The sequence below is a fragment of the Vibrio sp. SCSIO 43097 genome (genome assembly GCF_023650755.1).
GTDB classification, from domain to species: domain Bacteria; phylum Pseudomonadota; class Gammaproteobacteria; order Enterobacterales; family Vibrionaceae; genus Vibrio; species Vibrio alginolyticus.
This window is the reverse complement of record NZ_CP071840.1, coordinates 922,742-1,153,427: the sequence shown is the minus strand read 5'-3', so window position 1 is coordinate 1,153,427 and position 230,686 is coordinate 922,742. Positions and strand designations below refer to the sequence as shown.

The following is a 230,686-nucleotide window of genomic DNA, read 5'->3' as shown; positions in this document are numbered from 1 at the left end:
AAGTTACCAAAGTAGAGGGTAATAAAGTTCATACCCGTGTGATTGTCGGTGGTCCACTGTCCAACAATAAAGGGATCAACAAAAAAGGCGGCGGATTGTCAGCCGATGCGCTCACAGAGAAAGATAAAGCCGACATTCTTACCGCCGCAGCAATTCAAGTAGACTACCTTGCTATTTCATTCCCGCGTAACGGCGAAGACATGCATTACGCTCGACGCTTAGCCAGAGATGCAGGCCTTGAAGCCATGTTAGTGGCTAAAGTCGAACGAGCAGAAACCGTCGCGACCAATGAGTCTATTGACGACATTATTCTCGCATCCGATGTGGTGATGGTTGCACGTGGTGACCTTGGTGTAGAAATCGGTGACCCTGAGCTCATAGGTGTCCAGAAAAAACTGATTCGCCGCGCACGCAGTTTAAACCGTATCGTGATTACTGCGACACAAATGATGGAGTCCATGATTACTAGCCCAATGCCAACGCGTGCTGAAGTGATGGATGTGGCCAATGCGGTTCTAGACGGCACTGACGCGGTGATGCTTTCTGGAGAGACCGCTGCAGGTAAATATCCTGTAGAAACGGTCAAATCCATGGCCGAAGTATGTGTGGGGGCAGAAAAAATGTCGGAGGCAAGTCTATCAACCTATCGCTTAGATAGAACCTTCGAAACCGCTGAAGAAACCATCGCAATGGCAACCATGTACTCTGCGAATCACATGGAAGGAATTAAAGCGATGATCTCGTTAACTGAGTCCGGCAGGACTGCGTTGATGATGTCTCGCTTAAGCTCTGGCTTGCCAATATTTGCCTTATCACGGAATGAATCGACACTAAATCGAGCAGCATTATACCGAGGCGTGACACCTGTATATTTCGAGTCAAAAAGTGATGCGGGTTTACCAACGGCTCACGCAGCGATTACTAGCCTTAAAGAGCAAGGGTTCTTGCACAAAGGTGATTTAGTCATTATTACTCAAGGCGATGTAATGGATGTTGTTGGCTCAACCAACTGCATGCGCATTCTACAAGCGTAGTCGTTATACCTAACCGGAGTTAACCACAAGAACCCGCAAATAAGGCTCCGAAAATGGAGCCTTATTTATATGCTTTGTATATTGCGCACATCGTGAACGTAAGAAGGTTTATGCACTCTCTCTACCATCAATTTCAACATCCAGCTGGTCATAGAGTTGAACTAGGTTAAACCCAGCTTGAAGCCCAAGTTGATAGTCATGCTCTAGTGACTCTTGGTCACTTAACAAAGAAGAAGAACGAAGTCCCTCTTTAGGCGCAACTTGTAAAATAAAAGTGTCGTCAGGTGGAGCAGATATAAAGGCCTGAGTGAGCTCAAATGTTTGATAATGAATCATCAGCATGTCGGCTAAACCTGAATCAAAATTCTCACCAATCAGATGACTTAAACGATACAAGTTATCGGCACCGAACAACCAACGGCCTCCATTTAACAGCATTTTCCCTGCAAGCTTCGATTGATGTGCTGCATTAATTTTTTGTTGGAAGAACGACGCCCAATCCAGCTTCCACTGATTCACTTTTTGCTGCCATGATTGCTGTACTGAGTTGATAGACTCCCGATACCATTCGACAGGCACATCCCCCACCTCACTTTGGGCTCTCGCTTCAATCTCTGAAAACGGCTCTGTGCGAATGACAATAATGTTGCGAGCATTCTGACGCCACGCTTCTTGAACAGGGATAGAGGCAGACACGCCGCCATCCACAAACTTATTGCCATTTACGTCGACAGGTCCGTGATATAACTTGGGAATCGCACATGTCGCTAGCATAGTGTTAAACCACGAGTCATCCAAGATTGGTAGATATTGATCTGATAGCGTCTCTATATTCGTTACCGCAGCAAACGCCCCTCGTTTTCCCAATGCACTGCGACCTAAATCAAGGTCAAGCTTGTATGGGAAATCTTGAATCCGTTCTAATGCCCACTCTAAACCTAAGTACTGCTGCTTTCGGATATAGCGAAACAGATTAAAAAATTCAGGAGACGTTGTCAGCTCGGTAATAAAAGCTTTGCCCATGCCATGTTGACGACACAAGTAAGAACATAAGTTAAGTGCTCCGGCAGAGGTGCCATAGAATTCATCGAAAGGATCGAAGTTGGAAAGTAAAAAGGCGTCTAAAACGCCAGCGGTAAAAATCCCTCTCTGCCCTCCACCTTGCGTGACTAAAGCAGTTTTACCATGCCTAAAGTGCTCATAAACTTTTACATCAAGCTCTGCATGGCTTTCTGTGATTATACCGCTGTTACGTATCATAGGCTCACGCCGTTTTGTTAAAACGTTTGGTAAAAGTGGTTATCTTAAGCTGTTGTAATAGCAATGATGCCAAATGACAAAAGCACTGCAAAAACAGTCACCACAATGATTAATGCGGATTTTAGATCGTGTTCCATAAACACCTCCTTAATATGTAACAAATTAATAACACCGGTGTGAAATATGTTCAAGATTTGCTTAATTTAGTCGCGCAATTTTGACTAACCCATCACAATTAGCTTAGTCATAATAAGGAGATAGGGCATGAACCAAAAACTCAGCTGGCTAGTAGGAATCATGATGATGAGTACTGCTATCAATGCACAAGCGAATATCATCGTTACACCATACATAGGCTATACAGGAGGCGGCCAAGTAGAGGATGAAAGTGGTAATACATACGATCTCGACCCCGCAGTGAATTACGCTCTTTCAGTCGAGACTCCCTTAGAAAAAGGAAGGATCGGATTGTTTTACTCCAATCAATCGACGGAACTTGAAAAGCTGTCCAACTCGGCAGATATCCATTATCTGCACTTCCAAAGCAGCATGTACTATCCTGTCGCAGAAAAATGGCAAACCTATATCGGTGTAGGTTTGGGCGCTTCTTACGCCGATGTGGATTGGGTAGACAAAAAATACGGATTTTCGGCTAGCGCTTTTGCAGGGCTGGAATATGAATTTTCAAAGAACTTTGCATTAACAGCCCAACTGAGATGGTTAGGAACGGTCGTTGATAACGATACATCTGGCGCCTGTACTCTACCTAATGACGGCTCAAACTGTATCATTAAGTTCGATACTGATTGGATGAACCAATTCCAATCAAATGTCGGTTTTAGTTTCCGCTTCTAATTTTTATGCATGTTCCTTTATAGGACTCGTCACAAAGAACGCTGAACGAGTCCTGCACAGAGCCGATAAAGGATATCGTCTAAACACCATTGTTTGGCAAAGTAACGAAGCATCATCTAGATAGGTGCACAAAAGATAGCCGTACGCCCTAATTAATCAAAATAGTCTTAAACACCAAAGCAATTATTAGATCCCAGTCATTTATTCCAGACAAACAACCACACACCCACATAAAACCACAATCAAACTCAAATTTAACAAGATTAAAACCAGACAACGCATCTGAATTAACATTTAGATTCTATTGCGCTAAGTATTATTAGAAGTTAGTCTGATCAGTGAAAACAGATAAATATTTCAGTTTTATCAAACACACATCAAAATTTTAAGATTAATAATCTACTTTCTCTTACAGTAGCCAGAATATAGCTCTATAAAATTATAAGAAGTTAGAATTAAGGATAGAAAAGCTGATGGATAACAGCGGTCCTTTCTTCCAACTATTTGCGCAATTATTACTGTGTTACGTAGAGAGCTTCATTCCTCAGGGAGTCTTATAGGAGTCAAATATGAAGCGAGAACAATGGGGATCCCGGGCGGGATTCATCTTAGCAGCAGTTGGGTCTGCTATCGGTTTGGGAAACATTTGGCGTTTCCCATACATGGCCTATGAAAACGGTGGCGGCGCATTTTTTATTCCTTACATTTTTGCCATGATCACTGCCGGTATTCCATTTATGATCCTTGAGTTCAGTATGGGACAAAAATACCGAGGCTCGGCACCAAAAACACTTGCGAAAATTCATTCTAAATTTGAATGGCTTGGCTGGTTCCAAGTTGGTGTGGCTGCCGTTATTGCCGTTTACTATGTGGCTGTTATCGGTTGGTCGATTTCTTACTTTGGGTTGTCGTTTACTCAAGGTTGGGGAACCGATACCAACGCATTTTTCTTTAGTGAATACCTAAAGCTAGGTGACAACTCACCAACAGACTTAGGCAGTATTCAATGGAAGATTGCTTTATCCATGGTAATTGCTTGGGCAATTACTTACACCGCCATTGCCAAAGGCGTGAAATCAGGAATTGAACGAGCATCTAAAATTATGATGCCAATCCTATTCTTGATGGTGATTTTCTTAATCGGACGTATGATTTTCTTGCCAGGAGCTCTAGATGGCGTGAACTACATGTTCGAACCCGATTTCAGCAAAATTTGGGATGTTAAAGTATGGGCAGCGGCATATGGTCAGATCTTCTTTACGTTAAGTATCGGCTTCGCCATCATGCTAGCTTACTCTAGCTACCTACCAGAAAAGTCGGACATAACGAATAACGCGTTTATGACCGTGTTGATCAACTGTGGCTTCTCGATCCTAGCCGGCATCATGATCTTCTCAGTATTGGGTTACATGGCTCAAGAGCAAGGTAAGCCGTTAACAGAGGTGGTATCTGCAGGCGTTGGCTTGGCTTTTGTTACTTTACCTGCGGCAATTAACCTACTACCTGCCCCATATATTCTTGGTCCACTGTTCTTCTTTGCACTGGTGGTTGCGGGTCTAAGTTCGCATATTTCAATTATGGAAGCCGTAACTTCAGCCATTATCGACAAGCTGAAGTGGAGCCGTAAAAAAGCTGCAAATGTTGTGATTGGTATTGGCTTCGTTGTCTCTATGGCGTTTGCTACCAATGGCGGTCTGCTGCTACTCGATCTAGTAGACCACTTTGCAAACAACGTTGGCATCATGGTTGGTGGTCTGGTTGAGATTGTCTTGATGGCGTGGCTATTGAAGCGCGTGCCAGAAGTACGTAATTACGTTAACGAGCGCTCTGATTTCTCTGTTGGTCAATGGTTCGAGATCTGCTTACGCTTCGTTACACCAATCATGCTCGCCATTATCTTAGCGACCAAGCTATACGCCCTAACTACTGAAGGCTACGGTGGCTATGATCTAACTTTAGGCTGGGCACTTATCGCCGCACTCTTTATCTTTGGTCTAGTGATCAACGCAGTGAACCGCAAGGAGACAGCAAAATGACAATCAGCGCAATTATTATGATGGTTATTGGTTTAGGTATCACTTGGGGCGGCGCTGCCGTTTGCATCAAGCGAGCCATGGATAAACAATAGCAGTATTGCATTCCAAACAAAAAACGCCGGTATTTACCGGCGTTTTTTTATGTTTCTTTTATTCTAGAAACTGTATTTGATGCCAACGGCGCCGCCAAGCTGCAAGTCAGCACCTTTGTAAAGATCTAGCTCTGGGTGTATTTGACCATAAAGGTCCCAGCCGCGTGATAAATCCCAGTTCACACCAAGTGGTACTCTCACACCAAACTCGTCATCCCATTCATACCAGCCACCAACGCCGACATACCAAGTCACAGGCATGTTTTGATCGAATGTTCCACGCTTAGCGATGTAATCAAACGCCATACCATCGTTTCCGATAATGCCACGATATTTGTTATCTAACTCTACAACAACACTTAATTGTTGATCGACAGCCATACCAACTGATAGATCCGTTGGTTCGCTTGCCGCCATTGCCGTACTAGAAACTAGTCCCAAAACTAAAATGAATTTGTTCTTCATACACGTTATCAATTATTCAAAAAAACATTATTCGCTATTCAAACATAATGGCATATCAATATGTCAACGATGGGTAAGCTCGATGTATGAAAAAGCTGACAAAAGTAAAGATGAGTTTAGGATCACACTAAAAAGGAACTGTCAGTTAATAAAATAGGAACTAAAAAAGGAGGCCGAAGCCTCCTTTTATGCATTACTATGAATGACTGCGATTAACCGTGGTTACGAATCCACTCATCCATTTCAGTTTTTAGGTTATCTGACTTAGTACCGAAGATAGCCTGTACACCACCAGCTACAACTACAACACCAGCAGCGCCTAGTTGTTTTAGCTTGTCTTGGTCAACAGCTGCTGTATCTGCAACTGCTACACGTAGACGTGTGATACATGCATCTAGACCAGTAATGTTAGCTTTACCGCCAAACGCTGCAACCAGTTCACCGCCCATATCAGAGCCAGAAGCTACAGCTGCACTTTCCGTTTCATCTTCACGGCCAGGTGTTTTTAGGTCAAGCGCTGTGATTACACCACGGAACACTACGTAGTAAATTACTGCGTAAACTAGACCAACGGCAATCATTAGCACCATCTTCTGAGCGTTACCAGATAGAACTAGGAAGTCGATCAGACCGTGAGAGAAAGAAGTACCGTGTACAAAGCCTAGAGTGTTCGAAACGATGTATGCAGAACCAGCTAGTAGAGCGTGGATACCGTATAGTAGTGGAGCAACGAATAGGAATGAGAATTCGATTGGCTCAGTAATACCAGTTAGGAATGAAGTCAGTGCAGCTGACGCCATGATACCCATTACTTTTGCACGGTTTTCTGGTTTAGCACAATGAGCAATTGCGATTGCTGCAGCTGGTAGACCGAACATCTTGAACATGTAACCACCCGCTAGCTGACCGAAGCCATTACCAGCAGCACGAGATGCTTCATCAGCAACTAGGTAACAAGTTAGTACACCATTTTGAGCTTCACCGGCAGCGTTAACACAAGAACCTGCTTCGAAGAAGAACGGTACGTTCCATACGTGGTGTAGACCGAATGGGATTAGAGAACGCTCAACAACACCGTAGATACCGAATGCTAGCTGTGGGTTTTGGTGTGCAGCCCAATCAGAGAATGCAGAAATTGCACCGCCAATTGGTGGCCAGATAACAGAAAGGATAACACCTAGGATGATCGCAGCAAAACCAGTGATGATTGGCACTGCGCGCTTACCAGCGAAGAAGCCAAGGTACTCTGGAAGTTGGATTTTGAAGAAACGGTTGAATGCCCAAGCAGCCACACCACCGACAAGGATACCACCTAGTACACCTGTATCGATTTTCTCAACACCCATAACGCCCGCCATTACACCTAGCGTTGCCGTCATGATGCCGTAACCAACGATAGCTGCAAGACCTGCAACACCGTCGTTGTTAGTGAAGCCTAGAGCTACACCTACTGCAAATAGAAGTGCCATTTGGCCGAATACTGAACCACCAGCTTGTTCCATAAGATTAGAAACGATCTCTGGAATAAAGCTTAGATGGGCAGCACCCACACCTAATAAAATACCTGCAACTGGTAAAACTGATACTGGAAGCATCAGAGCCTTACCAACTTTTTGCAGGTTAGCAAAAAGGTTCTTAAACATGTTTATGCTCCTGATAAATTTATAAGTATTATTTGGGCACTAACGGCACACCCCCGTAGCCTAAAGGTTAGCACCCAATGAAAATGTAACCACAACTGCATTATATTTTCCGGCTCTAAATATATATTGATGACCCTCAAACTTTCCACACAGTTACGAAATTTAGTTTCAAAACAAGTCTTGGATCACACCCAAAAACAGCCGATGAAAAGGTTTGCATTGCACTTATATTACTGTTTTATAAAGAATTAATTATTTATATAATTAATTTTAAGGCGTAAATAAAATACGCCCCAATGTTATTTTTAGTAACAAAATTACATTTGTGATTTTTGAATGTTATTAAATCAACATTTTTAGTAAACATTAAACTCGTGAGCGTATCTGTTGTTTTTATCAACAAAAAAGGAGCCTAAGCTCCTTTTTTATGCTCTTATTATTTTTTCATCGCAAAAAAAGATTTCGGAAGTTTTCGGTGGTTTTTTGTGCCACTTCAGAAAGAGAGCACGATTTGAGTTGCGCAATATAAGAAGCGACTTCGACAACGTAAGCGGGTTGATTCTCTTTGCCACGATGGGGAACAGGAGCCAAGTAAGGAGAATCTGTCTCAATAAGAAGCTTCTCTAAAGGTAGAGTCTTCACCACTTCTTTTAACTCTGTAGCTTGACGGAAAGTAACAATCCCCGAGATAGAAATATAAAACCCCAGCTCCAGTGCAGCTTCAGCAAATGGAAGATCTTCTGTAAAACAGTGGATAACACCACCACATTTCTCTGCCCCACCCTTACGCAAAATATCTAGAGTATCCGCACGTGCGTTTCTGGTATGGATAATTAAAGGTTTGTTGAGCTCCACTGCAAGATCAACGTGTTGCTCAAAGCGCTCTTTCTGTAACGCGGCCGTTTCGGGCTTGTAATGATAATCTAAACCCGTTTCGCCAATAGCGACGACTTTTGCATTCGACGCATGGTGGCGCAATACGTCCATCGAAAAGTCGCTTTCAACATCAAGTGGGTGCACACCGCACGAAGCATAAACATTGTCATAAGGCTCGATCATTTCCATCATTTTCGGGAAAGAATCCAGCGTTACTCCAACAGAAAGTAGCTCAGTTACGTTTGCTTGTTTAGCTTTGTTAATAACGTCTTCCACATTGATGTGGAGATCGTCGTAATTCAATTTGTCTAAATGACAATGAGAATCTACGAACATAATGCCTCTCGTGATTCAATTAACCAATTCATTGATAGTAGCTCAAGGTTCAGGCCAGGAAAGGCTTGCACCTGAGCTTTCAGGTTCATCAGCGCCTTCGCTGATGAGTACAAACCGTTATAGTTGTCCGGTTGAAACTTTGTCGCGCCCGGAAGCATTTGAGCTTCTGATACACCAAACTGCGCTTTCTGAGCATCTGTCAGTAAATACCATGCCCAGTCTAGTGATTGCTCTGAGTGTTTAGCGATTAAAGAAGCACACTCAGAAACGTCTGAAACAGGCGAAGACATTGCCTTAATAAAACTGCGTTCAAAAGCCAAGTAAGCTTCGAGATCACCATTATTTAACGCATCCAATGTTTTTATTGGAGAGCCCATATTCAGTTTTAAAGCATAAGCAGGAACTTGCTTCGCCCCTTGTTCGTGCATCCATTGCATTGCTTGTTCCGCTGACGGAGGCGCAACAACCCAGTGTTGGCAACGGCTACGAATCGTTGGGAGCAGACGCTCCTGATTGTGGGTAACGAGCAAAAACAAGCACTTTGCCCCAGGCTCTTCTAGCGTCTTTAACAGCGCATTCGATGCCGACTCGTTCATAGAGTCCGCCGGTTCTATTACAAATAGGCGGTAACCATTAAGCTGAGATGATTCCTGAGCAAGACGGTTACAAGCGCGAATTTGGTCCACCGTTATCGCCTTTCCTTCTTTCTCTGGCTTGATCCAGTGTAAATCAGGGTGGTTTTGAGATTGATTTAGCTGGCAGCTATGACAAAAACCGCATGCTTCACTCGCGTAATTTTGGCAAAGAAGCGCTTGGCTAAAAAACTCGATAAGTTTTTCGATGCCTAAGCCCTGATCGCTTTGTAATAAAAGCGCACCTGGTATTCTGTCCGACTCTAACCCTACTTTGAGGTTATCCCATATTGGCTGTAGCCATGGATAATCATTTAACATGAGTCACCTAAATTTACATTTCACTTATTGACGAGCTAGCCACTCGTTTAGAGCGTCCCGAATATCACGCGACACGCCTTCAATCGTCTGTTCTGCGTTAATGATAACGATGGAAGGATCGGCATGAGCAATCTCCAAATAACGCTCACGTGTACGCTCGAAGAAACTAATATCCATCTTCTCTATACGATCTAACTCACCACGCCCACGCGCACGCTCAAGCCCAACACGAGGGTCAATGTCCATATAGAGAGTAAGAGCAGGTTTAAAATCACCAAGCGTTGTATCCCGGAGATTTTTCATTAACGATGCGTCAATCTGACGGCCACCACCTTGATAAGCTTGCGACGACATATCGTGTCGGTCACCAACCACCCACTGACCGTTTTCCAAAGCTGGTTTGATCACGTTCTCAACCAACTGAACACGTGCAGCGTACAGAAGAAGCAACTCCGTCATGTCCTTAAGTTCTTCACCTTCGTGCTCTTCTTTCACCAGAGCGCGCATTTTTTCTGCTAGCGGTGTGCCTCCTGGCTCACGGGTATTTACGATATCCTCAATACCGGCCGCTTTTAGCGTATCTAAAACGGTTTTAATCGCAGTGCTTTTACCCGCGCCTTCTAGGCCTTCAACGACAATAAAGTTTGCTTTCATCATTTGTTCTTTCTTAGTTCTCTTAAATAGGCACGAACAGCACGGTTGTGCTCAGCAAGGGATTTCGAGAATACATGTCCGCCCTTTCCACTTGCTACAAAATATAAATAGTTGCTGCTTTCTGGATTCAAAGCCGCTTCAATGGAAGCTTCACCAGCCATCGCAATCGGTGTTGGTGGCAATCCATTGATGGTATAGGTGTTATATGGTGTCGGCGTACGCAAATCTTTCTTACGAATGTTGCCATCGTAGGCGTCACCCATACCATAAATAACTGTCGGATCAGTTTGTAACCGCATGCGTTTGTTCAATCGGTTGATAAACACAGAAGCGACGCGCTCACGCTCAGAATCAATAGCCGTCTCTTTCTCTATGATAGACGCGAGAATCAAGGCTTCATATTTATCCTGTAATGGCAGCTTTTCTTGACGAGCTTCCCAGCTAGCGTCCAGTATTTTATTGAGTTTTCGATGCGCTCGTTTTAATAACTGGCTTTCACTCGTACCCGCTGTGTAATGGTAGGTTTCTGCTAAAAACAACCCTTCTAGCTTTTCTCTCTCAATTCCGAGCTTCGCAGCCATTTCTTTTTCTGAAAGATCGGTTAAATCATGCTTTAAATAAGGAGCACTTTTTAGTTGATCTACCCATTCAGAAAAGCGGCCGCCTTCAACAAAAGTGATCGCAAACTGGTATTCTTTTCCAGTATTCAGATGCTCCAATGTTTGCGAAAGCGACATACCAGGCTCAAGTTGGTAAGTACCCGCTCGCACCTGCAACAATTCTGGATATAAGTGAGGAATTAAACGGATGTACTCCGATGTTTCAATCACCTCATCTTCAACTAAGGCGCGCATGACATGATGAAAGCTTGTACCACTTTCTACAGTAAACAGCTGAGGTTGTTCCAATAGAATAGGCTTTTCAACGTATTGTTTAGCCTGTGAAATTATATAAAAAACAGCTGCTGCGCCTATCACTGCGATCAGCACAACAAAAGCCAACAGTTTTTTAATCACGTAGTTAAATTCCCTTGCAGTCGTTGAGTCAATTTTCCTATCGGAAATATAGTCTTAGAGTTCGATGTCACTATGCTGCGAATAGGTGCGATACCTAATATTGAGTTACACATGAAAGCCTCGTCAGCACTCAGCAAATCTGGAAGTATAAAACGCCCCTCGATGACTTCAATATGACTTACTTTAAGTAACTCAAGCACCTTACGACGCATTACGCCCGTAACGCCTGATAAGGTCAGCTCCGGCGTAAATACTTTATTACCTTTAACCCAAAAAAGGTTGGCCATTGTAGTTTCAATGACATGGTTTTGCACATTTAACGTTATTGCATCTGCAAACTCTGTATTGTCGATTTCAGCCTTGGCGAGAATCTGCTCTAAACGGTTGTTGTGCTTATGTCCCGCAAGTAAAGGTTGAATCCCTAGACGAGTATTACAAACGCCCAAGTCCACACCTTGTTCTTGCCAAGATGAATAATGAGAAGGAAACACAAAATTGGAAATCGTCACGATAGGGCTTTCAATCCCATTAGGGCTATACCCTCGCCCGCCAATACCGCGGCTAACGTGAATCTTCACCCCCGCTCGTGCGTCAGATAAAACCGCTTTGCTTGCCCAATCATGCACAACTTTCCAGTCAGGTGAAGAGATCTTCAAAGCGTCAAGGCAAGCACTCATGCGCTCAGTATGTTCCTGCCAGTAAACCAACTCTCCATTTTGGGTCAGGATGGTGGTAAAGCCTCCATCACCGTATTGGAATGAGCGATCACCTAGCTCTACATGCGTTTGCGGAACTCCATTTACCCAAAACATTCACGTACCTTCAAATTAGCAGACAACAAATAAAACAAAACGGCTCAATGCTAAGCATCGAGCCGTTAGAATACAAGTTTCGCTTATCTAAATTAGGTTAGATAGTGTTACTCAGCGAACTTCTTGAAGATCAAAGAACCGTTTGTACCACCAAAGCCAAACGAGTTACAGATAGCGTACTCCATACCTTCAACTTTGCGCGCTGTATGCGGCACAAGGTCGATGTCTAGACCTTCTTCTGGATCATCAAGGTTAATGGTTGGCGGAACAATTTGGTCAACCAAAGACATAACCGTGATAATTGCTTCAACAGAGCCTGCAGCACCTAATAGGTGACCCGTCATAGACTTAGTTGAAGACACAAGAACTTGCTTCGCACCTTCTTCACCAAGAGCACGTTTCACGCCCTTGATTTCTGCAACATCACCAGCAGGAGTAGAAGTACCGTGAGCATTCACATAACCTACTTGAGTACCTGTGATGTTAGCGTCACGCATCGCCGCTTCCATCGCAAGTGCACCACCAGAGCCGTCTTCGCTTGGAGATGTCATGTGGTAAGCATCACCAGACATACCAAAACCAACCAGTTCTGCGTAAATCTTCGCGCCACGTGCTTTTGCGTGTTCGTACTCTTCAAGCACCATCATGCCAGCACCATCACCTAGAACAAAACCATCACGGCCTTTATCCCATGGGCGAGACGCTTTTTGAGGCTCTTCATTACGAGTAGATAGTGCTTTAGCTGCACCGAAGCCAGCCATGCCAAGAGGCGTAGAAGCTTTTTCTGCACCACCAGCAACCATCGCATCTGCATCGCCGTAGGCAATCATACGTGCTGCATGGCCGATATTATGCAGGCCAGTAGTACATGCGGTAGAAATCGCGATATTTGGACCACGAAGACCACGCATGATAGATAGGTTACCTGCAACCATGTTTACAATGGTCGAAGGAACAAAAAATGGGCTAACTTTGCGAGGGCCTTTGTCTACTAATGCAGTATGGCCAGTTTCGATAAGGTCAAGACCGCCAATGCCTGAGCCGATAGCAACACCAACTCGAGCCGCATTTTCTTCGGTAATTTGTAAGCCAGAGTTATCAAGAGCTTGAATACCCGCTGCAATGCCGTACTGGATGAAAAGGTCCATCTTACGAGCATCTTTTTTAGACATGTACTCTGTGCAATCGAAATCTTTAACAAGACCTGCAAAACGAGTTGAGAAGTTCGTAGTATCAAAGTGCTCGATATTTACGATACCACTTTGACCTTCTAGCAGGGCTTTCCAAGATGATTCTACTGTGTTGCCTACCGGTGACAACATACCCATGCCAGTGACAACTACACGACGCTTGGACACGATATAATTCTCCGGGAATTGAATATTTCTATGAGAGGATAGAAGAAGTTAGAAAGAACACAGGCGGTCTAGGAGACCGCCTGGGAAAGCTAATTACTGAGCGCTGTTTACGTAGTCGATTGCAGCTTGAACAGTAGTGATCTTCTCAGCTTCTTCGTCAGGAATCTCAGTGTCGAATTCCTCTTCTAGAGCCATAACTAGTTCTACAGTGTCTAGAGAATCAGCACCTAGATCGTCAACGAAAGAAGCTTCGTTTTTAACTTCTGCTTCGTCTACACCTAGCTGTTCAACAATGATTTTCTTTACGCGTTCTTCGATGTTGCTCATTTTTCTTTTCCTTTACAGATTTCGCCTAATGCGATGATTCCGTAGTTTATTCGAACTATTGAAAGTTGCAAGGGGGTCCTTGCTGGTCAAACCACAAAATTAGCGAATTTAACCGAATTTCAATACATTTTTGACTTAAATCATGCACAAATCTTGCGCATAAGCATGACAAGTTCATGACAGTTAACTGCAACTATAGGCTATTTTTCACAATGTAAAATAGCTTATTTTGCATAAACTGTCGCATTAAACCATGTACATGCCACCATTTACATGCAAAGTTTCACCAGTAATGTACGCTGCTTCAGGAGAAGCAAGGAAAACTACTGCTGATGCAATTTCACGTGGGTCACCTAAACGACCTGCTGGCACGTTCGACAAAGTTGCCGCACGTTGGTCATCATTTAGTGCCTTAGTCATGTCAGTTTCGATGAAACCAGGAGCAACAGTGTTCACTGTTACACCACGAGACGCAACTTCACGAGCCATTGATTTAGTAAAACCAATCACGCCCGCTTTCGCTGCTGCGTAGTTAGTTTGACCTGCGTTACCCATGGTACCAACAACAGAGCCTACGTTGATGATACGACCCGCACGTTTTTTCATCATGCCGCGTAAAACCGCTTTAGACATGCGGTAGATTGGCGTTAGGTTGGTATCGATGATGTCGTTCCACTCATCATCTTTCATGCGCATCAATAGGTTGTCACGAGTAATACCAGCGTTATTCACCAGAATATCGATCACACCAAATTCTTCGTTGATCGTTTTTAATGTCGCTTCGATAGACTCGACATCAGTCACGTTAAGCGCTAAGCCTTTACCGTTATCACCAAGATACTCGCTGATAGCAGCCGCACCACTTTCAGAAGTAGCAGTACCGATAACCGTAGCACCTCGCTCGACAAGAAGTTCCGCGATCGCGCGGCCAATACCACGGCTTGCGCCGGTAACTAGCGCGATCTTACCTTCTAGATTCATCATGTTGTGTTTCCTTTTCTTATCGCAAATTTATCGCTTGATGGATTACTTCGCAGCGTCTAGCGATGCGATATCATTCACTGCTGCTGCAGTTAGCGTTTTCACGATACGTTTTGTTAGACCTGTTAAAACTTTACCAGGACCAAGCTCAAGAAGATTTTCTACGCCTTGTTCGTGCATCAGTTCAACTGTTTCAGTCCAACGAACTGGGCTATGTAGCTGACGAACAAGCGCATCTTTGATTTTTGCAGGATCTGTCTCAGCAACCACATCAACGTTGTTGATAACTGGCAGCTGTGGTGAGTTAAATTCGATAGACTCAAGAGCTACAGCAAGTTTTTCCGCTGCTGGCTTCATAAGTGCACAGTGTGAAGGTACTGAAACAGGAAGAGGAAGCGCACGCTTCGCACCGGCTTCTTTACATAGCGCACCAGCTCGCTCTACTGCGTCTTTGCTACCAGCGATAACGACTTGACCAGGCGAGTTAAAGTTTACTGGAGAGACCACTTCGCCTTGCGCTGCGTCTTCACACGCTTTTGCAATCGCATCATCAGCCAAACCGATAATCGCGTACATTGCGCCAGTACCAGCTGGTACTGCTTCTTGCATAAGTTGACCACGTAATTCAACCAGCTTGATGGCTTCTTTAAAGTCAATAACACCCGCACATACAAGTGCTGAGTACTCACCTAGGCTGTGACCGGCTAGGTTTGCTGGTTGCTCTAAGCCAAGTTCCTGCCATACACGCCAGATTGCAACAGATGAAGCTAGCAAAGCTGGTTGAGTACGGAAAGTCTCGTTTAAATCTTCTGCAGGTCCATTTTGAACAAGCGCCCATAGATCGTAACCTAGTGCGTCAGATGCTTCTGCAAATGTTTGTTTTACTACGTCATATTGTTCGCCTAGTTCTGCAAGCATACCTACAGCTTGAGAACCTTGACCTGGAAATACGATAGCAAACTTGCTCATGTTGTTTTCCTTTAAGCAAAGTAAAAAGAAATAAGATGCACCAAGTGCACCTTAAATTTTGAATTCTTGTGAAACTTAGAACTTCACAAGGGCCGAGCCCCAAGTGAATCCGCCGCCAAACGCTTCAAGAAGCAGAGTTTGACCGCGTTTAATACGACCATCACGTACCGCTTCATCTAGTGCTGTTGGCACAGTTGCAGCTGATGTGTTGCCGTGTTTATCAAGTGTAATCACGACTTGGTCTAGTGACATCGAAAGTTTCTTCGCTGTTGCTGAAATAATGCGGTAGTTCGCTTGGTGCGGCACTAGCCAGTCTAGTTCAGACTTATGCATGTTGTTGGCTTCAAGCGTATCTTTTACTAGTTTCGATAGCTGAGTTACAGCGACTTTGAATACTTCGTTCCCAGCCATATGAAGCCATTTATCCGCATCTTGCCCCCGCACAGGTACAGGTAGGCTTAGAAGCTCTCCGAATTGACCATCCGAGTATATGTGGGTAGAGATAATGCCAGGCTCTTGGCTAGCGCCTACGACAACGGCTCCGGCACCATCACCAAATAGGATGATGGTTGAACGGTCTGTCGGATCACACGTTTTAGACAAAGCATCTGAACCAATCACAAGTACGTTTTTGCACATACCAGATTTGATATGTTGGTCTGCAACAGATAATGCGTACACAAAACCAGAACAAGCAGCGGCTAAGTCAAAAGCTGGACAACCTTTAATGCCAAGCTTTGCCTGCACCTGACACGCAGATGAAGGGAAAGTATGGCTACTGCTCGTTGTGGCTACGATAATCAGGTCGATATCGTTTTTATCAATACCCGCCATATCGATAGCGTTTTCAGCTGCGTAGAATGCCATGTCTGCTACAGTTTCGTTTTCTGCAGCAATTCGACGCTCTTTAATACCCGTGCGAGCAACGATCCACTCATCACTTGTATCTACCATTTTCTCTAGATCTGCGTTTGTACGCACCTGAGATGGCAGGTAGCTGCCAGTACCTAAAATTTTGCTATACATGAAGACTAATAATGCCTCTCGAGTAAAACCGCTTCCAAACGATCGCTAATACGGCTTGGTACTTGTCGTTTGACCTCGTGTACTGCCTCGCCAAGTGCATTGACAATCGCAGATACATCCGCACTTCCATGGCTTTTTATGACAATGCCGCGCAATCCTAGCAAACTTGCGCCGTTATACTGGTCGGGGTTCAGTGTTTTTAGTTCATTAAACAGCCTAGAAAACAACTTTCTAGCTATCCAACCCTTTATCGTTGATGCCATTATGCTGGTTTTAATTTTTTCGATAAAAAGTTGAGCTGTTCCCTCACTGGCTTTTAAGCATACGTTGCCGACAAATCCATCACAAACAATGACGTCCGCAACATCATGCAAAATTTGATTACCTTCAATATAACCGACAAAGTTAATCGCATCGGTCTGAGAAAGCATTTCTGCGCAACGTTTGACTAAATCGTTACCTTTAATCTCTTCTGCGCCAATATTGAGTACAGCAACGCGAGGAGGACGACCCAAGTGTTCTTCAGCTAATGCACTGCCCATTACAGCAAATTGGAACAAGCTATCAGCATCGCACGATACATTCGCCCCCAGATCCAGCATCCAAGTACGCTTTCCGGTAATCGTCGGTAAAGCGGAAACTAAAGCAGGACGTTCAATGCCAGGAAGTAACTTAAGAATGAAACGCGATAGTGCCATTAATGCACCGGTGTTGCCACCACTAACACAAGCATCCGCTTTCTGCTCAGAAACCAAATCGATAGCCATACGCATAGAACTATTTTGGCTATTACGTAACGCCAATGAAGGTTTTTCTGAGTTCGAGATAACTTTCTCGCTGTGAAGAATAGTCAAGCGGGAACTGGTCGAGGTACCGAGTTGAGATAATTGAGACGTGATCAGAGATTGATCACCAATAAGAATCACTTTTAGCTCTGGGAAATGAGACAGTGCCTGCACGGCGGCAGGCACTGTTACGCGTGGACCGAAATCCCCGCCCATTGCATCAAGTGCAACGGTAATACTTTGCAAAGGTTCAACCTTACTTGTTGATAACCTTTTGACCACGGTAGTAACCTTCAGCAGTTACGTTGTGGCGTAGGTGAGTTTCACCAGAAGTCGCGTCTACAGATAGAGCAGCTGTAGTTAGCGCATCGTGTGAACGACGCATACCGCGCTTAGAACGAGTTTTACGGTTTTTCTGTACGGCCATTGACCCTACTCCTATACTATTGGGTTAAAAACCTGAAGAAGAATCGGCTACCACACCTATTACTTTTTCAGACTTTTCAAAACGTCGAATGGATTCGGTTTTTCTTCCTCAATTTCTTCAGGAATCTCACCAAAAACCATGTTATTTGAATCAACGCTACAATCCGCTTCATCGTGCATCGCAATTTGAGGTAATGCTAAGATGAACTCGTCTTCAACAAGTTGTATGAGGTCTAATTCACCATATTCATTTAGATCTACCAAATCATAAATTTCTGGTGCTTCCTGTTCTGTTTTCTCACCGTAGTAAGGAGTAGAAAGGAATTCAACTTCGCACTCATGTGCGAATACCTCATTACAACGCTGACACTCTAAATCGACTTCGATGTTAGCTTTACCAGAGATAACAACGAGTCGCTGTTCATCCATCCCAAATGACAATGAGACTTCTGCGTCGCGTTTTACGCCTTCAGTTGTTTCCACTAAGCGCTTGAAAAGACTAGCTTGGATGATGCCATCGTAATCCAATCGTTTCTGTGCAGCTTTAGCTGGGTCAACCGTTCGCGGTATTTTTACCTTTTGCATAGGGCGCGAATATTATCTTCCAAATCAAAATTAGTCAAAGAAAAAGGCAAAAAAGTTGTACTTTTTTACGCTTAACATACAGAGCATTAGCCAGAATCATTTTTGATCTATTATCCTATTGGAAATGCTCCCACGAATTGTAATTCAAAATGAAAAATTACCAACTGGTTTTAGCCTCAACCTCCCCTTTTCGTAAACAACTGCTTGAAAAGCTCTCACTACCATTCGTTTGTTTATCACCTGATTGCGATGAAACACCTTTTGACCAAGAAACGCCAACTGAACTTGTGCAGAGACTGGCCCAAGAGAAAGCAATATCTTGCCAGACGGATAAAGCAAGTTTAGTTATCGGCAGTGACCAAGTTTGTGTCATTAATGGTGAAATCGTTGGCAAGCCTTTAAATAGAGATAACGCGATAAATCAACTTTTGGCTCAAAGTGGAAAAGTCATCACTTTCTATACTGGTCTTGCGGTACATAACACCGTGACAAACCATACAGAAGTCGGCTTTGATTCTTTCGAGGTGCACTTTAGAGATTTAACGCTTGAACAAATCGAACGCTACGTCGACAGGGAAGAACCTTTTTACTGCGCAGGCAGCTTTAAAAGCGAAGGCATGGGAATTTGTTTGTTTACGAAATTAGTTGGTAAAGACCCGAACACACTTGTCGGACTACCATTGATTGATTTGATTGATATGTTGCATGTTCAAGGACTCGATGTCCTTTAACCCAAATACGATAAAAGGGAGCCACAGGCTCCCTTTTGCATCCGCGAGGAAAACATGGTTACGCGTTTCTTAAACCCGCCAACACTTTTTCTAGTTTCGGTTCCATCGGTGCGTTGATTTCCATCCACTCATCATTTGATGGGTGTTGGAACTTGATGTTTGCCGCGTGTAGGAACAAACGATCTAAACCAACTTGACCTGTGTAAGCGTCAAAGCGACGATCACCGTAGCGATCATCCCAAGCGATTGGGTGACCAGTGTATTGCGTATGAACTCGTATTTGGTGAGTTCGACCAGTAATCGGACTCGCCTGAATCAATGTAGCTTGTTCGAACTTTTCCAAAATCTTAAAACGCGTTTCTGACGGCTTACCATTAGGGTTAACACGAACAATACTGTTCACTTCGTTTTTGAGCAGTGGCGCGTTCACAACCTTACAACTGCTTTTCCATTGCCCCATGACAAGAGCTAAGTAAAACTTCTTTACTGTCTTTTCACGAAACTGGGCTTGCAAGTGACGAAGTGCAGAACGCTTCTTAGCAACCAGCAAAATCCCTGAAGTATCACGGTCAATACGATGCACAAGTTCAAGAAAGCGAGCTTGAGGACGCAGAGCCCTAAGCGCTTCAATCGCACCAAACTTTAAACCACTGCCACCATGCACAGCGGTGCCAGATGGTTTGTTTAGAATCAACATATGATCATCTTCGAAGATAATCATATTTTCCAACTCAGCGACTTTGTTAAGTTTCGTACTTGGTGCGACATCGTCATCTTTTTTCTCGACGGTCACCGGTGGAATACGAACGAGATCGCCTGCTTTTAACTTGTACTCTGCTTTTATACGCTTTTTATTTACGCGCACTTCGCCCTTACGCACAATTCGGTAAATCATGCTTTTAGGAATGTCTTTTAATTGGTTGCGCAAAAAATTATCAATGCGCTGACCTGCCATATCTTCGTCGATATCGACGAACTGGACTTTTGTTCTTATTTCGTTCATGGGCGGTATTGTAAACTCAATTTCGTGCGACTTCACATTATTCTTGTCGTAAAAGAAACACTCGATGGCACATACTGGTCTAAATTTCGCCAAGCTTTTGTTTAAATTATTAAAACTCTCAATCAAGTTCTCAATTTGTTTTCTGTCCTGAACAGTTTGCACATCTCAATTGCTTATGAAACAGCCAGTTATAAATTAGAAATTTTGAGTTTAGCGGCAAATTTTCTATCGTTTGCGTGAAAGCAGATTGCTGATAGCCACGCGCACTGCTATAGTTCACAGCTGCTAAGGAAGGTTTGGTTACATTTTATTCATTACCAATCATTTATCCTCAAGCAATGTGAGTAGATCGTTGAAGGTCGAGTGCAGCATTGGCGTGAGACACATCGAATTCAACACTCTTGCCACCCTACTCCTCGCATATTCACGTTGAGTACCTACCGCCCAAATAGCGGGTCACAAGTCTACGTTTCCAACAGAAACCACAAGAGGCTTGTGATGACTGAAGTGCCCGAGAGCATCCCCTTCCAGCCGGGAGGCTGCAAAATACAAGCCATGGGATCAGGCACCGTGAAAGAGCGAAAAAACAGTGGCAAGTCGACAAGAAAGATATAAAAGAAAAGACAACGAGAATTTTCAATGAAAAGAATGTTAATTAACGCAACTCAAAAAGAAGAGTTGCGTGTCGCTCTGGTTGATGGCCAGCGACTTTTCGATCTTGATATCGAGAGTCCAGGTCATGAATCTAAAAAAGCGAATATCTACAAAGGACGTATCACACGTATCGAACCAAGCTTAGAAGCCGCATTTGTTGATTACGGCGCCGAGCGTCACGGTTTCCTCCCTCTCAAAGAAATTGCCCGCGAATATTTCCCTGAAGGTTACACCTACCAAGGTCGTCCAAGCATCAAAGAAGTGCTAACGGAAGGCCAAGAAGTTATCGTTCAAGTGGAAAAAGAAGAACGTGGAAGCAAGGGCGCAGCTCTTACTACTTTCATTTCTCTTGCTGGTAGTTACCTTGTTCTGATGCCTAACAACCCTCGTGCTGGCGGTATTTCTCGTCGAATCGAAGGTGACGAGCGTACTCAACTAAAAGCCGCATTAAGTACTTTGGAACTGCCTCAGGGCATGGGCCTAATCGTACGTACTGCTGGCGTTGGCAAGAGTGCTGAAGAACTTGAGTGGGATTTGAATGTACTACTTAACCACTGGGGTGCAATCAAAGGTGCAGCGGACTCTAACCCTGCTCCATTCTTAATCCACCAAGAAAGTAACGTTATCGTTCGTGCAATCCGTGACTATTTGCGTCGTGATATTGGCGAAATCTTAATTGATAGCAACACCATCTACGAACGTGCAAAAGAGCACATTCAATTGGTGCGCCCTGATTTCCTTAACCGCGTTAAGAAATATGAAGGCGAAGTTCCACTATTCAGCCACTACCAAATCGAAAGCCAAATTGAATCGGCTTTCCAACGTGAAGTGCGTCTGCCATCTGGCGGTTCTATTGTTATTGACCCGACTGAGGCACTAACGTCTATCGATATCAACTCTGCTCGTGCAACCAAGGGCGGTGATATTGAAGAAACAGCCCTAAACACGAACCTAGAAGCAGCCGACGAAATTGCTCGCCAGTTACGTCTACGTGACTTGGGTGGCTTAGTGGTTATCGACTTTATCGATATGACACCTGTTCGCCACCAACGAGAAGTAGAAAACCGTCTACGTGAAGCCGTTCGTCTTGATCGCGCTCGTGTACAAATCGGTCGTATTTCTCGCTTTGGTTTGTTGGAGATGTCACGTCAACGTTTAAGCCCTTCTCTAGCAGAAGCAAGCCACCACATCTGTCCTCGCTGTAGCGGTACTGGAGTCGTTCGCGACAACGAATCTCTAGCACTTTCTGTACTTCGTTTAATCGAAGAGGAAGCACTGAAAGACAATACAGCGCAAGTTCTCGCAGTTGTACCTGTGCCAATCGCTTCTTACTTGTTGAACGAAAAACGTCGTTCAGTTAACCATATCGAACGCATTCAAGAAGTGAAGATTACGGTTGTTCCAAACTCTGACATGGAAACGCCGCACTTCGAAGTTATCCGTGTTCGTGAAGGTGAAGAGTTCGATCTGATTTCTTACCTACTTCCTAAAAAACTGGAAGCAATGAAAGAAGCGGAAGGTAAAGAGCCAGCGGAAGTTGACGTAAAACCAAAACGAATTGAAGAGCCAGTTCTTAAAGGCTTTGCGGCTCCGTCTCAAACCGCACCTGCACCAGCAGCTAAACCAGCTCCTGAGGCGAAGAAGAAAGAACAAAACGTTGAACAAGAAGAGAAACCTGGATTGTTCAGCCGTCTGTTTAAAGCACTTGGTAGCTTCCTATTCGGTGGTTCTGAAGAAACAAAAGAAGAACAGAAACCTCAGGAAGAGAGAAAACCAAATCGCGATAATCGACGTAACAAACGTGATCGTAACGATCGTCGTCGCAATAACAACCAGCGCGATAATCGTGATAACCGCGACAATCGCGATAACCGACGTCGTCGTAAGCCTCGTGATGAGCAGGCTAATGAGCAAAACGAAGCTCAACAACAAACAAATAAACCGCAAAACCGTAACCAAAAGCGTAAACCTAAAGCTCAACAGGCAGATAAAGCCCAAGAGCAGAAAGCAAACGCAAAAGTAGCGGAAAAAGGTCTGCAGCTAGCAGCGGAAGCTCGTACTGAAACAAAACCAGAAGAGAGCAAACCGAAGCAGCAAAATGCGAAAGCAGAAAAAGTGAAAGAGCGCCGCCAACGTCGCAAATTGAACAAGTCTGTACGCGTTAAGGACCAAGAAGCTATTGAGAAGAAAGCCGAAGAAACAGCGGTTAAGACTCAAGAAACGGTTGAAACCAAAGTTGAGAAGCCAACAGAAGCAGCGGTAGAAGCACAACAAGACAACAAGCAAGCAGAGTCTAAGCAACGTCGTAACCGTCGTTCGCCACGTCACCTGCGTGCAAGCGGCCAGCGTCGTCGCCGTGGCCGTGATCGCCGCCCTAACCCGTTCCGCCTACGTAAGGGAGGTGTCGCTTCTCCTGAAATGGCTATGGGTAAAGTAATGCCACGTTACATTCCGAAACCAGCACCTAAGAAGGAAGAGCGAGTTAAGGAAGAAGCTGTAGCAGCAGTACCTACAATCCAAGGTGGCTTTGCGTGTCCAGAAATGGCAATGGGTAAAGTGATTATTCGTCGCGAGCAACCTGTCGTAACAGATGCGCCAGTTGTTGAACACAAGGTTCAAGAAACCGTTGAAGCGAAAGTGGAAGCTCCAGTAGTAGAAGCACCTGTTGTTGAAACAGTAATCGCAGAAAAAGCTGAATCGGCAGTAGTAGAAACAGCATCGGTAGAGCCTATCGTTGAAGCAGCAAAAGAGATTGCAGCCGAAGCGCCAGTAGATAAACCAGAGCCTAAAGTCGAAGCCATTAAAGTTGCGGCTAAGCTAAACGCTAGCGCACCGATGACGAAAGCACCTGGCCCTCAAGAGCTACGCGAAATCACGGTTGCAGCAGCACCGTTCAAAACCGAACGTTACCAAGCTAAAGGTGCTGGTAGCCAAGTGGCTAAAAACCGTGCATCGGCAGAGATGACAAAGCCTAACTTTAACTAGGCTAAATCATTACGTTCAACTGCTTAACGGCATAAATAAATTAAAGGCTACCATCTGGTAGCCTTTTTTATCTTCATATTTGCCCAATAAATTGTTCATATAAATACCAATTCGTGATCACATTTGTACGCCATTATTCGTATCATTCTTGAACTTAATCACACTTTTCGGTAGCATGCGCCGACTCAAGTTTTCGACACCATTCTGATGCTGCTCTTTTAATACTACGGTTTACACTGCAATGTTTGATTAAAAATCAACCACTCAGTGGCTTGTGCAAATACGAATATGTGTCGGGTTTAACTCATTGCAAAGAGAACTTAAAAACAAACATGTTCGAATTTCCCCAATTTTCTAAGCACTCCGTAAAAAATGATGTGCTATCAGGCTTAACCGTTGCGCTAGCATTGGTTCCTGAAGCTGTCGCATTTGCGTTCGTCGCAGGCGTAGATCCGATGGTCGGTCTTTACGCTGCATTCATCGTTGGTCTTATTACTTCCATTTTCGGTGGTCGTCCTGGCATGATCTCTGGTGCAACAGGTGCCATGGCAGTCGTAATGGTTTCGCTTGTCGCGACTCACGGTGTCCAGTACCTATTCGCAGCCATCATGCTCGCTGGTATTCTTCAAATTGCCGCTGGTATGTTTAAATTGGGTAAGTTCATCCGTATCGTACCTCACCCTGTGATGATCGGTTTTGTGAACGGTCTGGCTATTGTTATCTTCCTAGCTCAGTTGGGTCAGTTTAAAGCGCCAGACATCAACGGCATGCTTACTTGGCTACCACAAGACCAGATGCTGCTAATGCTTGGTTTGGTTGCGCTGACTATGGCAATCATTCACTTTCTACCAAAAATCACAACAGCTGTACCCTCTTCACTTGTTGCGATCGTAACGGTGACGGCTTTAGTGGTTGGCTTGGATCTGGAAACTCGAACTGTTGTTGACTTCCTGCGTACAATGTCTGGTGATGAAGCTGCAACACTCGCAGGTTCACTACCAACCTTCTCTATTCCTGCGGTACCATTTACACTAGAGACACTACAAATCATTCTTCCATACGCGATCATTCTCGCGGCCATTGGTCTAATTGAATCTCTACTAACACTGACAGTTTTAGATGAGATGACGAATACTCGTGGTCAATCTAACCGCGAATGTATCGGTCAAGGTATGGCAAACATGACGTGTTCTGTGTTTGGCGCAATGGGTGGTTGTGCGATGATTGGTCAGTCGATGATCAACGTAAACTCAGGTGGTCGCGGCCGTCTATCTGGTATCGTTGCGGCTATCGCTCTATTGATGTTTATCTTATTCGCTTCTTCGCTAATTGAAATGATCCCACTCGCTGCTCTGGTTGGTGTGATGTTCATGGTTGTCATTGGTACATTCGAATGGGCAACATTTAAGCTAGCACGCCGCGTACCGAAGCAAGACTTCTTCGTTATTGTTCTTGTGACCGTTGTTACTGTTCTTACTGACCTTGCTGTTGCCGTAGCGGTTGGTGTTATCGTTTCTGCATTAATGTTTGCATGGCAACACGCTAAGCACATCTATGCCGACACGTGCTTAAACGAGGAAGGTTCAAAAGAGTACAAGATTCACGGCCCTATTTTCTTTGGCTCTGCGGCTAACTTCCTGGAGTTGTTTAACGCGCCTGAAGATCCAAAAGATGTGATTGTCGATTTTGCAGACTCTCGCGTGACAGATCACTCTGCAATTGAAGCCATTGAAACACTGGCTGAGCGTTACAATGCTCAAGGTAAAACGCTGCACCTTCGTCACCTAAGCCCAGATTGTCGTAAACTTTTGGACAAAGCTGGCAGCTTGGTTGAAATTAACGTGAAGGAAGACCCAAGCTACAAAGTCGCAACCGACATACTAGCGGGTTAACACGAATAAAAAGGGATGAGCTGAGCTCATCCCTTTTTCTATTGTCTTCAAGTACGGTGATTATAGCTTCTTCAAAATTGCGTCTGATGCCTCTTCGATTAAATCAAGCACCAGTTCAAAGCCATCTTCCCCACCATAATATGGGTCCGGGACTTCGTCGTAAACTGACTCAGAATGACTTAAAAATAACGATACTTTGTGTCGATACTTCAACGGACAAATATCCAATAAATCGGCCAAATTTGCTTTATCTGCGGCTAATATAAGGTCAAACTTTTCAAAGTCATCAATGGTGACTTGGCGCGCTTGCATTCCTTTAAAAGAATAACCTCGCTGCTTTCCTGCTGCCATCGCTCTTGAATCCGGTCGGTTTCCTGCGTGGTAGCCAATTGTACCTGCCGAATCAACCTCTACTTCAACGCCTAGCTTTTGAGCTTTCGCTCTTAACACTGCCTCTCCAGTTGGTGACCGACAAATGTTTCCCATACAAACAACAAGTATTTTCTTCATTTTATTCCCTGAATTATCGGTGGTTTTTCTTCACGATATGTTGGTCTATCATAGCGAGATAAATCAATGAACCCAAATTAGCTTGGGCACAGCACGAAAAGGAATTAAGGAAGTATTATGTCTATCGAAGAAAATAAAGAAGCACGCCATAAAGCTCGCCAACAAAAAGTCAAAGAACAGGTAGACGCAAAAATCGCTGCTGCTCAAGAGGAAAAAGGTCTGCTACTGATCATTACCGGAAATGGTAAAGGTAAATCGACATCAGGATTCGGTACGATCGCACGCGCAGTGGGTCATGGTTTGAATTGTGCTGTCGCGCAGTTTATTAAAGGTACTTGGGACAACGGTGAGCGCAACCTACTTGAGAAACTCGGCGTTGAATTCCAAGTAATGGCAACCGGCTTTACGTGGGAAACTCAAAACAAAGCCGCTGATACCGAAGCAGCGCAAGGCGTATGGCAAGAATGTAAGCGCATGCTGCAAGACGACTCTATCGATGTCATCTTATTTGACGAGCTAACTTATATGGTGAGCTACGGCTACATCGACTTAGACGAAGTGGTCGAAGCACTGAGCAACAGACCTAAAATGCAGTCGGTTATTATTACTGGGCGTGGCGCACATCGAACCCTGATTGAAATGGCCGATACCGTTTCTGAAGTGAAAAATGTAAAGCACGCATTTGAATCTGGCGTAAAAGCCCTCAAAGGCGTCGATTGGTAACACTCGCAGAGTAATTTAAAAAGGGTTGGCAAAATGCCAACCCTTTTGATTTTCACGCACGGTTAGTTGAAAAGATTCTTCAATAAACCATCGACCGCATCTTTGGTTTTCTCGTCTTTGATTTTGTCCGTTAGCTTCTCCACGCCACGATCGATTTCTTTTTGAGCTTTCTGCTTCAGAACATCATCGAATACGAGCTTGAATTTAGGATCTGCCCACTTACCAGACACATTGATTGGAATCGTGATGTCTTTCAGCTCATCTATATCTTTACCGCCCTGGCCTTCTAGGCTGCCTACAACTGACGTGCTGATAGTAAAGTCGACTGTTTCATTGATGTAGTTTGCGGTACCTTTACCACGAACACGTAACAATGGAGACTGAGCTTGCATATTATCCGTTGATACAACACCTTTGTTGAGTTTCAATGTCGCCGTCATCGCACTGAAGTCTGTTTTCTTAGCTACATTGGTGCCTTCAACTTTTTGCCCTTTAAATTTCGCATAGTTTTCACGAATCAACTGAGCAACGTTGATGCCATTCACCGCACCGTCAGCAAAATTGATAACAACCGTACCAGATAGATTCTTCTTGATACCGGTAGGCGTGAGACTCTTACCTGTAACATTCACATCAATGTTACCTGTCCCTTCAAGTTTGTCGTTTTCAGCAACGTCTATAAGTAGCGGTTGAACTTTCACGCCTTTGATTGACTTTTTAACACTGTAAGTCGCTGGTGATTGGCGTGCATCTAACTTCGCTGTCGCTGAGATTGAGCCTTGGTACAACTTCGAACTAAAAGATGTAAGCTCAAACACGCCACGATTTACAGTGAAGCTCGTTTTTACCGCTTCCATCTTCGCATTTGCCGCTTTGAATTTGTCGATGGTAATGTCACCCTTTACATCTAACGTTTTCAACGCAGACAAATCAGGCTCAACCTCAGGTCCGGCAGGAGCACTCTCGCCACCAGAAGCAGGCTTATTACCTTCGGCAGCTTGCTTATCTAACCCTAAGAACTCATCAAGATCGATATTGGGGCTATGGAGAGCAAAGCGTACTTTAGGAATATCACCGAGTGCCACATCAGCCTTACCATCTAAGGCGATAGCATTCGCTGTTAACTTCTCTAGAACAAAACTCAGATGGTTTTTCGTTAGGTCGAAAGACAGATCAGACACCATGTCGACTTTCATCGGGGACTGAGGTAAAGCATCACCCTCAAAAGTCGATTTAAGAGTTAACTTATCCAACTGTACTTTGCTGATAGCCTTGTCCACGCTAAGTTGACCAGCACCCTGCATATCTAACTTCATACCACCAGCGTCACCCTTAATGGCATAAGTCAGGTTATTTACTTTATCGAATTCAAACGTGTCTAAACCGATCGTTGCCGATTCAATTTTATTGGCAGGGTCAGAGTATGTCGCATCAAAGTTGATGTTCTTTAGCGCGTAGTTTGCCAAACCTTTTTCTAGCTTAAAGTCTGCCTGACCTTTCGCGGTGAACTTTTGGTCGTTCATTTCGCCCTTCACGCCAAAATCAGCCGTTGTCCAGTTGTCAAAAGCGAATTCGGAAAGGTTTAATGAAATATCATAAAGTTTGGTGTAACTACCGGCTTGCTTATCCTGCATTTCTAATGAACCGTTAGAAACCGTAACGCCAGCAAGATTAATACTCCAATCAGAACCAGAAGTTTGCGTTTCACCATTTTGCGTAGGCGCAGCATTGTTCTCTTGTTCTGCTTGTTGTGTTTGGGCTTTCGTCAATGCATCAATATTCTTGCTGCCATCTTTCTTGGTTTCAATGTAGAACTCAGCACCATCAAGCGTGACGTTTCCAATTTCAAGCTGTTGACTAAAAAGTGGCATAACAGAGATGTCTACACCAACGGTATCAACTTTGAATAAATTGGGTTTACTAAAGCCTTGTGGGTTTCGCAACTCTGTATGTCCCAACTCAAAGCCAATCGATGGGAAAAATTGCCAACTGATATCCCCTTCAATCACCAACTCTAATCCCGTTTGCTTTTGCGCTTGCTCAACAATAAGGGGTTTAAACTGATTCGGATTGACGAAGATGGTTAACGCTAAAATTGCGACCAAAATGACCACAATCGGTATTGCTAGAATTAAGAGCAGTTTCTTCATTTGTTTTTCCTTGCTCGAGTGTTTTTACAATTATAAGCGCAGACTCCATTTACCGCTGACAGTTCCACAAAAGCGTGAAAAATGTCTGGTTTTAACCTGCAACTGACTAATTTAAAAACAAAAAAAGAAGTGGCACTTAAGGTGCCACTTCTTCTCTTAAAAATAAAGCGATATAGCCGTCTATAGGCTTAAGCTTTCAAAAGTCTTGCAATGTGAGCTTTTAATACATCAATTGCGATACGGTTTTTACCACCGCGAGGAACAATAATGTCCGCATATTGCTTAGAAGGTTCGATAAACTGCATGAACATCGGACGTACTGTTTGTTGGTATTGCTTAAGAACAGACTCCATAGTTCGGCCTCGTTCTTCCACATCACGCTTAACACGGCGAAGCAAGCAAATATCTAACGGTGTGTCCATAAATACTGTCGCATGCATCAAATCACGAAGACGAGGGTCTGTAAGAAGAAGGATACCTTCTAGAATGATCACCTTTTTAGGTGTCATTGTGGTGGTGTTAATTGTTCTTGTGTGCTCAGTGTAGCTGTACTCAGGCACTTCTACTGCTTCACCACGTACCAATTTTTCTAGGTGCTCACACAGTAGGTCGTGGTCCAACGCACTCGGGTGATCGTAGTTCGTCTTTACTCGCTCTTCCATGCTTAGGTGGCTTTGGTCGTTGTAGTAGCAATCTTCCGTGATGACACCGATTTGATGATCGCCTACTTTCGCGCGAAGCTCATTATAAATAGTGCTCGCGATCAGACTTTTTCCAGAAGCAGAAGCGCCAGCAATACCTACGATGACGCATTGATTATTATCAGACATTAGTTTGCACCCGATGATGATTTCTAGTCACATAAAAAGATAAACTGCCTGATTATAGGGAGTTCACCCCATAGTTACTAGTTGGAATTAGGGTTTAGTCATAAGTTTCTGCCTGCTCAGAGGATTAACCTCCGAGCAAACGTTAAAATGTGCAATTATCAACCAACAGGCATAGTAAACTTAGTTCACCATTGTAAAGCTAATCGCATCTGGTTTTGCTTTGCCTTGCCAAAACATCGTGCTACATACGCGATCGGCAAGTTGCTTATAATACCCTGCATGCTCACTTTCTGGGCGTCTTGCTACCGTTGGCACGCCAGCGTCAATATCTTCTCGCATAGAGATATGAAGCGGAATTTGTCCTAACAATGCTAAGCCAAATTCTTGCGACATTTTTTCAGCTCCGCCCATACCAAAAATATGCTCTTTCGCGCCACATTGACTACAAATGTGATAACTCATGTTTTCCACAACACCAATAACCGGGACATGGACTTTGTTAAACATTGCCGCTCCCTTCCTTGCATCGGCAAGGGCTAAATCTTGCGGTGTTGTGACTAGCACGCTACCTGTTACCGGAATTTGTTGTGACAGAGTCAATTGAATATCCCCCGTACCTGGCGGCATATCAATCACCAAATAATCCAAATCTGGCCAATCTGTTTCAGTTAATAACTGCGACAACGCTTTTGAAGCCATTGGACCGCGCCATATCGCCGCTTCTGATTTATCCACCAAATAACCGATAGAATGAGTATAGATGCCGTGAGCAAAAATGGGTTCCATCCACTTGCCATCACGAACTTCTGGTTTAGCATCTTCTTGCCCCAACATCATAGGTACAGACGGACCATAGATATCTGCATCCAACAATCCCACTTTCGCCCCAGATTGAGCAATCGCCAACGCTAAGTTAACTGCGGTAGTAGATTTACCAACGCCACCTTTCGCAGAACTGACGGCAACGATGTTCTTAACACCCTTAACCGAGTTAGCCACTTGAGTTTCTAAAGCTTTAACTCCAAGGCGAATATTAAATGGGAATTCAGCCACTTTACCCGAGGCTTGCTGCTGTTTAATCCAGTCATGCAGTACGGTTTGAAGCTCATTACTTGCGAATGGCAACGTTATATCAATAGAACCCTGTGTCGTAATCGAAATTGCGCCATGAATATCTGCCCAGTTTTCCACCAACTGTGGATGTTGGAATTGGTTAAACCAGTGACAAAAATCTTGTTTTGAAGTGAACTGATGCATAAGCCCTCCTTTTAGATGTCATGCTACCACCGTCCAGGCTCAACCAGAACCCCAAAAAAACTAAGGCATTCCGCAGTTTGACACCTTGGAGTTAGTCAGTTCATGGGGTAGTATTATCCATCAAAATTTATTTATACCTATCAAGAAAAGCGAATATTAAGTATGGCAAACGATCCAAAAAACTTTCCGTCAAGGAAAATGCTGGTAACTTGTGCCCTTCCGTACGCTAACGGTTCGATCCACCTTGGTCATATGCTTGAGCATATCCAAGCGGACATTTGGGTTCGTTACCAACGCCTACGCGGCAACACTGTAAACTTCATCTGTGCTGACGATGCTCACGGCACGCCAATCATGCTTAAAGCGCAACAGATGGGTATTACTCCTGAAGAAATGATTGCCGCAGTTAGCGAAGAGCACCAAAAAGACTTCGCTGGATTTGATATCAGCTTTGATAACTACCACAGCACACACTCAGATGAGAACCGTGAGCTAGCGTCACACATTTATCTTGAGTTGAAGAAAAATGGCTTTATCTCTAGCCGCACTATCTCTCAGCTGTTCGATCCAGAAAAAGAGATGTTCTTACCGGACCGTTTCGTAAAAGGTACCTGTCCAAAATGTAAGTCTGAAGACCAGTACGGTGACAACTGTGACAACTGTGGTGAGACTTACAGCCCAACAGAACTGATCAATCCTAAATCTGCGGTTTCTGGTGCGACGCCAGTAATGAAAGATTCAGAGCACTTCTTCTTCGACCTGCCTCAGTTTGAGAGCATGCTAAAAGAGTGGACTCGCTCTGGCTCGCTACAAGCTGAAACAGCGAACAAAATGCAAGAATGGTTCGAATCTGGTTTGCAGCAATGGGATATCTCACGTGACGCACCATACTTTGGCTTCGAGATCCCTGGTGAGAAAAACAAATTCTTCTACGTGTGGCTAGACGCGCCTATCGGCTACATGGGCTCTTTCAAAAATCTATGTGACAAGCGCGACGACCTAGATTTCGACGAGTATTGGAAAAAAGACAGCTCAGCAGAGCTGTACCACTTCATCGGTAAAGACATCGTTTACTTCCACAGCCTATTTTGGCCAGCAATGCTAGAAGGTTCTGGCTTCCGCAAGCCTAACAACGTATTCGTACACGGTTACGTAACCGTAAACGGCGCGAAAATGTCGAAGTCTAAAGGCACGTTCGTAAAAGCAAGCACTTACCTAGAGCACCTAGACCCTGAGTGTCTACGTTACTACTACGCTGCGAAGCTAAACAGCCGTATCGACGATCTAGATCTTAACCTTGAAGACTTCACTCAGCGCGTAAACGCTGACGTTGTTAACAAGATCGTTAACCTGGCATCTCGTAACGCAGGTTTCATCGCGAAACGTTTTGAAGGCAAACTGTCTGACAACTTTGCAGAGCCTGAACTTTACAACGAATTTGTTGCTGCTGCTGACCGTATCGCTGAGCTTTACGAAACGCGTGAGTTTGGTCGTGCAATCCGTGAAATCACGGCATTGGCAGACAAAGCTAACCAATACGTTGATGAAAAAGCACCGTGGGTTGTAGCAAAAGAAGAAGGCAAAGATCAGGAACTACAAGACATCTGTTCTGTCGGTATCAACCTGTTCCGCGTACTGATGACTTACCTGAAACCAGTAATGCCATCGCTAGCTGCGCGTACTGAAGCGTTTCTAAACCAAGAGCTAACTTGGGAAAACATCGCTGCTCCACTAACAGGCCACGAGATCACTAAGTTCAAAGCACTGTTCAACCGTATCGATCCGAAGAATGTTGAAGCGATGATCGAAGCATCTAAAGAAGATGCGGCGGCAGAAATGGCGGCGAAAGAGAAAGCAGAAGCGGAAAAGAACAAGGCTAGCGAAACTGAGCTAGACAAAGAGCCAATCGCTGAAGAGATTGAGTTCGACGCTTTTGCAGCAGTAGATATGCGTATCGCTCGTATCATCTCTTGTGAAGAAGTGCCAAAAGCAAACAAACTGCTTAAGTTCCAACTGGACATCGGTGGTGAAACTCGTCAAGTGTTCTCTGGCATCAAGTCAGCGTACAAACCTGAAGAGCTAGAAGGCAAACTAACTGTAATGGTTGCAAACCTAAAACCTCGTAAGATGAAGTTTGGTATGTCTGAAGGTATGATCCTAGCGGCAGGCCCTGGTGGTAGTGACCTGTGGATCCTTGAGCCACACGAAGGCGCTCAACCAGGGATGCGTGTAATGTAATGCTCTTCGCATAATAGAAAGGCTTAACTATTTCAGTTGAGCCTTTTTTACAACAAGATAAAATTACTTAATGCAACCTATACTCTTCCGGTCCCCAAGTAATGGTCGCGCCACACACAAGGAAAAGTACAAAACTGATGCTTACAACATACGCAAGTATTCTATCAAACGTTGTTGCGTATTTTAGTATTAGTTGGTCATCCACTAGTGATAATTTGACTGGCTTTCCTCGCATCAATACTGATGCGTACATGGGAAATCTAAAACCCCGCCCATTTCTGTCCCAACCAATAGGGTCATGACCATCCCGCAACATTTTTTTCTCAATCCGCTTTACCGATACACGAATGAAAAGCAAAGTACTAACTAACCAAGTACATCCGATAATCATATTTGCAATATCAAAATCAGACACGTTGCTCCCTTTATCAGGATTTGGCTTTTCAACTAGGCTTATATTCACCGTTCTACAGAGCCCTGCGCTTAACTGGTTTTCACTCTGTACTCTTCAGGCCCCAACCCCATAACTGCTCCCAAAGCAAGTGCCATCACGAAGCTTATTGTGACAATATACGCAAGCACTCGGTCAAAGACTGTCGCGTACTTTAGAATAAGTTTGTCTTCTACCAGCGATACTTTCGTAGGTTTACCTCGCATCAACACTGAGGCGTACATGGGAAACCTAAAACCCCACCCATTTCTGTCCCAGCCAATTGGATCATGACCATCCTGCAATATTTTTGTCTCAATCCGCTTTGCTGATACACGAATAAAAACCAATGTGCTCAGTAACCATGTCCAACCAACAATCATCACTATAAGATCGAAACAAAACACAATTACTCCTTTAAAACCAATTTACTTTAGAGCTAGTTTCATAGGTTTTTTCTGCTAAACCTTGCCCAAACCAATCACCCATTTTTGCAGCCGCATAACCAGCCCCTAAACCAACACCTATTAATACTACTACTCCAAATGGGCCAGCAGCTAAAGCGATTCCCATTCCAGATGCAATCACTTTGGATGTGGTCCAAATGCCAGCAGCGTTGCTCGCACCAAACCCAGCAACTTCCATTGCCGCTCTTTTTTGCCAATTTTCTCCGTTATTCTTGGCATTTCGAACATTGTTAAAGCGAACACCAGCATCAATCATGATAATCTTTTTACCTACAATACTAGAGCTTTGTTCAAGAACTCGAATTGAGCGGATGTTAGCTATAGATGTTAAATGTAACTTAGTTATATCCCTACCGCTTCGCGCGATATTGACAGCCCTATTCGGGTTGCTCCAAATGTTACCGCGGCTACTTTTAATTCGCCCTGCATGATGGGCAAGTTCTTTTGTAAATTTTGCATTCAAAGAACTATGAGCTTCTTTAACTCTATATCCAAGCTTCACAAGCTCCTTTTTCTGCGCACCATTTCGTGAGGCTGTACGTACATCTAGTAAGGCATTTTGATATTTGAGCAAAGCTTTCCCGAAATTACTCAATCTGACTTGCTTTTCATTAACAGCAGTAGCGGCAGCACCTACTGCAGTATACTCATCGATTTTCCCCCCCATAGTATGATTAGTAGCATCTAAAAAAGGCTTAATCTCTTTTTCATAGAGGAGGGCTACCGCTTGTAAGTTTTCATCGCCAAACTCACTTGTTAGATTGGCTACATTTCTTTTGGTTTCTTGTGACCAACTTTTTACAGTATCAAGAGCACAAGCTATATCAGGTCTCTCGCTACGCAACTTAGCTATGTTGATCACAGAGCCTTCGTTCAGTATGAAAGGAGTACCTGCGGGAATAAAACTACCAAATATATGTGGGTTGTCCTTACGAAACTGAAGGTACCTATCCTCATCATTTGTATCGATAGGGAGCGTTATCTTTGAGTGAGTACTGAAGCATAGGTCGAATTTATTAGACAAATTAATTACCTCGAACAATCAACAAAATAGACAACTTATATCATATGAAGTGTTCGAATATTTTAATTTCTAAACATTGTGACTTGAATCAGACTAAAAAGTAATCAATATGTAACTCACAAAGAATAACGCGTACACCAAGCATCGACACCGAATAATCAAACATATTCACAAATTTGGTGAATCCATGCACCAACAACGACCATTCAAAAAGAACATTCAATATAACCAATTGTTTAAATTGAGTTTTTGTTTGGCATCAAAACTGCAGTCTTCCTTGTTAGGTCCAAACACTAACAAGGAGTTGGTTATGTTTGTTTTGATTTCCACACTATTGTCCATCGCTATTTTAGCCGGAATATATCACTTATCTTCTAAACGAGAGCAGCAACATGCGCGCAAATATCAGCTGTTAACATTGTTGCGAGATGTTGTTCACCTTCTGAGACACCACCGAGCTGCTACTCACTACTCGCTTCAATTCCAACAAAACGATCAACAAAAATTGGACGCTCTTCATGATGCTCTGACTAACAAGCTGCATCTTTTAGTCGAAACATCACGGTTTGAAAACAAACCCATGTATCGCGTATTACAGATTAAAGTAGGGAAACTACTTGAACAATGGAATGACCATAGTGTTGCAAGAAACCAGATGGAGCATGGTAAGTTAATTCGTCATTGCTTGTTTTTGATGGATGAAGTAACCATCGCATGGCTAGCGGTTGAACAAAGAGATGACTTACATAATGAGTATCACATGAACTGGCAAAACATTATGGATAGCTTGGAGACCCTGACTCAGTTACGAATCAGCATTCAAGATTTAGGAGAGCAAGGCGGAAATGAGCGTTTCAAAAATTATGCATCGGTCATGATGCGTAAGCTAAACCAACTAGCGGTTATCGCTCCACTTAGCATTACCTCTCCTGCTTCCACGCGCTCAATACAGACGCTAAATGAATACGTGACAGGGAGTCATGTCGACTTAACAGAAGCAGAGCTTTATGGCGTCACATCGGACTTGTCATTGACCATCTTCAATACTTACGACCATGTCCTTTCAGATGTCGTAGAGTCATTATATCTACCGTTACCCAGACTCTCACTAGCAGGATAAACGTTCCATACCTTATTATTGGTGCTTGGTTCGTCGCCGACTTATAAATAAAAACAAAAAAACCGCAGGCCTAAGGCACTGCGGTTTTCGTTTATCCAACTTGTCAGCGCTTAGCTGTCGTCTTCCGTGAAGTTCGTTGGTAATTGCTTTTTCATTTCGTTCCAGATCAACGCACTTTCCATACCATAGTGACGAATCACTACTGGTAGTTGCTCACGCTGGCCACTTTCACAAGTTTCGAGCAATTGATGGTAAAACTTCAGAGCTAGCTCACGAGAAGCTGGATTTGAGAAGTAGTAGCTACCGACACGATCGTAGAGCTTCTTCAAACCATTAAAGATCAAACCGTAAATTTGATTTCCTGAATGGAATGCTAGGCGCTGGAAAAGCATATAATCGTAAAAGTTGAACGTTTTAGCAATCAAGATTTCTTGACGCTTCGCTTCATCTTTCTCGTTATCTTCTTTAACATTCTGCAGAACTTTTTCAGCATACGGCGAAGAAGCGATGAATTCGTCCCAGGAAGCCGCATTCATTAAAGCTTCACAAGATTCGATTACGTTCTTAATTGTACGCTCAGAGCTCTCTTTGTTCGCTTTAAATGCATAGCGCATAAAGATAGGACTGATGTTGGTACGTGCCGCAAGCAGATCTTCTACAATGTTTGTCGCATTATCAACGTCTAGCGTCATTAAAGTATCCAAAATATGCAGGCCAGAGGTCTCCATAAATTGGTTAACTTTCGTAGGTTTGCCGTGCTGGATAGTTAACCATCCGTCACGGGCTAGTCGTTGAAGAACCTCTCTTAAAGTCGTTCGAGTAACACCAATCAGTTCGGACAGCTCGCGCTCAGCAGGTAAAATTGAGCCTGGAGGAAAACGGCCGTTCCAAATGCTCTCGATAATATATTTTTCTGCGAATCCCGCAGGGCTTTTCGCCTTTATGACCATTCTACTTTTTATCCAATATTGATTTCTGAGGGTCGATACTACTCATCATACCACTACTTAGCGGTTTGAGAAAATTTACGATCAATAGTGGAAATGACTCCATAACATAGAGTTAATACTCTATATGTTGTGTCAATTTAAGAGGCTCTAACATGCGAGCGAAAGCAGTAAAATATGAATTTTCATTTAATTAAACAGCTCACAAATCTCGGAGAAATAAAGACAACCGTGTCACATTTTTATATTCAAAATATGAAAAATTACTTTGTATATCACAGTTAATATTCTTTCTTAATTTGCCTTTTCTCGTCACTGACCGTCATTTAAAATCCAAGAGGATTTTTTTAAGACTTTCATGGTATAGTAACGCCGTTTTGATCGCGTTATTACATTTAAAAAGTCATTTTAGTCGGTAGCATCACGTTTTGTTATTGACTAATAAATGCCTGAGTGTAGAGTTTGCGGTCGAAAGTGAGCGGTGCTTGAGTTCAGGGGAAGTAACTTGGCAAGACTACAATAAAAAAAGGATTGTTGTTTTACTAAGTTATTGTTTTTAAAGACTAGTTAATAAGTCTAACAAACAGATACTTAAGCACTATTGTAGTGTCTATTCATAATTTTGTTATAAAGAGAATTATCATGCCGATATCGCTCGGAAACGCTTTTATCAAGAACTTCCTTGGTAAAGCGCCTGATTGGTACAAAGTTGCCATTATAGCCTTCTTAATAATTAACCCGATTGTATTCTTCCTAATAAACCCATTTGTAGCTGGATGGTTGTTGGTCGCTGAATTTATTTTCACGCTAGCAATGGCATTAAAATGCTACCCATTACAACCTGGCGGTTTACTTGCTATTGAAGCCATTGCTATCGGCATGACTAGCCCTGCGCAAGTTAAGCACGAATTAGTAGCAAATATCGAAGTACTGCTACTTCTGGTATTTATGGTTGCGGGCATCTACTTCATGAAGCAGCTATTGCTGTTCATTTTTACCAAAATTTTACTTGGCATTCGCTCTAAAACCCTACTATCACTCGCGTTCTGCTTTGCTGCTGCATTTTTGTCTGCATTTTTGGATGCCTTGACGGTTATCGCCGTTGTTATCAGCGTGGCGATCGGCTTTTATTCTATCTATCACAAAGTGGCGTCTGGTAACCCTATAGGTGACCATGACCATACACAAGATGACACGATCACTGAACTAACGCGTGATGACTTAGAAAACTATCGTGCGTTTTTGCGCTCTTTGTTGATGCATGCTGGTGTAGGTACTGCCCTAGGTGGTGTAACCACGATGGTTGGTGAACCTCAAAACTTAATTATTGCAGACCAAGCGGGTTGGTTATTTGGTGAATTCCTAATCCGTATGTCTCCAGTGACACTCCCTGTATTTTTCTGTGGTCTCATCACTTGTGCTTTAGTTGAAAAGCTTAAAGTGTTTGGCTATGGCGCGAAGCTTCCTAATAACGTTCGTCAGATCCTCGTCGATTTTGACCGTGAAGAGCGTAAAACGCGAACAAATCAAGATGTCGCAAAACTCTGGGTTCAAGGTCTTATTGCGGTTTGGTTGATCGTTGCACTCGCTTTGCACTTAGCGGCTGTCGGCTTAATTGGCCTTTCTGTGATCATTTTAGCGACCGCATTTACTGGTGTCATTGAAGAGCACTCCATGGGGAAAGCGTTTGAAGAGGCCCTGCCCTTCACTGCACTGCTTGCAGTATTTTTCTCGATCGTTGCTGTAATCATTGACCAAGAGCTGTTTAAACCAGTCATTGATGCGGTGCTTGCCGTTGAAGATAAAGGTACTCAGCTAGCTCTGTTCTATGTGGCGAATGGCTTATTATCTATGGTGTCGGATAACGTGTTCGTTGGTACGGTTTACATCAATGAAGTAAAAACTGCACTCATTGAAGGCCTCATTACTCGTGATCAGTTCGACTTACTGGCGGTGGCAATCAATACTGGTACTAACCTGCCTTCTGTTGCAACGCCAAACGGTCAAGCGGCATTCCTATTCTTACTCACATCGGCTCTCGCTCCATTAATTCGCCTGTCTTACGGTCGAATGGTTATCATGGCGCTGCCTTACACCGTCGTTCTTGCGATTGTCGGTCTGATGGGAATCATGTTCTTCCTAGAGCCTGCAACCGCTTCTTTCTACGAAGCTGGTTGGATTTTACCTCATAGTGGTGATCTGACTCCCGTAGTATCCGGTGGTCACTAAAATTTGAGTTGATTAGGAAACTTATCCACGATAAAAAGCTCTGAGTATTCAGAGCTTTTTCTATTTCAGACAGGAACAAAAACGTGACTATTTTAAATTCACTTAACCAGTTTTCAAAGGGACGTTTATCGTGGCTACTGCTTCTGCTATTCGTCGTTTTCTTTGAAGCATGTGCCCTCTATTTTCAGCACGTCATGATGCTTGCACCATGTGTCATGTGTATTTATGAAAGAGTCGCGATGATGGGAGTGGGCGTCGCTGCAATGGTTGGTATATTGGCACCCAAGAACCCAATTTTCCGCTGGCTAGGTTTGATAGGCTGGGGATTAAGTGCTTACAAGGGTTTGTTACTTGCGATGCAGCACGTTGACTACCAGTTTAATCCATCACCATTCGCGACTTGCGATTTATTCGTCACATTCCCTAGCTGGGCTCCGCTCAATCAGTGGGTTCCTTGGATGTTTGAAGCATATGGTGATTGCTCTAAGGTTGTGTGGCAGTTCCTTGATTTATCAATGCCACAATGGTTAGTCGTAATTTTTGCAGGCAATTTAATCGCTTTGGCATTAATTGTAATTGCACAATTCTTCCCTGCAAAACGCGTTAATCCAATTCGTTAATCCTACTGACGCGTAAAAATTAACAAAAAGCCGACCATCTGGTCGGCTTTTTGTTAAGTGGATAGCGCGGCGATTCGCTTTAGCCGCGTGATTGACCACAGCACTGCTTGAATTTTTTTCCGCTCTCACAAGGACAGGGATCATTGCGCCCGATACCTTTGAATGGGTTTAGGCTTTGAGCTTTATTGCCTACCATCAACTCATCCGCGCCCAGCGCGACTTCACCGACCATTAAATCAAGCTGGTCGACTAAATCTGTCAGGGCCGGTGGCGTTTCAATACCTGCGTCGCGCATCTGTTGCTGCGTTGCTGGCTCATCGATAGCCAGCATCAAAGTGGTCAGTAATGCTTGCAGCATACGCTGTAATCCATCATTGAGCTCAACGTCCTGCCACTGTTCTTCAATCATTGGCCAAACAGACATAAAGCCTTCGGCAAAATCAGCAAGTTGTTCGGGATCTTTGCCTGTTAGCTCTAGCACGGAATATTCGTTTCGTTGAATTCGGTTATGCTGCTTGTGAATTTGCTCTTCCACAGCTGGTTGAATCGCTTTGAATCCCTCACCTAATAGCGGCTCTAACCACTTTTCAGGAGCGAGTGGTTTTGTCGTCAGATTCGCAGCTAACACTGCGCCTTCGATAAATAGGCAAGATTCATCGACGTGAACTTCACCTTTTTCAATCAATGTGTATTGCATGACATCTGGTTTCCCATAAATTTGGCGGCATTATACCTCAGAGCTCAAAAGCACGTAACCTAACGTTGTGTGTTTGACTGCATTGGGCGCTTCGACTCTTTTAATGACAAACTTAACTTACATCGCTACAATCGCCCTCCTTTTTACCACCAAACTGTATTAGGCAAGCTATGCGAGTTGTACTAGGCCCAATGGAAGGCGTTTTAGATCATTTGATGCGCCAAATCCTGACCGAGATAAACGACTATGACCTGTGTGTTACGGAGTTTGTTCGCGTAATCGACCAGCTATTACCCGATCATGTATTTCACCGTTTATGCCCGGAGCTGTTGCAAGGTTCTCAGACTGCATCTGGTGTGCCAGTACATGTGCAATTGTTGGGACAAGAACCAAACTGGATGGCTGAGAACGCAATTAAAGCGGCAAATCTTGGCGCCAGAGGTATTGATATAAACTTTGGTTGCCCAGCCAAAATGGTCAACAAAAGTAAAGGTGGAGCAGCGCTACTCCAACATCCAGAGCTCATTCACCGTGTGGTTAAAGCTTGTCGAGAAGCCGTTCCAGAAGCCATTCCCGTAACTGCAAAAATTCGTCTTGGCTGGGAGAACCCTGAAGATTGCTTTGAAATTGTCGATGCCATTCAGTCTGCTGGCGCAAATGAACTGACCGTACACGCACGTACTAAACAAGGTGGTTATAAAGCTTCTGAGATAAAATGGGATTACATCAACCAAATTCGCGAACGTTTTGATATCCCACTGATTGCGAATGGCGAAATTTGGAATTATGAAGACGGTCAACGTTGCATTGAAACGACTGGCGTTAACTCTTTGATGGTGTGCCGAGGCGCTTTCAATATCCCTAACTTAGGCAATATGGTAAAACATAACCACCAGCCAATGTCATGGCCCGAGGTGGTTGAGTTGCTCATCTATTACTCCAAGTTTGAGATGAAAGGCGATAAAGGCTTGTATTACCCAAACCGCGTAAAACAATGGTTCTCTTACTTACGTCAGGCTTATCCTGAAGCAAAAGACCTATTTAAAGAAATCAGAACGTTCAACAAAGCCGCACCAATTGTTGAGCATATTCAACGCTACCGCGATGACTTAAACTCTCAGGTTGCATAACTCCCGAACACAAAAAAGGACGAATATCTCGTCCTTTTTTGTACCTAAATCCTAGTAACAGATCTTATTTTTGCCGGTACTTTTGGCTTGATATAACTTTTCATCCGCCGCTTTAAACAATTCATCAAAGTTTTCTACTCGGCTCTCTTTACTAAACACCACACCGCCAGAGATCGTAAAGCCTTCTTTCGTTACGCGTGTCGAGCGCTCATCTATGGCCTTTTTTACTCTGTCTAAAATGAGTTTAATGCCCTCTGAATCTTCGTCATAAATCGCTAAAACGAACTCTTCGCCACCAAACCTTGAGGCAACATCGGTATGGCGAATATTTTCACGTATACATTTTGCAACAAGCTGAATTGCAGAATCACCGACATCATGACCATAGGTGTCGTTGATCTTCTTGAAGTTATCAATATCGAACACTGCTAAAGCAACCTGTTTTTTTGTCATCTTATTACGCCACACGGTTTGCATACCTCGACGATTCAATAAGCTGGTCATTGGGTCTCTTGCTGCCAGTTCTTTAAAGTAGCGTCGCTCGCTATGCATATTCACATAGAACAAGACGACGGTACTCAACACGTAAATAAATAGTGCGACAATAAGGCTGTATTTTTCAAAAACCGCTAGGTTCTTAGCTTCATCCCAAAGGTTGTACTCGTAGTACATGCTGTGATTCGCACTCAATCGCTCTAATTCGACTGGTTTGATTCGTGTACTGTTTGAAGGAATGGATTGTAAATTGGAAACCAAATGAAACTGACCTACAAGACCTAGCGACGAAGCCATAAGCGTATTGATGTCAAAATCAATAGATAAAACACCTTGATGTTCTCCTTTCTCATAGACGGGTACCGTCATACTAATGACTTGACCTTCCATCGAGTCCAACACAGGCCCTGGTCCAGCCAAGGTAATGTTCACTTTATCTTGCGCGGTTTTTTGCCAAAAAGGTCGGGCTTTTAGCGTTGACAAAAGCTCTCTCGTGAAATTTTTTGCGTAGGTATCGGGTGAGGAGATAACGTAACCGCGCTTGTCAATGTAATGGATTCCAACAATGTGCGATTCAATATCGTGCAGAAATGACAAGGACGGCGCAAAACCCGCCTTTTGTTCAGCTAACTGGTTAATCGTTGAACCTTGCTGGCATAAGCTTTCGTCCCCTACGATCATATAATCAAGGTCAACCGCAGGTAACCCTTCACTGTAAACACTTTCGAGTAATAACACATCTATAGGCCAAAGATAACAAAGCCCTTCTTTGACTAAAGAATTATGTTCTTCAAACAGTGGGTTAGCGTAATTGGTATAGTTGGTGAAGCTGTAATCTAAAGCCGTGAGCACTTTGATACCGCGAGACATTGCACGCTCGATACGCGAATACTCAGAATCGATATAGCGGTTAACCGCATCATAGTAATTTTTCGTTGTCACGAGTAAAACCACTACAAATAACGCCAGAGGAAAAAAGATGACAAATGAGAGGCTAAATCGCCTTTGGTTTACCATTGAGTACCATGCATATGAAAGGTCAATAGTCTCTTATGACTGCTATTAAATTGATACTCGTTATCTGGTGACGCATGCAATGCAGCACCAGATAACAAGAGACCAAACAAATGTGTGCGCGCTGTTTGAGACCGTTTATATATTAAAGGAGTTTAATCAATATAGAGTGTGGTGTCACTTTAGTCGCCATAATTTGCAGCTCTGTGCCGACATATTGACAGAGATATGACCTTTATAATCAACCTGTTCTGTGTCATCTAACAACGATATAACTTGGCTAACCTCCAAGCCCAGTTGCCACATAGGTAAATCGATTGAACATTCATTACCACTGAGATTAACCATTACAACGACTGCTTCACGACCCAGTACACGTGCGTACGCCAACTGGTTGTTAGTGCAATGAAGCCATTGAATACAGCCCGACTCTAAAGGCTTACATTGTTTACGGATCTTGATCCATTGTTGGTAAAGCGATAGCCATTGTGAACTTTCAATTTCATTCCAAGGAAAACAACGACGATTATCCGGGTCTAGCCCTCCTTCTAGACCGACTTCACTCCCATAGTAAATACAAGGCGTGCCAACGTAAGTCATAAGCATTGCTAGCGCGATGTTCATTTTACGCTTATCACCATCAACCAATGTGATAAACCGAGCAGTATCGTGACTATCGAGTTGATTTAGCTGCGATAGCTGATTAGAAAATGGGATTTTTGCTCTGGCTTCGTCCAACCATGCTTTAAACTCCAAACCATCAATGTTGATTGGATCGTACATAATATCTTGTCGTGCGATAAAAGCTCGGACTGGATGAGCAAAACCGTAGTAGTTCATCGCCCCATCCTCTTGATCACCTTGCAACCACTGCGTTGCTTCAAAAAAGTGCTCACCTAACACATAAGCATTCGGGTTTACTGACTTAGTTGCATGACGAAACGCTGCCACATAATGAGCATTGTTTTTCGCGCCGTCTCCTTCGCCAAGCATATGGATTACATCAAACCGCCAGCCATCAACCAAGTACGGTGGCTTCAGCCAATACTTGATGACAGAATCTTCACTTTGGTAGATGTAGTCGCGCACCTGTTCATTTTCAAAGTTCAGAACCGGTAAGTTACCAATGCCTTTCCAACCAATGTAGTGATTGGTTTCGCCTTCGAAAAAGTAGTAATCACGGAACTTTGACTGCGGATTGCCATACGCTCCTTCTCCTTTTTGTTGGATATCAAACCAAGGATGATGCACTGACGTGTGGTTAAACACCGCGTCTAAGACAATCTTCATATTCTTACCACGGATTTTCTCACACAGTTCAGCAAACTGATCGTTGGTGCCGAACATAGGGTCAACAGTGAAGTAATCAGTGGTGTCGTATTTATGATTACTTGGTGAAGAAAAGATCGGATTAAAATAAAGCGCAGTAACGCCGAGCTGTTCAAGATAGTCCAACTTTTGCTCCACACCTTTGAGGTCGCCGCCAAAGAATTCACGTGCCCCGGTATTTTGGTGAGAGCCTACCGCATCTCCCCACGCCTTGACGATCGATGCAGAATCATACTGAGCATAAGCGTGGCGAATATCAGACTCACTTTTACTAGCAGAAAAACGGTCAGGAAAGATTTGATAGAAAACTTGCTCTTGGACCCAGCTTGGTGGTTGATGCTCTACATTCAACTTAAAGTGGAACTCTTTGGGTGGAATACGCTTTTGTACGCCTCGTGCATCGAGCCAGTATTGTTGTCCGTCTTTGAGGAGCTTAAACACATAATGTGTGACATCTCGATCTTGATTTGGTCGAAACGATGCCTCCCATAGTAATAATTCACCAGCTGTTCCTACTTGAGCCATATCGACCAGATATTCTTCATTGTCCGGCTCAATACGCACATAGACGGAATCAAAATCCAATGTCTCGGTTTTCAGTCTGACTGTAACTTGCTCGTCATTAAAAGCTAAACCATCAATAGTTTGACTATGAAAAATAAATGGCAGGTTCATTATGGGCACTCCTCGTCATCGGATATGCCACTATGTTATTGAAGAATTAGAGACAAGAAATCCTCCCTGCGAGTTGACATATCAGCCAATTTTCCCAAGGAGGATCACACTTAGTAGGCGTAGTGACTTGTCGGATACCGCTTAGTTCAACAAAAGACTGTCATCTGCCAGCTCTTCACCACGCACTTTGGAGAACATATCCAACAAGTCTGGTACTTGCATGTTAGCGCGCTGCTCTCCAGCCACATCAAGCACAATTTCACCTTGGTGAAGCATTACGGTCCTATCGCCACATGCTAATGCGTCTTTCATCGAATGCGTCACCATCATCACGGTTAAATCGAACTCATCGACAATACGTTTAGTTAAGTCGATAACAAACGCCGCCATACGAGGATCAAGCGCAGCCGTGTGTTCATCAAGCAACAACAACTTACTCTCCGATAACGTCGCCATCACAAGGCTAACGGCTTGTCGTTGTCCACCAGACAGCAACCCAATGCTATCGCCCAAGCGGTCTTCTAAACCAAGACCGAGGATGCTAATTCGCTCTTGGAACAGCTTGCGACGTTTGGTAGAGAGCGCCAACCCCCAGCTGCGTTTTTTACCACGCATGTGCGCGAGAGCCATGTTCTCTTCTATCGTCAGTTCACCACAAGTCCCGGCCAATGGATCTTGAAACACTCGGGCGCATTGCGTTGCACGTTGGGCAACCGTCTGCTTGGTGACGTCTTTGCCATCAATGATCACCTGACCACCTATCATCGGCGTCTCACCTGTCACCGCACCAAGCAACGTCGATTTTCCTGCGCCATTAGAACCAATCACGGTAAGAAATTGATGCTCTGGAACCTCTAAAGAGACGCCTTTCAATGCACGATTTTCCAAAATCGTCCCAGGGTTGAACGTGACCTGAATATTATTTAGTTCGATCATAATGCCTCCCCAGAACCATTTTTTGATGCCGCTTGTTTAGCATCAGTAACGCGTTGTTTCGCTCTCATGCTCTGTTTTAGCTTTGGAGCAATAAGCGCCACAGCCACCAATACTGCGGTAACCAGGTTGAGGTCTGAAGCTTGTAAACCAAACATGCCAGAGCTCAAAGCGAAAGCCACTGCAAGGCGATAAAGTACCGAACCGATGATGACAGCAAATACCGCAACCCAAATTTTTCGCCCCGGAATGAGGGTCTGGCCCAAAATCACAGCAGCCAAACCAACCACAATGGTGCCCACGCCAGAGGTCACATCTGCAAAGCTGTTCGTTTGTGCAAACAACGCGCCTGCGAATCCGACAAAACCGTTAGATAAAGCCAAGCCAAAGTAGGTATAAAAGCCAGTGCTCGCCCCTTGCGCAGAAACCATACGCGCATTCACACCCGTGGCTCGTAAACCAAGACCAAAGTCGCTGTTCAGCAGGCGAATGACAAAGAAAGCGGAAAGAAGAACTAAGACCCCAACAACCAGAGGGCGAATAAACATCGCATCGCCCAATGCTTCAAACGGAGTGAGAATCGTATCCTCTCCAAGCAACGCCATATTAGGTTTGCCCATAATACGAATATTAATTGAAAATGCAGCGATCATGGTAAGAATGGAAGCTAACAGGTGTAAAATACCACACCGAACAGCCAGAAAAGCGGTTACCCACCCCGTCATACTACCAGCTATCATCGCCATTATCGTCGCAAGCCAAGGATTAATACCTGCGACAATCGCCGTTGCAGCCACCGCAGCTCCCATTGGAAAGCTGCCATCCACACTCAAATCGGGGAAGTCGAGAACACGGAACGTAAGATACACACCCAGAGCGACTAGGCCATAAATCAAGCCAATTTCGAGTGCACCAAAAAAAGCAAATGCAGACATAACTGCTCCTTTCTGCATGCTCAGGCTGGCTAATACCAACCTGAACGTAAGACTTCTAACGTATACTCCCCTTCTTCTCTAGCAGAATGCTTTACACGAGAAGTCTGGCGAGTATCAATTTTGGGGCAAGCCTCTACCAACCAGCGTGACGGTCTTTACCCCAAAAGAACGTTACTTATTGCATGCTTGTCGCACGTTCAACCACAGAACTTGGCAGCTTGATACCGAGCTTAGATGCTGCGCTTTCATTAATTACAAGGTCAGAACCCGTCGCGACTTTTACATCCAGCTTGCCTGGTTCTTGACCATCAAGAATCGCCGCCACATAATCCGCGGTTTGTACACCAACCTGGTAGTAGTCAAAACCTAAGCCTGCAATTGCACCCTTTTCGACATACGACGTCGCGCCACCAAATACAGGTTTCTTCGCTTGATTCGCTGCCACAATCATCCCTTCAATCGCACTTGCAACTGTATTGTCTGTTGGGGCGTAAAGAATGTCTGATTTCGCTGCAATCGCTTGAGTCGCAGACTGAACATCAGCGCTTTTTAGTGCGGTCGCTTCAACCACTTGTATGCCTTTTGCTTTTGCGCTTTCTTTTAATAATTCAACTAAAGTCACGGCATTAGCTTCACCGGGATTAAATACAACCCCGATGCTTTTCACCTGAGGAAGAATTTCTTGGATGAGATCGACATGCTGAGCAACGGGTGAAAGATCAGACAGGCCAGTTACGTTTTTACCTGGTTGTTCCATCGACTTAACCAATTTCGCACCAACCGGATCTGTTACCGCAGTAAAGACAACAGGAATAGAGCGAGTAGCCGACACCAAAGCTTGTGCCGAAGGTGTCGCGATGCCAACTAACACATCAGGATTTTCGCCGACGTACTGACGGGCAATTTGCACCGCAATCGCTGGATTACCCTGTGCGGTCTTATAATCAAATTCTAGATTTTTGCCTTCTTCGTAGCCTTTCGCTTTCAAACCATCAAGTAACCCTTGGCGCGTCGCGTCTAACGCCGGGTGTTCGACAATCTGTGAAACTGCGACAGTTGCAGTGGCGGCCAGTACATTGGTAGAAGAGAAAATAGCAGTAGCTGATAGAACGGCAGTGGCTAATAAACGTTTCGTTTTCATCATAACTCCTTGATGTGACTTCGTCCTTGTTTCACGAGCTTTCAATATGTGTATCGACTCGTGAATTCAAATGTTTGAAGGCGGTATTGTTGTGTTCATATAACTGTGCACTTCTTGCGCATCTTGTTTTTATTATTACTACTAAGTCTTAGTAAAGAAAAGAAAGATTTAACACTAAAGCAACATTTGTGATCGGGGGGACTTCTTCATCCGGAAAGAATCTTTGGTAAACAAAGCTTCGCTCGCTTCATCAACGACCGTCAAAGTAGGTAATAGAGGCAGGATCAAAAATGGAGCGGCCAGTGCACACTCCATTTCAAACAATTTAAATTAGAACCAACGCTCTAATGACGATTTATCGAGCTGGCGAAACGCTCGGTTCAATATTATCGCAAGCTCTTTGTAACGAGGGCGAGCTTTGACAGGCTCTAATGCAAAACCTGTTTCCACAATTTTTTGATGCAACTCCCGATACCAAGAGGCCAAAGAAGGCGGCAATTTCGTGTTGGATCGAGCACCAAGCCACCAAATGCCTTGAAGTGGCAAGCTAATCGCAAACAAGGCGACAACAATGGATTGAGGTAACGCGTGGTAATTGTTGAATGCCATTTGAGTGAGTACGCTGATCGCAGCAACGGCCGGCATGACTTTAATGCCAAAGCGAGTCGCCTTAATGATACGCTGTTCCGGAAATATGGCGCTTAGCTCTTTACGAACCGGCCAGATCTCCATGTAATTCTGGCCATCTTTCAGGCTATGGATCAATCCGACTTTATTACTCATACCGCTCTCTCACTAAAAAATAGTTGAACATTTCAACTGAAGGTACAAAAAATTGATGAAAGTTAATATTCTTTCAAATTTTTTTTGTTATCATTGCTTATTATCGCTATCCTTTGCAGACCCTCAATCTCATTGTTGCTGTTATTTACAATTTAAGCAACTCCGAGATATCTATCTGCACGGATCGCATCATAGTGATGGAAGGGTTCATCACTATTTCTTTATATGGAATTAGAACAATTTTTGACCAGGATTAGTACGCAGCCTTCTGGGTATCGGCTATTCTTGTGATTAATTTTTCATTCTTTAACTGATTTTTTATCAGACGAATAACAGGTAGTCATACATGTCTAAGCTAGTTTTAGTTTTAAACTGCGGTAGTTCTTCTCTTAAATTTGCCGTTGTTGATGCCGAGAACGGCGACGAGCACTTGTCAGGTCTTGCTGAGTGTCTTCACCTTCCTGAAGCTCGCATCAAGTGGAAACTTGATGGCAAGCACGAAGCTCAACTAGGCAATGGTGCAGCTCACGAAGAAGCACTAGCGTTTATGGTAGAAACTATTCTTGCTTCTAAGCCAGAGCTTAAAGCTAACCTAGGCGCAATCGGTCACCGTATCGTTCACGGCGGTGAGCAGTTCACTCAATCTGCACTAATTACTGATGAAGTTCTAAAAGGTATTCAAGACGCTGCAACATTTGCACCTCTTCATAACCCTGCTCACATCATCGGTATCGAAGCGGCTAAGAAAAACTTCCCAGAGCTGAAAAACGTTGCTGTATTTGACACTGCGTTCCACCAAACTATGCCTGAAGAGTCTTACCTATACGCTCTTCCATACAACCTATACAAAGAACACGGTATCCGTCGTTACGGCATGCACGGTACTTCTCACTTGTTCATCACTCGTGAAGTTGCAGGCCTACTAAACAAACCAGTTGAAGAAGTAAACATCATCAACTGTCACCTAGGTAACGGCGCATCTGTATGTGCGATCAAGAACGGTCAATCTGTAGACACTTCTATGGGTCTTACTCCACTTGAAGGTCTGGTAATGGGTACTCGCTGTGGCGACATCGACCCTGCTATCGTCTTCCACCTACACGACGCTCTAGGTTACTCTGTTGATCAAATCAACACGATGCTAACTAAAGAGTCTGGTCTTCAAGGTCTAACTGAAGTGACTTCTGACTGTCGTTTCGTTGAAGACAACTACGGTCAAAAAGAAGAAGCAACACGCGCAATGGACGTGTTCTGTCACCGTCTAGCTAAATACGTTGCTGGCTACACTGCTTCAATGGAAGGCCGTCTAGACGCAATCACTTTCACTGGCGGTATCGGCGAGAACTCTGGCCCTATCCGTGAAATGGTTCTAAACCGTCTTGGCATCTTCGGTATCGAAGTAGATAGCGAAGCTAACCTTAAAGCTCGCTTCGGCGGCGAAGGCGTTATCACGACTGAAAACAGCCGTATCCCTGCAATGGTTATCTCTACTAACGAAGAGCTAGTCATCGCTGAAGACACTGCTCGCCTGACAGGTCTTTAATTGAATTCCTGGCTAGCCACTCGGCTAGCCAGATTTTCATTCAAACGAATTTCTTAGGGGCTCAACTCCTATTCTTCGAGCTTCATGGAATAAGAGTTGAGCTTTTATCCCCCAAATAGCTAAAGGTACTCTACGAATGTCTCGTACTATTATGCTTATCCCTACTAGCGCAGGCGTTGGCCTAACAAGCGTTAGCATGGGTGTTCTTCGCGCTATGGAGCGTAAAGGCGTTAAAGTTTCTTTCTACAAGCCAATCTGTCAGCCACGTTCAGGTGGTGATCAGCCAGATCTGACTTCAACTATCGTTGGTCGTAACAGCGATATGAAGATCGGTGAACCAATGGCGATGTCTGTTGCTGAAAGCCTAATCGGTAACGACAACATGGACGAGCTGCTAGAAACCGTTGTTGAACGTTACAACCAAATCAACAAAGACGCAGACGTTACGCTAATCGAAGGTCTTGTACCTACTCGTAAGCACCCATTTGCAAACCAAGTAAACGCGGAAATCGCGGCAACACTTGGTGCAGAAATCGTGCTAGTTGCGACTCCAGGTACTGATAACCCTGCGCAACTGAAAGAGCGTATCGAAGTAGCATGTTCTAACTTCGGCGGCACTAAAAACAAAAACATCTCAGGTGTTATCATCAACAAGCTAAACGCTCCTGTTGACGAAGCTGGCCGTACTCGCCCTGACCTATCTGAAATCTTTGACGATGCAGACAGCGCGAAACAAAACGAATTGAAAGTGATGGAAATTTTTAACACTTCTCCAATTCGTGTACTAGGTTGTGTGCCATGGAGCATTGATCTGATTGCGACTCGCGCAATCGACATGGCTAAGCACCTGAAAGCAGATATCATCAACGAAGGTGACATCAACACTCGTCGCATCAAGAGCATCACTTTCTGTGCACGTTCTCTGCCAAACATGATTGAGCACTTCAAACCGGGTTCTCTACTTGTTACTTCTGCAGACCGTCCTGATGTTATCGTTGCTGCTTCTCTTGCTGCAATGAACGGTGTGGATATTGGTGCTGTACTGCTAACTGGCGGTTACGATATCCCTAGCGAAATCGAAGGCCTATGTAAACCAGCATTCGACACTGGTCTACCTATATTCAAAGCACAAGGTAACACTTGGCAAACGTCTCTAAACCTACAGAGCTTCAGCATCGAAGTACCTGCAGACGATAAAGAGCGTATCGAGTTCATCAACGAACACGTTGCTGGCCACATCGACGGTAACTGGATCGAGTCTATGACTGAAGGCACTCAGAAGTCTCGTCGTCTAAGCCCACCAGCGTTCCGTTACCAGCTAACTGAACTTGCTCGTAAAGCAGGTAAGCGTATCGTTCTTCCAGAAGGTGACGAACCACGCACAGTTAAAGCAGCAGCGATCTGTGCTGAACGCGGCATTGCAGACTGTGTACTTCTAGGTAACCCAGATGAAATCCGTCGCGTAGCGGCTCAACAAGGCGTTGAGCTAGGTACTGGTGTAACCATCATTGATGCAGATGCTGTTCGTGAAAACTACGTTGCTCGCCTAGTTGAGTTGCGCGGTGCGAAAGGCATGACTGAAGTTGTGGCTCGTGAGAAGCTACAAGATTCAGTATTCCTAGGCACAATGATGCTTGAGAACGACGAAGTTGACGGCCTAGTTTCTGGTGCTGTTCACACTACGGCGAACACTATCGTTCCTCCGTTCCAAATCATCAAGACGGCACCAAATGCGTCTATCGTATCTTCAGTATTCTTCATGCTTCTGCCTGATCAAGTACTGGTTTACGGTGACTGTGCAATCAACCCAGATCCAACTGCTGAACAGCTTGCTGAAATCGCTATCCAATCTGCTGACTCTGCAGCAGCATTCGGTATCGAACCACGCGTTGCAATGATCTCTTACTCTACAGGTGAATCTGGTAAGGGTGCAGACGTTGATAAAGTACGTGAAGCAACAAAACTGGCTCAAGAGAAACGTCCTGATCTTATCATTGACGGTCCTCTACAGTACGACGCTGCTATTATGGAAAACGTTGCTGCTTCTAAAGCACCAAACTCTCCAGTTGCAGGTAAAGCGACAGTATTTGTATTCCCAGACCTAAACACGGGTAACACAACTTACAAAGCGGTACAACGTTCAGCTGACCTAGTATCTATCGGTCCAATGCTGCAAGGTATGCGTAAGCCTGTAAACGACTTGTCTCGTGGCGCGCTAGTAGACGACATCGTGTACACCATCGCTCTAACAGCTATCCAAGCAGACCAAGAAGCTAAATAATCGCTTCTGACATCTAGTTGGATATAGATACAAAGCCCTCGATTCGTCGAGGGCTTTTTCTATTGCTGGCCAGAACACTTATTTGTTTTTTATACCAATTACTGCACAACCTATAATTACTGGTGCACAAAGCTTTTCTCCCTATCGCCCCCCCATACCTAACCGACATTGCTCGTGCTTGTTATTACACCGATTGACCCACTCCCAAAAATGCATTGGCTCCAAAGCAGCACGGTCCCTGTTCAATTTATCGGCATTATTTACGTTTTAGCTAAACTTTTTTGCTAGGAAATACGTAAAAGCTACTGCAATACACAAACTCATTGACTGCTAAGGAATACATATGAAGGATTTCATCAATACATCACTGATAAAGTTTGGTTTAGCTGCGTTTCTGATTAGTTTTTCTTCATTCAGCTTTTCCGCCCCGAGTATTAAAGGCGTCGATCAAGATATGTCCGGAGGAACGGTGACCGCTGAAATGGCTCATGCTGATGACAATGGGTGGATGGTTGTCCACCGAACAGACGAATCAATGAAGCCTGGTCCTGTTATCGGCTACGCTCCGTTAAAAATGGGAAAGAATGAAAACGTAAATGCAATTTTGATGGAACCAGTAGAATCAGGCGATATGCTGATGTTAATGGTCCACGGAGAGAAAGGTGGCATGAAGACTGGTGTGTTTGAGTATACGCTCGGCGCTAAAGAGGACGGTCCTGTAAAAGTGGACGGAAAGCTAGTGATGGACATCGTACGCGCTAAGTAAGGTGGCGATGAATGAAAAAGTAAACTTCCTACTCCCGGTATTTAGATGACACAAAAGTACTTAACGTCATTGCTAACCGTTAAGTACTTTTTCATTTGCGATGGAAGCAGCAAACTAGCCAATCCTTTCTCTTCCATGAGGAGTATTTAGGTCTAAATCAGGCCCTTTTGGTACAACTTGCGTCGGATTAATCCCAGTGTGGCTGAAGTAGTAGTGGCGTTTAATGTGATAGAAATCCGTCGTTTCTTCGACGCCTTCGACTTGATATAACTCTTTTAAGTAGCCTTGTATATTTTCGTAGTCTGCGATGCGCTGCTTGTTACACTTGAAATGCCCAACATACACCGCATCAAAACGAATAAGAGTCGTAAACAAACGCCAATCAGCCTCAGTAATTGTGTTCCCTGCTAAGTAACGATGCGTCGCTAAGTGAGCATCGATTTTATCTAACGCATTAAACAAAGAATCAAACGCTTCTTCATACGCCTCTTGTGTAGTCGCGAAGCCACAACGATACACTCCGTTGTTGACATTCGGATAAACAAAATCGTTCCACTCATCAATAACGTGTTTTAGATGTTCTGGATAGTAGTCGTCGTGATTCCCTGTTAACGCATTGAACTCCGAGTTAAACATGCGAATGATCTCTGACGACTCGTTTGACACAATAGTATTGGTCTTTTTATCCCAAAGTACAGGCACGGTTACGCGGCCCGTGTAATCGGGTTTGGCCTGCGTGTAAATTTGATACATGCGCGTGTGACCAAACAATGGCTCAGGAAGCCCCATTTGCCAACCTTGGCTGAGCATATCAGGGCAAACGACCGTGACATCAATATGTGGTTCTAAACCTTTCAGCTTGCGGAAAATGAGGGTTCGATGTGCCCAAGGACAAGCAAGAGAGACATACAAATGGTATCGACCGGACTCTGGTGTAAACTCCGCATCAGGGTCGTTTTTAACCCAGTTACGGAATCCGGCATCTTCGCGCACAAATTTGCCACCATTTGATTTTGTGTCATACCAGACATCTTGCCAAACACCTTCAACCAACTTACCCATGATTGCTCTCCTCTCGTTCTGTTTGTGTCTATATTAGCGTTTCCTATCAAACAGAGAATCATCGAACTTAGGACATCATGTTCAAGAAATTCGAATGTATAAATCAGACACATAAAAAAAGCGCGACCCGATGAAGGTGTCGCGCTTAAGCCCGTCACAGGCTGAATTTATACACTAACGTGTAAACAAGATACAGCGTGAACGTCATTACCTAAAATGCTTGGCTTCGTCTTCGCACACTCTTCGGTTGCTTGTGGGCAACGAGTGCGGAATACACAACCCGACGGTGGGTTGATAGGTGAAGGAAGATCACCCTCTAACATTTGGATTTTCTTATTGCGCTCAATATCCGGGTCCGGGATCGGAACCGCAGACATCAGCGCACGCGTATATGGGTGCTTAGGATCAGCAAACAGAGCCTCGGCCTCGCCAAGTTCCACGGCATTACCTAAATACATAACTAAAACGCGATCTGAAATGTGTTTAACGACAGACAAGTCATGCGCAATGAATACCAGAGAAAGCCCTAACTCTTTTTGAATCTCTTTAAGTAGGTTAACCACCTGAGCTTGAATAGATACATCAAGCGCCGATACTGGCTCGTCACAAATGATCATCTTAGGCTTAAGGATAAGCGCACGCGCTATCCCGATACGCTGACACTGACCACCCGAGAACTCGTGTGGGTAACGGTTAATCACGTTAGGTAATAGGCCAACTTTCGCCATCATCTCTTTAACGCGATCTTTCACTTCCTGCTTAGACAGTTCTGGATAGAATGTCTCAAGAGGTTCAGCAATGATATCACCAACAGTCATACGCGGATTCAGCGATGCCAATGGGTCTTGGAAAATCATCTGAATTTCTTTACGCGTCTCACGGCGCTGAACGCTTTTCATTTTAGTAAGGTCTTGACCCAACCACACTACTTGGCCGTCAGTAGCTTCAACCAGACCAATGATGGCACGAGCAAACGTCGATTTACCACAACCTGATTCACCTACTACACCAAGCGTTTCCCCTTCGTATAGTCGAACATTCACGCCATCTACCGCTTTCAGGCTCGAAGGCTTTGACCACGGCCATGCCGACTTTGAGGCAATGCTGAAGTGAACTTTCAGCTCAGAAATGTCCAGAATTAGTTTTTTGTCTACTGCGTTCATTTGTTCCAAGCCTCCCATTCAGAAAAACATGCACGCTGACGACCATCACCAAATGGTGTCAGAATTGGCGCCTCGCGCTTACAACGATCCATCACACGGTGACAGCGCTCTTGATAAGGGCAGCCCGGCGGTAGACGAAGCAAGTTTGGTGGATTGCCAGGAATGGTCGGCAGAATTTCACCCTCAGTATCGAGGCGAGGAATCGCCTTCAGCAGACCCTCCGCATAAGGATGGCTTGGATTATAGAAAATTTCATTTACGTTGCCGTACTCCATGGTACGACCTGCATACATCACCAGCACTTTGTCACACGAACCTGCAACCACACCAAGGTCGTGCGTGATCATGATGATCGCTGTGTTGAACTCAGATTTCAGCTCATTCAACAAGTCCATGATCTGTGCTTGTACCGTCACATCAAGTGCTGTTGTTGGCTCATCGGCAATAAGCAGTTTAGGACGACATAACAACGCCATCGCGATCATTACACGCTGACGCATACCGCCTGAAAACTCATGCGGGTACATCGTGATACGCTTACGCGCTTCAGGGATTTTTACCGCTTCCAGCATGCGTACTGATTCTTCAAATGCTTCCGCTTTGCCCATGCCTTTGTGCAGCATAAGCACTTCCATCAACTGATCACTCACTTTCATGTAAGGGTTCAGTGATGTCATTGGGTCTTGGAAGATCATTGCGATCTGTTCCGCACGCACTTTGTTCAGTTCTTTTTCTGGTAAGTTTAGGATTTCTTTGCCTTCAAACTTTGCGCTACCAGAAATAATACCGTTCTTAGCCAAAAGGCCCATGATTGCGAATACAGTTTGAGATTTACCTGATCCCGACTCTCCAACGATACCTAAGGTTTCGCCTTGGTTGAGAGAGAAGTTCAAATCGTTTACTGCGGTTACGATACCATCTTGCGTGGTGAATTCGACGCGCAGATCTTTGACATCTAATAAGCTCATCATTGCTTCCTTAATCTTATCTTTTAATTATCTGTCTTTTGGATCCAGCGCATCGCGCAGGCCGTCACCAACGTAGTTGAAGCAGAATAGCGTCACAACCATGAACACTGCTGGGAATGCCAGCTGCCAGATTGCTACTTCCATTGTCTGTGCACCTTCTTGTAGAAGAGCGCCCCAACTTGTCATTGGTTCCTGAACACCAAGACCAAGGAATGATAGGAATGATTCCGTTAGAATCATACTTGGGATAAGCAGCGTAGAGTATACCGCTACAATACCCAGTACGTTCGGTACGATATGACGAGTAATGATTTTCCAGTTGCTTACACCACACACATGTGCCGCTTCGATAAACTCCTTGCTACGTAGACTAAGAGTCTGGCCACGTACGATACGCGCCATATCTAGCCATGCGATAGCACCAATCGCAACGAAGATCAGCATGATGTTACGACCGAAGAATGTTACCAGTACAATCACCAGGAACATAAACGGTACCGCGTATAAAATTTCTAGAATACGCATCATTACGCGGTCAACTTTACCGCCGATGAAACCAGATGCTGCGCCGTAGAGCGTACCAATCAGTACCGCTACAAATGCACCCATAACACCTACCATCAACGAAATACGACCTCCAATTAGCGTACGCACGTATAAATCACGGCCTAAGCTGTCAGTACCAAACCAATGGTCAGCATTCGGTGCAACGTGCATCGCGTACCAGTCAGTATCATCAAATGTGTACGGTGCGATCATTGGCAGGATAATAACCGCCAACGTCATTAGAACAAGAAGGAATAAGCTCACCATCGCCGCTTTGTTGCGCATGAAACGGATACGAGCATCTTGCCAAAGACTGCGACCTTCAATCTCCAAGTTTTCGGAGAATTTCTCAATCGCTTCTAGGTTTTCTTTTTTCGTTAACATAACCAAACGTCCCTGTTAGTAGCGAATTTTCGGGTCAATCATTGCAAGTAAAATATCTACAATCGCGTTGAATAGAATGAATAGGAAACCAATCAGAATGGTTACCCCCATTACTAGCGAGTAGTCACGGTTAAACGCAGCGTTAACGAATAGTTTACCAATACCAGGCAGACCAAAAATGGTTTCGATAACAACGGAACCGGTGATGATACCTACGAAAGCTGGGCCCATGTAAGAAACAACAGGGAGAAGTGCCGGCTTAAGAGCGTGTTTGATAATGATATAACGGTAACTTAGACCTTTAGCACGTGCCGTACGAATAAAGTTACTGTTTAGGGTTTCGATCATCGAACCACGTGTGATACGAGCAAAGGTAGCAACATACAGTAGCGACATACCAATAACAGGAAGCACTAAATACTGCCAGCTACCATCTTGCCAACCGCCCGCAGGGAAGATATTCCAATGAAGCGAGAATATGTAGATAAGCGCAGGCGCTAATACAAAGGATGGCATTACGACACCAAGCATCGCAGTCGACATAATGGTGTAATCAATCCAAGTATTTTGCTTGAGCGCAGCAATGGTACCGACGGTAACCCCCATTATCAAAGTAAAGATAAAGGCGATGAAGCCCACTTTAGCCGAAACAGGTAAGGCAACCGCGATCAGCTCGTTTACTGAGTAATCAAGGTATTTAAATGACGGTCCGAAATCACCTTGGATAACATTGGTCAAATACGTGGTGTATTGTTCAAATACAGGTTTATCCAAGCCATATTTAGCTTCGATATTTGCCATTACTTCGGGTGGCAATGGACGCTCTGTCGAGAAAGGGTTTCCCGGTGCAAAGCGCATAAGAAAGAAAGATACGGTGATCAAAACCAACATTGTTGGGATCGCCTCAAATATCCTTTTTGCGATGAATTTAAGCATAAACTCACTCTTTCAGTCTGTGACAGTTAAATTAAAGAAGTCGTCCAATTCTTTTGGACTAAAGATAGGCGCTACATGCAATTTCTCACATGTAGGGCCTCATTTTTATAGTTCTATCGAGTTACGAATTACTCTGTGATGTAGAGATCTTTAGAGTAAATCTTGTCTTCCGCGTTATTTACTGGGAAGCCACCAACTTTCGGTGATAGTAGACGTGATTTCACGTACTGGTAGATAGGTGCGATTGGCATATCTTTTGCCATCAACTTCTCTGCTTCTAGGTAAAGTGCTTGGCGCTCTTCGTCAGAAGTTGAAGCAAATGCTTTGTTCATGATCGCATCGTACTCTTTGCTGTCGTAGTGAATACCACCAGTAGTGTTATTACTCATCATCAGCGTTAGGAAAGATGAAGCTTCGTTGTAGTCGCCACACCAACCTGCACGAGCAACCTCAAAGTTGCCAGAATCTTTGGTAGATAGGTAAGTTTTCCACTCTTGGTTTTCTAGCGTAACGTCTAGACCAAGTGTCTTCTTCCACATTGAACCCAGTGCAACCGCAAGTTTCTTGTGGTTCTCTGATGTATTGTATAGAAGGTTAAATTCAAGAGGGTTGTCTGCGCCGTAACCCGCTTCTTCCAATAGACGCGCAGCTTCTGCGTTACGCTCTTCTTGCGTCATTTTGCCGTATGCAGGAATTTCTGGGTTGAAACCTGCCGTAATTTCAGGTGTTAGGAAGTAAGCTGGCTTTTGACCTTGACCTAAAATCGCATCGGTCACAATGTTACGGTCAATCGCATAAGAAATCGCTTTACGCACACGAACATCATCAAACGGCTTTTTCTTCGTATTGAAGATGTAGTAGTAAGTACATAAGTTACCGGTTACAGACACTTCTTGTGGGTGCTCTTTCTTCAGACGCTTGAAGTGCTCTGTAGGCAGCTCATTCGTGAAGTCGATTTCACCCGCTAGGAAGCGGTTCATTTCCGCTACTTGGTTCTCGATTGGTAAGAAAGTAACTTGGTCAAGCGTCGTGTTTTCGTTGTCCCAGTACTGTTCGTTACGTTTTAGAACCAAACGCTCGTTTACAACCCAGTTGTCAACAACATAAGCACCGTTACCTACAAAGTTCTCTGGCTTCGTCCATTGATCGCCGAACTTTTCAACAGTTGCTTGATGAACAGGTTTCACTGTCGTGTGGCCCATCATCATTACAAAATATGGTACTGCAGTATCTAACTCAACCACTAACGTGTGATCGTCAACCGCTTTAACACCTAACTCGCTCTTATCTTTTTTACCCGCAACAATGTCTTTTGCGTTCTTCATCTTGGTGTATTCCATGTACCAAGCATATGGAGAGGCGGTTGCTGGATCGACTGCGCGTTGGAAGCTGTAAACGAAATCACCTGCAGTGACAGGATCACCGTTTGACCATTTTGCGTCTTCACGTAAGTGGAAAGTGTATGTTTTGTTGTCTTCAGTTTCCCAAGATTCTGCAACACCAGGGATAGTGTTACCGTCCGCATCTTGGTTTACAAGGCCTTCAAGAAGATCGCGAATCACGTGGGATTCTGGAACACCTTGAGATTTATGAGGGTCTATTGTCGCAACTTCTGTACCGTTACCACGCACCAATTCTTGAACAGCAGCAAGTTTTGGCTCTTTAGAATCAGATTTAGCTTCAGGGGCTGGAGCCGGAGCAGGCTCAGCAGCTTGTTTCTCCGCAGGCTTTTCACCACAACCAGCTAGAGCGAGAGAAAGACCAGCACCAATAAATAAAGCGCGCGTGATTTTATTCTTATACATGCGTAAAACTCCAAATTTTTTCGTTAGCATCCATGACTTCTTTGTAAGGGCCTGGAACGGTCAGAGTTTTAGATTTTTTTAGTGCACTTTCTGAGCACAAAAGTCTAAAACCTTACAAAGACTGCGGCACACATTAGCAATCATTGAAGTAATTTGCCATAAAAATGTAGCAAAAAAACCAATAATGCTGACTAAACCACACATATCTAGCAGTAAACTCTAACCCCAAAGCATTCACCAGCCAAATAAAGACCAGAAGCGACATTTAACAGGCGAAACTTTCGATTAATCTGAGTTTAAACCATTTACTAGCATCTTATGCTAGATATTTACACATCATTTAACATTTATGACAAATCAAGTCTAACAAATAATTGTTTATATATTGGGCAAAAAACTTTTATTGTGAAGAATATCACCAGACAAAAGATAGGAAATATTGAAACAAAGTGAGCAATACAATGAAGATAAATACAAAAAAAGCTAAGTACCATTAGCACTTAGCTTTTTTCACTAGAATGCGGGTTAGTTCTATTTTTCCCAACGCTGTGCAGCTTGATGATCGGTGTCGCGCGACTCAACCCAACGATCTTCATTCGTCGTACGCTCTTTTTTCCAAAATGGAGCTTGGGTTTTCAGATAATCCATGATGAACTCGCACGCATCAAATGCCGCGCCGCGGTGCGCACTGGAAACGCCCACAAATACAATTTGATCACCGCTATCCATGTCTCCGACGCGATGAATCACGCGTACACCTAATAGTGGCCAGCGAGACTCAGCTTGATCACAAATGTCGCTCAAGCTCTTCTCTGTCATCCCCGGATAGTGCTCTAGATGTAAACCAATGACATTATCCCCAAGGTTCATATCTCGAACTTTACCAACGAATGTAACGACAGCACCGGCAGCCGTCCCTTCAGATAGACGTTGATATTCTTGCTCAACCGAAAAGTCTTCAATTTGTACAGAAACACGAGAATCCATCTTAACCCCCAGTTACCGGCGGGAAAAACGCAACTTCGTCACCTGCTTTTACTTGTGTATCCAAAGGGACGATGGATTGGTTCACTGCAGCAAGTAGCTTTCCTGGCTCGAGCGCTAAATCCCACTTGCCATCTTTCTTAGTGCCTTCTTCCACTAGATGTGCACGAATTGATTCAACCGTTTCAAACGGCCCGTCTAACTCGACACTGTCGATGCCAATCAGCTCGCGAGTTTGAGCAAAGAAAAGTACTTTAATCATGATTCCACCTTAAAGTGACCAGATTTACCACCCGTTTTCTCTAGTAGACGAACTTGACCAATGACCATGTCTTTTTGTACTGCTTTACACATATCGTAAATCGTTAGAGCAGCAACGGAAGCTGCCGTGAGCGCTTCCATTTCCACACCAGTTTTACCCGCAAGTTTACATACTGATTCGATGCGAACTTTGTTTTCTGCTTCGATAGCTTCCAGTTGAACTTCAACTTTAGAGAGTAGTAGCGGATGACAAAGTGGAATCAAATCCCAGGTTTTCTTCGCAGCTTGAATACCAGCAATACGAGCCGTCGCAAATACATCACCTTTGTGGTGCTGGCCAGAGACAATCAGTTGAAGTGTTTCTGGGGCCATGTGAACAAATGCTTCAGCACGAGCTTCACGAACCGTCTCCGTTTTTGCTGACACGTCAACCATGTTTGCTTCGCCAGAAGCATTGATATGTGTAAATTGGGTCATTGTTTTTCCTTCGCTTTTAGGAAAGGTTATACAGATAGGTGTGGCATGAAGTTACAAGGGCGATGACTTGCATCCAACTGCTGTTTAATAATTTTTGTCCAGCCTGTACGACACGCACCCGTTGAACCTGGCATTGCGAAGATCACGGTGTGGTTAGCAAAACCTGCAATCGCACGAGACTGAATGGTAGACGTACCGATCTCTTCGTACGACACCATACGGAACAACTCACCAAAACCTTCAACTTCTTTATCAAATAGAGGCTTAAGTGCTTCTGGCGTGCTATCACGTGAGGTGAAACCTGTACCGCCAGTAATCATGATCGCTTGTACGCTTTCATCAGCAATCCATTGAGAAACAATCGCGCGGATCTTGTACATGTCATCAATAACAATTTGCTTGTCTACTACGTTGTGACCCGCTTCTTGAGCATGCTCAGCTAGGTAACGACCAGAGGTATCGTTTTCTTCAGTACGAGTGTCAGATACCGTTAGAACGGCAATATTTGCAGGTTGGAATTTGCTTTCAGCGTGACCCATTTGTTCACCTATTCTCTTAATTAGCTTTGATACGCTTGGTATCGATTCGGAAAAAGTTAGAGCCAGCTTATCACTAAGCTCGCTCTAAAAGTTGAATGAAGTTAGCCGCCGATAGACGCGAGGTGTGGCGTCATACCAGTATTGCCATCATGCAAGAAATGGCTTACCGACTTGGTTTGTAACTGCGCCTGGATACGTTCAATAAGCTCACTCTCTTGCTCATCACGTTCCAAAAGATCACGCAATTCTACACCATGGTCTCCAAACAGACATAGGTGCAGCTTACCCATCGCAGAAACGCGCAGTCGGTTGCAGCTTTCACAAAAGTCTTTTTCATAAGGCATGATAAGACCTATTTCACCCTTGTAATCAGGATGAACAAATACTTGCGCAGGACCATCATTATGCGAGCGCACTTTCAGCAACCAACCATTTGCAATTAGCTGGTTACGAATTGCCACTCCGGATACATGGTGCTTATTAAATAGCTCATCCATCTCACCCGTTTGCATCAACTCAATGAAACGCAGTTGGATTGGACGATCTTTTATCCAGTTAAGAAACGCTGGCAGCTCGTGATGGTTCAGATCTTTCATCAACACCACATTAACTTTTACTTGCTCATAACCGACCTCGAACGCACGTTCGATACCATTCATGACTTCAGTAAACTTATTTTCACCTGTGATTTGATGAAACATACGCGGGTCAAGGCTATCCACACTGACATTAATGTGGGTTAAACCCGCTTCACGCCAATCTGCGACTTGTTTTGCCATGCGATAGCCATTGGTTGTCGTTGCAACTTTTTGAATGCCAGGCGTCGCCGCTACTGAATGGATAATGTCGGTAAAATCTTTGCGTAAGCTAGGCTCACCACCAGTGATGCGCACTTTTGACGTGCCACAATCAGCGAATGCTTTTACGACCCGTTTGATTTCAGGGAGAGATAAAAAAGACGAGTTTTTATTGCCCGAAGGCTTATAGCCATCAGGAAGGCAATAGGTACATTTGAAATTACATACGTCGGTCACAGACAGACGCAAGTAATAAAACTTACGATGAAATTTGTCTTCGAATTGTTGCGCCACGGAACACCTTTCCAAACACGGGAGGCATGGCCATTTCCAATCATGCCCTTGTGACAGTATGCCACTGGCTCAAAACGCTTATCCAAGGACTTAGCAATAGTGAGCTCGGAGTTATGGCAACCAGAGATATGAAATCTCTGATAGCTTTGCGGTGTAAAATACTTAATATTTGTAATGGAATCCAGACTTGAGTGATAAAAAACTCTCTAGAGACACAATTTACCGCTAAGTGAGTACCTTTAAGACACTCCTTAAGATAAATTGTAGCCGTTTTTTATTAGATTATTAGAAGAACATAATGAATATCTACACAGATAAAAAAGTGGTCGCTGTTGGCGGTGGTCATGGCTTAGGTCGAATGCTGGCCGCATTACGAGATTTTGGCAGCAATGCAACTGGGATTGTTGCCACGACTGACAATGGTGGTTCAACAGGAAGAATTCGTCACTGCCAAGGAGGAATCGCTTGGGGAGACACACGTAACTGTATTAATCAGCTCATTACAGAGCCTTCGATCAGTTCTATGATGTTTGAATATCGCTTCAAAGGCACTGGCGAACTTGATGGTCATAATCTTGGTAATTTGATGCTTACTGCACTCGATAACTTATCGGTCAGACCTTTAGATGCCATTAATCTGATTCGCAATATGTTAAAAGTCGACGTTAACATCCTTCCTATGTCCGAACACCCTTCGGATCTTTCCGCGTTATCCGTAGATGGGAAGTGGGTTACGGGAGAAACAAATGTCGACGAAATGAAAGCAGACTTGCGACGTTTGGATCTTTCACCAGAAGTGCCTGCTACCAAAGAAGCCATCACAGCTTTGGCGGAAGCGGACGCGATTATTCTTGGCCCTGGCAGTTTTTTAACTAGTATCATGCCTCCTTTATTGCTGCCTGAACTCGGCAAAGCGATTGCAGCAAACACAAAAGCAAAAGTCATTTTTGTTGCTAACCTGAGTCCAGAATACGGCCCAGCGGGACGAATGACGATGGCTCAAAAATTAGAATGGTGTGAACGTGCCTGTCAAGGAAGAAAAATAGACGTGGTTCTAGCAGAGAAAACCGAGCAAGACGTCTTAAGTCAATGGAATGTAGTGACGGAGTCACTCGCCTCCTCTAACCGAGACTGGCGTCACGATAGAAACAAGCTCAAACTAGCGATTGAAAATCAGCTACAACTTTCTATTTAAGAGCACGTTACCTGGCTAGCGCCCTCTTTTAAGGTGTTTATTGATAATGAAAACCCTTCTGTCATCGAAGGGTTTTAGTTCAGGCATCCAGTAAGAACAGATGTTTACTAAGAAAAAATGGTTAATAGGAATAAATAGTTACTGTCGCCAAGAGCGATAAGCATCTCGAGTTTCGTGCAAAAGATCGAACATAACCTCTAACTCCTCAGACTCCGCAGTCAACTCACCGGCTTTCGCTTTTTTGTCTATGGACATCGCCAGTTCACAAAGGCGATCTGCCCCAAAGCTCGCAGCACTACTTTTCAACGCGTGGCTGATTTCTTTTGAGTAAGCTAATCGCTCTGCCCCCTGCAGTTGGGATAAGTTCTCGATATAGGTATCCATTTCTCCTAGGAAGATATCGAACAGTACAGGTACGTTGTCACTGCCAATTTCCATCGACAGTTCATCTATTTTTTGCTGATTTAATACATTTACACTCATACTTTTTGCCGCTCTTCCTTGCCGTTCCATGCCTGTAACTTGCGGTAAATCGTCGACGGACTGACATCAAGGTATCCCGCCGCTCGAGGAATATTGCCATCACATGCTTCAATCGCTTGCTCGATTGCCATTTTTTCCGTCATCCATAATGGCATAATCTCAGATGCGGTCATCGCTTTCGGCTCAATTAATTTAGCCACAGACGACGGACGGTCAAGCGGTTGATTCAACGGTGGCGGTAACATGTCCAACGTAATCTCTTTACCGTTGTTTAGAACAACGATATTGCGTAGCACGTTTTGTAACTGACGAACGTTACCCGGCCACTCATAGCTGTTGAATCGCTCGATGACATCAGGCGCAAAACGTATGAAGCTTTTTCCTTCTTCGTGTGACATGTAACCTAGCAGTGAGTATGCAATTTCAATAACATCTTCGCCTCGTTCGCGTAAAGGCGGTAAATGCAAAGGAATGACATACAAACGATAGTACAAATCTTCACGGAATCGACCTTCTTGTACCTCTTTCCAGGGATCACGGTTAGTGGCACAAACAAAGCGCACATCCACGCTCTTCATTTTTGAGGAACCCACTTTTTGGAATGTGCCCGTTTGAATAAATCGTAGCAACTTGGTTTGTAAATCCAAGTCCATCTCACAAAGCTCATCTAGAAAAAGTGTGCCGCCATCCGCTAACTCAGCTGCCCCTTGACGATCATTCGCAGCGCCAGTAAAGGCCCCTTTTACGTGACCAAACAGTTCACTCTCAATCAAATCTTTTGGAATTGCAGCACAGTTAATTGCAATAAAAGGTTTGTCACCACGTTTACTTGCTGCGTGAATAGCCTCGGCACATACCTCTTTACCAGTACCACTTTCACCTGTGATAAAAATACTCGCTTTACTGCTCGCCGCTGAATCTATCGTACGGTAAACCTGCTGCATGGTTTGGCTACTGCCGATAAACCCCTGATAGCTCTGATTGCCTGGATTATCGGCTTCATTTTTTAGCTTGGTCGCTTTACGAATGGCATTGTTAACCGTGACACGTAAACGGTCTGCTTCACACGGTTTAATTAGAAAGTCTTGTGAGCCATGACGCATGGCCTCGACAGCGGTATCGATAGAACCGTGAGCGGTCATAAAAATTATAGGTACGTCGGGATGACTCTTTTTAACGGCATGTAAAACGTCCATCCCCGTCATATCTGGCAGACGGAGATCGAGTAAAATAAGATCTGGAATTCGATGATTTAGGCTCTCAATGGCATCCCTACCTGTGCCGACAATATTGATATCTATGCCAAGCGGTGTCAGGTATGAGCGGTACAGAGCCGCAACAGATGCGGTGTCCTCGACCATTAAAAGGTAACGAGACTTTGGGCCTTCGGGTTTTTGTTGCATAACCTAGCTATTATTTTGTTGTGTTTTAAACAATAATCGCATTACGCTTTGCATTTTGCAAATAACATTAGCTAAATTATGGGCAAAGGAAAAAATTCAAAAATAATATCAATTATTTAAAAAGTGGCACAAACCATGCTGTAACGATAGTGACCCCTCGGGTCACCTAGCCAACTGACGTTGTTAGTGAACGATATGTTCACAAAACAAGCCAATAGACCCGACTGCCTATTGGCTTCTTTTTTTTACAAGCGACCTAAAATGCTTGGATAGTTAAATCGGTAAGTTTGTTCAACTATTTGCGATGAACTGCGCTCGTAGTTTTTCAATCTCGTCACGCTTTTGTGCCGCTAACTCAAACTCTAAATCTTGCGCATGCTGATACATCGCTGCCTCCAGTCGACTGATTTCTTTTTCTAGCTGCTGAGGGGACAGTGCCTCGTAAGTTTGCGAAGGCTCCGCCACTTTCGATAATGGTACCTGTTTAGTGTTACGCTGGCGTTTAGACTTAGTGATATCGCCAAGTTCCATGATGTCTTTGATATTTCGTTTGAGCGCTTGTGGCGAAATACCCATTTCTTCGTTGTACGCTTCCTGCTTCTCGCGACGACGGTTAGTTTCATCCATCGCCTTTTTCATTGAGTTGGTGATTCGGTCAGCGTATAAAATCGCCTTACCTTCGATGTTTCGTGCAGCACGACCAATGGTCTGAATGAGTGAGCGTTCAGACCGCAAGAAGCCCTCTTTATCCGCATCCAAAATTGCAACTAACGAGACCTCTGGCATATCCAGGCCCTCTCTCAATAAGTTTATTCCCACCAGCACGTCAAATTCCCCAAGACGAAGGTCACGGATAATTTCCACACGCTCAACAGTATCAATGTCTGAGTGTAAATAACGTACCTTAACATCATGTTCGTGAAGGTATTCGGTGAGATCTTCAGCCATTCGTTTGGTCAGTGTTGTAACCAGAACTCGTTCATCTTTAGCTGCGCGAATACGGATCTCAGACAATAGGTCGTCGACTTGGGTCGCTACTGGGCGAACTTCCAACTCAGGGTCAAGCAAGCCTGTAGGACGAACGACTTGATCCGCTACATCACCCGCCGATTTTTCTAGTTCGTAATTTCCAGGAGTAGCAGAGACGAAAATCGTTTGTGGCGCTAGTGCTTCAAACTCCTCAAACTTCAGTGGACGATTATCCAAAGCTGAAGGTAACCGGAAACCAAACTCCACCAGCGTTTCTTTACGCGAACGGTCGCCTTTATACATGGCACCTATCTGCGGTACTGTCACGTGAGATTCATCGATGATCAACAAGCCATCATGAGGTAAGTAGTCAAACAGGGTTGGTGGCGGCTCACCTTCCGAGCGTCCACTGAGATAACGAGAATAGTTTTCGATACCGGAGCAAAAGCCCAACTCATTCATCATTTCGATATCGAATTGAGTGCGCTGGCTAATTCGCTGCTCTTCCAGTAGCTTGTTGTTATCTAGAAGCTGCTTTTTGCGCACTTCTAGTTCGACTTTAATATTTTCAATCGCTTCAAGAATGCGATCTCTTGGCGTGACATAGTGCGTCTTGGGATAGATGGTATAGCGCGGCAAGTCTCGTTGTTTCACCACGCCTGTCAATGGATCGAACACACTGATGCAATCCACCTCATCGTCAAACATCTCAACGCGCACAGCGTCTTGGTCTGATTCAGCAGGGAATATATCAATCACCTCGCCACGGACACGGAACTGCCCTCGCTCAAAAGCAACATCATTGCGCGAGTATTGGAGCTCCGCTAGGCGACGAAGCATATCACGCTGATCAATCACATCACCGCGACGTAGGTGCAGCATCATTTGTAGATACGATTCAGGATCACCCAAGCCATAGATAGCCGATACCGATGCAACAATAATGGCATCTTTACGTTCTAGTAGTGCTTTTGTAGCAGACAAACGCATTTGTTCTATATGCGCGTTAACTGAAGCGTCTTTCTCTATAAAGGTATCCGTGGTCGGAACGTACGCTTCAGGTTGGTAGTAATCGTAGTAAGAAACAAAATACTCAACCGCATTATTAGGAAAGAATGACTTCATCTCACCATATAACTGAGCAGCAAGCGTTTTGTTTGGCGCAAGTAATATTGCAGGTCGTTGGGCTTGAGCAATCACATTCGCTAGTGTGAAGGTTTTACCTGAGCCTGTGACCCCCAACAAGGTTTGATGTGCTAGCCCAGCATCGAGCCCCTCAAGCAACTGATTGATCGCTCCTGGTTGATCGCCCGACGGCTGATAATCGGAGACCAATTCATAGACTTTACTCATACCCTTCCTCAATTTTACTGCGCTAAGGCTGTATATATATACACCTTAGCTAATGAAATCTACGTCTATCGAGAATTTACCCATCATTGTTAATAAATTTTCTTGTTTGTCTAGAATGCTATAGCCATACAAAAGTGACTCTGATATAGTACTTCGCCCTAGTTGAAGAGCTACACACATTCTTCACATTATAGTTTCCACAACTTTTCCCCAAAAATTAGCTTAAAACTTTCTTATCCCCAAAAGATTGATTTTTATCCACTTTGAATACCTTTTGATTAACATCGATAAATCTCTGTTTTATTTGCTTATTTTACGCATAACTCTGACTAAAAATTCATTAAATAAAAACTTAGTTGCATATCAATTTTCTTTACCCAGATCTCATCAACATACTTATCCACAAATTTAGTGGATAACTAACCTCGAGCCTTTACTGGCAAGCCATACAGAAAAGTAAAGCCCTTAACTCAATATTTTTTGCTAAAAATGTATTTTTTTACTGTTGACAGTAGTTTGAGTGCTCGGTAAGATTCGTCCCGCTTTCAAGCAAAGCAATTCCTCCTTAGCTCAGTTGGTAGAGCGACGGACTGTTAATCCGCAGGTCGCTGGTTCGAGCCCAGCAGGAGGAGCCAGATTATAGAAAAGCCGTGTCGCAAGACACGGCTTTTTTTGTATCTTAATCGCCATGAAATCTAAGCCAATCTAGGCGTCATAAAATCACACCGAAATAAGTTCAAATTACAGAACTCATAACATTGTCATAGATAGTGTTCTCACAGCACCACACATTTAATTCTGTCTCTTTTCTAGCAAAACACAATCATAACTAGTTGAATCTATTATTAATGCAATTTAATCATTGAAAAAATGAAAAGCATTCATTTTACTCATAACAAATAAATCCATACGATTAAAAGGGTTAAGAATGGTTCCGTCCTACTCGTCGCCTCCATTCTAATTATCAATAACTTAGGGATTTACTTATGACTATTCCGACAACTGACATGCTAGATGCATGGGCTGGATTTACTGCTGGTGAATGGCAAAACTCTGTCAACACTCGTGACTTCATCCAAAAAAACTATACACCCTATGAGGGAGACGAGTCTTTCTTAGCCGAGGTTAGCAAATCCACTTCAGCATTATGGAACCAAGTGCTTGAAGGCATAAAACAAGAAAGCCGCACACACGCCCCTATTGATTTTGACACAGACTTGCCCTCAACAATCACTTCCCACGATGCAGGCTACATCAACAAAGATCTGGAAAAGATCGTTGGCTTACAAACTGATCAACCGCTAAAACGTGCAATCATCGCCAATGGCGGGATTCGCATGGTAAAAAACTCGTGCGAAGTTTATGGCCGCGAATTGGATCCAACGGTTGAAAAAATCTTCACTGAATACCGTAAAACTCACAACAAAGCGTGTTTCGACCTTTACACCAAAGAAATTCTAGCCTGTCGTAAATCCGGCATCATCACGGGCCTTCCTGATGCTTATGGCCGTGGTCGTATCATTGGTGACTATCGCCGTCTCGCCCTATACGGTATCGACTTCTTAAAAGCAGACAAAAAAGAACAATACAATTCAACACAAACGTTCTTAGAACAAGGCAACGATCTTGAGAAAACACTTCGTCTTCGCGAAGAAATAGCCGATCAAGTTCAAGCACTTGAAGACATTCGTCAAATGGGTCTGAAATACGGCATTGATATGTCGCTACCTGCAAAAACAGCACAAGAAGCGATCCAATTTACCTACTTTGGCTACCTAGCGGCGGTTAAATCGCAAAACGGCGCAGCAATGTCACTGGGCCGTACTTCGACTTTCCTAGACGTCTATCTAGAGCGCGATATCGCAAACGATTTGATTGATGAATCACAAGCGCAAGAAATGATTGACCACTTCATCATGAAGCTACGCATGGTTCGCTTCCTACGCACACCAGAATACGATTCATTGTTTTCTGGCGACCCAATCTGGGCAACCGAAGCCATGGCAGGTATGGGTGTTGATGGCCGTACACTAGTATCTAAAACGACATTCCGATACTTACATACGCTACATACTATGGGCCCTGCTCCTGAACCAAATATGACGATTCTTTGGTCAGAGCAATTGCCTGAAGCGTTCAAACAATATGCTGCAAAAGTGTCGATTGATACCTCTTCGGTTCAATACGAAAACGACGATCTAATGCGTCCTGATTTCGACAATGACGACTACGCGATTGCCTGTTGTGTGAGCCCGCAGGTTGTTGGTCAGCACATGCAATTCTTTGGTGCACGTGCCAACCTTGCAAAAGCACTGCTTTACACCATCAATGGTGGTATCGATGAAAAATCGAAAGCGCAAGTGGGTCCGGTAGTGGACAAAGTTCAAGATGAAATTCTCGACTTTGACGCTTTGATGCCTCGTTTCGACAATATGTTGGAGTGGCTAGCAACGCAATACGTCACAGCGTTGAACATCATCCATTATTCGCATGACCGTTACAGCTACGAAGCATCACTGATGGCATTGATGGATCGCGACGTGCACCGCACGATGGCGTGTGGTATTGCAGGTCTGTCTGTTGTTGCAGACTCTTTAGCAGCAATTAAATACGCAACCGTGAAACCCGTTCGTGATGAAGATGGCATCGCCGTTGATTTTAAAATCGAAGGTGATTATCCAAAATTTGGTAACAACGATGCCCGTGTTGATGACATCGCTTGTGATCTAGTTGAGCGCTTCATGAAGAAAATTCAGAAGATGCACACCTACCGCGAAGCAGTGCCAACTCAATCGATTTTAACAATCACATCTAACGTGGTTTACGGTAAAAAAACGGGTAATACACCAGATGGCCGTCGCGCAGGTATGCCTTTTGGACCGGGTGCAAACCCAATGCACGGTCGTGATGAAAAAGGGGCGGTTGCGTCTCTGGCATCGGTTTCTAAATTACCGTTCGCTTACGCTAAAGATGGTATTTCTTACACTTTCTCAATTGTGCCTAACGCATTGGGTAAAGATGACTTGAGTCAGAAGAAGAACCTAGCTGCGCTAATGGATGGTTACTTCCATCACGAAGCAAGCAACGAGGGCATTGCGATTGAAGGTGGTCAACACCTTAACGTCAACGTTCTAGACCGAGAGATGTTATTGGATGCGGTTGAACATCCAGAGAAATACCCTCAGTTGACGATTCGAGTGTCTGGTTATGCGGTACGTTTTAACTCTCTAACGACAGAGCAACAGCAAGACGTCATCACTCGTACCTTCACGAGTAAGATATAAACACAGTCCATCAAGCACTCAGAAAGTTTAAATAATTAGCTTGTAAATATACATTGCCCGCCTCTCTTTTCTACCTGGGAGAGGCGGGCTTTTTTTAAAATCACACATTAGATGAAAATTAATAGGTAGTATCCTCTCGCTAACAATACATTCAGCAAACGATTCAATTTCTTATTGATTCATCAAAATAGATCAAATAGACGACTATTTTTCCATCGTGTATGTAAAACCACATCGTTCACTGGTTGTTATTGGTGTCACAAAACACGATAATATCAAGATCGGATTTTAAGAACGTAATAACTATGACCGAATATGTTTTGTTGTTGGTCGGCACTGTGCTGGTGAACAACTTTGTACTGGTGAAGTTTTTGGGCCTATGTCCTTTCATGGGTGTGTCCAAAAAACTGGAAACAGCAATAGGTATGGGCTTAGCGACAACTTTTGTGCTAACACTCGCGTCAGTGTGTGCGTATTTAGTGGAAAGCTACATCCTTCGTCCACTAGGTATTGAGTACCTTCGAACCATGAGTTTTATTTTGGTGATAGCCGTTGTGGTGCAGTTCACCGAAATGGTTGTGCACAAAACCAGCCCGACGCTTTATCGCTTGCTTGGCATTTTCTTACCGCTGATCACAACAAACTGCGCAGTATTGGGCGTGGCACTTCTTAACATTAATGAAAACCATAACTTTATTGAATCGATCATCTACGGCTTCGGCGCCGCTGTTGGTTTCTCATTGGTGTTGATACTTTTTGCATCCATGCGAGAACGCATAGCCGCCGCCGACGTTCCTGTACCTTTTAAAGGTGCATCAATAGCAATGATTACAGCAGGTTTAATGTCACTCGCCTTTATGGGCTTTACAGGTTTGGTGAAGTAAGCGATGAGTACGATTTTAATTGCGATTATCGCGTTAGCGGTTCTGGCTGCGATTTTCGGCGCGATACTTGGTTTTGCTTCTATTCGCTTTAAAGTAGAAGCGGACCCTATTGTGGATCAAATCGACGCCATTTTACCGCAAACTCAATGCGGTCAATGTGGCTACCCTGGTTGCCGCCCTTATGCTGAAGCAATTGCAAATGGCGACCACATCAACAAATGTCCACCTGGTGGTCAGGCAACAATCGAAAAGCTCGCCGACTTAATGGGTGTTGAGCCAGAAGAATCTGCGCACGATCTCGACAGCAAAATTCCAACCGTTGCGTTTATTCATGAAGACATGTGTATTGGCTGCACTAAGTGTATTCAGGCGTGTCCGGTGGATGCAATTGTAGGCGGAACAAAGGCGGTCCATACCGTAATCAAAGACGAATGTACGGGCTGTGACTTGTGTGTTGCCCCATGTCCGACTGATTGTATTGAAATGATTCCTGTGGCAACGACCACAGAAAGCTGGAAGTGGCAACTTCACTCCATTCCGGTACTTAACATTACGGATGCTGCCGACAATGCAGCGAACGTGAAAGATTCAATTAAGTAAGGTTTCACATGTTGTCTTTGATTGAACAAATTCGTACAGGCGCGCTTTGGGATTTCCCAGGTGGTGTGCATCCGGCAGAAAATAAAAAGCAGTCCAACAAAACTGAACTCGCTCATGCGGCTATCCCGTCAGAAATTGTATTGCCGCTAAAACAGCACATTGGTAAAGCGGGTAACCTACTGGTTGCCGAAGGTGACTACGTATTAAAAGGTCAGCCATTAACGCAATCGGAGACCGGCTTTACGGTTCCAGTGCATGCTCCAACATCAGGTACGCTCACCGCGATTGAGCCACGAACTGTCGCGCACCCTTCTGGGTTAAGTGAGTTGTGCGCAGTCATCACGCCTGATGGGAAAGATGCATGGTGTGAAAGAAACCCCGTCGCAGATTACCAACAAGAAACCCCTGACGCACTGATTGATATTATTCGTCTCGCTGGTATTTCTGGTATGGGTGGCGCAGGCTTCCCTACTGCAAAAAAAATCCAATCAGGTTTTGCTCGTACCGAGATTCTTATCGTTAATGCAGCAGAGTGCGAGCCATACATCACGTCTGATGACAAGCTCATGCAAGAACATGCCGAAGAGCTTATTCAAGGTATCGAAATTGTCGAACATATCCTGACACCAAAGCTCACGATTATTGGCATTGAAGACAACAAGCCAGAAGCAATCAAAGCGCTAGAAGCTGCGGCTATAAACAAAGATATCGTTATTCGCGTTATCCCAACTAAATACCCTTCTGGCGGTGAAAAACAGCTGATCAAAATTTTAACCAATAAAGAAGTACCAAGTGGCGCGATTCCAGCCGATATTGGTATTTTGGTTCAGAATGTTGGTTCTCTTTACGCTATAAAACGCGCAGTCATCGACGGTGAGCCGATGATAAAGCGCATCGTGACTCTCACTGGTAAAACCTTCAAACAACCACGCAACGTTTGGGCATTGTTAGGGACACCAGTACAAGCACTGTTGGATGAGTTTGGCTATAAAGCAGATAAGAAGTTACAGCGTTTAATTATGGGTGGGCCAATGATGGGCTTTACCCTTCCTCACTCCCAAGTGCCGATTACCAAGACAGCAAACTGTATCCTTGCTCCGACTCGTCGTGAGATCTCTCCGCACCAGTATGAGATGGAATGTATTCGCTGTAGCCAATGTGCCGAAGCGTGCCCTGCTTCGCTGCTGCCTCAACAACTGCAATGGCATGCGAAAGCTGAAGAATATGACAAACTCGATGAATTAAACTTAAAGGATTGTATCGAGTGCGGCGCTTGTGCGTTTGTATGTCCAAGTGAAATTCCGCTCGTACAGTACTACCGCCAAGCGAAAGCAGAAATTAGAACTAGAACACAAGAAGCGGAAGCTGCAGAGCGAGCAAAAGTGCGTTTTGAAGAGAAAAAAGCGCGTATGGAACGCGAAAAAGCAGAACGTGAAAATCGCTTCAAGAAAGCTGCCGATCAGCGCCGTAAAGAGATGAAGTCTTCTGGCGGCGATGATGCGATAGCAGCAGCAATCGCACGAGTGAAAGCTCAAAAGACAGAAACCACAGAAAAAGCAGAGCCAGCAGTAAAACCCGCCGTAGCGGCAGCCATTGCCAAAGCGAAGGCGAAACAAGCTGCAGCAGCTAAAGCAGGCTCTAGTGAACCTGATAACTCAGAAATGGCAAAACTGCGCGAAGAACGCAAACGTCTTGCTCGCGAACGTAAAGCGCAAAAAGAACAAGGCGAAACGCCAGACAATAACGCTGATGATAAAAAATCGGCAGTTGCGGCCGCCATCGCCCGAGCTAAAGCGAAAAAAGCACAACAAGAAGATTCAACTGAATCTGTAGAATCGGAAACGTCTGCACAGCAAGACAGCGATCCGAAGAAAGCCGCGGTTGCTGCTGCCATTGCACGTGCCAAAGCACGTAAAGCGAAGCAAGCAGACTCAACTGAAGCGGAAGAAGCTGAAGCACCTACTGAGCAAACCGACGATCCGAAAAAAGCCGCCGTGGCTGCTGCGATTGCACGTGCCAAAGCGCGAAAAGCGAAGCAAGCAGACTCAACTGAAGTGGAAGAAGCTGACGCACCTGCCGAGCAAACCGAAGATCCGAAAAAAGCCGCCGTGGCTGCTGCGATTGCACGTGCCAAAGCACGTAAAGCGAAGCAAGCAGACTCAACTGAAGCGGAAGAAGCTGAAGCACCTACTGAGCAAACCGACGATCCGAAAAAAGCCGCCGTGGCTGCTGCGATTGCACGTGCCAAAGCGCGAAAAGCGAAGCAAGCAGACTCAACTGAAGCGGAAGAAGCTGACGCACCTGCCGAGCAAACCGACGATCCGAAAAAAGCCGCAGTTGCCGCTGCCATTGCACGTGCCAAAGCGCGCAAAGCGAAGCAAGCAGACTCAGCTGAAGCGGAAGAAGCTGAAGCACCTGCCGAGCAAACCGAAGATCCGAAAAAAGCCGCCGTGGCAGCTGCCATTGCACGTGCCAAAGCACGTAAAGCGAAGCAAGAAACGCAAACTGAGCCTGTTGAAGACGCAACTTCTGAAGAACCAGAAGTGGATCCGAAGAAAGCCGCGGTTGCCGCAGCAATTGCGCGCGCGAAGGCACGCAAAGCGCAACAAGAAGCTAATAAAAATAATACTGAGGAGAACGAGTAGTGTCGTTTTTTATTGCCAGTTCACCGCATACCCACAGTCGTCGTAATACGCCAGACTTAATGAAATGGGTGGCACTTTGCGCACTTCCAGGTTTAGTAGCTCAAACCTACTTCTTTGGCTGGGGTACGCTGATTCAGCTGATTTTTGCCATTGCAGTCGCTGTATCCCTTGAAGCCTTAGTCATGATCTGTCGTAAACGCTCACCAATGAGAGCGCTACGTGATAACAGTGCAATAGTTACCGCTTGGTTGTTAGCCGTTGCTATACCACCATGGTCTCCGTGGTGGATTATGGTGATCGGGCTTATTTTTGCGATAGTAATCGCTAAACACCTCTATGGTGGCCTTGGACAAAACTTATTCAACCCTGCAATGGTCGCTTATGTGGTCTTGTTGATCTCTTTCCCAGTACAAATGACGAGTTGGAGTGCACCGACATCACTCATACCTGATCATGTAAATTTTGCAGATACACTCTCTTTAATTTTTACGGGCTATGATTACGACGGCTTATCACTTCAGCAAGTTCGCTCAGGTGTTGACGGTGTGACAATGGCGACACCACTTGATGCATTTAAGACTGGCATTCTTACAGGTGCCACTCCAAGCGAAGTAATGTCGCAGCCGATATTTGATGGCTTAGGTGGTATTGGTTGGCAATGGGTAAACCTTGCTTACCTTCTTGGCGGCATAGTCATGATCAAAAAGCGTATCATCCAATGGTATATTCCAGCAGGTTTCCTTGCGAGTCTGACTCTGTTTAGCCTAGTGTTCACGTTGCTGACGCCAGGGGAAACTGCGTCGCCAATTTTACACTTGTTATCTGGTGCAACCATGCTTGGCGCATTCTTTATTGCAACCGATCCCGTTTCGGCGTCTACCACCGTCAAAGGACGTTTAATCTTCGGTGCGCTTATTGGTGCTTTGGTTTTTATCATTCGCAGTTGGGGCGGTTTCCCAGATGGTGTTGCATTTGCAGTGTTGCTTGCAAATATGTGTGTGCCACTGATCGATTACTACACCAAACCTAGAACTTACGGTCACTGAGGTAAACATGTTAACCGCTATTAGAAAAAATGGTCTGACACTCGCGATATTTGCATGTGCAACAACCGGATTAGTCGCCCTTACTCAGTACCTAACAAAAGACCAAATCAAGGTACAAGAGCAAAAACAATTACTTTCTGTTTTGAATCAAGTCATTCCAGAAAACATGCATGACAACGCACTCACGCAAGCTTGTACAATGGTCACGTCTCCAGATCTGGGGACATTACGTGCGATGCCAGCCTACCTCGCCACGAAGAATGGTGAACCAACAGCAATCGCAATAGAATCTATCGCGCCAGATGGCTACAATGGTGAGATAAAAGTGATTACTGGGATTGATAATCAGGGCAATATTTTGGGGACACGCGTCCTAAACCACCAAGAAACCCCTGGTCTGGGCGATAAAATCGATCTTCGTGTCACCGACTGGATCCTGAGCTTTACAGGAAAACAAGTCACGGAAAACAATTGGAATTCGTGGAAAGTTCGTAAAGATGGCGGCGATTTCGATCAATTTACTGGTGCAACGATCACGCCAAGAGCCGTCGTAAAAGTGGTGCGAAATACCGTTAACTACGTAAACCAATCTCGTGAAGACATTCTTAGCCAGCCGTTAGGCTGTGAAGGAGAGCAGTAATGAATGAGAATAAATTACTGATGAAAAACGGTATGTGGAGTAATAACCCCGCTCTCGTGCAACTGCTGGGCTTATGTCCACTGCTAGCGGTTTCTTCCACGATAACCAATGCATTAGGTCTTGGTATTGCAACCTTACTCGTGCTAGTTGGATCCAACGTAACAGTTTCTCTTATCCGTAACTATGTGCCAAAAGAGATCCGTATACCTGTATTCGTTATGATCATTGCCTCACTCGTTACCTGCGTTCAGTTGTTAATGAATGCCTATGCGTACGGTTTGTACCTGTCTCTAGGTATCTTTATTCCTCTGATTGTAACGAACTGCATTATTATTGGCCGAGCAGAAGCTTACGCGTCAAAAAATGATGTTGCACCCGCTGCGCTAGATGGTTTGTGGATGGGCCTTGGTATGACGAGCGTCTTGGTTGTTTTAGGTGCCATGCGCGAATTAATTGGTAATGGCACACTATTCGACGGAGCAGACCTTCTCCTAGGAGACTGGGCTTCAGCTCTACGGATTCAAGTTTTCCAATTTGACAATAGCTTCCTGTTAGCGCTTCTCCCACCTGGTGCATTTATCGGTGTTGGGCTGTTGATAGCGCTCAAAAATGTCATAGATAATTCAATTCAGGCACGTCAACCAAAAGAAGAAAAACCAACCATAGAACGTGCTCGCGTCACTAACGCATAACAAGATAAGGCTCTGTCATAGGAGCCTTTTTCATAAACCGCAGAGACGGTATTGGAAGTCAGCAATGAACAAAATAAAAAGAATCGAAATTCTTGAGCGATTACGAGAAAACAATCCGAATCCTCAAACTGAGCTTAACTGGAGCTCCCCTTTTGAGCTGCTAATCGCTGTATTACTATCAGCTCAAGCAACCGATGTAAGCGTCAATAAAGCCACCGACAAGCTTTTCCCTGTAGCGAATACACCTCAAAGCATTCTTGATTTGGGAGTCGATGGCTTAAAAGAATACATAAAGACCATCGGTTTGTTTAACTCAAAGGCAGAAAACACAATCAAGACTTGTAAGATCTTGTTGGAAAAACACAATGGTGAAGTTCCTGAAGATCGTGCAGCGTTAGAAGCGCTACCAGGCGTAGGTCGCAAGACCGCAAACGTCGTGCTCAACACCGCTTTTGGTTGGCCAACTATTGCCGTCGATACGCACATTTATCGCGTGTCGAATCGCACTAAATTTGCGATGGGAAAAACGGTTGATGATGTCGAGCAGAAGCTATTAAAAGTTGTGCCAAAAGAGTTCAAACTCGATGTGCACCACTGGCTCATTCTTCATGGTCGTTATACGTGCGTAGCAAGAAAGCCTCGCTGCGGTAGCTGCATTATCGAAGATTTGTGCGAATATAAAGAGAAAGTATACCCAGATAGCTAACGCTATTTGTAAATCAAAGCTAGGAGCAAAAAATGTCAAACGGTCGAATTCTCCACACTATGCTTCGCGTAGGTGATCTAGACAAATCCATCAAGTTTTACACTGAAGTTATGGGCATGCAGCTGCTTCGTACTAACGAAAATAAAGAGTACGAATACACGCTAGCGTTTCTTGGTTATGGTGACGAATCCCAAGGTGCAGTGATCGAACTGACTTACAACTGGGGTAAAACTGAGTATGACTTAGGTACCGCTTTTGGTCATATCGCCATTGGTGTTGATGATATCTACACAACTTGCGACGCTATCAAAGCGGCGGGCGGTAATGTGACGCGTGAGCCAGGTCCAGTAAAAGGCGGAAGCACGCACATTGCATTCGTAAAAGACCCAGATGGTTATATGATTGAGCTTATTCAAAACAAGCAAGCTTCATCAGGTCTTGAAGGCTAAGCGGCACTTCTAATAATCACTTGTACTGCAAGTTGAACTCCGATTACAGGCAGGTCTGCGATCTGCCTGTCCTTTTATAAACAAAACCCTTTACTTGATAATAGTTATCGTTTAGATTTATCCGCAACTTCGATATGCGGGATTACGATAATGATCAGTGAATGGGAAAAACACACACTTCTAGCCGATACGGCACTTCAACTAGATGACCCTGTTCGCAGCATTCTTCATTACCAGCAAGCCCTAAGCCTGAGTGAAGATATCAGCGAATGTGTGGAAATTGAGGCGGACGAGCGATTATTAATTTCTGTGATTTCTTGTCATAACTTAGCTCAGTTCTGGCGTTGGGCTGGAGATACTGACTATGAACTCAAATACCTTCAACTGGCCTCTGAGAAGGTCTTAACACTTATCCCACAATGCCCAAATAAAGAGTGTGCAAGCTTTATCGACTCGATAGGATGCTGTACTAAGGCGTTGATAGACTTTATGAAGCGTCACCCTAATCCAGCTATTGCCAAACAGGTTGAAAAAATAGATACCGCAACCAATTGCGAAGTCATTGCCAAATTCCGCTTAAACTAACATTCAAATTATACAGCAGGAATCACCGAAAGGTGCTTGGCAAAATACCACTAAAATATTATGAACAACGTCAATAAATCAAAAACGCCGAAGCTTTCAGCTTCGGCGTTTTTATATGCATCACACTTGGGTTCGCCCTAGAGATATCACGACTCGGCGGTTTTTGTCTTTTCCTATTGGCGAACCGTTATCTGCAATAGGACGACGCTTGCCGTACCCTTGCACTTGAATTCGATCTTCCGGTAGCCCTAGAGACTGAAAATAATCACGAAGTGACTCTGCACGTCGCTCTGATAAACTTTGACTCGCACTTTTACCATCGGTTGAATCTGTGTACGTCGCCACCAGCACGAGATCGATATCTTGATTATGTCGGATATAATCTGCAATTTGTGATAAACGCTTTTTAGAAGCCTTGGTTAACTGATCACCTTGTCTTTCGTAGTGCAAAATCGTAAAAGCAATGTCCTCGAAACTGTATTTCAATAATTTGGAAATACAGTCGCTAAACGCGTTGTACTTGTTTTGAAATAGTACTGATGACAATGCGACTTCAATTCTCTGATCTCGGCTCTGCCAATCTTGGTAACTAAAAGTCGGATAACGGCCTTTTTCCAGCTCAGACAAAATGCCCCATGCTGTTTGCCCTCCGACATAACCATCAAACTGTTTAAAAAACTTTAGGTTTGTAATTCGATCGGCGTGTTCACCTGGCCGCCAAGGTGGCGGCATAGAAATGAGACTGACGTTACGTGTTTCTCCCATCGGACGACGCATTTTTAACTCAAAGTCTAAATTGATTTTTTTATTCGCACGAGATGAAAATACCGCATCTCCAAAGCTTGGAATGGGGTGTACAAGCTGACATTCTAATGGTGTATTGACCACCATTTCCCATTGAGATTGCTGTGGAGTTGCAGCATAACGTTTGCCCATCAAAGCGAAGCTGCTTGTGCTAAACAACGAAAATACAACACCACTGGTAATCAGCCATTTCTTCATCTAATACTGTCTCTTAAACGGCAGTCTGTTGCCGTCAATTTGCATCAATAAAATTACTTCAACCGGCATGCAAAAATCTCGCCAATATAGGGTTATCTGTCACACTGCCATTAATGTGAGCCACCGTGTTCCAATCACCTTAACCGCCACTTAGCGTTTTACTTCCTCATGTTGTATCGGTTTACATGATGCAAAGTATGGCGAATAAACGTCTACATAATATGCAATACAAACTTATTGATTGGATGCAAAATAGAATTCCGGTTTTCTCTTAAATTGCGGTTTTTCTCATCGGTATAATCTGCAATAATGCAGCCTTCGTCACACAAAAATAAGCCAACATGACACTAGAAAATGAAGCTCTAACCTTGAAAAAACGCTTTCGTGGTTATTTCCCTGTGGTAGTAGACGTTGAGACCGCTGGTTTCAATGCTCAAACTGATGCACTTTTAGAAATCTGTGCCGTTACGTTGAAAATGGACGAACATGGCGTGTTGCATCCGGCCTCCACCATTCATTTTCATGTGGAGCCATTTGAAGGCGCTAACTTAGAAAAAGAAGCGCTTGAATTCAATGGTATTCGTGACCCTTTCAGCCCTCTTCGTGGTGCTGTTTCTGAGCAAGAGGCGCTAAAGGAAATTTATAAGCTTATTCGCAAAGAACAAAAAGCCGCAGATTGCTCACGTGCAATTATGGTTGCTCATAACGCAGCATTCGACTTGGGTTTTGTAAATGCAGCAAATGAACGCTGTAAACTAAAAAGAGTCCCTTTTCATCCCTTTGCTACTTTTGATACGGCTACATTAAGTGGCCTTGCTTATGGCCAAACAGTTCTCGCTAAAGCATGCAAAACAGCCGGGATGGAATTTGATAACCGTGAAGCACACTCTGCGCTTTACGATACACAAAAAACAGCAGAATTATTCTGCGGTATTGTCAACAAATGGAAGGCCCTCGGCGGTTGGCCGCTTGTCGACGAAGAATAATAAGTAAACACAACATATTAGGAAAAGTATGAATCCTGTCGTTATATCAGTGTGCGTCATGCTCGTGTTAGCATTGATGCGCGTAAACGTGGTGGTTGCCCTCACGTTTAGTGCCATCGTAGGCGGCCTAGTCGCAGGCATGAGCCTTGGGGATACGGTTGCCGCATTTGAAAGTGGTCTAGGTGGCGGTGCAACTATCGCGCTAAGCTACGCCATGTTAGGTACTTTCGCTGTTGCCATCTCGAAATCAGGCATCACGGATCTACTGGCCAAAAGTGTTATCAAGCGCTTAAATGGTAAAGAAAACTCCGCTTCCACTACTGGCTTAAAGTACGCCGTGTTGGTGGCGTTAGTGCTTGTCACGATGTCATCTCAGAACGTAATTCCGGTCCATATCGCCTTTATTCCAATTTTGATTCCACCTCTTTTGGGCGTATTCGCGAAACTTAAGCTCGACCGACGTTTGGTCGCGTGTGTTCTTACCTTCGGTTTGATCACACCTTACATGATCTTACCTGTTGGTTTCGGCGGTATTTTCTTAAACAACATTCTATTAAAGAACCTACATGACAACGGTTTGGAAAACGTGGTTGCAGGCCAAGTCCCAACCGCCATGTTACTGCCAGGTGCAGGCATGCTGTTTGGTCTATTACTGGCTATCTTTGTTAGCTATCGTAAACCGCGTGTCTACAAAGAAACTGAGTTGACTGTCGTTGACGAAACCGATCATGTCATCAATAAAAAGCACATCTTAGTTGCGGCACTTGGTATTGTCGCTGCATTGGGTGTTCAGCTTTACACGGGTTCAATGATTATCGGTGCTCTAGCTGGCTTTATGGTGTTTACTTTCGGCGGCGTTATTGCATGGAAAGAGACGCACGACGTGTTCACTAAAGGTGTACACATGATGGCAATGATTGGCTTCATCATGATTGCAGCGGCAGGTTTTGCAGCAGTAATGAAGCAAACTGGCGGTGTTGAAACACTAGTACAATCGCTATCAACCAGCATCGGTGACAATAAGCCTTTAGCTGCACTACTGATGCTGATCGTTGGTCTGTTGGTAACAATGGGCATTGGTTCATCGTTCTCTACGATTCCAATCCTTGCAACTATCTATGTGCCTCTTGCGCTAGCATTCGGCTTCTCGCCGATGGCAACGATTGCACTGGTAGGTACTGCGGCTGCGTTAGGTGATGCAGGCTCTCCAGCTTCTGACTCTACATTAGGCCCTACATCTGGTCTAAATGCCGACGGTCAACATGAGCACATTTGGGAAACAGTCGTTCCAACCTTTATCCATTACAATATCCCTCTAATCATCTTTGGTTGGATTGCAGCAATGGTGCTTTAATACTATCGTTTGGATGGATATACATTTAGTTACGAAAAAGCCGCTCAATGAGCGGCTTTTTGTTATTCATAACTGTGGTTATTGCGCTGGCATATTGTCAATAATACGCTCACGAATCAGCTTCAAGGTTGGTTCTGTCGACAGGTAATCGATGGCAATCGGAAAATAAGCGTCGTTAATTTTAAGAACCAAGCTAGGGTAAGAGTTCACACCTAGGCTCTTTGCAAGGCTCAATTGATCTTCGAACACACCCTCTAAGAAAGAGCCATCCATGTCATTCTTGAATTGCTGAACATTCAAGCCAATTTCTCTCGCTAGTTGCAAGTGAGTAGCTTCTTCATGAGGAGGCATCGCACGTAAGTAATACGCATGCTGAATCGCTTCTAGCATCTGCTCATAAGAGTCTTGAAAGCCCGCTGCAATAACCGCACGACAAGATTGGTAAGTGCTTCTAACTGGCGTACAAAGCTTCCAGAAATCGTAGTTAAACTTAGTGCCTAACTGGCGCTCAATCTGCTTCCAAATACCTTCGAGTTTTTGTTGCATCTCGGGCGGCATCGGTAAATTAGTATCTGGCGCAAGACCACCAACCACATACTCAAATTGAATCACACCTGGCAGTTGCTGTTTTAGTTTATCCAGCGTTGGTTTGTAACCCCAACACCAACTGCACATTGGGTCATGCACGTAGTAAAGCTTTATATCCACTTTAATAATTAAACCTTTAAAATCATTTCAAAATCTCGGAGTAATTATACAGTCTCATAAGTTGAAAAACTGCTTTATCTTAATAATTCGCTCTAAAGCCAGTCTATACGAGGCGTGTTAAGTTTCATTGTAGATCTTAGGTTAGATAAACAAGTCTGTCAGCTGAGAACTCTAGCCCACCTAGCTCATTTTGTTCGCACAAACTCTTAAAATGTTCAGTACAATACAGAAAGCTCGCTCCTAGCATCTTTGACTTGAAAACAACCTTTTCTGCAACGTCGCTTTCATTAAATACTAACACCTCTACACCTGCTAAGCTGCCATATTCAATTTTTTGGACGCACTTATCTTCATCTTCTTGCCCAAACTCCAACGGTGTATACAGGTACCATTCCTCTCCTTTATAACGAATCGATAAGAACTCGCCTACTTTGCTCAATGGCTCTTTTAAAGATGCATAAGCTTTAGGGGAAAGCACTAAGAAAACCCGTAACCATAAACTGATATCAGGAAGTAATGAGTCTTTCTTGAGAACATCTTCAAACTCAATATCTACTTCACCCCATATACTTTTGAAAGAAAAGTTTTCTAATGGCTGCACAACGATTTTTTCTATTAAATCAATGTCACCTAACTGCCTAGCTACAGAACTAGGCGTAGTGCTCACGATTTTATATTCATTGTGACAGTCGAAAATTTTATAAACCGTCATTAATCTATCAACTCCTCATGTTTTACTACCAGGAGCCACCTATGGGTAAGTTACTTTTCAAATCATTCTTCATGAAGGAAACAGGCCTAAAAAAGCTGCGTTTTAGAGGAGAAAGCTAATTTTCTCGTCGACCATTACAGTGCTTCCAAACCCCAGTATCAGAGAAATAGTATTTTCATATTAATAAAAATCACTAATTAAATGGATCTGTCAAATTAGAAGAAAACATGATGCCATTGAGCTGATTTTGTTCACACAAAGCCTTAAACTTATCTGTACAGTACAAGGTGCCCGCTCCTTCTAGCCGAGACTTGAAAACCATTTTGTCTTTAACATCATCGTCAATAAAAACAAGGGTATCTAACCCATCTCGGCTCCCATATGCGATTTTTTCTACGCACTTTCTCTTGTTTTCTTGTCCAAAAGTCAGTGATGCATATAAATACCATTGCCCACCTTGGTAGTTAGCAGGTAAAAACTCTCCGTGTTCAGTTAGATAAGCATTCAATATTTCATATGCCCTCGGAGATAAAACAAGATATGTTCGCGCCCACAAACTAATATCAGGCAATAGAGAATTGTACTTAAATACATCTTGAAACTTTACCTCCACAGGCTTCCAAATATCTTGCAGAGATTGATTTTTAATTGCCTGTAACAAGATCCTCTCAAAATAGTCGAAGTCACCTAACTGGCTAGCGATTTCATCGGGACCAGAGCAGATCGTTTGAAATTCTCTTAAATTATCTATTATCTTGTAAACTGTCATAATCCTTCCAAAACTTGATTTTTAGCGTCCAATGCCGATTTATGATGGGGCTTACTCTTCGAGTGCATTTTGTACCGAAATAAGTTGGCCTCAAAATTCTGGGGGACTTAAATTGCCTTTAGTGTAATTCCTTAACCAAATACCATTTGTAGCAACTCCCTTGTCAAGACCTGTAAGCAATGATGTTTGAAAACGACTTTACGAAATAGATGGCGGCATACATCGTAATTACGCGCCAAAATGCATTAAAATGCATATTGAAGTTTTTGTATACACTAGGCGGACTTTACATGGCTTCGCGAGGTTTACGAGATAGGCAGTCAGAACAAAGCTTTATGTTCATTCCACTAACCTAAAAAGAAAAAGGAGCCAGTACGGCTCCTTCGTATTCTATCGCTAAATGTGAGTATTTACGAATTACTCAGCTTGATCTTCAGCGCGCGCTGCTGCTTCTTTGATTAGAGGCTGCAGTTCACCTTTTTGGAACATTTCTAGAATAATGTCACAACCGCCGATAAGCTCGCCTTCAACCCATAGTTGAGGGAAAGTTGGCCATTGCGCGTACTTTGGTAACTCAGCACGGATATCTGGGTTTTGCAGAATGTCTACGTAAGCGAACTTCTCACCACATGCCATTAGTGCCTGTGACGCTTGAGAAGAGAAACCACAGCTAGGTAGTTTCGGTGATCCTTTCATGTACAGCAGGATTGAGTTTTCAGAGATCTGCTGTTTGATTTTGTCGATAGTTTCCATCGCTTCCTCATTCATGGGTTTGAACTTTATTTATTTGCCACATTCTACTCAATAACGACAGAATAAAAACCATATAATTAATAAGGCTTAATTTTAGGTTGCTCATTGGCGAGCAATGCAGCACTTCACCACTGCTAACCTCTTAAAATATTTTCATATCGGGGTTTTAATAAAGTAAAAACTTGCTAAAATACTTAGCAAGTCAGCCTTAAAGGCGACATAGCTATAAAAAACACTGGAAGCAATCGAAAGGTCATCCTTTCAAATCAATGGAGAATCGAGTAATGGCATTTGAACTACCAGCTCTTCCTTACGCGAAAGACGCACTAGAACCACACATCTCAGCAGAGACTCTAGACTACCACCACGGTAAGCACCACAACACTTACGTTGTTAAGCTTAACGGTCTTATCCCTGGTACTGAGTTCGAAGGCAAAACTCTAGAAGAGATCATCAAGACTTCTACTGGTGGCGTATTCAACAACGCAGCGCAAATCTGGAACCACACGTTCTACTGGCACTGTCTTGCTCCAAATGCGGGCGGCGAGCCAACTGGCGCAGTTGCAGACGCTATCAACGCAGCATTCGGTTCTTTTGAAGAATTCAAAGCGAAGTTTACTGACTCAGCAATCAACAACTTCGGTTCTTCATGGACTTGGCTTGTTAAGAAAGCTGACGGCTCTCTAGAGATCGTTAACACTTCTAACGCTGCTACTCCTCTAACAGAAGAAGGTACAACACCACTTCTAACTGTTGACCTATGGGAACACGCGTACTACATCGATTACCGCAACGTACGTCCTGATTACATGAACGGCTTCTGGGCTCTAGTAAACTGGGATTTCGTAGCTGAGAACCTAGCGAAGTAATATACTTCCCCCTAAGTTCAATTTAGTCTTATTCAAAAGCTCGCTATTTAGCGGGCTTTTTTGTTTCGCCTTCCCTAGCACCTTTAAATAATTCCCTCTTTTACTAAAGTTCTTCTTATCCACGCCGTTAAAAGAGCATCGAGCGAGGAACATCATGCAAATTCATACGTTAGACAAAGCTGCAATTATCAACGAACTTCAGTTCGGTAATGGTATTAACCATGCCGTACACGAAGGTCGTCGTGCGGATTTCTCGCTGATTCTGTCTATGTTCTCTAATGATGTTCGCGATGTGGTCCCGGTTGAAGAGGTCCAGGAAGTCATCACCAGTGACAGTATTCTTCGCCAACAATTGGGTTTATCACAACCTCAAGCTCTTCGTTCTGATAGCAGCAGCTATGAACTCGCAGCTGAACAAGCGAAACAGTTTCACGATGCAGGATTGCCTTCCGCAAAGCTGAGCCATTACCTAAAACCAGATGCGCTGACTTACCTGCCTGAAGACACATTCAACCTACCAGAGGAGGTTTATCACAACCTATCTGGTCATGAGCGACGCAGATTGGGCGAACGCAACAAACAACTCATCCCAGATGCTGGGCTATATAATCAGCTAGTGACGGCTCAACGTCAGCATCAAATTCAAGCTAAAGCATAGAGATCTGCTTTTTATACAATAGCTTGCAATACCTACACGTCAGAAATGTGACGTCTTACAAATTACCGCACAATAGTCCTCACTCGAAAGCGTTAGTTTGAAGCCTTTCACACTGAACCCAACGAATTTCAACCATGCTATTAGCACAAACCACTGGTGTATTGTTTTTCACATATGGATACAGTGAAGGTGCTATGGATATCAAAGAATCAATTATTCTCGTCACGTCTGCAGGCTCGGTTATAGGAAGAACCTGCGCAAATCACTTTGCTCACCTTGGAGCAACGTTGATTCTTTGTGACCAAAATTCTAGCGCTTTGAGAGCGAGCTATGAGCAAATCAGCGCTTTCACTGACAAAGTGTATGCGATGAATGTGTGTAGTGATAACACAACGTCCATTAACTTATTGTTTGACCAGATAGAATCACAGCTACGTGCGACACCAGATGTGATTGTTAATTGCTGGACCAGCTCTCCTATGCCTGGTTTAATGGCGCCAGAACCAATGAGTACTTACATTGATCACTTGTCGTCTGCGGCACGCTTCCTTTATACCTACGGCCAAGTAGGAGCAGAGCGCTTTCGAGCCAGAAACAAGAAAGGCGTCATTGTTAACGTCATTTCTCATGACAACCATGAAGACTTTACGGGAGTTGAAAGCATGGCGGCGTTGGTGTCAGGTTTTACTCACAGCTGGGCAAAAGAACTCACACCATTCAACATTCGAGTGGGCGGCGTTATTCCCTCGGTAAATCATACAAAAGAAGAGCTCAACGAGAGGCACTGGGCTGAGATCCAAGACGAACTAGTCCGCAACACAGCATACATCGTCGCGAATGAATACTTCAGTGGCCGAGTAGTTGCGACCGAAGTGTAAGCATACACAGCAACTCTGTTTTCCCAAGCCAGATGTAACTCCTGCACCAAAATAAAAAAAGCCCCAGTCATTTGACTGGGGCTTTAACCTTTTCCCGATTAAGGTTCCGTGCTAGCGAAAACCTTGCTCACTCGATTTTTTAATTACGCGTCAGCTTTTTCTTTCTTTGCTTTAGGTGCTGCTTTTGCTGCTTCTTGGTCTGCTTTCTTCTTGATAACAGTTGTACCTTCGAAAGTTTCGCCTTCAACAAATGCTTTACCGTAGTAAGAAGCCATCAATACATCTTTAAGTTCGCTGATTAGAGGGTAACGTGGGTTCGCACCAGTACATTGGTCATCGAACGCTTCTACCGCTAGCTCATCCAGTTTCGCTACGAAATCTGATTCAGCAACACCTGCCGCTTGGATAGACATTGGGATGTCTAGGTTAACTTTTAGTTCATCCAACCATGCTAGTAGACGTTCTATCTTCTGAGCAGTACGGTCACCTTCTTGGCTTAGGCCTAGGTGGTCAGCAACTTCAGCGTAACGACGACGTGCTTGTGGACGGTCGTATTGAGAGAACGCAGTTTGTTTAGTTGGATTGTCGTTCGCGTTGTAACGTACCACGTTAGAGATAAGTAGTGCGTTAGCTAGGCCGTGTGGCAAGTGGAACTCAGCACCCAGTTTGTGAGCCATTGAGTGACAAACACCTAGGAATGCGTTCGCAAATGCAACACCAGCGATAGTAGCTGCGTTGTGTACTTTCTCACGAGCGATTGGGTCATTTGCACCGTTCGCATAGCTTGATGGTAGGTACTCTTTTAGCATCTTAAGTGCTTGAAGAGCTTGGCCATCTGAGTATTCGTTAGCAAGAACTGATACGTAAGCTTCTAGAGCGTGAGTTACTGCATCGTAACCACCAAATGCTGTTAGAGACTTAGGCATGTTCATTACTAGGTTCGCATCAACGATTGCCATGTTTGGCGTGATTTCGTAGTCAGCTAGTGGGTATTTAGCACCAGTCTTGTCGTCAGTAACAACCGCGAATGGAGTAACTTCTGAGCCAGTACCTGAAGTTGTAGTGATACATACAAGCTCAGCTTTTTTACCCATTTTAGGGAACTTGTAGATACGTTTACGGATGTCCATAAAGCGCATTGCTAGTTCTTCAAAGTGAGTTTCTGGGTGTTCGTACATTACCCACATGATTTTCGCTGCATCCATTGGTGAACCACCGCCTAGCGCTAGGATAACGTCAGGTTGGTAGCTAGCCATTTGAGCCGCACCTTTTTCTACTACAGACAGTGTTGGGTCAGCTTCAACATCGAAGAATGTTTGAACTTCCATACCTTGAGCTTTTAGTAGGCTTACTACGTCATCTGCGTAACCGTTGTTGAATAGGAAACGGTCAGTTACTAGGAATGCACGTTTCTTACCTTCTAGGTCGCCCAGTGCGATTGGAAGGCTACCACGACGGAAGTAGATTGACTTAGGTAGTTTATGCCACAACATGTTTTCAGCTCGCTTCGCTACAGTTTTCTTGTTGATTAGGTGTTTAGGACCTACGTTCTCAGAGATAGAGTTACCACCCCAAGAACCACAACCTAGCGTTAGAGATGGCGCAACGTTGAAGTTGTACAAGTCACCGATACCGCCGTGAGTAGTCGGGATGTTGATTAGGATACGAGCTGTCTTCATCTTGTCACCGAAGTAACGGATACGATCAGCGTTAGTATCTTGGTTAGTGTAAAGACCAGATGTGTGGCCGATACCACCAATCTCAACCATAGTTACCGCTTGAGCAACCGCGTCTTCGAAGTTGTCAGCACGGAATAGACCTAGAGTTGGAGATAGCTTCTCGTGAGCGAATGCGTCATCGTGAGATACTTTACCCAGACCTTCACCAACAAGAACTTTAGTGTCTGCTGGAACTTTAACGCCTGCCATTTCAGCGATTGCTGCTGCTGGCTGACCTACGATTTTCGCGTTTAGCGCGCCATCGATAAGAAGAACTTTACGAACTTTATCAGCTTCTGCTTTGCTTAGGACATACGCTTTGTGAGAAGCAAAACGCTCTTTCACTTCGTCGTATACTTCATCAACTACGATTGCAGCTTGCTCAGAAGCACATACTACACCGTTGTCGAAAGTCTTAGACATAAGGATAGAAGCAACAGCACGTTTGATGTCTGCTGTTTCATCGATAACAACAGGAACGTTACCTGCACCTACACCGATTGCTGGCTTACCAGAAGAGTAAGCGGCTTTAACCATGCCTGGACCACCAGTTGCAAGGATAAGAGCGATGTCATCGTGTTTCATTAGAGCGTTTGAAAGCTCAACAGAAGGCTGGTCGATCCAACCGATGATGTCTTTTGGTGCGCCTGCTGCTACTGCTGCATCTAGAACGAGTTTAGCTGCATCGTTAGTTGAGTTTTTCGCACGTGGGTGTGGTGAGAAGATGATACCGTTACGAGTCTTCAAAGAGATTAGAGATTTGAAGATCGCTGTAGAAGTTGGGTTAGTCGTTGGTACGATACCGCAGATGATGCCTACAGGCTCAGCGATAGTCATAGTACCTAAGTTGTCATCCTCTTCTAAGATGCCACACGTTTGTTCGTCTTTGTATTTGTTGTAGATAAACTCAGAAGCAAAGTGGTTCTTGATTACTTTATCTTCAACAATACCCATACCAGATTCTTCTACCGCTTGTTGAGCTAGCGGGATACGGGCCTGGTTAGCTGCAAGCGATGCTGCACGAAAGATTTTATCTACTTGCTCTTGAGAGTAAGTAGCGAACTCTTCTTGCGCTTTCTTAACGCGAGCAACCATTGCATCTAGTTCAGCCATATTAGTTACAGGCATAGGGAATCTCCTAAAATTAACAAATATTAAAAACTTTTTACTAAGGCTATTACTTATCGTTTTTACTGTTTATCAGTCACTTAGAAAACAAACGTCTTAGTAAATTGCTTTCAGGACTGAGTATAATATTTCAGAGTGTGAAAAAAATTGACTTGGATCAGTTCTCACCACCTAAATACTACCAAAGTGGTGCCTCATCACACCAAAATGACATAAATCACTGATAAACAAATAAATTAACTTTCATTTTTTATTGAGTAAAAAAGAAGCAAATGGACAAATAAATAAAAGAAACTACAACAACCTGTAAAAAAGTTTCATTTTTGACCAACAAAATTACATGTAGGCCCAATTCTTTGTGCTACTGAGAGTATATCGAACCGAATACATCTCTCTACAAACCACCTTGGTTTTTATCAAAAATGTGCGAATGTTAACGTTTATGTAAAACAGTGCAATTTATCAGCAACTTTATACGTAACATTTCCTTTCCAGATTAGATACAGTTTATTAAAGAATTAGTTTTTCTCACTTAAATGGCAGGGAATGCGTTAGTTTTTTTCATTTCTTACAACCTAACTTTTGCCTTACATTACGCCCAAATTACCCCTTCTCCTTTTCACTAATGTGAACTTTGATGAGTACGCAACATGCAAACTTTTGAACTTGCTATCTTCTTGCAGTTTTTTCTCGGTTTGGTCGCCGCAGTAAACCCTGTTGGTATCATGCCTGTGTTTGTGTCACTAACCGGGCATATGACACCAGACGAAAAGCGCAATACGGCAACAACAGCAAATGTGGCTGTTGCGATCATCCTGATCATTTCGCTTTTTGCTGGTCAGTTACTGTTAGACATGTTCAGTATTTCTCTGGATTCGTTTCGTGTCGCTGGCGGGTTGCTATTACTTAGCATCGCATTCTCGATGATGAGCGGTAAACTGGGGGAAGATAAGCAGAACAAACAAGAGAAAACGGAATACGTCAGTCGTGAACAGATTGGTGTGGTCCCTCTTGCAATGCCTTTAATGGCAGGTCCTGGTGCAATCAGTTCGACTATTGTTTATGGTGCACGCTACCCAAGCATGTTCGATACCGTGGGCATTAGTATTACGATTGGTTTGTTCTGCCTTTGTTCGTGGCTATTGTTCCGCTCTGCCCCATTGATCGTACGATTTTTAGGTCAAACTGGAATCAACGTCATTACTCGTATCATGGGTTTGATATTGGGCGCGCTTGGCATAGAGTTCATTGCGAATGGCTTACGCAACTTATTTCCAGGATTAGCCTGAGTTTCTATAAAATTGTATGATAGAGCGATTCAACAATGGATCGCTTTGTCATGACGACTGACTCTCTTAAACATACTCTATATGTCACCATTTTTGGTACTCATACCAAAGCTGGTAAAACGTTCGATATTGCTCTCATTATCGCGATCATCAGTTCGTTAATCGTACTGGTGTTAGATTCGATACCCTCCGTTCGGGCCGAGTGGGAAAAAGAGCTGAAGTTTATTGAATACACATTTACTGGCCTATTCACGATTGAATACCTTCTAAGGCTTTATTGCTCTCCTAAACCTGCCGCCTACGCAAAGAGTTTTTATGGTGTCGTCGATTTACTTGCGATTTTGCCCACCTATTTAGCACTCTTCTTCCCATCCGCTTCGTTTATGGGTGTGATCAGGGCGCTGCGAGTGATGCGAATATTCCGCATACTCAAGTTAGTCCGATACCTCCAAGAGTCCAATATCCTCTTACGTTCACTGCTTATGGCGCGCAGAAAGATTTTTATCTTCTTTAGTTCCGTCGCCATTATGGTAACGATTTTCGGCTCATTGATTTTTATCATTGAAGGACCTGAAAACGGATTTACTAGCATTCCTAAAAGTATTTATTGGGCGATCGTGACCATCACAACGGTTGGTTATGGTGACTTGGTCCCTCAAACAGACCTAGGTAAAGGGCTTGCATCACTCACCATGTTACTGGGTTATTCCATTTTGGCGGTACCTACAGGTATTTTCACTGCCGAATTACACCAAGAGATGCAATCGCACAAAGTATTGGTGAAATGCCCAAACTGCTCCCACGCAGGGCACGACTCTGACGCAATTTACTGTAAACATTGTGGTAGTGAACTGGCCGATCCAGACAAAAGAGTCGTTCGAACGGAAGACGACGCATGAAAAAAGAGCTCCCTAAGGAGCTCTTTTATTTTGTCATCAAATAAAGGATTGATGTGATTATGCTTTCTCAGACAGAATAATTCGCAGAGTACGACGCAATGGCTCCGCAGCACCCCAAAGCAGTTGGTCACCAACAGTGAAAGCATTTAGGAAATCATCACCCATTGCCATCTTACGTAGACGACCCACTGGTACAGACATTGTGCCCGTAACTTTTGCCGGCGTTAGCTCTTGAGCAGTGATGTCACGGTCGTTAGGAATCACTTTCACCCAATCGTTATGAGTGGCGATGATTTCTTCGATTTCGTCCATTGGTACATTTTGTTTAAGCTTGATAGTAAGTGCTTGAGAGTGACAACGCATCGCGCCAATACGCACACAAGTACCGTCAATTGGAACAGGTGAACTTTGAGAACCCAAAATTTTATTCGCCTCAGCGCCCGCTTTCCACTCTTCTTTACTCTGACCATTATCGCGCTTCACATCGATCCATGGGATCAACGAACCAGCTAGTGGCACACCGAATTTATCGGTAGGGAAAGAGCCGCTGCGCATTGTATCCGCAACTTTCTTATCAATATCTAGGATAGAGCTTGATGGGTTTGCAAGTTCAGAGCTAACAGAGTCATTGATAACGCCCATTTGCGAGATCAACTCACGCATATTTTGCGCACCAGCACCAGATGCGGCTTGATAAGTCATTGCGCTTGTCCACTCAACAAGGCCTTTCTCAAATAGACCACCTAGCCCCATTAGCATTAAACTAACCGTACAGTTACCACCGACAAATGTGTTCGTGCCACCGTGGATGCCTTGTTGGATTTGCTTTAAGTTCACTGGATCAAGTGTGATGATCGAATCTTCAGCCATACGTAGCGTAGAGGCCGCGTCAATCCAGTAGCCTTTCCAACCAGCCTGACGAAGTGCAGGGAAAACTTTTTCTGTGTAGCTACCACCTTGACAGGTGATTACCGCATCAAGCTGTTTTAAGCTTTCAATATCATACGCGTCTTGCAGTAAGCCTGCGTCTTTTCCTAAGTTAGGAGCAGGAATACCAACTTGAGAAGTACTGTAGAATACTGGTTCGATTAGGTCGAAGTCTTTCTCTTCAACCATACGCTGCATAAGGACTGAACCAACCATACCGCGCCAACCAACTAAACCAACTCTCATCGTATTAACTCTCCATGTATTAAAAAACCTACCCCATAGTTAATTTTTCACAGCAAAATCTCAACCCCTATTTTGTAAATAAGCGCGTTTTTTAACCTTTTCCTCTGAAAAACCGGGTTACACGAGATTTTTTAGTGTTTGGTTTGCGGTTTTAACCATTTTTTCAAGTAGGGAAAGCACTTTAGTCCCCTAATTGGTCTTACCACTCAATGAGAAAATAACACATGAAGCACAATAATTTCACATTACACAACATTTAAAACCAAAAAAGTTAAAACAAACTAACAGTTAATTTCACAAGCAAACGTTTTTACCGACGAACATCAAGATAAAACACCAAATGTTCGAAATATAATTTTTGTTAATGTATGTTATGCGCGATTACAACAAGGAGCGCCTTCCTCTATTGCTCCAAGATTGACAGAGGCACATATGAAGCAAGTTACACCACGCCTACCAAGCTTGATACAGGTATTTATCTCGCTCGGTTTATTTCTCCTGCTGGCATTTTCGTTCACAGCCAAGCTAGACCTACCGATTCAGCTAGCGCTATACATCGGTTGGTTCATTGTCATGATATTGGGCATAAAGCTTGGCCATCAGTATAAAGATCTGGAAAAAGCAGCACTAAATGGCATTTCCAATGGACTTGGAGCCGTTTTAATCCTTTTGGCCGTTGGCGCGCTTGTAGGTACTTGGATCTCTGGTGGTATTGTTCCAACCATTATTTACTACGGCCTTAAAGCAATCCACCCTTCCATCTTTTTGCTCGCGACCATGATCATCTGTTCATTGACTGCGCTAGCGACTGGCACATCTTGGGGTGCGGCTGGCACGGCAGGTATTGCAATGATGGGTATCGGTCAAGGTCTTGGTGTTCCTGCGCCAATCACTGCAGGTGCCGTACTTTCAGGCTGTTACTTTGGTGACAAAATGTCGCCTCTATCGGATTCAGTAATCCTTGCTTCATCTATGTCTAACGTTGAAGTGATGGAACATATTAAAGGCATGTTGCCGATAGCACTCATTAGCTACATTATTACAGGCATTATGTTTACTGCATTTGGCTTCCACTACGCAGGTCAAGTTGACATGAGCCAGGTAGACTCTGTCATTAAAGCGATGGAACAGCAGTTCTACATCACCCCTTACTCATTTGTTCCTGTGATCATCGTATTGTCACTTCTAGCGATGCGTATGCCTTCATTCCCAGTGATCAGTTTTGGTTCTCTGCTAGGTATTATTTGGGCAGTGATGATCCAAGATGTCGATTTCCTAACCGCGTTCAACACGGCTTGGGCTCCGTTTGCAATCTCATCTGGCGTAGATTTCATTGACTCAATCCTTAACCGTGGCGGCATGTCTTCAATGCTTGGGTCGGTAGCGGTTATCGTATTCGGCCTTGGTTTTGGCGGTCTACTAGATAAAGTAGGCGTGCTAGAGACTATCGCGAAGCTGTTTGAAAAACGCGTTCAAAGTGCAGGTTCATTGGCAACAAACACAATTGGTACGGCCTTTATGGGCAACGTATTTGGTTCAGCGATGTACGTTTCACTTATTCTGACCCCAAAAATCTGTGCGAAGAACTATGACCGTCTAGGCTACAAACGTAAGAATTTGTCTCGTAACGCAGAATTTGGCGGCACGCTAACCTCAGGTATGGTCCCTTGGAGTGACAACGGTATCTACATGGCCAGTATTTTGGGTGTTGCTACACTGTCTTATGCCCCGTTCATGTGGCTGAGTTTTGTATGTATCATCGTAACGATCTTCACTTCTTACATGGGTTGGTTTGTTGATAAGTGCGAACCAACAGCAGAAGCAGTTGAAGAAGCTGAAGGCGAATTAAAGCAACAAACCGCTTAACTTCGCAGAGATAGGAAGAACCTCCCTTCCGAATTCAATACTAAAAAAGAGCGCTTTAAAGCGCTCTTTTTTTATTTCCAAAACAAATCGTTAGCTTTGTTTGACTGGCGTTTTCACGGCTGCACGCTTCCCAAACCAATAGCCCAATCCAAGCGGTGCAAAGAATATAACGGCAATGAACAGAATAAAGTAGATGATGGTACTTTTGACAAGTTCAATCAGCTTAGTCATGGCGAGATTCACAACCTCTTGCGACACTCGATCCATATCTTGAGCAAACTTCTCGCGCTCATGGGTAATGATCTGTGCGATTTCTTGGCGCTCTCTGGCAACCATCAGCTCTATAGCTTGGCGTTCTTCACCCAACTGAGATAAACGCGCCTCCGTCCTTTGATCGATATCGTCAACCAAAGGTTGTAACTCCAGCGCCATTTGTTCTGCCAAATAGCGCATGTACTCTGGGTTGTTATCGATAAAATCCCTCATCGAATCAGCGGTAACTTGCAAACTATTGAGCGCCGCATTGACTTTTTCGATACTGGCAGAGCTATTCAAGGCCAACAACTGCGCTTTCCACGTCATAATTTTTGGTGTCTGCTCTGATACCAGACTTAGACGATCAGAGACATCCCCGAGTGCTTCTGGCATCGTGCCTAGCGTTGTAACGGCTTCCTCTTCGCTAATTTGGTTTGCATCTAACCACCTACGGTAAGCCGGAGTCCTAATCATGCTTAAATCAGCGAATGGATGCTGCTTGGCGAACTCTGCAACAAACGTTTGTGTCTTGATGTATGCTTCTTTCTTCAATAAAGATTGAGCCAGTTTATCTACCTCTTTCGCTAAATAAACGGAAACTAACTTGGCCTCATCAGACGCAAAGAGCTCATTACCAGAAGCGGTAATAAAAAACTGTTCCATTTGTAGCGTGAAAGTCCATGTATCAATCAGTGCAGCCATTGGGGACACTTGATACGCAGAAGCTTGGATGCCTTCTTCAGCATTTATCTTCCAAAGTAAAATATAAGATTGATGAACTTTATCATGAGGATCATATTGTTCGTGTAGTGCATCTGCTGCTTGCTCAACCTGAGCAAAAAACTGCTGCGCATACTCACGAGTCAAAAGACGCATATTGAGCTCTTGTTTGGTAAGAGGGACGGTTTGACTCTCGATCTTGACTTCGAGCAGGGAGCACCCTGAAAGCATCATAACCAGCCCTATCAACATCATTGAAGACATTCGGCGAACGGACATGAAAACACCTTTAACAAATTGTATAGAACAGGAATAAAGCGAACTAAGTCATATAGTTCGAGCCTTTATTACCTCAACTCTTATGACATTAAGTCAGAGCAATATCAATCTGTTAGCGCTTCTGTTATCTTTTCACTATTGAGAACATTATTAGCAAAAAGTATGGTTTGTTTTAGGACATCATCTAAACATGCCAACTTCTCTTCCGGCACTTTTTGCCCTTGTTTAATCAACAGTTCAATATCACCCGAAATACAGTGCAATGGCATTGCACCTAAACTCCCTGAGACCCCTTTAAGACTGTGTGCGGCTCTTTGCGCTTGCTCTTTATCCTCTTCTAACAGCTGATACATTTTAGTGCCATCGCCAGAGTGATCCTGAATAAAGACCTCCAGTAACATCCGCACAGCGCCCTCGTCACCAGACAGAGAATCTAACATTTTATTGATATCTATGTACGGCTCACGTTCCACTACTTCCACTTGTGATGAATTCACCTCATTACAACTTTCTTCGTTCATTTGGACGTTTTGAAAATTTTCAGACTGAGCTGAGGGAACAGTGTTAGCTCCATTTTCATCATCGCCAACTTGCTCTGACTTTTTATCATCGGTTCTGGGTAGTGGTATCGGTTGAATCGTTTTTGGGGAGAAGGCTCCCCATGAAATGAGGAAAAGGAGCAAACCACTGATTACAGACAACCAAACAATAAAAGTCATTAGCTTCTGTTCCAACTGATCATTTATCGAAGTTAACTGGTTCGGGAAATCTGGATTAAGCAGTTGATTAGATAAATAACTGCCCTGTGCCTGAGCAGATAGTGCGCTTGAGGTTTGAGCAAGCTGGCGCTGAAGAGCGCTTCGCTCTTCGGGAGAGAGCGCCTCTGATTCAATAAAAAGTCGGTCTAAGTCACGGTAAGTATCGCTATTCGTTGCAGAGTCACTAAAGACAGACTCAAAAACAAGCGCACCTAAGCGATAGTACATTGCCTGAATTTGCTCAGAGTTTTCTGTTCGAGCACGGCTGCTTCGTAACTGTTCAGCTAACGAAACCAATTCACTGTCACTTCTTACAAAAGCTCGAGCACTTTCTAAAAATCGGTCGGTCGTATAAAGCAATTGAGTGATGTCTGGTGTGATTTTCCCTTCAGAAAACTCACTTTCAAGCTGTAAGCGAACTGCATAAGCCAACTGAAGTTTCAGTGAAATTTGGTCGACGTGTTTAACACGGTAAGGCAGATCGAAGTTAAAAAAGTGCCTGACTTCTTCAACTTTACTTCCTAACTCATTTACAGTCGAAATCGTTTGAATCGTTTGTTTGGCTTGCAGCCAAATGCCAAGTGCTAAAACACTCCACAAAACGAACCAGAACCAAACAAACCGCCGTATTCCTTCTTTTAGCTTCAGCAACACTTGCCCCTCGCATATCTCCATTAATTACAAGCATATACTATGGATGTTTCTTATTCACATAAAAAAAGAGAGCCGTTTGCTCTCTTTATTTAACGATATGATTTTAATTGCGACTTAACTGATCTTTTAGATTTGGAGGCGTCCCTTTAATCGTTAAGGTATCCGTCTCTGGATCATAAAAAATACGCTCGCCAAGTAAGAGACTATCGAAGCTAATATTCAAACCACCACCAGCTCCAACAAATTTAGTCAGTTTGCGAACCGTCGCACGATCACCTGGGAAAGACTCTTCAAGTTCGTACCCTTGCTCTTTGGTGAAATCCATAAAGCTCGTGCCATCTTGGCTTTGAGGAAGCTCTCCGGAAAGTTCTGAGATTTGAACTTCATCACCGGATTTAATTTGCTCATTGCAGTAGTCGTAAACTTGTTTCTTGTACTCGTTCACTTCTTGCTTTTCTAGCTTCGAGTCAGCACAAAAATCATCCACCGCCTGCATCAACACTAAGTTTTGTTGTTTAGTATCTAAGCCAATATCCGCTTGCAGAAAATCTAGGAAGAAGTCCGCCACTTTACGGCCAACGCGTCCTTTAATGTATTGCAGATAACGATTGGATTCCTTGTCGGTCTCGTAGCTCGACAGGTCGATGCGTGCGGCAATATCCATTTTGGTGATATCTAAGTAATCTGTCGCACTGATGTCCAAACCTTCGGTCACTTTTAAACTCTGATTCATTGGTAAGATACCGATGAACAAGTAGTCCGTTGCTAAACTCTGATACTCAGCGAAAACCAAGATACCTTCATCCGCAAATGGGTACTTAATCAACTCTTCTTTCAAGCGATTTGCACTAATTTGTGAGAAGTCGTAAAAATCTCGCTCTCCTTTGCGCATTTCTTGAAGCCAAAATTGAAATTCGCTGTCTGACTGGAAAGCGCCAAAACCTTTACCAGCTTTAGAATGGAATACTCGGTGAAGCTCAGCGACTAAGTTTTCTGTAGATGCATCGTTCTCTAATGATGCTGGACGAAAGTTTACAACCAGCTCGTCCTGATCGTTTTTGCACAGTTGATGCAGAATAACGTTTGAAAGATGAAGACTCATAGTGATTTTATCTTGCTACAAGGTTTTAGTTGATGGGCATTGTAGGTTATCATAAGCCGCTTTTACTATCATTATTAGAGTCTTTATGCCGATTACATCTAAATATACTGACGAGCAAGTAGAAAAAATTCTTGCTGAAGTAGCAACAGTTCTTGAAAAACATGCTGCTTCTCCTGAGTTGACGCTAATGATTGCCGGAAATATCGCAACCAATGTCTTAAATCAACGTGTTGCTGCTTCACAACGCAAAGCGATTGCTGAAAAATTTGCTCAGGCGCTGATGTCTTCTTTAGAAACACCAAAAACACACTAATCACGGACAATAGAACACATACATGGTAGACAGCGGAAACTCATACGGCGAACGTGTATCTCGACTAGTTGGTTGGGGTCACTGGTTTGCATTCTTCAATATCGTTGCGTCGATGTTGATAGGCACACGCTACATTGTTCAGTCTCCTTGGCCCGAGACGTTACTTGGTCAGTTTTATCTGGCGGTTTCTTGGGTTGGTCACTTTGGCTTTCTAGTTTTCGCACTTTACTTGCTTGTTCTATTCCCGTTGACGTTTATCCTGCCATCGCGGAAGTTGTTCCGTTTGGTGGCAGTGATTTTCGCAACCGTTGGGCAAACCATATTATTAATTGATACCCAAGCGTATCAGTCGATCAATTTGCACTTAACTCCCGTTGTCTGGGAGTTACTATTCAGCGAAGACAAAAGTGCACTCAGCACTGACCTACAACATTTATTTGTTGTGATGCCGCTGATCTTCCTTATTCAACTCGCACTATCCGAATGGGTATGGCGAAAACAGCGCAAACTATCTCATAAGCACGTAGGACGCCCTCTCGCGGCCGTCTTTTTCCTCAGCTTTATGACCAGCCATTTCGTTTACATTTGGGCAGATGCGTATTTTTACAACCCAATTACTAGCCAGCGTTCAAACTTCCCTTTGTCTTACCCGATGACGGCGAAGAGTTTTATGGAAAAACATGGTCTACTTGACCGTGAGGAATACCTAAAACGTTTGGCAGAAAACGAAGGCAACGTAGAGTTAGTCAACTACCCTCTTGAAAAGCTTGAGTTTAACCGCCGAGTTAATAAGCTCAATGTGTTGATGATCAGCATAAACAATTTACGAGCGGATGCGCTTAACCAAGAAGAGATGCCTAACCTCTATGAGTTTGCTGAAAACAATCAGAACTTCCGTAATCATTACAGCTCAAGTAATGATACATACGGGGCCTTTGGTTTGTTCTATGGCTTACCGACCAGTTATGCATCAAGCATCAAGGCGCAAGGTGCTTCCCCAGTATTGCTCGATGTACTGAAAGATCAGGGCTACAACTTTGGTTTATTCAGTGGCAGTGGGTTTGAAGATGATCTCTACTCAGAAATTATTTTCCGCGACTTGAACTTAGCGGAAGACCTAGATGGCACGCAAGCTCATACCGATAAACAATCTATCGCAAACTGGAATACATGGTTAGCAGAGAAAGCAAGTCAGCCATGGTTTAGTTACATCGAAGTCACCACCGTTGATAATTTTGAATCGATTCCTTCAAATAATGACGAAGAAATGCCCGCAAGTGAGCGATTCAAAAAAGCTTATGAATATGCAGTGAAGTCGGCGGATAGAACTATCGCCGGTATTATTGATGAACTAGAAACGACGGGACAACTGACAAACACCATCGTAATCATCACTTCTAATCACGGTAGTGAATTTAACGAAACCAATACGAACAGCTGGGGAGCAAACAGCAACTACAGCCGTTATCAATTACAAGTTCCGATGGTGATCCATTGGCCTGGAATGCTGGCTGGCGAGTTTAATCACAGCACAAGCCACTTGGACCTCTCGGTTACACTGTTGCAAGATATGCTCGGCGTATCTTCCAACCCATATGATTACAGTAGTGGTCGCAACCTATTCGATGAAAGCCGTCGTCGCTGGATCTTGGCGGGCGATACTCGCGAGCTTGCCTTAATTACTAGCTCGCAAACCACAGTGATCGATAAGTTTGGCAACTACAAGCTGTATGACAAAAACTACAAACGACTTAGAGATGATGCACCGAAGTTGCCAGTTTTGATGCAAGGTTTAACTGAGTTACAGCGTTTTTATTCTAAAAACGATTAATACCTAGCAATCCATATACTATTCAAACTCCCCTTTTTGGGGAGTTTTTGTTTATTTAAACAACACAAACCACAAATTTGCGCAGTAAACATCCAATCAGTTCAACTAGGGGTTTACAACATTTTCAAAGCCTTATATTATGCGCCTCAACAACGGAGAGATGGCTGAGTGGTTGAAAGCACCGGTCTTGAAAACCGGCATACGTTAATAGCGTATCTAGGGTTCAAATCCCTATCTCTCCGCCACTTTTAGAAAAAGCCCGCTAAGAAATTAGCGGGCTTTTTTGCATCTCCAGACTTAAAAGATTTGTACAAATCACTTATCACTTCTTGAACGCAACTAAGCACTCCGCCACACTCCGAAAGAACCCACAAAAAATTAATGCCCTTTTCGTTCGTTCCAGTGTTGAATCAATTTGATATTTACATCTAGTTGTATCTACTCATCAATAAAGACTTCTTTAGCGGCATTGATAAGCTGCAAATGAATTGGGACGAGGTCAGCATGATTCGTTCGATATCCACCTCCAACGACAGCTGCGACAGGGATACCTCGAGATTTCACTGTTTGCATTAAAAATCTATCACGTTCTAAAATCCCTTGCGTCGACACATCAAAATATCCAAGCTCATCGTCTTGATGTATATCGACACCAGCATCGTAGATAACCAAATCAGGGCGATGAAGATTAAGTGCCATATCGACCACTTCTTTAAACGCCATTAAAAAATCCTCATCACCTGTTCCTCGCGCCATAGGCACATCGAGGTCAGACTGAGGCTTCCTCGCTGGGAAGTTTTTATCACAGTGGAAAGAAAGCGTGATGATATCTGGCTCATCGTCACATAAAGTTGCTGTTCCATCCCCATGGTGAACATCACTATCAATGATCAATACTTTATCGACATGCTCGACTTCGAGCGCTTGCCTGGCCGCGATCACTAAGTCATTAAATAAACAAAAACCACTGCCAAACTCTTTGTGTGCGTGGTGATACCCACCACTCAAATGAATGGCCACACCGTACTCAAGTGCCTTTTTTGCGGTCAGAGCCGTGCCCGCTACTGAAGTTAGCGTTCTGGTAATGAGAGACTCACTCCAAGGAAAACCTATTCGGCGCATCTTCGCAGCTGGCATGTTTCCACTAACAAGTAACTCGACGTATTCCTCGTCATGAACACGTTTTACTTCCCCAACAGTTAATGCTTCGGGCTGGAAAAACTGCGTGTGCTCTTTCCAGTTATCTTTCTCCATATGCACCAATACCGATTCATAGAGGTACTGGTATTTCATAATTGGGTAACGATGCCCCTCTGGCAACTCAAGTTGAGAATAAATCGGGTGGTAGATAAATGGCAGCATGAGAAATTCTTAATAACAATGGTAACGAAATAGTATCAACTTAAAGGGTTGAATAAAACGCAATTTAATTGATAATGATTTTCAATATCAATTAAATTTAATATACATATGAATTCTACTTTCTTTGCTATTCTCGGCGCACTGTTTGGCTCTCTTTGTGCCCTGTCCCTATTTTCATCTCTTGTTGTTGGTGCGTGGTGGTTGGTTGATTTTATTGTGCTTAACTAACACAATGACTTTCAACTGAAATCAAAAAAACATAGGTGTTTGTATGAGTCAAACCGTCTTTATTACCGGAGCAAATCGCGGCATTGGCCTTAGCTTAACTGAGCTGTACCTGAAGCAAGGCCACCAAGTACATGCTACTAGCCGTTCCTTAGAGAACAGTTCAGAACTACAAACTCTAGCCTCACAATTCAGTAATCTGGTTTTGCACGAACTGGATGTCACTCACTACGAACAAGTCGCTAAGCTTGCCGATAAACTCCCTGCCATCGACTTACTCATCAATAATGCAGGATATTACGGCCCCAAGGGATATGGCTTTGGAAACACTGACGTAGAAGCATGGCGTAAAGTCTTCGAAGTAAACACCATTGCTCCGTTAAAACTGGTTGAGTACTGTTACCCTCGCTTACAACAAGGCAAGATAAAAAAGATTGCTTGTATCTCATCAAAAGTCGGCAGTATGACCGAAAATACGTCCGGTGGCGGCTATATTTATCGCTCATCGAAAGCGGCGCTTAACTCGGTTGTTAAAAGCTTAAGTAATGATTTAACACCTGAAGGGTTTACTGTTTTGGCGCTTCACCCTGGTTGGGTAAAAACGGCGATGGGCGGGCCAAATGCTTTGATAGATACGCAAACCTCCGCACAAGGCCTAGCGAACGTGATAGAGCTGAGCACACCGCAGCTTTCAGGTCGATTTATTAACTACGATGGTACTGAGTTACCTTGGTAGCAGCATTAAGACACAACCATCACTAAACCAAATATCATCAAAGCCAGGCTTCATAATCGTGACTTGGTTGGCAAACATAATGTTCATCAGTGATCCACCAGCATAATTCGTGCAATCTAACTTGAATTTATCTACATCCAATCCAGACTTAGGAAAAAGTAGAACAAATAAGGAGAAAGCACGATGGCAGCAGATAGGGATTTGGTTAATTTTAGCGAAGAGCACGAACTAAATTACTGCTTGAGAAGTGCTGGTAAACGCCAAACTCAAGCGAATCGAGATACATTAGTTGACTTGGGCAACCAGGTGAAAGAGGTACTGGACAAACGCGTGTTAACTCAAGGTGAAGTAAGAGGCGCGATCCAAAACCACGGTGATCTGTTCGAGTAATCTATTTTCAAGCATGCGCGGAGTTTAATTACGCCGCGCTTGTCCTATGCCTACTTACCTTTGGTTGAACGAGATTTAGTCGCGCCACCATTCTTTGAATAACTGCGCTTTTTACGTTTAAACGCAGGACGTTCCACCTTGGGTAGATGACGTAATGAATCAGGGATAGGCCCTGCTTTTACTTGTGCCATCAAGCTATCAATGCGTTGTTCCAGTGCTTGCATGAACGGCTGATATGCTTGATTTCTCTCTGCCATACCTTGTAACTGGTGCTCCCAATGAGCCGTCATATCAGGGTATGTTGAATCTTCTGGCAAGGCATGAATGAGACCTCTTCCCGCAGGAGAACTGAGAATTGACTTACCTTGACGCGTAAGCAGTTGGCGTTTGAACAGCGTGTCCAAAATACCAGCGCGAGTCGCTTCCGTGCCTAGCCCATCAGTGTCACGAAGGATTTTTTTCAGTTCTTTATCCGCAACATAACGGGCGATCCCGGTCATCGCTTGCAACAGCGATGCCTCGGTAAAATGCTTTGGTGGCTCGGTTTTTCGGTCTTTTATTTCCCCTTCACGACAAGTTAACACGGTGCCTTCGGGTAGCGGTGGCACGGCATCAATACCTTCATCTTCCTTGTCAGTTTTGCCCATTAGCGCTTTCCAACCCGGCGAAACTAACTGACGACCTTTCGCGACAAACGTACCACCAGCGATATCGAAAACCAATTTCGCTTCTGCGTAAACCGCCGCCGGATAGAACTGCATGAGGTACTGGCGCGCAATCAATTGATACACTTTCATCTCATTGCCGGAAAGCGCATTCACATTAGCTTGCTTCGGTGTAGGGATAATCGCATGGTGCGCATCCACTTTTTTATCGTTCCAGGCTTTGGACTTTAATGTTAAGTCTGCTCCCTGAACGGCAACTTGCAACTCTTTTGCGTTATTCGCAATAGCAGTTGTCACCATCCCTGCTTGTGAGTAGTGTTCCATTGGTAAATAGCGACAATCTGAACGCGGGTAAGTGATCAGCTTGTGCTTTTCATACAATGCCTGACAAGTATCTAGTACTTGTTGCGCACTCATACCATAGCGCTTCGCGGCATCGATCTGTAAAGCAGATAACGAATAGGGTAATGGTGCTGATTGCTTGGTTTGCTTTTGTTCCGACTCTGTCACTTTTGCGGGTTGATTTGCAATACGGTTTGCAACATTTTCCACCAACTTACGGTTTAATACTCGACCTTCTTCGTCCTGCCAAGGCTTGCATGCCTCACTTGGCTTCCAACGAGCACGAATATCAAAAGTACCATTGGCATCTTGATATGGGATCAGAGCATGTAGGGTAAAATAGTCCTTCGGGACAAAGTTTTCGATTTCTTCATCGCGACGCACCACTAAGCCAAGAACTGGCGTTTGCACTCGCCCTACCGAGAGAACACCTTGATACCCTGCTTTTTGACCAAGCAAGGTATAAGCACGAGACATGTTCATACCATACAGCCAATCAGCCCGAGAGCGGGCCAATGCTGAAACTGAAAGTGGGATAAACTCGCGATTACTGCGCATAGAACTGAGAGCACGTTTAACCGCAGGTAAGTTTAAGTCGGAAATCAACAAACGCTGTGTAGATTCCTTCTTGGTTTTAGATAACTTGCAATAGTCGAGAACTTCATCAACTAACAGCTGACCCTCTCGATCTGGGTCTCCTGCATGAATGACTTCGTTAGCTTCTTTGAGCAATTTACGAATCACTGTTAATTGCTTACTTGCACTTTTCCTCGGTCTGAGCTGCCATTGCTGCGGAACAATTGGTAAATCTGCCATATTCCACTTTTTATAACGCTCATCGTAAGCGTCGGGTTCGACTTGTTCGAGTAAGTGGCCGATACACCAAGTAACGATATCCCCGTTCCCACAGCGGATGAATCCTTGATCTTTCTTTTGAGGGTTTGGCAGTGCAGCGGCAATCGCACGGCCTAAACTTGGTTTTTCAGCAATAAACAGACGAGACATAACGTTTTGGAAATAAATATAATTAGGGCCACATTATCGAATGTAGCCCTAATAAATCAAGAAAAACTGTATAAATAAACAGTCAATTTATTTAAGTTTTCAGTTATAGAAATTCAACAAACTGAGAAAGGTCACGCTCAGGAACTTTCATCGGTGTACAACCAGGCGTGCCTAAGTACAAGAAACCAACAATCTCATCGTCACCTTCTAAACCAAATGCTTGATGAACTTCTGGATGGAACATCCACTTACCTGAGCGCCAAAACCCTTGAAAGCCTTGCGCTACGGCTGCCATTTGCATCGCTTGTACAGCGCATCCCGCAGATAAGTGTTGCTCTAGTGCTGGTACTTTCTCATGTTCTGTTACTTTAGCAATCACCGTGATCACCATTGGTGCGCGAAATGGGGCATTCTTTACCTTTTCGACCACCGCTTCATCACTATTTTCAGCTTCTGCCGCTTTTACCAATATATCTGACAGTTTTTTCAAACCATCGCCCTGTGCGATAACGAAACGCCAAGGGGTTAATCCCGCATGGTCAGGCGCACGAAGGCCAGCACGAATGATGTTCTCAAGTGCTTTACCTTCTGGTGCAGGCGCGGATAACTTCGCGATAGATCGGCGATTGAGCAAAAGATCGAGAGCGTCCATGAAAGAATCCTTATTGAATATCGTTGTTATTTTGTTTACGCCACTTTAGCACAATCTGCTCCTGCGAATAACAACCGGTTTTCTGTGGGCTTGATAACGTGCTTCACTTAACATCAATCTGGGTTTAATGTTAATTTATTCGCGAAATGAATAAGTTGAACATAGGCAGGTTGATGAACAAGGACAAACAAAACAGCATTTACGAAAAGATCGTTAATGACGAAGATGCCCGTGCCTGTAAGGCGATTCCTGAATCAGCTTGTCATCAAGTTCCCGGCAACTTTCTTAAAATCATTCTCGCTCAGTTTTTAACGAAAGTCGGCGATGCGTTAATCAATCCTAAAGTCACGTTGCCGTGGATACTACAAAGTCTCGGGGCTCCGGTTTACTTAATTGGTTGGCTGGTTCCTATTCGTGAGTCAGGATCCCTTATCCCACAACTTAGCATCGCGCACTACATCCGACGCATTCCAGTAAGAAAATGGGTCTGGGTAATTGGCAGCATCTTGCAGGCTCTTTCCATATTTGCAATCGGATTGGTCGCATTAACTCTAACAGGAGCAGCTGCGGGTTATGGTGTAATTGCATGTCTTGTGATCTTCAGCCTCTCACGCGGTTTAAATTCCGTCGCATCAAAAGATGTATTGGGCAAAACCATCCCTAAAAACCAACGAGGTCAAGTCAACGGCTGGTCTTCAAGCGCTGCTGGCCTGGTTACGCTGCTTTTCGCTAGCCTTCTGGCACTAGCCTGGTTATGGGACGTAGAGCCGACAGAGCGCTTTTACGGTCTGAGTTTAGGCTTAGCGGGCGTCATATGGCTCATCGCGGCATTCGTCTATGCGCGAATTAATGAGTATGCCGGTGAGGTAGACGGTGGTCGAAATGGCGTCCTCGAAGCATTTAAACAACTCGCGTTACTTAAGACAGACGTGACCTTTCGTCGATTCGTTATCACGCGGACACTATTTTTATGTTCTGCGCTGAGTGCTCCGTACTACGTTGTGCTGGCACAGCAATCTCTGGGGGGACAGCTCTGGGTGCTAGCTCTCTTTATGTTTGCGAGTGGCTTGGCCTCCTTTGTGTCAGGTCCTTTCTGGGGAAGAATGTCCGATCGCTCTAGCCGCAGTGTGATGGTCATAGGCGCAATGATGAGCGCGCTACTTGGTGTTGTGTTATTTGTTTACGATACATGGGTCACCGCTAGCCAAAGCGGCCTATTCGTGATTCCTCTGCTTTACTTTTGTGTTTGTATTGCCCACGACGGAATACGAGTCGGACGAAAAACCTATTTAGTTGATATCGCAGAAGGTGACAAACGGACGAGCTATGTAGCCGTGAGTAACACAGTGGTTGGGATAATGCTGCTTCTAATGAGCTCTCTTGGTGTTATGTCGAACTTCTTGAGCCTTTCAGCTGTGGTGTTAGTGTTCTCTTTTATTACTTTTGCTGGCGTGGTAATGGCCAAACAACTGCCAGATATCAGTGACTAGTTCTATACAAAAAAGCTGCGCTCAAAGCGCAGCTTTTATGGTAAATACACATTAAAAGGCTAGAGTTTTACCGCCAATTTAACACCTTGACGAATCGCACGCACAGCATCAAGTTCACCCGCATGGTCAGCTCCGCCAATGATATGAATCTTCTCTCCAAGTTCAGACCATTTATCTTCAAACGGACGTACAGACTCTTGTCCAGCACAAATGATCACTTTGTCTGCATTAAGTACCTGCGCGCTTCCGTCTACATGAATGTGCAAACCTTGATCATCAATTTTATCGTAAGACACGCCACCGACTAAATGTACGCCCCGTTTTTCAAGGGTACGTTTATGGATCCAACCTGTCGTTTTACCCGGACCTTTACCTACACGACCTTTACGACGCTGAAGTACCCAGACTTCTTTATCGCTGACTGCATCAGGGTAAGGATATAAACCACCCGGCTGAGACATCTCCTTGTCGATTCCCCATTCATGCAACCAGTCATCCAACGTTTGTCCAACTGGCTCTGTGAGCATGGTCGCGACATCTACGCCAATGCCACCAGCACCAACGATAGCCACTTTCTCACCGACTGGCGTTTTGTCTCGAATGAGAGTTTGATAGTCGACGACTTTCTCTGGGTTATCAATTCCATCAATATTGACTTTACGTGGCTCAACACCCGATGCCATCACTATCTCATCGTATTCTGTGAGTAAGTCATAGTTCGCTTCCGTCGATAAGTGCAGATTCACGCCTGTTTCATCAATACGGTTAGCGAAATATCGTATCGTCTCTCGAAACTCTTCCTTACCAGGGATCTGCATCGCAAGACGGAACTGACCACCGATGCGGTCGTTCTTTTCGAACAAATCAACCCTATGGCCACGTTCAGCCAGTGTGGTCGCACAAGCCAAGCCCGCAGGTCCAGCACCAACAACTGCAATGTTTTTCTTTTTAAAGGCTGGTTCAACAACAATTTCGGTTTCATAGCACGCTAGAGGGTTCACTAAGCAACTGGCGCGCTTACCTTTAAACACGTTATCTAGACACGCCTGATTACAACCAATACACGTATTAATAAGCTGCGCTTTTTCCTGTTCGGCTTTAGCAACAAAGTAAGGATCGGCCAAGAATGGGCGCGCCATCGAAACCATGTCGGCATGACCTGAAGATAAAATACGTTCTGCTTCATCTGGCGTATTTATACGGTTGCAAGTGATAATAGGAACCGAAACGTGAGGTTTAACTTTTTCCGTAACCCATGTAAACGCACCGCGTGGTACTTGAGTCGCAATTGTCGGAATTCGAGCCTCATGCCAACCGATACCCGTATTAATAATCGTGACGCCAGCCTCTTCAAGTGCTTTCGCCAATTCGATAACGTCTTCAAAAGTGCTGCCCTGCTCGACAAGATCCAGCATAGAAAGACGGAAGATGATGATGAACTTGTCACCTACCGCCTTGCGTACCGCTTTAACAATTTCTAGCGGAAAACGCATACGTTTTTTATAGCTGCCACCCCATTCGTCGTAACGCATATTAGTACGTTTACATAAGAATTGGTTTATCAAGTAACCTTCCGAGCCCATTAACTCGACGCCATCATAACCAGCAAGCTGTGCTAACTCCGCACTATTAGCAAACGCGTCGATGGTTTTCTTTATCTGGCGGTCGCTCATTTCACTCGGAGCAAACTTTGCAATTGGCGCTTTAATGCCAGATGCACTTTGCGAGAATGGATGCATTGCATAACGCCCAGCATGGAGAATTTGCAACGCAATTTTACCACCGTGCTTGTGCACCGCTTCTGTCACAACTTTATGGGCTTTAGCATGTTTTGGCTTGCTGAATTCAGCACTCAACGGGTGTAAACGACCGCGTAAGTTAGGAGAAAAACCTCCGGTTACAATCAGTCCGACACCGCCTTTCGCGCGTTCTTCATAAAAAGCAGCGAGCTTCTGTAATCCTTCTTTGTGCTCTTCTAAGCCCGTGTGCATTGATCCCATCAGAACTCGGTTTCGTAATTGTGTGAAACCGAGATCCAGTGGCTTTAATAGGTTTGGGTACATGGCAGACATCACTTAACATCCATTGTTATTATCATGGTCTGACCAGATTAAGCCTGCTCAACCAAAAAATCAAACAAGCGTTTACATTTTTGTAACACCGATCAATCTCGTGTGAAAATATGCCAATTGTTGAGTGGTCGTGATAAGCTAAAAAAATGTTATCTTTTGAGATCTTAGAGATAAGAACCCATACTTTGTTAGACTCGGCGTAACTATCTCGTTATGGAGACAAGATGAAAAAACTCTTCAAATTTATTGGTTTGATATTTAAAGGGATATGGAAAAGTATCACTTTCATCAGACTCGCACTGGCAAACCTAATTTTCTTGCTGATGATTGCCGTTTTCTACTTTGCCTTTACTTATACCGGAGACGGTCAACCTGTCGTCGAAAAAGAATCGGCATTGGTGATGAACCTTTCAGGCCCAATTGTCGAACAAAGACGTTATGTAAACCCAATGGACTCTTTTGCTGGTTCCCTTTTGGGTAATGAGTTACCGAAAGAAAACGTCCTTTTCGATATCGTTGATACTATTCGCTACGCGAAAGACGATCCTAAAGTATCTGGATTAGTGCTAGCACTGCGAGACATGCCAGAAACAAATCTCACGAAACTACGTTACATCGCGAAAGCGTTGAACGAATTTAAAGCGTCAGGCAAACCCGTTTACGCCGTAGGTGATTTCTACAACCAAAGCCAATATTACTTGGCAAGTTACGCTGACAAAGTTTATCTGGCACCTGATGGTGGTGTATTGATTAAAGGTTACAGCGCTTACTCAATGTACTACAAAACGTTACTTGAAAAGCTTGACGTTTCCACTCATGTTTTTCGCGTAGGTACTTATAAATCCGCTATCGAACCGTTTATTCGTGATGACATGTCCGATGCGGCGAAAGAGTCAGCAACACGCTGGGTTACTCAATTGTGGAGTGCTTTTGTTGATGACGTAACAACAAACCGAAACATTGATGCGAAAGTGCTTAATCCAACCATGGATGAGCTGATTAACGAGATGAAGTCTGTAAATGGCGATATTGCTCAGCTCGCAGTCAAACTGGGGCTAGTGGATGAACTTGCGACACGCCAAGACATTCGCACTCTATTTGCAAAACAGTTTGGTAGTGACGGCAAAGACAGCTACAACGCGATTGGTTACTACGACTACCTTGCAACGATTCGTCCTGATTACACACTACCTCAACACGACATCGCCGTTGTTCTAGCCAGTGGCGCGATTATGGACGGTCAACAACCTCGCGGAACTGTTGGTGGTGACACGGTCGCAAGCTTGCTGCGTCAAGCACGCAATGATGAAAAAGTGAAAGCGGTCGTGTTACGAGTAGATAGTCCAGGAGGCAGTGCCTTTGCTTCTGAAGTGATTCGTAACGAAGTAGAAGCTCTGAAGCAAGCAGGTAAGCCGGTTGTTGTATCCATGTCGAGTTTGGCTGCTTCTGGTGGTTATTGGATTTCAATGAGCGCAGACAAAATCGTTGCTCAGCCAACAACCCTGACGGGCTCCATTGGTATATTTAGTGTCATCACCACGTTTGAAAAAGGCTTTAGCAAGTTAGGTATTAACACTGATGGCGTTGGCACATCGCCGCTCTCAGGTGACGGTATTACCACTGGCCTTTCTGAGGGCGCGTCTCAAGTGTTCCAATTAGGTATCGAACACGGTTACAAGCGCTTTATTTCTCTAGTTGGCGAGAATCGCGATATGTCTCTAGAGGAAGTTGACAAAGTTGCTCAAGGTCGAGTTTGGACTGGCCAAGATGCACTATCCTTTGGTCTTGTCGATCAAATGGGTGACTTTGATGATGCTGTAGAGCTAGCGGCGAAACTAGCGAACGTAACCGATTACGGCATTTACTGGGTAGAAGAGCCTCTTTCACCTACTGAACTATTTCTACAAGAGTTTATGAAACAGGTGAAAGTCTCTCTAGGTATTGATGCAACAAGCTTGCTACCAAAAAGTCTTCAACCCGTAGCTCAACAATTCGAACAAGACGCAAGCTTGCTCCAAAGCTTCAACGATCCTAAAGGTCAATACGCATTTTGTTTAAACTGCCAAGTGCAGTAGTTTTTCCATCAATATTACAAAGGGCACTTCTACTTGAAGTGCCCTTTTTATTAGGCTTTGCATCTCCTCAGATGACTTTCTGATGCTGTGCGTATAGCCTCGCATCTCAAGGTTATTTAGGTATATAATCCCCGCCTCTGTTCCCCTACACGAAAGAAAAAACGATGACTAGAAAACACATCTACATCGCTTACACCGGTGGTACCATCGGAATGCAAAAATCCGACCACGGCTATGTGCCTGTTGCTGGCTTTATGGAAAAGCAATTAGCAAGCATGCCAGAATTCCATCGTCCTGAAATGCCGGATTACACCATCCACGAATACGACCCTCTGATTGACTCATCAGATATGACACCTGCTGACTGGCAGCAGATTGCGAATGATATTCGTGACAACTATGACAAATACGATGGTTTCGTTATCCTACATGGTACTGACACCATGGCGTACACAGCGTCCGCATTGTCTTTCATGCTTGAAAACCTTGGTAAGCCAGTGATTGTAACGGGTTCACAAATCCCTCTCGCAGAGCTGCGTTCTGACGGCCAAGCAAACCTATTAAACGCGCTACATATTGCGGCAAACTACCCGATCAACGAAGTAACTTTGTTCTTCAATAATCAATTGATGCGTGGTAACCGCAGCACAAAATCTCATGCAGACGGTTTTAATGCCTTTACTTCACCAAACCTTCCTCCACTATTGGAAGCTGGGATCAATATTCAAGTTAGCAACAGCATAACCGTTGGTGCACAACCAGAAGGTGAGTTTAAGGTTCACAACATCACGCCACAACCAATCGGCGTGATCACCATGTACCCTGGTATTTCACACGAAGTTATCCGCAACACGCTTCGTCAGCCCGTGAATGCGATGATTCTTCTGACTTTTGGTGTCGGCAATGCTCCTCAGAACCCTGAGCTGCTTGGTCACCTGAAAGAAGCCTCTGAGCGCGGCGTTATTGTTGTCAACCTGACTCAGTGTTTGGCAGGTAAAGTGAATATGGGCGGATATGCCACAGGTTGTGCGCTCGCAGACTCTGGTGTTATCAGTGGCTTTGACATGACGCCCGAAGCGGCGCTGGCAAAACTACACTACCTTCTAAGCCAAAACCTTTCATACGAAGAAGTAAAAGAGAGAATGCAACAAGTACTGCGTGGTGAAATGAGCCTGTAAGTAAGTTCAAGCTTTCTACGATCTAAAAAGCCCAATACAATTTGGGCTTTTTTCTTTCAAAATCAAAATAATAAAATTTTGAGAAATAAGGCGAAAGGATTAATCAATGTTCGGATTGACACGAACAATATCGCTCTCTTCTCCGCTGAATTGTTTTTTAAGCTCTTGTTTTGATTTAAAACTGATTTCACCACCGACTGCAACCGTCATATGCTGCGCATCAGTATTATGTTTTGATTGATACAACATCACAGCTTGCATACACGAATCTCGCTGCTCTTTAGAAAGTGTTGTACCCTCAGGCCATCTTCCCGTTTCTACTGCATACACTAAGCGATCATAAACTTCTGGAGTCATCGCTTGTAATAGTTGTTCTGCGTCCATAGTGTACCTTCTTATTACATTCTATTTACAGAACATAACGGGTTAAGAAACTGAGTCAAGAATACGAAAATGAATTGGTGTAACGGATCACAAGCAAAGCCATGAAAAGAACAAACTGGTTACTTCTCAGCCTCGCATGTTTTGTGCTATCGGGCTGTTTTGAAGGTAACGTGACAACCGAAGAGTTGTGCCAAAAAACACCAGAACTGCGTTGCGAGCAGCTCAATATGGATGACGGCCAATGTCGAATTCCAAGAACAAATTTGGTTTGGCATCGGTTTGAGCAATTGAAAAACCCATCGGAAGCAAACCAAATCATCGAATACGGTCTGGTCGCTGAATATAGGAAATGCTTAGAACTCGCCTCCCAGATCACCCCTATTGATCAAAGTGCTCTCAAAAGACAACGCTTTAATGCATTGGTACACAGTATTGATGAGCTAGAGCGCATTGTAAACGAGTTAAAAGGCTCAGAAGACCCGGCTACTTTGTATTTCTTATGGTCTCAAACGGGAGATACTCAAGCTCGGCGCGCATTTTTACAAATGGAAGGGTCTCCCCAATTAAATAATGCTGAGATGCAATATGCATTAGCCACTTTTTATACCAACCGAGATACCAAGAAAACCCTGGAGCTTCTTAATAACGCGTTGTCTTTATCTGATGAAGACAACATCAATCCGGTCATTCTCAAGTCAATGGCAAGTATTCATCAGGGGCTTGGAGACAAAGAGCAAGCGTATCTATGGGCAATGGTCGCGAAGAGATTCGACGTACCGCTTGCTGATGAAAAGCAGCTCCAACGTATGTTCAATTTCAGTCATCCAGAGCGATATAAGCAGTTGGATGAATTAGCCGAATCGGTGGCGAAAGCCATAGAGAAAGGTATCTATTCCCCAGCAATGATACCCAGTGAGATATAAACGAAAAACTCCCGCAATGAGCGGGAGTTTTTATTTAAGTCGAGCGACACTCAGATCACTGTTGAGCATGAATCATCCTGAAAGGATAAAACAATCTCGAGCACAATTTTGTCGTTATTATTCTGATTTGTTGAAAATTAACGACACAGAATTAACACAAAAACGCTCTCCTGTGGTCTGTGGACCATCTTCAAAAACGTGCCCTAGATGGCTATCACACGTTGCACAACGAATCTCTGTACGTACCATTCCGTGACTTAGATCTTCTAAATAGCGCACCGCTTGATCGTTGATAGGCGCATCAAAACTTGGCCATCCGCAGCCAGAGTCATACTTGTTATCAGAGACAAAGAGAGGGGCATTACAACAAGTACAAGCATAAACACCAGTTTCCTTATTATGCAGTAGCTTACCGCTGAAAGGAGGCTCTGTACCTTGCTCTCGGCAAACACGGAACTCTTCATCAGACAGTTGCTCACGCCACTGTTCATCTGACTTCGTCACTTTTTTCCCGCTTTGTTCCACGACTTTCGGCTCCTTATTTACTGTTCTTGGTATTGACTTTTTTAGCAAAAAACTTGCTTCTCTTAACAGTTGTAGCACATACTTTCTCACCAGGACACCATGCGTAATTAATTTGATAAGAGCACTTATCTCACCAGTTATATTACGCCAACTGGGCTACAGAAGAATCAGTTAAAAGTTTAAAAAACGTACATTTGCAAAGAATTGTTAAAAAAAGCGTCGCTTTTTTTTGACTTTAAACAAGTTAAGTCCGATTATCACTTGCAGATGTTTACTGGATTCTGTAATTTTACTACCAGTTATCTTTAATCAGAAATTAAGTTGTGGAGCAACTATAATGACTATCAAAGTAGGTATTAACGGTTTTGGCCGTATCGGTCGTTTCGTATTCCGTGCAGCGCAAGAGCGCAACGACATCGAAGTAGTAGGTATTAACGACCTTATCGATGTAGATTACATGGCATACATGCTTAAGTATGACTCAACTCACGGCCGTTTCAACGGTACTGTTGAAGTTGAAGGCGGTAACCTAATCGTTAACGGTAAAACTGTACGTGTTACTGCAGAGCGCAACCCTGAAGACCTAAAATGGGACGAAATCGGTGTTGACGTTGTAGCTGAAGCAACTGGTCTTTTCCTAACTGATGAGACTGCACGTAAGCACATCACTGCTGGCGCGAAAAAAGTTGTACTAACTGGTCCTTCTAAAGACGCTACTCCAATGTTCGTTAACGGCGTAAACTTCGACACTTACGCTGGTCAAGACATCGTTTCTAACGCTTCTTGTACTACTAACTGTCTAGCACCTATCGCTAAAGTTCTTAACGACAAGTTCGGTATCGAATCTGGTCTTATGACTACAGTTCACGCAACTACAGCAACTCAAAAAACTGTAGATGGTCCTTCTGCTAAAGACTGGCGCGGTGGTCGTGGTGCTTCTCAAAACATCATCCCATCTTCAACTGGTGCTGCTAAAGCTGTAGGCGTTGTACTTCCAGAAGTAAACGGCAAACTAACTGGTATGGCTTTCCGCGTACCAACTGCTAACGTTTCTGTAGTTGACCTAACTGTTAACCTAGTTAACGGTGCTTCTTACGAAGACATCTGTAAAGCGATGAAAGAAGCTTCTGAAGGCGAACTAAAAGGCGTTCTAGGCTACACTGAAGATGCAGTTGTATCTCAAGACTTCATCGGCGAAGTTTGCACTTCAGTATTCGATGCTAAAGCTGGTATCGCGCTAACTGACAAATTCGTTAAAGTTGTATCTTGGTACGACAACGAAATCGGTTACTCAAACAAAGTTCTAGACCTAATCGCTCACATCTCTAAGTAATTAGAAAGTTAGCAATTAGCGAATAACTTCGTTAAAGAAAAGGCGGCTCTAGGGTCGCCTTTTTTGTATCTGGAATTTGAGAGAATGCAGGCTCGATGTTGCATTTAATGTGAGAAGCGCGTCTAAAAGCTCTCCCCAGCGATAGGAAACTATACATGGATTTAAAAACTCTCCCAGCCCTAACGGTGCTATCTGATAACGTCACTATCGTTGAAGTTGATCAGATAAAAATCGTCCGCGTGATTCATGACAAAGCAACGGCAGGCATCTCGCTACACGGTGGTCATGTCGTGTCGTTCACGCCTGAAGGTCAAGAAGATCTGATCTGGATGAGCGAAAAAGCTGTCTTCGATGGTAAAGCTGCTCTTCGCGGTGGTATTCCGATTTGTTGGCCTTGGTTTGGGCGTATTGCTGCTCCAGCTCACGGCTTTGCCCGCACCGCAGAATGGGAGTTGGTTGAACATCGTGAGAACCATAACGGTGTGATTGTTGAACTTGCTCTGTTCCCGACAGAAGAAATCCACGATATTTGGCCCCATATGTTTGACGCTCGTTTGGTGATTGAAGTGGGCGATGAGCTAAAAGTGACGCTCAAAGTCATGAACATCGATGACGAGGCTTGGACCCTCTCTGGCGCATTACATACTTACCTAAACGTTGGAGACATTAAGCAAGCACAAACGACAGGCATGGGTGCCGAGTACATTGATAGCTTGAAAGCTGATGCGGTATGCCAAGGTGGTAATGTTCTACAACTAACTGACACCATTGATCGCGTTTACACGCAACCAGAAGCGAAAATTTTGGTAAAAGACCCGGTATTGGATCGTACGCTAAACGTACACAACCAAGGCCACAACTCTGCAGTATTATGGAACCCTTGGGCAGAAGGTGCGCAAAGCATGGGTGACATGGCTGACGATGGTTATCAAACCATGTTGTGTGTGGAGTCTGCTGTTCATGCACCAAGTATTGAGCAAGGTCAAACGCTCCAACCAGGTGAGACACATGAACTTGTCACTGTCATTTCAGCGCAGTAAGAATCACCATATAAAGGCCGGGGATACCCGGCCTTTTTTTTGTAATAAAAGCTCTGCTTAGATGGTCCTATCTTTACTAACTTATTGGTTACTGGTCACTTTTGACGGTTTCATTAATAAATATCAAAAAAATTGATCATATAAACCGATAGCATACCGATACAAAACTCATAAATAATAAAAATATCAGGAATTAGTCTATGTTAGAGAGATACCGAAATCAAAGTGTCGGATTCCAGTTGAAACTGGTGATCACTTTGTGTCTATTCATTGCTTTCAGCAGTATTGCAGCGCTTGTTTACCGCAACGCTTCCGATGTTCTATTGGAAAGCACACTGAAAGAACACCAATCTAAAGTAGAATCAATGGCAAAAACCATTGCTGGCCAATTCGATGCTTACCTGCACACCGCTAAAGTCCTCGAATCTACTTTTCGCAATGGCTACCTTGCCGGTGTCTATGTCGAAAATTACACGGTTGACTTCATGGGACATGAAGTACCAAACATCACTCAATACAGTGAAAGCTTAATTAATGACACCAAGTTGGTCGACAGTTTCACACGTGATACCGGCGCTATAGCAACGCTATTCGCACCATTGGGTGACGACTTTATTCGGGTGTCCACCTCCCTAAAAGATCCACAAGGTCAACGAGCGGTCGGAACCACGCTAGGTATCAACCATCCTGGTTATCAGCAACTTAAAGCAGGACAACCGTATTACGCTCAAATTAAATTGTATGGCGAGCGCTACATTACCTACTATGCCCCAATCAAAGATGCGACAGGAAAGGTAGCAGGCCTATCGTTTATTGGCTTACCAGTAGACCAAGCGACACAAACCTTGTTCGATGCACTCGAAGAGATAAAATGGGGCGACACTGGTTACACCATTATCGTTGATAACGACGACAACAATCTTGGTAAATACCTACTTCATCCAGCAAAAAGCGGCTCAGATTCGTCAATACTAGAAGTCGCCGACTACAATGGTCACAAGCCTTTTGGTCAGATTTTCGAACAATCTAGTGGATTAATTCGCTACCCTTTCGAGTACCAAGGTAACGTAGGCGAAAAGTATCTTGTCTACACAGAGGTTCCAGGTTGGAATTGGAAACTGCTAGGCGGTACGTTTATCAAAGAAGTTACAAAAGGTAGCGACACGCTTCTCACACTCATTGCCATCATTTCTTCGGTAGCGGCAATCATTACTTTTGTTGTACTGACACTTTTCTTGAATCGCAGCTTACAACCTCTAACGACTCTAAACTCATACATGACTCGCTTAGCGGGCGGCGAAGTCAGCTTGAACATTCCAGCGTCTCGTAAAGCATCAAAGAATGAAATTACGAACCTGAGCTCGGGTGTCGCCAGTATGGCAAGTCAGCTCAATGAACTCGTTGGTAAGATCCGTTCAACAAGCGACTTAGTGGAGAGCAACTCCACCAGCGTTGCCAACGATGCACATAGCAATTTGACCCAAGCCGACCGACAACAACAAGAAGTCGAGCAAGTTGTGACAGCGATTGAAGAAATGGCCTCTTCCGCTCAATCTGTCGCACAACAAGTCGAAAGCATTGCGGAAAACGTACGCTCAGCAAATACTGATAGTCAATCTGGTCTCGCGATTGTTGAAGGCGTATGTATCGACGTTGCTCAACTTAACGATCAATTGGATCAATCAGCAACGGCTATCGAACAAGTAAATCGCGATAGCGAGAGTATTCAAACCGTCACTAAAATGATTGATGAAATTGCTGAGCAAACCAATTTACTTGCCTTGAATGCCGCCATTGAAGCAGCACGAGCAGGTGAGCAAGGCCGTGGCTTCGCTGTTGTAGCAGATGAAGTGCGCACACTTGCGCACCGAACCCAAAGCTCAGTTCAAGATGTCGTGGAAATTATCGAGAAACTAAAAGGGTCGACTCATAATGCAGTTAATATGATGACAGACAGCCAACGCAGTGCAAACCAGGTCTTGGACAAAGCACAAGACGCGGGCACAGCATTAGAAGCCATCGCAGTACAAGTGCAGTCGATAGCCTCTCAAGCCGACGCCATTGCAGCGACTTCAGAAGAACAAGCTCAAGTTTCACAAGAAATTGCAGCAAATGCCCATTCTATCAGTGAACTTAACCGAGAAAGCCGCAACACGAGCGCAAAAACCTCGCAAAGTGCCATTGAACTTCAACAACAAGCACGAAACTTGAAAGAGCAAGTCGACTTCTTCCACTAATACTTAATAAGAGCCGACCCAGTCGGCTCTTTTTGTTTCACTTGAGACCATGCTTTTTGATAGAATTTGCCGCCCTACTTTCTGTTCGAGATCGTCATGAACTATCAATGCCCTCTATGCCACCAAGCTCTAGCGTTAAATGAAAAAACGTTTAAGTGCGAAAACAATCATCAGTTTGACTTAGCAAAAGAAGGCTACGTAAACTTGATGCCAGCGCACCACAAACGTTCTAAAGATCCTGGTGACAACAAAGAGATGATGCAAGCTCGTCGTCGATTCCTCGAAGGAGATTACTACAACCCAATGCGCCAAGAAGTGGCGCAGCTGTGTGCAACATACACTGAGGGGAGCACCCATCAATTATTAGATATTGGTTGTGGTGAAGGTTACTACACAGATCAAGTACAAAAGACGATAGAAACACAAGCGAACCATGCCACGATTTATGGCTTAGACATTTCCAAAGTTGCCATTCGTTACGCGGCGAAGCGTTACACGCACTGCAACTTTAGTGTGGCTTCTAGTCACCGACTTCCCTTCGCAAATGAATCCTTAGATGCCATTTTGCGCATTTATGCCCCGTGTAAAGCTGAGGAGCTGCAGCGCGTTGTAAAAAACGACGGCGTTGTTGTCACGGTTACTCCTGCTAGCCGCCACTTATACCAACTGCGTGAGCGCATTTATCAAGAAGTTCGTCTTCACAATGAAGAACCAGAACATATTGAAGGGTTTGAATTAGAGCACCAGCAGCATCTTAACTATGTTATGGACTTGAAAAACGGAGCCGCAATCGATTTATTGCAAATGACGCCATTCGCATGGAAAGCAACCGATGCTCTTCGTGAAGAGTTGAAATCCGCTACACTTTTCCAATGTGAGGCTGATTTTATGTTGCGTGTATATCGCAAAAAAACACTCAATTAATAAGTCAAAAAAACAACAAACGCAAATAGTTATCATTTATATTGATTCATTGCTCAGCCTCCATTAATATCATCCGGACATTTTTGGAGGCTTTTCAATGCGCTTTTCTACTTTGAGCTTGCTCTTTGCAGGCTTACTTACTGGTTGCTCTTCATATACGCACACCGACTCTCACGCAACCTCAGCGGAAGTCACTAGTTTTTACGACTACCAACTATACACCCCTTCTGGCGAGCACATCGCTCTAAGCAAACTGCCAATTGAGCTGCAACAAGCAGATGTCATTCTTATTGGTGAATGGCACACACACGCCGGCGTTCATCGCTTTCAAACCGATATGCTCAAACAACTTACGTCCTACGACCGCTCACTCGCGTTATCTATGGAACAATTTACCCGCGACAAACAACCTGTTGTTGACGCTTACCTACGTGGGGAGATCGGCGAACAGTACTTAATGAAACAAGCCAACGCTTGGCCCAATTATGAAAGCGACTATCGCCCTCTCGTGGAGTTTGCTAAGCAGAAAAATCTCCCGATCATTGCAGCAAATGCACCAAAGAGCATTGTCCGATGCATTGGTCGACAAGGGCTAGATTACATTAACAAGCTCGATGATGATCAGCGGATGTTCATTGCACAAGCCATCAACACTGGTAGTAGTCCGTACAAAGAAAAGTTCATGGCATCCATGCATCACGGTAAGCCAGAGCAGACGGAAAAACAGTTTGCAGCTCAAGTTACTTGGGATGAAACTATGGCGGAATCTATCGTTAGCTACCTAGACGACAACCCAGGCGCTCAGGTTGTCCATGTTGCAGGCAAGTTTCACACCGAGCAAGGGTTGGGTACGGCAGCATCAATCTTAAGCCGCAACCCGAGCTTAAAAGTGGTTGTAATTAGCCCAACAGATAATGTGCTTGCTGATAATACTGACTATCAGTTAGAGGTTCTTGCAACACCAGTACGGTATGTACAAGATGCTCACCGCATGGCGGCATATCAACACCTCATTAAGCGCAATAGCGACCTTCAATGTAAGTAGCTGATCTCCAATTTAAGTTACTACCTTGTCGTTGCGTTGCATCATCACACTGCTCCGAGTTCATAGAGTGACAACGGTCTGCTTCCTGCTGGTCTATTTTTTGCTAATGATCACGAATAGAAACCAGAAGCGGCAAAAGCAGATCTGTTTTTATCCAAATAGCTTCAGAAATAGACTTTGCCGCCGATAGTAATATAACTGCTTTTTACCCGCACTCAGTGACCGAGTGTCGATGTTCCAAGGAGTATTCGATGAATCCAGTAGGAAGCACTTCTGTTAATAACTATGCCAAACAATCTGTCACCTCTAAGCAAACAAGTATTGCACAAGAGGAAGGCAGCACTTCGCCGCTAAAAGTCGAACACAATAAGGTGACACTGTCTACCGAAGGCAAAGCGCTCCTCGCCGCTCTGCAGCAAATCGAACACGACAGTAAGAGAGTAGAAGCAGAAGATAAATCTGTTGGTGAAAAAGTGGAGTCCTTCACACATGGTGCACTTGGCATGGATCACCCTGACAAAATCGAGGAAGAAGAAGACGGCTCATACTCTGCGGGTCAATATCTTTCTGCGGCCCTCACTGTCGGTGGCATCATATTAGCGTTGGTCTAATAATCGTTACGACAATAAATCCTATTTGAATAAATCACTAACTGCAGCCCATAATTTGATACGTCAAAGAACGATATGTCGTAAACGTAGGTTATATACTCCTCAATTCGACCGCTCTTATGACCTTAGAACGCATACTCGTTTATTGCTCCCTAAACTAGGTTTCTTGTGAAGGCACTGAATGGATAACTTTAGTCCATGCTTTCAACTCCTAAGCGTAATCCAAGCTCACGTTTGTGGGCTTTCTTCTTTCTAAATTCACAAACGTTAGAGGTTGATTCACTTTTTCTACAAGCCTAAGCAAAGAAGACAATTTAGTTAAACTTTTATTACCGACACAAAATCGTCATAAATCATTGTTTTAATGCCAGCGCTTTCAATAAACAAGGAAAATATAATGAAGCGCTTAGTATCTCCAATCGTTACCGCAGTGGCAGCATCAACCCTCTCTTTTAATGCACTCTCGGCCGAAATCAAAAACGTTATTTTGATGATCGGCGATGGCATGGGGCCTCAACAAGTTGGTCTACTAGAGACTTACGCCAAACACGCACCTAACTCGATTTACAAAGGCGAAACTACCGCTTTGTATAAACTCGCTCAAGAAGGTGTGATTGGATCATCACTGACCAATCCAGAAGACGCGATTGTCGTCGACTCTGCGTGCTCCGCTACGATGCTAGCAACAGGAATACCTACCGCTTCTGAAGTCATTGGCATTAATAGCCAAGGCAACCACGTTGAAACCATTTTGGAAAAAGCCAAAAGCAAAGGTAAGGCTACGGGGCTCGTCTCTGATACACGTATGACTCATGCAACGCCAGCCGCATTTGCCGCTCATCAACCACACCGTTCTCTAGAAAACAGTATTGCGGCGGACATGCTAGAAACTGGCGTAGACGTGATGATGTCTGGCGGACTTCGTCATTGGATTCCAAAGTCGACAAACGACAAGGGAGAGACATACGAGCAACTTGAAAAGCTCACTGAAGGTAATGTCTACCTAAAGTCGAAACGTAAAGATGAGCGCAACTTGCTTACTGAGGCGCAAGACCAAGGTTACAACCTGGCTTTCAGCCGCGATATGCTCACACAAGCTAAAGGTGACAAATTACTTGGACTTTTTGCTTACTCGGGCATGAACGATGGTATTGCCTACAGTCAAAGCAAAAACGATCCAAAACGTACGCAGCCATCACTGAAAGAAATGACCACCAAAGCGATCGACATCCTTTCAAAAGACAAAGACGGCTTTTTCTTAATGGTTGAAGGCGGTCAAATTGACTGGGCTGGCCACAGTAACGATGCGGGTACGATGCTGCATGAAATGATCAAATTCGACGAAGCGGTAGACTCGGTTTATGAGTGGGCAAAAGGCCGTGATGACACACTGATCATTGTTACCGCTGACCACGAGACCGGTTCTTTCGGCTTTAGTTACTCATCAGCAAACTTGCCTAAACCGCAAAAACGCGACGGCGAAGCATTCAAAAATCAAGATTACGCGCCAAACTTCAACTTTGGTCAGTTCGAGATCCTTGATGGTTTATACAACCAAAAGAAAAGTTACTACGGCATGATCAGCGAATTCCAAGCGCTTGATAAGAAAGCTCAAACACCAGAGAAGTTTGCGGAAATCGTGAACGCAAATAGCGATTTTTCGATTACACCAGAGCAAGCAGAACGCGTATTAGCAAGTAAACCAAATCCATACCGACTCGCTGGACACAAATACTTAAGCGAAGAGAACGTTCCTACAATCAATGACTTTGATGCGTTCTTTCCTTACAACGACCGTGGCAACTTGCTAGCGCGTGAGCATGCAACAAAGCAAAACACAGTATGGGGAACGGGTACTCATACGCATACCCCAGTCAACGTATTTGCTTGGGGACCGGCAGAAACTATCCTTCCGGTATCAAAAATCATGCACCACTCTCAGTTAGGTGAGTACTTAAAGCAACAAATCAAATAATCGGCTTGCACTTACTTCACGACTTGTGAAGTTCAAACGCTCTCGTAAGGGAGCGTTTTTTTATGCATGAAAATAGTTGACGTTTTAAACAATAAACCTCAATAATTATAGGTCTTTGATTATATGAATGAAGAAAATGTGCGAAATATTTGCTAAGCAGCCCCAAGACAACTATCAGTTCATCACCCGCTCTATCCGTATTGATGGTCACGCCACAAGTGTAAAACTTGAAGCGAGCTTTTGGACGATTCTTGAGGAAATTGCTAACACTCAAAACATGACTGTTCCTAAGTTTATTAGTACGGTCTATCAAGAAGCGCTCGAATACAATGGTGAAGTAAACAACTTTGCCTCCCTACTCCGCTGCGCCTGTCTCACTTACGCTCTCCAGCCTAAAGAGACGATTCGTCAAGCACTGACACAACTAAACACTTAATAACAACCAACTGCTAACCAACCTACCAATAACCCTCATAGGCTATGCAACAGAGTTGTAAGCCATTGAGCATGTTCTAATTTGTCGTACTAGAGTACTACCCAGACTCCTTTTGAACTCGCTAACCTATGCGGACTATCAAGGAGTACCCATGACAAAAATGATTCACACCATGATCCGAGTCAGCGATCTGGACCGTTCTCTACAATTTTACCGCGACGTACTTGAGCTAGAAATCAAAGACCAATACATCTTTGATGGTTTTTCTCTGACCTATCTAGCTAACGAAGAAACTGGCTTTGAATTAGAGCTAACACACAATCACGATCAAACTGAGCCTTACACTCACGGCTCAGGCTACGGTCACCTTGCTGTCAGCGTAGAGGACATCGAACAAACTCACAAACGCATTAAATCTCTCGGTATTGAAGCGGGTGACATCAAAGCTTTTGATCACCAACAAAAGCATTTGGCAACGTTCTTTTTTGTGACTGATCCTGATGGTTACAAAATTGAGTTCTTACAACGCCAAGGGCGTTACCTATAACAAAAAGAGTAAACATCATGATTCACTTGACTGCTACCTTTCAGGCACAACCGGGAAAAGAACAAGAACTGAAAGCAGTGCTCACCCGAGCACTTGAACCCACTCGCAATGAGGAAGGTTGTGTTCGTTATCAGTTATTCCAAGATAAAGACAATGCGTGCCACTTCGTTTTTCAAGAGCAATTTAAAGACCAACAAGCGTTCGATCTTCATGGTAAAACAGAACACTTTTCTCTTTTGATTAGCCAAATCGACAACTTGTTAGAATGCGAACCGAAATTGGCGTTCTTTAAAGAACTGTAAAAACACCGCTTAATGCAAATAAAAAGGCACTCTTTACTAGAGTGCCTTTTCGTACTGTTGTGGCTGTGATTACGCGTCTTGCTTCTCTACCATGTGCAAATGCACATCTTGTTGTGGGAAAGGAATCGAAATGCCTTCTCGGTCAAAGCGCAGTTTCACTTCTTTTGTCACATCCCAATACACGTCCCAATAATCATCAGTTTTTACCCAAGGACGAACAATAAAGTCTACAGATGATGTGTTTAACGTATGCACTTTGATCATCGGCTCTGGTGTACGAAGTACTGCAGGGTGAGAAGTAATGATATCAGACAGCACTGACTCGGCTTTCAGCAAGTCATCCGCATAGCCAATGCCAAACACCATATCCACACGGCGAATGCGCTCGTGTGTGACGTTCTTAATGACATCTCCCCAAATTTTACTGTTAGGTACAATAATAATTTGGTTATCAAACGTACGGATTGTGGTGTTCACCAAGCTCATATGGCTTACCTTACCATCCACGCCACCAGCATACACAAAGTCACCAACATCAAATGGGCGGTAAATAAGCAACATCATACCCGCCGCGAAGTTGGACAAGGTGTCTTGCAAGGCGAAGCCGATAATCACACCAGCAATACCAAAACCAGTTAGGATCGGTGCTAGGTTCAATCCAAGCTGAGATAGGCCCACCATGATACCAATCACCCACACGAACTTGCCGGACATTGAGATAAAGAAATCCTGCATCAAGTGTGAGAGCTTTAAGTTTTTCGATGAAACCGCCTTGCTGACCACTTTGCGCGTTAACTTCGCGAGCCCACGAGCTATCAATAAAATCAACGCAAATACAAACAACTGGAAAATGTGCTGCGGCGCATTTTCGGCAAACCAGTCTAGTGCAGAGTTGGACCAATGGCTCAGTATTGACCACACTACTTTGGTATTCAGCAAGTCGTGGGTGATATTCCCTGTCACTTCGAAAATTTGGCGTTTGTATTCGGACGTTTCTAAACCGACTTTATCGCCAATCGAAATTAAATTGCGTAGGCTTTCTGTCGCAATATTCAGTCTTTGCTTAGTAATAAGCTGACTTAACTGCAGTGACGCTTTTTCCGATTCAGGGCTTGACGAAAGTTGAGAGCCGATGATCTCACTTTGCTGACTCAAGTACTCAATTGAGGCAGACAGCAAACGCATGCGTTTATCAACTTTATCCTTTAGTTCCGCTTCTGCGCGCTCATTTTGAGCCCCTAACTCTTTCAGCCAAGCAAGGTTTTGCCAACTTGAATCGAAGCTGACATCGAGGTAATGCTGTAACTCTCGGTAATCATTAACAAGAGCAAGTTTCTCTTCATCCTTGGCTTTATTTAAATCTTCAACGACTTTCTTTATTTTTTCCGACAGATAGTTTGTGGCGTCCTCAGAGTATTTTTCCTGCTTTTTAACCAAGGAGATCAATTTGTCGCGAGGGATAGTTTCACGTTCAATCGCTGATGCTAACTGACTTCTTAACTCTTCATTTTTTTGGAACAGCTGCAGTTGAAGCGCGTCGCGCTCATCACCACTCGCTTGCGAGAGACCTTGGGATAAATCCACAATTTCTCGATTCAAGTTATCAATAGAAGTTTCGGCAGCAGAGGGCTCTGGCGTATCCTGAATATCTTTCGCATTGATGACCATAGGGGCCATCATACCGAGGATGAGCGTGAATAATGCCACCCAAGATGTCAGGCGTATTTTCTGGGGGAAATGAAACGTCATGTTTACCTCTTAGGGAACAGTTCTGATCAAAACGACCAAAAATAGAAGTGTAAAGCCTTGAAATTATATACCTAAGTTTACAACACTAAATAATAAACTGAGCAGCATTTCGTTAGTTAGGCGTCAAAGTTGAGAAACCCAATAACAAACAAGCCTTTCATTATTAGATGAAAGGCTTGTGTACATTTAACTACGGGCGACTGGGGTGATTCAGAATGTGGTCTTCCCAATCCACCACATCAATCTCGTATACCACTTTATTGCGGACACTTTCGCCCGCCGCGTGCATCGCAGATTTCGAGCCCGTAATCAACGGATGCCATTCTGGTAAAGGCTGCTTTTCAGCCAACAGGCGATAAGCGCACGTATGCGGCAGCCAAGTAAAATCGTCGATGTCTTCGCGCGTCAGCTTGGTGCACTCTTCACCCGAAGTAAAACGATTTGGGTAATCCTTACAAGAACACGTTTTGCTATTTAGCCAGCTACAGGCCACATTGGTGTAATAGATTTCGTCGGTATCTTCGTCCATTAGCTTATGCAGGCAACATTTACCACAACCATCACAGAGAGATTCCCATTCCTCTTCTGTCATCTGCTCTAACGATTTACTTTGCCAAAATGGAGTGCTCATACTTCAGGTCTCACCAAGGGAATTTAGGGGGCGATTTATACCCCTCTCGACGCAAAAGTTCAAGTTTTGAGAAGATCTCGAATCATTCACACATAACAGTAGAGATATTCAACTACTTTCGCTTTACTGTTCTATCCTTAAACGAGTTTCCATTACTCAATTGATCAAGAAGGCATTAAGGAGTTTTCATGGGTATTATTTCTTGGATTATTTTGGGCTTAATCGCCGGTGCACTCGCAAAATGGCTCATGCCAGGAAAAGATGGGGGTGGCTGGATTGCGACAATGCTACTCGGTATTGCTGGGGCGTTTGTCGGCGGCTTTCTTGGCGGTATTCTGGGTTTCGGCGGGGCAACTGGCGTAAATATCGGTAGCATAATCACCGCAACGCTAGGCGCATTTATTCTGCTGTTTGTATATAACCGTTTCTTAAGATAATCACGATGATTTAAAAACAAAAAAGTTAAAAGGGAGCGTGGCATTGAACACTCCCTTTTATTTTTTCTTTTTCCTGCTCTTCCAATCCACGTCAAAATGACCATAATTGCCTCCTCAATTTTTAAGAGGTTTACATTATGGATTGTCGATTAGGATGCGGAGCTTGCTGTATTGCGCCAAGTATCTCTTCACCGATACCTGGAATGCCCAAGGGCAAACCAGCAGGTGTTCGTTGCGTGCAACTCAACGATGATAATTTGTGTAAGCTGTTTGGTAAGCCTGAGCGCCCTAACGTTTGTCACGATTTTAAACCGTGTCCGGTTGTGTGTGGCAAAACCAACCAAGAAGCGCTCGACAACATCACTGAGCTAGAGCAACTTACTTAATCTATTCAGAGCCCCCGATTAGTCGTTACCAAGCTCTCGTAAGTACAAGTAGATGGTATCGCGCGAGATGCCAAGATGGTTTGCAACCATTAAAACAGCATCTTTGTATTTAAAAATGCCTAAGCCGTGCAGTCGCGTCACCAGTTCACGGTTACGTTTAGAAGGCGCAATGGCTTCATTTTCCCACACTTCTGTTTGCACGGTTTCTATCGTGCTGATGATGGTTTCATCGATATTACGCGCAAACGTTTCTGGTGAGCGAGCACCACCAACACAACACTCGGTGTGTTGCTTAGGCAGCATTGCCTTTAAAAACGCCTGCATCGGTGCATCCATATCCACGTTGATACACAGCAAACCAATCGGTTTGTTTTTTGGATTTCTGACAATTGTCGTAATGGAGTGCAAGGTCTTTCCGTTCGACGTTTTCGTCAGGTACGAATCAGAAACGTCCTTGCCCTCTCTTAACTTCATTCTCGCTAAGTTGGTAATTGGGGCACCTTCACTGCGTTCCGTCACGTGCCCGTTTGCGATTTTGATGATTTCCGGCGCTTCGGCATCTAAGCTGTGGAGAACCACTTCAGTGTGTTCACCATACATACGTGCAATGCCATCCACGACGTTTTTCATAGAGTTCAAAATATCGAGATCACTCTTGGTGAGTTTCTTTAGTAGCAATGTTACTTCCCTTAGCAAAAACTGGAGGTTAGGCCGACATAATATCGATAATAGATTTGTCAGTATACGGCATACCGAAACGAACCATTGAGCCAACATTTCTTATCGTTTGCTCAACTTCTTCGCCTACTATACCTTGATTCTTAACACTGTGGTTACCCATCGCCATCAAATATGAGCGCACCGCCGTTGTCGACGAAGTACACACTTTCATCGCACAAGAGGACTTCGCACCATCGCACACCATGCCTGAACTGTCGCTGATGACGTTTTGAATGGCGTAGCATGATTGCTCGAATGTACCACCAGCTAAATACACCAGCGCCATAGAAGCTGCCGCACTGGTAACAGTGTTGCCACAAAATGCGGATAACGGTGGGTAATAAGATTTGATGTAAATAGCCCCTAAATGGCTCATGATCAACGCACGAGCCAACTGTTCTTCGTCGTTTTGGAATACTTCTGCCGCAACTACAACTGGCATTGTAGCGGCAATACCTTGGTTCCCACTGCCGAAATTGCTCATGGCTGGCAACGTCGCCCCTCCCATGCGAGCATCAGACGCCGCGGATGTCATCATTTGTATGCGACTCATTAAGTCATTGCCTAATAAGCCTTGCTCGATGTTGCCTTTTAGCGTGCGTCCAATTTCTAGGCCGTAACCTCGGTCGATCCCCTCTTGAGCCAACAAGGTATTAAGCTCTGCAGCTTGGAGAATGAATTTGATCTCTTCAAAAGGCGCTTGAGTGGCAAACTCATAGATTTGTTTGATCGAAATATCCACACCTTCACAAACGGAAGCGGTTGCAACGCGTTGCTGTGGTGGTGCATCAAAAATCAAGTCGCCATTACGCATGATTTGGAGAATGTTGGTGTGACCGCCACTGATCGTGACCGAAACAACATCGTCACCAGAGGTGAGCGTTACGCTGCAATAAATGAATTCTTGCGTATCCATGCGCGCTACAGTTACCCGCTCTTCATCTATCAATTGTTGCGCAGCAGCGACATCCTGCTCATTAATCCGAGCCAACACTTCCAGTTCTGCTGTTGGGTCACCGGCTAATGCACCAACTGAGGCGGCAATTTTGAGGCCTATCTTGCCCGTTCCGGGTACGAAAACACCCATCGAGTTTTTAAATAGGTTGTCTGAAACACGCACCTCTATCGCATCAATATCGGATGTGCCTAACTCTTTTCTAGCAACTGCTGCCGCGTACGCAGCAGCAATGGGTTCTGTACATCCTAATGCAGGTTTCACAACTTGCTTAATGATTTGGATATATTGTGTCCATTGCTGGTTCATGCTCTGTTCTCCGTATTACTTTTTATGAGCAATCGCTTCGACTTCAATTAACACGCCAAGAGGCAAATCTTTCACTGCGAAGCAACTGCGTGCCGGACAATCTTGTTGGAAAAACTCTGCGTAGACCTTGTTAAACTCGGCAAAGTCATTAATATTCGATAGGTAACACGTTGTTTTTAAAACAGTATCGATACTGCCACCACCAGCCTCTAAAACGTGCTTCAAGTTAGTAAGAGATTGATGACTTTGTGCACTGATGCCGCCTTCAACGACTTTTCCTGTTGCCTTATCAACGGGTAATTGGCCAGAAGTAAAAATCAAATCGCCATAGCTAGTGCCATGTGAATAAGGTCCGATAGCAGCAGGCGCGTGTTCAGATGAAATCAATTTTTTCATTTTTAAATCCTCACATAAATTTTATTTTTTATTAAGAAGTTTCTAATTCAACTTCCGTATTAGCGTTATTTTTTCAATTAAATATGAATCAAACAACTAGATCAGATCACAAAATTCGTTAAAAACTCCAATTTATTTGAACTCCTTCGCCAAGATCTCAAATTTATCTGAATTTTCCACAAAAAAATTGGTGATATACATTTTCTCAATTAAATTTGAGAAAAATTCATACTAACAAGAGAAACAATAAAATGAGCGTGACAGCACCTACACAAACCTTACCTATCGGTAAAGAGCCACCGCACGTAAAAGCAGGCATGGCCCTAGACGAGTGGAAAGCCGCGATCAAGTTTGATAGCACAGACTGGGGATGGGTGATCATGAGTATCGGCATGGCAATCGGTGCCGGTATTGTCTTTTTACCAGTAAAAGTAGGCGTATTGGGCCTTTGGGTATTCTTGGCCTCTGCCGTGATCGGCTACCCAGCAATGTACTTATTCCAACGCCTTTTCATCAACACTCTCTCAAGTTCACCAAAGTGCCAAGATTACGCTGGCGTCATTTCCGGCTACCTTGGTAACAAATGGGGGGCGTTATTAGGTGTGCTCTACTTCATCATGTTGGTGATTTGGGTCTTTGTTTACTCAACAGCTATCAACAATGACTCGGCATCTTTCCTACATAGTTTTGGCATCACGGAAGGTTTATTGTCTGAAAACCCGCTATATGGTCTGGCTTTAGTGTGCGCGCTGGTCGCTATTGCATCTCGTGGTGAAAAGATTTTGTTTAAGGTCAGTACTGGTCTTGTACTGATTAAACTTTGTACCGTTGCATTACTTGGCGTCATGATGATCGAAAAATGGGATGTAGCGAATGTCGGTGCAATTCCAGAAACAGGCGCTGGTTTGAAAGATGCAATTGAGCTACTGCCGTTTACTCTAACGTCTATTCTCTTCATTCAAAGCTTGAGCCCAATGGTGATCTCGTACCGATCAAAAGAAAAATCGATTGAGGTTGCTCGCTTTAAAGCCATGCGCGCAATGAGAATTGCTTTCGGTATCTTGTTTGTGACCGTCTTCTTCTACGCGATTTCCTTTACGCTTGCGATGTCACATGAACAAGCGGTTAAAGCAGCAGAAGAGAACATCTCTGCTCTTGCGATGGTTGCGCAAGGCATGGACGGCACGACGCTAAAACTAATGAGTTTGATGCTGAATATTTTCTCAGTAATGACTGCGTTTTTTGGCGTGTACTTAGGTTTCCGCGATTCTTGCCAAGGTCTAGCGATGCTGGCTCTAAAAAAGGTCATGCCTGAAGATAAGATCAATAAAGACTTAGTCACCAAGGGAATCATTCTCTTTGCGATTCTCATGGCGTGGGGTGCAATTGTATTGAATCTACCAGTTCTGAGCTTCACATCAGTATGTAGCCCTATCTTTGGTTTGATTGGCTGTTTGATTCCAGCTTACCTTGTCTACCAAGTGCCTTCTTTACACAAATACAAAGGCGCGTCGCTTTACTTGATTATTGCGACTGGTATTTTGTTGTGCTTATCACCTTTCGTCGCATTTAGCTAAAACCTACTTTGCCTTGGCTGTTACTCAGGTAGTGATGGCCAAGGCAACCTTAAGATTCAACCTCTCCTCTCCTTGCTTTTCTCTCATCCTTGAGAACTCTTGCCACATACCGTCCTATTTGCAGTCTTTACGCGATCTCCCTCACACTTTATTGACAATTCTCAACTATGTTCAGCGGGTCATTTAAGTAGAAATTAGGAAATAACATGAACAAGTATTTGGCAGAGGCTTTTGGTACGTTCTGGCTAGTATTGGGCGGCTGCGGTAGCGCAGTGTTGGCTGCAGGTTTTCCAGACGTGGGGATTGGTCTGCTGGGTGTCGCTCTGGCCTTTGGTTTAACCGTTTTAACCATGGCATTTGCAATCGGTCATATTTCAGGTTGCCATTTGAACCCTGCTGTGACGGTTGGCCTTTGGGCAGGCGGTCGTTTTGAGACAAAAGACGTTGCGCCTTACATCATCGCACAAGTGATCGGCGGGCTGATCGCTGGTGGCATTCTTTATGTCATCGCGACAGGACAAGCTGGATTTGATGTTGTGGGTTCTGGCTTTGCCGCCAACGGTTATGGTGAACACTCGCCGGGTCAGTACTCCATGCTTGCTGCGCTAGTTTCTGAAGTCGTGATGACGATGATGTTCCTTATCGTGATCATGGGGGCGACAGACAAACGTGCACCTCAAGGTTTTGCACCTATAGCGATTGGTTTGTGTCTGACTCTTATTCACCTGATCAGCATTCCTGTGACAAACACCTCAGTAAACCCGGCTCGTAGTACAGCAGTCGCAATGTATATGGGTGACTGGGCAGTTTCTCAATTATGGCTGTTCTGGGTTGCTCCTATTGTGGGTGGCGTGCTTGGTGCGGTTATCTACAAAAATCTTCTTGGTAAAGAATCGAACGATTAATCGTTCCCAACTCCCAAAATCAAAAAAACCGCTGAATTCAGCGGCTTTTTATTAAATTCTGTGTCGACCTAACAGCGAGTGTGACAACGTCGTGCCATCGACAAGCTCAAGCTCTCCACCGACAGGCACACCATGCGCGATGCGGCTGGCATCAACTTGGTGTTCTTTACATAGCTCTGCGATGTAATGTGCAGTGGCTTCGCCTTCAACCGTCGGGTTTGTTGCCAAAATCACTTCGGCTATATCACCGCGACGTAAGCGGTAATCAAGCACATCCAGCCCAATATCACTTGGACCAATACCGTCTAGTGGTGACAAATGTCCCATAAGAACAAAGTATCGACCAGAATACTGGCCCGTTGCTTCGACTGCAGCAATGTCTGCCGGGCTTTCTACCACACAAATTTGACCATTTTCTTGGCGTTTTGGGTTGGTACAAATATGACAGACTTCTTCTTCGGTGAAGGTTCGACACTCAGTACAATGACCGATTTCTGTCATTGCCTGGCTAAGCGCATCTGCAAGTTGCAAACCGCCTTTTCTATCGCGCTGTAACAAATGAAAGGCCATACGCTGCGCCGACTTGGGGCCAACCCCAGGTAGACAACGTAAGGCCTCCATCAATTGCTCCAGCATATGACTGGTACGCATTAAAAGTCCGCTTAATTAAATATCAGCAGATTAGAATGGCATTTTCATACCTGGTGGTAGTTGCATACCGCCAGTTACAGAAGCCATTTTCTCTTTTTGAGTTTCTTCAACACGACGGGCCGCATCGTTGAACGCCGCAGCGATCAAATCTTCAAGCATTTCTTTGTCGTCTTCCATCAAACTTTCATCGATGTCAACACGACGTACGCTGTGACTACCAGTGATAGTAACTTTTACTAGGCCAGCACCAGACTCGCCAGTTACTTCCATATTCGCGATTTCTTCTTGAAGCTTTTGCATGCGATCTTGCATTTGCTGGGCTTGCTTCATTAGGTTGCCCATACCGCCTTTACCAAACATGTTTATCTCTCTGGTTTAATGAGGTGTTGCATCAATTAATGGGGTTATACTTTTGGGTTTTCAACCCCATTCCATTCGATTATTAGATAGGGCGCACACTATCTTTATCAAGCTCTGCAGCAAAACGACGTTCAATAAATTGAACATTTGGATCGTTTTCTAAACTATTCAGCGCTTGCTGTAATTTCTCTTGATAGAGCCTATCTCTAAGTTCAAGTGGTGTTTCTCCACTCTCCCCTATTTCGATGCTCATGTGGCACTCTTCACCTAACACGGTATTAAGTGCTTTAAGCAATTCGGCTTGAGCTCTATCAGTATTCAAATGAGCTTGGCTGCTTCTCAATAGTAACGAAACGGTTGTTCCTTCCTTACTATAATGAGAGTTTAGCGCAAGTTGCTCTACCAGCTTAGGGATCTCCATTAAACTGATTAGCTTCGCCCATTCATTATGTTCTAACGATTCATCGATGAGCTTTTGTGCCATTTCAGGCGTTTTCTCATGCTCAAGTGCCTGCTTGAGCTGCGTAGGTGTCAGTTTTGTATTCACTTTTGTCTCAACAGGCTTGCTTGGACGCCAGCGATACGCTTCCTCAACTTGTGGCTCCGTCGACTTCGGAGCTGAGTTTGGCGACACCTGCGCGGAATTGCCATGCAATTGCGCTACTCGGTCGATAACCGATTCTGGTTGTGCAGATGCCGCTTTAGGCTTTTTTGAGCCACCATTTTGAGGAGTGTTCTGTTGTAGGCCTTGACGCTGAGAACGTAATTGGTGACGTAAACCGCTTAGACCGCCGCGCGCCGGTGTTGAAACGCTCTCTTGCACTTGTTGAGGTGGCGTTTCATGCTGCGGTGCAGGGTTTTCGCTCATCGGCGGCGCCATATCATACTGTGGCGGAACCGCCTCATATCCACTCGCGTGATACTCAGGTTGTGAATTGGATGAAGGTTGAGGCGCAACTTGTGGTGAGCTTTGCGCTGGACTCGGCTGCTGAGTTCGAGGAGCAGCTACTGTCTGAGCTGGTGCAGTCTTTGACTGACTGGCACTTTGAGCTGGGGCTGAAGCTGGTTCGCAGTTACTAGAAACAACATTTGCCCCACTGTTATTTGATGGGCGGAACGCCATCATACGCAGCACAATCATTTCCAGACCGACTCGCCCATTTGGCGAGAGAGTCAAATCTTCACGACCTTTCAATGCAATTTGGTAGTAAAGCTGAACGTCTTGCGGACTTAGTGCTTTACTCAACAACTCGATTTTTTCTGCATCTGGCTGCGCTCGGTCTAGCGACGCTGGCAGCGCTTGATACATCGCAATTCGATGAAGCTGTGTTGCGACTTGCTGCAACAAACCATCCCACTCAACACCATTTGCTGCTAATTGCTGGATTTTATCCATGGCTTGTTGAGGTTGCTTGCTGCTGATTGACTCTAGTAAGTGAATCGCTTGGTCGGTATCAATCGTCCCCAACATGTGGCTGACAATATCAGTTTGCACCGCACCGTTACCTAAAGCAATTGCTTGATCGGTCAAGCTGAGAGCATCACGCATACTGCCATCTGCAGCATGTGAAATCATACCTAGTGCTTTTGGTTCTGCCGATACTTGCTCTTGACCCAAAATGTAGTCAAGTTGCTGATGAATATCATCAACGCTGATCGGTTTGAGATGGAACTGTAGACAACGCGACAATATAGTAACTGGCAGCTTTTGTGGATCGGTTGTCGCGAGTAAGAACTTCACATACTCTGGCGGCTCTTCCAGGGTTTTCAACAACGCATTGAAAGAGTGACGCGATAGCATGTGTACCTCATCGATGAGGTACACTTTAAAACGTCCACGAGCAGGTTTGTATTGAACGTTGTCTAACAGTTCGCGAGTGTCTTCAACTTTAGTACGTGATGCCGCATCGATTTCAAGAAGATCGACAAAGCGACCTTCATCAATTTCACGACAAGTATCGCACTTACCACAAGGTGTCGCGGTAATACCGGTTTCGCAGTTCAAGCCTTTGGCAAACAACCTACCGATACTCGTTTTACCCACACCACGAGTCCCGCTGAACAGATAAGCATGGTGTAAACGGTTTTGCGCCAGTGCGTTTTCCAACGCCGTCAGGACATGTTTTTGTCCGACAACTTGGTCAAACTGATTAGGACGCCATTTTCGCGCTAAAGCTAAATAACTCATTGAATGTATTAATGTCCTTCAAAATCGCAAATGCTGTATACGTTTAGACCTAGTGCTTCTAAACGTTTATCACCACCGATTTCTGGTAGGTTGATAACGAACGCAGCGTGCTCAACTTCACCGCCCAGTTGGCGAATCAGCTTAGTCGTCGCTTCAATAGTGCCGCCCGTTGCCAATAAATCGTCGACAACCAGTACTTTGTCGCCTTCAACGATGGCATCTGTATGGATTTCTAGTGTATCAACGCCGTATTCAAGCTCATAAGATTGAGCAACAGTAGGACGTGGTAGCTTGCCTGGTTTACGCACTGGTACAAAACCAACACCTAGCTCAAGCGCTAAAGGCGCACCAAATAAAAAGCCACGAGCTTCCGTACCCACAACCTTGGTAAAGCCCATATCTTTGTAACGTTCAACAAGAAGGTTGATCGTCGCTTGGTATGCTTTTGCGTCTTCAAGAAGGCTCGTCACATCACGAAATAGAATGCCTGGCTTTGGGTAGTCTTGGATGCTTTTGATGCTAGATTTGATCAGTGAAATTGTTTCTGTAGTCATAATACCGATTTACTTAGATTGGCTCATCGCCCTCTCTAATCGCAGTATCACGAGGGCAACGAACAATAGGTTTTCACCACTATGTGCTTATTTTCGTAACAGTCACAGGCGCTGAAAATACAAACGCCCACTCGAAGAGCGGGCACACTATTCTCTACAATCTTAGTGATTTTCTTCTCTGTCAGCAACCAACTCAATCACAGGCAGACGCATAAACCAGCCGAGTAAAACGATTAGCATCACTAAAAGACCAATTTTCACCCAAACAAGGGGAACAACAACGATTGAAACCATGAAACTAAGTGCAATAAAAATGGCGCCACGCTGTTTTACTTTTGAAGTAACAGCCCGGTGCTTATGCCAATTATCGAGAATCGGTCCAAACGTTTTGTGGTTATGTAGCCAATGATGAAATGCGGGGCTACCACGCATAAAACATGCACTAGCAAGTAGAATGAAAGGAGTGGTGGGTAAAAGCGGAAGGGCTATGCCGGCAATGCCGAGCACAATACAGAGTCCACCAACGGTATTGAAAAAGTAACGCTTAATACGAATGGTGAACTCCGGTACAAAATAGCTAGATTAAAAGCCTGCGTAACCATTCATTACACGAAGCCAGGTTAGCGTTGCAGGTAGTGTTGGAATTAAAAGTACTGCAATGAAACCTAAAAAGTAAAAAATATTATAAGGCTCTTTAAAATCTTTGTCTGCCATGATGTATCTTCTCACTAGTTGACTTTGCTTCTCCCAAGGCACAGCGTTAAATTATCGTTGCACAAATGGGTCATTATTGTTTTAGGCGTTGACTATACCTTAAACAGCCAAATCTAAACACCAGCAAAAAGTAAGGTTATTGTTCGGGCATTTGTTGTTTTTTGTGGTTCTAAAAAGACAATAAGCAGCGCCGAGACGCTGCTTATTGTGTTATGAAGTCAGAATTATACCAGTCTTGATTTCCGGGCAATATTTAAGCTAAAACTTGAAGAGCCTAAACAACCGATGGATAACTGACCAGCAACACCTAGCGGTAAATCTCGGGTTATGAAGTTTTTCATACTTCCTGCCCCTAAACAGTTACCTGCCGCGATATGTTGATTAGTATTTCCGTCAGACCAATGGCTATCTAAACCCGCAGGCAGGATAGAAACGGAGGACGAAGCCAGATCAGCGACACCAAATACAGCATTAACCGCACCAGCGCACTCTGAACACTCGATTCCTTTTTCAATGATCCCTACCATATCCTTCAGATCAGCACTGAAACTCTTCAAATTACGCAGGTAATCGTCAAACAAAGCCCTAACAAGCAATGTCGTCGCGACACCATCATTACTCTGGGAAGCAGAGTCAACGAGATAGAACGCAAATTGCCCGTTCATTAACCAACGATAATCGAACACCAGTGGCATAACGTCCGTCGATTGCAATAAACGGTATGAGCAGCGCCAATCACCTTGAGAAGCATCTTTCTCTGGCAATAGAGCATGCAGTAAATCTCTTGCAGCACTCGGGTTCTGCTGCAAATACTCTAGATGCCAGTGAAGCTCTTGCTCATCTGGGATTTCGCCACCGTCATCGACTCGGAACCACTGACTTGAAAAGTCTCGCTGTTCTGAGAAATGGCTATCGGTATCTTCGAGCGTATTGTCTATCGCCTGAGATAGGTGCTCATAATTACCTATCGGTTTAGGAAGAAAATCTTTAATACCAAATCGCAACGCTTTCGCGACATCGGACATTTCATCCGTGCCGGATACCACGATAAGCGGCAAGTATGGATATTCAAGACTGACTTCTTCGACGAATTCAATGCCATCTAATACCGGCATCGATAAATCACACAAGATAAGATCGGGTTGGCATTCCCTGAGTTGTTGAAGCGCCTCTAGGCCGTTTTCAGCTTCTACTACTTTAAAACCCTGACTTTCTAAATAAGCATTGGTTACTTTACGAAATATTGGATCATCATCTACCAACATAATTAGTTTTTGATTAACCACTTCCTGTGCCGAGACCATTGCCGTTTGACTGTGAGTCTTAAACATACCTTTACACCTCACAAAGCTAAGTCAAAAAACAGATTTATTATTAAGTCATTATTTTTGTTGTGTTTACATCCGGCGAAACGTTGCGCAGCAAGACTTGAGGCCGTTCCGCCTTGTTATAAAACGTAGCTTGAAAACGGCGTTTATACAAATATTACGGGGTATAACAGTATTTACTCAAACAGGGTTGCTGTGTTCAAATGATGCAACATGTTGACTTAAAGCAAGCTTTGATCACAAAGTTAATTATAAATTAGCCGTAATCGGTAATTTAATGTGTCTGGAAATATGAAATTAGATGACTTAAACCTGTTTCGACTGGTTGTCGAAAATGGGAGCTACACCGCAACTTCGCGAAAAACCATGATCCCGGTTGCGACCATCACCCGACGCATTCAAGCGCTAGAAGACTCTGTCAATCTTCGACTGTTGAACCGTCACGCTCGCAAACTCTCGCTTACAGAAGCCGGGGAACGTTTTTACCATGAGTGCTCTCCTTTGCTACAAAGGCTAACCACGGCAGCAGAGGAAATCACTGACGACTGCCGAGGAGCATCAGGCAAGATTAAGATATCGGCGCCTTATAACTTAACTAAGCGCATGATGATGCCGATGTTCAACAGCTTTATGAAGCAGTATCCGGACATCAATATCGAACTAACGACAGAAAATAATGCAGACAAGCTTGACCCTACTGAATGGGATGTCATTTTTCGAGTGGGGCCCCAACGTGATTCTAGCCTGATCGCACGTAAGATTGGCGAAGTGAAGGATATTCTTGTCGCAAGTCCTGACTACCTTGCCTCGAATCCAGCACCAAACCACGCAGAAGAGCTCTCTAACCATTCATTGCTAAAAGGCTACCCTCTTATCAAGTGGACCTTAATTAATAGCAAAGGCGAGTCTGTCGTAAACGTTGATCGTGGTCGCTTTCAGGCGAATGCACTAAATGTAGTACGCAGTGCTTGTTCCGAAGGTTTAGGCATCACGCTAATGCCAGATGTCATGATCAAAGAATACATCGAAAGCGGCGATTTGGTACGCATACTGCCAGATTGGAGTGCAAACCCGCGCGACATTTATATGCTTTACAACCACAAAGATCACCTGCCAGAGAAAGTTCGTCTCTTTATCGACTTTGTGATCGCTTACAACATTCACTAATTCGATAGCGAATACAAAAAACCAGAGCCGGATCTCTGGTTTTTTTTACGCCTCAAGAAAACGCCTATTATGCGCCTTCGTTATGCAGCTCTAGGTTTGCTAAATCCTGTTGGATTTCAAGTTGTGTTTTCGCATCATCGTTACGAAGACCATCTAAGAAGTCTAGGTATTGTTGGTCAATATCACCCGTTACGTATTCGCCGTTAAACACGGATGTATCGAACTGAGTAATATCTTGGTTTCCAAGACCGACTGCCTCAACCAAGTCTTCTAGACGTTGATAAATCAATGCATCAGCACCAATCTGCTTACAAATTGTATCGTTGTCACGGCCATGAGCAATAAGCTCGGTAGCACTTGGCATATCAATGCCGTACACGTTCGGGAATCGAACTTCTGGTGCTGCTGATACCATGTACACTTTCTTCGCACCAGAATCACGTGCCATTTCGATGATTTGTTCTGACGTAGTACCACGAACGATAGAGTCATCCACCAGCAACACATTCTTATCTTTGAACTCCGAACGAATTGCATTCAACTTGCGACGTACAGATTTCTTACGTTGTTGCTGACCAGGCATGATAAACGTACGTCCCACGTAACGGTTTTTCACGAAGCCTTGGCGGTAAGGGATATCGATCGCTTGAGCGATTTGAAGTGCGATATCACATGAAGTTTCAGGGATAGGAATAACGACATCAATATCAAGATTTGCGTAGTCTTCACGAATACGTTCGCCTAACTTTTTACCCATTTCAACGCGAGCACTGTATACCGAAATTTTATCGATGAACGAGTCTGGACGAGCAAAATACACGAACTCGAAAATACAAGGGTTCAGCTTAGGATTGTCTGCACACTGCTTCGTGTACAGTTCACCGTCAAACGTTGCGTAGATCGCCTCACCAGGTGCAACATCACGAACAAAATCAAAACCGACGGCATCCAATGCTACCGATTCAGACGCAACCATGTACTCCGCTCTGCCATTAACTTCACGCTTACCTAAACATAGAGGGCGAATACCGTGTGGGTCACGAAACGCAATCATACCATGACCGATAATCATGGCAGTCACAGCGTAAGCACCCCGAATTGTGCGATGCACATTGGTGACTGCGCGGAATACGTCTTCTGTCGTGACATTTCCTTTTACTGAGTCAATTTCGTGTGCCAGTACATTTAGTAATACTTCGGAGTCTGAAGTGGTATTGATATGACGGCGATCTTTTTCAAACAGCTTTTGACGAACTTCGTTAGCGTTGGTCAAGTTGCCATTGTGGGCAAGTGTAATACCGAAAGGAGAGTTTACGTAGAAAGGTTGAGCTTCTGAAGCGCTTGAACTGCCTGCTGTTGGGTAACGAACATGACCAATTCCGACCTCGCCTTGCAGGCGCTGCATATGTCTTGCTTCAAATACATCCTTGACTAAACCGTTCGCCTTGCGCAGACGAAAACGATTGCTTTCTATGGTACAAATACCAGCGGCATCTTGGCCACGATGCTGTAACACCGTTAACGCGTCATAAATAGACTGGTTTACAGGCGTTGTGCCCACGATTCCAACAATACCACACATGTCCTAATCCTCGATTTGCGACAGTAGCTGGCACTACTAGATAGTGCCAGACAGAAAACTTGATGTTGCTTGTAAATGCTCGAAGAATGGGGCGATGATACGGCTGAACTCAGGGATCAACTGTGAATCTTTCCACCAATCCGAGCTTGGGAATGCAGTAAACGCATCCATAAAAAACAGCACCGCAGAAACAATTAAGACTCCGCGTAGACCACCAAATACAATCCCAAGAATTCGGTCCGTACCTGATAGCCCTGTTTTTTGTACCAGTTGACCAATGACGTAATTCACCACTGCACCAACTACCAAGGTCGCGACAAATAAAGCCGCAATCGCCGCTCCGTTACGAAACATGTCATCTTCGATGTTGGTGAAGTACACCGCCAATTTGGCATAGTAATTACTGGAGATAAAAAACGCTCCGAACCAAATCACCAAAGACAAAGCTTCTTTAGCAAAACCGCGAACTAAACTGATCAGAGCTGAAAATCCGATCACACCTAAAATGATAAAATCTATCCAATTCATCTTTTCTTCATCTTAAGTTGGCGCGCATTTTAACAGAAAAAATGCTGACGCAAACGTTTTCTTATGGATTTAATGGCTTAAATTTAAGCAATTGACCTTTTGAACCTGTAATTTTTTGTAATTCTTGAACTTGTCGTTCAAGTTTACTTTTTGACACATCAGGGCCAACAATCACTCTCGTAAACTCGTTTTCTTTCTTTGTGTGAGCTTGATAACCACGCTTTTGCAAATCCGCGACAAGCGCGACAGCATTTTCGTGATTCTTAAGTGCCATCAACTGAATGATCCAAGCTGAATCTTCATATTGATTTTTCTCTTGAACAGGACGAGTGACGACCTCAACTTGCTCTGGTTGTTTGATGACCTCAGGTTTAGATGTTGGCACTGGCTCGGGCTCAGAAACGGCTACTTGAGCATCCTCACGTTCTTGCACTACAGCTTCAACCGGAGAATCCGGTAACGTAATGTCGTCTTCCACTGGCTCTAATATTTCGAAGTTTTCCACATCACTATCAAGTTCTGGTTTGATAGGAATACTGGCAAATTCTTCTTTGTAGTGCAGTTTCTTACCATCTAGCACATCGGGAAGAACAATGACTCCGACTGCGACTAGAATGATGGTGCCGACTAAACGACTTTGGAATTTACTTGCCATCAAAATACCTTTACTTATTTATTATTTGATTGCCAATGTTCCAATACCTCTCCGACGGTATGGAATGAGCCAACCACCAGAATAACGTCTCCTGCCTTTGCGTGGCTTCTCGCACTCTCGAAGGCGTCAACAGGGTTTTCAAAATGAACTTGCCCATCAGGTAAGTATTGGCACAATTCATCAGCGGTCGCCGCTCTCGGTCCAGTAAGCGACGCTGGATACCATTGTGTTGCAACTGGAGTTAGCGCTTCAATGGTTGCTTTAATGTCCTTGTCATGCAGCATTGCAACCACAATATGGATATTCTTACCCAGATATTGTTGCTTCACTCTTTCTACCAAATACTCAGCAGAGTGCGGGTTATGAGCGACATCAAGGACTATTTCAGGTTCGTGATGCAGTACTTGCATACGCCCCGCCAAACGCGCATTATTCAAGCCATTGACAATATTTATGTCAGTGATTTGCAATTCCGAAGCCCCTAGTGCCATCAGTGCAGTGGCTGCATTTTGTAATGGTAGCGATGGGATTGGTAAATCCTCTAACTCAAATGCCCCACTGCTCCATTTCCAACCATTATCAGTTAGTTGGTAATCGTACTGAATACCTACTTGGAAGAACTCAGAACCAATATCGTCAGCATGAGCCGCCACGGTCGCTGGTGGCGTCGGTTGACCACAAATTGCTGGCTTCCCTGAACGGTAAATGCCCGCTTTTTCAAAACCAATAACATTGATGTCATCACCAAGCCAATCCACATGATCGATCGCTAAGCTCGTAATAACAGAAACATCATGGTCAACAACATTAGTGGCGTCTAGACGGCCGCCAAGTCCTACTTCAAGTAAGACAACGTCAACTTTCTCTACTTGGAAAATACGTAGCGCAGCAAGCGTACCGAATTCAAAGAGGCTAAGGCTAACATCACCACGCTGCTTTTCTACATAATCGAATGCTTCACAGTGCTTGGCATCTACAACGTCAACGCCATTAATGCGTACACGCTCGTTGTAACGAATCAGGTGCGGAGAACTATAAACACCGACTGAATAGCCAGCATCAAGTAAAATGGCTTCCATTAACGCACACGTTGAGCCTTTGCCATTGGTTCCGGCAACGGTGATTACGGTTGGAGCTGGTTTGGTAAGATTGGCTTTGTTTGCTACCGCTTGGACACGGTCTAAGCCTAGATCAATTGCTGAGGAATGAATATTTGCTAAATAATCAAGCCACATCTCTAATGAAGATGTGGCTTGAGGAATTGGGTTTTGGGTCATCTAACTTTAACCATTAAATTCTTTGGTTTTTATGTTAGTTGATACTTTACCCTTTTTCGTCCGCTTCTGGTACAGAATATGGCTCTTCATTTGGAGATTCGTTAACCGAAACCACCAAAGGAGACTTGTGGTTAGTCATCTTAGCGATAAGACCACCCACACGCTGACGCATTTCACGACGGTCAACGATCATATCAATAGCACCGTGATCAAGCAGGAACTCACTACGCTGGAAACCTTCAGGAAGATCTTCACGTACAGTTTGCTCGATTACACGACGACCAGCAAAGCCAATGAGGGCCTTAGGTTCACCGATGTTGATATCACCCAACATAGCCAAACTTGCTGATACACCACCCATTGTAGGGTCAGTTAGAACAGAAATAAACGGCAGACCTTTTTCTGATAAACGCTCAAGCGCAGCACTGGTTTTTGCCATTTGCATAAGAGACATTAAAGCCTCTTGCATACGAGCACCACCACTTGCTGAGAAACAAACAAGCGCACAGTTATTTTCAATGGCTGCATCCACTGCTTTCACAAAGCGAGCACCAACGACTGAACCCATTGAACCACCCATAAAGGAGAATTCAAACGCACACGCCACAAGCGGCAGACCAAGCAATTCACCCTGCATCACAACTAGCGCATCTTTCTCACCGCTATTTTTTTGTGCAGCAGAGATACGCTCTTTGTATCGCTTAGAATCTTTAAATTTCAGTTTATCCTGTGGCTCAAGTTCAGAACCTAATTCAACTCGATTACCTTCATCTAAAAATGTTTCCAAACGACGACGCGCTTTCATACGCATGTGATGGTTACACTTTGGACAAACTTCTAAGTTACGCTCTAGTTCAGCATGGTATAAAACCTGTTCACAAGAGGTACATTTAGTCCACACACCTTCTGGGATAGAAGCTTTGCGTGAACTTACTAGATTGCTTTTCTCTAAAATCTTTTCAAGCCAACTCATGGAAGACCTTTTCTCTCAACTCTTCCGCTTCATTGCGAAAGATATAAATTCGACATAATACCGACGGATTAAACCATATCTTGCAGCTACTGTAGATAAAAAACTGGTTGTACCTATTTTTGATATCGTAAATAGCGTATGTTTTCCGTTCACATTCAATGTAAACACTACCGATATTTTGAAATAAGTTTGTAAAATTAGTTCAAATTATCTGGTAAAAACAGTGGACCGATCGGCACTTCAGGTAACCCAAACTCTTCTGGGTAGTCTACATCTACCAGGTACAGACCTTCCGCTTTCGCTGTCGCACCCGCTAGTTTGCGATCTTTGGCTTCTAATAACCACTTGATCCATTCAGGACTCTCTTCGCCACGTCCAACTTTTATCAAGCTACCCGTGATATTACGAACCATATGATGCACGAACGCATTGGCTTTAATATCAATAACCACATAGTTTCCATGGCGCGTAACGTTCAGATGCATCAAGTTTCGAAATGGGCTGCGAGACTGACAATGCGCCGCGCGAAACGACGTAAAATCATTTTCGCCAAGTAGGAACTGCCCTGCTTCATGCATTTTTTTCTCGTCGAGCTCACCATGATAGTGACTAACCCCCGAGTTTAAGATGCCTGGACGTAAAGCATGATTGAAAATAATGTAACGATAACGGCGAGCTGTCGCTGAGAATCTTGCATGGAAATCATCTGAAACTTCCTTAGCCCAACGAACCGCTATATCGCTTGGCATGTTCGCGTTTGCGCCCATGGTCCAAGCTACCATTTTTCGAGTAACGTTGGTATCAAAGTGCACAACTTGTCCCGTGCCATGCACGCCTGCGTCTGTCCGACCAGCACACTGAACTTCAACTGGGTGATTAGCGACGACGGACAATGCTTTCTCTAGCTCTTCTTGGACACTTTTCACTTCTCTTTGGCGCTGCCAACCAAAGTAGTTTGTACCGTTGTACTCGATACCTAATGCGATTCTCATCTTAACCTTCGAACTCTAAAATGGGGCGGGAAGTATATACTCAAGTCACCTCAAGTTGCCAGTTTCACCAAGGGTGACATAAAGGTAGCATCCTACTAACGGGACACAAAAAGGGTAGCAAACGCTACCCTTTTGTTTCGGTTTATCGGCCATTAATGGCGTCAATCAGGCTTTTTGCTTCGCGGCGAATATCATCCTCACCGTAAACAATCGCCTCTTCTAGTAGTTTAATCGCCCCTTGAGAATCGTTCATCTCGAGATAGATTTTAGCCAAATCCAGTTTCCCAGCCGCTTCAGCATTGTTATCTACGTCAATATCGCCGATCTCGCCGATAACATCTGGAAACTCGTTCAATCCGACATCGAGCTTAAGGTCTTCTTCTTCGAACTCACCACCTTCTCTGTCGACCTGAGCCATCAATTCATCAATCGTCATAAATTGATTTTTCTTCGGGTCGAAGTCATCCAAGTCGCTTTGCTCTGCCCAGTTTTCTTGCGCGATCTCTGGCTGACTTAGTGCATCACTCGAATTCCAAACATCACGCTGGTCCTCAGGCACTTCTTCAGTAGAACTTACGTTATCAGCAGCGGGTTTAAAGCCATCCCAATCATCTCCAACATCAAGCATGGTTTCAAAATCCATACCTGCACTTGCGATGGTGTCACTGTCTAGTTTACCTTCAAATACTTCTGAGTTTGCGTCTTCCGCAAGAAGGTTAGCCATTGATGATTCATCATCCAAATTACTGAGCGGCTCACCCTCTGTCGCTGTTGGCTGCACTTCTGGGTCAGTATCAAAGCCGTTTTGCTGCGCAAATACTTCAAACAAAGCATCATGATCGTTATCGGCTTGAATAGCTGGTCTCGATGTCTCTGCTTCAACCTTAGGGCTCTCTGGCGCACCCTCGTTCATTGACGCGAGAACATCTTCCTCATTGAACTCTGGAAGATCTTGGTCGTCAAAACTTAACTCTTCATCCTCACCGGAGATTGGTTCTATATCTGCAGTCTCAGAGCTCGGTAATTCTGGCTCTTCTTCCATCGACGCCAAGGCATCTTCTTCGCTGAACTCTGGCAAATCGAGCTCATCAAAATTGAACTCTTCTTCGGACTCAGCTGGCAAGTCGGCTTCAACCTGTTCTGGCTCAACGGACTCGGACGTTTCTAACGCAGGTTCGCCAGCCATAGACGCCAGTGCATCTTCTTCACTAAACTCTGGCAAATCGAGCTCATCAAAATTGAACTCTTCTTCGGACTCAGTTGGCAAGTCGGCTTCAACTTGTTCTGGCTCAACGGACTCGGACGTTTCTAACGCAGGTTCGCCAGCCATAGACGCCAATGCGTCGTCTTCACTAAACTCAGGAAGATCCAGCTCGTCAAAATTGAACTCTTCTTCGGACTCAGCTGACAAGTCGGCTTCAACTTGTTCTGGCTTAACGGACTCGGACGTTTCTAACGCAGGTTCGCCAGCCATAGACGCCAGTGCATCTTCTTCACTGAACTCTGGCAAATCGAGCTCATCAAAATTGAACTCTTCTTCGGACTCAGTTGGCAAGTCGGCTTCAACTTGTTCTGGCTTAACGGACTCGGACGTTTCTAACGTAGGTTCGCCAGCCATAGACGCCAGTGCATCTTCTTCACTGAACTCTGGCAAATCGAGCTCATCAAAATTGAATTCATCTTCTGATTCAGCTGGCAAGTCTGCTTCAACCTGTTCTGGCTCAACGGACTCGGACGTTTCTAACGCAGGTTCGCCAGCCATGGACGCCAATGCGTCTTCTTCACTAAACTCAGGAAGATCCAGCTCGTCAAAATTGAACTCTTCTTCGGACTCAGCTGGCAAGTCGGCTTCAATTTGTTCTGGTTCAACGGACTCGGACGTTTCTAACGCAGGTTCGCCAGCCATAGATGCTAGAGCATCTTCTTCGCTGAATTCTGGAAGATCTAGCTCATCAAAATTGAATTCTTCTTCTGAATCGTTGGTCGACTCAGTTTCCGGCTCCAATTCAGGCTCATCCAGTAGCCAATCTTCTTCTTGTGGAACACCGAATTCATTCTCTATTGTATTTGGTGTCGGCGTGAAGGCTGGAATGTCTTCCTCTTGCTCAACGTGAGGCTGTACCTCAGCACCGGACTCCACGGATGGTTCTTGTGTTGAATCAGTATCGGTAGCCTCTTGTTGTAGTGATGAAGCTTCCTCTATCTCCGTTTGTGTTTTTTCAACTTGCTGCGGTAAATCGTCTTCACTATCAAATAGAGCGTCAAGTTCAGCAGAAAAATCCGCTTTTTCTTGTTCTGTTGGCAGAAGTTCTTCACTGTCTGACTCAAATAGGTCGTCTAGCTCGCTCATTAAAGGATCATTCTCTGGTGAGAGGTCCTCTAAATCACCAAGAAATTCATCGCTGCTAAATGGCTCTGAAGCAGCCTCTGGCTCGGTTAATGGTTGCTCTTTTGCAGCTTGTTGCGTGTCTGGTTGGCTTTCACTTAATAAAGCGTCGATGTCCAATCCAGACTCAATATCCTGATCTTCATGAGTTTGTTCTGACTCAACTACGGAAGATGGCTTTTCGTCGGCGTCTGGCTCACCAAAACCAAGTGATTTCAGTAACTCTTCCTCTTCCGATTTATTCTGCTCTGGGCTCTCGTCCTCTCGAATCAGATCATCAAACGGATCTAAATCAGCTTCAGTCTCTTCATCAAGTTCAGAGGTAACATCATCAATGAGTTCATCCAGTAAGTCTGTGCTATCTGCGTCTAACTCTTCGATCGAGTCATCACCTTCAAAACCAGAGATTGCTTCTAGCTCGTTTAGTGGATCAAACTCGTCTGTGTCATCTTCATCAAAATCAATGAGTTCATCGAGTAGCTCTGTACTGTTTTCATCTAGAACAGGACCTTCATTGGCGTCAGCTTCTCGAACTTCCGATTCACTAGCCGGTTGTTCATACTGGGCCAATAGCTTATCGATATCGTCGTCAGATGCCTCTCCTACACTAAAGTCATCATCCGAAACGGGCTGTTTTAACTCAGGCTCATCAGTATCTAAATCGAAGTCATCGTTGCCAAGTTCAGCAAACAAGTCATCAAGCATATCCTGGTCGACAGTGTCACTTGGTAACTCTTCTGACGGCTCATCGGCTGCAAGTAACTCGGCAAATGCATCGTCTGAAAGCGAGTCTGATTTCTCATTCGTATCATCCGAAAGATCGAAGCCAGACTCATCGTCATCGAGCACTTCTAGTTCTGGAGCAACCTCATCTAAGGCTCGCTCCATTTCTTCTAAACCAAGCGCCTTTTCTTCGCCGTTGACTTGGATACCATTGTTCGATGACTCAAACTCATCCAGACCAACATCTAGGTCACCGTCATCGCCAATATCTGCAAATGGGTCATCGTCCCCTTCCAGATTGAAATCAAGCTCTTCATCATCGAGGTTAGCAAAGACGTCTTCTTCTAAATCTGACTTCTCTTCTTGTAAAGACTGTGTGTTGATATCTTCATCTGCAAACAATTCATCATCAAGCGTGAGCTCTTCATCAAGCTCATCCGCCGCCGCTAAACCGATTGGCGCCACAAGAGGATCAACGTTTTGCTGTTCCTGTGCAGCCACTTCTTCCTCTTTCCCTTTAGAGCGTCGACCAAGAAGCATAACAACTAGCAACGCAATCAAAGCACCAGGAATTAATGCCGCAAGACCAACAAGCCAACCATTAGACAAAATTTTGTCCATGGTGCTTGGTTGCATGCGTTGTTGTTCAGCAAGGCGCTGGCGCTCTTCTGCAAGCAGTTTCTCGACTTCTGAGCGAATGCGTTCTTCGTCATTCAACTCGCTTTTCAAAGTTTCGACTTCGCTTTGCACTTCTGACAGCATCAATCGAAGACGATGGTTCTTCTCTTCTAATGACTCTAATTCACTTTGTGAGCCTTGAAGTTTGTCCTTTAGCGCACTGACCTGCTTTTCACCCTGCGGAGAGGTGGTTACTGGTGGCGCAGGGATGACGGGTATTGTTTTCGGAGTTGGTTTTGGCTCCGTTGCTGCCACTGTCTCTGGCTTAGTCGCAGGCTTGGGTTCTACTTTAATTTGTGGCTTTGGTTGCTCGGTGACTCGTTGTGCTGGCGTCGCTCTATTTGTCGGCTTCGGCTGTTTTAACTTAGCTTCATGCGCCTTCATAATCGCAACAGCTTGCGCTGTGGTCGCGCTTTGCACTTGCTCTAGAGAAGGTACTCGTAGCCGACTCCCTGGGATCAATTCATGAATGTTTTGGTTCTCAAACGCTTGAGGGTTAATTCGGTAAATAGCAAGAAGCGTTTGTTGAACGGTAACACCGCGTGAAGGTCGTAATTCTGAAGCGATCGACCATAGTGTTTGATTTTCACCAGTCGGACCAAAGAAACGTGACGGTTGAGTATTCGCAGGAGGAGCAGGTAATGCTCGCTCAATATCTTCAGCATAGCTCGGAGATGATTGCACTTCACCAGACGGTCCAACAAGACGAATTCCTTCGGCTTGAACCACTGATGATGTCTGAGTCGCGCTCATCAACACAAGGGCTGCTAACAAACGCTTATAATTTTGACGCATAGAAGGCTCAGTTTTGTGCTAAATACAATTTGAAATGGTGATCGGTTAAATATATCGGATATCGCATGCAAAACTATAGCGTTGAGAATAAAAAATGTGTGGCTCTCGCCATATTCGTACTAATCTCACACTATTTTGTTTCGTTCGTACAAAAAAGCCTCGCACTGTGCGAGGCTTTGAAATGAACTGTAAACGACTTAGTAGTAATCGCGGATCAGAACTTCTGCGATTTGCACCGCGTTAGTTGCCGCACCTTTACGCACGTTATCAGCAACAACCCACAGATTTACGCCACTATGATGGCTGATATCGTTACGGATACGGCCAACCATTACATGGTCTTTACCGCCCGCATCGCGAACTTGTGTAGGGAAGTCTTCACCGTGGAACACTTCGATACCGTCAGTTTGCTCAAGCAAGTTAACGACTTCTTGTGCATCGATAGGTGAACGAGTCTCAATGTGAAGTGCTTCTGCGTGACCGTAAAATACAGGAACACGTACACACGTTGGATTAACTGTGATTGATGGATCGTTAAAGATCTTCTGTGTTTCCCACACCATTTTCATTTCTTCTTTGGTGTAGCCGTTTTCCATCATCTGATCGATTTGTGGAATACAGTTAAACGCGATCTGTTGAGAGAATTGCTTCTTGTCTGCAGGCAGACCGTTTAGCAGCTTCGCCGTTTGACCTGCTAGCTCATCAATACCCGCTTTGCCTGCACCAGATACCGATTGGTAGGTTGATACGTTAATACGCTCAATGCCCACCGCATCGTGAATTGGTTTTAGTGCCACCAACATTTGGATGGTTGAACAGTTCGGGTTCGCAATGATGTTACGGTTACGAAACTCTGCAATCGCTTCTGGGTTTACTTCTGGCACAACAAGAGGAATGTCGTACTCGTAACGGAAGTGTGATGTGTTGTCGATAACAATCACGCCTTCATCAGCGGCAATTGGAGCCCACTTGGCTGATAGCTCACCACCAGCAGAAAACAGTGCGATATGCGCTTGAGACCAATCGAACTCTTCTACGTTTTGAACGCGTACCGTTTTACCATTGAAGCGGTAAGTCTTGCCTTCGCTGCGCTCACTCGCGAGTAGGAAGATTTCGCCTACTGGGAATTTGCGCTCTTGAAGCACATCCAAAATTGTTTCACCGACCGCACCGGTCGCACCTAAAATGGCAACATTATATTGCTGGCTCATTGACTTACCTCAATCTGAAAACCTAGTTCTGCTAATGGAGCAAGGTTACATGTTTTGTTACCCACTAGCGTGACAGCGCTGTATTCACGGCGATCCCAGTAGTTTTTACGCATCAGGTCAAAAGCGCCTGGCTTACTGATTTCACGGCGGAAAAGAGCGTCATCTCTACGCACATCATAGATTAACTGCGTGATGTTATGCAGTGTTGCTTCGTCCCAAGCTCTGTCCAATACCATAGTAGGAACAGGCGCGGTTGGCAGTAAATCGCTGGCATGCGCACGTAATTCGTTATTTAAGAACTCACAGTAGCTGTTGAAAATCATCGTTGTACCGCGAGCTTTCCCTTCCAAGCCGTAGCCTGCAACGTGAGGGGTTGCGAATGCTAGCAGAGGCAGAAGCTCCATATCAACCTCTGGTTCAAATTCAAATACGTCGAGTGCCGCTGTAAAGCCATCGTTTTTCAAAAGACGTTGCTTCAAAGCAGCGTTGTCAACGATGGGACCTCGAGCCGCGTTAATCAAAATTTGATCGCTGCGGAGACCATTTAATACCTTCTCATCAATCAAATGATGCGTTGGGTATGGGCCATCTTTGGTGATTGGCGTATGTAGTGTAATGATGTCTGAGCTTTCAATCAGTTCTGTCAGCGGAGTAAAGCTACGAGGATCACCAGCCTCTTGTTTGAATGGGTCATTGATCAGAACTTTAATACCCATGCCTTTCAAACATTTCTCTAGGTAGCTACCTACTTGGCCTGCACCAATAATACCTACCGTCTTGTCAAATACCGAGAAACCTTGTTGCTGAGCGAGCACCATCATCACGCTGAACGCGTATTCCGCCACACCCACTTTGTTACACCCTGGCGCCGCAGTGAAGAAAATGCCTTTCTCTTTTAAGAGTGCTTGGTCAACATGATCCATGCCTGCCGTGGCCGTACCAACAAACTTCAGCTTGTTTGCTTTGCTGATCAGGTCAGCATTCACTTTGGTGACTGAGCGAATCATTAGGGCATCAACATCCACTAAATCATCGGCGGTCAGTGTACGACCTGGTTTTAGAATTACGTTACCGAGTTGGCTGAATAGTTCTTCAGCATACGGCATATTTTCATCAACAATAATTTTCATAGCGCCAGCGTTCTAACATCCATTTGTAAGAGTTCGTTTATTCGCAAGATGCGAAACTAAAGCGATTGTGCCCTTTTCCCGAAAAATCTCAAGATATAACACCAATAAACCTCAAGGAGGTAACTCCTATAGAATCGATTGACGGGAAGCCTAGAGAAAAGCAGAAACAGAGAAAAGAAAAAGCCCGGCTAAATAGCCGGGCAAAGTTCCAGAACAAAAGGATCCTATCCCGCTCTCCATGGGATAGAGTCTGCGTCTGTTCGATCAGTGTGACTGATCAAGCTCTGGAAACTGGATTGTTGGCGTTTACAGTACTCTCGCAAGGCGCCAACAAATTCAGTTAACCTTGGTACTTTTTAATAACCAAAGTTGCGTTTGTGCCGCCAAAGCCAAAGCTGTTTGACATTACGGTCGTTAGCTCTGCATCACGTGCTTCTGTCACGATGTCCAGACCTTGTGCTGCTTCGTCCAAGTTTGAAATATTGATGCTTGGAGCAATGAAGTTTTTGTCTAGCATAAGTGTTGAGTAAATTGCTTCGTGCACGCCCGCTGCGCCGAGTGCGTGGCCAGTCATTGCTTTTGTTGCAGAGATTGCAGGGCTGTTCTCACCAAACAATTGTTGGATAGCACCAAGCTCTTTCACGTCACCAACTGGTGTCGATGTGCCGTGCGTGTTGATGTAATCCACACCATCAACGTCTTGCATCGCCATCTTCATACAACGAATTGCGCCTTCACCTGATGGCGCTACCATGTCGTAGCCATCTGATGTCGCACCGTAACCTACGATTTCACCGTAGATTTTCGCACCACGTGCCAGTGCGTGCTCTAGTTCTTCAATAACCAGCATGCCGCCGCCGCCCGAGATAACAAAACCGTCACGGTCTGCATCGTATGTACGAGATGCTTTGTCTGGCGTGTCATTGTATTTGGTTGACAGTGCGCCCATCGCATCAAACATCATAGTTTGAGACCAATCTAGCTCTTCGCCGCCACCAGCAAAAACAATATCTTGTTTGCCTAGTTGAATAAGCTCCATAGCATGGCCGATACAGTGTGCAGATGTTGCACATGCAGAGCTCATTGAGTAGTTCACGCCACGAATCTTAAATGGCGTAGCAAGACAAGCAGAAACAGTAGAAGACATAGTACGAGGAACCATGTAAGGACCAACTCGCTTTACGCCTTTGGCGCGCATCGTGTCTGTCGCTACCGTTTGATTGTATGCAGAAGCACCGCCAGAACCTGCAACGATACCGGTACGATCGTTTGAAACCTGCTCTTCTGTAAGACCAGCGTCTGCGATTGCCTGCTCCATTGATAGGTATGCATAAGCAGCCGCATCACCCATAAAGCGCATCTGCTTACGGTCGATGTGTTCCGCCGGGTTGATTTTTAGGTCACCCCATACTTGCGAACGAAGACCGTGTTCTTTGAACTGCTCAGATGCAGTGATGCCAGATTTGCCCGCTTTAAGAGACGCTAGAACTTCTTCGACGTTGTTACCGATACTTGAAACAATACCCATACCGGTGATTACGACTCGTTTCATTATGACATTCCTATAATTCAAAAATCCGCTAGATGATAACTAAGATAGTCAACAAAAGTGGTCAGCTTTCCCATAAATTCGTACAATCGCCCCATTCTTACCGCGCCAAATCACAAATTTGCACCATTATGACTTCAATAAAAAACGCAGAACTTGGTTGGAACGAAGCTGGTACTCCGGTTTCAGACCAATTTGATGATGTTTACTTCTCTAACGTAAACGGTCTTGAAGAGACACGCTACGTTTTCTTAAAACAAAATCATCTCCCAGAAAGATGGCAGGAATTTGACCAAAGACGTTTTGTCATTGGTGAAACAGGATTTGGCACGGGATTAAACTTCTTAGCAGTATGCCAGTGGTTTAGTGAGTTTCGTCGTCAGCATCCGGACGCAACATTGAAAGAGCTGCATTTTATTAGCTTTGAAAAATACCCATTAAGCAAAGCCGATTTAAAGAAGGCGCATGAAGCTTGGCCTGAGCTAGCTGAGTACGCGGAAAAGTTACAAAAGCACTATCCTGCCGCTGTGCCGGAGTGTCATCGCATTGTTTTAGAAGACGGTGCAATCACACTCGACCTTTGGTTTGGTGACATTAAAGACTGCATGCCGCAAGTCCCATACAACGAACAAGGTTTGATTGATGCTTGGTTCTTAGATGGATTCGCGCCAAGCAAAAACCCAGAGATGTGGAACCAAGGCCTGTTCAACAACATGGCAAAGCTAGCCAAGCAAGATTGTACAGTTGCCACGTTTACCGCAGCAGGCTTTGTACGTCGTGGTTTGAACGAAGCTGGCTTTACAATGAAAAAGGTGAAAGGTTTCGGCACTAAACGAGAAATGATCGCCGGCTCTATGGAGCAACGTGAAAAGCAGTCGAACCATCTCCCTTGGTTCAATCGCACAGCATCTAGCAATCTTGATTCGATAGCCATCATTGGTGGTGGTATAGCCAGCGCGGCGTTAGCGAAAACGTTAGTTCGTCGTGGCCAAAACGTCACCCTTTACTGTAAAGACAAACAACCAGCCAAAGGAGCTTCAGGCAATCGACAAGGAGCCGTTTATCCACTGCTTAATGGCCCGCACACGGGTGTTTCACGAGTGTTTGCTCCTGCATTTTTGTTCGCACGTCAGTTTGTTGAACAAGCAGCACAAGAGATCGATTTTGATCATGACTGGTGTGGCGTGACTCAGTTGATGTGGGATGACAAATCCACAGACAAACTGGAGAAAATACTTGCGGGTAACTTCACACCAGAGCTCATTCACAAGCTGTCCGCCGAGGAGACTGCGAACACTATCGGGTTACCTATTGATATGGCATCTGTGCACTACCCAATGGGAGGGTGGCTGTGCCCTGCCGAGTTAACTCGTGGGTTAATTAAACAATTGGAGCAGACGTCGTTACTCTCAACGAAGTTTGAACACCATGTTGAGGCATTAGATTGGGATGAAAAGCGTCAGCTCTGGCTACTAACGGCGAGTGGTCAAACATTTGAGCACTCAACGGTTGTGATTGCGAACGGCCATGAGTTCCAGACATTGAGTCAAACCGCTTCCCTACCAATGGGACAAGTGAAAGGACAAGTCAGTCATGCGCCAGCAACCGAAACGCTGAGTCAGCTGAAAACGGTGTTGTGTTACGACGGTTACATGACACCTGTTAACCCAAGTAATCAACACTTGTGTATCGGTGCAAGCTACGACCGCAGTCACCTTGACTACGAATTTGATGAAAACGCCCAAAAAGATAATGCGGAAAAGCTAGTGAAATGTGTACCGAATCAAACATGGGCAAAAGAGGTAGATATCACTGGTAATCAATCTCGCCAAGGTATTCGTTGTGTTAGCCGAGATCACTTACCATTTGTCGGAAATGTGGGTGACTTTGAGACGATCAAAACGCAATACGCCAACTTACAAAATCAAAAAGAAGAAGAGGTAGAAACCATTCATCAGTACCCTAACCTATTCTGCTTCTTAGGTTTAGGATCTCGTGGACTGAGCTCTGCACCATTATTAGCTGAAGTGTTGGCCTCCCAGATCTGTGGGGACCCGCTGCCATTACCGGTTGATGTATTGACCGAACTTCACCCAAGTCGAATGTGGGTTCGTAAACTAAGAAAAGGCAAAGCCATTACCGAGCTGTAAGGGTATTCTCTCGTTTTAATTCCCGACACAGATACGTGTCGGGAATCGCTAACTCATTAAGTCGCTCGTACTGAGATTACTTCAGCAGTGCAACTGCCTGTTTCACTTGCTCTGCCACTTCTGGGTTTACAACCTTACCCGATTCCACGTCAAAATTTTCGTAGAAGCTCGGCACCGATAACGATGCCTTTACATCCGCGCCAAAAAATTGAGCAGAACCTGTCGCCGCCGCAAGAACACTTTGTGCACCACCGGGACCTGGGGAAGTTGCTAAATAAACGACAGGTTTGTTTTGAAATACATTACGCTCAATGCGCGTCGCCCAATCGAACAAGTTTTTATAGGCCGCTGGGTACGAACCGTTGTGCTCTGCGAAGGAAACAACGAGAGCGTCAGCCTCCGCCAAGTCACGTAAAAACGCGACAGCCCCTTCAGCTTGACCTATTTCTTTCTCTTTGTCCTCGCTAAACATTGGCGCTTGATAATCGTTTAAGTCTAGAACATTCACTTGAGCGCCTTCGACTTGGTTTGCTGCGTATGTAGCAAGTAGTTTGTTGATTGAGGTAGAGCTGGTAGATGCACCAAATGCGACAATTTTCATGGTTGTAATCCTTTGTTCACGTTTTATGCTGATCAGAATAAAAGTTGAACTGTTTCGCTACAACCACAAAAATTTTATGGAGAGGTTCGAATTTTTCGAAGTAGTAAATGACTAGGATTAAATAAAGGGAGAACGCTGCTTAGGGATTAAGCCTGAGCCTGGAGCTCTTGCCACAAATCACTGACAATCACGCGATCGGCCGGGCTTAACTCGGTACGCGCATCTTCTAAGCTGCTCTCAATGCGTGACTTCAGCTCAGTAATATCGCTAATCCCTTCTTCTTCACAAGACGCCGCGGATAAAGAGATGTGACCACGTAAATAACCACCAGCAAACAATTCATCGTCAGATGCTGTTTCAATTCGAGCATCAATCAGTTCCAGTAGTTTTTCTTCAAATTCAATAATCATGGTGTATCTCTGAGGTTATTAGTGGTTATTTAACGCAAAAGTCCGACGCTTCCAGTGGCTTAGTTTGATAAAATGCGCGCAGGGCATCAGAAAGCATTTTCACTCGCAAAGGCAAGCCAACGTCCAAAATACCTAGCACTTCTTTATGCACTTTTTTCATAAAGCCGAGCCTATCTGGTTCAAAATCGCCGTGTAGATTGTCACAACTCACCGTAAAAGGGAAGCCAGCGCTTTGTGCCAGAATCCATTCATAAGCTTGAGGTCGCACTTCAACTTTCTCAAACTCCGCTTGAACTTCTGCTGTTCGCCCATCGGGTTCATACCAATAGCCAAAATCTTCCAGCAAACGACGCTCTGGACCAGCCACACACCAATGCGAAATCTCGTGTAAAGCAGAGGCGTAAAAACCCCGAGCAAAAATAATCCGATGATGAGGGTGTTCATCATCAGCAGGAAGATAAATAGGCTCATCACCACCTAACTCTAATTTCGTATTAAATTGTTCTAAAAAGGTGTCATTAAAAATGGTGATTAAGTCTTGGTATTCGTGGGTCATCGTCGAGTTTGTACTTCAGTTTGACATGCGCTGCATATTGTCGCTGTTTTTAGCTATGAGGTAAAGGCAACCCCACATTTTTGGTTATTAGTTGAATTTATCTGAAGGTCGCTTTCTCCATACAATTTCTCATTCGTCAGCGTACTTATTTACCACTACACTCTCGCCTTATTTTGATGCCGTTCAAACCGCTATTTTTAAGCCGTTTGATTACAAGCATGTTGCTGGTTTTAATCACTTTTTAAGAGAGATAGAACCGTTTGTAAGTGTTGTTACTTCGCCTACGCTGATTCTCGTAGAACGTAGTGACTTTTTACGTTGAGTGTTTCCCTATGTTGCTAAGTGTGTTGTATATCATTGGTATCACGGCTGAAGCCATGACAGGTGCGTTAAGTGCTGGTAGAAGAAAGATGGACTGGTTTGGTGTTATGTTGGTGGCCAGCGCAACGGCCATTGGTGGTGGCACCGTACGTGACATTCTATTAGGCCACTACCCTCTTGGTTGGGTAAAAAACCCAGAGTTCCTTGCAATTACGTGTGTTGCAGGTGTGCTAACAACAGGTTTAGCGAAATGGGTGATTAAGCTGAAAGGTCTGTTCATTCGCCTCGATGCATTAGGTTTAATCGTGTTTAGTATCATCGGAACAAAAATTGCGATGGGCATGGGCTTGCACCCTGGTATTTGTATGGTTTCAGCGTTAGTAACGGGTGTATTCGGTGGGCTACTTCGTGACTTAATCTGTCGCCAAACACCATTGGTACTGCATGAAGAGCTTTACGCTTCTGTCGCTCTTATCGCATCAGGAATGTACTTAGCGCTATTAGAATTCAATGTTCCCGATGTCACTGCCACGATCATTACACTGGTTACTGGTTACATGCTGCGTATGGCTGCAGTGCGCTTTAAGTGGCGTCTGCCTTCTTTCCATTTGGAAACCGAAGGCTCGATTCATTAAGCAAAAACTACTTAAACAAAAAAGTTTGCCTGATAAAATTGTGCCACCCGCGATTCAGTGAGTGGCATAATTTTATATTCAGTCATCCTGAACAGCGACGAAGGAGCATGATTCAGGATCTATTATCCGAGCACTCTGTTGTCAGAGATGTTTCTTTCTCTTTTCATCGTGCTGAAATTAGATTCCTAGTCTCGCTATAGCTCGCTGGAATGACACAAAGCTCTTAAATCTTTGGAGTCTCGGTTTGTACGCCATGGTTTTGACCACGGTGGCGTAGTAAATGATCCATCACCACAATTGCCAGCATCGCTTCTGCGATAGGCACAGCACGAATACCCACACATGGGTCATGACGACCTTTGGTGATCAACTGAGTTGGTTCACCTTCTTTTGTGATGGTCTCACCCGGCACAGTGATACTTGATGTTGGCTTAAGCGCAATGTTAGCGACAATGTCTTGACCAGTCGAGATACCGCCAAGAATGCCACCCGCATGATTACTACCAAAACCTTCAGGAGCAAGCGTATCACGGTGTTGACTGCCTTTTTGGTTTACCACCTCGAAACCGTCTCCGATTTCCACGCCTTTCACCGCGTTTATGCTCATTAGTGCGTGCGCGATGTCTGCATCCAAACGGTCAAATACGGGTTCCCCAAGACCAACAGGCACGTTAGTTGCCACAACCTGGATTTTTGCGCCAATAGAGTCGCCTTCTTTTTTCAGGTCACGGATAAGTTGGTCAAATGCTTCTACTTTGTCAGCATCAGGGCAGAAGAATGCATTGTTCTCGATTTCGTTCCAATCTACCTTGTCGATAGATACATCACCCATTTGTGACAAGTAAGCACGAATCTCAACACCAAACTCATCTTTTAAGTATTTCTTCGCGATTGCACCAGCAGCCACACGCATTGCGGTTTCACGAGCTGAAGAACGGCCGCCACCGCGATAGTCGCGGATGCCATATTTTTGGTGGTAAGTGTAATCAGCATGACCCGGTCTGAACTTATCTTTGATGTCAGAGTAGTCTTTTGAGCGCTGATCGGTGTTTTCAATTAGCAAACCGATCGATGTGCCCGTGGTTTTGCCTTCAAAAACGCCAGAAAGAATTTTAACTTCATCCGGTTCACGACGTTGTGTGGTGTAACGTGATGTGCCTGGACGACGGCGGTCGAGATCGATTTGTAGATCTGCTTCTGTAATTTCCAACCCCGGAGGACATCCGTCTACGATACATCCCAGTGCGATACCGTGACTTTCCCCGAATGTCGTCACTCGGAAATGTTGTCCGATACTGTTTCCTGCCATTACTTCCTCAAGTTTTTATCGCCACGCTCTCTCAAAACAGAGCATAGCTGCTTTCCAATTCTTCGTGGATTCATAGTGGCTTTATTACGTTTTGATGTAAAGAGTTAATATCGGCGAGGTATGCATAAAAAAACACCGAGCATAAAGCTCGGTGTTTTGATGTTTAGTGCAAGACTCTATTAGTCTTTGTACAGTTTAAACTCTTCTGCACACTCAACCAGCTGGTCACGCGTTAGCATAAATACGCCATGACCGCCGTTCTCGAACTCAATCCAAGTAAATGGAATCTCTGGGTACTGTTCCATCATATGAATCATTGAGTTTCCGACTTCACAAATAAGAATGCCGTTATCTGTTAGATAATCTGGCGCGTTAGCTAGAATACGACGCACAAGTTTTAGACCATCCGTACCCGCAGCTAAACCAAGCTCAGGCTCATGCGTGAACTCATCTGGCAGGCTGTTCATGTCTTCTTCATCCACATATGGTGGGTTAGACACGATTAGATTGTATTTCTCTTTTGGAAGATCACGGAACAAATCAGAGCGAATTGGGAACACTTGCTGCTCCATACCGTGATCTTGTACGTTTTGCTCAGCCACTTGTAGAGCATCTGTAGAGATGTCGATCGCATCCACTTCTGCTTCAGGGAAAGCGTGCGCACAAGCAATCGCGATACAACCAGAACCCGTACATAGGTCCATGATGCGCGTAGGCTCTTCCACCAACCAAGGTTGGAATTCCGCTTGAATCAATTCGCCGATAGGAGAGCGTGGCACAAGTACACGCTCATCAACGAAGAACTCAAGACCGCAGAACCATGCTTTGTTTGTTAGGTATGCTGTTGGCGTACGCTCGTTGATGCGTTTTACTACGCGCTCAACAATACGCAGACGCTCGCTTGTCGTTAGGCGAGAGTTCAATACGTGCGGAGGCACATCAATCGGCAAGTATAAGGTTGGCAGGATAAGCTGAACAGCTTCATCCCACGCATTATCAGTACCATGACCGTAAAACAGGTTCGCTGCATTAAAGCGGCTTACCGTCCAACGAATCATATCTTGAAGGGTATGCAGTTCCGATACCGCTTCTTCTACAAAAATCTTATCCAAAATTGCCTCCGAAAAGCGCTACAATACTGCCAATAAAGTTTATTAATGAAATTGTTTACCTAATGAGCAAAAAAGACACCGAGAACGATGACGATTTCGCCTTGTTTCAGGAAGCAGTACAGGGCGTAAAAAAGTTGCGACAGGATACCATAATCCAGCAACCAAAAAAAAATACTAAGCAAAAAGAAATCAAGCGCTCCAACCGTGAAGCGAGTGACTCTGAATTTTACTTTTCAGACGAGTTTGTCCCTCTATTAAACGATGAAGGTCCAACTCGTTATGCACGTGACGACGTCTCCACTTATGAAGTCAAACGTCTACGTCGTGGCGTGTATGTACCGGACGTGTTCCTCGATATGCACGGCATGACACAGCAAGAAGCAAAACGCGAGCTTGGTGCGATGATAGCCTATTGCATCAAAAACGAGATTCATTGTGCGTGTGTGCAACATGGTATTGGGAAACACATCCTGAAACAGAAAGCCCCACTTTGGTTAGCACAGCATCCTGACGTTATGGCTTTTCACCAAGCGCCACTAGAATTTGGTGGTGATGGTGCGTTGTTAGTGTTGCTTTCTATTCCTGAAAAGTAACAGGCTTGCTGTAGACACTAAACGAAAAGGCAGGGATCTCCTGCCTTTCTTATTCTGTCTCTAATTTGCAAACGCTTATTTTGGTTTAGACACTTATGGCGTAATATGCCAAAGCACTTCACCATTTTGTGTTTGTAAATCATATTCAATGCACACTAGCCCTGATGTAGGAAACATCGGTGGTGTCATGTCTTTTACAAACTCTGAAGTCAGATAACCGACCAAAGGCAAATGCGATACGAACAAAAGCGAGTCCAATTGTTCGACTTCGATTAATGCACTTGCGAAATCGAAGACATGCTCGGACTGGCCATAAGGTGTAATATCTTCACAAGTTTCAATGCTTTTTGCAGAGAAATACGCACTGATCTCTTGCCAAGTTTGTTGAGCTCTAATGTACGGACTCACCAACACTTTATCGAATTGCGCAAAACCCTGTTCTTTACAGGCTCTCGCAACCGCTTCTGATTCGACTCTGCCTCTTGGGGTCAATTGTCGTGCTGCGTCTGAATCTGCAAAATGCTCGGCTTCACCGTGACGCATGATGAATATTTTCATGTTATTTCCTAGGGATAGCTAACGCTACCAAAAGGTTGACTGCTATCTTTATTAGATAGACGGGGCTAACTTTAACAATGACGAAACAAAAATACTGATATAATTATCTGTTCATTATACCAATTCGCTTGTTAAAGATAGCGACTTTCTTAACAATCTATTAAAAGAATGTACTCAGTTCATCACACTATTTAACTGTGCAATGAGTTCAGAGCATTCACTCAAACAGTTCTTCCCCATACGCAAACGCGATGGGCCTGTGCAGAAGTCTACGAATAACAAAAATACGGCAAGCAGTATTTGTCGAAACGCAAACTTTGCGCCCCCCGCGAGGGGAGCCTAAATTACTGTAATGCGAAATCTGGAGACGCATCGTGCATCTAAGTCCTAACGATTCAAATCAATACCGCTACATTACCTTGAGCAATGAACTGCGTGTACTGCTGATTCATTCCGATACAGCTCAACAGTCGGCAGCTGCTCTGGCAGTGAACGTTGGACACTTCGACGACCCAAACGATCGCCAAGGTCTGGCACACTATTTAGAACACATGCTTTTTTTGGGTACGGAAAAATACCCTAAAGTGGGCGAGTTTCAAAGCTATATTAGCCAACACGGTGGAACAAACAACGCTTGGACGGGCACAGAGCACACTTGTTTCTTTTTCAATATTGCTCCAAATGCCTTTGAAAGTGCCTTAGATCGATTTAGCCAATTCTTTACCGCACCTTTGTTTAACGAAGAAGCATTAGACAAAGAGCGACAGGCTGTCGACTCCGAATACAAGCTCAAACTTAATGATGATTCTCGTCGCCTGTATCAAGTTAACAAAGAAGTCATCAATCCAGAGCACCCGTTTTCAAAATTCTCTGTCGGAAACTTAGATACTCTTGGCGACCGAGATGGTAAATCCATCCGCGACGAAATTGTAGAGTTTCACCACTCTCAGTATTCCGCCGATTTGATGACACTGACTCTATTTGGGCCACAGCCGCTCGATGAACAGCAAGCTTGGGTAGAAGCCATGTTTGCCGACATCCCAAATCACCATCTTCGTGGAAAATCGATTGATGTACCGATCGGCACTGAGGAAAGCACGGGCATTTTGGTTCAAGTCGAGCCGCTCAAAGAGTTCCGTAAACTGATTCTCACATTCCCCATGCCGGGAATGGATGCGCATTATAGCGTGAAGCCACTCTCCTACTTTGCTCACCTGTTGGGTTATGAAGGAGAAGGCAGTTTGATGCTTCAACTCAAAGAAAAAGGCTGGATTACCTCTCTCTCAGCGGGCGGCGGCGCGAGTGGCAGTAACTACCGAGACTTTACCGTAAGCTGCACCCTGACGCCAAACGGCTTAGATCATGTTGATGATATCGTTCAAGCGGTTTTTCAATACCTCTCGATGATCAAACAAGACGGGTTAGATGAATGGCGCTATCTCGAAAAACAAGCGGTATTAGAATCGGCTTTCCGCTTCCAAGAGCCATCGCGCCCAATGGATCTCGTCAGCCATCTGGTGATCAACATGCAGCACTATCAACCGGAAGACACGGTTTATGGTGACTACAAAATGGCGGGCTACGATGAGGAGTTACAGCGTTCATTGCTGCGATACTTAACCATCGATAATGTACGCGTCACTTTGATTGCTAAAGGCCTGGAATACAACCGTACTGCCGAATGGTACTTTACCCCGTACTCCGTCACACCTTTTAGTGAAGGCCAACGTCGTTTCTATCAACAAATCGACCCAAGCTGGCAATTCGTCTTACCGAAAAAGAACCCTTATATTTGCTACGACCTCGACCCCATGCCACTCGAAAATGGTGATTCGCTGCCAGAGTTGATTGAGGATCTCGAAGGGTTTCGGCTGTGGCATTTGCAAGATGACGAATTTCGCGTGCCTAAAGGTGTCGTTTATGTCGCTATCGACAGCTCTCATGCCGTTGCATCACCAAAGAACATCGTCAAAACGCGCTTATGTGTAGAGATGTTCCTCGATTCGCTAGCAAAAGAAACCTATCAAGCAGAAATCGCAGGGATGGGTTACAACATGTACGCTCACCAAGGTGGCGTGACCTTAACCCTCTCAGGGTTCAGTCAAAAGCTGCCTCAGTTGCTAGAAATGATTCTGCACCGTTTTGCTTCTCGAGATTTCAGCCCTGCTCGCTTTGAAACCATCAAACAACAACTGTTACGAAACTGGAGAAATGCTTCACAAGATCGCCCTATTTCGCAGCTGTTTAACGCACTTACTGGGTTACTTCAACCCAATAACCCGCCTTTCGCAACCTTAGTCGAAGCGCTAGAAGAAATCGAAGTCGATGAACTCTCGGTATTCGTAGAATCCATTCTTGCAGAACTGCACGTTGAAATGTTTGTTTACGGAGACTGGCAACGCCAGCAAGCCCATGACATGGCAACGACCTTAAAGGATGCTCTAAGAGTTAACGAGCAACGTTATGAAGAGGCACTTCGTCCGCTCATTATGCTAGGTAAAAATGGCAGTTTTCAACGTGAGGTGCATTGTAATCAGCAAGATTCCGCGGTCGTTATTTACCACCAGTGCGAGGATATTGAGCCTCGCAGTATCGCGCTATACTCATTGGCCAATCACCTTATGTCGGCAACGTTTTTCCACGAAATCCGTACCAAGCAGCAATTAGGTTACATGGTAGGCACTGGCAATATGCCGCTAAATCGTCACCCTGGTATTGTACTGTATGTGCAGTCACCTAATGCAGCACCTGCCGAGCTGGTTACCTCAATCGATGAGTTTTTAAATGCCTTTTATATGGTGCTGTTAGAGTTAAACGATTACCAATGGCACAGCAGTAAGCGCGGCTTGTGGAACCAAATAGCAACGCCGGACACCACACTTCGAGGTCGGGCTCAACGTCTTTGGGTTGCGATAGGAAACAAAGACACTGAGTTTAACCAACGTGACAAGGTACTGGCGGAGTTGAAGAAGCTGACGCGCGCAGACATGATTCGCTTCGTTGTGAACGAATTGAAACCTCGTACTGCAAATCGTTTGATCATGCACTCTCAAGGTCAAGCGCATTCGGAGGCTCCGCGCATCCATCTAGGACAAGAAATAGGATCGATTGAAGAGTTCCAACTTCGGCCAAAAGATTGCGGCTTGGGGTGATCTAGTTGCGCAGAAATAAAATTGTCGATTACTAGAATGAACCTATAAACCCATGAGGTTGTCGGTCTCATAGATTGAATCGGCACCATAATTGGCAGAAAATTGAAATTACGCCATTGCGGCTTATGCTCTAATTACCGCACTAAAAATAACTTAATGAGGTAATCATGAAAAAAGCACTTTTACTTGTGGCTCTTATACTGCCATTGGCATCTGCTCACGCTGAAATCTCAGTCAAAGGCGATGGCTTCGAATTAAGTGACGACTGTGTGCGCCTTAGCGGAGACAATGTATCCATCAAATCAGATGATTGCTCTTCAAAGCAGTGGAATGATAAAGACAAAAAAGGTAACAGCAGCGTTCACGGGGACGACAACCCAGGTAAAGGCCACAATAAAGATAAGAAAGACAAGAAGAAGTAACCATTTCTTCTTTATGAAAAAGGCTTGCCACTGGCAAGCCTTTTTCTCTACCGAAGCAACGTTTAATAGAACGTTGTCCCTTCACCAGCTCGAGTAAGCAAACCATCACATGGCGCGTAACGATCGCCATACTTCGATGCAAACTCATTCATTTTCTCTACGAGCTCTTTAATGCCAAATTGGTCCATGTAACGGAACGGACCACCCAAGAACGGTGGGAAACCAATACCAAATATCGCGCCAATATCACCGTCACGTGGCGAGCGAATGACGCCATCATCCAAACAACGTACCGCTTCATTCAACATTGGCAGCACACAGCGCAACGCAATATCGTTATCGCTTAGCTTAGATTCAGGGTCGAGCTTAAGCAGTTTGTAAACCGATTTGTCGACATCTTTCTTCTTGCCCTTGTAACTGTAAAAGCCCTTACCACTCTTGCGTCCTTTACGTCCATCATTTAACAAGATATCAAACACATCTGGCCCTTTGAATCGGTCACCTAACTCATTAACCAGGATCGGCATAATTTTTGCGCCAATGTCGACACCAACTTCATCCAACAAGGTAATCGGGCCAACAGGGAAACCAAAATCAAGCAACGCCGTATCAATCTTTTCGATCGGTTCGTTAGCCAGCAGAATATGCGCCGCTTCGTTCATGTATGGCGCAAGAATGCGGTTCACGTAAAAGCCCGCTTTGTCTTTCACTACGATCGGGGTTTTACCTTGCTTTTTAGCAAGTGCAACGACTGTTGAAATGGTTTCATCTGACGTCGTTTCATGCGGAATCACTTCCACCAACGGCATTTTTTCTACCGGGCTGAAGTAATGCAAACCCACTACGTTTTCTGGACGCTCCGCTTTTTCTGCAATTTTGTGGATAGGCAACGAAGAAGTATTGGTCGCAAAGATAGTTTCTGTCTTAGCGTTTGCTTCAATGTCCGCCACCATTTTTTGCTTAAGATCTAAGTCTTCAAAAACGGCTTCAATTACGACATCAATATGATTAAAACTGGTAAAATCGACACCACCAGACAGTTGCAGCATTTTCGCTTGCAGATCGGCCTTGGATAGAATGCGACGTTTGCGCTGTTTCTCAAATAACTTGTAGTTGTAGTTGAGCGCATTTAAAACGCCATCGTTGCTAACGTCTTTGATGCGAACAGGTACTTTTGCTTTTGCAACAGACACATGGCTGATTCCGGCGCCCATCAGACCACCACCAAGCACACCAACTTTATGAACTGGTGCTGGTTTCGCATCCGTGCCATTTTCTTTCTTCATTTCTGTTGTGGCAAAGAAGATCGAACGGAGCGCTTTTGACTCTGAGCTCATCACAAGCTCACCGAAGCGCTTCGCTTCAAGTTCTTGACCTTTAGCGAAGCCTTTCTCTAAGCCATGTTGAATAACTTCTAGAATTGCAACCGTTGCTGGATAGTTACCGCGAGTTTTTTGATTCGTTTTCTTCGCAGCTTGCTCAAATACAAACTTGCGCCCTAGCCCGCTACCAGACATCACCTTTTCTTTCGTCGATAGCTTTTTCGTGCCCTTGTTTTTACCTTTGTCGATAAACTGTTTTGCTACGTCGAGCAAAATGGTGTCAGGCACACAGGCGTCCACAACGCCCAATTTTTTAGCTTTCTTCGCACGAAGTTGTTTACCCGTCAGGATCAAGTCCAACGACGGTAACAGGCCAATCAAACGTGGCAGACGCTGAGTACCACCAGAACCTGGCAATAAACCAAGTTGTACTTCTGGCAGACCTAAACGCGTTTTGTCAGAATCCGTACAAACACGATAATCACATGCAAGAGCCAGTTCTAAACCACCGCCCAAACATGGGCCATGAATAGCCGCAACGACAGGATAAGGTAAGTCCGATAGCTGCTGGAACAACTCCTGACCTTGCCTTGCTAAGGCTTCCGCTTCACTTGCTGTGGTGCATGCTTCTAGCATTCGAACATCAGCACCCGCAACAAAATTGTCCGGTTTTAGGGAGTGGATGATCATCCCTTTAATACCACTGGAGTCTTTTAGCTGAGCAAAAATTTCTTTCATTTCGTCAGCAAAAGCCGCCTGCAGCGTATTCATTTTTTCATTAGGAACATCGATGGCTAACCAAGCAATATTTTGCTCATCAACCTTTAGACTAAATGCTTTTTGCTCGCTCATTACTCAACCTCCAGAATCATTGCCGCACCAAGACCACCAGCAGCACATGCAGTATTCAATGCAATACCACCGCCACGGCGTTTTAGCTCTCGTAGGGTTTGCGTCATCATACGCGCACCAGTCGCAGCAAATGGGTGACCATAAGCAATTGATCCGCCAAGCACGTTGAACTTATCCATATCAATTTCACCAATCGCTTTTGAGCGACCAAGGTTTTCTTGAGCAAACTTATCGGAAGCAAACATCTTCACATTCGCCAATGCTTGAGCAGCAAAGGCCTCGTGCATGTCGATCAACGTCAGGTCTGACAGTTCCAAGCCTGTATTTTCAAGCACTTTCGCTGTGGCATAAGTCGGCCCCATCAGCATGTCCTTTTCCACGCCGATAGCAGAGAATGCATAACCTCGGATGTAACCAAGGATCTCCATTCCGAGCTCTTTCGCTTTACCTTCTCGCATCAACATCACTGCCGCACCACCATCAGTCAATGGCGTACTGTTCGCTGCCGTAACACTGCCATACTGACGATCAAACGCAGGTCGCAATTTCGCGTATCCCTCAACCGTTGAGTCATGACGGATATTGTTGTCTTCCGAAATCCATTTTTTGTATGGTTCAGGGAAAGCCGTCATCACTTCATCTTGGATTTTTCCTTCTTTCCAAGCCTGAGAAGCCAGCGTATGAGAACGATGTGCAAGCGCATCCTGTTCTGCGCGAGAAATACCATGTGTTTTAGCCATTTGCTCTGCAGTTTGTCCCATGGATAAACCCGTAGAGTACTCTGCTACTGCTGGTGGCACTGGCATCAGGTCTTTAAAGCTCAAGTTTTTGAGGATACTAAGCTTCTGACCCATTGTTTTTGTCTTACTAAGAGCAAGCAGATTAGCGGCCAGTTTCTTTGATACGCCAATAGGCAGGACGGAAGAAGAGTCTGCACCGCCAGCAATACCAATATCGATGGTTCCCGCCATGATGCTTTCTGCGACATTAACCGCCGCTTGAAAACTCGTCGCACACGCTCGAGTCACACTGTAAGCATCAGTATGGATGTTCATACCGGTGCCTAACACGATTTCTCGTGCGATGTTTGGCGCTTCAGGCATTTGTACTACTTGTCCAAATACCACTTGTTCGATTAGCTTCGGATCAATATCTGTTCGAGCAAGCATTTCGCTTACTACCATTTTCCCTAAATCGACCGCTGGCACTTGGCTAAATTCCGTGCTTTGACGAGCAAAGGGAGTTCGAAGCCCCGCGACAATAGCGACACGCTCACCATTGCGTGTTTTTACTTCCTGCTTGCCCATTGTTTCTCCTTAAATACAAGAGGTCTGACCTGATGCATTGTAATGAATTTGTTAAATTTATCAAACGTGCGTTTAAATAAACGTGAAGCAAGTAGTTCAATTACTCTACTTCTTTGATTCTTATGCGATTACTAATGGTTAACTATAGAGAGTTAAAACGGTAAGAGGTATACGGAAAGTAAAATCGAAGCAAAAAAAAACCACACATAACTGTGTGGTCGGAATATCTATAAAACAATTAACTTACGCCAATTGAAAAGTAATCAGTTTCCTGATTAGGAGAAAGTAAAGTCAGCCTTCAAAAGGAAGTGTCATCTTGCTCAACATGTTAGTCGCAATGACTAACGAGATGACAAGGTGTACTATAACCCCTTCACTGCTTGATATTTTGAAATAGATCAATTTTATAGTGATTTTACGAGTTTTAAGCTCACCTAAAGCGATTATTGATTCAAAACAATTCAAGAATCCACCATCAGAAGTCCCTTTTAATGCTCCATCGAGTGAACTTATCCAAGCCATTGATTACTAATGATGATATTGTTAACAATATATATCAATTCGTGTTCGATGATATCTGACATTTGCGTATACACTTTTAGGTAACCACATGGCTTATTGTGTCAAAGGGGTTGCATGACAAATCCTGCAACCAAAACCGCTAAGCGATGAAGCAAGTAAAGTCATGCTCAGAACAAATAAGAAACTCACAGAGCGAGGATGGAGGCTCCTGTGGCCATATTAAAAATGTTTGGAAAGAAAAATTCCAACAGTCCGGTCAACTCTGATATGGACAAGCAAAGAAAATACGAAGCGCTCGTCCGAGGGTATCATCGTGACTTGTACCGCTACGCATATTGGTTGTGCAAAGATAAAGCGGTCGCGGAAGATCTAGTTCAGGAAACCTGTCTTAGAGCTTGGAAGTCACTCGATAGCCTCCAAGACGAAAAAGCTGCCAAGTCTTGGCTCATCACAATATTGAGACGAGAAAATGCGCGCCGCTTCGAACGTAAACAATTTGATCTAGTTGATATCGATGATTACGGCAATGATGCTAAAGTCAGCGATGACTCACATCATCAGCAAGAATGGCTGCAGGCACAGATCATGAAGCTCGATGTTGAATACCGTGAGCCTTTATTTCTCCAAGTTGTCGGTGGTTTCAGTGGAGAAGAAATTGGCGACATTCTTGATTTAAATAAAAACACAGTGATGACTCGACTATTTCGCGCTCGTAATCAACTTAAAGAGATGTTGGATTCTCAAGATACCAAGAGAGGACAAAAAAATGGATGATTTAGAATTTCGTCGTCGTATTTTGTCGGATCCAAAACAAAAGGATGAAGAGATTCTGCAAGCTTTAGCTGGTAGCGACGCCAACAATAAGTTTGTTGATGACGTTTTGGATCTCGATGTAAAAATTAAACAAGCCATGAATGTGGATGTACCCGAAGATCTCGCAGATAAGATTTTATTTAGCCAGACGTCGAGTGCACTTGATGAAGAGAAGGTCGTAAGACCAAACTTTGTCCGCAAAGCAATGGCACTTGCCGCTTCTATTGCGTTCACCGCAGGGTTATTAGTTGGTCAAGTAAACTGGGGAAATGTTTTGGTGTCTCCAGCACAAGCCAGTTTAGCGGATACCGCGATGAAACACGTAATTCATGAAGAACCGTTTGTTCGTCATCTTGATGAGGATGTACCGAGCTCGCAAATTAATGCGAAAATGTCACCATTTCATTACCAGTTTAGTGAAAACTTTCCATATCACGTTTACTACCTAAACCACTGCGGTTTTGGTGAATCCAATGCGGTGCATATGGTGTTCCAAGGTCCAAAAGGTAAAGTAACGTTATTTATTACTGGTATTCCAAGCGAACAAAGTACCGACTTTAATAAGGATGGCATGACCGGAATCGTTCAGCCTGTCGGGAGTTCAAGCCTGATTTTAGTCGGGGAAGAAGGTGAAAATATTGATGCGCTCGCTACGACTCTTGCATCAATGATTAAGCCGATGTAACAACTTCGACGATTTCCAGCTTTCAAAAGGTTAAATGCCGCTAAATGATCTTATTTAGCGGCATTTTTGTATAAATAGAACACAAAACATTCACCACCGCTATAGCATTTAGAGCTTAAACTCTAAATTATGTATTTTAAGTGCAATTTCCCGTCTTTTAGACATCATTTCTGCAATTTTTATTCAATTTTATCCAATGGTCGGATTTGTCCAAGCAATTATTGATACTACTATCTGCGCCACTGAGCAAAAGCTCAATTTATCGTCCAAAGAGACGAATCTAATAAGGAAAAACAAATGACTCAGAACACGCGTCTGTTTAAAAAGACTCTCCTAGCAGTAACGGTAGCTTTTGCCTCAGGTCAATCGATGGCAGCGGGTTTCCAAATCAACGCTCAATCAGCAACTGGCATCGGCCGTGCATTTGCTGGTGACGCGGTAATCGCAGATAACGCCGCGGTAATGGCTCGTAACCCAGCAGCAATGGCTCTGTTTGATAAAATGGAACTGTCGCTAGGTTTCGAAAGCATTACTTCAATGATTGAAGTGAAAGATGCGAAATATAACGTTAATACTCCTTTGGGCTCCAGTACTGTAAATGTTGCTGACACTGATGATGTGGGTGATACGTCAATAGCTCCAAACATTCACCTAATCGTTCCAGTAAATGACAAGTTTGCATGGGGCGTAAACGCATACTCTAATTTCGGCACTAAAACTGAATTTTCAGATAACTACACCGCAACCGAGTACGGTGGTCTTACGGATGTAAAAAGCTTCAACTTTGGATTGGCGGGTTCTTACCGTTTAAACGAACAATTGAGCTTTGGTGCTGGTTTAGATTTAATCTACGGCCAAGGCACAATGAAGCGTACAACTAGCTCTTCAGTCCCAGGGGTTGGCGGTCAAAAAATTCTGGACGTAGATAAAGCTGATGGTTGGGCTGTTGGTTTTAACGTTGGTACTGTGTACGAACTAGATGAAAACAACCGTTTTGGTCTAGCGTATCGTTACAGCCCTGAATTTACGGCGAAAGACGACAAAGGTCAGGAAATCACGCTACCTCTACCAGATATGGCCGAGTTTTCCGGTTTCCACAAAATCCAAGACACTAAATTTGCTGTACACTACAGCATCCAATACATCGGCTGGAAAGATTTCGACCAAATTGATTTTGAGAACCTAAATCAGGGTTTACTTAAAGGTGGTTACTCGAAAGACTATCAATGGCAAGATGGCTGGCACTACGCAATTGGTGGTACTTACTACCTAAACAACAACTGGACACTTCGTGCTGGTTACATGTACGACACAAGCGCTCAAGATAAAGTAACGTCTATCTCGGTACCAGACTCGGATCGCCAGTGGTTCTCCACAGGTTTCTCTTACCATATTGATAATAGCTCAAACATCGATTTTGGCTTCACGTACTTGTTAGGTGAAGATGTAAAAGTTAATGAGAATACTCAATTAGCTCCTGGTCTTTCTACCGGTGTAACAGCAACAACTCATGCTGATGCAATTCTATTCGGCTTACAATACAGCCGTAGCTTCTAAACGCTTCGCTGTTAGTTAGTAGAAAAATACTTTATATAAAAGGCTGGATTTCCAGCCTTTTTTCATATCTGCGATTTATTGCCCACTCAATTTGAGTGAACACGTGTATCTAAATCTCACAATTAGGACGCACAGCTGTTCGCTGAATTCCGTTTACAAGCCTTTCACAGTTAGATTATTAAACCACACAAATAACATTTGAAAGGATAATATTCCAAATGACCACTTACGCTGGATTTTCATTTCTAAAGTAAAAACTCTACCTTTAAACTTTCGTCCCACGTTATAAACAAATCAGCGAACATTCGAATGAAAACCAACAAGACTCTTCTATCAACAGCAGTGGCATTAAGCCTACTTGGCACAACGGGCATGGCTAACGCAGCAGGTTTCCAACTTGCTGAATATTCTGCAACAGGCCTAGGTCGAGCATATGCTGGTGAAGCAGCAATGGCTGACAACGCAAGTGCACAATGGCGTAACCCAGCAATGCTAACTTATTTGGAAGGCACTCAAGTGTCCGTTGGTGCAATCTATGTGAACCCAAATATTGATATTGAAGGTGATGTAAACTTCCACGGTAGCACTTCTTCTGCATCTTCAGATGACTTCGCACATGATGCAATCATTCCAAACTTCTACCTATCACACCAATATAATGAGAAATTCGCGATTGGTTTGGCATTTGGCACCAACTACGGCATGGAAACCGATTTAGGTAAAGGCTTTGGTGCATCGCACTTCGGTAACGAAGCAAGCGTAACGACAATGGAAGCGAACTTAAACGCAGCTTACAAAGTCAATGAATCGATCAGCGTTGGTGGTGGTATCCGTTACATCATCGGCGAAGGCAGCTTTGGCGCAGCAGCTCCTAAGAATAACGTTGTAGGGTTAAATCCTGAAACTAATCAACCAATCAGTGTTCCTCAAGGTACCGCTCTAAAATACATGGAAGGTGACGATACCGCTTGGGGCTGGCAAGTTGGTACAGCATGGCAGATCAATGAAAATAACCGTATCGGCTTCGCGTACAAATCTGAAGTTGAACTGAAGCTTGAAGGCCATGCTGAAGGTCTTGGTTTTGGCTTCGGTACTTCTGAACGCGACAACGGCTACATGTATCTAAACCTGCCTGCAACGGCTGAATTGGCAAGCTTCCACCAAGTAACAGACCAACTTGCGTTACACGCAAGCGTTAACTGGACGGATTGGAGCTCTTTCGAGAAATTGGAAGCACGTCTAAATACTGCTGGCACGCATATGGTTAAAGTAGAAAACTGGGAAGACAACTATCGCTTTGCTGTTGGTGCTACTTACCAGCTTGATCCTAAGCTAGCGCTACGCACTGGTATTGCATACGATACTTCAGCGGTAAGCGACAAAAACCGTACGATCACTATTCCAGAAACTGACCGCACTTGGCTAAGTATTGGCGCAACGTACGATTGGACGAAAGACTTCAGCCTAGACGCTGGCTTCACCTATATTTTTGCGAAAGACGCACCAATCGTTGAGTCTCGTGGTTACAAGTCAGACGACACTGCAGAACAAGTCGGTGGCCAATTCGTAGGCGAAACTACGGGTAATGTTTGGCTAATCGGTGTTCAAGCAAACTACCGTTTCTAACCAAGCTGCAAAATACAAAAAAGGCTTAGCATCAGCTAAGCCTTTTTTCATTTCTCTATTGTGAAGAACAACGCTTAAAAGTCTTCTAGGTATTCGTCTAAATACTCTTCTTCTTCGATGTTAACTTCTTCTACCGTTTCAACTTCTGCTTTAAAGTTTTGACGCTGGATATAAACATCGCGAGTTAGAATATATGGATCCGGCGACGAGTCTAGCTGCGCTTCTTGCGGTACTAATAAAGCACGCTTCTCCATTCCTTCAAACGCCCACTTACCCAAACTCGCCCAGAAGTTGAGATAAGAGAGGGGTAAATACGTACTATCTACGGTATCTGTCACTTCACGTAAGGTATACGGACCATAACCTGGAACCATGAAGTAAGGACCATTTCCAACACCATAGTAGCCTACCGCATCACTGAACGCTTTCTCGTCGTACTTCGTAATACCCGCGGCACTTGCAATATCGAATAAACCGAAAATACCGAACGTCGAGTTAATCCAAAAACGGTTAAAGTGGTCCACGGCTTTCGTACCATTACCCATGATTAAGTTATTAACCATGCTTGCTGGCTCATCTAAGTTCGATAAGAAGTTAGCGATACCAGAACGAATAGGAACTGGCGTGTATTCTACATACGCAAGTGATACAGGACGAACCAAATACGGATCTAAATATTCGTAGTTGAGTTCCCACATGGTTCGGTTAAAGCCTTCCAACGGGTCATACACATCAGAAGTCGTTTGATTTGTTTCTTGTCCTGTTACTGCTTCATCAGGCGCACTTGAACAGCCAACCAGTCCAACGGCTAACAGCAACAAGAAGGTAGATTTACCCTTGTTATACATTTTATTTTCCATAACGACTATTAATGTACCTAAGTCACCCCGATTAACCATTGTACGTATGTTGAGCAGGATACATAGTAAAGATGACTCAGATATGGGAATAAATAAAGGCCAGCAATCGCTGGCCTTCGGTATTCTACTCGATCGTTTAGAGTCATACCACTAAAGGCAACTGACTCTACCTCGTTGTCATGTTTCAGAGACAGATGTTAACAATTAATACTGCTGATCAATGGTCACTTCTACTGGTGCGCCAAATTCAACGACGTCACTTTCTCCGTGCCAATCTTGATCACGCGTTGCTACGTTACCGTCAGAATCTACACGCACACGGACGATTAGCTTATCGAGTGAAGATAACTTTTGCCCTTGCATCATGGCATTGCCATCATCTAATACGACTGTGCGAGGGAAAGTACCTAGCGGATAACGAGCAGCAGCCACAGGCATCGGGGAGCCATCTGAACGATGTACTGACACAATCAGAACTGCGTTTGGATCCAACTGAGCATTTGGTGCCACATTAATTGTCACAGCTACACTCTTATCCGGTGAAACCGCTTCGCCCATTTGCTTACGAGCACTCTCAATACTGCGTGACAACATCTCGTAGCGGCTATCTTCTGGACCAATCATTTGCTGCATGATTCCCCAGTACTTGATGGCTGCCGGGAAGTCTTGACGCTCAAACGCATCGAACGCTAACAAAGAAAACACACGCAGATCGACATAGTCTTGCTGCATCAGCTTGCCGAGTAATGAGCGAGCCGTCGCTTGATCCATTTCCTCTTGAGACAGCATCAGAGCTTGTGCATAACCCAACATCACATCTGGGTCTTTTGGCTCTAGGCGGTACGATTTTTCCATCGCATCGATAGCTGTGGTGACATCACGATTTGCTAACGCAATACGACCTAGCAGTAACCAACCTGTCGAGTCTTCCGGCTGATAATGTAAGCGAGTTCGAAGGGCTAGGGTCAAATCCGCCATTTCATCGTCACTCAGCGGCTCAGAAGAAGCCGACATCAGCTTTTTCGATAACTCAGGTAGATTTGCAGACACTTCTTGCCATTGAACAATATCGTCTGACGCGCCAAATTTATAATACAAACCATAGCTCAGCACCACCGTCAGAATTACCGATGGAACTAAAACCGCGATTGGAGAAACCTTGGTTTCTTTTTGCGCTTTATCACCAGGGATATCGTCAAGCAGTGATTGCTTTAGATCAGAAATCAGTTCGTCTTCACTTTCAACCAGACCTTCGTCAGTTTCTTCTGCAAGCTCAGATAGTCGGTCTTTATAAAATGCCTTGTTGAGCTCATCGCGTAACACATCATCATTGTTCGCTTTTTGTTTAAGCAGCGGCAAAGCCACCAGCGCACAAGCAATAAGCGTGAGAGCAACGGTGGAAATCCAAAATAGTGTCATTACTTCTTATCTCCGTTGTTCTCTTCTTCAAGCAATGCTTTTAAACGAGCTTCTTTTTGCTCATCCCATTGCTCGTCACTGCTCGCTTTTGCCTTAACTTTAGATTTACGGCTACGCAGTACAATCAAACCAAAACCACCCAGTACTACAGCGAGTGGCCCTAGCCACAAAATCGCAGTCGCGACCGTAAATGGTGGGTTGTAAGTCACGAAGTTACCGTAACGGGCGATCATGTAATCAACGATCTCATCTTTGGACTTACCTTCTTTGGTCATTTCGTACACCTTATGGCGTAAGTCCTGAGCAAGTTCAGCGTTAGAATCCGAGATCGTGTTGTTCTGACATTTAGGGCAACGGAGCGTATGGCTTAACTCTTTGAACTGCTGTTCTTGTTCCAAATTATCAAACTCGTACACTTCAATGGCCGCATGAGCAGCAAGAGATAATGTCATCGCAGCAAAAACGGCAAGAATTAGCTTTCTCATTGCTTCGCCTCCTCAACCAATTTGTTGTAAAGCGGCTCCAGTGTTTCTGACCAATTACGTGGGTTTACATCCCCTACATGGCGATAGCGAATCACACCATTTGCATCAATAATGAATGTTTCTGGAGCACCATAAACGCCAAGGTCAAGGCCAAGCATACCACTGCCATCAAATAGGCTGATCAAGTACGGGTTGCCGAGATCATTCAGCCAACCTATTGCTTTATTACGATCATCTTTGTAATTCATACCGATGATCTTAACGCCCTTACCCGCCAATTCGTTTAGGTATTTATGCTCTGCATAACACGTTGGGCACCACGTTGCCCAAACGTTCAAGAGCAACGGTTCACCTTTAAAAATTGATTGGTCGTACTGTTTTCCAGGCTCAGCCAGGTCTTCTAAATGAAACTCAGGAACTGGCTTGCCAACCAAAACCGACTCCAATTTAGTTGGATCATCGCCCTCTTGGTTACGCATTAATTGGGTTGCGAAAATGCCCGCTAGAATCATGAAAGCGACAAGCGGAATAAATAAGATTTTCTTATTCATGTTATGCCTCCTGCTCTTTTGACTTCGCATTTTTCTTCGGCGATTTACGGAAGCGGTAGCGTTTATCAGAAATCGCTAGTGCGCCGCCTAATGCCATAATCAAAGAGCCAGCCCAAATCCAACGAACGAACGGTTTATAGTAAATACGAACAGCCCAAGATCGGTTGTCGTCTAAACGTTCACCCATTGCAATGTATAGGTCGCGGCTAATACCACGGTCAATGGCTGCTTCAGTCATCATAGACTTAGCCGTACGGTAGAAGCGCTTCTCTGCGTGAAGCGTATTCACGTATTTGCCATCATGTGTGATCTCAAAGTCTGCGATGTAGCCATCGTAGTTTGGACCATCTTTATCACGCAAGCCTGAGAAGTAGAAATCATAGCCTTGAATTTGGAAGTGTTCGCCAGGTGCTAAACGTACATCACGCTCGATGCTGTAGTTCTGTACCATCGCAATACCGATAACAGATACCGCCAGACCAACATGACCCAACATCATTGCCCAGTGGCTACGTTGCAGCTTGCGAACACCTTCACTAAAGCTATGACGGTGCGTTGCGCGCTCGTACAGTTCAAAGCCATGCATCGCAATAATCCAAATCGCCATCACCCAACCAATGTAAGCCATGGTTGAGAAGAAATCGGCAAACAGGTACACGCATAGCGCGGCCAAGGCGAAAGCAAGCACACCTGAAACGAGCATTGGCTTCACAAGTTTAGACAAATTGTCTCGCTTCCAACGAATAAGAGGACCAATACCAAGCAGGAAAGCAAATGGCATCATTAACCACGCAAATAGCATGTCAAAGAATGGCGCACCGATAGAGACCGACCCCAAACCAAGCTGCTTGTGTACGAGCGGCAACAGTGTCCCCACTAACACCACAACAAGTGCTGCGATAAGTAATACGTTGTTGGCTAAGAGCGCATTTTCACGTGAGACTAAGTCGAAGTTACCTCGTACACGCACTGCTGCCCCTTTTACGGCAAACAGCAATAAAGAGCCACCGATAACGAAAACGAGGAAGCCTAGAATAAACATACCGCGCGACGGGTCAGACGCGAACGCGTGCACCGATACTAAAATACCGGAACGGACTAAGAAGGTGCCCAACAAACTCAACGAAAATGCAGAGATTGCCAATAGTACCGTCCACGCTTTAAATGTGCCGCGTTTTTCTGTCACGGCAAGAGAGTGCATTAATGCGGTACCCGCTAACCAAGGCATGAATGATGCGTTTTCTACTGGGTCCCAGAACCACCAGCCACCCCAGCCAAGTTCGTAGTAAGCCCACCAAGAACCTAGTGCGATACCAAGTGTTAAAAATACCCATGCAGCGGTTGTCCAAGGACGAGACCAACGAGCCCAAGCCGTATCAAGGCGTCCGGTCATTAGGGATGCGATCGCAAAAGAGAACGCAACCGAGAAACCAACATAGCCCATGTAAAGCATTGGCGGGTGAACAATCAAACCAGGGTCTTGAAGCAGAGGGTTCAAGTCACGTCCGTCAACCGGGAAGAACGGTAACGTACGTAGGAATGGATTTGACGTTAAGATGATAAACAGTAGGAAACCCACTGAGATCATGCCCATAACAGCAAGTACACGTGCAACCGACTCTTGCGGCATACCACGACTAAACGTCGCTACAGCGACAGTCCAAGCAGCTTGGATTAAAACCCATAGCAACAGTGAACCTTCGTGTGCACCCCATACTGCGGTTAAACGGTAGTACCAAGGAAGCTGACTATTCGAGTTGCTCGCTACATACTGTAACGTGAAGTCGTTGGTATAAAATCCCCAACATAAAATGGCGAAAGAGAACAACAGCATCAGGAACATAGACCAAGATAGCGGTCGCGCTGTGTTCATGAGCATGGTGTTATTATTCGATGCTCCCCACAATGGCAATACGCTCAACAGCACTGCCATTGCAAGCGAAAGAATGAGAGCAAAGTGACCGATTTCAGCAATCATTGGCCGCTTCCTTGTTTCTGTTCGGTGCTGTATTGAAGCGGTTCATGCGTTTTCTTCATCGCTTCTGCAATTTCTGGTGGCATGTATTCTTCATCGTGCTTCGCTAGGACCTCAAATGCCTCAACTGTCGTGGCATCTTTCAGTACACCTTGAGCAACAATACCCTGCCCTTCACGGAACAAGTCAGGAAGAATACCGTCATAGGTAATCGTCACTTTCGGACCGACATCGTGCAGGTCAAAACTCACTTTCAAAGAATTAGGATCTCGACGAACTGAGCCCACAACCACCATTCCACCGATACGCAGACGCTGGCCTACTTCTGGCTTGGTGCCATCTGGCTTACCATTAACCAATTCCGTTGGAGTGTAGAAAAGGTCCATATTTTGATTAAGCGCATAAAGTATCAAACCAATGGTGGCACTAATACCGATAAAGATCGCTAGTACAATACCTAGCCTCTTTTTACGTCTCGGGTTCATAAGGTGTTCTCCATGTTCTTCGCTGCGTCGATACGAGCTTGACGGTCAATTTTTGCTTTCACTTCTTTCAATAATGCATCACCGCGGCGAAGGCTAGTGATCAGAAGAATCAGCATGGATAAGAAAGTAATACCAAACGCACTCCATACGTATGATGCGTAGCCACCCATGGCAAAAAAGTCGCTCAGAGATTCAAAATGCATAATCAGTTACCTCACTGAGTTTGTTCTGTTGCGAGTTTGCGCACCCAAGGGCGGTGACTTTCTTTACTGATGATTTCGTTACGAAAACGGACCATCGTCACGGCACCAAAGAAGAACGCAAAGCCAAAGATGTTCAGCAATAACGGCCAAAGCATGTCGGATGAAATAGAAGGTTGTTCAAATTTCGTGATCGTCGCACCTTGATGAAGCGTGTTCCACCATTCCACGGAAAAGTGAATGATAGGTAGGTTTACTACGCCTACGATCGCTAAAATACCAGCAGCTTTTGCGGCGGTTTTTTGATCGTCAAACGCATGGTAAAGCGCAATCACACCAAGGTAGAGAAATAGAAGAATCAATTCAGATGTAAGACGGGCATCCCATACCCACCAAGTGCCCCACATAGGCTTGCCCCAAACAGCACCTGTAAGTAGAGCAATAAAAGTAAATACTGCACCAATCGGAGCCATCGCAAGTGCCGCCATATCAGATAGGCGAACTTGCCATACTAGGCCAATAAATGCAGCGATCGCCATCGACATATAAACGCCCATAGACCAAATAGCTGATGGGACATGAATGTAGATGATTCGGAAACTGTCACCTTGTTGGTAATCTGAAGGCGCAAATGCAAGCCCCCAAACCGTACCAACCGATAAGCATACGAGGGCCAATACAGAAAACCAAGGCAGAAACTTACCACTCAAACGATAAGCTGCTTCTGGCTTGGCATAAGGATGTAGCCATTTCCACATGTTTTGTTCTCACTCTTACTTCAGGGACACTGTCTAAAGGGTTGAGACCGTAGCAGTGCTTTAATAATAATTCTTTGATCAAGCGCCGCTTCATTGGCACTTTATTGAGTTAGTTAACACTAACTCGCAATGCGGCACTGATGGCAAAAGGCGTTAATGTCATCGCCCCCATTAGCATCGCACCTAAAATCGCTAGTTGACCGTTATACGCCATACCGAGTGCGGCAGCATCAATTGCCGATGTTGCGAAAATCAAAATTGGGATGTAGAGCGGAAGAATAAGCAAACTCAAAAGAACGCCACCCTTTTGCAACCCAACAGTCAACGCCACACCAATGGCGCCAATAAAACTTAGTGTTGGTGTACCGATCATCAAGGTTAATACAACCGATAGCCAAGTATTGAAGTCGAGCGAAAGTAAAACCGCCAATAATGGGCTAATTAAAATCAGAGGTAACCCTGTTAACAACCAATGTGCTATGACCTTTGAAACCACTACAAGTTGCAATGGAATCGGCATTAGCATCATTTGTTCTAGTGCACCGTCTTGAAAATCATCACGAAATAGACGCTCTAATGATAATAAGGCAGACAGCAATGCGGCAACCCAAACGATGCCCGCTGCAATACGTGCTAACAAATTAGGTTCTGGTCCAATACTCAGAGGAAAGAGAGTAATGACAATAATAAAGAACCACAGCGGGTTCAGAATGTCTGCCTGACGGCGAAATGCGATTAGGAGCTCACGACGAATGATGGTGGTCATCGAGGAAATCATATCAGTCACCCAGCTTTATTTTTCTAAGTTTCGGGCTGTCCGCAAACATATCTTGATGCGTCGTCAACACAACAATACCGCCATTATCAGCATGACTTGCGAACAAAGATTCAAGCACCTTGACACCTTGCTTATCAATGGCAGTCAACGGCTCATCTAAGATCCATAAAATTTGCTTACTGAGCCATAACCTTGCCAATGCGACTCGTCGTTGCTGACCTGCGGAAAGTTGTGCTACAGGCACATCTTCTCGACCAGCTAATCCTACTTGAGTCAAAGCGATAAAGATTTCTTCGTCTGAAGAGCGATTATTTTGAATAGATTGATAAAAACGTAAGTTTTCTAATGCGGTAAGCTCTCGTTTCACTCCTGTTTGATGTCCTAAGAAAAGCAGATCTTGATGGAAAACATCACGAGATTTTTCAACCTCTTCGCCTTTCCATTTAATGACACCTTCTTCTCTATCACCTAACCCTGTCACAATCCGTAGCAATGTAGTTTTACCAGTACCATTACGCCCTTCGATCTGGACCAATTCACCAGGCTTAATTTCAAACTGCAGGTTTTCAAACAGAACCCTTTCATCACGGATTGCTGTCAGGTTAGACACTTCTAACATAGAGCTTCAACTAAAAAATGAACGAGCCGCTATATTAGCACAGCTTAGTTATGACAAAACAGGATAAGAGGGCTAGGTTACATGTAAGTTCATGTATTTTTGTTAATTAATCATCACACTTTAATAAAATTAACTATAAGTAGTTATAAGCGCTCATTTTGAATTTGAGAGGCCAGAGCTAAGAGCAAGATCGACTGAAGGTTATCTAGGGTTGTATTTAAGAAGAGCATTAGCGGCTAAAAACAAAAAAAGAGGCGTAATAACGCCTCTTTTTTATCGCTTGATAACCTTTAGCGTCGACGACGTCCACGCGCTGGATATTCTGCGTCATCTGATGGCTGACCACTTAATGGTGGAATCTTCTCTTTCCCCGCCAGTTTCTTCTGCAGTGAAAGCATCAACTCAGCTTCGGCTTTTGGTAGTTCGCACTCTTCAATCAGCTCGTTGATATCAGCGCCAAGCTGTACCATTTTAGAAGCGCGACTGTACAAGCGACCATCAGTATCAGCGTGTTCGAGTTCGCGAATTCTCTCGTTTAAGTGCTGAATAATGTCCTGTTGCTCCGTCACTTTTTGCCCAAGACCAACGACAACCGAGCGCACTTCGAGTAACTGCTTACTCAACTTTTGCACTTCTTTATCTGCGTGTCGAGATTGAGCTCGTTGTTGGTCTAACTGCTTTTGTAACCCCGAGCGAATCCGCAGTTGCAAAACAACCAATACTAACACGATAAAAGCGACGCCACCCGCAAGGAATGGAGCAGATAAAAGAGTCTCTTCAGCCATCATCATTCAGCCATTAAAGGTGAGCCATCTCGTCCCACTCATCATCTGTTAGCAGCTTGTTCAAATCCACAAGGATAAGAAGCTTGCCGTCACGGTTGCTCACACCCTGGATGAACTTCGCACTCTCGTCGGTACCAACTGAAGGCGTCGTATCAATTTCAGAAGAACGCAGATAAACAACTTCTGCCACGCTATCTACTAAGATACCAATCACTTGACGCTCAGACTCGATCACAATAATACGAGTGTTGTCGGTGACTTCGCCTTCCATCAGGCCAAAACGTGAACGTGTATCGATAACAGTAACTACATTACCGCGTAGGTTGATGATACCAAGTACATAATCTGGTGCACCTGGAACAGGGGCAATTTCAGTATAACGAAGTACTTCACGAACTTGCATTACGTTGATGCCGTACGTTTCTTCTTCTAGCTGGAACGTCACCCACTGAAGAACTTCGTCATTCGATGCATCTTTCTTCACTTCTACTTCAAAAGCTTGAGACATAGTTAATCCTCGTTAATGTCGTTCCCGACTTAAATCTAATTCAGTGATTTGACATCTAAACCGGCGTTTAGCATGTCAATGAGCGCCTGGACATGAATTAAGGCACACATTTTTTCTTTTACCATGCCCGCTAGCCAAGGGCGTTTACCCGCCTGCTCACGCCAGCGAACCTTGTCGATATTAAGCGTTTCAGTCCCCATTAATTGGTTACTGGCCAACCCCCACATGCTCTCACCAAGCATGACGACATATTGGTAGTTATCTTTATAGCTATCATCACGAAGCTTATCTGCCATCACCCATTTCGCGGTATCGATGACATCAAACTGGTGCTCGCGATTTGTTTGTAGCCCCAAATACCAGGCGGGTTTTCCTATCAAATGGTTAAGCTCGCTAATGCGATGAATACCACCTAACTCATCAAGAGGTACAGCAAACGTGACACCATTCACATCAAAGTAAAGAACTTGGAAGTCCTCACTTCGCTTCGTGCTTTCCCAGACCGTTGGTATATCGGAATCTGCTTGTGTTTCGAGTTCAGTATCGACGTTCGATTCTATATTGATACTTTGTTCGATCACTGCGTGAGGTTCATCCACCTCTGGTTGCGCTTCCTCAAAAACTGGCTCATCAGTCACCCAGTCCTGTATTTCCTCAACACCCTGAAGCTCAGGCACCTCACTAAAGGTTTGTACCTCAGGCTCAGCCGCTTTTATCTCTGCTGCAATATCAATCGTATTTTGTTCAAGAATACTATCAATATCCAACTCAGCCACTGGGTTGCTTGCTTCAAGCTGACTTAATAGCCTTTGAACATCTTCCAGGTTTGGAGCTTCCAACTCTGGCGGATATGTTTCTTGAAACTGGTACGTTTCTGGCTCCGAGTATTGTAGCTGCAATTCTGGCTCTGGCTCTGGCTCTGGCTCTGGCTCTGGCTCTGGCTCTGGCTCTGGCTCTGGCTCTGGCTCTGGCTCTGGCTCTGGCTCTGGCTCTGGCTCTGGCTCTGGCTCTGCAGATGATACCTCTTGAGCCAATAGGTCAAGGTCTTCCTCAAGAGTCGTTATTTCAGTTTCATCATCCAGTAATGCATTAAAGTAGTCATCAAGTGCTTGTTCACTGGACAGCACATCATTACTGCTCATCGAACGCCAACCTCTCCAGATAAATCAGTAGCTGTTTATAGGCAAACACACCACGACTACCAGATGCAAAATGCGACGCTGGCAAGTGCTTTAAACTGGCATCGCGGAACTTGGTATCAATAGGCACCGCTGAGGTCCACACTTGATTTGGGTAATCTTTTTTCAGTTGCATCAATGTCTGCAATGACGCTTTCGTGCGCTTATCGTACATGGTTGGGACGATAGTCACTTTGAAACCGCCCGGGCGAGATTTTTGCATAATGGTTAGCGTACGCATCATGCGCTCTAGACCTTTCATCGCCAAAAACTCTGTTTGAACAGGAATCAAAATTCGGTCACTGGCTGCCAACGCGTTCACCATCATCACGCCAAGGATTGGCGGACAATCAATCAACACATAGTCATAGTCTTGTGAGACAGTTTGCAGCGCCCGTTTTAAGATTAATCCCATACCACTGCGATTACCCATTACGCGATCAAGCGTGGCAAGGGACATATGCGCGGGAATGATATCCATTCCTTCCAGCTCTGTTTCTAAAATCAACGGTTTAACCGTCTCACGAGAAAACGTCTTCAACTGGAATAAATCAAATAGGCTCGAAGTTACTGCATCAGGATCATAACCGAGATAAGTAGTCAGTGAGGCGTGAGGATCAGTATCAACCATCAATACTCGATGGCCTTTCTGGCTCAATAAGCCCGCCAATGTCACTGTTGAGGTGGTTTTACCCACGCCTCCTTTCTGGTTAGCTACACTCCAAACAATCATGATGAATCCTAAGCTAGGCCAACTTCCACCAACATGCGTTCAGCAATGCGGTCAAGCGGTAAATCTTCTGAAGAAATGCCTGCTTTAGCAACCGCTTGGGGCATGCCATAAACAACACAACTTTCTTCATCTTGTGCCCAAATAGTTGAGCCTGAAGACTTCAACATGCGAGCGCCCTCACGACCGTCTGCACCCATGCCTGTCAACACTAAAGAGAGCACTTTGTCGCCATATACTTTTGCGGCAGAACCAAAAGTCACATCCACACATGGTTTGTAGTTCATGCGGTCGCCGCCATCAATAATGCGAAGACGAGCAGCGCCCGCTCGTCCATCCACCATCATTTGTTTCCCACCTGGTGCAAGGTATGCCACACCGGGCTGTAACACATCGCCATCTTGTGCTTCTTTCACTTGAATCTTACACAAGGTGTTCAAACGGCTGGCAAACGCAGCAGTAAACGTTGCTGGCATGTGTTGAATCAATACAATCGGATGCGGATAGTTCATCGGCAAACGCGTCAGAATTTTTTGTAGAGCAACGGGGCCACCTGTTGATGTGCCAATTGCCGTCAGTTGATACTTCTTACCAGAAGCACGGTACTTTGTCGCAGCAGGTCGAGTTGGTGTTGGAGTCACAGGTGAAGCCGTTCTTGAACCTAATGATCGAGTAGTCGTGCTGGTACTCGCTGTTGGGCGAGCGATAGGTCGACGCATGAAAGCGCGCTTCGAGGCAATCTGAATCACACGCTGTTGAAGTAATGACACCGCTTCTTCACGGTTACGCGCAATGTCCTCAAACTTTTTCGGTAAGAAGTCCAATGCGCCCGCATCTAGCGCATCAAGCGTAGCTTTCGCCCCGTCGTGGGTCAGGGACGAAAACATTAGAATTGGCGTTGGAGCAGCGGCCATAATTTCACGTACAGCTGTAATGCCATCCATCACTGGCATTTCAATATCCATCGTGATGACGTCAGGTTTGAGAGATTTGGCTTTCTCAACCGCCTCTCTACCATTTACCGCAACGTCAATCACTTCTAGGCGCGATTCTGAGTTGATGATTTCGCTCACACGACGTCGGAAAAAACTCGAATCATCAACGACTAGTACTTTAATCGCCATCTTATTCCTTTTAATAACGTCAGCTTTGCTTAAAGGCGTGAAGCCGCAGCATATCGCTTAAGTAAATCAGGCACATCTAGAATTAATGCAATATGGCCATCGCTAGTAATTGTCGCACCAGCCATACCTGGAGTGCCCTGTAATAGATTATCGAGTGGCTTAATAACCACTTCTTCTTGACCAATAAGCGTATCCACAACAAAACCAACGCGCTGGTTACCAATCTGTACAATCACCACGTGACCGTGACCAGTACGCTCTTGGACGTTTTGCGATTTGGATGCCAACCAGTTTTGTAAGTAAAATAGTGGGATAGATTTCTCACGCACAATAATCGTCAGCTGACCATCTACCACGTTTGTACGACTAAGATCCAAGTGGAAAATTTCACTCACCGAAGCCAGTGGTAGAGCAAAAGGATGACCGCCAACACCAACCATCAGAGTCGGTAAAATCGCTAACGTTAGTGGTACTTTGATCGTAATCTTAGTGCCCTTGCCTAGCTCAGAATCGATATCGATTGAACCGTTTAAGGTATTGATCGCCGTCTTAACCACGTCCATACCCACACCACGACCAGAGATGTCAGAAATTTTATCTTTACTTGAGAAGCCAGGTGCGAAGATAAGGTTGAAGCACTCTTTATCTGTTAAACGTGCCGCCGCATCTTCATCCATCATGCCACGCTTCACCGCGATGCCACGCAGTTTGTTCGGGTCCATACCGCCACCATCATCTACGATGGATAGTTCAATATGGTCCCCTTCTTGCGATGCTGACAAAATCACTTTACCTGTACGTGATTTGCCGGCCTTCGCGCGTGCGTCTGGCATTTCAATACCGTGATCAACCGAGTTACGCACCAAGTGAATCAACGGATCGGCCAATGCTTCTACAAGGTTTTTATCGAGATCGGTTTCTTCACCGCGCATTTCTAGCACGATGTCTTTATTTAGGTTACGAGCCAAGTCACGGACAACGCGTGGGAAACGGCCAAACACTTTCTTAATTGGCTGCATACGCGTTTTCATTACCGCGCCTTGTAGATCCGCAGTTACCACATCAAGGTTAGCGACCGCTTTGGACATCTCTTCGTTGTCGCTATTCAAACCAAGGCTTAATAGGCGGTTTCGAACCAATACGAGCTCACCCACCATGTTCATGATGGTATCAAGCGTCGAGGTATCAACACGAACGGTTGCTTCAGCCTGAGGTTTTTTAACCGCTGGTGCTTTGGCTTCTTCTTTTAACGCGACTGGTTTAGATTCTGGCTTTGGTGCTGGCGCTGCTTGAACGGGTGTTGGCTTAGCAACAGGCTCAGGTTTCGCAGGGCTTTGCTCTACGTTTGCTGAAGCTGGCTTCGTTGCCATATCCAATTCTTCTAGCGTTGGACCTTTACCTGAACCATGTAGCTCATCGAGTAACTTTTCGAACTCTTCGTCCGTCATTAAGTCACTGTCTTGATTTGATGAAGATGACACTGGAGCGGAAGGCTCTGCCGCTTTAGGTGGCTCTACTGGTACAGATGCAGCAGCCTCTGCCGTAGAAGGGCTTTTTCCTACACCGTGCAGTTCATCGAGTAAACGTTCAAACTCATCATCAGTGATATCACCACTTTCAACTGATGGTGCACTCGATTGAGGCGGTTCAGATGGCGTTGTAGGTGTCGCAGACATTGAGGTGCCTGGCGCTGAACCTTTACCATGAAGCTCATCCAGTAGCTTTTCGAATTCGTCTTGGGTAATTTCATCAACAGAGCCGACACTTGATGGTGCTGACGGTGCAGCAGGTTCTTCGATGATAGGCTCGGGAATAATAGGTTCTGGAGTAGCCACTGGTTCTTCAATTACGGTTGCCGCTACTTCATCTTCTGACTCAGGTTTGCATAGACGATGAAGTTCTTCAAGAAGCTCAGGGTCCGCAGCTTCTAACGGCTCACGATCTTGAACAGCCTGGAACTGGGTATTAACCGTATCCAAGGCTTTTAGCATCGTATCCATTAAGTTTTGCGTTACCGTGCGTTGACCGTTTCGTAAAACGTCGAACACGTTCTCCGCACCATGACAAGTATCGACTAGCTCTGCCAATGAAAGGAAGCCGGCACCGCCTTTTACGGTATGAAACCCGCGGAAAATAGCATTAAGTAAGTCTTTGTCTTCTGGGTTATTTTCCAATTCAACCAACTGCTCAGAAAGCAGCTCGAGAATTTCCCCAGCCTCAATGAGAAAGTCCTGAAGAATATCTTCGTCTAAATCGTAGCTCATACGTTACCTTTAAAATCCAAGACTGGACAACAAGTCATCGACTTCGTCCTGCGATGAAACCGCATCTTCTCTCAGTTCTGGATGAAGAATCGGGCCTTCGGCTTCGCTTGTTTGTGTATTCTTTTTATCTGCCGGTTCTGACAAAACTTGAATGTGTTCTTCAAGTTTATTTCCAGAGAATACGGTTAGGATTTCCACTAAGCGGCCTTCTACTTCATTAACCAACGTAATTACGCGGCGAATGATTTGGCCAGTTAGGTCTTGGAAGTCTTGCGCCATGAGAATTTCGGTCAACTGGCCGCGCAATTCAGTGCTGTCACCTTCGACTTGCACTAATAGCCCGTCGATTCGGTGGCACAGTGCTTTAAATTCGCTTAATTCTATGCGCCCGTGCATGAGTTCATTCCATTGAGGACGAACTTTTAGAAGGCAATCATGCAGGTTGTCAGCGATAGGAAGGCAGCAGTCGACCGCATCCATTGTTTTGTTGGCTGCAAGCTCTGTCTTCTCGATCACATAATTGAGACGATCCCTAGCGTTAGGGATTTCGTCTTTCGCAATTTCGGTCATGCGCTGATCGAGACTGAACTGCTTGAGTGATTCGTGAAGGTCTCGAGTTAACGCTCCAATTTCTTGCAGCATTGGGTTATCGGCACCTTCGTAGATCGAGGCAACAAGCATATTGGCTTGGTCTTGTTCCCCGTTTTCTAGCATTTGAACGAGTGACTTCGCCTGCTCTAGTGAGATCATTCTGAATAGACCCTTTTACGTTTAGTTCTTCTTATCACTTTGAAAACGCTAAACGAGTCATTTAATAGGTATTTAATAATTGGTATGAATGACTCGAATAACAAAGAGAAAGAGAGAGTTATAAACGCTCGAAAATTTTATCTAATTTTTCTTTTAATGTTGCAGCAGTAAATGGCTTAACAATGTAGCCGTTTACGCCTGCTTGAGCAGCTTCAATGATCTGCTCACGCTTCGCTTCAGCCGTGATCATTAGAACTGGCAGATGCTTAAGTTCTGCATCCGCGCGGATGTGTTTAAGCAAATCGATGCCTTGCATACCTGGCATGTTCCAGTCAGTTACAACAAAATCGAAGTCACCTTTTTTCAGCATTGGTAATGCGGTTAAACCATCGTCCGCTTCTTGAGTGTTATTGAAACCCAAGTCACGAAGCAGGTTTTTAACAATACGGCGCATTGTTGAGAAATCATCAACAATAAGGATCTTCATGTTTTTATTCAAAATTGCCTCCACTGAATCGTAAAATCAGTGTTTTTAGTCATTTTGTGTCCACGCACTGAGCTTGGTACGTAAACGTTGCATCGCTTGACTCAGTATTTGACTTACGCGAGATTCGCTTACGCCTAACACATCGCCAATTTCTTTCAAATTGAGTTCTTCATCATAATAAAGCGAAAGAACCAAAGCTTCACGCTCTGGAAGCTGTTTTATTGATTCAACCAGTGCTTTTCGAAATGATTCATCAACTACCCCTTTGAATGGGTTGCTGTCATCGGTTTCATCCGCCGGTGAAATCACATCATCAGAAACGCCTAAATCTTCAATACCGACTAATTTTGAGCAGTTGATATCGGTAAGAGCACTATGATATTGATCCAGTGTCATACCGAGATGCGTGGCTACTTCAGAATCAGTAGGATCTCGATTTAATTCGCCTTCCAGCTCCGCAATCGCTTGGTTAATCTCTCGATTATTTTTATGAACAGAACGCGGTACCCAATCGCCTTTACGCATGTCATCTAACATTGCGCCACGAATACGGATACCTGCATAAGTTTCAAAGCTCGCACCTTTAGAACCATCATAATTCTGCTGAGCTTCGATAAGACCGATCATGCCGGCCTGAATTAAATCCTCTACCTGAACACTCGGCGGTAAACGGCCTAGTAGGTGGTGAGCAATGCGCTTAACCAACACTGAATAACGTTCAATGAACGCCTGCTGGCTATTAAATTTGCCATGTTGGTCATAGGTTATCGCTTTATTCACCAAAAGGGTCCTCTGCGAATTCGGTACGATTTAGCAACCTTTCCACAAAAAATTCCAAGTGTCCACTTGGTGTTTTCGGTAGTGGCCACGTCAACGCTTTGTTTGCTAGTGAGCTGATAGCTAAAGCAGCAGGCGAGCGTGGGAACGCATCAACGACAATTTTTTGTCTTTTTACAGCCTGTCGTACTTTATCATCTAATGGAATACATGCTACGAGTTCAAGGCTAACATTCAAGAATCGCTCTGTGACTAGTGTCAACTTTGCAAACAATTCTCGCCCTTCACGGTAGCTTCTGACCATATTTGCTACAACTTTAAAGCGTTGAACTTGGTGTTCTTTACTCAACAGCTTGATTAATGCATAGGCATCTGTGATTGACGTCGGTTCATCACACACAACTACAACCACATCTTGAGCTGCTCGCGAAAAACTGATTACCATGTCAGAGATACCAGCAGCGGTATCAATCAGCAGGACATCCATTTCGTCTTCAAGACTACCAAATGCTCGAATGAGTCCAGCATGCTGAGCGTGAGAAAGCTCTGTCATGCTCTGTGTGCCAGAAGTTGCAGGAATTATCTTTATACCATAAGGCCCTTCGACAATCGCATCTTTTAGCTCACATTCACCCGCTAAGACATGTCCTAGATTACGTTTTGCACGAATTCCGAGCATCACGTCCACATTGGCCAGACCTAAATCAGCGTCGAGAACCATCACCTTCTTGCCTTGGCGAGCCATACAAATCGCCAGACCCAGTGTTACGTTTGATTTCCCCACACCACCTTTGCCGCCAGTAACAGCAATCACTTTGGTCAACGATGGTTGTGTTAAGCGACGGAGGCCGCTTGCTTGATCGTGTATCATATTCTCAGTCATAGTAGTCCGCCGCCTTAGAGTCCTTCACTGTCACTGTTCCAAAAGTGAGGTTCGTTCTCTGTCGACTTCTCTAACAGTTCATTTGCTTTCGCAAGCATATATTTTGGTTGCGCTATCACAATGTCTTCTGGTACGCGCTGACCATTAGCGATGTAAGCTACTGGCATTGCGTTTTGAATCACTACACTGATGAATTCGCCTAGGCTTAATGACTCATCAAGCTTCGTCATAATACAACCCGAAAGTGGTATACGTCGGAAGTGATCCAGCGTTTCTTGTAGAACACGACGTTGTGCGGTAGCCGGCAAAACAAGGTAGCTGTGAATCACTTCTCCGCTCTCTTGCATTAGAGTGTCGAGCTGCTCGGAAAGCCTCACATCTCGTTGCCCCATCCCTGCCGTATCGACCAAAATCAGTCTTCTGTTTCTTAGCTGATATATAACATCGGCTAACTCGTTAGAATCTTTAGCAACTCTTACGGGACAACCCATGATTCTTCCGTAAATTGAGAGTTGCTCATGTGCACCTATGCGATATGTGTCTGTTGTCACAAGGGCCACATTGTCGGCACCGTATTCCATGGCTGCGCGTGCTGCGAGTTTCGCTACGGTTGTTGTTTTCCCAACCCCAGTCGGACCCAACAATGCGACTACGCCACCACGTTTTAAAATGTCCTGTTTAGGAATATTGATTTGATCCGCCACCAGCGACAATAACGCTTTCCACGCTCGCGCTGGCTTTGTATCTTCCGGAATATAACAGGCCATCTGGTCTGCTAACTCCGGAGAAACGCCCATTCGCTCTAAGCGCTTAATCAGCATTGCTCTTAGCGGCTCACGGCGTTCTACTTCTTGCCACATCAGGCCAGAAACTTGGTGCTCCAACAGACGACGAATTGACGTCATCTCTTCGCGCATGCTTTCTAGCTCATCGGCCGATTCGTCACGCTCATCACTTGGGCGACGTCGGTCATAGCGCGTCGGGTCCAGCTTGGGCGTCGGACGTTCAAATCGATTGTCCTGTGCGATTAGCTTCGCCAAAGGTGAATCTGGTTGATATGGCGCTGGCTTTTCTTGGTTGTAGCCGTCGCGATGCTTATTTTGGCGTTGCAGCAAAGCAGAGAGCGAATCTTCATTTTCCGCTACGTGGTCGTCAGCCTCTGCTGCACCACCGCTATATTGCTTAAGCATATTAGCGAATCGCTGCGTCATTGAGCCTGTTTTTTCATTGTTACTGTTATTACTGTTCAGGCTAATTTTATCTTCATCTAAATGACGATCTTGGTAACGATCAGCAGAAGACGATGACATTTGACGATGTTCGTTATAGCGATTCGATTGAGAAGCACCGCGATTTTGCTGTGACGCTGCGCTTGCTTGAGGCGGATTAGATTCACTATCTATCGCCGCAACAATCGCTACTCCACCAGCCACTTTCTTGTTTGACATGATCACCGCTTCCGCGCCTAACTCCTCTTTCACTTGGAGCAGCGCCGTTCTCATGTCTTTGGCAAAAAATCGCTTTATTTTCAAACTATGAATCCATTAATGATGCGTGAGATCAGTTACCCACGGCTTGCACAATTCTGATCTGTTTTTCATCCGGGATTTCTTGGTAAGACAGTACCCGGAGATTAGGTATTGTGTTCTTCACAAATTTAGCCAACGTCGAGCGTAATACACCAGAAGTAAGCAGAACGGCAGGTTCGCCTTTCAGTTCTTGTTCCTGTGTCGCTTGGCTTAGTGAAGACTGCAATCGCTCAGCGAGTCCCGGTTCAATCCCCGCGGATTCGCCTCCTGATGCTTGCATAGTTTGATGCAATATTTGTTCCAGTTCAGGTATCAAAGTAATCACTGGTAACTCAGGCTCTATACCATTGATTTCTTGAACAATTAGACGTTTAAGACTAATTCGAACTGCTGCCGTCAATATGTCAGCTTCTTGACTCTTACTTGAGTACTCAGCCAAAGTTTGAACAATCGTGCGAATATCGCGGATTGGAATGGCCTCGTTTAACAAGTTTTGTAGGACTTTCACCACCACACCTAATGGTAATTGGTCAGGAACAAAGTTCTCGACCAACTTAGGCGCGCTGCGTCCCAACATTTCTAATAAATTCTCTACTTCTTCATGGCCAATTAGCTGTGATGCGTTGTTGGTCAATAGCTGGCTTAGGTGCGTCGCTAATACCGTTGATGAATCAACAACCGTATAACCCAGAGCCTGCGCGTGCTCACGCTGATCTTCTCGGATCCATACGGCTTCCAGTCCAAAAGCAGGGTCAATGGTTGGCTCACCATCAATCATGCCATACACCTGACCTGGGTTAATCGCTAGCTCTTGATCCGGACGAATCTCTGCTTCGCCCACCGCAACCCCCATCAATGTAATTCGGTAACTGTTTGGGGTCAGCTCAAGATTGTCACGAATATGAACCGCTGGAATTAGGAACCCAAAATCTTGCGATAACTTTTTACGCACACCTTTTACGCGCTCTAACAGTTCCCCACCTTGGTCTCTGTCCACCAAAGGGATTAAGCGATAACCGACTTCCAAGCCAATAATATCGACTGGCTGGACGTCATCCCAAGACAGTTCGCGCTGTGAGGAAGGTTCTGTACCTTCGTCTGCTGTTGCTGGTAAAGCGGGCTCTTTCGCTTTCTGCTTCTGCCGTTTGTCGATGAAATATGCCGCTGCACCGGCCGCGACTGCCAGGCTCAAAAACGCAAAGTGTGGCATGCCCGGTACGATGCCCATCACACCAAGAATAGCCGCAGTAATCATCAGCGCTTTTGGGTTGTCGAACATCTGGAAGACCAGTTGTTCCCCCATGTCTTCATCGGTGTTTTGGCGCGTCACCATCATTGCCGCTGCAATCGACAGCAATAGCGATGGGATTTGTGCGACCAAACCATCACCGATTGTCAGTAAGGTATAGATTTCAATCGCTTCACCGAAACCCAATCCATACTGCGCCATACCGATCGACAGACCGCCGACGATGTTGATAAACAGAATCAAAATACCGGCAATCGCGTCACCTTTTACGAACTTCGAGGCACCATCCATCGAGCCATAGAAATCCGCTTCTTTGGTCACTTCAAAACGACGAACTCTTGCCTGCTCTTGGTCTATCAATCCGGCATTCAAGTCGGCATCAATCGCCATTTGCTTACCCGGCAACGCATCAAGCGTAAAGCGAGCACTTACCTCAGAGATACGACCCGCACCTTTGGTCACCACCATAAAGTTGATGATCATTAAGATGAGGAAAACCACTAGGCCGACCGCGTAGTTACCACCAATAACGACGTTACCGAACGCCTCAATTACGTTACCTGCCGCATTACCGCCTTCATGACCATGCAGTAAGACGACACGAGTCGAGGCAACGTTCAAAGCCAAGCGGAGCAACGTGGCGATCAGCAATACCGTTGGAAAAGCAGCGAAGTCCAAAGGGCGACGTGTGTAAACGGTCACTAACAACACCACCATCGACAGCGCGATGTTAAAGGTGAAGAACATATCCAGCAAAAATGCTGGAATCGGCAGTACCACCATCGCTAGGGTGGCCAAAACCATCACCGGAGCACCAATAGCTGGCATTTCACGTTGAGGGATTCGTGGCAATTTATCTGCAAACGGCAGGCTTAACTTCATACTGCGAGAGATCTCAATCGATTGAAGCGTCACGTAAGCTCTTACTATTAATACGCGACCGCTTTAGCCTAAAAGTTTAGGTAGGGTTGATAATTAAAGCGTTTTAAGCAATCTATGTACCATAATTAGCGCCAAAATAATGACTAAACACTCAAATAGAGCTTAGCTTTTGATCAAACGAGCTTTTTTAAGGCTTTACCGCTTTTCGTATCAATGACGGTGCTCGGGCGGGATTGGCAAATCATAATCTTGAATTTTGGGACGCTGTCCACCTCGTTTTCGGTATTGCTTCAATTGGAATACAAATGCCAAAACCTGAGCGACGGCAGTAAATAACCCATCGGGGATCTCTTGCTCGAGTTCTGTCGTGTGGTACAACGCACGAGCCAAAGGTGGTGCAGGCACAATCGTAATGTCATGTTCGCGGGCGACTTCTCGAATCTTCATCGCCATGTGGTCAGTACCTTTAGCGATCACGACTGGCGCACGGTCTGTCTTCTGTTTATAACGAAGCGCTACCGAGAAGTGCTCTGGGTTAGTAACAATAACATCAGCTTGAGGAACATCCGCCATCATTCGACGTTGAGCCGCTTCCCTTTGCAACATACGAATACGGCCTTTCACTTCCGGCTTACCTTCAGTCTCTTTGTATTCGTCTTTGACTTCTTGCTTCGTCATTTTTAACTGATCAGCGTGCTGCCAGATTTGAAATGGAATATCGATGGCAACCACAATCAATAGCGAGCAACTGATCAGCAAAATAAAGTTCAGCAAAATATCTAAAGCATGGAAGATGTTTTGCGGATACACATCCATGCTCAATTGAATCAGATCGGCCTGCGATGCTTGGATCAAATAGATGGCGACACCAGTGACCAGAACCACTTTAAGGATTGATTTGATCAACTCTACCCAGCTTTGCATTCCAACCATTCGCTTTAAGCCGCTAAGCGGATTCATTTTCGACAGCTTGGGCATGGCCGCTTGGGCAGAAAAACTGATTCCTCCCACACCTGCTGCTCCAATCATGGCAGCGGTAAACAATGTCGCTAACACCAAAAATAGTGGGAACAACAAATCACTCATCGCGCCCAAAGCGATATCAAACAGTTTTGCAGTATCGAAAATCTCTTCTCGTTGAAGATCAAATAAACGGCTCATTATGGAAAACAATGAACGTGCTAACGCCTCGCCAAACCACATCAATGAAATGGCGCCAACGATCAGCACAGATGCTGATGCCAGCTCTTTAGATCGAGCGACCTGCCCCTTTTCTCTGGCTTGTTGTAACCGTCGGGGCGTGGCTTCTTCGGTGCGTTCCTGACCGTCTGATTCTGCCAAATCTTAGCACTCCAAGCGAATAAGCCGACAAATCTGCGCCTCACCCACTGTCCAGAACATTTCATAATGACTGTATAGACCAGCCAGTATGTACCAACAAAGTAATAGACCCACCATCAAAGCAAAAGCAAAACCAAGCGAGAAGATATTCAGCTGTGGTGCGGCACGGGTCATTACACCAAACGACAAGTTAATGGTCAGTAGCGCAATAATGCCAGATAGAGACATACTCAGTGCCGTTTGGAACATAATACCAAGCCAGCCTGCCATTTCACGGAAATCAACCGCGTTGAGCGAGCCGGAGCCAATCGGCAAAGTTTTAAAACTGAACACCACCAATTGCAGCATTTTTAAGTGTCCATCGGTGGCAAGGAAAAACATTGTCGTTAAGAACATGAATAACTGGCCAAGCAATGGCGTGTTCTGACCATTTGCGGGATCAACCATAGAAGCAAAGCCCAAACTTGATTGCATACCCAATATTTGACCAAGTAGGACAAAGGTTTGAATCATAAATTGAGTAACCATACCCATCGCTATGCCGATGATCATTTGCTCGGCAATGGTCATGAAGCCACGAAACGAGAGTAGCTCAATGTCTTGAGGTACGGCGGGGATAGCTGGCATGACAGCGAAAGTGATGGCTAAACCGAGGTAAAGGCGGATTCTTGGCGAAACAAATCGGGCCCCGGTTACTGTCATCACCATCAACATGGATGAGATACGAACATAGGGCCAGAAGTAGTTTGCGATCCAATCTAAGACAACGCTAGTGGGGTACTCCATAGGCGCCTCTAATAAAGCACCTGAGGTAAGCGTTCAATCAAGCCATAGAAATATTCCATCAACATTTGCGTCATCCAATGCCCAAACAGCATCAGGGCCAAAAGCGTGACAATCAAACGCGGTAAGAAGCTCAATGTTTGTTCGTTGATGGATGTCGCAGCTTGAAAAATCGCAACTACAAGGCCGATCAGCAAGCTTGGGATGATAATAGCGCAGACCATGATAAGCACCATCCAAAGTGCTTCACGGAAAAGCTCGACAAACATTTCTGGTGTCATGTCTTATCCTCTATCTGCGCTTATCTAAAGGGCAAAGCTGCCCGCGAGTGTCGAGAGTATCAAGTTCCAACCATCGACCAATACGAACAACATCAACTTGAACGGCAACGAAACAATCATTGGTGACAACATCATCATACCCATTGCCATCAGTACCGAAGCGACTACAAGGTCAATAATCAAAAACGGCAAGAAGAGCATAAAGCCAATTTGGAATGCAGTTTTTAGCTCTGAGGTGATAAAAGCCGGAATCAATACCGCCATCGATACATCTTCTGGATTCTCGACTTGCTCTCCTGACATGGTTACAAACGTCTCCAAATCTTTGATTCGCGTCTGTTTAAGCATGAATGCTTTCATTGGCGCTTGTGCAGCATCAAACGCTTCTCGCGCCGTGACTTGCTCGCTCAAATAAGGCTGAACAGCTTTGTCGTTGATTTCGTTCAGGACAGGAGACATAACAAAAAAGGTCAAAAACAGCGCAATACCAATAATAACCTGATTAGAAGGCGTTTGTTGCAAACCCATTGCCTGACGCAATATCGACATTACCACCACAATTCGAGTGAACGAGGTCATCAGAATCACCATGGCAGGCAAGAAGCCAAGCATGGTCATTAACGCTAAAATTTGTAGTGTAACTGAGTAGTCTTCACTGCCATCAGGGTTCGTGGTCATGGTGAATGCTGGAATACCACCGCCACTAGAAACGGACATAGAACGGCTAGCACCAGTATCACTTTGCATAGCCTGAACTGTAACACTACTTCCATCGGCTAAGTTATCTGGCAGCGCTGACTCCTCTGCTTCAGCAAAGGTAAATGAAGAAAACAGCACGCCGACAAAAAGTAACAACGTACTCAGGAGCAAACGAATTGGATTACCCTTTGTCATGTTTTTTGATCAGCTGGCTAAATTGAGTCGCAAAAGCATTGGTCGCCAACTCTTCCTCTTTCAGTGGCTTATCTAACTTGGCTAAAGTTTGGATCGATTGGCTAGTAATCCCAACCAAAAACTGTTCTTCACCCACTTGAACTACTGCGATTCTTTCTTTTGTACCCACTGGCAACTGACTCACTATACGCAAGCCCTTTTGTTGTCCCATCGCTGGCACTTGCATACGTTTCAGCAACCAAGCCAGCAAAAGAATCACGCCGATTACAAGCACAAGCGAGCCAAGTGTCGTCGCAAGATCCAGATTATTTGGTGCGGCAGCAAATGCATAAGGAGCACTTAGTATTAAGCTCAGTGCTCCAGTGATTTGCTTCAATCGCATTTTGATTGAACGACTCATCTTAACGCAGCTTCTTAATTCGTTCAGTTTGGCTGATCACATCCGTCAAACGGATACCAAACTTATCGTTGACGACCACGACTTCGCCGTGAGCAATCAAAGTACCGTTAACCAATACGTCGAGCGACTCACCGGCTAGACGATCCAACTCAACAACCGAACCTTGGTTAAGCTGCAACAGGTTCCGAATGCTAATTTGAGAACGACCGACTTCCATCGAAATCGTCACCGGGATATCCATAATAGTGTCGAGTTTACGACGCTCATCTTCGCTAATTGGGCTTGAAGTGTCTTTTAGCTCTTCCAGTGGCGCAGCCAATACTTCATCTACGTCTACAGAAGGGGCAGACGGGTCTTCGCCAAGAGCGGCTGCCCATTCGTCTGCTAGCTTTTGATCGTCACTTGGTTCCATTTTTCTATCCTGTGTTACGCCTAACTCATGCCATAGCATGTCTGTTTAATAAGGTATCTTAATGGTCTATATCGTCTTCACTCTCAAGCTCGGACATGATGTCTTTACCTAAGAAAGCTAAATCTGTTTTGACGACATGTGGGCGCTCAATTTCCTCAGAAATTTGCACCGCTAATTTGTCTTCCGAACGACCCATTTTTACGCGATAGGTCGGTAGGTCTTCTACAAACATCGTCGCATGTTCTGGCATTTCAATCGGGATGATATCGCCCGGTTGCAGCTCCATGAGATCACGCAAAGAAATGTCTTTTTCGAGCAAGTTCACGCGGAAGTTAACCGGACAATCCATGATCTCTTCACGTAGTGCTGAGCTCCAGCGAACGTCCGTTTCCATCTTGTCGGACTGAACACCTGCATCCAATAGTTCACGGATAGGCTCAACCATGGAGTAAGGCATAACGACATGAAAATCGCCGCCACCGCCGTCAACTTCTATATGGAAGGAACTCACGACAATCACTTCTGTCGGGCTGACAATGTTTGCCATACTTGGGTTTACTTCAGAGTCGAGATATTCGAACTCTACCCCCATCACTGGCGACCACGCTTCTTTATAATCTTCAAATACAATTTTCAGTAACAACTGAATGATGCGGCGTTCCGTTGGGGTAAATTCGCGGCCTTCGATTTTGGCGTGGAATCGACCATCACCGCCAAAGAAGTTTTCTACCAGAATAAAGACTAAACGAGCCTCCATGGTGATCAACGCAGTGCCTTTTAACGGACGAAAACGCACCATGTTCAAACTGGTTGGCACGTACAATGTGTTCTGGTATTCACCAAACTTCATCATCTGCACGCCATTGATCGACACCTCTGCCGTTTTACGCAGCATATTAAACAGACTAATACGCATGTGCCGTGCAAAGCGCTCGTTGATAAGTTCGAGCGTCGGCATTCGACCACGTACGATTCTGTCTTGCGACGAGAAATCAAAATTGACGGCCCCCTCAGTGTCGTTTTCTATCGGTTCATCGACGTCATCAACATCGTCAACCCCATGCAATAGCGCATCAATTTCGTCTTGGCTTAATAGATCGGTCACGTTTTACCTATTGAATAACAAAATCTGTAAACAGTACTTTTTCAATCACTGGCTTACCGACCGCAGCATTCAGCGCTGCTTTGATATCTTCGGAAGCACGATCGCGCAATTCCACTCGTCCTGTAGGAGAGCGCAATTGATCAACCGTCGCGGAAGCAAACGTTGATAGCATAGAGCTTTCAATCAGTGGCGAATGATACCTCGCCAACTCTTCATTTTCTGCACCGCGAACCATTAACTGCGCTTTAATTTGAACCAACCTATCGCGGCTATCCCCAGTAACGTTAAATACAAATGCCTGAGGAAGATTCACATACGCGATGGGCGCAGCATCCGATGCCTTCACTTGAGCCTGTTGAGACGATTCAGCCTGAGCAGGTTCATCAGAGCCCATTAGAAAAAATGCCGCTGCCCCGCCACCAAGTAGTAATACTACAACAGCGATGATGATGATAAGTAACTTGCTTTTTCCTTTCGGCGCATCGGCCCCTTGTAACTGTTCTTCTGCCATTCTTGTCTCTTATTGTTCTTTTGAGTTACCAAGACGTTTTAGTGAGTTGCTGGGTAACCGTATGCCATTGCCGTTAAACGGCCTTTTATGCGTAAAAACTAATTCCATCACGCTTTGAAGCGACATTCAAATCCAGATTGACATCAGATTCAAAACCCTCTTCGGACTGTCCAGAAAAACCGCCACTTTGCGCGCTTTGACCATGTTGTTCAGCAGTATACCTACCTTGCTGTTGCCCGCTGTTTTGTTGCTGGACGGAAGAATCAGCCAGCTGCATACCTTGTTGCGCTAGCATTTCTCTCAAACGAGGGAGCGTCTGTTCAATAATGTCACGAGCTTGCGGGTTGTTCACTGTAAAATGTACATTGGCAACGTCATTATTCATGGTCATACGAATTTGCATACGACCTAACTCTGGTGGATCAAGACGAATATCGAGATTTTTCAGATTCTTCGACATCATCATTTGCACTTTTTCCGCAACTTGCTCGTTGGCTAGCTCTTTAGTTAGTTGCAACGGAAGCTGAGCTTGTTGTGCAGCATCAATACGCGCTTGTTGCTGCACATTAATTCCTTGCTGGCCTGCCATAGCCTGAAGCTGTCCAGCGAAGCCATGTTGGAGGTCCGGCTTATCTTGTTTATCCGCAGTCGCCTTTAGCGCACCAGTCGCCAATGCTGCGTTCATTACTTTCTGGCTAATCTCTCCGTCTTTCACACCTTGAAGCGACGTCGGCACTTGCGCGGCTATCAACATATCGGGCGTTGGAGATAATGCGACTTTTTCTCCACTATGAGCAGTTTGTGGCTGGGGTACTTGAGCCGCTGTATGCTGGATTTGTTGAGACACTGCCATAGGTCCAGCCTGGCGAGTTAAATTATGTTGTACTTGTTGCTCTGCGAGAATCTGTTTAATGTCATTAGGGAGCGCAACAAATTGGGCAAGGTCTTGCTCAGGAATATCCGCCGTGATCCTTCCTTGTTTCAACCCTTCAATGATCTGAGCTTCTTGCTGAGTCAGTGGTTTTCCTTGCGCCAACTTAGTATCTATAACTTCAAGTTCATCCAAGGAGACTCGTGGAAGCGCGTCGATGTTGGAACCATCAACGTCTGTTAACAACGGCGACAGATCATTAGCTACTTCACCACTGACTGCGCTCTTAGCCGTCGGATGGCTGGCTTGTTTCGCTAGCTCTTGCCAAGCAGCAAACTCAGGCGAAAGTTTGTCGACATCGATAGGTTGACCATTCTTATCTAAAATTGGCTCTAAGTCTTGTCCTGGGATCATCTGTGCTTGTTCAAGCGAATGAACTGATGGCGTTTCATTCAAAGCCAGCTCATCAAGGTGTGTCGAAACGGTTGCTTGCTCGTGGAACGAATGCACTAAATTCGCGCTCTGAGGCAAAACTTTGCCACTATCGATGGATGCATTACTCGCATTCAGGGTTTGATTCGCTTGTTCAATTCGACCAAGAAGCTGTTGTCCTTCGCCCATCGTGCTTTTTACGTCCACTGTATTTGATGGGTTGCTCGTATCGACTGATGTTGATTTCACTTTTTCAATAGCTTCAACATCATTCTCCAAAGGTGTGCTGTTACTCGCCTTTTGTAAACTTGCTTCTTCACTTAAGGTTGCATTCGGTTTGTTTGCTGATATTTCATCAAAACCATGGGTCTCGTCACTGACGGATTCTTGGCTTTCTTGCGCCAACAATTCGTCCGAGACGTTAGCAGAAGAAGTACTGCCTACATCCGCTCTTTCTTTTTCTTCAACCACTGTCGATTCTGTTGCTACTTTTGCGGGCTTTTGTTTACCAGCAAACGCATCGGTTAACGTTTCTAAAAATCCCTTGCTCTCAGTGCTCTCTGCGGACGCTTTAGCGGACACATCAGAAACTGGCGTCTTGGTAGTCGCAGATACATGGGACAAATTCACACTCATTTAGAAACTCTCGTTCTCGTGGCTCTGAGTATATCGCTGGCAGGCAGCAATACTGGCGGCAAACTAAGGTCAAAAAGACCCGACACTGACAGCTAAAATGCAAAAATCACACCACAATATTGAGCCAATTCTCGGCAAGCTAATAGATGGCATGTTTATGGAACAAACATCAACAATACTATCCGATAACCTGGTTCCTAACATGATGTACAGCTACTTGATTGACTTTGAAAAACGATAAGCGTAAACAGACACTTGGCTTAACAATTAAGGAATCACTTTGAAGATCACAGAATTACGCCAATATAGAATCAAAGCAGGCAAAACAGATCAGTGGCTAAGTTGGATGAAGGAAGAACTGTTGCCCTATCAACGCTCACAAGGCATGCGTGTGCTGAATACTTACGTCCACACTGGTGATGATGGACATGACTATTTTGTTTGGCTTAGAGAGTTCGACAATGAACAAGCACGCCAGGCTCTCTACGAAAAAACATACAACGAGTGGTGGGTTCGCGAGATTCGACCGAAGGTATTTGAGCTAATTGAACAAGACTCAATCAAAGTTACCTTACTTGAATCGGTAGAGATGTAGTCAACTGCAACACCGTAATGCAATATCGAACCGATAACCTTTAGAAACGATGTGGTTTTCGACTGTAAAGTAAGGTGGAAAACTCGTCCATTTGCTTTTGTTCGCGCTTAGCTTCAGCAAGTTGTTTCTCTTTTTCGCGTTTGTCTATCATCCACTCATAGGATTTGCGTTCTTTACGCACGGTTAACCAATATTCTTTACAGTTTTCAACCTGCTCTTTGAAATGACTTTCTGCTTGCTTTTGCTTAGATAAAGTCTCATCTAGCTGGGTAAGGAATCGATTTAGGTGTCCATATTGACTTGCCGTTAGGCCCGCCTGACCACGGTCGACGAGTTGCTGGCAATAATCAAGCCGATACTTTTCAATTTGTTCAACCTGACGGTAATAATCTTCGAGTTCAGAACGCGCTTTGTTCAGTGCAAGCACAGCTTGGTCTTCACGATCCTTCGTTTGCTCAAGTAGAAACTCCATCGCATTATTCATGCGCTATCACCCACCCAAAATGTTTCTAAGCATATTGACGCACATATCGTATGGCACCGATTCTTTCATGCTCTGCTGCAAGTATTCGTCTAACTTCGGTTTCAAAGTAAATGCGCCATCAATAGCAGGATCGGTACCCGGTTTGTACGCTCCAATCGAGACCAAATCTTGATTCTTGCGACAAATAGACAAGACCTGTCGCACCGCTTTTGACATCAGAACGTGCTCTTCGGTCGTGATTTGCGGCATAACACGGCTCACCGACTTCTCGACATCAATCGCCGGATAATGGCCTGCATCCGCCATTTCACGAGAAAGTACAATATGGCCATCAAGAATAGCTCGCGATGCATCCGCTATCGGATCTTGCAAATCATCCCCTTCGGTCAACACGGTAAAGAACGCCGTAATCGAGCCTTGTTCGGCACTTCCATTACCCGCTCGCTCAACCAGCGCTGGCAGCTTGGCAAATACAGAAGGCGGGTAGCCTTTCGTCGCTGGCGGCTCACCAACAGAAAGTGCGATTTCACGCTGTGCTTGTGCAAAACGAGTCAACGAGTCCATCAATAGCAGAACATCTAACCCTTGGTCCCGGAAGTATTCAGCAATCGTTAATGCCGTTTGGCACCCCTTTAAGCGCATTAGAGGTGAAGCATCGGCAGGCGCCGCGACCACCACTGAGCGGCGACGACCGTCCTCACCCAAGATCTCTTCGATGAACTCTTTAACTTCACGTCCACGCTCACCTATCAGGCCGACGACCACAACCTGTGCGGTGGTGCCTCGCGTCATCATGCCAAGCGTGACCGATTTACCCACACCAGAACCTGCAAACAGACCGATACGCTGACCTTTACCAACCGTCAACAAACCATTGATGGCTTTTAGGCCAACATCGAGCGGTTCAGAAATTGGCTTTCGAGCCAACGGGTTGATTGGTTCGGCATTAAAAGAGGCACGGTGATCGGTATACAAAGGGCCAAGTCCATCAAGTGGATTCCCAACCCCGTCTATAACGCGCCCAAGTAATTCCATGCCAACAGGTAAACCAGCGTCACTGGTTAAAGGGGTGACTCTCGCGCCAGGTAAAATGCCCGTAATTTGTTCGCTTGGCATTAAAAATAGGTTGTCACCTGAAAAGCCGACGACCTCGGCTTCCATCTGACCTGACATGGTTTCCACTAAGCATAAACTGCCAATTGGTGCGCGACAGCCGGTCGCTTCCAACGTTAACCCAACCACACGCACCAGTTTGCCAGAGGCGACAGGGCGCGTCGTAAGGCCTTCAACTTTGTAGTTTTTTAAGCGGTCAGCGAGTGCTTGCATGGATTACTCACCCTCTTGATGACGGTTTGCGCCACAAAAGCTGTGCAATACGCTTTTGACGCGTTCTTCCATGCGATAATTAATGCTTGATTCACCGGCTTCAATCTGGACGTCACCTCGATTGAGCGATGGCTCAGCAACTAACGTCCAGTTGCGACAATTAAGGTCTTCTTCACCATAAGCTGAACGAATAATCGCGACATCTTCTGGATTCAGGTGCAAGGTAATAGGGTGGCCTGATATTGGTAGCGCTTCGACCGACTGCTTCACTGTATCTAAAATAATTTGAGGGTTGGTTTGTACTTCAACGTGCACCACTTCTTTGACTAAGCAGAGCACCATATCCACCAGCTGCTTTTCAACCTGAGCATTCATCAACTCCAAAGGTTGAGCAAACTGATTGGCCAAGTTCATAAAGGCTTCAACTTGCTGCTGAATGTATTCTTGCCCTGCAGTTACCCCTTCAGCTTTTCCGAGCTCGAGACCTTCAGCATGGCCGGCTTGCAACCCTTCTTCTTTACCTTTGTCGTAACCTTGCTTAAAGCCAGCTTCCTGACCTTGATGTAAGCCTTCTTGATAAGCACCTTGCTTAATCAGTTCAATTTGTTCTTCGGTTAGCGCAAGTGGCTGCTCTTCTTCAGGCTCATCAAAATTCGGCACCCATCCCGGGTCATAGTTGAACGCGGTTTGTTTTGCTTGTTTGGCTTTAGGCTCGCCATAATCAGGCAGCCCCCAACGTTGAGGTTCGATCATCGAATCATCTTCATCAGGACGGATAAATCCACGTTTTCTATCGCCAGCCATGGGTTACCTATTGTGTGTTCGATTAAGAAGTGAGGGTGCTCCGCAATAGGATAATTGCGAAGCAATAGAAATTATAAGAATTCGTCAGCACCGCCAGATAGCATGAGCTCACCAGCATCCGCCATTCGACGGGCAATTGCTAAGATTTCTTTCTGAGCGGCTTCTACATCTGCCACTCGTACTGGCGGCATCGCTTCTATGTCATCACGCATCATATCAGCAGCACGTTTAGACATATTCTTGAAGACTTTCTCACGTAACGAGTCATCTGCACCTTTGAGTGCTTTTTGCAACACGTCTTGCGGTACGTCACGCAGCAACTTCTGAATACCTTGGTCGTCCACCTCGACTAAGTTTTCGAAGACAAACATTAGGTCTTGGATTTGTGTCGCCATGTCTTCGTCCTGATCGCGAATTTGTTCCATCAACAAACCTTCGACGTTGTTGTCTAGGTAGTTCATGATCTCCGCTGCTGCTTTCAGGCCGCCAATTTTGGCTGCTTGTGCACCCGCTTGACCCGCGAACTGTTTCTCCATGATTTCGTTCAGCTCTGCCAATGCTGATGGCTGAACTTCTTCAAGGTTGGCAATACGCATCATCAGATCCAAACGCACGCGCTCAGGGAACTGAGACAAAATCTCTGCAGATTGGTCTGCTTCTAAATAAGACAGTACGATAGTTTGAATCTGTGGGTGTTCATTGACAATAATGCTCGCCACTTGGCGTGGGTCCATCCATTTCAAAGAATCCAAACCCTTTGAGCCCGTACCAAGTAGGATCTGGTCAACTAAGTTGTTGGCTTTGTCTTCACCAAGAGCGGCAACCAATGCATTACGCATAAAGTCTTCGCTGCCCATACCAATGTTGGTGTATTTCTGGATATCCTCCAAAAACGCACGATGAACAGCAGATACCTTGTCTTGGCTGAGATCCTTCGCGCGAGCCATCGCACTACCAACACGCTGAACCTGTTTTGGTTCTAGGTGACGGATAATGCCAGCTGCATCTTGTTCATTAAGGCTCAGTAACAAAATTGCCGCTTTTTCTTCGCCAGTAATGGTTGAAACATCCAGCTCTACTGGCATTCCCGCGGCGTTGTCATCTTGAGGTACGATATCGTTAGCCATTGTCATTCATCCAGTTTTTCACTACTTGAGCAGCCAGTTCAGGTTCATTCGCAACCAGAGCGCGAACCGCTTTCAATACATCTTCATCTTTATGAAGGTTTGGCAAATCAATACTTGAGCCAAACTCGAACAGTTCGCTGCTTTCGATGTCACTGCCAATCAAGCTAGTTTCACCATCCGCACCAATCGGCAAGCCGTCTGGTCCGTACATTTCGTCTTCATCATCGCTGGTAGGGTTAAGCAATTTCTTCATTGCTGGGCGAACCAGAACCAACACAACCACAATAATCACTAATGCACTTGCGAACCAACGAACCCAATCACTGAAGTTAGGGTGCTCCCAAATTGGTGGTTCTTCTAGCTGCTCAGCCTCTGGCTCAGCAAACTTTACACTCAATACATTCAGTAAATCGCCACGACCTTGATCAAAGCCAACGGTACCAATTAATACTTGGCGAATGGCATTGATTTCAGATTCGGACATTGGGGTATAAGTCACTTCACCCGTATCAGGGTTAACTTGACGACGGTCTTTAATCGCAACAGAAACGGTCTGACGAGCCACCGTCCCGGTCTGCTTTCGCTCGTGGCTGATGGTGGTATCTAGCTCAAAGTTACGCGTGGACTCTTTACGAACTGAACCCTGCCCCATGACAGAACCATCTTTCATTTGAGCCACATCTTGCGGAATTGAGGCATCCGCTGGAGGCTGATTACTCAACGCACCCGGAATACCCGCTACCATGTTACCGTTATTGTAATCTTCGAGTGCGTACTCACTGCGGGTCGCAGGGGTGTTTGGATCAAAGCGTTTGCGGGTTTGTTCAACCGCACTGAAGTCCATTTGGATATCAACCTGCGCCGTATAGTTGCCATAACCTAAAATCGGTAATAGTACGGAATCAATTTTTTCGCGCAGCGCTTGCTCTTGGCTGCGTTCTAATTCTTGTTCTTTGCGTCGCGCCGCAGAAGCAGGATCTTGGGAGCCTGAGCTGAGTAAGCGGCCATGCTGATCTGTGACGGTAATTCGAGAAGTTTTCATTCCCGGCACGGCACTCGCTACCATGTCGACAATAGAATCCACTTCTTGCTGCTTAAGGTTCGTGCCTGTCGACAATGTCAAAAATACCGACGCAGACGCTTCCTGGTTATGACGCACAAACACGCTGTGCTTTGGCAGTGCCAATAACACTCGTGCTTTGCGAACTTGCTTCATTTCTTCAATTGCTTGAGCTAATTGGCGCTCTCGACTGAGTTTGAGACGCTCTTGCTCGAGACGTTGTGAAACACCAAAACCCATGTCTTGCAGCAAAATATCATCGCCCGCTTCTGTAGCTTGGTTAACGCCGGAACGAACCATGCCAAGTTTGATCGAGTTGTACTCACTCGATTCAACAGAAACAGTATTGCCATCAAGCTTATAATTGATTTTCTGCTGGTCCAGATAATCCAGAACGGGGATCAATTCTTCGGTCTCATACGCACCAAGTGGGCGCATCTCCGGTTCTTTGACCCAAAAGAACAGCATCACGATCAATGCAACACAGATGGATATCGACAGCACAAGCACAACCTGACGAAGTAAATCGAGGTCGCCCACTGCCATATCGAATTTTGACGCACTGCGCTCCTCTAGATCTGGATTTTGACTCTCCACATCCACATCGGAACTTGCTACCAGTGCACCATCTGAGCCGCCTTCAGTGACGGTTAAATCTGTAGACTTGTCTGCCACACTTATTACCTAAATTACACTGGCATGTTCATGAGGTCTTTATATGCCTCAACGAGTTTATTGCGAATTTGAACCGTCGCATCAAAAGCGACACTAGACTTGTTACGAGCGATCATAACGTCAGAAAGGGATACATCGGCATCACCACGATCAAAACGGGTTTGTAAATCACCAGATGCTTTTTGAAGTGTGTTCACGTTATTGATGGCTTTAGTTAGGAGATCGTTAAAATCCGCTCCAACTTTCGCCCCACTTGCAGTAGGAGCCGTATTGGTTGCTTCTACCATCATGGCGCGCATTTCTGCCTGAATACCATCAATTTTCATTAGCACCTCTAAGCCAAAAGATTGACTATTAACAAAACTGATTATTGACACAGCAATTAACGTGCCATAAGACATTAGCAATCAATTTACTTACACTTTTCGTCTTATGGCCGTTGTCTGTGTTAATTCGGGATATCTATACCAGCATCACGCATTTTGGCAAGCTTATAGCGCAAGGTTCGAGGGCTTATACCCAGTTTCTCCGCCATTTCTTTGCGTCGACCATTACACTCAACCAAAGTCTCCAAAATAATGGCGTATTCTTGATCGCGTAGCTCGCTGCCTAAGCCTTCTCCACCGCTGACCGGGCGGCTGACACTCTCAGCTTGCGCAACTGGCTTAACATTGGGCACGACCATATCTGCGTTTTGCACCACGTGTTGCAAGCTATTGGCATCTTGCCAATCTACGCCCTCAAGCAAAATGTGCTCTGCATCGATGTCGCCATTTTCACTTAATATCAGCGCTCGTTGAACCACGTTATCCAATTCACGAACATTACCCGGCCAAGGGTATTGCAATAGTTTTTCTAACGCAACGGTCGAGAATTGAGGCACTGGCATGCCCATTTTGCTGCAATGACGCTCAGCAAGATGCTTGGCAAGCGGTGCAATATCGCCTTTACGTTCTTTAAGTGCAGGCCACGCAATTGGGAATACATTCAGGCGGTAATATAAGTCCTCTCTGAAGTTTCCTTCTGACACGTATTGCTTAAGATCACGGTTACTCGTCGCTAACACACGAACATCTAACTTGATGCTTTTGCGACTGCCAAGGCGCTCTACTTCTCGCTCTTGCAAAACACGCAACAACTTCGCTTGCAGGTTCAAGTCCATTTCGCTGATTTCATCAAGCAAGATTGTGCCACCTTGCGCTTGTTCAAACTTTCCTGGGCATGCCTGAACAGCACCAGTAAATGCGCCCTTTTCATAGCCAAACAGTGTTGCTTCGAGCATATTGTCAGGAATCGCGGCACAGTTAATTGCGACAAAAGGACCATTTTTACGATTTGACGCGTTGTGAATATAACGCGACATCACTTCTTTACCTGAGCCACTCGGACCTAGCACCATAACATTCGCATCTGTACGCGCCACTTTATCGGCCAACGCGAGTAAGCGCAGACTTTTCTCATCAGCAACGATAGCATCACCGTTGTCCTCACTTTTTATCGGTGCATAACGACTGACCATATTTAGCAACACTTCTGGTGCAAATGGTTTCGCCATGTAGTCAATCGCGCCATCTTTCATTGCAGACACGGCATCTTCAATGTTGGCGTACGCCGTCATTAGCAATACTGGTAAGTTAGGCCAATTCTGCTTGATGCTTTTGAGCAGAGCTAAGCCACCCATACCCGCCATTTGCACATCAGAAACGACGATATCAACCGTATTCGATTTCAGCTTCAACAGTGCATCTTCAGCACAGTCCGCTTCCAACCACTCATACCCTGCCAGAGCCAGAGTATCGACTAGGGCTTCACGAAGACCTTCATCGTCTTCTACGATCAGCACTTTGCTTTGCGCCATTATGATTCTCCAGAAATTGTTATTACCAAAAGCCGCTTATTGCGCTTCTGTTTGCACTCGCTCTAGCGGAATGCACATGGTGAAGCAGGCTCCATCACCCTGCTCTGAAATAAGTTCCAATCGACCGTCATGGGCACGGCAAACCATTTGAACAACTGCCAACCCTAATCCAGTTCCTTGAGAACGTGTGGTAAAAAATGGCTCCATGATTTTGGCTTGCAGTTCTTCGGGCACTCCCGGTCCGCTGTCTTGCACAGAAATGCGTAACTCACCATTTACCGGGCGGAAAAAAATATCGACTTGCGATTCTTTACCAGACATTTGAATCGCATTCATGACCAGATTACTTAATGCGGATGCAATGGCGTTCGCATTGCCTAGTAGCTCAGTTTGTTCTTCTTCCACTTCTAGGCAGTAATCAATACTGTTGTTTTTTAGCGCGGTTTCGACCATCGGCTGATATTCCGCTACCAACTGGGCAATCGTAAATGGCTTAATGACCTTATTATCACCACCTTTAGCAAAAAGCAGCATATCATTAACCTGCTTTTCCAAATCGTGCAGTCGATCCATTAATTTGGTTTGGAAGCGATCTTTTGTCGCTGGAGGAAGATTTGGCGCTCCCAAATTGGATGCATATAACATAGCGCTCGACAGCGGCGTTCTTACTTGGTGAGCAAGCGACGCAACCATACGTCCTAACGACGATAAGCGCTGTAAATCACTGACACGAGCTTGAAGTAAACGGGTTTCGGTTAAATCGGTAATCAGGATCAATTGACCTGTTGTGGACGCCGAGATGGCGAGTCGAACTTTACGGCCATTACGTAATGAAACTTCGTGGCCATCATCTTCACGTGGGTCAAACACCGCCTGGATAACGTTGAACCATTTTTCGTTAACCAGTGGAATCTCAAGAATTCGGTGCGCTTCTGGATTTGCTTCACGCACTACTCCGTACGTATCGAGCAAAATCACTCCAGCAGGCATCACATCGAGCACCTGTTTGTAGCGCTCAACCTGATTCTCTACGGAATCTAAATGGGATTGATTGGTGTTGTTATCCATTACTGCCTGTCGAAATATCGCCGCTAAAACTAAAATAGCTTGGTAAGCAATTAGCGTACCAAGCTATTTTATATATTTATCAGGACGTTAAGCTATCGACAATAAGTTGACACTCAGAGGTGACGGTTTTGGATGCCAGAAAAACGATGTTAACTAGCACAAGTGATAATTCAGATATCGTCTTAAAACTTCACTTTACCTAGCGCTGTAAGTTGTACTTACGCATTTTTTCCACCAGCGTAGTACGTCGCATACCCAGCATGTCGGCCGCTCTTGCTACAACACCACCCTGCGCTTCTAATGCTTGGCTGATCATATTAACTTCTAAATCAGCCAGCAGCTCTTTCAAATTAACCCCTTCCGGTGGCAGCGCTTGCGGGGCGTTCATGCTGTGATCAAGGTCGTCTTGCTCTTCAAAGCTAAAATCTTCAGAGAAGATATCTTGGAATACATCACGCTCTTGCTCTTCCACCGAAACAAATGGATTGCTCTCTGGTTGGAACTCTGGGATGTCACTGTAGCGATATTTGGTTGGTAGATGGTTTACATCCACTAAGCTATTTGGATACAGAATAATCATTCGCTCAACAAGATTAGCCAACTCGCGTACGTTGCCCGGCCAGTTATGCTCCATCAGTGAGTTGATTGCACGAGGTGTAAAACAGATAGGTTGTCCGCCCTCCGCCTCTAAACGTGTCATCAGTTCTTGCAGCAGCAATGGTATATCTTGTTTGCGCTCTTTCAGCGCTGGCATCTCAATCGGAAACACGTTCAGACGATAGAACAAGTCTTCTCGGAACGTGCCTTCTTCAATCATATTTTCTAGATTACGGTGTGTCGCCGCCACCACTCGAACATTTACCTTGATGGTACTATTGCCACCTACACGTTCAAAGCAGCGTTCTTGCAATACACGAAGCAACTTTACTTGCATCGACATTGGCATATCGCCAATCTCATCAAGAAAGATCGTGCCACCGTCTGCGAGCTCAAATCGACCTTTACGGGCAGTTAACGCACCAGTAAACGCGCCTTTTTCGTGACCAAATAATTCGCTTTCTAGGAGCTCAGGCGGTATTGCACCACAGTTAATAGGTACAAATGCGCCATCGCGGTATGAAGAGTGATAGTGGATGTTACGCGCAACAACTTCTTTACCTGTACCGGACTCACCTAAGATCAACACGTTTGCTTCCGTGTTTGATACTTGCTCGATCAGGTGTCGAACTTCTTGAATACCTCTACTTTGACCAACTAAGCTGCGAAAAAGCGTGTTTTTGCGTGCACTAGCAACAACATTCACTCCTTTTCGCCCCAGAAAATCTTTGCAGTGGCGTAACGCTTCACTAAGCTGTGGGTAATTAAGCGGCAGCTCTAGTTCACCAACAAAATTTGGAAGATCATCAACAGGCAAAGGAAAACGGCCCATGACTAGAAGAGGGATGTGGTAAGCGCTGTTTAAATGAGAGATAACCGTACTCGCCGCTTGACCTGCTGGAATATTACCAACAATACAGCACGACCATACGCTAGACCAATCAACATCGCTGAGCTGATCAGAACTGACCGCTTCGCAATTTTCTCCAACAAATTCCAATATATTGCTTAAATTTAAACGACTTGATGCGTCATCATCAATTACAAGCAGCTTTGCCAAACCATGCATAAGTAAGAATGATTGCCTTTATTTTAGGTGCGTTGCGGCCAAACCTTGATTTGCGCAATTGGGTGCTAAAGAAGGCAGAACCACCACACTCAATTTACGATAGACAAAATAGGAAAATCAGCAACAAAAAAGCCATTAGGGCTACTAATGGCTTCTATTTTATTTGAATATAAAAATAAGGCAACCAAGCAATGGAGAGGTGTGAGCTTGATAGAAACTTTGCTACACAACTCGTTGCGCAATTGACAAATATATTCGTCTAGTATCTTAACGCATTGTTTTGACTATTAAATACCAACTTCAGCAGCGGTAAGATTATGAAACTCTGTTGGGATTTGGTCCCAAGCGGACTTGATCTCACGGATAATGTCGATAACGTCGTCGATCAGCTGAGGCTCATTTTGATGGTTAGCAGCAGAAATTTGCGTGATCATAAACTCATACAGTGAATCTAAGTTTGAAGCAATATCACCACCGTCATCCATAGATAGACAGCTGCGTAGCGCGATAATGATGTCTAACGCTTTACCCAAGCGCTCACCTTTTGCTGGAATATTGCCTGCTTGCATGGCTGCTTTACCTTGAATAAGGCGCTCAATCGCACCAGCCATAAGCATTTGAATGACTTTGTGCGGAGAAGCCGCGCTAAGCTGGCTGTCGACTGATACCTTTTTGTATGCTTGCAAAGAACCGCGCATAGTAATCCTCTTTTAAATAAATTTTTTGTACTGCTGAAGTGAACGCTGGCCATAACGAAACTTATGGAGCTCTTTTCCGACCTTTGACGTTTCCGATTGCATCAGCTCGACAATTCTTTTGGTACGAGTTAGCAATGCTTGCCACTCTGCATCCTGCTTAACCAAAGGATTTTGATGAATAATTGGTAACAGGTTTTGCAATAACCGTTCCCTGATATCGACCAAGCGAAGAATTTCTTCAGCATTAAAATCAATTTTTTCTAATTCTTGCGTAATTAGTTGATCTATATCACTAATTTCCATGAGTTCTTTTTGCATTTATTAACCCAACGCACTCATCAAAGCGCCTAACTGGCCCTGCATTTTACCGGTCGCATCTTGCATCGCGGTAAACTTCGCATGAGTACGCTTCTCTAGGCTTTCCATGCGGCGATCTAATGCCGCTTGATCGTCACTCAAACGGTAGTTTTGTTCTGTGAGACTTTTTTCTCGAGTACGAATACTGCCTGTAATACCTGTGATACCGTGAATCGCATCTTCTACTCGTTTAGCAAAACCTGTGTTGCCACCGAAGAACTTTTCTAACTCGTTGAAGTTATTGTTCAACTGGCGGTCTAGCATGTCATAGTTGATTTCTAGGGTGCCTTGACGTGTGGTCGTAATGCCAAATTCTGTTAAGGACTTTAGGTTTTCAGGTGCTTTATCGATTCGAGTAGAAAAGACCGATTTTAATCGTGAATCTGCACTGCGTACGGTGCTGTCACCTGACAACGGCCCTTTTTGACCAGTTACCGGATCCACACTCGCCAACGCTTGGGAGGTTTGATAAAACGAGTTATACGCTGCCACAAAGTTTTCGATATCGTTGCGTACACTTTGACGGTCGTACTCGACACCAATTTCAGCAGGCGGTTTATTCGGTTCTGATTTGCCTTTTAGTGTTAAATCAACACCTTCGATCGCATCTTCAATCACATTGTTGTGGCTAGATAGCTTTGCCACGCCATCAAGCAGAACTTCTGAATCTTGCCCTGCTTGTACTTCTGTCATTCCAAGGTATTGTTCAAAAGCAGATTGTGCCTTTGCGATTTTCGCTTCTGCTTCATCAATTTTTTCCAGACGCTCACGTTCTTGAGGATCAAGTTTAGCGCGATGAATTTGCTTAGCTTGCGCTTCGGAAAGTTCACCACGTGCCACTTTTTCGTCTAACGCTTTCTTTTCACTCGCAATTTTTTGCTCGATTTCCGCTTTTTCTTGCTCAAGAAGCTGCTTAGCCTCTTTCGTCGTAACGTAAGAATCGGTTAGGGTGCCCGATGCGGCATTATTCCAGCCTGGTACATCTGGTGCCTTCTCTATTGCCTTTTCGTCGAGTTCGAGCTCTGGTTCTTCATAAGAGTCCAACAAAGTACCTGACGCAGTTTCTGTCCACCCTGGAATTCTGTCTTCAGGGCGTAAGCTCGCGCGTCGGTTGGCTTCATCAATGGCTTCTTGACCAGCTTTGGCTGCTTCTGCACCCGCCGCAGAGATTGGCGCCTGCGATGCATCATCTTGTACATCGTCTGCCGCTTTTTGCTCTTCTGGAGGTAGAGGATTGCCGTTTACATCCAGCTCTTCTGCTGGTTGTTCCGGAAATTTAAGAGGACCTAAGACATCTTCCGCCGCTGAACGAGCTTCTTCAAGCGCGTTGACGCGGTCTTCAAGTGTTTGGTATTCGAAATATTTAAGAGGGTTGCCTTTTTCTGCCTCCACACTGACTCTGATTTGATGATCCTTACCAGAGAGGTTAGAAGCAAGGATAAGGCGTGGACCTTCGACGTCGTTAATAAGAGATGCACGAACGCCAGGGTTATCTTTAGCGCCATTGATGCCACGTACGACATCGATGAGCTTAGATCGGGAACGAACATCGATATTAAAACGCTCATCACCAAGCGAAATCTGCAGCTTACCAGGGCCAAATTTTGCGTCTTCTGGCAATACGTCAGAAGCGACTTTATGGCTCTGAGCAAGCTGCAACACATCGATAGCATATTTGCCAGCGATAGCATCTGTGGTTGCCGTGGCAGATACGATATTGTCATCGGTCGTTTCGACAGTGCGAACGGCAAATGCTTTCTCCTGGCGAAAGTTCGCCATGAGATTTTTCATCGTATCCAGTGATTCTCTGAGTCGTCCGTAAGCACTGATACTGGCATTAATTGTCGTGCGTTCGTTGTCGATGCGTTGCTGCTTTGGTACGCGTTCGGCATCCACAATTTTGCTGACCATGGAATTAATATCCATGCCGCCAGACATCCCCAAAGGGCCTAAACTCATCAAATCACCTCTAAAAACGACTTACACTTTTTCAGTCAACAACCCGCTGTTGGCTGTGTGCTCAGCTAGGCGACGCAATACCACTAGCATTTCTTCATCAGGAATTTGACGAATCACGTCACCGGTATTGGCTTCATAAATCGTCACCACATCTCGTCCGGATTCTTCATCCACTCGAAATGCGACTCCTTTGTTTATGGACGTGACAAATTCATTCATTTGTGCGACCAATTTTTCACGTTCTTCTTTGTTCAGTTCTTGACGGCTTTCAGCCATCTCGATCGCAGCTTGAACAGAGAAATCGTATTCGGTGTTTTTCGCTTTTTGCGGCGAAATCTCACCATTTGAATTTGCTGGGCTAGACGTGCCTATATCATTGCCATTTTTATTTGCAAACTTTGTGCCATTTGGCGTGCCGTAAGGCTGGATGTTCGATGCGTAGGAGGATATATCCATTACAATCTCCCTTCCACCTTATGGGCTAACGATAGAATCTATCGCTTTGGTGCCCCAGCACTAAGGTGTTGACCTCAGGCTGGGTTTACCACTTAGCCCAACAAGCTTAGCGCTGCAGATGGAGACTGCTTCGCTTGAGCCAGGATTGAAGTACTTGCTTGCTGAAGAATTTGCGACTTAGTCATCGCAGTGGTTTCCTTCGCGTAATCAGTATCTTTAATACGGCTTTTAGACGCGTTAACGTTCTCGTTAATGTTGTCTAGGTTGCTGATTGCGTGGTTGAAGCGGTTTTGGAAAGCACCGAGTGAAGCTCGTTGGCTGTCTACGGACTTAAGAGCACCGTCGATAACCGCTACTGCTTCTTGAGAGCCAGCTACTGTGGTTACGTCGATGTCTTTCACTGTTACGTCTTTCGGGCCACCAAAGCCGATCTCGTCTGCTAGGTTGCCAGAAAACTCAACATCACCTTCAACTTTTTGAGAAGAAGCAAATACTTGTAGTTTGCCATCTTCGCCAACAGAGGCTTTTACATCATCGTTTTGACCGTTGATGTATGTCGCTAGCTGCTCAATATCATCGCCTTGCTTAGCGCTGATTGATAGCTCTTTCTCTTCACCCTGCTTGTTGGTGTAGCTCATTTTGAACTCTGTTTTCTCACCAACAGTCCAAGATGCGTCCTTACCCTCTTCTGCTGCGTAGCTCTTACCACCCATTGCTGAAGTGTCTGAGCGTAGGTTACCCATAGAAAGCATCACTGCTTCACCTGAGTCCGCACCGATTTGGAAAGATTGAGTACCGTAAGTACCGTTTAGAAGCTTGTTACCACCGAAAGAGGTAGTTTCAGCAATACGGTTTAGCTCGTCGTTTAGCGCTGTTACTTCTTCTTGGATCGCTACACGTTCTGCTTTTGAGTTAGAGCCGTTCGCCGATTGAAGCGAAAGATCACGCATACGTTGTAGGATGTTGGTAGATTCATTCATTGCACCTTCAGCAACCTGTGCAATAGAAATACCGTCGTTTGCGTTTTTCACTGCCATGTCTAGGCCACGGCTTTGTGCATTCAAGCGGTTTGAAATCTGTAGACCTGCAGCATCGTCTTTCGCGCTATTGATTTTATAACCCGAAGACAAACGCTCCATTGATTTTTGTTGACCGTCAGCTGCCTGGTTTAGGTAACGCTGTGCAGTCATCGCAGAAACGTTAGTATTAACGTTAATCGCCATAATTGATCTCCTTAAGGCTTTAGTGAATGTACCGTCGTGTCTCTCACCTCACTTAGGTACATCTCATTTCTCTCAGTCCCTTTAACGGCGACCGATGAATATCCTTTAGAAGAAATTTTCAATTTTTTGCGATTATTTTCTTTGGCTTACTGAAATGTGATGAAGCTCTAATGTCGTGATTCGCAGAAATCCTGGGGCCCCAAAAGACAGAAAAAAACCCAGCCGAAGCTGGGTTTACTCGCTCATCTCTCACCACGAGCCAATGAGGTTCTCGTCTTAGGTTTGAAATTAACCTAGCAGACTTAGCGCTGAGTTTGGCGCTTGTTTCGCTTGCGCAAGGATTGAGCTTGACGCTTGCGATAGAATTTGTGACTTGGTCATTGCCGTCGTTTCTTTCGCGAAATCTGTATCTTTGATACGGCTCTTCGACGCATTCACGTTCTCGTTAATGTTGTCCAAGTTGCTGATTGCATGGTTGAAACGGTTCTGGAAAGCACCCAGCTCTGCGCGGTGGCTGTCTACGTATTTCAGTGCCGCATCGATGATAGCAACAGATTCTTGTGCGCCACCGACTGAGGTTACGTCGATAGTATCTACCGTCACTTTTTTACCTTCGCCCAAACCTAGCTCACCAGATAGGCCGCCTGAAAACTCGACTTCGCCTTCGACTTTGTTGTTGCCAGCAAAGATTTGCAGTTTACCGTCTTGGTCTACTGAGGCTTTCACTAGGTCAGTTTGACCGTTAATGTAAGTCGCAAGCTCTTCGATATCGTCACCCGCTTTTGCGCTGATGTTGATTTCTTGCTCTTGGCCGTAGCTGTCCGTTAGGTTGATTTTTAGGTCGTTCTTACCTTGGGCAACGTTCCAGTCTTTACCTTTACCACTTTCAGCTTGGTAGCTCACACCGCCCATCATTTTGTTGTCTGAACGCATGTCTTTTAGCTCAAGCATCACTGCTTCACCGTTATCCGCACCGATTTGGAACGATTTCGCACCGTGTGTGCCGTTTAGTAGCTTGTTACCACCGAAAGAAGTGGTTTCTGCGATACGGTTTAGTTCGTCGTTTAGCGCGGTCACTTCTTCTTGAATCGCAACACGTTCTGCTTTCGAGTTTGAGCCGTTTGCTGATTGCAGAGACAAGTCACGCATACGTTGAAGAATATTAGTGGTCTCATTCATTGCACCTTCAGCAGTTTGTGCAATCGAGATACCGTCGTTCGCGTTGCGAACTGCTACATCCAAACCACGGCTTTGTACGTTCAAACGGTTCGAGATTTGTAGACCCGCAGCGTCATCTTTTGCGCTGTTGATTTTAAAACCTGAAGACAAACGCTCCATAGAAGTTTGTTGAGCTGAGTTTGCGTTGTTTAGGTAACGCTGAGCGGTCATCGCTGATACGTTAGTGTTTACATTCACTGCCATGGTGATTTCTCCAATTGATTTTCCGGTGTAGCGGTTTCCGACGTCTCGGAAAACCAAGTAGTTCTCTCAAAGTTACTTTTATTAACGGCGCATACCCTGTTTTCTTTAGAGAAAATTTTAGATTTTTTTGAAAATAATTCGTTTGGAGGGGTAATCGTGACAAAGCGGATAAAAAAGCAAAAAAACTTTCATTTTTCGCTAAAGCTTCTTTTCGAATTGTCGATACAGGCAGGTTTTGCGTTAAATTCGGGCAAGGCCGTTCATCAGCCAAGCAAGGTCAATGCTAGGTTTGGCGCTTGTTTTGCTTGCGCCAGAATAGAAGTACTGACCTGTTGTAAAATCTGTTGCTTCACCATTTGCGTAGTTTCTTTGGCATAGTCAGTGTCTTGGATACGACTGTTGGAAGCGGCTAAGTTTTCGTGGATGTTATCGAGATTATTGATCGCGTGATTAAAGCGGTTTTGATACGCTCCTAACTCCGCACGACTGCCATCTACCGTTTTCAAAGCATCATCTAAAATGCCGACCGCCATCTGAGCGCCACCGACCGTGCTAATATCAATACTATCTACCGTTCTATTTACGGTGACATACTTGCCAAGTTCTAACTCATCAGCCAGGCCACCACTGAAGGTTGGTCCAGGGTATTTTATGGCGTCCTTGTGGGACATGAGTAACTGCAGTTGCCCCTCTTCATTAACAGACGCTTTCACTTTATCGGTCTGCCCGTTAATGTAAGTCGCGAGTTCTTCTATATCGTCGCCAGCTTTAGCTTCAATACGGATCTCCTGCTCTTCAAAATTGTTATCACGGTAGCTGATAACAATTTCATTATTTCCGTTTTGAACCGTCCAATCTGAACTGACTCTTTGATATGAGCTCATTGAAAAGCTACCTAAAGATTCCGGCTGCATGGTCCGCAGGCCAATTTGTACCGCTTCACCAGCCGTTGCACCGATTTGAAAAGACGATGTACCGAATGTGCCGTTCAGCAATTTACGTCCACCAAAAGATGTGGTTTCTGCAATACGACTTAACTCATCATTTAAAGCAGAGACTTCTTCTTGCAGTGCAGTGCGCTCCGCTTTGCTGTTTGAACCATTGGCTGACTGTAGCGACAAATCACGCATACGTTGCATGATATTGGTCACCTCATTCATCGCGCCTTCCGCAGTTTGCATGATGGAAATGCCGTCATTCGCGTTGCGAACCGCAACATCTAAACCACGCATTTGTGATTGCAAGCGGTTGGAAATTTGCAGACCCGCAGCGTCATCCTTTGCGCTATTAATACGCTTCCCTGAAGACAAACGCTCCATGGATTGGTTCAGCATGTCAGTTGCACTGGTCAAATGACGCTGTGCGACGAGTGCTGCCACATTGGTATTAACGGTGATCGCCACGAGACACAGACTCCAAATAAATTAAGGCTTTGGATACTTATCGACCAAGTAACAGAAAAGTTTAGTGTTTTTTGAAAAGAGATTGGAATAGAAATAGAAAACAAAAGCCCTCTAATTGGAGGGCTTAAGAAATAAATTGGAGGGCTTAAGAAATAAATTGGAGGGCTTACTTGATGGCTAGCTCTGCGAGCATTTCTTGCGAAGGAGCGAAAAAGTACGCACCTGTTACCGCTGTTGTGAAACGAAGCATTTGGTCTGTTTTACCATCTGTTACGCCGTACATACTTTCTAGCATCACTTTAATGTTATGAAGTGTATTGCAGTAAGAGATGAACAACAGACCGTGAGCTCCGGTCACCGTCCCGTATGGTAAGCTGTGGCGAACAATCTTCAAACCTTTACCTTCTTCTTTGATATCAACCCGACCAACGTGCGACGCAGCAGGAACATCTTCTAGCTCGATAGAGTCTGGTTTGGTACGACCAATCACTTTTTCTTGCGCTTTGACATTCAATCGATTCCAAGCGGCAAGGTTATGTTCAAAGCGCTGAGCCATAACATAACTGCCTCCAGCAAATGGGCCCTCTTTTACTAGAGCCACATCAGCGCGAGCCTCCCCTTTCGGGTTTTCTGTGCCATCAATGAAGTCTGTCATATCACGAGCATCAAGGTAACGGTACCCATATGTTTCGTCCACAATGGTGACATCTTGTGCCGTCTCTTCTAGGAACTTACGCAACACGTAAAAATGCAAGTCGTGACGAGTCGAGTGACAGTGAATAAGCACATCTACGTCTGTTGCAGGAGCAACGATGTCACCTTCGCCAAGTTGAGTAAAATCAATAAGCTCTTCTGGCGCGTCTACATTAAGGTGTTCCCAAAACGATTTTGTGAATGCGATAGAAAGCGTCAGCGCAGCACCTGGCTGGGTAATGTTTAACTCTTCCACCAACTTTGGCAGTGCTTTCAGTTTTTCTAATACGTTTTCACGGTTTTGGTTCACTTTGAGTTGAGTGTACAGTGCAAATGGCCCGGCTTCTGGCACGATCGCCGTTTGAGCTTGTGACATTGAGGTTTCCTCTATTACTTTGCCCCAGAGTGGGAAGTTATTGTTTTTAATTCTTTGAATGCTGCTGTTCATCGTGCGCCAATTGTGGCACATGAAAACAGTCTTTTACCCATATTCCATTTAGAAGATAGATCATAAACCAAGCTAATAAGGTAATGGTAAGGGCGTTTGCCCAATTAAACACTCCATGTTCTAGGTACACATGATACATGGTCTGAGCAAGTTGAATACCGCACAAGATCAAAGTGATCTCGCGACCATAGCGAGTAATTCTGTTTACCCATCCTCTGTCGGGATGACGAAGCCCCATTAACCACATAAGAAGCAAACTTGGAATGCCCATCGCCAAACCTAAATACAACGTACTTGAATCTGGGTAAACAATAGCGAGTAGCTTACTGCCACTATCACGACTTACACCAGCCATGGCAAACACCACCCATGAACGCACAAGAAACATCCATCCCACCCATAAAATGATCGGCGCCTTTAAAAATCCATGGGCGTCATATTGGTCAAACGAATAGCGCACAACATCTTCTTCTTTATGTGATAAAAACGTCACTTTAACCTATCGTTTCAGAGTTGCAAGCCAACAAAGATGAGAACTGAAGTTCATTTCAGCACCTTACACAGGTAAACTAAACAAAGATTTACAGCGACGTTGATGAGAAACATGAAAAAAAGAACTCCTGCCACCCCTGTGCCTTCTCAAGAAACTCAAGCCGAAGCGATGAGAATTGCCAAATCCACGCAGAAACCGGGGCAAACCAAAGAGCAAACCAAGCTTATCGCTCAAGGTATCGAAAAAGGCATCGCGCAATATAAGAAACAACAAAAAGAGCGCAACCGCCAAGCCGATAAAGCGAAGAAAAAACAGCAACGTGAAAAACAACGTCAGCATGAAGAGATTATCGAACAAGACAATATCACCGACGATGCGCCAAACCATTCATCAAGCAAACTGCCTTGGACACTACTTGTTCTGAGCTGGATTGGCTTTGCTGCTTACATAGTATTGGGGAAATAGCTAATGAAACGCCTGTTACTTGGACTTTTTGTCGTGCTTCTAACGGGTTGCACGATGCCTTCTCACCTTACTCATGCTCAAAGTCAAGATGTTCATATTCGCATTGACGCGCAATTCGACCCTGAGCGATGCGAATACAAAGGCGAAGTCACCGGAAGTGAAGGCCATTGGTATAACTACATTTTCATGACTAATGACGCGATGATGCAAGGCGCGATGAACGATTTAAAAAACAATGCAGCGGCTATCGATGCGGACACCGTTTTTATGGTCTCCCCACAAGATTTTATCACTTCATTTAGCGTGCTGGGTTCCGCCTACCGCTGCAATGGATGAGGCCTGAATATGAAAAAAGCCAGCAATTGCTGGCTTATGCACGAAATCCAAGACTGCTAGCGATATCTCTCTCCCGCTCTAGAACCCATTGGCTATCAAAAGGCCCCCAATCTGAAAGTTGATAATAGCCGTCATTATGACGTCGGCCATCTTGAACGAATATGAGTTCAATGCCGATCCCAGGTAACGCCTTGAGTACATCTTGAATAGTACGACGAGGCCACCCCGTTTTTTCGATCAACTTTGGCACATTCGGCCTTTCTAGGTTTTCCACCAACAAGGCCAAATATAGCCGCCTTGCAAAAACAGGACTCAATTCCATTGACACCTCCTAAAATTGTGCTGATTCATTATTTCGTTTTTGCTCAGCGAGGTGTTGCGTTTGATCAATAACTCGACTTTTCCATTTGATTTAGACGAATTTTTATTCGATTTATAGCGCATTCATCGTAAATAAGTTATGTGACACTAGTTATCTCAATCTATCTGAAAATATTTTCCACCGCATTTTGTCAGTTTGATTGCTTCTTGATAGGATGCTTTAACAGCCCAAATCACTTAAGTGCGTCTTAACCGCGCCAGTGAAAAATAGAACAAAGAAAAAGGAAAGACTATGTCGATTACCATGTTTGGTATTCCCAACTGCGATACGATCAAAAAAGCCAAGAAATGGTTAGAAGCCGAGGATATTGCTTACGACTTCCATGACTACCGTAAGCAAGGCATTGATGCAGAAATGGTAAGTGAATTTTGTCGCGCTTTAGGTTGGGAACAGGTGCTCAATAAACGTGGCACAACCTACCGCCAATTAGCGCAAGAGCAGAAAGACACACTTAACGAGGAAAACGCCATCGCTCTTTTGGTAGAAAACCCTGCGATGATTAAACGCCCAATTTTAAAAGTGAATGATCAACTTCATATCGGTTTTAAAGCTGATCAATACGCTAGCATTTTCAACTCTTAAATAAAGGAATACTCAAGGATGACAGACAGTCCAGTATTGGCACTTGCTAAAGATCTGATCAGTAGACAGTCCGTAACGCCGGAAGACGCAGGTTGTCAGGATTTGATGATCGAGCGCTTAAAAGCACTCGGGTTTGAAATTGAAGTGATGGTATTTGAAGACACCACGAACTTCTGGGCTCGACGTGGTTCAGAAGCGCCGCTATTTGCGTTTGCTGGCCACACCGATGTGGTACCAGCTGGCAAATTGGAACACTGGAATACACATCCGTTTGAACCGACCATTATTGATGGTTACTTGCATGGCCGCGGCGCAGCTGACATGAAAGGGTCGCTCGCCGCTATGGTTGTTGCAGTTGAACGCTTTATCGCCGAAAACCCAGATCACAAAGGCTCAATTGGCTTCTTAATTACGTCGGATGAAGAAGGGCCATTTATCAACGGTACCGTTCGCGTTGTAGAAACGTTGATGGAACGTGGTGAGAACATCGATATGTGTATTGTTGGTGAACCATCCAGCACCGAAGTGGTTGGCGATGTAGTGAAAAATGGACGCCGTGGATCCATCACTGGTGATTTAACGGTAAAAGGAACACAAGGCCACGTGGCCTACCCTCACCTAGCCAGCAATCCAGTGCACGAGTCTCTACTCGCGATTCATGAACTCGCGACGACAGAATGGGACAAAGGGAATGATTACTTCCCACCGACCAGTTTCCAGATCCCGAATGTATCGGCTGGCACTGGTGCGTCTAACGTTATTCCTGGCGAGTTCCATGTTCAGTTCAACCTACGTTTTAGTACTGAGCTTAACAATGACGCAATTGTTCAGCGTGTTACCGAAACATTGGACAAGCATGAGCTGGACTACGACCTAAAATGGACATTCAACGGTGACCCATTCCTGACCGATACGGGCGCACTGCTAGACGCGGTTGTAGCTGCTGTGGCCGAAGTCAATGATACGAAGCCAGCGCTACTTACAACTGGCGGTACTTCTGATGGTCGTTTTATTGCTCGAATGGGAGGTCAAGTCGTAGAGTTAGGTCCTGTTAACGCTACGATTCATAAAGTGAACGAGTGTGTGAAAGTCGACGATCTTGAAAAGTTGACGGACATGTACGAAAACACGTTGAAACACCTATTGGCGAAGTAATCAGCGAGAACACAATGACACCAGAGCAACTCACCGGAATCACTGATTCTCATCTTCAATCCACACTAGTGGGGCAAAAAGCGTTTCTACTCCATCCTGAAGTGGCTGACGATCTGCTAAAGATGATTGAAGCGGCAACAGAAGCAGGTTTCAAAATGGAAATCGCCAGTGGTTTTCGTGACTTTAATCGCCAAAAAGCCATCTGGAACGGGAAGTTTTCTGGTGAGTTGCCAATTCTCGACATCAACTCCCGCCCTTTGAATAAAGCAGAGTTAAATGACAAAGAGAAATTGATGGCCATTTTGCGCTGGTCAGCATTGCCCGGAGGAAGTCGTCATCATTGGGGTTGTGATTTTGATGTCTATGCGCGCAATTTATTGCCTGCTGACACAAAACTCAAGTTGGAACCTTGGGAGTATCTCGAAGGCCACCAGCAGGCGTTCTACCAATGGTTAAAAGCCAACCTTGGTCGGTTCGGTTTCTTCTTTCCTTATCAGCACGATTTAGGTGGCGTTTCGATTGAGCCTTGGCACATTAGTCACCGCGCTGTCGGGCAGCAATGCCTCGAGCAGTTGACGCTTGATGTACTCAGAAGCCAGTTGATTAAACAAAATCAGACCGACAACATTGCAGGGATTGACGTCATACTGAATAATTTGGATAACGTCGTTGCCAAATTTA

The 230,686-nt window shown here is 44.7% G+C and carries 216 protein-coding genes, 2 tRNA genes and 1 riboswitch (2 of these 219 cut by a window edge); of the genes, 75 read left to right on the top strand and 143 right to left on the bottom strand.

Translation table 11 applies throughout. The features are described from left to right. Window positions 1–1,034, top strand: the 3' portion of a protein-coding gene (gene pyk / locus J4N40_RS05470) for a pyruvate kinase (RefSeq protein ID WP_250654404.1). It extends 409 nt beyond the left edge of the window; the window shows 1,034 of its 1,443 coding nt (coding positions 410–1,443); its start codon lies off the left edge, out of view; its stop codon occupies window positions 1,032–1,034. A gap of 108 nt (window positions 1,035–1,142) precedes the next feature. On the opposite strand, the gene J4N40_RS05465 is transcribed toward pyk, so the two are convergent. Together J4N40_RS05465 and cydH are read right to left on the bottom strand one after the other, a co-directional pair. Then, a complete protein-coding gene (locus tag J4N40_RS05465; RefSeq protein ID WP_005372971.1) occupies window positions 1,143–2,294 on the bottom strand; it encodes a patatin-like phospholipase family protein in 1,152 nt (383 codons plus the stop codon). Between the two features lie 44 nt (window positions 2,295–2,338). Next, complete coding sequence (gene cydH, locus J4N40_RS05460) at window positions 2,339–2,431, bottom strand: cytochrome bd-I oxidase subunit CydH (RefSeq protein WP_005372970.1); 93 nt, start codon at window positions 2,429–2,431, stop codon at window positions 2,339–2,341. Window positions 2,432–2,558: 127 nt separating this feature from the next. Here cydH and J4N40_RS05455 point away from each other — a divergent pair, with 127 nt between their 5' ends. From J4N40_RS05455 to J4N40_RS05445, 3 genes are all read left to right on the top strand, one after another. Continuing rightward, on the top strand, window positions 2,559–3,149 hold the full coding sequence (locus J4N40_RS05455; protein WP_005372968.1) for an outer membrane protein: 591 nt from the start codon (window positions 2,559–2,561) through the stop codon (window positions 3,147–3,149). Between the two features lie 569 nt (window positions 3,150–3,718). After that, on the top strand, window positions 3,719–5,185 hold the full coding sequence (locus J4N40_RS05450; RefSeq protein WP_054574792.1) for a sodium-dependent transporter: 1,467 nt from the start codon (window positions 3,719–3,721) through the stop codon (window positions 5,183–5,185). Next, a complete protein-coding gene (locus J4N40_RS05445) occupies window positions 5,182–5,277 on the top strand; it encodes a MetS family NSS transporter small subunit (protein ID WP_005372963.1) in 96 nt (31 codons plus the stop codon). Before J4N40_RS05450 ends, J4N40_RS05445 begins: the two co-directional genes overlap by 4 nt. 63 nt (window positions 5,278–5,340) lie before the next feature. Here J4N40_RS05445 and J4N40_RS05440 read toward each other — a convergent pair whose 3' ends face one another. The 15 genes from J4N40_RS05440 to yceD form a co-directional block, all read right to left on the bottom strand. Further along, complete coding sequence (locus J4N40_RS05440) at window positions 5,341–5,742, bottom strand: hypothetical protein (RefSeq protein WP_005372960.1); 402 nt, start codon at window positions 5,740–5,742, stop codon at window positions 5,341–5,343. A 212-nt stretch (window positions 5,743–5,954) separates the two neighbouring features. Then, on the bottom strand, window positions 5,955–7,385 hold the full coding sequence (gene ptsG / locus J4N40_RS05435) for a PTS glucose transporter subunit IIBC (RefSeq protein ID WP_176311091.1): 1,431 nt from the start codon (window positions 7,383–7,385) through the stop codon (window positions 5,955–5,957). A gap of 444 nt (window positions 7,386–7,829) precedes the next feature. Continuing rightward, window positions 7,830–8,597 carry a TatD family hydrolase gene (locus J4N40_RS05430; protein WP_005372957.1) on the bottom strand — a complete coding sequence of 256 codons (768 nt, stop codon included), beginning with the start codon at window positions 8,595–8,597 and terminating at the stop codon, window positions 7,830–7,832. Beyond that, on the bottom strand, window positions 8,588–9,550 hold the full coding sequence (locus J4N40_RS05425) for a DNA polymerase III subunit delta' (protein ID WP_017821391.1): 963 nt from the start codon (window positions 9,548–9,550) through the stop codon (window positions 8,588–8,590). The genes J4N40_RS05430 and J4N40_RS05425 overlap by 10 nt, the downstream gene beginning before the upstream one ends. A 24-nt stretch (window positions 9,551–9,574) precedes the next feature. Beyond that, window positions 9,575–10,207 carry a dTMP kinase gene (tmk, locus tag J4N40_RS05420; RefSeq protein ID WP_005387350.1) on the bottom strand — a complete coding sequence of 211 codons (633 nt, stop codon included), beginning with the start codon at window positions 10,205–10,207 and terminating at the stop codon, window positions 9,575–9,577. Further along, window positions 10,204–11,220: an endolytic transglycosylase MltG gene (mltG, locus tag J4N40_RS05415; protein ID WP_250654403.1), complete on the bottom strand. Its 1,017-nt coding sequence runs from the start codon at window positions 11,218–11,220 to the stop codon at window positions 10,204–10,206. Before mltG ends, tmk begins: the two co-directional genes overlap by 4 nt. After that, on the bottom strand, window positions 11,217–12,032 hold the full coding sequence (gene pabC / locus J4N40_RS05410) for an aminodeoxychorismate lyase (RefSeq protein WP_250654402.1): 816 nt from the start codon (window positions 12,030–12,032) through the stop codon (window positions 11,217–11,219). The genes mltG and pabC overlap by 4 nt, the downstream gene beginning before the upstream one ends. 107 nt (window positions 12,033–12,139) lie before the next feature. Next, window positions 12,140–13,390, bottom strand: coding sequence for a beta-ketoacyl-ACP synthase II (gene fabF / locus J4N40_RS05405; RefSeq protein ID WP_005372948.1), 1,251 nt, complete (start codon window positions 13,388–13,390; stop codon window positions 12,140–12,142). Window positions 13,391–13,483: 93 nt separating this feature from the next. Further along, window positions 13,484–13,717 (bottom strand): acyl carrier protein, encoded by a 234-nt coding sequence (acpP, locus tag J4N40_RS05400; protein ID WP_004406112.1) that lies wholly within the window; start codon window positions 13,715–13,717, stop codon window positions 13,484–13,486. Window positions 13,718–13,963: 246 nt separating this feature from the next. Then, a complete protein-coding gene (gene fabG, locus J4N40_RS05395; RefSeq protein ID WP_031781117.1) occupies window positions 13,964–14,698 on the bottom strand; it encodes a 3-oxoacyl-ACP reductase FabG in 735 nt (244 codons plus the stop codon). Window positions 14,699–14,743: 45 nt separating this feature from the next. Beyond that, a complete protein-coding gene (gene fabD, locus J4N40_RS05390) occupies window positions 14,744–15,667 on the bottom strand; it encodes an ACP S-malonyltransferase (RefSeq protein WP_005387313.1) in 924 nt (307 codons plus the stop codon). Between the two features lie 75 nt (window positions 15,668–15,742). Next, a complete protein-coding gene (locus tag J4N40_RS05385; RefSeq protein ID WP_017821385.1) occupies window positions 15,743–16,693 on the bottom strand; it encodes a beta-ketoacyl-ACP synthase III in 951 nt (316 codons plus the stop codon). A gap of 5 nt (window positions 16,694–16,698) precedes the next feature. Beyond that, window positions 16,699–17,724 carry a phosphate acyltransferase PlsX gene (plsX, locus tag J4N40_RS05380; RefSeq protein ID WP_017633846.1) on the bottom strand — a complete coding sequence of 342 codons (1,026 nt, stop codon included), beginning with the start codon at window positions 17,722–17,724 and terminating at the stop codon, window positions 16,699–16,701. Between the two features lie 10 nt (window positions 17,725–17,734). Continuing rightward, on the bottom strand, window positions 17,735–17,905 hold the full coding sequence (gene rpmF / locus J4N40_RS05375; protein ID WP_005396978.1) for a 50S ribosomal protein L32: 171 nt from the start codon (window positions 17,903–17,905) through the stop codon (window positions 17,735–17,737). Between the two features lie 59 nt (window positions 17,906–17,964). Further along, window positions 17,965–18,489 (bottom strand): 23S rRNA accumulation protein YceD, encoded by a 525-nt coding sequence (yceD, locus tag J4N40_RS05370; protein WP_005387307.1) that lies wholly within the window; start codon window positions 18,487–18,489, stop codon window positions 17,965–17,967. A gap of 149 nt (window positions 18,490–18,638) precedes the next feature. Here yceD and J4N40_RS05365 point away from each other — a divergent pair, with 149 nt between their 5' ends. Beyond that, window positions 18,639–19,220: a Maf family protein gene (locus J4N40_RS05365; protein ID WP_005380845.1), complete on the top strand. Its 582-nt coding sequence runs from the start codon at window positions 18,639–18,641 to the stop codon at window positions 19,218–19,220. A gap of 58 nt (window positions 19,221–19,278) precedes the next feature. Here the strand turns inward: J4N40_RS05365 and rluC are convergent, their stop codons facing one another. After that, window positions 19,279–20,223 (bottom strand): 23S rRNA pseudouridine(955/2504/2580) synthase RluC, encoded by a 945-nt coding sequence (rluC, locus tag J4N40_RS05360; RefSeq protein ID WP_021033985.1) that lies wholly within the window; start codon window positions 20,221–20,223, stop codon window positions 19,279–19,281. A gap of 639 nt (window positions 20,224–20,862) precedes the next feature. Between rluC and rne the strand changes: the two genes are divergently transcribed. Together rne and J4N40_RS05350 are read left to right on the top strand one after the other, a co-directional pair. Then, window positions 20,863–23,862: a ribonuclease E gene (rne, locus tag J4N40_RS05355; RefSeq protein ID WP_250654401.1), complete on the top strand. Its 3,000-nt coding sequence runs from the start codon at window positions 20,863–20,865 to the stop codon at window positions 23,860–23,862. A 332-nt stretch (window positions 23,863–24,194) separates the two neighbouring features. Next, window positions 24,195–25,754 (top strand): SulP family inorganic anion transporter, encoded by a 1,560-nt coding sequence (locus J4N40_RS05350; protein WP_005380840.1) that lies wholly within the window; start codon window positions 24,195–24,197, stop codon window positions 25,752–25,754. A 60-nt stretch (window positions 25,755–25,814) separates the two neighbouring features. Here J4N40_RS05350 and J4N40_RS05345 read toward each other — a convergent pair whose 3' ends face one another. Further along, window positions 25,815–26,264, bottom strand: a complete 450-nt coding sequence (locus J4N40_RS05345) for a low molecular weight protein-tyrosine-phosphatase (protein ID WP_053304232.1) — start codon at window positions 26,262–26,264, stop codon at window positions 25,815–25,817. A 117-nt stretch (window positions 26,265–26,381) separates the two neighbouring features. Here J4N40_RS05345 and cobO point away from each other — a divergent pair, with 117 nt between their 5' ends. Continuing rightward, window positions 26,382–26,987 (top strand): cob(I)yrinic acid a,c-diamide adenosyltransferase, encoded by a 606-nt coding sequence (cobO, locus tag J4N40_RS05340; RefSeq protein ID WP_005380837.1) that lies wholly within the window; start codon window positions 26,382–26,384, stop codon window positions 26,985–26,987. A gap of 62 nt (window positions 26,988–27,049) precedes the next feature. Here cobO and J4N40_RS05335 read toward each other — a convergent pair whose 3' ends face one another. The 3 genes from J4N40_RS05335 to apbC form a co-directional block, all read right to left on the bottom strand. Further along, on the bottom strand, window positions 27,050–29,137 hold the full coding sequence (locus J4N40_RS05335) for an AsmA family protein (RefSeq protein ID WP_017633849.1): 2,088 nt from the start codon (window positions 29,135–29,137) through the stop codon (window positions 27,050–27,052). Window positions 29,138–29,325: 188 nt separating this feature from the next. Next, window positions 29,326–29,967 carry a uridine kinase gene (gene udk / locus J4N40_RS05330; RefSeq protein ID WP_005380833.1) on the bottom strand — a complete coding sequence of 214 codons (642 nt, stop codon included), beginning with the start codon at window positions 29,965–29,967 and terminating at the stop codon, window positions 29,326–29,328. 180 nt (window positions 29,968–30,147) lie between these two features. Then, on the bottom strand, window positions 30,148–31,224 hold the full coding sequence (gene apbC, locus J4N40_RS05325; RefSeq protein ID WP_054574796.1) for an iron-sulfur cluster carrier protein ApbC: 1,077 nt from the start codon (window positions 31,222–31,224) through the stop codon (window positions 30,148–30,150). Window positions 31,225–31,386: 162 nt separating this feature from the next. On the opposite strand from apbC, the gene metG reads away from it, so the two are divergent. Beyond that, window positions 31,387–33,462, top strand: a complete 2,076-nt coding sequence (metG, locus tag J4N40_RS05320) for a methionine--tRNA ligase (protein WP_033905755.1) — start codon at window positions 31,387–31,389, stop codon at window positions 33,460–33,462. A gap of 67 nt (window positions 33,463–33,529) precedes the next feature. Here the strand turns inward: metG and J4N40_RS05315 are convergent, their stop codons facing one another. From J4N40_RS05315 to J4N40_RS05305, 3 genes are all read right to left on the bottom strand, one after another. Then, complete coding sequence (locus J4N40_RS05315; protein ID WP_172563540.1) at window positions 33,530–33,877, bottom strand: hypothetical protein; 348 nt, start codon at window positions 33,875–33,877, stop codon at window positions 33,530–33,532. 68 nt (window positions 33,878–33,945) lie between these two features. Further along, window positions 33,946–34,299, bottom strand: coding sequence for a hypothetical protein (locus tag J4N40_RS05310; RefSeq protein ID WP_053306622.1), 354 nt, complete (start codon window positions 34,297–34,299; stop codon window positions 33,946–33,948). 10 nt (window positions 34,300–34,309) lie between these two features. Then, window positions 34,310–35,383, bottom strand: a complete 1,074-nt coding sequence (locus tag J4N40_RS05305; RefSeq protein WP_172563539.1) for a hypothetical protein — start codon at window positions 35,381–35,383, stop codon at window positions 34,310–34,312. 310 nt (window positions 35,384–35,693) lie between these two features. Between J4N40_RS05305 and J4N40_RS05300 the strand changes: the two genes are divergently transcribed. Next, window positions 35,694–36,503, top strand: coding sequence for a hypothetical protein (locus J4N40_RS05300; protein WP_017821380.1), 810 nt, complete (start codon window positions 35,694–35,696; stop codon window positions 36,501–36,503). Window positions 36,504–36,613: 110 nt separating this feature from the next. On the opposite strand, the gene fadR is transcribed toward J4N40_RS05300, so the two are convergent. After that, window positions 36,614–37,453 carry a fatty acid metabolism transcriptional regulator FadR gene (gene fadR, locus J4N40_RS05295; RefSeq protein ID WP_005380824.1) on the bottom strand — a complete coding sequence of 280 codons (840 nt, stop codon included), beginning with the start codon at window positions 37,451–37,453 and terminating at the stop codon, window positions 36,614–36,616. Window positions 37,454–38,092: 639 nt separating this feature from the next. Between fadR and nhaB the strand changes: the two genes are divergently transcribed. Beyond that, a complete protein-coding gene (gene nhaB / locus J4N40_RS05290) occupies window positions 38,093–39,679 on the top strand; it encodes a Na(+)/H(+) antiporter NhaB (protein ID WP_005380822.1) in 1,587 nt (528 codons plus the stop codon). 83 nt (window positions 39,680–39,762) lie between these two features. Beyond that, complete coding sequence (dsbB, locus tag J4N40_RS05285) at window positions 39,763–40,299, top strand: disulfide bond formation protein DsbB (protein WP_017821379.1); 537 nt, start codon at window positions 39,763–39,765, stop codon at window positions 40,297–40,299. Window positions 40,300–40,378: 79 nt separating this feature from the next. On the opposite strand, the gene J4N40_RS05280 is transcribed toward dsbB, so the two are convergent. Further along, complete coding sequence (locus J4N40_RS05280) at window positions 40,379–40,996, bottom strand: YecA family protein (protein ID WP_017633855.1); 618 nt, start codon at window positions 40,994–40,996, stop codon at window positions 40,379–40,381. A 170-nt stretch (window positions 40,997–41,166) separates the two neighbouring features. On the opposite strand from J4N40_RS05280, the gene dusC reads away from it, so the two are divergent. Then, a complete protein-coding gene (dusC, locus tag J4N40_RS05275; protein WP_213972421.1) occupies window positions 41,167–42,126 on the top strand; it encodes a tRNA dihydrouridine(16) synthase DusC in 960 nt (319 codons plus the stop codon). Between the two features lie 51 nt (window positions 42,127–42,177). On the opposite strand, the gene J4N40_RS05270 is transcribed toward dusC, so the two are convergent. From J4N40_RS05270 to yfbV, 6 genes are all read right to left on the bottom strand, one after another. Next, window positions 42,178–43,638: a sensor domain-containing diguanylate cyclase gene (locus J4N40_RS05270; RefSeq protein WP_005380815.1), complete on the bottom strand. Its 1,461-nt coding sequence runs from the start codon at window positions 43,636–43,638 to the stop codon at window positions 42,178–42,180. A 174-nt stretch (window positions 43,639–43,812) separates the two neighbouring features. Then, complete coding sequence (gene malZ / locus J4N40_RS05265; protein ID WP_222712461.1) at window positions 43,813–45,639, bottom strand: maltodextrin glucosidase; 1,827 nt, start codon at window positions 45,637–45,639, stop codon at window positions 43,813–43,815. Between the two features lie 141 nt (window positions 45,640–45,780). Then, the gene (locus J4N40_RS05260; RefSeq protein WP_005387275.1) at window positions 45,781–46,575 is read right to left on the bottom strand and encodes an ABC transporter ATP-binding protein; all 795 of its coding nucleotides are present in this window, start codon (window positions 46,573–46,575) and stop codon (window positions 45,781–45,783) included. After that, on the bottom strand, window positions 46,572–47,507 hold the full coding sequence (locus J4N40_RS05255) for an ABC transporter permease (protein WP_012841584.1): 936 nt from the start codon (window positions 47,505–47,507) through the stop codon (window positions 46,572–46,574). The genes J4N40_RS05260 and J4N40_RS05255 overlap by 4 nt, the downstream gene beginning before the upstream one ends. Window positions 47,508–47,682: 175 nt before the next feature. Then, a complete protein-coding gene (locus J4N40_RS05250; RefSeq protein ID WP_017633858.1) occupies window positions 47,683–48,648 on the bottom strand; it encodes an ABC transporter substrate-binding protein in 966 nt (321 codons plus the stop codon). A 330-nt stretch (window positions 48,649–48,978) separates the two neighbouring features. Continuing rightward, on the bottom strand, window positions 48,979–49,431 hold the full coding sequence (gene yfbV / locus J4N40_RS05245) for a terminus macrodomain insulation protein YfbV (RefSeq protein WP_005380809.1): 453 nt from the start codon (window positions 49,429–49,431) through the stop codon (window positions 48,979–48,981). A gap of 346 nt (window positions 49,432–49,777) precedes the next feature. Here yfbV and J4N40_RS05240 point away from each other — a divergent pair, with 346 nt between their 5' ends. The 3 genes from J4N40_RS05240 to J4N40_RS05230 all read left to right on the top strand — a co-directional run bounded on the left by J4N40_RS05240 (window position 49,778) and on the right by J4N40_RS05230 (window position 54,021). Next, window positions 49,778–50,974 (top strand): acetate kinase, encoded by a 1,197-nt coding sequence (locus J4N40_RS05240; protein ID WP_005380807.1) that lies wholly within the window; start codon window positions 49,778–49,780, stop codon window positions 50,972–50,974. 136 nt (window positions 50,975–51,110) lie between these two features. Then, entirely contained in the window at window positions 51,111–53,255 is a 2,145-nt protein-coding gene (gene pta / locus J4N40_RS05235; RefSeq protein WP_005380805.1) for a phosphate acetyltransferase, read from the top strand. A gap of 343 nt (window positions 53,256–53,598) precedes the next feature. Further along, window positions 53,599–54,021 carry a DUF7282 domain-containing protein gene (locus J4N40_RS05230; protein ID WP_005380804.1) on the top strand — a complete coding sequence of 141 codons (423 nt, stop codon included), beginning with the start codon at window positions 53,599–53,601 and terminating at the stop codon, window positions 54,019–54,021. Window positions 54,022–54,135: 114 nt separating this feature from the next. Here J4N40_RS05230 and J4N40_RS05225 read toward each other — a convergent pair whose 3' ends face one another. From J4N40_RS05225 to moaA, 11 genes are all read right to left on the bottom strand, one after another. After that, window positions 54,136–55,083 carry a glutathione S-transferase family protein gene (locus J4N40_RS05225; RefSeq protein ID WP_206958076.1) on the bottom strand — a complete coding sequence of 316 codons (948 nt, stop codon included), beginning with the start codon at window positions 55,081–55,083 and terminating at the stop codon, window positions 54,136–54,138. Window positions 55,084–55,250: 167 nt separating this feature from the next. Further along, entirely contained in the window at window positions 55,251–56,264 is a 1,014-nt protein-coding gene (gene oppF / locus J4N40_RS05220) for a murein tripeptide/oligopeptide ABC transporter ATP binding protein OppF (protein WP_272926331.1), read from the bottom strand. Then, the gene (locus J4N40_RS05215) at window positions 56,243–57,214 is read right to left on the bottom strand and encodes an ABC transporter ATP-binding protein (RefSeq protein WP_005380792.1); all 972 of its coding nucleotides are present in this window, start codon (window positions 57,212–57,214) and stop codon (window positions 56,243–56,245) included. The genes oppF and J4N40_RS05215 overlap by 22 nt, the downstream gene beginning before the upstream one ends. Before the next feature lie 27 nt (window positions 57,215–57,241). Continuing rightward, window positions 57,242–58,144, bottom strand: a complete 903-nt coding sequence (gene oppC / locus J4N40_RS05210; protein WP_017633861.1) for an oligopeptide ABC transporter permease OppC — start codon at window positions 58,142–58,144, stop codon at window positions 57,242–57,244. A 15-nt stretch (window positions 58,145–58,159) separates the two neighbouring features. Beyond that, complete coding sequence (oppB, locus tag J4N40_RS05205; RefSeq protein ID WP_005380786.1) at window positions 58,160–59,080, bottom strand: oligopeptide ABC transporter permease OppB; 921 nt, start codon at window positions 59,078–59,080, stop codon at window positions 58,160–58,162. Window positions 59,081–59,208: 128 nt separating this feature from the next. Further along, window positions 59,209–60,885 carry an ABC transporter substrate-binding protein gene (locus J4N40_RS05200; RefSeq protein ID WP_017633862.1) on the bottom strand — a complete coding sequence of 559 codons (1,677 nt, stop codon included), beginning with the start codon at window positions 60,883–60,885 and terminating at the stop codon, window positions 59,209–59,211. A gap of 531 nt (window positions 60,886–61,416) precedes the next feature. Continuing rightward, window positions 61,417–61,872: a molybdopterin synthase catalytic subunit MoaE gene (gene moaE / locus J4N40_RS05195; protein WP_017821374.1), complete on the bottom strand. Its 456-nt coding sequence runs from the start codon at window positions 61,870–61,872 to the stop codon at window positions 61,417–61,419. A gap of 1 nt (window position 61,873) precedes the next feature. After that, window positions 61,874–62,131, bottom strand: coding sequence for a molybdopterin synthase sulfur carrier subunit (moaD, locus tag J4N40_RS05190; RefSeq protein ID WP_005388938.1), 258 nt, complete (start codon window positions 62,129–62,131; stop codon window positions 61,874–61,876). Next, a complete protein-coding gene (moaC, locus tag J4N40_RS05185; RefSeq protein ID WP_005380779.1) occupies window positions 62,128–62,607 on the bottom strand; it encodes a cyclic pyranopterin monophosphate synthase MoaC in 480 nt (159 codons plus the stop codon). Before moaC ends, moaD begins: the two co-directional genes overlap by 4 nt. A 26-nt stretch (window positions 62,608–62,633) precedes the next feature. After that, window positions 62,634–63,146, bottom strand: coding sequence for a molybdenum cofactor biosynthesis protein B (gene moaB / locus J4N40_RS05180; protein WP_005388935.1), 513 nt, complete (start codon window positions 63,144–63,146; stop codon window positions 62,634–62,636). 101 nt (window positions 63,147–63,247) lie between these two features. After that, the gene (gene moaA, locus J4N40_RS05175) at window positions 63,248–64,237 is read right to left on the bottom strand and encodes a GTP 3',8-cyclase MoaA (RefSeq protein ID WP_017636052.1); all 990 of its coding nucleotides are present in this window, start codon (window positions 64,235–64,237) and stop codon (window positions 63,248–63,250) included. Beyond that, window positions 64,226–64,360, bottom strand: a riboswitch (molybdenum cofactor riboswitch). Its footprint overlaps the gene before it by 12 nt. 175 nt (window positions 64,361–64,535) lie before the next feature. Between moaA and J4N40_RS05170 the strand changes: the two genes are divergently transcribed. Continuing rightward, window positions 64,536–65,432, top strand: a complete 897-nt coding sequence (locus tag J4N40_RS05170; RefSeq protein ID WP_005388931.1) for a YvcK family protein — start codon at window positions 64,536–64,538, stop codon at window positions 65,430–65,432. A gap of 138 nt (window positions 65,433–65,570) precedes the next feature. Here J4N40_RS05170 and luxU read toward each other — a convergent pair whose 3' ends face one another. From luxU to uvrB, 3 genes are all read right to left on the bottom strand, one after another. Continuing rightward, a complete protein-coding gene (gene luxU, locus J4N40_RS05165) occupies window positions 65,571–65,915 on the bottom strand; it encodes a quorum-sensing phosphorelay protein LuxU (RefSeq protein ID WP_054576229.1) in 345 nt (114 codons plus the stop codon). After that, a complete protein-coding gene (luxO, locus tag J4N40_RS05160) occupies window positions 65,912–67,318 on the bottom strand; it encodes a quorum-sensing sigma-54 dependent transcriptional regulator LuxO (protein ID WP_005380768.1) in 1,407 nt (468 codons plus the stop codon). The genes luxU and luxO overlap by 4 nt, the downstream gene beginning before the upstream one ends. 291 nt (window positions 67,319–67,609) lie before the next feature. After that, the gene (uvrB, locus tag J4N40_RS05155; protein WP_017636056.1) at window positions 67,610–69,640 is read right to left on the bottom strand and encodes an excinuclease ABC subunit UvrB; all 2,031 of its coding nucleotides are present in this window, start codon (window positions 69,638–69,640) and stop codon (window positions 67,610–67,612) included. Between the two features lie 559 nt (window positions 69,641–70,199). On the opposite strand from uvrB, the gene J4N40_RS05150 reads away from it, so the two are divergent. The 11 genes from J4N40_RS05150 (at window position 70,200) to J4N40_RS05100 (ending at window position 81,171) form a co-directional block, all read left to right on the top strand. Next, window positions 70,200–70,275: transfer RNA gene (locus tag J4N40_RS05150), tRNA-Asn, on the top strand. A 351-nt stretch (window positions 70,276–70,626) separates the two neighbouring features. Next, window positions 70,627–72,924, top strand: a complete 2,298-nt coding sequence (pflB, locus tag J4N40_RS05145; RefSeq protein ID WP_065274718.1) for a formate C-acetyltransferase — start codon at window positions 70,627–70,629, stop codon at window positions 72,922–72,924. Window positions 72,925–73,229: 305 nt separating this feature from the next. Further along, window positions 73,230–73,808 carry an electron transport complex subunit RsxA gene (gene rsxA / locus J4N40_RS05140; RefSeq protein WP_005380762.1) on the top strand — a complete coding sequence of 193 codons (579 nt, stop codon included), beginning with the start codon at window positions 73,230–73,232 and terminating at the stop codon, window positions 73,806–73,808. 3 nt (window positions 73,809–73,811) lie between these two features. Then, the gene (rsxB, locus tag J4N40_RS05135; RefSeq protein ID WP_005380760.1) at window positions 73,812–74,408 is read left to right on the top strand and encodes an electron transport complex subunit RsxB; all 597 of its coding nucleotides are present in this window, start codon (window positions 73,812–73,814) and stop codon (window positions 74,406–74,408) included. 8 nt (window positions 74,409–74,416) lie between these two features. Then, window positions 74,417–77,053: an electron transport complex subunit RsxC gene (gene rsxC, locus J4N40_RS05130; protein WP_250654400.1), complete on the top strand. Its 2,637-nt coding sequence runs from the start codon at window positions 74,417–74,419 to the stop codon at window positions 77,051–77,053. Next, a complete protein-coding gene (gene rsxD, locus J4N40_RS05125; RefSeq protein WP_033907336.1) occupies window positions 77,053–78,099 on the top strand; it encodes an electron transport complex subunit RsxD in 1,047 nt (348 codons plus the stop codon). The genes rsxC and rsxD overlap by 1 nt, the downstream gene beginning before the upstream one ends. Window positions 78,100–78,106: 7 nt before the next feature. Further along, window positions 78,107–78,739, top strand: a complete 633-nt coding sequence (gene rsxG / locus J4N40_RS05120) for an electron transport complex subunit RsxG (protein ID WP_005380747.1) — start codon at window positions 78,107–78,109, stop codon at window positions 78,737–78,739. After that, on the top strand, window positions 78,739–79,431 hold the full coding sequence (locus J4N40_RS05115; RefSeq protein WP_005380745.1) for an electron transport complex subunit E: 693 nt from the start codon (window positions 78,739–78,741) through the stop codon (window positions 79,429–79,431). Before rsxG ends, J4N40_RS05115 begins: the two co-directional genes overlap by 1 nt. A gap of 64 nt (window positions 79,432–79,495) precedes the next feature. Further along, window positions 79,496–80,137, top strand: coding sequence for an endonuclease III (gene nth / locus J4N40_RS05110; protein WP_005380743.1), 642 nt, complete (start codon window positions 79,496–79,498; stop codon window positions 80,135–80,137). 32 nt (window positions 80,138–80,169) lie between these two features. Then, complete coding sequence (gloA, locus tag J4N40_RS05105) at window positions 80,170–80,586, top strand: lactoylglutathione lyase (protein ID WP_017635317.1); 417 nt, start codon at window positions 80,170–80,172, stop codon at window positions 80,584–80,586. Between the two features lie 150 nt (window positions 80,587–80,736). After that, on the top strand, window positions 80,737–81,171 hold the full coding sequence (locus J4N40_RS05100; protein ID WP_005384886.1) for a DUF2753 domain-containing protein: 435 nt from the start codon (window positions 80,737–80,739) through the stop codon (window positions 81,169–81,171). Window positions 81,172–81,291: 120 nt separating this feature from the next. On the opposite strand, the gene motY is transcribed toward J4N40_RS05100, so the two are convergent. Next, window positions 81,292–82,173 (bottom strand): flagellar protein MotY, encoded by an 882-nt coding sequence (gene motY, locus J4N40_RS05095; protein WP_250654399.1) that lies wholly within the window; start codon window positions 82,171–82,173, stop codon window positions 81,292–81,294. Window positions 82,174–82,514: 341 nt separating this feature from the next. On the opposite strand from motY, the gene rnt reads away from it, so the two are divergent. Both rnt and J4N40_RS05085 read left to right on the top strand, forming a co-directional pair. Beyond that, complete coding sequence (gene rnt, locus J4N40_RS05090) at window positions 82,515–83,159, top strand: ribonuclease T (protein WP_005384888.1); 645 nt, start codon at window positions 82,515–82,517, stop codon at window positions 83,157–83,159. Window positions 83,160–83,187: 28 nt separating this feature from the next. After that, complete coding sequence (locus J4N40_RS05085) at window positions 83,188–84,513, top strand: Na+/H+ antiporter family protein (RefSeq protein WP_025767202.1); 1,326 nt, start codon at window positions 83,188–83,190, stop codon at window positions 84,511–84,513. 78 nt (window positions 84,514–84,591) lie between these two features. Here J4N40_RS05085 and J4N40_RS05080 read toward each other — a convergent pair whose 3' ends face one another. The 4 genes from J4N40_RS05080 to J4N40_RS05065 all read right to left on the bottom strand — a co-directional run bounded on the left by J4N40_RS05080 (window position 84,592) and on the right by J4N40_RS05065 (window position 87,455). After that, window positions 84,592–85,221: a DsbA family protein gene (locus J4N40_RS05080; RefSeq protein WP_053304219.1), complete on the bottom strand. Its 630-nt coding sequence runs from the start codon at window positions 85,219–85,221 to the stop codon at window positions 84,592–84,594. Between the two features lie 136 nt (window positions 85,222–85,357). Then, window positions 85,358–85,933, bottom strand: coding sequence for a hypothetical protein (locus tag J4N40_RS05075; protein WP_065274720.1), 576 nt, complete (start codon window positions 85,931–85,933; stop codon window positions 85,358–85,360). Between the two features lie 193 nt (window positions 85,934–86,126). Beyond that, on the bottom strand, window positions 86,127–86,702 hold the full coding sequence (locus J4N40_RS05070; protein WP_053349607.1) for a hypothetical protein: 576 nt from the start codon (window positions 86,700–86,702) through the stop codon (window positions 86,127–86,129). Between the two features lie 417 nt (window positions 86,703–87,119). Then, window positions 87,120–87,455 carry a Grx4 family monothiol glutaredoxin gene (locus tag J4N40_RS05065; RefSeq protein WP_017635833.1) on the bottom strand — a complete coding sequence of 112 codons (336 nt, stop codon included), beginning with the start codon at window positions 87,453–87,455 and terminating at the stop codon, window positions 87,120–87,122. Between the two features lie 284 nt (window positions 87,456–87,739). On the opposite strand from J4N40_RS05065, the gene sodB reads away from it, so the two are divergent. From sodB to J4N40_RS05050, 3 genes are all read left to right on the top strand, one after another. Next, window positions 87,740–88,324: a superoxide dismutase [Fe] gene (sodB, locus tag J4N40_RS05060; protein WP_005396533.1), complete on the top strand. Its 585-nt coding sequence runs from the start codon at window positions 87,740–87,742 to the stop codon at window positions 88,322–88,324. 154 nt (window positions 88,325–88,478) lie between these two features. After that, the gene (locus J4N40_RS05055; protein ID WP_033907342.1) at window positions 88,479–88,982 is read left to right on the top strand and encodes a VC2046/SO_2500 family protein; all 504 of its coding nucleotides are present in this window, start codon (window positions 88,479–88,481) and stop codon (window positions 88,980–88,982) included. 134 nt (window positions 88,983–89,116) lie between these two features. Beyond that, window positions 89,117–89,860 (top strand): SDR family oxidoreductase, encoded by a 744-nt coding sequence (locus J4N40_RS05050; RefSeq protein WP_005380732.1) that lies wholly within the window; start codon window positions 89,117–89,119, stop codon window positions 89,858–89,860. Between the two features lie 143 nt (window positions 89,861–90,003). Here J4N40_RS05050 and adhE read toward each other — a convergent pair whose 3' ends face one another. Then, a complete protein-coding gene (gene adhE, locus J4N40_RS05045) occupies window positions 90,004–92,706 on the bottom strand; it encodes a bifunctional acetaldehyde-CoA/alcohol dehydrogenase (protein ID WP_005380731.1) in 2,703 nt (900 codons plus the stop codon). A 650-nt stretch (window positions 92,707–93,356) separates the two neighbouring features. On the opposite strand from adhE, the gene J4N40_RS05040 reads away from it, so the two are divergent. Together J4N40_RS05040 and J4N40_RS05035 are read left to right on the top strand one after the other, a co-directional pair. Next, complete coding sequence (locus tag J4N40_RS05040; protein WP_005380729.1) at window positions 93,357–93,995, top strand: YchE family NAAT transporter; 639 nt, start codon at window positions 93,357–93,359, stop codon at window positions 93,993–93,995. A gap of 35 nt (window positions 93,996–94,030) precedes the next feature. Further along, window positions 94,031–94,894 (top strand): ion transporter, encoded by an 864-nt coding sequence (locus J4N40_RS05035; protein ID WP_005380728.1) that lies wholly within the window; start codon window positions 94,031–94,033, stop codon window positions 94,892–94,894. A 57-nt stretch (window positions 94,895–94,951) separates the two neighbouring features. Here the strand turns inward: J4N40_RS05035 and asd are convergent, their stop codons facing one another. Next, window positions 94,952–96,067, bottom strand: coding sequence for an aspartate-semialdehyde dehydrogenase (asd, locus tag J4N40_RS05030; RefSeq protein WP_005380727.1), 1,116 nt, complete (start codon window positions 96,065–96,067; stop codon window positions 94,952–94,954). 432 nt (window positions 96,068–96,499) lie between these two features. On the opposite strand from asd, the gene nhaC reads away from it, so the two are divergent. Continuing rightward, window positions 96,500–97,933, top strand: coding sequence for a Na+/H+ antiporter NhaC (gene nhaC / locus J4N40_RS05025; RefSeq protein ID WP_171345873.1), 1,434 nt, complete (start codon window positions 96,500–96,502; stop codon window positions 97,931–97,933). 90 nt (window positions 97,934–98,023) lie between these two features. Here the strand turns inward: nhaC and J4N40_RS05020 are convergent, their stop codons facing one another. From J4N40_RS05020 to yejK, 3 genes are all read right to left on the bottom strand, one after another. Next, window positions 98,024–99,187, bottom strand: a complete 1,164-nt coding sequence (locus tag J4N40_RS05020) for a thioredoxin domain-containing protein (RefSeq protein ID WP_250654398.1) — start codon at window positions 99,185–99,187, stop codon at window positions 98,024–98,026. 104 nt (window positions 99,188–99,291) lie between these two features. Then, window positions 99,292–100,620, bottom strand: a complete 1,329-nt coding sequence (locus tag J4N40_RS05015) for an Hpt domain-containing protein (protein WP_171345871.1) — start codon at window positions 100,618–100,620, stop codon at window positions 99,292–99,294. A gap of 82 nt (window positions 100,621–100,702) precedes the next feature. After that, window positions 100,703–101,701 (bottom strand): nucleoid-associated protein YejK, encoded by a 999-nt coding sequence (yejK, locus tag J4N40_RS05010; protein WP_005380723.1) that lies wholly within the window; start codon window positions 101,699–101,701, stop codon window positions 100,703–100,705. Between the two features lie 85 nt (window positions 101,702–101,786). Between yejK and J4N40_RS05005 the strand changes: the two genes are divergently transcribed. From J4N40_RS05005 to J4N40_RS04995, 3 genes are all read left to right on the top strand, one after another. After that, on the top strand, window positions 101,787–102,014 hold the full coding sequence (locus J4N40_RS05005) for a YejL family protein (protein ID WP_005380722.1): 228 nt from the start codon (window positions 101,787–101,789) through the stop codon (window positions 102,012–102,014). A gap of 22 nt (window positions 102,015–102,036) precedes the next feature. Then, complete coding sequence (locus J4N40_RS05000) at window positions 102,037–103,845, top strand: DUF3413 domain-containing protein (RefSeq protein ID WP_250654397.1); 1,809 nt, start codon at window positions 102,037–102,039, stop codon at window positions 103,843–103,845. A gap of 154 nt (window positions 103,846–103,999) precedes the next feature. Further along, a tRNA-Ser gene (locus J4N40_RS04995) sits at window positions 104,000–104,090 on the top strand. A gap of 193 nt (window positions 104,091–104,283) precedes the next feature. Here the strand turns inward: J4N40_RS04995 and J4N40_RS04990 are convergent. Continuing rightward, window positions 104,284–105,207 (bottom strand): histone deacetylase family protein, encoded by a 924-nt coding sequence (locus J4N40_RS04990; RefSeq protein WP_250654396.1) that lies wholly within the window; start codon window positions 105,205–105,207, stop codon window positions 104,284–104,286. 271 nt (window positions 105,208–105,478) lie between these two features. Between J4N40_RS04990 and J4N40_RS04985 the strand changes: the two genes are divergently transcribed. Next, window positions 105,479–106,168, top strand: coding sequence for an SDR family oxidoreductase (locus tag J4N40_RS04985; RefSeq protein WP_206949290.1), 690 nt, complete (start codon window positions 105,479–105,481; stop codon window positions 106,166–106,168). Between the two features lie 183 nt (window positions 106,169–106,351). After that, the gene (locus J4N40_RS04980; RefSeq protein ID WP_005380717.1) at window positions 106,352–106,558 is read left to right on the top strand and encodes a hypothetical protein; all 207 of its coding nucleotides are present in this window, start codon (window positions 106,352–106,354) and stop codon (window positions 106,556–106,558) included. Window positions 106,559–106,608: 50 nt separating this feature from the next. On the opposite strand, the gene J4N40_RS04975 is transcribed toward J4N40_RS04980, so the two are convergent. Continuing rightward, the gene (locus tag J4N40_RS04975) at window positions 106,609–108,570 is read right to left on the bottom strand and encodes a DNA topoisomerase III (protein WP_042522502.1); all 1,962 of its coding nucleotides are present in this window, start codon (window positions 108,568–108,570) and stop codon (window positions 106,609–106,611) included. 103 nt (window positions 108,571–108,673) lie between these two features. Next, window positions 108,674–109,222 carry an NAD(P)H nitroreductase gene (locus J4N40_RS04970; RefSeq protein ID WP_005380711.1) on the bottom strand — a complete coding sequence of 183 codons (549 nt, stop codon included), beginning with the start codon at window positions 109,220–109,222 and terminating at the stop codon, window positions 108,674–108,676. Window positions 109,223–109,395: 173 nt separating this feature from the next. Between J4N40_RS04970 and J4N40_RS04965 the strand changes: the two genes are divergently transcribed. Continuing rightward, a complete protein-coding gene (locus J4N40_RS04965) occupies window positions 109,396–110,712 on the top strand; it encodes an MFS transporter (RefSeq protein WP_005380709.1) in 1,317 nt (438 codons plus the stop codon). A gap of 59 nt (window positions 110,713–110,771) precedes the next feature. Here J4N40_RS04965 and J4N40_RS04960 read toward each other — a convergent pair whose 3' ends face one another. Next, the gene (locus J4N40_RS04960) at window positions 110,772–112,784 is read right to left on the bottom strand and encodes an NADPH-dependent 2,4-dienoyl-CoA reductase (RefSeq protein ID WP_250654395.1); all 2,013 of its coding nucleotides are present in this window, start codon (window positions 112,782–112,784) and stop codon (window positions 110,772–110,774) included. Between the two features lie 224 nt (window positions 112,785–113,008). On the opposite strand from J4N40_RS04960, the gene sppA reads away from it, so the two are divergent. Together sppA and ansA are read left to right on the top strand one after the other, a co-directional pair. Next, complete coding sequence (gene sppA / locus J4N40_RS04955; protein ID WP_005384920.1) at window positions 113,009–114,859, top strand: signal peptide peptidase SppA; 1,851 nt, start codon at window positions 113,009–113,011, stop codon at window positions 114,857–114,859. Between the two features lie 164 nt (window positions 114,860–115,023). Continuing rightward, window positions 115,024–116,037 (top strand): asparaginase, encoded by a 1,014-nt coding sequence (gene ansA, locus J4N40_RS04950; protein WP_005384922.1) that lies wholly within the window; start codon window positions 115,024–115,026, stop codon window positions 116,035–116,037. 99 nt (window positions 116,038–116,136) lie between these two features. On the opposite strand, the gene J4N40_RS04945 is transcribed toward ansA, so the two are convergent. Then, window positions 116,137–116,421 (bottom strand): YeaC family protein, encoded by a 285-nt coding sequence (locus J4N40_RS04945; protein WP_005384924.1) that lies wholly within the window; start codon window positions 116,419–116,421, stop codon window positions 116,137–116,139. A 101-nt stretch (window positions 116,422–116,522) separates the two neighbouring features. Between J4N40_RS04945 and J4N40_RS04940 the strand changes: the two genes are divergently transcribed. Next, entirely contained in the window at window positions 116,523–117,344 is an 822-nt protein-coding gene (locus tag J4N40_RS04940; protein WP_005384926.1) for a DUF2989 domain-containing protein, read from the top strand. 117 nt (window positions 117,345–117,461) lie between these two features. Here J4N40_RS04940 and msrB read toward each other — a convergent pair whose 3' ends face one another. After that, window positions 117,462–117,869: a peptide-methionine (R)-S-oxide reductase MsrB gene (gene msrB / locus J4N40_RS04935; protein WP_005380698.1), complete on the bottom strand. Its 408-nt coding sequence runs from the start codon at window positions 117,867–117,869 to the stop codon at window positions 117,462–117,464. A gap of 337 nt (window positions 117,870–118,206) precedes the next feature. Here msrB and gap point away from each other — a divergent pair, with 337 nt between their 5' ends. The 10 genes from gap (at window position 118,207) to J4N40_RS04885 (ending at window position 128,319) form a co-directional block, all read left to right on the top strand. Beyond that, window positions 118,207–119,202, top strand: a complete 996-nt coding sequence (gap, locus tag J4N40_RS04930; RefSeq protein ID WP_005380697.1) for a type I glyceraldehyde-3-phosphate dehydrogenase — start codon at window positions 118,207–118,209, stop codon at window positions 119,200–119,202. A 155-nt stretch (window positions 119,203–119,357) separates the two neighbouring features. Then, window positions 119,358–120,242 carry a D-hexose-6-phosphate mutarotase gene (locus J4N40_RS04925; protein ID WP_250654394.1) on the top strand — a complete coding sequence of 295 codons (885 nt, stop codon included), beginning with the start codon at window positions 119,358–119,360 and terminating at the stop codon, window positions 120,240–120,242. A 200-nt stretch (window positions 120,243–120,442) separates the two neighbouring features. Further along, entirely contained in the window at window positions 120,443–122,479 is a 2,037-nt protein-coding gene (locus tag J4N40_RS04920) for a methyl-accepting chemotaxis protein (RefSeq protein WP_086046942.1), read from the top strand. A gap of 96 nt (window positions 122,480–122,575) precedes the next feature. Beyond that, entirely contained in the window at window positions 122,576–123,403 is an 828-nt protein-coding gene (gene rlmA, locus J4N40_RS04915) for a 23S rRNA (guanine(745)-N(1))-methyltransferase (protein WP_005380691.1), read from the top strand. Window positions 123,404–123,500: 97 nt separating this feature from the next. Beyond that, on the top strand, window positions 123,501–124,448 hold the full coding sequence (locus tag J4N40_RS04910) for a ChaN family lipoprotein (protein ID WP_250654393.1): 948 nt from the start codon (window positions 123,501–123,503) through the stop codon (window positions 124,446–124,448). Between the two features lie 251 nt (window positions 124,449–124,699). Beyond that, window positions 124,700–125,059, top strand: a complete 360-nt coding sequence (locus J4N40_RS04905) for a hypothetical protein (protein ID WP_250654392.1) — start codon at window positions 124,700–124,702, stop codon at window positions 125,057–125,059. 397 nt (window positions 125,060–125,456) lie between these two features. After that, window positions 125,457–127,034, top strand: coding sequence for an alkaline phosphatase (locus tag J4N40_RS04900; RefSeq protein ID WP_250654391.1), 1,578 nt, complete (start codon window positions 125,457–125,459; stop codon window positions 127,032–127,034). A 136-nt stretch (window positions 127,035–127,170) separates the two neighbouring features. Then, window positions 127,171–127,470 (top strand): ribbon-helix-helix domain-containing protein, encoded by a 300-nt coding sequence (locus J4N40_RS04895; RefSeq protein WP_250654470.1) that lies wholly within the window; start codon window positions 127,171–127,173, stop codon window positions 127,468–127,470. 151 nt (window positions 127,471–127,621) lie between these two features. Beyond that, entirely contained in the window at window positions 127,622–128,017 is a 396-nt protein-coding gene (locus J4N40_RS04890) for a VOC family protein (RefSeq protein ID WP_005397245.1), read from the top strand. Window positions 128,018–128,034: 17 nt separating this feature from the next. Continuing rightward, on the top strand, window positions 128,035–128,319 hold the full coding sequence (locus tag J4N40_RS04885) for a putative quinol monooxygenase (protein ID WP_250654390.1): 285 nt from the start codon (window positions 128,035–128,037) through the stop codon (window positions 128,317–128,319). Window positions 128,320–128,388: 69 nt separating this feature from the next. Here the strand turns inward: J4N40_RS04885 and J4N40_RS04880 are convergent, their stop codons facing one another. After that, window positions 128,389–129,987 (bottom strand): mechanosensitive ion channel family protein, encoded by a 1,599-nt coding sequence (locus J4N40_RS04880; protein ID WP_005397241.1) that lies wholly within the window; start codon window positions 129,985–129,987, stop codon window positions 128,389–128,391. A 271-nt stretch (window positions 129,988–130,258) separates the two neighbouring features. Continuing rightward, on the bottom strand, window positions 130,259–130,699 hold the full coding sequence (locus J4N40_RS04875) for a YcgN family cysteine cluster protein (protein WP_074191653.1): 441 nt from the start codon (window positions 130,697–130,699) through the stop codon (window positions 130,259–130,261). A gap of 188 nt (window positions 130,700–130,887) precedes the next feature. On the opposite strand from J4N40_RS04875, the gene J4N40_RS04870 reads away from it, so the two are divergent. Then, the gene (locus J4N40_RS04870) at window positions 130,888–131,136 is read left to right on the top strand and encodes a GlsB/YeaQ/YmgE family stress response membrane protein (protein WP_005397239.1); all 249 of its coding nucleotides are present in this window, start codon (window positions 130,888–130,890) and stop codon (window positions 131,134–131,136) included. A 137-nt stretch (window positions 131,137–131,273) separates the two neighbouring features. Then, window positions 131,274–131,522 (top strand): YkgJ family cysteine cluster protein, encoded by a 249-nt coding sequence (locus J4N40_RS04865; protein ID WP_025574470.1) that lies wholly within the window; start codon window positions 131,274–131,276, stop codon window positions 131,520–131,522. Window positions 131,523–131,540: 18 nt separating this feature from the next. Here J4N40_RS04865 and J4N40_RS04860 read toward each other — a convergent pair whose 3' ends face one another. From J4N40_RS04860 to J4N40_RS04850, 3 genes are read right to left on the bottom strand one after another with little or no spacing between them, the layout of a single operon-like run. Further along, window positions 131,541–132,200, bottom strand: a complete 660-nt coding sequence (locus J4N40_RS04860; RefSeq protein ID WP_171058476.1) for a helix-turn-helix transcriptional regulator — start codon at window positions 132,198–132,200, stop codon at window positions 131,541–131,543. A 28-nt stretch (window positions 132,201–132,228) separates the two neighbouring features. Then, window positions 132,229–133,506 (bottom strand): L-cysteine desulfidase family protein, encoded by a 1,278-nt coding sequence (locus J4N40_RS04855; protein ID WP_085342863.1) that lies wholly within the window; start codon window positions 133,504–133,506, stop codon window positions 132,229–132,231. A gap of 15 nt (window positions 133,507–133,521) precedes the next feature. Continuing rightward, window positions 133,522–133,902, bottom strand: a complete 381-nt coding sequence (locus J4N40_RS04850; protein WP_005397224.1) for a RidA family protein — start codon at window positions 133,900–133,902, stop codon at window positions 133,522–133,524. 317 nt (window positions 133,903–134,219) lie between these two features. Here J4N40_RS04850 and J4N40_RS04845 point away from each other — a divergent pair, with 317 nt between their 5' ends. Further along, complete coding sequence (locus tag J4N40_RS04845) at window positions 134,220–135,479, top strand: SLC5/6 family protein (RefSeq protein ID WP_250654469.1); 1,260 nt, start codon at window positions 134,220–134,222, stop codon at window positions 135,477–135,479. A gap of 206 nt (window positions 135,480–135,685) precedes the next feature. Then, the gene (gene aqpZ, locus J4N40_RS04840) at window positions 135,686–136,384 is read left to right on the top strand and encodes an aquaporin Z (RefSeq protein WP_250654389.1); all 699 of its coding nucleotides are present in this window, start codon (window positions 135,686–135,688) and stop codon (window positions 136,382–136,384) included. 51 nt (window positions 136,385–136,435) lie between these two features. On the opposite strand, the gene recR is transcribed toward aqpZ, so the two are convergent. From recR to J4N40_RS04810, 7 genes are all read right to left on the bottom strand, one after another. Continuing rightward, window positions 136,436–137,035 (bottom strand): recombination mediator RecR, encoded by a 600-nt coding sequence (gene recR / locus J4N40_RS04835; RefSeq protein ID WP_031780610.1) that lies wholly within the window; start codon window positions 137,033–137,035, stop codon window positions 136,436–136,438. 30 nt (window positions 137,036–137,065) lie between these two features. After that, window positions 137,066–137,395, bottom strand: coding sequence for a YbaB/EbfC family nucleoid-associated protein (locus J4N40_RS04830; RefSeq protein ID WP_005380618.1), 330 nt, complete (start codon window positions 137,393–137,395; stop codon window positions 137,066–137,068). An 82-nt stretch (window positions 137,396–137,477) separates the two neighbouring features. Continuing rightward, window positions 137,478–139,583, bottom strand: a complete 2,106-nt coding sequence (gene dnaX, locus J4N40_RS04825; protein ID WP_250654388.1) for a DNA polymerase III subunit gamma/tau — start codon at window positions 139,581–139,583, stop codon at window positions 137,478–137,480. Window positions 139,584–139,591: 8 nt separating this feature from the next. After that, window positions 139,592–140,137 (bottom strand): adenine phosphoribosyltransferase, encoded by a 546-nt coding sequence (gene apt / locus J4N40_RS04820; protein ID WP_005380615.1) that lies wholly within the window; start codon window positions 140,135–140,137, stop codon window positions 139,592–139,594. Window positions 140,138–140,299: 162 nt separating this feature from the next. Further along, window positions 140,300–140,647: a YbaN family protein gene (locus tag J4N40_RS04815; protein WP_043884580.1), complete on the bottom strand. Its 348-nt coding sequence runs from the start codon at window positions 140,645–140,647 to the stop codon at window positions 140,300–140,302. A gap of 72 nt (window positions 140,648–140,719) precedes the next feature. Next, window positions 140,720–140,851 (bottom strand): hypothetical protein, encoded by a 132-nt coding sequence (locus tag J4N40_RS24550; RefSeq protein ID WP_005380608.1) that lies wholly within the window; start codon window positions 140,849–140,851, stop codon window positions 140,720–140,722. Between the two features lie 224 nt (window positions 140,852–141,075). Next, window positions 141,076–142,182, bottom strand: a complete 1,107-nt coding sequence (locus tag J4N40_RS04810) for a response regulator (RefSeq protein ID WP_005397213.1) — start codon at window positions 142,180–142,182, stop codon at window positions 141,076–141,078. A 288-nt stretch (window positions 142,183–142,470) separates the two neighbouring features. Here J4N40_RS04810 and J4N40_RS04805 point away from each other — a divergent pair, with 288 nt between their 5' ends. Continuing rightward, window positions 142,471–143,346 (top strand): LysR family transcriptional regulator, encoded by an 876-nt coding sequence (locus J4N40_RS04805; protein WP_005397211.1) that lies wholly within the window; start codon window positions 142,471–142,473, stop codon window positions 143,344–143,346. A gap of 67 nt (window positions 143,347–143,413) precedes the next feature. Here J4N40_RS04805 and purF read toward each other — a convergent pair whose 3' ends face one another. The 10 genes from purF to fabB form a co-directional block, all read right to left on the bottom strand. Next, window positions 143,414–144,928, bottom strand: coding sequence for an amidophosphoribosyltransferase (gene purF, locus J4N40_RS04800; protein ID WP_005397209.1), 1,515 nt, complete (start codon window positions 144,926–144,928; stop codon window positions 143,414–143,416). 36 nt (window positions 144,929–144,964) lie between these two features. Further along, window positions 144,965–145,456, bottom strand: coding sequence for a CvpA family protein (locus tag J4N40_RS04795; RefSeq protein WP_005380590.1), 492 nt, complete (start codon window positions 145,454–145,456; stop codon window positions 144,965–144,967). Between the two features lie 61 nt (window positions 145,457–145,517). Beyond that, window positions 145,518–146,111, bottom strand: a complete 594-nt coding sequence (locus J4N40_RS04790) for an SPOR domain-containing protein (protein WP_005380588.1) — start codon at window positions 146,109–146,111, stop codon at window positions 145,518–145,520. A gap of 14 nt (window positions 146,112–146,125) precedes the next feature. Then, window positions 146,126–147,388, bottom strand: coding sequence for a bifunctional tetrahydrofolate synthase/dihydrofolate synthase (gene folC / locus J4N40_RS04785; RefSeq protein ID WP_005380586.1), 1,263 nt, complete (start codon window positions 147,386–147,388; stop codon window positions 146,126–146,128). Window positions 147,389–147,434: 46 nt separating this feature from the next. Beyond that, complete coding sequence (gene accD, locus J4N40_RS04780; protein WP_005380583.1) at window positions 147,435–148,361, bottom strand: acetyl-CoA carboxylase, carboxyltransferase subunit beta; 927 nt, start codon at window positions 148,359–148,361, stop codon at window positions 147,435–147,437. A 197-nt stretch (window positions 148,362–148,558) separates the two neighbouring features. Beyond that, a complete protein-coding gene (gene truA / locus J4N40_RS04775) occupies window positions 148,559–149,353 on the bottom strand; it encodes a tRNA pseudouridine(38-40) synthase TruA (RefSeq protein ID WP_005380566.1) in 795 nt (264 codons plus the stop codon). Window positions 149,354–149,495: 142 nt separating this feature from the next. Continuing rightward, a complete protein-coding gene (locus tag J4N40_RS04770) occupies window positions 149,496–153,935 on the bottom strand; it encodes a FimV/HubP family polar landmark protein (protein WP_250654387.1) in 4,440 nt (1,479 codons plus the stop codon). A gap of 197 nt (window positions 153,936–154,132) precedes the next feature. Beyond that, on the bottom strand, window positions 154,133–155,146 hold the full coding sequence (locus tag J4N40_RS04765) for an aspartate-semialdehyde dehydrogenase (RefSeq protein ID WP_005380562.1): 1,014 nt from the start codon (window positions 155,144–155,146) through the stop codon (window positions 154,133–154,135). Next, a complete protein-coding gene (locus J4N40_RS04760; RefSeq protein ID WP_005380560.1) occupies window positions 155,143–156,276 on the bottom strand; it encodes a 4-phosphoerythronate dehydrogenase in 1,134 nt (377 codons plus the stop codon). The genes J4N40_RS04765 and J4N40_RS04760 overlap by 4 nt, the downstream gene beginning before the upstream one ends. A 340-nt stretch (window positions 156,277–156,616) precedes the next feature. Further along, window positions 156,617–157,828: a beta-ketoacyl-ACP synthase I gene (fabB, locus tag J4N40_RS04755; protein ID WP_005380557.1), complete on the bottom strand. Its 1,212-nt coding sequence runs from the start codon at window positions 157,826–157,828 to the stop codon at window positions 156,617–156,619. Between the two features lie 128 nt (window positions 157,829–157,956). On the opposite strand from fabB, the gene mnmC reads away from it, so the two are divergent. Beyond that, window positions 157,957–159,975: a bifunctional tRNA (5-methylaminomethyl-2-thiouridine)(34)-methyltransferase MnmC2/FAD-dependent 5-carboxymethylaminomethyl-2-thiouridine(34) oxidoreductase MnmC1 gene (mnmC, locus tag J4N40_RS04750; protein ID WP_053304162.1), complete on the top strand. Its 2,019-nt coding sequence runs from the start codon at window positions 157,957–157,959 to the stop codon at window positions 159,973–159,975. Window positions 159,976–160,051: 76 nt separating this feature from the next. On the opposite strand, the gene J4N40_RS04745 is transcribed toward mnmC, so the two are convergent. The 3 genes from J4N40_RS04745 to J4N40_RS04735 all read right to left on the bottom strand — a co-directional run bounded on the left by J4N40_RS04745 (window position 160,052) and on the right by J4N40_RS04735 (window position 161,542). Further along, on the bottom strand, window positions 160,052–160,576 hold the full coding sequence (locus tag J4N40_RS04745; protein WP_005380552.1) for an NADPH-dependent FMN reductase: 525 nt from the start codon (window positions 160,574–160,576) through the stop codon (window positions 160,052–160,054). Window positions 160,577–160,722: 146 nt separating this feature from the next. Beyond that, entirely contained in the window at window positions 160,723–160,986 is a 264-nt protein-coding gene (locus tag J4N40_RS04740; protein WP_005380548.1) for a YfcL family protein, read from the bottom strand. Window positions 160,987–161,011: 25 nt separating this feature from the next. Beyond that, window positions 161,012–161,542, bottom strand: a complete 531-nt coding sequence (locus tag J4N40_RS04735; RefSeq protein ID WP_005380546.1) for an elongation factor P hydroxylase — start codon at window positions 161,540–161,542, stop codon at window positions 161,012–161,014. A 332-nt stretch (window positions 161,543–161,874) separates the two neighbouring features. On the opposite strand from J4N40_RS04735, the gene J4N40_RS04730 reads away from it, so the two are divergent. Then, window positions 161,875–162,498, top strand: coding sequence for a trimeric intracellular cation channel family protein (locus tag J4N40_RS04730; RefSeq protein ID WP_005380544.1), 624 nt, complete (start codon window positions 161,875–161,877; stop codon window positions 162,496–162,498). Window positions 162,499–162,721: 223 nt separating this feature from the next. Here J4N40_RS04730 and aroC read toward each other — a convergent pair whose 3' ends face one another. Both aroC and prmB read right to left on the bottom strand, forming a co-directional pair. Further along, window positions 162,722–163,807, bottom strand: a complete 1,086-nt coding sequence (gene aroC, locus J4N40_RS04725) for a chorismate synthase (protein WP_054576270.1) — start codon at window positions 163,805–163,807, stop codon at window positions 162,722–162,724. A gap of 179 nt (window positions 163,808–163,986) precedes the next feature. After that, window positions 163,987–164,919 carry a 50S ribosomal protein L3 N(5)-glutamine methyltransferase gene (gene prmB / locus J4N40_RS04720; protein ID WP_005380541.1) on the bottom strand — a complete coding sequence of 311 codons (933 nt, stop codon included), beginning with the start codon at window positions 164,917–164,919 and terminating at the stop codon, window positions 163,987–163,989. A 62-nt stretch (window positions 164,920–164,981) separates the two neighbouring features. Between prmB and smrB the strand changes: the two genes are divergently transcribed. Continuing rightward, entirely contained in the window at window positions 164,982–165,512 is a 531-nt protein-coding gene (smrB, locus tag J4N40_RS04715) for an endonuclease SmrB (RefSeq protein ID WP_005380539.1), read from the top strand. Window positions 165,513–165,605: 93 nt separating this feature from the next. Here the strand turns inward: smrB and sixA are convergent, their stop codons facing one another. Further along, complete coding sequence (gene sixA / locus J4N40_RS04710; RefSeq protein ID WP_005380537.1) at window positions 165,606–166,070, bottom strand: phosphohistidine phosphatase SixA; 465 nt, start codon at window positions 166,068–166,070, stop codon at window positions 165,606–165,608. Between the two features lie 374 nt (window positions 166,071–166,444). Between sixA and J4N40_RS04705 the strand changes: the two genes are divergently transcribed. Beyond that, window positions 166,445–169,222 carry an insulinase family protein gene (locus J4N40_RS04705; protein ID WP_250654386.1) on the top strand — a complete coding sequence of 926 codons (2,778 nt, stop codon included), beginning with the start codon at window positions 166,445–166,447 and terminating at the stop codon, window positions 169,220–169,222. 167 nt (window positions 169,223–169,389) lie between these two features. Next, window positions 169,390–169,644, top strand: a complete 255-nt coding sequence (locus tag J4N40_RS04700; protein ID WP_005384444.1) for a hypothetical protein — start codon at window positions 169,390–169,392, stop codon at window positions 169,642–169,644. A gap of 62 nt (window positions 169,645–169,706) precedes the next feature. Here J4N40_RS04700 and fadJ read toward each other — a convergent pair whose 3' ends face one another. Next, window positions 169,707–171,818: a fatty acid oxidation complex subunit alpha FadJ gene (gene fadJ, locus J4N40_RS04695; protein ID WP_115386223.1), complete on the bottom strand. Its 2,112-nt coding sequence runs from the start codon at window positions 171,816–171,818 to the stop codon at window positions 169,707–169,709. Further along, window positions 171,818–173,125: an acetyl-CoA C-acyltransferase FadI gene (fadI, locus tag J4N40_RS04690; protein WP_005384447.1), complete on the bottom strand. Its 1,308-nt coding sequence runs from the start codon at window positions 173,123–173,125 to the stop codon at window positions 171,818–171,820. Before fadI ends, fadJ begins: the two co-directional genes overlap by 1 nt. Window positions 173,126–173,845: 720 nt before the next feature. Between fadI and J4N40_RS04685 the strand changes: the two genes are divergently transcribed. The 4 genes from J4N40_RS04685 to J4N40_RS04670 all read left to right on the top strand — a co-directional run bounded on the left by J4N40_RS04685 (window position 173,846) and on the right by J4N40_RS04670 (window position 178,328). After that, on the top strand, window positions 173,846–174,421 hold the full coding sequence (locus J4N40_RS04685) for a sigma-70 family RNA polymerase sigma factor (protein WP_005380528.1): 576 nt from the start codon (window positions 173,846–173,848) through the stop codon (window positions 174,419–174,421). Further along, the gene (locus tag J4N40_RS04680; protein ID WP_025767180.1) at window positions 174,414–175,145 is read left to right on the top strand and encodes a DUF3379 domain-containing protein; all 732 of its coding nucleotides are present in this window, start codon (window positions 174,414–174,416) and stop codon (window positions 175,143–175,145) included. The genes J4N40_RS04685 and J4N40_RS04680 overlap by 8 nt, the downstream gene beginning before the upstream one ends. Window positions 175,146–175,442: 297 nt before the next feature. Continuing rightward, window positions 175,443–176,702, top strand: a complete 1,260-nt coding sequence (locus J4N40_RS04675) for an outer membrane protein transport protein (RefSeq protein ID WP_213972417.1) — start codon at window positions 175,443–175,445, stop codon at window positions 176,700–176,702. A 309-nt stretch (window positions 176,703–177,011) separates the two neighbouring features. Continuing rightward, the gene (locus tag J4N40_RS04670; protein WP_005380525.1) at window positions 177,012–178,328 is read left to right on the top strand and encodes an outer membrane protein transport protein; all 1,317 of its coding nucleotides are present in this window, start codon (window positions 177,012–177,014) and stop codon (window positions 178,326–178,328) included. Between the two features lie 74 nt (window positions 178,329–178,402). Here J4N40_RS04670 and J4N40_RS04665 read toward each other — a convergent pair whose 3' ends face one another. The 31 genes from J4N40_RS04665 to J4N40_RS04515 all read right to left on the bottom strand — a co-directional run bounded on the left by J4N40_RS04665 (window position 178,403) and on the right by J4N40_RS04515 (window position 207,270). Then, entirely contained in the window at window positions 178,403–179,176 is a 774-nt protein-coding gene (locus tag J4N40_RS04665) for an MlaA family lipoprotein (protein WP_206954207.1), read from the bottom strand. 216 nt (window positions 179,177–179,392) lie between these two features. Continuing rightward, window positions 179,393–180,607: a c-type cytochrome biogenesis protein CcmI gene (gene ccmI, locus J4N40_RS04660; protein WP_017820807.1), complete on the bottom strand. Its 1,215-nt coding sequence runs from the start codon at window positions 180,605–180,607 to the stop codon at window positions 179,393–179,395. Continuing rightward, on the bottom strand, window positions 180,607–181,092 hold the full coding sequence (locus tag J4N40_RS04655; RefSeq protein ID WP_005380519.1) for a cytochrome c-type biogenesis protein: 486 nt from the start codon (window positions 181,090–181,092) through the stop codon (window positions 180,607–180,609). The genes ccmI and J4N40_RS04655 overlap by 1 nt, the downstream gene beginning before the upstream one ends. Continuing rightward, the gene (locus J4N40_RS04650) at window positions 181,089–181,643 is read right to left on the bottom strand and encodes a DsbE family thiol:disulfide interchange protein (RefSeq protein ID WP_005380518.1); all 555 of its coding nucleotides are present in this window, start codon (window positions 181,641–181,643) and stop codon (window positions 181,089–181,091) included. Before J4N40_RS04650 ends, J4N40_RS04655 begins: the two co-directional genes overlap by 4 nt. A gap of 1 nt (window position 181,644) precedes the next feature. Then, window positions 181,645–183,621, bottom strand: coding sequence for a heme lyase CcmF/NrfE family subunit (locus tag J4N40_RS04645; RefSeq protein ID WP_017635943.1), 1,977 nt, complete (start codon window positions 183,619–183,621; stop codon window positions 181,645–181,647). Next, complete coding sequence (ccmE, locus tag J4N40_RS04640) at window positions 183,618–184,103, bottom strand: cytochrome c maturation protein CcmE (RefSeq protein ID WP_005380516.1); 486 nt, start codon at window positions 184,101–184,103, stop codon at window positions 183,618–183,620. The genes J4N40_RS04645 and ccmE overlap by 4 nt, the downstream gene beginning before the upstream one ends. Further along, on the bottom strand, window positions 184,100–184,306 hold the full coding sequence (gene ccmD / locus J4N40_RS04635) for a heme exporter protein CcmD (RefSeq protein ID WP_005380515.1): 207 nt from the start codon (window positions 184,304–184,306) through the stop codon (window positions 184,100–184,102). The genes ccmE and ccmD overlap by 4 nt, the downstream gene beginning before the upstream one ends. Window positions 184,307–184,317: 11 nt before the next feature. After that, on the bottom strand, window positions 184,318–185,061 hold the full coding sequence (locus J4N40_RS04630) for a heme ABC transporter permease (RefSeq protein WP_005380513.1): 744 nt from the start codon (window positions 185,059–185,061) through the stop codon (window positions 184,318–184,320). Window positions 185,062–185,170: 109 nt separating this feature from the next. Next, entirely contained in the window at window positions 185,171–185,839 is a 669-nt protein-coding gene (gene ccmB / locus J4N40_RS04625) for a heme exporter protein CcmB (RefSeq protein WP_005380512.1), read from the bottom strand. A gap of 1 nt (window position 185,840) precedes the next feature. Beyond that, on the bottom strand, window positions 185,841–186,458 hold the full coding sequence (ccmA, locus tag J4N40_RS04620; protein WP_005380511.1) for a cytochrome c biogenesis heme-transporting ATPase CcmA: 618 nt from the start codon (window positions 186,456–186,458) through the stop codon (window positions 185,841–185,843). 290 nt (window positions 186,459–186,748) lie between these two features. Beyond that, the gene (locus J4N40_RS04615) at window positions 186,749–187,243 is read right to left on the bottom strand and encodes a DUF2802 domain-containing protein (RefSeq protein WP_025998721.1); all 495 of its coding nucleotides are present in this window, start codon (window positions 187,241–187,243) and stop codon (window positions 186,749–186,751) included. 13 nt (window positions 187,244–187,256) lie between these two features. Then, window positions 187,257–187,751 (bottom strand): chemotaxis protein CheW, encoded by a 495-nt coding sequence (locus J4N40_RS04610; RefSeq protein WP_005380507.1) that lies wholly within the window; start codon window positions 187,749–187,751, stop codon window positions 187,257–187,259. 35 nt (window positions 187,752–187,786) lie between these two features. Continuing rightward, entirely contained in the window at window positions 187,787–188,893 is a 1,107-nt protein-coding gene (locus J4N40_RS04605) for a chemotaxis protein CheW (RefSeq protein ID WP_250654385.1), read from the bottom strand. Then, on the bottom strand, window positions 188,883–189,662 hold the full coding sequence (locus tag J4N40_RS04600; RefSeq protein WP_005380505.1) for a ParA family protein: 780 nt from the start codon (window positions 189,660–189,662) through the stop codon (window positions 188,883–188,885). The genes J4N40_RS04605 and J4N40_RS04600 overlap by 11 nt, the downstream gene beginning before the upstream one ends. 8 nt (window positions 189,663–189,670) lie before the next feature. Then, a complete protein-coding gene (locus J4N40_RS04595; protein ID WP_005380504.1) occupies window positions 189,671–190,783 on the bottom strand; it encodes a protein-glutamate methylesterase/protein-glutamine glutaminase in 1,113 nt (370 codons plus the stop codon). Between the two features lie 29 nt (window positions 190,784–190,812). Further along, entirely contained in the window at window positions 190,813–193,047 is a 2,235-nt protein-coding gene (locus J4N40_RS04590; protein ID WP_154205109.1) for a chemotaxis protein CheA, read from the bottom strand. Window positions 193,048–193,056: 9 nt separating this feature from the next. Then, window positions 193,057–193,797 carry a protein phosphatase CheZ gene (locus J4N40_RS04585; protein WP_005380502.1) on the bottom strand — a complete coding sequence of 247 codons (741 nt, stop codon included), beginning with the start codon at window positions 193,795–193,797 and terminating at the stop codon, window positions 193,057–193,059. 118 nt (window positions 193,798–193,915) lie between these two features. Beyond that, window positions 193,916–194,284, bottom strand: coding sequence for a chemotaxis response regulator CheY (gene cheY / locus J4N40_RS04580; protein ID WP_017635949.1), 369 nt, complete (start codon window positions 194,282–194,284; stop codon window positions 193,916–193,918). A 45-nt stretch (window positions 194,285–194,329) separates the two neighbouring features. Further along, the gene (locus tag J4N40_RS04575) at window positions 194,330–195,064 is read right to left on the bottom strand and encodes an RNA polymerase sigma factor FliA (RefSeq protein ID WP_005380499.1); all 735 of its coding nucleotides are present in this window, start codon (window positions 195,062–195,064) and stop codon (window positions 194,330–194,332) included. Then, window positions 195,057–195,944 carry a MinD/ParA family protein gene (locus J4N40_RS04570; RefSeq protein ID WP_005380498.1) on the bottom strand — a complete coding sequence of 296 codons (888 nt, stop codon included), beginning with the start codon at window positions 195,942–195,944 and terminating at the stop codon, window positions 195,057–195,059. The genes J4N40_RS04575 and J4N40_RS04570 overlap by 8 nt, the downstream gene beginning before the upstream one ends. A 14-nt stretch (window positions 195,945–195,958) precedes the next feature. Further along, the gene (flhF, locus tag J4N40_RS04565; RefSeq protein WP_115386227.1) at window positions 195,959–197,476 is read right to left on the bottom strand and encodes a flagellar biosynthesis GTPase FlhF; all 1,518 of its coding nucleotides are present in this window, start codon (window positions 197,474–197,476) and stop codon (window positions 195,959–195,961) included. 28 nt (window positions 197,477–197,504) lie between these two features. Then, window positions 197,505–199,604, bottom strand: coding sequence for a flagellar biosynthesis protein FlhA (gene flhA / locus J4N40_RS04560; protein ID WP_025998722.1), 2,100 nt, complete (start codon window positions 199,602–199,604; stop codon window positions 197,505–197,507). Window positions 199,605–199,814: 210 nt separating this feature from the next. Further along, complete coding sequence (gene flhB / locus J4N40_RS04555) at window positions 199,815–200,945, bottom strand: flagellar biosynthesis protein FlhB (protein WP_005380490.1); 1,131 nt, start codon at window positions 200,943–200,945, stop codon at window positions 199,815–199,817. 3 nt (window positions 200,946–200,948) lie between these two features. Then, window positions 200,949–201,731 (bottom strand): flagellar biosynthetic protein FliR, encoded by a 783-nt coding sequence (gene fliR / locus J4N40_RS04550; protein WP_005384463.1) that lies wholly within the window; start codon window positions 201,729–201,731, stop codon window positions 200,949–200,951. Window positions 201,732–201,739: 8 nt separating this feature from the next. Then, window positions 201,740–202,009: a flagellar biosynthesis protein FliQ gene (gene fliQ, locus J4N40_RS04545; RefSeq protein ID WP_005380488.1), complete on the bottom strand. Its 270-nt coding sequence runs from the start codon at window positions 202,007–202,009 to the stop codon at window positions 201,740–201,742. Between the two features lie 24 nt (window positions 202,010–202,033). Then, window positions 202,034–202,903, bottom strand: a complete 870-nt coding sequence (fliP, locus tag J4N40_RS04540) for a flagellar type III secretion system pore protein FliP (RefSeq protein ID WP_213886949.1) — start codon at window positions 202,901–202,903, stop codon at window positions 202,034–202,036. After that, complete coding sequence (fliO, locus tag J4N40_RS04535) at window positions 202,890–203,303, bottom strand: flagellar biosynthetic protein FliO (RefSeq protein WP_017820812.1); 414 nt, start codon at window positions 203,301–203,303, stop codon at window positions 202,890–202,892. Before fliO ends, fliP begins: the two co-directional genes overlap by 14 nt. 1 nt (window position 203,304) lies before the next feature. Beyond that, a complete protein-coding gene (fliN, locus tag J4N40_RS04530; RefSeq protein ID WP_005380479.1) occupies window positions 203,305–203,715 on the bottom strand; it encodes a flagellar motor switch protein FliN in 411 nt (136 codons plus the stop codon). Window positions 203,716–203,773: 58 nt separating this feature from the next. Then, window positions 203,774–204,820: a flagellar motor switch protein FliM gene (fliM, locus tag J4N40_RS04525; RefSeq protein ID WP_005380478.1), complete on the bottom strand. Its 1,047-nt coding sequence runs from the start codon at window positions 204,818–204,820 to the stop codon at window positions 203,774–203,776. Between the two features lie 7 nt (window positions 204,821–204,827). Next, window positions 204,828–205,331, bottom strand: a complete 504-nt coding sequence (gene fliL, locus J4N40_RS04520) for a flagellar basal body-associated protein FliL (protein ID WP_005380477.1) — start codon at window positions 205,329–205,331, stop codon at window positions 204,828–204,830. Between the two features lie 85 nt (window positions 205,332–205,416). Continuing rightward, on the bottom strand, window positions 205,417–207,270 hold the full coding sequence (locus J4N40_RS04515) for a flagellar hook-length control protein FliK (protein WP_213886950.1): 1,854 nt from the start codon (window positions 207,268–207,270) through the stop codon (window positions 205,417–205,419). A 280-nt stretch (window positions 207,271–207,550) separates the two neighbouring features. Here J4N40_RS04515 and J4N40_RS04510 point away from each other — a divergent pair, with 280 nt between their 5' ends. Continuing rightward, window positions 207,551–207,865, top strand: coding sequence for an NIPSNAP family protein (locus tag J4N40_RS04510; RefSeq protein WP_213886951.1), 315 nt, complete (start codon window positions 207,551–207,553; stop codon window positions 207,863–207,865). A gap of 40 nt (window positions 207,866–207,905) precedes the next feature. Here J4N40_RS04510 and fliJ read toward each other — a convergent pair whose 3' ends face one another. The 18 genes from fliJ to J4N40_RS04420 form a co-directional block, all read right to left on the bottom strand. Then, window positions 207,906–208,349 (bottom strand): flagellar export protein FliJ, encoded by a 444-nt coding sequence (fliJ, locus tag J4N40_RS04505; RefSeq protein ID WP_005380474.1) that lies wholly within the window; start codon window positions 208,347–208,349, stop codon window positions 207,906–207,908. A gap of 6 nt (window positions 208,350–208,355) precedes the next feature. Further along, window positions 208,356–209,675 carry a flagellar protein export ATPase FliI gene (gene fliI, locus J4N40_RS04500; RefSeq protein WP_046875538.1) on the bottom strand — a complete coding sequence of 440 codons (1,320 nt, stop codon included), beginning with the start codon at window positions 209,673–209,675 and terminating at the stop codon, window positions 208,356–208,358. Between the two features lie 3 nt (window positions 209,676–209,678). Beyond that, the gene (gene fliH, locus J4N40_RS04495) at window positions 209,679–210,479 is read right to left on the bottom strand and encodes a flagellar assembly protein FliH (protein ID WP_250654384.1); all 801 of its coding nucleotides are present in this window, start codon (window positions 210,477–210,479) and stop codon (window positions 209,679–209,681) included. A 71-nt stretch (window positions 210,480–210,550) separates the two neighbouring features. Then, window positions 210,551–211,606 carry a flagellar motor switch protein FliG gene (gene fliG / locus J4N40_RS04490; protein WP_005380470.1) on the bottom strand — a complete coding sequence of 352 codons (1,056 nt, stop codon included), beginning with the start codon at window positions 211,604–211,606 and terminating at the stop codon, window positions 210,551–210,553. Further along, the gene (gene fliF / locus J4N40_RS04485; protein WP_005380462.1) at window positions 211,599–213,341 is read right to left on the bottom strand and encodes a flagellar basal-body MS-ring/collar protein FliF; all 1,743 of its coding nucleotides are present in this window, start codon (window positions 213,339–213,341) and stop codon (window positions 211,599–211,601) included. Before fliF ends, fliG begins: the two co-directional genes overlap by 8 nt. Before the next feature lie 14 nt (window positions 213,342–213,355). Beyond that, window positions 213,356–213,667 carry a flagellar hook-basal body complex protein FliE gene (gene fliE / locus J4N40_RS04480; RefSeq protein ID WP_005384482.1) on the bottom strand — a complete coding sequence of 104 codons (312 nt, stop codon included), beginning with the start codon at window positions 213,665–213,667 and terminating at the stop codon, window positions 213,356–213,358. Between the two features lie 122 nt (window positions 213,668–213,789). After that, the gene (locus J4N40_RS04475; protein ID WP_213900065.1) at window positions 213,790–215,199 is read right to left on the bottom strand and encodes a sigma-54-dependent transcriptional regulator; all 1,410 of its coding nucleotides are present in this window, start codon (window positions 215,197–215,199) and stop codon (window positions 213,790–213,792) included. A gap of 36 nt (window positions 215,200–215,235) precedes the next feature. After that, window positions 215,236–216,267 (bottom strand): sensor histidine kinase, encoded by a 1,032-nt coding sequence (locus J4N40_RS04470; protein WP_005380459.1) that lies wholly within the window; start codon window positions 216,265–216,267, stop codon window positions 215,236–215,238. Between the two features lie 199 nt (window positions 216,268–216,466). Beyond that, window positions 216,467–217,933 (bottom strand): sigma-54 dependent transcriptional regulator, encoded by a 1,467-nt coding sequence (locus tag J4N40_RS04465; RefSeq protein WP_213900063.1) that lies wholly within the window; start codon window positions 217,931–217,933, stop codon window positions 216,467–216,469. A 287-nt stretch (window positions 217,934–218,220) separates the two neighbouring features. Next, window positions 218,221–218,631, bottom strand: a complete 411-nt coding sequence (gene fliS, locus J4N40_RS04460) for a flagellar export chaperone FliS (RefSeq protein WP_005380457.1) — start codon at window positions 218,629–218,631, stop codon at window positions 218,221–218,223. Window positions 218,632–218,643: 12 nt separating this feature from the next. Continuing rightward, window positions 218,644–218,949, bottom strand: coding sequence for a flagellar protein FliT (locus J4N40_RS04455; protein WP_005380456.1), 306 nt, complete (start codon window positions 218,947–218,949; stop codon window positions 218,644–218,646). A gap of 3 nt (window positions 218,950–218,952) precedes the next feature. Beyond that, a complete protein-coding gene (gene fliD / locus J4N40_RS04450; RefSeq protein WP_250654383.1) occupies window positions 218,953–220,947 on the bottom strand; it encodes a flagellar filament capping protein FliD in 1,995 nt (664 codons plus the stop codon). Between the two features lie 21 nt (window positions 220,948–220,968). Further along, complete coding sequence (gene flaG / locus J4N40_RS04445; RefSeq protein WP_005384493.1) at window positions 220,969–221,403, bottom strand: flagellar protein FlaG; 435 nt, start codon at window positions 221,401–221,403, stop codon at window positions 220,969–220,971. A 92-nt stretch (window positions 221,404–221,495) separates the two neighbouring features. Continuing rightward, on the bottom strand, window positions 221,496–222,626 hold the full coding sequence (locus J4N40_RS04440; protein WP_005380449.1) for a flagellin: 1,131 nt from the start codon (window positions 222,624–222,626) through the stop codon (window positions 221,496–221,498). A 288-nt stretch (window positions 222,627–222,914) separates the two neighbouring features. Beyond that, window positions 222,915–224,048 carry a flagellin gene (locus J4N40_RS04435; RefSeq protein WP_005382039.1) on the bottom strand — a complete coding sequence of 378 codons (1,134 nt, stop codon included), beginning with the start codon at window positions 224,046–224,048 and terminating at the stop codon, window positions 222,915–222,917. Window positions 224,049–224,311: 263 nt separating this feature from the next. Beyond that, window positions 224,312–225,451, bottom strand: a complete 1,140-nt coding sequence (locus J4N40_RS04430; protein WP_005380443.1) for a flagellin — start codon at window positions 225,449–225,451, stop codon at window positions 224,312–224,314. A 166-nt stretch (window positions 225,452–225,617) separates the two neighbouring features. Next, entirely contained in the window at window positions 225,618–226,520 is a 903-nt protein-coding gene (locus J4N40_RS04425; RefSeq protein WP_054576281.1) for a Dyp-type peroxidase, read from the bottom strand. A gap of 46 nt (window positions 226,521–226,566) precedes the next feature. After that, a complete protein-coding gene (locus J4N40_RS04420; protein WP_021707707.1) occupies window positions 226,567–227,052 on the bottom strand; it encodes a DUF2919 domain-containing protein in 486 nt (161 codons plus the stop codon). 144 nt (window positions 227,053–227,196) lie between these two features. Between J4N40_RS04420 and J4N40_RS04415 the strand changes: the two genes are divergently transcribed. Continuing rightward, the gene (locus J4N40_RS04415) at window positions 227,197–227,550 is read left to right on the top strand and encodes a DUF2956 domain-containing protein (protein WP_005380437.1); all 354 of its coding nucleotides are present in this window, start codon (window positions 227,197–227,199) and stop codon (window positions 227,548–227,550) included. A 3-nt stretch (window positions 227,551–227,553) separates the two neighbouring features. Next, window positions 227,554–227,886: a DUF4156 domain-containing protein gene (locus tag J4N40_RS04410; RefSeq protein ID WP_005380435.1), complete on the top strand. Its 333-nt coding sequence runs from the start codon at window positions 227,554–227,556 to the stop codon at window positions 227,884–227,886. 34 nt (window positions 227,887–227,920) lie between these two features. On the opposite strand, the gene J4N40_RS04405 is transcribed toward J4N40_RS04410, so the two are convergent. Beyond that, window positions 227,921–228,208: a winged helix-turn-helix domain-containing protein gene (locus J4N40_RS04405; protein ID WP_005380433.1), complete on the bottom strand. Its 288-nt coding sequence runs from the start codon at window positions 228,206–228,208 to the stop codon at window positions 227,921–227,923. A gap of 291 nt (window positions 228,209–228,499) precedes the next feature. Here J4N40_RS04405 and J4N40_RS04400 point away from each other — a divergent pair, with 291 nt between their 5' ends. The 3 genes in view from J4N40_RS04400 to J4N40_RS04390 are tightly spaced (at most 18 nt apart) and all read left to right on the top strand, a layout consistent with a single transcriptional unit that may run on beyond the window. Beyond that, on the top strand, window positions 228,500–228,850 hold the full coding sequence (locus tag J4N40_RS04400; RefSeq protein WP_005380431.1) for an ArsC family reductase: 351 nt from the start codon (window positions 228,500–228,502) through the stop codon (window positions 228,848–228,850). Between the two features lie 18 nt (window positions 228,851–228,868). Beyond that, a complete protein-coding gene (gene dapE / locus J4N40_RS04395; protein ID WP_017820820.1) occupies window positions 228,869–230,005 on the top strand; it encodes a succinyl-diaminopimelate desuccinylase in 1,137 nt (378 codons plus the stop codon). A gap of 14 nt (window positions 230,006–230,019) precedes the next feature. Beyond that, a protein-coding gene (locus tag J4N40_RS04390) for a M15 family metallopeptidase (protein WP_239939073.1) crosses the window boundary here: on the top strand, window positions 230,020–230,686 show its 5' portion. The gene runs 32 nt beyond the window's last position; only the first 667 of its 699 coding nucleotides appear in the window; it begins with the start codon at window positions 230,020–230,022; its stop codon lies beyond the right edge, outside the window.

Bases quoted from the DNA above. Each gene is read 5' to 3' on its own strand.
- J4N40_RS05440 (WP_005372960.1), bottom strand. From the start codon at position 5,742: ATGAAGAACAAATTCATTTTAGTTTTGGGACTAGTTTCTAGTACGGCA.
- J4N40_RS04455 (WP_005380456.1), bottom strand. From the start codon at position 218,949: ATGCAAAAAGAACTCATGGAAATTAGTGATATAGATCAACTAATTACG.
- J4N40_RS04965 (WP_005380709.1), top strand. From the start codon at position 109,396: ATGAACAAGGACAAACAAAACAGCATTTACGAAAAGATCGTTAATGAC.
- fliL (WP_005380477.1), bottom strand. From the start codon at position 205,331: ATGGCAGAAGAACAGTTACAAGGGGCCGATGCGCCGAAAGGAAAAAGC.
- J4N40_RS05350 (WP_005380840.1), top strand. From the start codon at position 24,195: ATGTTCGAATTTCCCCAATTTTCTAAGCACTCCGTAAAAAATGATGTG.
- J4N40_RS04850 (WP_005397224.1), bottom strand. From the start codon at position 133,902: ATGAAAAAATTGATTTCATCTGAACACGCGCCTGCTGCTATCGGACCT.
- J4N40_RS04880 (WP_005397241.1), bottom strand. From the start codon at position 129,987: ATGGTCATCAATGCGAAAGATATTCAGGATACGCCAGAGCCCTCTGCT.
- acpP (WP_004406112.1), bottom strand. From the start codon at position 13,717: ATGAGCAACATCGAAGAACGCGTAAAGAAAATCATTGTTGAACAGCTA.
- J4N40_RS05465 (WP_005372971.1), bottom strand. From the start codon at position 2,294: ATGATACGTAACAGCGGTATAATCACAGAAAGCCATGCAGAGCTTGAT.
- ptsG (WP_176311091.1), bottom strand. From the start codon at position 7,385: ATGTTTAAGAACCTTTTTGCTAACCTGCAAAAAGTTGGTAAGGCTCTG.
- fliS (WP_005380457.1), bottom strand. From the start codon at position 218,631: ATGCGCGGTTCTTTGCAAGCATACAAAAAGGTATCAGTCGACAGCCAG.
- J4N40_RS05270 (WP_005380815.1), bottom strand. From the start codon at position 43,638: ATGGTAAACCAAAGGCGATTTAGCCTCTCATTTGTCATCTTTTTTCCT.
- J4N40_RS05250 (WP_017633858.1), bottom strand. From the start codon at position 48,648: ATGAAAACGAAACGTTTATTAGCCACTGCCGTTCTATCAGCTACTGCT.
- mnmC (WP_053304162.1), top strand. From the start codon at position 157,957: ATGACTTCAATAAAAAACGCAGAACTTGGTTGGAACGAAGCTGGTACT.
- J4N40_RS05215 (WP_005380792.1), bottom strand. From the start codon at position 57,214: ATGAGCTTATTAGATGTCAAAGATCTGCGCGTCGAATTCACCACGCAA.
- J4N40_RS05255 (WP_012841584.1), bottom strand. From the start codon at position 47,507: ATGTCTGCATTTGCTTTTTTTGGTGCACTCGAAATTGGCTTGATTTAT.
- fliD (WP_250654383.1), bottom strand. From the start codon at position 220,947: ATGAGTTTAGGCCCTTTGGGGATGTCTGGCGGCATGGATATTAATTCC.
- J4N40_RS04645 (WP_017635943.1), bottom strand. From the start codon at position 183,621: ATGATTGCTGAAATCGGTCACTTTGCTCTCATTCTTTCGCTTGCAATG.
- ccmA (WP_005380511.1), bottom strand. From the start codon at position 186,458: ATGTTAGAAGTGTCTAACCTGACAGCAATCCGTGATGAAAGGGTTCTG.
- flaG (WP_005384493.1), bottom strand. From the start codon at position 221,403: ATGGATATATCCTCCTACGCATCGAACATCCAGCCTTACGGCACGCCA.
- rsxC (WP_250654400.1), top strand. From the start codon at position 74,417: ATGTTGTCTTTGATTGAACAAATTCGTACAGGCGCGCTTTGGGATTTC.
- J4N40_RS04875 (WP_074191653.1), bottom strand. From the start codon at position 130,699: ATGAGCACTCCATTTTGGCAAAGTAAATCGTTAGAGCAGATGACAGAA.
- fliE (WP_005384482.1), bottom strand. From the start codon at position 213,667: ATGAAAATTGATGGTATTCAGGCAGAAATGCGCGCCATGATGGTAGAA.
- J4N40_RS05020 (WP_250654398.1), bottom strand. From the start codon at position 99,187: ATGTCCGTTCGCCGAATGTCTTCAATGATGTTGATAGGGCTGGTTATG.
- rsxB (WP_005380760.1), top strand. From the start codon at position 73,812: ATGAGTACGATTTTAATTGCGATTATCGCGTTAGCGGTTCTGGCTGCG.
- J4N40_RS04925 (WP_250654394.1), top strand. From the start codon at position 119,358: ATGGATTTAAAAACTCTCCCAGCCCTAACGGTGCTATCTGATAACGTC.
- J4N40_RS04630 (WP_005380513.1), bottom strand. From the start codon at position 185,061: ATGTGGAAATGGCTACATCCTTATGCCAAGCCAGAAGCAGCTTATCGT.
- asd (WP_005380727.1), bottom strand. From the start codon at position 96,067: ATGAGAGTTGGTTTAGTTGGTTGGCGCGGTATGGTTGGTTCAGTCCTT.
- aqpZ (WP_250654389.1), top strand. From the start codon at position 135,686: ATGAACAAGTATTTGGCAGAGGCTTTTGGTACGTTCTGGCTAGTATTG.
- J4N40_RS05055 (WP_033907342.1), top strand. From the start codon at position 88,479: ATGCAAATTCATACGTTAGACAAAGCTGCAATTATCAACGAACTTCAG.
- J4N40_RS04845 (WP_250654469.1), top strand. From the start codon at position 134,220: ATGGCCCTAGACGAGTGGAAAGCCGCGATCAAGTTTGATAGCACAGAC.
- J4N40_RS05085 (WP_025767202.1), top strand. From the start codon at position 83,188: ATGAATCCTGTCGTTATATCAGTGTGCGTCATGCTCGTGTTAGCATTG.
- J4N40_RS04870 (WP_005397239.1), top strand. From the start codon at position 130,888: ATGGGTATTATTTCTTGGATTATTTTGGGCTTAATCGCCGGTGCACTC.
- apt (WP_005380615.1), bottom strand. From the start codon at position 140,137: ATGACTACAGAAACAATTTCACTGATCAAATCTAGCATCAAAAGCATC.
- J4N40_RS24550 (WP_005380608.1), bottom strand. From the start codon at position 140,851: ATGGCAGACAAAGATTTTAAAGAGCCTTATAATATTTTTTACTTTTTA.
- apbC (WP_054574796.1), bottom strand. From the start codon at position 31,224: ATGCATCAGTTCACTTCAAAACAAGATTTTTGTCACTGGTTTAACCAA.
- uvrB (WP_017636056.1), bottom strand. From the start codon at position 69,640: ATGAGTAAAGTCTATGAATTGGTCTCCGATTATCAGCCGTCGGGCGAT.
- J4N40_RS05035 (WP_005380728.1), top strand. From the start codon at position 94,031: ATGGATCGCTTTGTCATGACGACTGACTCTCTTAAACATACTCTATAT.
- dnaX (WP_250654388.1), bottom strand. From the start codon at position 139,583: ATGAGTTATTTAGCTTTAGCGCGAAAATGGCGTCCTAATCAGTTTGAC.
- rne (WP_250654401.1), top strand. From the start codon at position 20,863: ATGAAAAGAATGTTAATTAACGCAACTCAAAAAGAAGAGTTGCGTGTC.
- J4N40_RS05260 (WP_005387275.1), bottom strand. From the start codon at position 46,575: ATGATCGAACTAAATAATATTCAGGTCACGTTCAACCCTGGGACGATT.
- rpmF (WP_005396978.1), bottom strand. From the start codon at position 17,905: ATGGCCGTACAGAAAAACCGTAAAACTCGTTCTAAGCGCGGTATGCGT.
- J4N40_RS04595 (WP_005380504.1), bottom strand. From the start codon at position 190,783: ATGGCGATTAAAGTACTAGTCGTTGATGATTCGAGTTTTTTCCGACGT.
- yfbV (WP_005380809.1), bottom strand. From the start codon at position 49,431: ATGAGTAATAAAGTCGGATTGATCCATAGCCTGAAAGATGGCCAGAAT.
- J4N40_RS04975 (WP_042522502.1), bottom strand. From the start codon at position 108,570: ATGTCTCGTCTGTTTATTGCTGAAAAACCAAGTTTAGGCCGTGCGATT.
- ccmE (WP_005380516.1), bottom strand. From the start codon at position 184,103: ATGAACCCGAGACGTAAAAAGAGGCTAGGTATTGTACTAGCGATCTTT.
- J4N40_RS04960 (WP_250654395.1), bottom strand. From the start codon at position 112,784: ATGTCTGCCATGTACCCAAACCTATTAAAGCCACTGGATCTCGGTTTC.
- J4N40_RS05115 (WP_005380745.1), top strand. From the start codon at position 78,739: ATGAATGAGAATAAATTACTGATGAAAAACGGTATGTGGAGTAATAAC.
- pflB (WP_065274718.1), top strand. From the start codon at position 70,627: ATGACTATTCCGACAACTGACATGCTAGATGCATGGGCTGGATTTACT.
- J4N40_RS04940 (WP_005384926.1), top strand. From the start codon at position 116,523: ATGAAAAGAACAAACTGGTTACTTCTCAGCCTCGCATGTTTTGTGCTA.
- yceD (WP_005387307.1), bottom strand. From the start codon at position 18,489: ATGCAAAAGGTAAAAATACCGCGAACGGTTGACCCAGCTAAAGCTGCA.
- cydH (WP_005372970.1), bottom strand. From the start codon at position 2,431: ATGGAACACGATCTAAAATCCGCATTAATCATTGTGGTGACTGTTTTT.
- adhE (WP_005380731.1), bottom strand. From the start codon at position 92,706: ATGCCTGTAACTAATATGGCTGAACTAGATGCAATGGTTGCTCGCGTT.
- J4N40_RS04970 (WP_005380711.1), bottom strand. From the start codon at position 109,222: ATGGACGCTCTCGATCTTTTGCTCAATCGCCGATCTATCGCGAAGTTA.
- recR (WP_031780610.1), bottom strand. From the start codon at position 137,035: ATGCGTACCAGTCATATGCTGGAGCAATTGATGGAGGCCTTACGTTGT.
- fliH (WP_250654384.1), bottom strand. From the start codon at position 210,479: ATGGCTGGCGATAGAAAACGTGGATTTATCCGTCCTGATGAAGATGAT.
- J4N40_RS04665 (WP_206954207.1), bottom strand. From the start codon at position 179,176: ATGTATAACAAGGGTAAATCTACCTTCTTGTTGCTGTTAGCCGTTGGA.
- folC (WP_005380586.1), bottom strand. From the start codon at position 147,388: ATGACCCAAAACCCAATTCCTCAAGCCACATCTTCATTAGAGATGTGG.
- J4N40_RS04435 (WP_005382039.1), bottom strand. From the start codon at position 224,048: ATGGCAGTGAATGTAAACACTAACGTATCAGCGATGACCGCTCAGCGT.
- yejK (WP_005380723.1), bottom strand. From the start codon at position 101,701: ATGAGTCTTCATCTTTCAAACGTTATTCTGCATCAACTGTGCAAAAAC.
- J4N40_RS04400 (WP_005380431.1), top strand. From the start codon at position 228,500: ATGTCGATTACCATGTTTGGTATTCCCAACTGCGATACGATCAAAAAA.
- J4N40_RS05240 (WP_005380807.1), top strand. From the start codon at position 49,778: ATGTCTAAGCTAGTTTTAGTTTTAAACTGCGGTAGTTCTTCTCTTAAA.
- udk (WP_005380833.1), bottom strand. From the start codon at position 29,967: ATGTCTGATAATAATCAATGCGTCATCGTAGGTATTGCTGGCGCTTCT.
- fabB (WP_005380557.1), bottom strand. From the start codon at position 157,828: ATGAAACGAGTCGTAATCACCGGTATGGGTATTGTTTCAAGTATCGGT.
- moaC (WP_005380779.1), bottom strand. From the start codon at position 62,607: ATGACCCAATTTACACATATCAATGCTTCTGGCGAAGCAAACATGGTT.
- J4N40_RS05455 (WP_005372968.1), top strand. From the start codon at position 2,559: ATGAACCAAAAACTCAGCTGGCTAGTAGGAATCATGATGATGAGTACT.
- J4N40_RS04590 (WP_154205109.1), bottom strand. From the start codon at position 193,047: ATGAGCTACGATTTAGACGAAGATATTCTTCAGGACTTTCTCATTGAG.
- fadI (WP_005384447.1), bottom strand. From the start codon at position 173,125: ATGGGCAAGCAGGAAGTAAAAACACGCAATGGTGAGCGTGTCGCTATT.
- J4N40_RS05070 (WP_053349607.1), bottom strand. From the start codon at position 86,702: ATGACAGTTTACAAGATAATAGATAATTTAAGAGAATTTCAAACGATC.
- purF (WP_005397209.1), bottom strand. From the start codon at position 144,928: ATGTGTGGTATTGTTGGAATCGTGGGCACAACGCCTGTAAACCAGTCT.
- J4N40_RS05345 (WP_053304232.1), bottom strand. From the start codon at position 26,264: ATGAAGAAAATACTTGTTGTTTGTATGGGAAACATTTGTCGGTCACCA.
- J4N40_RS04570 (WP_005380498.1), bottom strand. From the start codon at position 195,944: ATGACTGAGAATATGATACACGATCAAGCAAGCGGCCTCCGTCGCTTA.
- J4N40_RS05040 (WP_005380729.1), top strand. From the start codon at position 93,357: ATGCAAACTTTTGAACTTGCTATCTTCTTGCAGTTTTTTCTCGGTTTG.
- J4N40_RS05000 (WP_250654397.1), top strand. From the start codon at position 102,037: ATGGTAGACAGCGGAAACTCATACGGCGAACGTGTATCTCGACTAGTT.
- gap (WP_005380697.1), top strand. From the start codon at position 118,207: ATGACTATCAAAGTAGGTATTAACGGTTTTGGCCGTATCGGTCGTTTC.
- J4N40_RS05425 (WP_017821391.1), bottom strand. From the start codon at position 9,550: ATGTTAAATGATTATCCATGGCTACAGCCAATATGGGATAACCTCAAA.
- J4N40_RS04585 (WP_005380502.1), bottom strand. From the start codon at position 193,797: ATGATCTCACTAGAGCAGGCGAAGTCACTCGTTCAAATGCTAGAAAAC.
- J4N40_RS04910 (WP_250654393.1), top strand. From the start codon at position 123,501: ATGCGCTTTTCTACTTTGAGCTTGCTCTTTGCAGGCTTACTTACTGGT.
- J4N40_RS04470 (WP_005380459.1), bottom strand. From the start codon at position 216,267: ATGGATAACAACACCAATCAATCCCATTTAGATTCCGTAGAGAATCAG.
- J4N40_RS05445 (WP_005372963.1), top strand. From the start codon at position 5,182: ATGACAATCAGCGCAATTATTATGATGGTTATTGGTTTAGGTATCACT.
- J4N40_RS04790 (WP_005380588.1), bottom strand. From the start codon at position 146,111: ATGGCAAGTAAATTCCAAAGTCGTTTAGTCGGCACCATCATTCTAGTC.
- J4N40_RS04760 (WP_005380560.1), bottom strand. From the start codon at position 156,276: ATGAAAATTATTGTTGATGAAAATATGCCGTATGCTGAAGAACTATTC.
- sixA (WP_005380537.1), bottom strand. From the start codon at position 166,070: ATGAAAATATTCATCATGCGTCACGGTGAAGCCGAGCATTTTGCAGAT.
- J4N40_RS04475 (WP_213900065.1), bottom strand. From the start codon at position 215,199: ATGGCGCAAAGCAAAGTGCTGATCGTAGAAGACGATGAAGGTCTTCGT.
- J4N40_RS04515 (WP_213886950.1), bottom strand. From the start codon at position 207,270: ATGAGTGTGAATTTGTCCCATGTATCTGCGACTACCAAGACGCCAGTT.
- J4N40_RS04465 (WP_213900063.1), bottom strand. From the start codon at position 217,933: ATGCATGGTTTGGCAAAGCTGCTTGTAATTGATGATGACGCATCAAGT.
- J4N40_RS05385 (WP_017821385.1), bottom strand. From the start codon at position 16,693: ATGTATAGCAAAATTTTAGGTACTGGCAGCTACCTGCCATCTCAGGTG.
- J4N40_RS04900 (WP_250654391.1), top strand. From the start codon at position 125,457: ATGAAGCGCTTAGTATCTCCAATCGTTACCGCAGTGGCAGCATCAACC.
- moaE (WP_017821374.1), bottom strand. From the start codon at position 61,872: ATGGATTCTCGTGTTTCTGTACAAATTGAAGACTTTTCGGTTGAGCAA.
- J4N40_RS04700 (WP_005384444.1), top strand. From the start codon at position 169,390: ATGAAAAAAGCACTTTTACTTGTGGCTCTTATACTGCCATTGGCATCT.
- nhaC (WP_171345873.1), top strand. From the start codon at position 96,500: ATGAAGCAAGTTACACCACGCCTACCAAGCTTGATACAGGTATTTATC.
- rsxG (WP_005380747.1), top strand. From the start codon at position 78,107: ATGTTAACCGCTATTAGAAAAAATGGTCTGACACTCGCGATATTTGCA.
- rlmA (WP_005380691.1), top strand. From the start codon at position 122,576: ATGAACTATCAATGCCCTCTATGCCACCAAGCTCTAGCGTTAAATGAA.
- J4N40_RS05300 (WP_017821380.1), top strand. From the start codon at position 35,694: ATGTTTGTTTTGATTTCCACACTATTGTCCATCGCTATTTTAGCCGGA.
- J4N40_RS04765 (WP_005380562.1), bottom strand. From the start codon at position 155,146: ATGAGCCAGCAATATAATGTTGCCATTTTAGGTGCGACCGGTGCGGTC.
- ccmI (WP_017820807.1), bottom strand. From the start codon at position 180,607: ATGACACTATTTTGGATTTCCACCGTTGCTCTCACGCTTATTGCTTGT.
- J4N40_RS04795 (WP_005380590.1), bottom strand. From the start codon at position 145,456: ATGAATTGGATAGATTTTATCATTTTAGGTGTGATCGGATTTTCAGCT.
- J4N40_RS04830 (WP_005380618.1), bottom strand. From the start codon at position 137,395: ATGTTTGGTAAAGGCGGTATGGGCAACCTAATGAAGCAAGCCCAGCAA.
- J4N40_RS04685 (WP_005380528.1), top strand. From the start codon at position 173,846: ATGGAGGCTCCTGTGGCCATATTAAAAATGTTTGGAAAGAAAAATTCC.
- J4N40_RS04920 (WP_086046942.1), top strand. From the start codon at position 120,443: ATGTTAGAGAGATACCGAAATCAAAGTGTCGGATTCCAGTTGAAACTG.
- J4N40_RS05050 (WP_005380732.1), top strand. From the start codon at position 89,117: ATGCTATTAGCACAAACCACTGGTGTATTGTTTTTCACATATGGATAC.
- J4N40_RS04655 (WP_005380519.1), bottom strand. From the start codon at position 181,092: ATGAGAAAGCTAATTCTTGCCGTTTTTGCTGCGATGACATTATCTCTT.
- J4N40_RS04440 (WP_005380449.1), bottom strand. From the start codon at position 222,626: ATGGCGATTAACGTTAATACTAACGTTTCTGCGATGACTGCACAGCGT.
- J4N40_RS05170 (WP_005388931.1), top strand. From the start codon at position 64,536: ATGAATATCTACACAGATAAAAAAGTGGTCGCTGTTGGCGGTGGTCAT.
- J4N40_RS04980 (WP_005380717.1), top strand. From the start codon at position 106,352: ATGGCAGCAGATAGGGATTTGGTTAATTTTAGCGAAGAGCACGAACTA.
- accD (WP_005380583.1), bottom strand. From the start codon at position 148,361: ATGAGTTGGCTTGAAAAGATTTTAGAGAAAAGCAATCTAGTAAGTTCA.
- J4N40_RS04425 (WP_054576281.1), bottom strand. From the start codon at position 226,520: ATGTCACAAGCTCAAACGGCGATCGTGCCAGAAGCCGGGCCATTTGCA.
- J4N40_RS04945 (WP_005384924.1), bottom strand. From the start codon at position 116,421: ATGGACGCAGAACAACTATTACAAGCGATGACTCCAGAAGTTTATGAT.
- fliQ (WP_005380488.1), bottom strand. From the start codon at position 202,009: ATGACACCAGAAATGTTTGTCGAGCTTTTCCGTGAAGCACTTTGGATG.
- fliI (WP_046875538.1), bottom strand. From the start codon at position 209,675: ATGCAAGCACTCGCTGACCGCTTAAAAAACTACAAAGTTGAAGGCCTT.
- oppF (WP_272926331.1), bottom strand. From the start codon at position 56,264: ATGGGAGGCTTGGAACAAATGAACGCAGTAGACAAAAAACTAATTCTG.
- J4N40_RS04735 (WP_005380546.1), bottom strand. From the start codon at position 161,542: ATGACCCACGAATACCAAGACTTAATCACCATTTTTAATGACACCTTT.
- tmk (WP_005387350.1), bottom strand. From the start codon at position 10,207: ATGATGAAAGCAAACTTTATTGTCGTTGAAGGCCTAGAAGGCGCGGGT.
- dusC (WP_213972421.1), top strand. From the start codon at position 41,167: ATGCGAGTTGTACTAGGCCCAATGGAAGGCGTTTTAGATCATTTGATG.
- fliR (WP_005384463.1), bottom strand. From the start codon at position 201,731: ATGGAGTACCCCACTAGCGTTGTCTTAGATTGGATCGCAAACTACTTC.
- pabC (WP_250654402.1), bottom strand. From the start codon at position 12,032: ATGTTTTGGGTAAATGGAGTTCCGCAAACGCATGTAGAGCTAGGTGAT.
- J4N40_RS05335 (WP_017633849.1), bottom strand. From the start codon at position 29,137: ATGAAGAAACTGCTCTTAATTCTAGCAATACCGATTGTGGTCATTTTG.
- J4N40_RS04990 (WP_250654396.1), bottom strand. From the start codon at position 105,207: ATGCTGCCATTTATCTACCACCCGATTTATTCTCAACTTGAGTTGCCA.
- J4N40_RS04810 (WP_005397213.1), bottom strand. From the start codon at position 142,182: ATGTTTAAGACTCACAGTCAAACGGCAATGGTCTCGGCACAGGAAGTG.
- moaD (WP_005388938.1), bottom strand. From the start codon at position 62,131: ATGATTAAAGTACTTTTCTTTGCTCAAACTCGCGAGCTGATTGGCATC.
- J4N40_RS04680 (WP_025767180.1), top strand. From the start codon at position 174,414: ATGGATGATTTAGAATTTCGTCGTCGTATTTTGTCGGATCCAAAACAA.
- J4N40_RS04615 (WP_025998721.1), bottom strand. From the start codon at position 187,243: ATGGCTGAAGAGACTCTTTTATCTGCTCCATTCCTTGCGGGTGGCGTC.
- truA (WP_005380566.1), bottom strand. From the start codon at position 149,353: ATGAGAATCGCATTAGGTATCGAGTACAACGGTACAAACTACTTTGGT.
- nhaB (WP_005380822.1), top strand. From the start codon at position 38,093: ATGCCGATATCGCTCGGAAACGCTTTTATCAAGAACTTCCTTGGTAAA.
- rluC (WP_021033985.1), bottom strand. From the start codon at position 20,223: ATGAACGAAATAAGAACAAAAGTCCAGTTCGTCGATATCGACGAAGAT.
- J4N40_RS05225 (WP_206958076.1), bottom strand. From the start codon at position 55,083: ATGGGTAAGTTGGTTGAAGGTGTTTGGCAAGATGTCTGGTATGACACA.
- fadR (WP_005380824.1), bottom strand. From the start codon at position 37,453: ATGGTCATAAAGGCGAAAAGCCCTGCGGGATTCGCAGAAAAATATATT.
- luxO (WP_005380768.1), bottom strand. From the start codon at position 67,318: ATGCAACAAAAACCCGAAGGCCCAAAGTCTCGTTACCTTTTAATGGTC.
- J4N40_RS05065 (WP_017635833.1), bottom strand. From the start codon at position 87,455: ATGGAAACTATCGACAAAATCAAACAGCAGATCTCTGAAAACTCAATC.
- J4N40_RS04905 (WP_250654392.1), top strand. From the start codon at position 124,700: ATGAATCCAGTAGGAAGCACTTCTGTTAATAACTATGCCAAACAATCT.
- J4N40_RS04740 (WP_005380548.1), bottom strand. From the start codon at position 160,986: ATGATTATTGAATTTGAAGAAAAACTACTGGAACTGATTGATGCTCGA.
- J4N40_RS05075 (WP_065274720.1), bottom strand. From the start codon at position 85,933: ATGACGGTTTATAAAATTTTCGACTGTCACAATGAATATAAAATCGTG.
- rsxA (WP_005380762.1), top strand. From the start codon at position 73,230: ATGACCGAATATGTTTTGTTGTTGGTCGGCACTGTGCTGGTGAACAAC.
- J4N40_RS05005 (WP_005380722.1), top strand. From the start codon at position 101,787: ATGCCGATTACATCTAAATATACTGACGAGCAAGTAGAAAAAATTCTT.
- J4N40_RS04865 (WP_025574470.1), top strand. From the start codon at position 131,274: ATGGATTGTCGATTAGGATGCGGAGCTTGCTGTATTGCGCCAAGTATC.
- cheY (WP_017635949.1), bottom strand. From the start codon at position 194,284: ATGAAGATCCTTATTGTTGATGATTTCTCAACAATGCGCCGTATTGTT.
- J4N40_RS04855 (WP_085342863.1), bottom strand. From the start codon at position 133,506: ATGAACCAGCAATGGACACAATATATCCAAATCATTAAGCAAGTTGTG.
- J4N40_RS04415 (WP_005380437.1), top strand. From the start codon at position 227,197: ATGAAAAAAAGAACTCCTGCCACCCCTGTGCCTTCTCAAGAAACTCAA.
- motY (WP_250654399.1), bottom strand. From the start codon at position 82,173: ATGAAGAAATGGCTGATTACCAGTGGTGTTGTATTTTCGTTGTTTAGC.
- ccmD (WP_005380515.1), bottom strand. From the start codon at position 184,306: ATGCATTTTGAATCTCTGAGCGACTTTTTTGCCATGGGTGGCTACGCA.
- aroC (WP_054576270.1), bottom strand. From the start codon at position 163,807: ATGGCAGGAAACAGTATCGGACAACATTTCCGAGTGACGACATTCGGG.
- J4N40_RS05015 (WP_171345871.1), bottom strand. From the start codon at position 100,620: ATGGAGATATGCGAGGGGCAAGTGTTGCTGAAGCTAAAAGAAGGAATA.
- J4N40_RS05230 (WP_005380804.1), top strand. From the start codon at position 53,599: ATGAAGGATTTCATCAATACATCACTGATAAAGTTTGGTTTAGCTGCG.
- sppA (WP_005384920.1), top strand. From the start codon at position 113,009: ATGAAAAAACTCTTCAAATTTATTGGTTTGATATTTAAAGGGATATGG.
- fliP (WP_213886949.1), bottom strand. From the start codon at position 202,903: ATGACAAAGGGTAATCCAATTCGTTTGCTCCTGAGTACGTTGTTACTT.
- sodB (WP_005396533.1), top strand. From the start codon at position 87,740: ATGGCATTTGAACTACCAGCTCTTCCTTACGCGAAAGACGCACTAGAA.
- rnt (WP_005384888.1), top strand. From the start codon at position 82,515: ATGACACTAGAAAATGAAGCTCTAACCTTGAAAAAACGCTTTCGTGGT.
- J4N40_RS04650 (WP_005380518.1), bottom strand. From the start codon at position 181,643: ATGAATAAGAAAATCTTATTTATTCCGCTTGTCGCTTTCATGATTCTA.
- J4N40_RS04600 (WP_005380505.1), bottom strand. From the start codon at position 189,662: ATGATTGTTTGGAGTGTAGCTAACCAGAAAGGAGGCGTGGGTAAAACC.
- J4N40_RS05280 (WP_017633855.1), bottom strand. From the start codon at position 40,996: ATGCAATACACATTGATTGAAAAAGGTGAAGTTCACGTCGATGAATCT.
- fliG (WP_005380470.1), bottom strand. From the start codon at position 211,606: ATGGCTAACGATATCGTACCTCAAGATGACAACGCCGCGGGAATGCCA.
- nth (WP_005380743.1), top strand. From the start codon at position 79,496: ATGAACAAAATAAAAAGAATCGAAATTCTTGAGCGATTACGAGAAAAC.
- smrB (WP_005380539.1), top strand. From the start codon at position 164,982: ATGAGCAAAAAAGACACCGAGAACGATGACGATTTCGCCTTGTTTCAG.
- fabD (WP_005387313.1), bottom strand. From the start codon at position 15,667: ATGAGCAAGTTTGCTATCGTATTTCCAGGTCAAGGTTCTCAAGCTGTA.
- J4N40_RS05365 (WP_005380845.1), top strand. From the start codon at position 18,639: ATGAAAAATTACCAACTGGTTTTAGCCTCAACCTCCCCTTTTCGTAAA.
- J4N40_RS04745 (WP_005380552.1), bottom strand. From the start codon at position 160,576: ATGAAAATTGTCGCATTTGGTGCATCTACCAGCTCTACCTCAATCAAC.
- J4N40_RS04885 (WP_250654390.1), top strand. From the start codon at position 128,035: ATGATTCACTTGACTGCTACCTTTCAGGCACAACCGGGAAAAGAACAA.
- J4N40_RS04895 (WP_250654470.1), top strand. From the start codon at position 127,171: ATGTGCGAAATATTTGCTAAGCAGCCCCAAGACAACTATCAGTTCATC.
- J4N40_RS05430 (WP_005372957.1), bottom strand. From the start codon at position 8,597: ATGTTCGTAGATTCTCATTGTCATTTAGACAAATTGAATTACGACGAT.
- fliJ (WP_005380474.1), bottom strand. From the start codon at position 208,349: ATGAATAATGCGATGGAGTTTCTACTTGAGCAAACGAAGGATCGTGAA.
- pta (WP_005380805.1), top strand. From the start codon at position 51,111: ATGTCTCGTACTATTATGCTTATCCCTACTAGCGCAGGCGTTGGCCTA.
- J4N40_RS04730 (WP_005380544.1), top strand. From the start codon at position 161,875: ATGTTGCTAAGTGTGTTGTATATCATTGGTATCACGGCTGAAGCCATG.
- J4N40_RS04675 (WP_213972417.1), top strand. From the start codon at position 175,443: ATGACTCAGAACACGCGTCTGTTTAAAAAGACTCTCCTAGCAGTAACG.
- metG (WP_033905755.1), top strand. From the start codon at position 31,387: ATGGCAAACGATCCAAAAAACTTTCCGTCAAGGAAAATGCTGGTAACT.
- moaB (WP_005388935.1), bottom strand. From the start codon at position 63,146: ATGGGTCACGCTGAAAGCAAATTCCAACCTGCAAATATTGCCGTTCTA.
- oppB (WP_005380786.1), bottom strand. From the start codon at position 59,080: ATGCTTAAATTCATCGCAAAAAGGATATTTGAGGCGATCCCAACAATG.
- oppC (WP_017633861.1), bottom strand. From the start codon at position 58,144: ATGTTAACGAAAAAAGAAAACCTAGAAGCGATTGAGAAATTCTCCGAA.
- fliN (WP_005380479.1), bottom strand. From the start codon at position 203,715: ATGGAACCAAGTGACGATCAAAAGCTAGCAGACGAATGGGCAGCCGCT.
- malZ (WP_222712461.1), bottom strand. From the start codon at position 45,639: ATGAACCTGCCATTTATTTTTCATAGTCAAACTATTGATGGTTTAGCT.
- J4N40_RS05100 (WP_005384886.1), top strand. From the start codon at position 80,737: ATGATCAGTGAATGGGAAAAACACACACTTCTAGCCGATACGGCACTT.
- J4N40_RS04610 (WP_005380507.1), bottom strand. From the start codon at position 187,751: ATGTCTCAAGCTTTTGAAGTAGAAGTGAAGAAAGATGCATCGAATGAC.
- fabG (WP_031781117.1), bottom strand. From the start codon at position 14,698: ATGAATCTAGAAGGTAAGATCGCGCTAGTTACCGGCGCAAGCCGTGGT.
- gloA (WP_017635317.1), top strand. From the start codon at position 80,170: ATGTCAAACGGTCGAATTCTCCACACTATGCTTCGCGTAGGTGATCTA.
- J4N40_RS05450 (WP_054574792.1), top strand. From the start codon at position 3,719: ATGAAGCGAGAACAATGGGGATCCCGGGCGGGATTCATCTTAGCAGCA.
- ansA (WP_005384922.1), top strand. From the start codon at position 115,024: ATGACTAGAAAACACATCTACATCGCTTACACCGGTGGTACCATCGGA.
- J4N40_RS04410 (WP_005380435.1), top strand. From the start codon at position 227,554: ATGAAACGCCTGTTACTTGGACTTTTTGTCGTGCTTCTAACGGGTTGC.
- cobO (WP_005380837.1), top strand. From the start codon at position 26,382: ATGTCTATCGAAGAAAATAAAGAAGCACGCCATAAAGCTCGCCAACAA.
- J4N40_RS05200 (WP_017633862.1), bottom strand. From the start codon at position 60,885: ATGTATAAGAATAAAATCACGCGCGCTTTATTTATTGGTGCTGGTCTT.
- J4N40_RS04605 (WP_250654385.1), bottom strand. From the start codon at position 188,893: ATGAGCAGTAATGATGTGCTGTCCAGTGAACAAGCACTTGATGACTAC.
- luxU (WP_054576229.1), bottom strand. From the start codon at position 65,915: ATGAGTGTAAATGTATTAAATCAGCAAAAAATAGATGAACTGTCGATG.
- ccmB (WP_005380512.1), bottom strand. From the start codon at position 185,839: ATGATTTCCTCGATGACCACCATCATTCGTCGTGAGCTCCTAATCGCA.
- fadJ (WP_115386223.1), bottom strand. From the start codon at position 171,818: ATGAGCGAGCAAAAAGCATTTAGTCTAAAGGTTGATGAGCAAAATATT.
- J4N40_RS04805 (WP_005397211.1), top strand. From the start codon at position 142,471: ATGAAATTAGATGACTTAAACCTGTTTCGACTGGTTGTCGAAAATGGG.
- J4N40_RS04890 (WP_005397245.1), top strand. From the start codon at position 127,622: ATGACAAAAATGATTCACACCATGATCCGAGTCAGCGATCTGGACCGT.
- J4N40_RS04405 (WP_005380433.1), bottom strand. From the start codon at position 228,208: ATGGAATTGAGTCCTGTTTTTGCAAGGCGGCTATATTTGGCCTTGTTG.
- J4N40_RS04670 (WP_005380525.1), top strand. From the start codon at position 177,012: ATGAAAACCAACAAGACTCTTCTATCAACAGCAGTGGCATTAAGCCTA.
- J4N40_RS04985 (WP_206949290.1), top strand. From the start codon at position 105,479: ATGAGTCAAACCGTCTTTATTACCGGAGCAAATCGCGGCATTGGCCTT.
- flhA (WP_025998722.1), bottom strand. From the start codon at position 199,604: ATGAAGTTAAGCCTGCCGTTTGCAGATAAATTGCCACGAATCCCTCAA.
- fliO (WP_017820812.1), bottom strand. From the start codon at position 203,303: ATGAGTCGTTCAATCAAAATGCGATTGAAGCAAATCACTGGAGCACTG.
- dapE (WP_017820820.1), top strand. From the start codon at position 228,869: ATGACAGACAGTCCAGTATTGGCACTTGCTAAAGATCTGATCAGTAGA.
- J4N40_RS04770 (WP_250654387.1), bottom strand. From the start codon at position 153,935: ATGCGTCAAAATTATAAGCGTTTGTTAGCAGCCCTTGTGTTGATGAGC.